Genomic DNA, 230,686 nt, shown 5'->3' with positions numbered 1-230,686 from the left:
GACAGCGTGAAGCGCTTCCAGTTTGATGCCGGAGGCGGTATTCCAGCGCTGGTCACTGACCGCAACGGCGCTTATCAAACTAACCTGGGCGTTACTCTCTGGCGCGAGCCCGGCGCAATCGTGGACGACATCATGCCTTATTGCGGCGGCGTCGCTTTGACCAGCTTTCTCAGCGGCCGCTTGCACTATGTCGCCTCATACACCGATCCCGCGACGGGCCGCGAATACTTTCCAGAGCTGTACGCCACTCCCTGGTTCGCCTTCGAAAACCCCAGCGCTTTGGCGATCGGCCAAGGCCCTCTATTTGACGGCGAGGATTTACTGATCACGGAGAAAGGCGTCTTATTCGAAGGCAAGTCAAGCTACGGCAACAAACTGACCCGTGCGCCTTTGTCCCTGAATCTGCACGATTCTGACGCCTGCCTGCTGATACAGGAAGAGGCCAGAGACAAACTGATCCAGCAAGGCCTCATATCAGAGTCTTAAAGACACAGACACACAGGTTAGAAGTAGAAAAACAGCGGAGCCAGGCGGGTCCGCTGTTAATATCGAATGGGGTTATACGTCGACCGTCGGCGCAGCGACAGCCGCCTTTTTACGACGGCTTTCCGCTTCCACGAAAATACGCTTGCACTCAGGGAAGGAAGATTTGATCTGTTCGTCGAGGCTGGCGATGCGGGTTTCAATCTCGCCAGCGGAAATGCTGTCTTTGAAATCCACCGAGATATTCACCAGTACGAAGTCAGGGCCCATGTGCATGGTCAGCACTTCATTGACGTGCTCCACGCCTGGTATAGCCTGAGTCATTTCACGAATGCCTTTCACCACCTTCTTGTTGGCGCTTTCGCCGATCAGCAGCCCTTTGGTCTCCACCGCCAACCACAGCGCAGTCAGACCGAGAATACAGCCGATGATAACCGAGGCGACGCCATCGTAAACCGGGTTGCCAGTCACCTGTCCCAGCACAATGCCGCCCAACGCCACCACAAGGCCAAGCATGGCGGCGGCGTCTTCGAACAGGACGACAAACATAGAGGGGTCTTTGCCCCGCTGCACCGCTTCCACGTATCCCATCTGCCCTTTGGCGTTGCGGAATTCCTTGATCGCCATGAAGAAAGCGAAGCCTTCAAAAAGAATCGCCAAAGACAGCACGATATAGTTGACCACCGGGTTTTCCACCACCTGCGGATGCAGAATGTGCTCAATGCCTTCATAGATGGAGATGCCTGCGCCCAGGGCGAAAATCAGGATCGCCACGATAAAGGACCAGAAGTAGATTTCCTTACCGTGTCCGAAGGGGAAGTCTTCTGACGCGGGGCGCTGGGAGCGCTTCATTCCGTGCAGCAACAACACCTGGTTACCGGTGTCCACCACAGAGTGAACGCCTTCGGAAAACATCGCCGAGCTGCCGGTGAAGGCCGCCGCCGCAAATTTAGTGAGCGCGACCATTGCGTTGCCGATCAAGGCCGCATAAATCACTTTTTTAGAACCTGACGCCATGCGTACGGGTCTCCTTTTCTTTATCTGTCAGTATTGGGTTGTCTATCTGTGCTTACTTGTTAAGCCACATCGATGTTTCAAATTTTCATGCGTCACAAGCAATGAGAGCCGGCCAGTGTTTTGGCGACCCTCTCTGGTATTTCTTGTATGGATTAGGAAAGCGACATAACGGATGAGTTTCCCGCTTTCTCATGAAGCATGGAATTCTAAGGAAATTTGCCGCCTGACAATAGGCCTAATTTTCTCGACGGAAGCATCTTCTCTCAGGCGGCGGAGGAAGGGCGCTCCGGCTGCGCCTTGCGCTGGGCGATCGGTAATTTGATGATGAAGGTCGACCCTACGCCTGTCCGGCTCTCCACTTTAATGTCGCCACGATGCTTATTGACGATGATGTCGTAGGAAATATTCAGGCCCAGCCCGGTGCCCTTGCCCACCGGCTTGGTGGTGAAAAACGGGTCGAAGATCTTGCAGACGATATCCTGGGGAATGCCGCAGCCGGTATCCGACACTTCCGCATACACCCATTCCGAGTCGCTGTGGGTGCGAATGCGCACCTTGCCATGTCGTTGCGTTTCTTTGATGGCGTGACTGGCGTTGACCAGAATATTGGAGACCACCTGATTGATCTGCCCCTGGTTGCCGCAGGTCAGCTCAGTGTTCTGCAAATCGGTTTCCACGTCGCAGTCATATTTCAGCTCGTTCCACACCAGTTTGAGCGTACTGGTGATGACATCGTTGATATTGAAGTCCAGATGAACATCGCCCTGATCCACACGAGAATAGTTCTTCAGGTTTTCGACGATTTCCTGTACCCGGCGACTGCCCTCCAGGCAGTCTTGCAGGAGTTCGGGTAAATCCTCTTTTAGAAATTCGTAATCAATCTCGTCCTTCACCCGATCCAGTTCCGTCGCCACTTCCATCGGCAGGCGATCATGGTGCGCCTCCACCACCTGGAACAGCTTTTCGAAGTCGGAATAGTACTCTTTCAACCGGTTGATGTTGCTGGCGACATAACCGATAGGGTTGTTGATTTCGTGGGCGACGCCCGCCGCCAATTGCCCCAGGGACGCCAGCTTCTCCTGCTGCACCATCTGCGACTGGGTCACCTGCAACGACTCCAGCGACTCCTGCAGGCTGGCGTTGGCGCGCTTCAGCTCCCAGGTGCGCTCCTGAATGCGGTTCTCCAGTTCTTCATTCAATTTGCTCACATGCTGCGAACGTTGCGACAGTTCCGACGCCACCACGGTAAACGCCTGCATGACCTGGGCGAAGGCGCGGATGAAATCCCCCATCTCATCTTCCCGATGGGTGTCGACATTGCTCTGCTGCAGCAGCTTTCCCAGGTCTGGAAGCGCGCTCTCATTATGATCGCCCTGCTCCATCTCACGGCGGTACTTATCCAGACTGCCGCCCAGGCTGACCGCCAGTTGATGCATGCCTAAAAACGGCCGACTAAACCAATGGCTGAAAATATAGAAAAGCGCTAATAAGTAGAGAAACAAAAAACCCAGCAAAGCCAGCACAAAGCTGGCGGTTTGTTCTTCCAGTTTGGCTTGCACGGGACGATCGCTGAAATACAGATAGGCGCGGCCGATGACTGAGTTTTCCCACACCACTTCCCATTCCTGACGAAATACGTAACGACTGCGTTCCGGTTCCAGCACGTCCAGGCTGGGAGAGCGCTGACGCACTTCTTCGATGCCGCCGATATTGCCGGTAAAAAAGCTGCCGCCGTTCTGAACGGCGTCATACACCTCAAAAATGACGGCGCTGACGATGGGGTCTTTGGACAGGGATTTGGCGAACTGATTGCTTTTGCTCAGGTCGAAATCCCACATGTTCTGGGCGTTCGCCTGCACGGCGATTCCCATGAGATAGTCGGCGCGGGCGTAGAAGTCTTCGTACACCTGTTTTTTTAGACTGGAGAGCGTGTAAAAGGCGAAGCCCCCGTAAAACAACAGCAACGCCCCGGCGATGGCGACCATCAAGCGCCGGGTGAGTCTTAATCTGCGAAAATAGCCCGCCTTCAACAATATTTCCATGCCCTAATTATCCATACGACGTTTACTTCTCCCTCATCATGAGGATGTCGCGCGGCCGGGTTTTCCCTGGCGCTCCCTTGCGGGGTCGCCTTATGCTGTGGAGCGCTTAAAAGCTCCGGAATGCTTCGACGTCAGAGTTCGTCGAAGTCCTCGTCCACCAGATCGATGCTGCCGTCTTCATTCCAACTCACCTGGGTAATGCCAGGCGTCGCGGCTTCCAGCCGCTGCAGTTCTTCCAGCTGTTTCTTCAGCGCGCCTTCCTGTTTGCGCACCAGATCCAGCAGGCGGCGGTTCTCCCGCATCAGAGCGTTATGCTCCAGGGCGTTCTCCAGAGTCATCAACAGGTCCTCGTCGGACCAGGGCTTGGAGATAAACCGATAAATTTCCGCGTCATTGATGGCCGAGGTCACGCCATCAATATCCGCTTGTCCGCTCAACAGGATGCGCAGCGCTTCCGGGCGCACTTCCTTGAGAGAGTTAAGCAGTTCCACGCCGTTCATTTCCGGCATTCGGTAATCGGAAATCACCAGGTCTACAGGTTCTTTACGCAGGGCGTCGATGGCTTCATAGGGATCGCTGAAGGTCAACACCTTCCAGGGCTTCTTGCGTAATATGCGTTGTAAGGCGCGCAGCACGTTTTCTTCGTCATCGATAATCGCCAATGTAGTCATATAGACTCCCGCCTATCTTTTCATTACGAACACACTGAGTTTGCGGTTTTCCAATTTCTCCAACGACAGCATTTTTTCGATGATTTTTTCCGTCAGCACATGGCCTTTGGCGATGAGCAGAATGCCATTGGTGTTTTTCAAGTCCCGGGATAACCGCATACCGGGAACCAGCGCTCCCACGCCGAGCTTATCTTCATGAGGCAACACATCGTCGCCGGTATAACTTTCCACCAGCGGCGCCAGCAGTTTCACCACCTGAGGGTCGTAGCGTTTGCCGGCGTTGTCCTGGATCAGCTTGAAGGCGTCGTCCTTGGTCATCGCGTCGGTGCGCATGAGTCCGCTTTGCAGCCCCACAAAGTCGCGCACGGCGCGGATAATGCGCGAGCCCATGGGAATGGCGTCGCCTTTCAACCTGTCCGGAAAACCGCTGCCGTCCATGTATTCCGTATGGTGCCGGATAAAGCGGGACGTCGGCTCCAGTTCCGCAATCGCCGTCAGCGCCATTTCCCCCAGCAGAGGATAACGTTGATACTCCACCACATCCTGCCGGGTCAGTTTGGCTTCCGCCCGACTCAACACATCGTCAGACAGGCTGAGCTTGCCTACCTCGTGCAACAAGCCGGCGTAATAGATATGTTTGACGTCCGCTTCCGGCAGCTCCATGGCCTCCGCGATGGTTTTCGATAAGTCCGCCACACTCTGTGAATGCCCCTTGATCAAGTAGCCGCGGCTGGTGATAAAGGTGGAAAACACTCTGACGAAGTCGTCATAGCTGTCTTTCAGTTGCTGGTACGCCAGCTCCAGCATGTCCGCGGTCTGCCGCACTTCCTCAGTGCGAGCGGCGACCATCTTTTCCAGATCCTTGTTGAACTTCTGCAGCTCCCGGTTCTGCTGCTGAGTCACATTGAGCAGGCGTTTTTTCTCCCGCTCCAGACGCCGTATGCGCAGGCCTTCGTGAATCACTTCAATCAGATTTTCGTCATCCCAGGGCTTGCTGATGTAGCGATAGATGCCGCCTTCATTGAGGGCGGTCACCGTGGCGGAAATATCCGAGTGACCGGTCAGCAGCATACGCACCGTCAACGGCCAGCGCGCTTTCACCTGAGACAAGAACTGCGCGCCGTCCATATTCGGCATGCGCATGTCGGAGATCACCAGATCGATTCGCTGCGACTCCAGAATTTTCAGCCCATCCGCTCCGCTCTCCGCAAACAGACACTTAAAATCCTGTTTGCGCAGTAAACGCTGAATGGAAGAGAGGATCGGCTTCTCGTCGTCGACAAACAGCACATAATCAACGTCCGCATCAGAGGCCGCGGGTGAGGCGGAATCCGGCGAAGCCAGGTCTTGCGTCATTGCTCCTCTCCCTGTTTAGGTTGCTTAACGGGCAGGTAAACGTAAAACGTCGTGCCTTTGCCCAGTTCGCTCTCTACTTCCAGGCGGCCATGGTGCTTGTTGACGATGCCGTAGGACAACGCCAGACCCAGCCCGGTGCCCTGGCCCACCGGCTTGGTGGTGAAGAAAGGGTCATAGAGCTTGGACAGATTTTCCTTGGCGATGCCGCTGCCGTTGTCCGCCACGGAGACGCAGATGAAGCCGTCCTCCACCACTTTGGTGGAAACCCTGATAACGCCGTTGTGCTCGATCGCATGACCGGCGTTGACCACCAGATTCAGAATCACTTGGCCAATCTGCGACTCCACCATTTCGATCTTGGGCAAATCGCCAAAATCCTTGATGACTTCCGCCTTGTATTTGATTTCGTTGTGGACAATGTTGAGCGTCTTGTTGATGTACTGGTTCAGGTCGCCCAGCTCGAATTGACCAGTGTCCGGTCGCGAGAAATCCTTCAGGGATTGAATGATCTGCTTGACCCGATAGATGCCCTCGTTGGATTCCTTCATCAGGTCCGTAACGTCGCCCCGGATATATTCCGTTTCGTACTTCTCCTCCAGTTCCTTGAAGATGGCTTTTACTTCCGCCTTGTCGCCGCCGAGACGCTCTTCGATCTCGTCCAGCAACTCAAACAATGTGCTGATGTATTCATTCAGGGTGGTCAGGTTGGAACTGACATAGCCGATGGGGTTATTGATCTCATGCGCCACACCGGCCGCCAGTTGCCCGATGGAGGCGAGTTTCTCCGACTGCAGCAGTTGCGCCCGGGTGTCCTGCAGCTGACTGATCAGTTTCTCCTGTTGCTGTCGCTCCAGCACCAGTTGCTGGTTGCTTTTCTCCAGTTCCGCCAGCAGCGCGTTTTTCTCAAAACCGCTGTACGCCTGGCTGACCATCTGCGAGATATACATTTCATCCGCCAGGGAGAACACCGGCTTGCCTTTGCTCTTGGCGAGATACAAAGTGCCTTTGCACACGCCGTCGCCGGTCTGAATAGGAAAGATATTCAACTGGTCGATTTCGTGGCAACTGCCCGGCGGCTGGCACTTTTCAGACAGGTCGCCCAGACACAGCGATTTTTCCGACTCCAGGATCGACTCGTCGCCCAGCGCGGCGGAGATGCTTTTCAGCTTGGCCAGGGTCAGCCCTTTCTCCAGCCATTTCGACGGCTCACCCCGTTGGCCCCGCAACTCCAGCGCGGAGCCGCTGGCGCCGGTGACAATCTCCAGACGCACCAGTAACTCGCGGAAAAACTCGTCGTCTTCGTTTTCCACCCCTTTGATCCATTCCAGGGTCTCCGCCCACACCACCTGGAACAGCATCAATTTCTGCAAATCGGTCAGTTGATACTGCAGGACTTCGTTACGCCGGGTCAGCCCCAGGGTAGTCATCGCCCAACTCAGTTTGCTGTCCAGTCGCTCGGACAACTTGAACGGCTCATCCGCACACACGGCGATGCCGCTGGAGGCGCTCTCGCTCAGTTTGATCTTGATATGCCAGCCATGCAGGATTTTACCGTTGGCCAGAGGCAGCTCAAACTCGTTCCAGGCGTTGGGCTCCGACGACTCCACCCGTTCGCGCAGAGTGCTGATCGCTTCATCGCCCCATTTGAAGCGGAATGAAATAACCGAACTTTGCAGGTGTTGCGCAATATACTGACTTTGCGGGTCCAGCCACATCCAGCTTACCGAAACGCCTTCGTCTTCAGCGAACAGCGCTTCCAGCAACTCACTGATATTGCCCTGGTTTCCGCCAGCGTCATGAACAACCTTATAAAGCAACATTCCGTTTATCCTATCTAACAGGGGCTCAGGAGCCGTTTTTCTTGCCTTTGGGAATAAATTCCGACGCCAACTCCTTGAACAACTTCAAGCCATTGAGGGTCATGGCGGGGACCTCTGAGATATCCACGCCGCTCGCTTCCACTTTGCAGGGAGCGATGCAATGTAACTGCACCCCGGCGATGCAATTGCCGACAATACTGGTGGCCAGCACATCCCCCAGGCTGACCGCCAACGCCATGGGCGTATTGATTTCACTGCCGGCGTTCAACACCTGCACAATGTCCTGGGGGAATGACCAGCACTCCAGGACAATCGCGGACAGCGCTCGATGATCTTTGCCAAGAATGCTGCGCTCCGACGACACCAGATGCTTTTTCTCCTGGCGGGCGACCTTCACGCACTCTGTAATTTCATCCCCGTAAAAATAATCCATCAGCACCACGCCCAGGTTGTTGAACAGGCCGGCGGTGAAGGCGGTCAGAAAGTCGATGCCCTGACGCCGGGACAACTCTTGGGATATACAAGCGGTCATCAGGCTATGCCGCCAGATTTGCGTGTAGTCCAGCTGAGTATCCTGTCGGGGACCGTTAAAACGGGAAAGCACCACCAGGGTGTAAATCAGGTTACGAATAGTGTTGGCGCCAAGAATGACGCAGGCCATGTCCACGTCTTTCACTTCCTTGGTGAAGCCGTAGAACGAACTGTTGGCCAGTTGCAGAATACGGGCCGCCAGCACAGGGTCGGCCAATACTTTTTTACCGATGATGCCCAGGTCGCTGACGCCGTCGTCCATCATTTTGATAATGGCTTCAATTTCCGGGTTGGGCGATGAAAGCTCGGAAAGTTTGGTTTTGATCTCCTCCACATTCCAGGTCATATCCTTCTCTCCTGATTAAATCCCCACGGCGCTGTTTATTGTTGTGCGGACAACATCGCCATGACGGTGCCTGAAACGTTGAAATTTCCGCTGAAACGTTTAATCAGCATATGCGTGGACTGGCCACCGATGACCGCCGCCACTTGCACGACCTCTCCTACTGAGGATTTAACCGCCTCCATGTAGCTGTGGAATACATTCTCCGGAAACACCTGCATCACGAACATGCCGACCTGCAGCCCTTCGCCCAACAGGGCGCGAGCGGCGGCGTTCACTTCCACGATCATGCCGTCGTCAGAGACGCCGACGATAGCGACAGGCAAGTGTTCAAGAATTTCCTGCGAGGCGCGTAGCGAACGCACATTCAAGATCAACTCCAGATTCTGTTCTTCCACCTTTTGCTCCAACTGACGATTCAGTTCCTTGAGCTGCTCATTCAGGCGGGCGTTCTTACTTTTCAGCTCATGGATGGAAAACGCCTCGCGGATATGCTGCAGCAGCTTTTCGTCTTCCCAGGGCTTGAGCAAAAACTTGTAGACAGCGCCGTCGTTGATGGCGGAAGTGATACTTTCCAACTCGGTATAGCCGCTCATGATCAGCCGAATGGTGTCTGGATAGCGGGACTTCACTTCCTTGAACATTTCCGACCCGGTCATACCCGGCATACGCTGGTCCGACAGAATCACCGCCACCTTTTCCTGCGCCAGTATGTCGAGGCCTTCCTGCGCGGAGTTGGCGGTTAAAATCCGGTATCCTTCGCGACGAAACAGGCGCGTGAGGGACCTGAGAATATTAACTTCATCGTCCACCAGTAATAGGGCGTCGGGGAGCTGATCTGTTTCCACTAACAGTCTCTTTGATTCCTTCCAAACTCTCTCCACATAGTGTAGTAGCGATATGCTGTTGCGCAAACGTCAGCCGGGGGCCTCGCAATGAAAACGACACGACATCGACGCGATGCGGAAGGGGATAATTGCAGGTGAATGGCGTGGGATGAGATCAGATTTTGGGCGGACGGATTTTCTCCAGAACATGGCTGCGCATGCCGCGCGCCACTTTCAGCAATTCGCCTCGCGCCAGTTCCCGGTCAACGCCTTGCTCCACCAAAAACTCAAGGAAATCGCCGAAGCGTTTACGGCGTCTGAGGCCGGCTTCGGACAGGTCGCGGCGGTTATTGAATACGTCCATCAACGTGGAGCCGCAGGCGCAATTGCGAAACACCTCGACGATCATGGAGCCATCGTCGTCCTCAGACTCTTTCATGCCGCTGCGGGTGTTGCGGATGTTTTCCGTTTCTGACAGGAATTGTTCTGCTGTCTCGTAGACGCGGCCACATGTGTTGCAGCGCTTTGGAAAGGCGGACTCCGCCACCGCGCGAAGCCCTCTGAACAGTTCCCTATAAAATTCTTTCTCTTCCATTTCGGCCCCAGGCGAACAGAGACCGAACAAGCAGAGTTGTCCGGCGCGTTGCTCTACACTGCCTCAAGCTACGCCGAAGCAGTTTCGGCGTTTATCTCTTCCCCACGCACTGACCTCATGTCCCGTCGAGGGCGCGTCTGGATTTCAGGCGGCAGCCGTTTACAGTGTAGTTTTTATTCCGCGCCGGAGCCATTTATCACTTGCCGAAGATCTCCTCTTTGGGTCGTGGAGCGTTGCTGAGGCCACGCACCGGCGGTGTCGGCTCAAGCTCCGTCTCCTCCCGCTCACGGCGGCGGAATTTACGCCGCCAGAATGAGCGCAACCTGGCGCCGGTTTTCTCGCCGATCACCAACAGGCAAGGTGTAATCAGCAAAGTCAGGAAGGTCGCGAAAGTCAGACCGCCGGCGATGGCGCTGGACAGCTCCGTCCACCACTGCGTGGAGGGTCCGCCAACGCCCAGTGACGGCGTCATCAAGTCGACGTTCACCCCCAGCACCATGGGCATCAGCCCCAGCACTGTGGTCACCGCCGTCAATAACACCGGTCGCAGACGCACTTTTCCGGTTTCCAACGCGGCCTCGTAGGGCGACGCCCCGGAAGCGCGCATCTGGTTGTAGGTGTCGATCAGAATGATATTGTTGTTCACCACGATACCCGCCAGGGCGATCAGCCCCAGCCCCACCATGACAATGCCGAAAGGACGCCCGGTAATCATCAGTCCCAGCAATACGCCTGCGGTGGAAAATACAATGGCGGACAGCACCAGCGCCGCCTGATAGATGCTGTTGAACTGCACCACCAGAATCAGCGCCATCAGCATAATGGCGATGAGGAAAGCCTGCGCCAGGAAGACCATGGTTTCACGCTGGTCTTCGTCTTCACCGGCGAATTTCACCATCACGTCATCCAGAGGGCGTTCGGCCAGAGATTCCTTCAACGCAGTAATACGCTCGTCCGCCTGCACGCCTTCCGCCACGTCCGCTTCCACGGTAAGCGAGCGTTCGCCGTCCACCCGGTGCAAGGTGCCGGTTTTCGGCGCGGGAATCAGGCGGGTGAAGTTGGAAACCGGCACCGGTCCCATGGCGGTGCTCACCATCTGTCCGCTCAAGGAGTCCAGAGTGCGTCGCTCCAACGGCGCGCGCAGGCGAATATCCACTTCTTCCTCCGCATCATCGGGACGATAGTCCGCCAGCTTCAGACCCGTGGTCACCAATTGCACCACATTGCCGACGGTGGCCACATCCACGCCATAACGCGCGGCTTTTTCGCGATCCACTTCAATGCGCCACTCAATGCCCGGCAGCGGGCGATTGTCGGAGATGTCGATAAAGCCGCCCAGCTCCTGCAGACGCTCATGCAATTGACCCACCGCTTCCTCCACTTCCTCAGTGGAGCCGGAGAGACGCACCTTGACCGGTTTGCCTTGCGCCGGGCCGTCTTCCTGCTTGCGGAACTCCAGCTTCAACGGCAGGTCCTGAGCGCGGAGGCGCATGTCTTCCAATATGCGATTGGCGGGACGACGCTCATGCCAGTCGATCAACTGAAAACGGATGACGCCGATGACATCTTCCGCCATATCCCCGTCCGCCATGGCGAAGGAACGCGCATACAACGCCCGCACTTCCGGCATGCCCGACAGGCGCTGCTCCACGCTCTGCAACATCGTGTCTTTTTCGTACACCGACAGGTCGCCTCTGGCGTGCACCAGCACTTGGGCGGAATCAGGCTCCACTTCCGGGAAAAATTCAACGCCGTAGTTGTAGCGTCCATAGGCGACATAGGTCAGCGTCAGCAACGCCAGGAACATCAATAGCGTTTTCCCGGGCGCCGCCAGCAATCGCGCCAGCGCCGCGGCGTACCAGTGCGTAAAGCGACTGGGCCCATTGGAGGCGTTGACCGGCGCCTTGGAGCGTCCGAAGACGCCGCCCAGCACCGGCATGAAGATTAGCGCCATCAGCAACGAAGAGATGAGGCAGACAATCACTGTCGCCGGCAGATATTTCATGAACTCGCCCACCATGCCCGGCCAGAACAGCAAAGGCATGAACACCGCCAAGGTGGTGGCGGTGGAGGCGATAACCGGCCACGCCATACGATAGGCCGCCTGCGCATAGGCCTCTTTGCGCGACATGCCGCTTTCCAGATTACGGTCCGACAGTTCCGCCACAACGATGGCTCCGTCCACCAGCATGCCCGCAACCAGAATAAGACTGAACAGCACCACGATATTGAGCGTAAAACCCAGCGCCTGGATCACCAGCAAACTGGCCAGGAAGGCGCCGGGAATGGTCAGTCCCACCAACAACGCCGGGCGCATGCCCATGGCGGCGATCATGACTATCAGCACCAGCACCACCGCAAACAGCACGTTGTTGAGCAGGTCGCGCAACATCTCACGAATCTGCTTGGATTCGTCAGTGATGTAGGTCACCTTGAGGCTGGAAGGCCAGCGCTCTTCCGCGATATTGACCACTGCCTTTACCGTCTCAATAGTTTCGATGATATTGGCGCCGGCCCGCTTGGAGATTTCAAGCACCACGGCGGGTTTGCCGTCCACTCTGGCGAAGCCGCCCGGGTCTTTGAAAGTGCGCTGCACGGTGGCGACATCGCCAAACGTAATGACGCGACCTTCATGAATTTTGATCGGCATGCCCAACAGGTCAGGCAGATTTTCAATCACCCCTGGCACCTTGATCACCATGCGCCCAGCGCCAGTATCAATATTGCCTGCGGCCACCAGACGGTTGTTATTGGAGATCAGGGAGAACAGCTGCGCATAGTCGATGCCGTAACGTTCCAGCACCTGCATATCCGCCACCAGCTCCAGCAAATCCTCACGGTCGCCGCCGATCTCTACTTTCAATACCTCAGGAATACCTTCGATATGCCGCTTCAGCTCCCGGGCGATGCGCACCAATTGATCTTCAGCGAAAGGACCGGACAGACTCAGGTTGAGCACCGGAAACTGCGACACGTTGATTTCCACAACGCGGGGCTCATCGCTCTCCACCGGCAGTTTGGCTTTGGCGGTATCCACTTTTTCGCGAACATCCGTCAAAGCCTGATCCGGGTCGAAACCGGCCAGGAACTCCAGGGTCACTGAGGCGTAACCTTCCGCCGCCACCGAACGCATTTCCTTCAGCCCTTCCAGAGAGCGCAGCTCCTGCTCCAGAGGACGGGCCAGCAGGCGCTCCGCATCTTCAGGCGCGATGCCTTCATGAGACACGGAGACATAGATTATGGGAATAGTGATGTCAGGATTGGACTCTTTGGGCATGGTCATAAACGCCCAATAACCGCCAAGCCATAACATCAGCAATACAATCACGCTCGCTCGCGAGCGATCCATCGTCGCACGTATGAGCTTATCCATCAGTTCACCGCTTGTTTCATCGCCAGACTGGCGCTATCCGCATCCGGCTCTTCATCTTTGTCTTGATCGTGTTTGAGCAACTCTTCTTCCGGCGTCGCGTCGACTTTCTCACCCAGTTTGGCGTAGCCGCGTCCCATGGTGATGAGCTTGACGGTTTCCGGCAGGCCGCTGACCCAGAGTTCCGTATTGCTGGCGCGAATGCGCTCAACCGGCGTGCGGGCGATGCGCTGGTCCGCATCCAGATATTCCACGCTGAGGCGGCCTTTTTCATCCAGGCTCAACAAAGCGGCGGAAATACGGTGGGCCAGGACATCGCCGACGTCGATGTTCAAGGTGGCGGTAGAACCTGCCACACGCAGACGCTGAGGATTATCCAGCTCCGCCTCGACATTGAAAGAACGGGTATTGGCGTCGGCTTGAGCGGCGATATATGACACTTTGCCGGTCAGGGTTTCTCCATTCAGCAAATGCGCCGTCACCGGCTGCCCCATACTGATCAATCCAACCTGTTGTTGGGGCGCCTGCCCTATCAGCTTTAATTTTTGATCATCGATAAGACGCACCAGGGTTACGCCTTCCTGAACGGTCTGCCCCAGCTCCACCATTCGCTCTTCGATCACGCCGGCGAACGGCGCGTGAATACGAGTGTGTTTCAGATCCTGCTCCAGTCTGGCGACAGCGGCTTCCGCGCTGGCCAGGGCGGCCTGCTTCGCCATCAGTTCAGTTTCCGCCTGCAGACCTCTCTGCATCAGGGATTTGGCGGCTTTCAATTCACTGCGCGCTACGTCCACCTGCGCTTTGGCCTTGGCCATTTGCGCCGGCAGATCTTCTTCGCTGAGGGTCAACAAAAGATCGCCTTGATTGACGCGACGACCGCGTTCCGCAGCGACTTTTTCAACCGTAGAGCCCAGGCGGGATTGCAGATTCACCTCACGCCAGACACCAATCTGGCCCTGGATCTCCAGCGCTTTCTTGATCGTTTCAGCCTGCGCGACTTTATAAGCCACTTTAGTCGGCGCAACCTTGTCTTGCTTCGTCGCCTCCGGCGCTTCGGTCTGGGCAGTCTGCACAGGCCCCGCCATCAGCCAGACAGCCAATGCGACGATTATTCCGAATGAAATCCAATAGGTGGGTATGCGCGTGCGCATCAGTGTCTTCTCCATTTCGTGACTCGTGCGGCGCAGAAATACGGCGGGCGGGCGCGCCGCGGTGAGACTGCCGGAGAGGCGGCTCTGCGCTTAATATTTTATAAATGCAAAACAAGGGCTTAACCTTAGCCCTGCAACGTACTACAGTTTCAGTTTCACCGCGGTCGCTGTAAATCTGAATACGACGTTTTGATTAATTGCATGGCCCGTATACGGGTTTTCGGGAGCAACGCCCGCGCCGGTCAGCCTGGCAGTCTTGAACTGGCAACGCGCCACCGGGACTAGTCGTTTGCGCCGACTCACACTTTAAATCGATAAAGGAAAATTTGGAAGTTAACGATGATAACTTATATATATTGGATTTTCGTCCTCGCCCTCACCGGAGGTACGCTTTACCTGCTTGGCATAAAACTTAAACAGTGGATACCCGCCGCGGTAGTCAGCGGCGTTATTCTGGTGGTCTGCGCCTCCTTCTATTATTTCTACCTGCAGCAAATGTTCGTGAAGCGCTGGGGCGGCACTATGAGCCTGTCGGTCCCCGAAGGTATGCAGCATGTCGCAGCGACCTGGAAAGACGACAACATGTGGATCGAAAATTACGACCCCAAGACCAATACCTGTTATTTTCAGGAGTATTCCCGGGGGGCGATGCTGGAAGGCAAGGTGGTTATCAAAAACTGCAATCCGGTCCCTCGCTGAGCGGCCACGCTTACACCAATCCGCTGACTATCCAAAGAAAAAGCCCGATATTGCATCGGGCTTTCTTTTATTCATTTATTCATTTATTCATTCGATTATTCAGCTATTGCTTAATTCACCGAAAAAGCCGCTTCAGCCAGTATATCGCCTTCCGGTCCCGTCACTTTGACCGTCCACTGCCCCAGCATATGCCGGTCAATAAATTTACTGGAGGAAGCGCGCATGGGCGAACGGTGTGGCCGAATTCTTATCCGCGCCACCCGCTTATCGCCGCGATACCAATCGTGATAAAGCGTCTGCCCGGTCATATCCATCATTTCCGTAAACAGATAGATGCGCAGCAGGCCTTCATCGTTCATGACGATGCTGTTACGTAGCGCGTTGGTCGGCTCGCTATCATCCAGCTCTTGGGTTAATTGCGCGCGACTGATGGCGTCCGAGAAGATTTTCACCGGCTCGCCGCCGCTGGAAACCGTTTCCAGATGTCTGCGTTTAGTGGGATCGACAGACTCTTCTTCTGAGTCTTGCGCTACGTCGACTTGCTCAACGTCTTCAAGCGTCTCCACTTCAGGCTGGGCTTCCTGGGCAAGTGTGGCGTCGGCAGAGTTGCTCTCTTCTTGTACTTGCGGCGCTTCTTGTACTTGCTGCGGCGCTTCCGGCTCTGGCGTCGTCGGCAATGCGCCAGCGGCGGCTGGCTCAGCCATGACGATGCGCTCTTCAAGCCTGCTTTCCGGTGCGACAGGGTCCGGCGCTACGACCGGCTCCGCCGCGACCTCGGGCGCAGCGTCTGCGATGATGGGCCCATCTATCGGCAATTCTGCACGGCTATCGACACTTGCTTCACGCCGATCTTCGGCGGCCAATGAGACTGACGTCGACGCAACCGCTTGCTCAGGCCGTTCGTTCGCTATGACCGGAGGCTCGTTCTGTGCGACGAGATCCGTCTGTGAAGCGTCCGGCGGCGTGGCGAACGACCAGCGATATACGCCCCAAAACGCCCCGGCGAACAACGCGAATGCTGCGCAGCCAGCGGCGATAATGCGATTCCAATGGTAAACCGTAACAGTTTGCGGCGGCTTGGCGGACGCGTCCGCCAACGACTCCGCATTTTTGACTCGGATGACTAATTTTTGCGACATGTAAGGGTCCGACCTAAGGTTGTGTTCTTTTTTAATATGGCCACAGGCGGTTGATTATTTTGCGCTCGGATTCTACTCCCCGGCTACCGATTTTGACACCACTGTCATCTACGATTGGCGAGCTTTCGATCTAACCTATCCCTTTTTTAATGATTGATACTCAGCGATTCCGCATTGTCGATAAAACATCCACACATACGACCTAGTCTCGCGGTCTTAATACAGGGAAATTGCCATGACCAATGCAAGTCCGCCGGCATGGGCTTTGTAAAAATTTTTTAACAGTTTACCGCCCGTAATCAGACCCGGGCGCTTTTTTTGAGGAGCGTCACACTACGGCTTTGTCGCTTTACATATGGTTACGATGGTTACAAAATCTGACTGTAGCAACCTTAGGCCAGCTTCTACACTGGGAGTCTTAAGAGTAGGCCCGCAGTAGGTTACCGGATGGAACCTGGACACAGAGAAGCAGATACATGCGAAAACATGGTGAGTTTTGGAACGTACTACCTATCTCGTTGCTTATGCTGGGAAGCGTCGCAACCATCCATTTGGCTTCACTGTATTACTTTGAGGGCGAAAGCCTGTCCTGGCCAATTCTGACCACCCTCAGCATCGCCGTTATCTTCGCATTTTTATCCCTGATTCAAATCCGCCTCAACCGTCAGCTTTCCGCCAAGGTCAGAGCGCTGCATGAGCGCGACTTCAAATTAAAAAAGCTAAGTAGCGCAGTCACCAACAGCGGCTGTTCGATCATCATTACAGACCGTCTTGGCCGCATTGAGTTTGTTAACAACAAGTTCGTCAATGTAACCGGCTATGGCCAGGAAGAAGCCCGCGGCCGCTTCCTCGACATCCTCAATCCCAAAGACATGGACGAGGAAAAACCGCAGGAGCAAATCTGGGAAAGCGAAATTCTTTACGATGGCTGGGAAGGCGAAGTATTAAGCCGCCGCCGGGATGGCCATGATTTCTGGTGGGCGGTGACCGTATCCACCGTCTGCGACAGCGACAACACCGTCACCAACTATGTGATCTCCGGGGTGGACGTCAGTGAGCTGAAGGAAGCCAACCGCAAGATGCAGCAAATGGCGCTGTACGACTCCCTCACCGGACTCGCCAACCGTCGCCTGTTCGTGGACCGTTTGGAGCAGGCGGTGAAAGCCGCCCGCCGCGATCGTAAGCAAATCGCCCTGCTGTTTCTCGACCTGGACCAGTTCAAGCGCATCAACGACACTCTGGGACATGACGCCGGCGACAGCCTGCTGCAAACCGTGGCGCAACGCCTGAAAAACTGCGTGCGCGCCAAAGACACCGTCGCCCGCCTGGGCGGCGACGAGTTCACCGTGCTGTTGACCGACATTGTCGACACGTTTTCCGTTACCCCCGTCGCCACGCAAATCCTGAAAGCGCTCAAGGAACCCATCAAACTCAAAAAGCATGAGGTGATCGTTTCCACCAGCATCGGCGTCACCCTGGCCCCTGCGGACGGCGCCAACGCGGACGTGCTGATGAAGAACGCGGATCTGGCGCTATACCGGGCCAAAGAACATGGGCGCGACCGGTATCACTTTTATACGGAAGAACTGAACGCCCACGCCCTCAAGCAATTGCTGATGGAGCAGGAGCTGCGCCACGCGCTGCAGTTCGAAGAATTCACCCTCGGCTTTCAGCCCCAGGTCAACCTGGCTTCCGGCAAGATCGTCTGCGTTGAGGCGTTGATTCGCTGGCATCACCCCAGCAAAGGGCTGGTGATGCCGGACAGTTTCATCAGCGTGGCGGAAGAAACCGGCCTCATCAATCCTATTGGCCGCTGGGTGCTGAAGAACGCCTGTATGCAGATGAAAATGCTGCAGGACCTGACCGGGTCCGCCATCAAAATCGCCGTCAACCTGTCCGCGCGCCAGTTCGATGACCCGAAACTGGAGCAAAGCATTGAGGAAGTGCTCAACGAAACCGGCCTGGAGCCGCAATGGCTGGAGCTGGAAGTCACCGAAAGTATGTTGATGGGCGATATTGAAGCCGTCACCGCCAAACTGAAGCGCCTCAAACAAACCGGAGTCAGTCTGGCTATCGACGACTTCGGTTCCGGATATTCTTCACTCAGCTATCTGAAAAAGCTGCCGGTGAATGCGCTGAAGGTCGACCGGGAGTTCGTACGCGATATTCCTGAAGACAGCAACGACATGGAAATCACCTCGGCGATTATCGCCGTCGCCCACAAACTGCAATTGAAGGTCGTGGCGGAGGGCGTGGAGACGGTCGATCAGAAAGAATACCTGATCGCCAATCAATGCGATTTCGCCCAGGGTTATCTCTTCAGCAAGCCCCTGTCCTTCGAAGATCTCTACATCTACCTGAACGAGCACAAGCTCAAGCAGACCGCTTGAGCCGTCACTATCTTATTCTTCTATTCTTCTCTAGTCTTCTTCTCTGCTCTTCATACCCCGAGCGCACCGACACTTTGTCCTGCGCGCCAATAAGTCGTCCTGGTTAACGAATCGCGCATGCGGTTCTTCACAGTTTCAGCCTAATCCTTTCGACATAAAACAAAATGTCACCTGGATCACAGGCGCTTCTACCCGATTCGTATAACTTGATTTCCAGCAGTTATAAGCATGCGTTGCTGAAGCCAGACAGAATACGGACGCCGCACGAGCAAGGACAAAACGCTGACAGGTCAAAGCAGTAAAAGAGACGGAAACCAAGACATCACCCTGCGCGCTTAGCCGCCAGAGAGTCTTTTATGAACATGGCGATGATATTGGCATGTTAATCACCAGGCGCATGGACGCGCCTGCGCGGCGACAAGCCGCGGGAGACAGGGCCTGACCTGTGCGGGACCTGTCGTTGCAGACAAATAGAAGGAAGCTATTTGTCTGCCTGGTTAATAATAGGGATACATCAATTTATGCAATGGCTGATCCACGGGATGGAGGCAATACTGTTCGGTCTTATTGTCTGCCTGATATACAGTCTGACTGAAGCCATGAAAAAGGACGCGAATGAACACGTCGTCCTCGGCAACCTCAGCGTCAACTCCGTGCGCAAAGATCCGCGCTGTTCCTGCGCGCCCTCCGAATCCATCAAACAACTGCAGATGTTCTGGTCAACCCAGGTGCTGGAAATGCGCCTGAACGGCTTTGCCCCAGACATCCTGCTGCACCCTGCTCTGTTCGAACATACGCTGGATTATCTGCAGGGCGCGGCGGATGCAACGGCGGAGTTTTTTCAGTGCAGCGATCGTCAGCGTCTGCAAATGCAGTGCTATCTCATCGCCAAAGGATTGGGCGCGCCGGGTCATGACGACAGCGATTTAAAATTGATTGAGCGGGCCCAGTCTCACCGCCACACAGAGATGTACGTCGCCGGCCATTGCGCCGCCGAGCAGTGGCTGTACAGCCAGGAATTTCCCAAAGAGTGCAGTTTGTTCAACAGCATTAACGCCTGGGGATTGGTGGCCTGAATCAGCACAGCTCCCATTGGGAAGAAATCTGTCTGGGGGAAGCTCCATCGCTTTCCCCGCCGTCAAGTCTGGTCGCGGTGACGCAAGGCTTGCCCCACTCGCCGTTATCCAGGCGTTGCATGGAGTCCAGATCCACGGACTGCACCAGATAAACGCCGCCTTCGAACTTGATCTTGGTGCGATGGGAAATACCGTAGATGAACCGACAGTAGTCCATCTTCAGTTGCTGCAGTTCTCTTTCCGCTTTAACAATCTTCCGAACCAGAAATTCTCTCAGACTATCTGCATACTGCGTCGTGCTCATCCCCTTGAACTCCCCATAGCGCCGGACTCCCAGGCTCCGGCGGAAACCCTTTGGCGCGCGCGCAAGCGCACGTATTTAAAGAAGATTACAGACAAACCGGCCATTACGCCACCGCCTGCGCGGCCTTCGACACGGCTTGGGTGATCGGCGACGACGAAACGCATAAATTGGCTTGGCGCGAGGCCGGAAACGCCACTAGAATCGAAACTGCCGGACCGCGCCAGGCGCCGCACTTTTCCTGACGCCAACCAACCGGAATGCAGCCGTCCAACAATAGGAATTCACAGAGTCTATGCCGTCCAATCAAATGGGAGAGTCGTACCTCCAAACCCTGAAATCGCTCTCTGAACGCATCGTGGAGGCGCAAAAGCCTATCCGCATCCTGGACGCCATCAAATGGTCGCCGTCGATCCGTCAGCAGTTTTTTGACTCCGGTTTTAAAAAAGCGCCCCAGGTGGACATTGAGTACTACCAGAAAAACTGTCCGCTGGGATTCGACCCCGCCGCCAAAAAAGCCGAGTTCTACGAAATAGAGCGCGAGATCAGTAAAAAACTGGGGCAAATGAACCCGGTCACCCAGATCATGCGCCGCGTATGCCGGGAATATCAGATGGTGGTGCGCATGCTGGAAGCGCGGGGCACGCCGGAGTTCAGCTACATCTCCCAGGAGCTTTACGGCTCCCCCAGCGACGCGTTCCATGCCGGTGATCCCACTCTGGCGGAACTCGGCGAAATGATGGAGATGACCCTGTCCAACCTGCTAAAAGACGACTCCATGCAGGAGTCGGAAAAGAATTTACCCGCGCAGTATGTGGTGGACGAATTGAACGCCCGCCTGTCCAACTTTTTCGTCGGCGCAGGTATTCGCGTCATGATCTCCGACGGCATCGCCGCCGATGCGGCGGCGGGCACGGATTATATCAAGATCCGCAACGACGCCCTGTTCAACCAGCAGGACGTGGATGTGCTGGAAGTTCACGAAGGCTGGGTGCATCTCGGCACCACTCTAAACGGCGGCAGCCAACCTTACTGCACCTTTCTGAGCAAGGGACCGCCCTCCGCGACAATCACCCAGGAAGGCCTGGCGGTATTGAGTGAAATTCTTACTCTGCGTTCGGGCCCGACGCGTCTGTTCAAGCTCATCAATCGGGTGCGCGCAGTCACTCTCGCTGAGGACGGAGCCACCTTTAACGACGTGTTTCATTACTTGTGTGATAAAGGCATCAGTGAGGACGAGAGCTTTACCCTGGCCGCCAGGGTGTTTCGCGGCAGCACCCCCAATCTGGGGCCCTTCGCCAAGGACATCACCTACATCAAGGGTTTTGTGCTGACTTACAACTTCCTGCGTCTGGCCTTCGCCAGAGGCAAGATCGACCGTTTACCCATGCTGTTCTGCGGCAAGATCGTACTGGATGATTTGGCCAGCCTGCATGATCTGGAAGAGCAAGGCGTCATTACCGCGCCCCGCTATGTGCCGCCCTTCTTCCAGGACTTGAAAGGACTGGCGGCGTGGATGAGCTTCTCCCGCTTTATCGGACAGCTTAATTTCAATCAGCTGGAAGCTGACTACAAACACCTGCTGTAGACAGCCCCTTCCCGGTCCTCTCTACCCCCGATTTGATCAAAGCGGAGCAGCCTGACGGCTACTCCTGCTCTCCCTGCCATTCGATGCGATACAAATCGCGGCGACGGTCCAGATAATTACGCACGGAGCCTTCGTTCTGCAGTTCCTGCAGCTTGTTCAAATCCAGATCGACAATCAGCGTCATCTCTGTATTCGGCGTGGTTTCCGCCATGATGGCGTCGTGGGGAAAGGCGAAGTCTGAGGGAGAAAACACCGCTGACTGGGCGTACTGGATATCCACGCTATCCACCTGGGGCAGGTTGCCCACCGAACCGGCGATGGCCACGTAGCATTCGTTTTCAATCGCCCGCGCCTGGGCGCAGCGACGTACGCGCAAATAGCCGTTTTTGGTGTCGGTCCAGAACGGCACCAGCAGAATCTCCACTTCCTGATCCGACAGCAGTCGCGCCAGCTCCGGGAACTCCACGTCGTAGCAGATCAGAATGCCCACCTTGCCGAAATCCGTGTCGAACACCGTCAGCGCATCGCCGCCCTGCATGGTCCACTCTTTCTTTTCATGAGGAGTAGGATGCAGTTTGTATTGGGATTCAATACCGCCGTCACGACGACACATGTAGGCGACGTTGTAGAGTTCGCCGTCTTCGATCACCGGCATGCTGCCTGCCACCACATTGATGTTGTAACTGACCGCCAGACGGGAGATTTCCTCCAGCATTTTGTCAGTAAAGCCCGCCAGATACTTGATGGCGTCTATAGAGTTGGCGTGACGCTCCAGCCCCATCAGCGGCGCGTTGAAGAACTCGGGGAACAGCGCCACGTCGCACTTGTAGTCCGACAGCGCGTCAATAAAGTACTCCACCTGCTGCAACACTTCTTCCGCGCTGCGCATCTGACGCATCTGCCACTGCACACAGCCGACCCGGGCGGTGGTCTTGGCGGCGCCGATCAGTTGCTTGGCGCCAGGTTCATAGTTCAGGTTATCCCACTGCAACAGGGTGGCGTAGCCTTTGGATTCCTTATCCTCCGGCAGGTAACCGGTAATGATTTTTTTCACCATGAAGTCATTGGACAGCTGGAACGTCAGAATCGGGTCGTATACCTCTTTGCGACTGACCGCTTCGAGGTATTCCTCCGGCGTCATGCTTTTCGCGTAGGACTGATAATTGGGGATACGCCCCCCGGCCACGATGGCGCGCAGATTCAGGTTGCGGCACAACTCTTTGCGGCCTTCATATAAACGACGCCCCAGGCGCATGTCGCGGTAATCCGGATCGACGAACACATCAACGCCGTACAACACATCGCCATTGGGGTCGTGGGTGGTCAGATAAGCGTCGCCGGTAACCTCGTCATAGGTGTGCTGATCGCCGAATTTGTGATAATCGATGATTACCGAAAAAGCCGCAGCAACCACCTTGCCGTTATCTTCGATACAAATCTGGCCTTCCGGGAAGGTTTTCAGCTGCGCGCGAAATTTACGCTTGGTCCAGGCGCCGCCCAGGTTGTGGTAAACCTTGTCCATCACCTCCTTGATGTCGTTGTAATCCGCCAATAACAGGTGGCGCAGTATTAAGTGATGATCAAGGCTTTCCTCTTTAATTTTATCGTCTTTCATATCCATTCCCAGTTTTAGTTATCTTGACTTCCCTGCTTCCGCGACACTGCGCGGCTGAATACAGGGAAGCGCTTTGGATGAAAAATATTAGCTTTATTTAAACAAGCACTTATAAAGTTGTCCAAATATTCAGATTAATATACGTTAAGCTCCCTGTGCACGACGTCGCATTTTAGTCGCGCTTTTCCAAACCTATACTTATACGTGAAGGCGCTGTGTTTTTGATCAAAACCTGCAACAAATATCGATGATATTTATTTATTCGAATGAGCGGAATCTCTCGCCATACAAGTAGGCGACGGCGCTTTAAAAATGGCGGATGCAAATTTAATCCGACAGCGATTTCATATCGTGATAATGTCTAAAGGTAGCCGACTTTTTCGTCTATCGTTTTAGTTACACGTTTTTTATAATGAGCGCCTTAGCTCTGTTGAGATTTGCGAGTGTTTTGGGAATTTACGCCCGGTCGGCTCGAACAAGGATCAACAAGGAAGACTGCGAGGTGATACTTTGATCAGGGTGTTAATTGTTGATGACCACGAGCTGGTGCGCGCCGGCTTGTCCAGAATGTTAAAAGATGAAGACGGTATTGAAGTAGTCGCTGAAGCCCGCTCGGGCGAGGAAGCGGTCAGTATTGTCCGCCAGCATCCTATCGATATTATTCTCATGGATATCCGCATGCCCGGTATTGGCGGGCTGGAAGCCATGCGCCGCATTCATCGTATTGATGAAAGCGTAAAAGTGGTGGCGGTCACCGCCTGTGAAGACGATCCGTTTCCTTCACGGGTCATGAAAGCTGGCGCTTCCGCTTACATCACCAAGGGCGCGGATATTACCGAGATGGTCAAGGCCATCCGCGTGGTGCACGCAGGGCAACGCTACATCAGCCCGGACATCGCGCAGAAAATGGCGCTGCGTCCGTTCGATGCGGAAGAAGGCGACGTTTTCGAGAGTTTGTCCGAGCGGGAAATGCAGATCGCCATGATGATCGTGAATTGTCATAAGGTGCAGGAGATTTCCGACAAACTCTGCCTGAGCCCGAAAACGGTCAACAGCTACCGCTATCGTATTTTCGAGAAACTGAACATCAACAGCGATGTTGAACTCACCCTTCTCGCCATCCGGCATGGTATGCTCGACGCCAATCAGGTCGGCAGCCTGAAAACCTGAACTTGAGGACTCTGGCGACATAAAACGTCGCCAGCCCGGGCGCCGCTCCGCACAAGCGGAAAACGGCGTATTTGACAGCAATCCGACGGAAAACTCTGATCGGTGGAATCGCAATCCATTTTCGACGCTAAATCATTTCTCAAACAACTCACCACGCATCCCGGCGTCTATCGCATGATGGACTCCCGCGGCGAGGTGTTGTACGTCGGCAAGGCGCGCAATCTGAAAAACCGCGTCAGCAGTTATTTCCGCAACACCGGCGTCAGCATCAAGACCCGCGCGCTGGTGGAGAAAATCGCCGACATTGAAATCACCATCACCCACAGCGAAACCGAAGCGCTGCTGCTTGAACAGAACCTGATCAAGACGCTCAAGCCACCCTACAACATTCTGCTGCGGGACGATAAATCCTATCCCTATATCTATCTGTCGTCCCACTCGGACTACCCTTCGTTGACTTTCCGGCGGGTACGGCAGAAAAAGACCGGCAAGGGTCGTTTTTTCGGACCTTACACCAGCGCCGCCGCCGTACGCGAAAGCCTGGCGCTGTTGCAGAAGATTTTCCGCATCCGTCAGTGCGAAGACAGTTTTTTCAGCAATCGCTCCCGTCCCTGCCTGCAACATCAGATCGGGCGTTGCAGCGCGCCCTGTGTGGGGCTGATCGATCCGCAGAGCTATGCGGAGGATATGTCCCACGCCACCATGTTTCTGGAGGGGCGTAACCCGGAAATCATCAACGAGACCATTCAGCAAATGGAAGCCGCCTCGATGCAGTTGGATTTTGAGCGGGCGGCGGTGCTGCGCGATCAGGTGGATTATCTGCGTCGGGTGCAGGAGCAGCAGGCGATTGAAGGCGTAGCTCGCGACATCGACGCCTTCGCGCTCTCTTCCTCACTGGAGCTGGTGGTAGTGCATGGTCTGTTTATTCGCGCCGGTCGTGTAGTCGGCAGCAAGTCCTTTTATTTGTCGGAGAGACTGGAGAGCGATGATGGCGATCTATTGTCCTCCTTCCTCAATCAGTACTACTTTGGCGAACACGCTATTTACGGTTTGCCTCAGGAAATCACCACCTCTGTCGGCCTGACAGACAAAGACGCGCTCAAAGCCGCCTTTAAAGAAGTTTTCAATCGCAACGTGCGGATCGAGCACAATGTGCGCAGCAACCGGGCGGAGTGGCTGCATCTGGCGCAAACCAACGCCAATCAGGCGCTGAGCACACGCATGCAGTCCCAGGACGCGCAATTGCAACGCTGGCAGTCATTCTGCGACGCGCTGAGCCTGGAAGCCTCCGTGAAGCGGGTAGAATGTTTTGACGTCAGCCACACCTTCGGCGAAGCCACCGTCGCCTCCTGCGTGGTGTTCGGACCGGAAGGGGCGATCAAGGATCTGTACCGCCGTTACAATATCAAGGATGTGCCCGCCGGCGACGATTATCACGCCATGGAGCAGGCGCTGACGCGGCGCTACAGCAAGCTGAAAGACAGTGATGTCGGCCTCCCCGACATCATTCTGATCGACGGCGGCAAGGGACAACTCGGCATCGCGCATCAGGTCTTTGACGAGCTGCAAATCACCGGCGTCACGCTGATTGGCGTCGCCAAAGGCGTAACGCGGAAACCCGGCATGGAAACCTTGTTCATTTCCGCGGATAATTCGATCCTGAATCTGCCGGGCGACTCCACCGCCCTGCATCTGATTCAGCAGATCAGGGATGAGGCTCACCGGTTTGCGATCACTGGACACCGGAACCAGCGCAACAAAAAGCGAACGCAATCGGTTTTGGACGCCGTGCCCGGCATTGGTCCCAAACGCAGACGGGACCTGCTCAATTATTTCGGCAGCGTGCGCAACATAGAACGAGCCAGCCTTGAGGAAATCAAGCGCGTGCCTGGCATTAGTGAAGTGATAGCTCAAACAATTTATGCAGCCTTCCATGAATAAACGCTCAAAAAAGTCGGTTTTTCTCAATTTCCCCAACATCCTGACCTTGGGCAGACTTGTCCTGATTCCCGTCATTGTCGTGATTTATTACCTTCCCTTTCAGGGCAATTACGTGGTGGCGGCGGCGATTTTCGCACTGGCGGCGGCGACGGACTGGCTGGACGGCTACCTGGCCCGACGCTGGAACCAGATGACGCCCTTTGGCGCGTTTCTCGACCCGGTGGCGGACAAAGTCATCGTGGCGGTAGCGCTGGCCATGCTGGTGGAGGCTCATCACAATCTGGCTCTTACCGCTCCCGCCATTGTCATCATTGGACGGGAAATCGTCATTTCCGCCTTGCGGGAATGGATGGCGGAAATGGGCAAACGCGCCAGTATCGCCGTGAACTTCATCGGCAAAGTCAAAACCAGCTGCCAGATGCTCGCCATCACCGCCCTGCTCGCGTTTCCGCCGGGGATGAAAGAAGCCTGGGCCGGCTTGGCGCTGCTCTATATCGCCGCCCTGCTCACGATCTGGTCCATGTTCGTCTATCTGCGGGCGGCCTGGCCGGAACTGACCCGGGACTCCTGATTCCCCGCACTGTCTGAAGATCTACTGGCGTACTGCCTGAAGGTATATTGACGCCCTGCGTCGGACCTTCGCGGCGACCTTGACGTTACCCTCTGGTTAACTTGTCGCCGCTTCCGCTGCACAACGCTACAGCTGACGGCGAAACCGCAACAGGCCGATAACAAAGCGCCTGATCGCCAATCTGATGTAACAAAAAACTCCCCGGGAAAACTGGCGAAACCTCATTATTTGGCCAAGACTAGAGGTAAGGGTGTAGAGGTGCGCAAATATGAAGGACGCGATAAGCAAACTAAAACCCGCCAAAGCCAAGGCGGTAATCGACAGTTTTGAAAACTCATGGATGATCTGGGAGATGGTCAGGGAGGCAAAGGCTCACGGCAGATGCGAACGTAAAATAGTCGTCGACCGCGACTTTTCCCCTCTTGAACTTGAACAGGCGTTTCGTTGCCTGGGCCTGAGTTTCGGTTCTTTCGTGGACAAGAAAGTAGATATGGCCGAGTGGTTTCTATGGCTGGTCTGCCCCGAAACCATCGTTTCCTACGCGGAGCCTGACCCGCCTTATTGAAGCCTCTGACGACGCTCCATATAACATCGAAACCTTAACTGGATTTGACGTCGCTGACGGCGAAAGGTCGCAGCGCCTGCTGGATATTCTGGTACAGCTCCGGCAACCACGCCGGCGCGTTCTGAGGCGGCGACTCCAGGGCGCGCAGCCGGAAGTCCTGTGGAGCTATGATCACATCAATATTGCTCGCCCCCACTCGGTTAGCCAGGATAAACAAATCCTCCACCGCCGGGTCGCCCATCGCCAGGCATCCCACGGATGACGCCTTGCCGTGAATGAAAATATCCCCGCCCGGCGACGTACGCCCTTCCGCTCTGGCGTATTCCAGATCGAACGGATTGGGGTAGTTCAGTTTCATAGAGAGGTGGAAACTGCTGTTGGGATTGAAGCCTTCGATCCGATAAAAACCCTCCGGCACCTGTCGGTCGCCTTCGCGTAACTTGGGACCGGCGACGCCGCTGGCGGCCTGAATGGGATAGGCGCTGACCAGAACCTGGGCGCCATCCTGCTCCGCCCATAACTCCAATCGCTTCTCCTCTTTGAACGCCAGCAGGGTTATGCGTTGCGGCGGATACGTGACGCCCGCCCTGGCGAAAGCGGCCTGCAAGCCCGGCTCCACCACCGGGCCGATATTGCGCATCACATCATCGACCGTCCGTCGCCCTTTCATATCCAGGTACAGAGGAACCCAGATCGAGCGCCCAAACTTATAAAAACAGATCAGGGCCAGTGTCGCCGCCAGCGATACGCCCACCATGACAAACTTGAACTTCTTCGACATACCGGTCACTTCCGCTTAGCGCCGCATCATTGGACGCCACCATGATCTTTAAGCCGCCAGATCATAATGACTCGTGACATCCACCTCAACTCATTCATCTCATCCTTCTCATTCTTCTGGCTTCAACTTTATGCGCGTCCTTAACTCCGAAAATTCCTCCGCGCTGCTATATTCAAAGTGAGGGGCAGTCGCGTTTGTTGGTGCTTGGTCAAACAGCGGCTGTCGCGTCGGCTCTGAGCGGCGACAAGCTGCTCTACGTCAACGCGGCGAAAACCTCTATCAATAATGATGAGCACTGAATCAGTGAGTTAATGGACAGCACATGAGCAATACTGATCCTCAACCACCACAGAAACTGCCTTTGAACTGGGTTGTGTGGACCCTGGCGGTCGCTTTGATGCTTTATTACCTGCCCTCCATGCGCGAGCGCCCGGAACCCGCCGTTAAACTGCCCTACAGTGAATTCAAAATGCTGTTGCGGGAGGGGCAAATCAGCAGCGTCACCATCCGCGGCAGTGAGCTTGACGGCAAATTCATCACCCCCCGCATGTTTCCTGAACTGCGGCGCCAATACTCCCGATTTCTGACCCAACTGCCGGATTTCGGCAATGAGGCCATCTTAGCGGAGCTGGAGGAGCAGAATATTCCGCTGGAAGTGAAAGAAGGTCACGACGCCAGCAGCTCCAAAGTAATTTTGCTGTCCTACCTGCCCTGGATCATGTTCATGATCATTCTGTTCTGGCTGTCGCGCCGCACGCTGCGTAACTTTTCCGGCCGGGGCGGCGCCTTCGATTTCGACAAACGGCTGGAGACCCAGTTTGTCTGCCAGAAGCCGGACACCACGTTCGACGAGGTCGCCGGGCAAACTAACGCCAAACGGGAAGTACAGGAACTGGTGGAATACCTGCGCGATCCTGACCGCTTCCACCGCGTCGGCGCTTTGGCTCCGCGGGGCGTCTTGTTGATGGGGCCGCCCGGCACTGGTAAGACGCTGCTGGCCAGAGCCCTGGCCGGAGAAGCCGGCGTCAATTTCTATCCCATGTCCGCCTCTGAGTTTATTGAAGTCTTCGTCGGCGTCGGTGCGTCGCGGGTTCGCCAGCTATTCAAAACCGCCAAAGAGAATGCTCCCAGCATCATTTTCATTGATGAACTCGACAGCGTCGGTCGCACGCGCGGCGCCGGCTATGGCGGCGGCCATGACGAAAGGGAACAAACTCTGAACCAGATTCTCGCCGAGATGGACGGTTTCGCCGGGCACGACGCCGTCATCGTATTGGCCGCCACCAATCGTCCGGATGTACTGGACCCAGCGTTAATGCGCCCCGGCCGCTTCGACCGTCATGTCACCCTGGACTTGCCGGATCAGGAAGGTCGCGTCGCGATCCTCAAGGTTCACGCCAAACGCATTCCTTTGGCGGACGACGTCAATCTCATCCAAGTCGCGGCGGGAACGCCGGGGTTCTCCGGCGCAGACCTGAAAAATCTGATAAACGAAGCCGCCATTCAGGCCGCACGGGAAAATCGAGACCACGTACACAGTCTGGATTTCGATATCGCCAGGGATAAGATCATCATGGGCGCGGAGCGCACTCTGATTATTCCGCCGGATGAGAAACACCGTCTCGCCGTGCATGAGTCCGGGCACACCCTGGTCGCCTATTACCTGCCCAATACCGATCCGCTGTATAAAGTCTCTATCGTCCCACATGGACGCAGTTTGGGCGGCACCCATCAAATGCCCTTGCAGGAGCGGCACACTTACCCGGAAGAGTATCTGCGCGACAAGCTCGCCGTAATGCTGGCGGGGCGCATCGCCGAGCGTGAGTTGCTGGGCAGCGTCAGCACCGGCGCTGACGATGACATTCATCAGGCGACGGGGCTCGCCCGCGCCATGGTCAGTCGTTGGGGCATGTCGAAAGAAGTGGGTCCTGTGGATCTGCGCGACAGTGAAGAACATCCCTTCCTCGGCCGCGAAATGGCCCAACCGCACCACCACAGCGAGTTCTCAGCGGAAATCATCGACAAGGCCGTGCGTGAGCTGCTGATGTCCGCAGAAACCACCGCCGCCGACCTGATTCGCGCGCACCGGGAAAGGTTGGACAAACTGGTGTCGCTACTGGAGCGTTCAGAGACGCTGCATAAGACGCAGATAGACGAATGCCTGCAAACCGGGGCGTCGTAACGCCCCGAAGGCATTCACTGGCGAGAATGCGCTAATCGCCTTTGATTTCCACTTCCCTGCCCTTCACCGCCACATCGCCGGCCTTGGGCACCTTCAACGTTAATACGCCGTTCTTGAAGTTGGCGTGTAAACGCTCGCCGTCAGCGTTGTCCGGCAGAGTGAGGATACGCATAAAGCTGCCGTAGCTGCGCTCCACGCAGTGATAATCCTCTCTTTTTTCTTCCGACTCATGCTTCTTTTCGCCGCTGATGGTCAACCGTTGGCCATCCAGGCTGACTTTCACGTCCTCTTTGGATACGCCCGGCAGCTCGACGCTGATACTGTAGGACTCCTTGCCTTCGGAAATATCCAGGTTAGGTTTCAGTAAACCTGCCCACTCCCGCCCCAGGCCGAATTCCGGCAGTTCCGGGAATTTAAAGGAGTGCAGCATGTCATCGAAAAGGCGATCCATTTCCTGACGGAACCTCGCCATGGGATAGTTACTGGATTGACGTGAACTGACGGGGACCTCACTCGCTGTTTTACCTTCCTGGTGCAGCCAGTTCCAGGGAGACCATTTCTTCAGATTCATATCGACCTCCTCGCTTTTCTTTCCATGGATAAATGCGTCGCCGACGCGCCGCCAAATGGAAACGCCGACTCAGAAACAGTTTAGCGCTGCAAGGTGTTTTGAAGTGATGGAGTCAGGTTGAATATTGATGGAGATCAACTGATTTTTAGTTGATTAATCGATAAAAAATTCTGCGCTGAGCGCAATCTTTTATAACGCCCGAACCAGAAATAATTCCATGTTTATCAAAGCATTAAAAGCCCTCCCACAAACCTGACGTCTGCGGGAGAACGATTACTTTCATTTACACGAAGGTGTCCGTCACCAATGTCGGCTTGGCGGGATCAAAGCGCACGACGCCCGTATGGGCGTCCATGGCGGTAGCGTGGCTGACGACCACCCAGCCGCTGTTGCGGTAGTACAAAAAGTTAAACGCCACTGGAAGATTAAGACCCGGCAGATTGTCATTGCCATACTGACTGAAGTCGAAGACCGAAATGACATTTGGCGTTACGGCGCTGATCAGGTTATTGACCGCGGCATTGCCGGGATGCTGGTGGTGATAGACGCGAAAGTAAGCGCCGCCAAGAGGCGATTCGGTAATGAAGAAGGCGCAACCGTTCATGGCTGCGGTAAACACAAATCTATGTTGCGGATTATGTCGCGGCACGTCGACAAAACCCGGCAGCCCGGCGCCGTTGACATAGGGACACCAGTAGCCCGTCAACGCGCTGTCATTCGCAGGGTGATCATGGATCACCGCAAATCGCGATTGACGTCGGCCTCCCACTGGCGTCGCGGCGGGCTGCAAGTCGAAACTTCCCATTTTCGTATACGGCAACAAGTCCACTGCGGCCCTTTCAGCCATGGAAACGCTCTGCGGATTGTTATTGCGTCTTTGGATATGCTCATCGAACCAGCGATGATTGATCGTATTGTTGTTCAGAAACGCAATGGGATCGCTGATGAACTGGGTATTGCGGTTATCCACGTTACAACTCCTTGATATGGCTGAATATAAGCTCTCTGCACAATACAAGTCCAAGCGTCTGGACGCCATCAAACCCGCAATTAAAAATTCATCATGTTGCTGTCATTTTCAGAGCGCCTGGCGAAGCACCTACTCCAGCAGCGCCATATGGTCTTTCACCGCCGCCGCAAGCCCACCCTGAGTTTCATACCGCCCCTTAACGCACACCTCATAGGCCCTACGCATTTGCGCCGCGCATCGATGCGCCGGCATGCATCCTTCGCCAGTTCCCAGACCAGGACACAAGATTGAGCGAATCTGGCGGCCGCCCTGTTCATTCATCCGATTGTGACGAATCACCGCTTGCAGCACCGCCTTGAAGGCCAAATACGCATTAGCGGTTTGCGAAACGTCCATAGGAACGCGCATGGTGGGAGCGGAAATGAGGAAAGGAATGCTTTGATGATCAGTTTCGACGACGATCGCCTGTCCAACGGGGATCTCACCGAAGTATTCAGACTCCAGCGCCTGACGTACTTTCGCTTCCAGTTCCCAGCCAAAGTGCAGGCTGTATTTGAGATCCAGACCGCCGTCCATGTAACCGAAGCTGTTGGCGGGGCTGACGATAGCGTCGGCGACCTGTTTCAGAATATCGCCATCGATGACTTCTACATTCGCCAGCCCATCAAACTGGCGTTTCCAGGCGTAAAACAGATCCAGACTGTACGCCACTAATTGAATGCTAAAAATGCAACCTCCTTTAGACAACCCAGTATGGGCCGCAAGGGGGAGGAATGTAGACGATCAGCCGCAACAAGTCACCACAGATTTCCACCCGGCATATTCTCCAAATCCTTGGAGCGCTTCAGGTGCTCCAGCAAGGCGAACAGCTTTTTGTTAACCGCTTTCTCCAGCACCCAGCGTTGTCCGCCGTATAAAATCACCGGGCAACTGTCCGACCAGTCGTAGACATAACCGCAATGGGAACAGGCGTGAGGCCAACGCACGTGGTAAATGGACTCGGGCATCTGGGTCAGATAGTCCCGCAGCTCCGGGTGATCGTCGGTGGCCCGCAATACGCCCAGCCAGCACTTCTTACAGCGCCACTCTTCCAGTTCAGCTCTGATGGGTTTACTCTTTCTCATGCATAATACTGTATATAAATACAGTATCAAAGAAAAGCGCTTTTTACTTCCACTGCGCGCGCTATTGCAGAATGGCGATCGTATCCCGACAACGGCGTATGATGTCGAGCTGCATTAGCCGGGCCAAACGCCCTTCACTGTCCCGTATCTGTTTGCGCAGAAAAATCGGGGCTACCAAAGAAATGAGCACGCCGACCGACGAAACCGCTGGAAAGATCAGCGCAATTTTGTAGGCGGCGGTATCGCCGGAGAAATGCTGTACGGATTCCGCTAGGGCCCAGGCCACCAGAAAGAACGCAAAGAAGCATAGGGGCAACGCCCAGCGCGCGGTTTTATCCCGTTTTATGTCGTCTTTGATGGTTTGCGTGCGCTGGTCAAACAGTTTGAGCAGACTCTGCCAGATATCCCTGGCGATGGCCTCCGTGTTCACCCGGTTTTGTTGAATGGAGCCGACACGAAATAACAGTGGACGCTCAGGTTTAACCTTTTCCAGCGCGTAGACATCCAGATATTCCAGCCGCCCGCTTTCCGGGCTCACCAGGTCGATTTCGCCGCCCGCCAGATTCAATCTGCAGATCACCTGCCCTTTTTGCACTGTTTGCCCAATCGCGGCGATGGGATAGATAGAGCGTACGCGTAACATATCAAGCAGCGTTACATCTGGCAGATGAACGGCTATCTCCATGAACTGGCCTCATTTATAAACAGCGCTGCGGCAGCGTTTCTTTAGTCAACGCTTCAAATATAGCCCTATTCCTGGGTTCGGGCGAAAAGGTGATAATATGGCTCCGCCGGGCGTCCCGCCTCATTGTTCAGAGACATCATTATTATGCGCCTCAGAGACCTTAAAGGGCTTGGACCCAAGTCAGAAAAAGACCTCATCGCCATCGGCGTCGATACGCCGGAAAAGCTCAGGGGAAATCGGTCCGGTCAGAACGTTTCTGATGTTGAAGCAAGCCAGCGCCGCCAAACCCAGTCTTAACTTTTTATACGCCATGGTCGGCGCAGTGGAAGACCGCCACTGGATGGAAATCGCCAAGTCAGAAAAGACGCGGTTACTAATGGAGCTGGAGGGCTATCGGGAATTGGAGGAAATACTGCGCGCGGAAGGATTGAGTCTGGAGCAGGATTAACTGGTGCGGCTACAGTTATTCAGTTGCTGCAATTAGCAAATCCGCCAAAGCTAAGACAAATCAAACATTGCGACGGAGCTAAGGCGCATCCCTACGCCAGGAAGTTCACATGGCGACATGCTCGTCACTTCAATACCTTCATGCGTAACCGGCCAGCTTGGAAATATCCGATGCATTGAGGCTGAACAGGCGCCAGTTGTCCTCGCACTTCGCGCCCTGGGAGCGGTAGAACATCGCCGCCGGCTCGTTCGTAGTCAGGACATCCCAGCGAATCCTGCGCCCCCCTTCACGCAGACACTCCCGCGCCAGCGCCGCCATCAGCTTTCCGCCAAGCCCCAGATAGCGATACTGTTGTTCGATAAACAGCTCCTTGATGTAGAACCAGGGCGTCAGATCATAGGTGAACGGCAAGCTGTAATACACCAGCATACCCACCGCCTGGCCATCCGACTCCGCCACATAGACGCCAAAATCGCGGTTGACGAATAAGCGCCGCTCCAGCTCTTCCAGCGTGACGGCGAAGTCCTCAGCATAGCCTTCAAACTCGGCCAGTTGCCGCATCATGCTCAGCAGGCGCGGTCCGTCTTCCGGTCGCGCCGGACGTATGACGCAGGGATTGTCGCTAGGCATCCGCATCCGTCTCCAAAGTGAAGCCTTCATCAATCCATCCCGTCACGCCGCCGATCATTTTCTTGACCGGACGTTGCAGACTCGCCAGCTTGATCGCCGCCTTCTCCGTCGCATTACAGTGAGGCCCGGCGCAGTACACCACAAACAGAGTATCCGCAGGATACGCCGCCAGATTCTGCTCATTCAGACGCGTATACGGCAGGCTGATGGAGCCGGCGATATGGCCTTTGCGATAGGCTTCATCGCCTCTCACGTCCAGCAACACAAAGTCCTGACGCTTATTACTGATCGCGTGATGAACGTCCCAACAGTCAGTTTCAAACTGCAATAACGCCTGAAAGTGCGCCAAGGCGGTTTGGCTGTCTGCGGCGGGAATTCTGGATACAACAGATGACATAAGATTCTCCTTTGGGTTAGTGAGTGATCATTATTGGTTTTCCAATGTCAATCCGCCATTGGCTTTAAAGACATTGTTCGTTAATATCAAGCCAACCTCTATCGAGGAGATGAACAGGAGATAGTCGATGCATAACGTGGCCATTCTGGCGTTTGAAGACGTGGCGTTTTTTGAGCTGGGCTGCGCAGTGGAGCTGTTCGCCCTGCCCCGTCCGGGCATCGAAGACTGGTATCAGTGCGATCTCGTTGCGTTCACTCCCGGACCGCTGACGACCACCTCGGGTTTTCAGATCTGCGCCCGTCAGGTGGATAACCTAGATGCCTTTAACACCTTGGTCATTCCCAGCTGGCCCACCCAGCTCACCGCTATTCCCGAGCCTATTGAAACCGCCGTCACGCGCTTTTACGAACAGGGCAAACGCCTGCTGTCTCTCTGCTCCGGGGCGTTTCTGCTGGCTGAATTAGGATTGCTGGAGGGACGTCAGGCGACCACCCACTGGCGCTACGGCGACAAGTTCAAAAGCCGCTATCCCGGCGTCGACTACGTGGATGACGTGCTGTATGTATACGATGGCGTGATCGGCTGTTCAGCGGGCAGTTCCGCTGCGATAGACCTCTGTCTGGAGGTGATTCGTGACGATTATGGCTATAAAGTCGCCAACCGCATGGCGCGGGGCATGGTGCTGTCCGCCCACCGTAAGGGCGGACAGGCCCAGTTTGCGGAAACGCCGGTGCCGGAAAACAACAGTCAGTTTCACAATGCGATTGACTGGGCGCTACGCAATCTGGATAAATCCATAGACATCAATCTGTTCGCCCAAAAAGCCAGTATGTCCCGCCGCACCTTCGACCGTAAATTCCGCGCGGACTTTAATATCACGCCCAAAGAGTGGCTGACCCATCAACGCCTGAATCTGGCCAAAGAGATTCTGGAAAATCAAAACTACAGCATCGAAAAAGTCGCCGCGCTCTCCGGCTTTGACAACGCCACCACCATGCGCCACCACTTCCGCAAAGAATTCGGCATCACGCCAACATTGCACAGGAAGAACTTTAGTCCGCTGGTGAATGGGAATATGGTTGGTGACAGCGCTCCGTAGAACTACGCAGGAACTTACGGATAATTCGGTAACCCTACGAATACGCTCAACCCGGCATCCACCGTACCCTATTTAGAGATCATTTTTCTGCTTGCACGCGGATTTTTACAGAAACTCCGACGCTTTTATGGGGAACCTTCGTTTTGATAAAAAATTTCATTTCCAAACTAACGGTCGCCAACACGGAGCAGTTCGCCGCATTTACCCCTTCAGAGGAGCGCACTCGGCTTAGCGCTTCTCTTTACATCATGTCAGGAAAAATCATCGAAGCAGCGGGGAGACATAACCAAATGTCCATCGCCAAAAAAGCAGTTGAGCTACATCGCTGGTATGGCATGGCGCTGAATAACGCCGATATCAGCGCAATGCAGCAATTTATTGAGCAACAGATGGTGTCGAACGACTATCCTGAGGACAGTCTGTTCCGCAAGTGGGCCACTTACTACTACAAGCATTTCAATATCAATGAGTCCCAGGAAGACACTCCGCAAAGATAAAGGCCTGCGCAGCGAGGTCACTCCAGGGGGAATTGCCCCAGAAAACGTTTGAAGACGTCCGCCACAAAGCCGGACGCTTCCAGTTTCTTGAGCGACTGATCATAGCCGGCTTGCAGTCTCGCCATCTCCGGATGCACGGAAGCCTTCACAAATACATTGTAGTAGGGGCGACTGACCAGTGGCTTGGGTAGATAGGTAATAAGTTTATCCAAACCTCTCTGGCGCAAATCGTAAAGCGCTTCCTGAGTGTTCATCGGCGCGGCTTCTATGCGCCGGTTCAGCAACATCTCCACCAGCAGGGTATGGCGACTCACCTTGACGATATTCAAATCAGAGTTCCAGAATTCCGGCGTATACGCCCACTCGTTCACGGCGCCAATACGCAGGTTTTTAAGGTCCTCCAGCGTATTGAAAGTGATATAGGGCTGATTGTCCTTGAGAACAAAGAAGTGCCAGCTCAGGTCTTTATAGGCTGCCTGAGGATAGTTCAAATATTCGGCGCGCTCTTCTTTGAAAGAAAAGCTCATCACCATATCCACTCGGCCCTGATGGGCTTCGCGAATTATTCGGGCGCCGGACTCTATCAGTTGGAATTCATGCTCAATCGACAGGTCATTGAGAATAGCCCTCACGATCTCAATATCGATGCCCGTGAAAACGCCGTTTAGCTCCATTCGATAACGCAGTTCAGGCGTCCCTACCACGATAAGCGGTTTCGCCCCCGCCCCCATCGCGAGCGACAGCAGGACAACTACCGCCAATCCCCTGAACCACCCCAGGAATACCGCCATAAGACTCCTTCATTCAGAGAAGCATTGGTCTGTAAAGATAAGCTTAGACGGTCGGCGAAGAGGCGGCAATGAGCCTTGAGATATGCCGCCGCTTAATCGGAAAAATAGTCGCCCACACTGATAAGCATCGGGCGACCTGTTGCGAGCCTGGCCTTAAAAATCATCCGGCATGGCGTTTTCCATCCAGTCTCGATCAATATCGGAGCCGTCCCACTTCGCAGCCACCTGATCGATCAACTCCTGAACCGTGCCGCCCTGAATATCAACATCCGTTCCCATACCGAAAAAAGAGTACAGCACGTCTTCATAGAAGTTTTCCGGGTCCACGTCGTATTCATTCGGATCAAAGGCCAGAATCTCCTCGTCAGACTTATCGTCATCATAGTTATCGCGGTAGATCTCCAGGATATGCCGGGTCGCTTTTTCTTTCAGCGTCATTCTCTTTCTCCTCTGTGGAAACGTATTTCAAAGGCATGATGGCAAGGTTCTGGCGCATGAGCAATTGCGTTGCTGGGCGCTCGAAATCGCAACGCCTTCCCAACAACCCAATAACAAGCGTCAGACGTGGCGCGCCTGTATAAAAACAACACTGATCATAAATTGTAAAAATTCCCGGAAGCCCTACGGAATAAAGGGAAGCCAGCGTTTTCCAAAGAGATATCCACAGGTTGTGTGGATATCCAAAGCCGCAAAACAGGTCAAATAGCAGACAATATCGAAAAAGTTAACCGTCCCTGCGCGGAATTTGAACAGCCATTGGATAATCCCGTCGCCTTAAGCTATCTATTTCTATACTTACAGCAAAGAAAACAACTCGCTACTTTTCAACATGGACCGGCTATGAAAAAACTTTATTTAGCGTTAATCAGCCTCATCATGATGTCAGGCATAGTTAAAGCAGAGACTGTAGAACTCGTCACCCTGCAATACCCTCCTTACCAGTATCAGGAAGAAGATGAAGTACAAGGTTTGGTAGTGAACATCGTCAATGAGGCCTTCCGTCGTGTGGGCATGGACACCAACATCCGTCTGAACGCCTGGCCTCGGTCATTGGAAATGGTGAGAAGCGGACAGGCCGACGCCATCTTCACCGCGTACAAAACTCCCGAACGCGAAGAATTCCTGCATTACTCCAATGTGGTTTTAATGCCACAGGAAATCGTCCTGTTCGCCAAAAAAGACAGCAACATCAGCTTCAATGGCGACCTGACCGCCCTCGCCAACGTAAAAATCGGTGTGGTGCGCGACATCAGCTACGGCAGCACCTTCGACGAAGCCCGTAAAAATGGCATGTTCAAACAAATCTCCGAAACCACCAACCTGGAGCAGAGCGTTAAAAAACTCGAATCCGGACGCATCGACCTGCTCATCAGCAACAAATACACCGCCCTGGCGATGTTCAAAAACCTCGGCTTCGCCGGACAGTTCAAAGAACTCACCCCCTCCATCCAAAGCGTCCCCAGCTACATCGCCTTCTCAAAAAAGAAAGACCTCGCCGGCCTGAGGGACAAATTCGACGGTGCGTTGAAAGAGATGATGTCGGACGGGAGTTATGACAAGTATTTGAGTGCTTATTCTGATTAGGAGCACTTAAGAAGCTCTAAAGCCCCTGCTATGTTTTTTAAGGAGAACAGTTACAAGGTTCGCAACACTATGCCCCAAAACTTGCATAGTGCTTTTTTGCATATAGCAAGGAAAAGTCTCAGAATACTGAGCGACTCCTTTGCACGAATAGTGCGGATAATTTTGACCATTAAACCTTACACCCAACGAATCAGAGCTTCGCATTAACATGCCCCTTTATAGTTATGTTGGCCCTAAAGATTTACTACTACTAGTCGACAATGATGTTGAGCGTTTTGCAATTTATAGTCATTTAGATGTTCTTGACTGGAAATCCAAGACAGAACAAACATTACAAAAAGACAAGACTATAACTGCAACTTACATTATCGACACAAACGATACTCTCTACATCGGAGACAGGCACATGGAACATGTTTCATGTGCAATTGGCGACCATATTAAGGCTGCCGGAGAAATTACTTTTGAAATAACCACCCACCAAGTATCTATTATAGGAGCAACAAACCAATCGACTGGATATTGCCCAGAGAAATCATGTTGGAATGAGCTAAGAAAAGCCTTAGAAAAAACCTCGATGAGAACAGTAAATGGATTTACAGAGTCGTTTGAATTTAGAATATGCACACACTGCAAAACAATAAACATCATTAAAGAGTCTGTCTTTTATTGTGCGGTGTGTGACTCAAAATTAAGCAAACATTGGAATATCAACAACAGAATAAACCAATCCTCATATTAACTTTTCAAGATCATCTTTAAACTCATAATTAATATAGTTAGCCAAGGGGGCTGGGACACCTAATGACCAATAATCCCAGCCATCCGGCCAGTAGCTTATTGCGTCTTTAACGCTTATGTTAGATCCCTTATCCACCCCCTGCAAACGACGAGAAATCTCTTTTACGACATCACTCAAAGAAATATACTCATTCAAATTTTGAGTAGACCAAAACCCAAAGAATTTTTTAAATTCAGAATCAGACAAACGGATCCAAGTTCTGCCCTCATGCTCTATAATCTGGACATTAAAATCGGGATTACTTAAACTCTCACATCTTATCAGGTTAGCCATAAAAAAACCTCAACATCTAGGGCTCTAAAATTTGTACTTCAATTAGGGTGCCTGGAGCAATTTTACCCTCTCTGACGCGCCTTTCAATTTCTTCCAATCTATGATGACCAGCTTCAATATTAAATCTCGAGCCAGGCAATTTCAGATCATCACCTAATTGGAACTCTCTAAATCCACTAATGGGGTCCGGCTTTGTTGTATTGGGCCCACCAAAATGTAATAGATCATCATTTGATAGATTTTGTACCCCGTTATGACCTACTAACGGAGAACCTAATCGTTGCTCAGAATTAGTAGCATGACGTTGGATAATATTGTCATTATTCAATAGCTCATCAGCACGAACAAAGAATCGGCTAGGATCTTTATGGATAGGTAAATCAACCAAATGTGCATTTGAAGCCACATCAATTAGGTCTATGATCGGTCTTGATATTGCATTACCAGGGAGTTCAACACCATTCGGAACAACAACATAATTCCGCTTCTGACCACCACGCTGATTGTTCCCAGCACCTCGTTGAGAAAGTGGTATTTCACTTGCTGAGTTGACGTATATTGTGCCATTGGGAAGGGTCTTAATAAACGTTCCCACGCTCACCCCAAGCAAAACAACTCCTACAGCACCCTCAGTATAGTATCTACCTGCGCCAACGTAATCCTTTTCAGCCCAGTACCCATCCGCTTTATCAAAGGTATCTTTATACTTTTGAGCAGCATCTTTAGGTAGCCTATCTATATTTTTGAGAAAATCAATGAACCCTTGAAAATCATTCCTAAACGACTTAGCTCCTTCTTGAAAGGCTCTATTTCCATTTGTGATTTCATAAAGGGCATAATCAATTGCGCCTACACCAAACTTAACCGCCATCTCAGCGGTATTAAAAGTATCTGCAACCGTGTCTGAGGTAATAGATCCAACTGCGAGGAATGCACCGACGCCGAGACCTGCCATAGGCTTTGCTTCCTCAGGAATATAAGGCTCCAAGCTTTTATATATTATCTCCATCTCAGCTGAATCGCCTGCATTCATAGCTAGAAAGTAACTATCTACAATTTTTCTTACTGAGTGATCGACATTTGCATCAGCCATCGTTTGCGTATATGCATTGATAGGATCTAATTCCTCGTCACTCATAATACGGAATGACGGTCCGCCTCCTCTCATTCCATTTGAGCCGTTGCCAAAGCTATCAAAGAGCCCCATTACAGAGCCAGGAAGCGATCCGACATTACCGCCAGCAGCTCCGCTAGAGCCGTATCCTTGACCATAAACGCTACAACTTTCCGCAGCACCCTCCGTCTCACTTGTAGCTATCTGCCATGCGCCTTTCCGGCCTTCCGCCCCTGCCAGCCCATCGACAGTCAAGCCTCCCAACGTACTACCAACAACCCCCGCTATCATCCCCACATAATCAGGGCGATAGTCTTCGCTGTCATAGACTGCTACGCGAACGGCTTCGGATACTGCGCCGGCGGTGAGGCCTTGGATGGCATTGCGGGCGATGTCATTGTTTCTAATACTGCCTGGTAGAAAACCATCGACGTAGCTGCTTAGTCCTTGGTTGTAAAACGCATTCTTATCCCCAATACCAATGCCGTCCATCACTGATGCAGTAGCAAAGCTAGTGGCGACGTCTCTCCAGCGGAAAGTAGCAGGGAGATTTGTGGCTTTGCCTGCGAGATAATTTGAACCGACGCCTGTTACAGCTGTAGCCGCGTTTTTAGCCCATTGAGGTAAATCTTTCGCCCATTTAGCTGTGTTTGCATACGCTGCGACACCCGCCGTCGCAGCGGCAGTAAGCCCTGACCTTAAGGATCAATGGCTCTGACCCTATTGATATAGAGATGGGAGTTATGACAAGTATTTGAGTGCTTATTCTGATTAGGGGGGAACAGAAAGCCTAAGCCCCCCCCATGATAAATTCAAGTGAAGCTGATTTTCCATCACAAGGTCAGCCATACTTAGACACAATGTCAGGTCAAACTATTTTTTAGCGCCAACAAATTCAGCTTCTAAACTATTACTCCTAAGGGCTCCATGAAAGCCGTTTAAGGATACTTTTACGCCCCCGACGGTAACCTCTTCTGCATACAGAATTTCATTTCCAACATCATTAAAAGCTAATCGAGGAATAAGCTTCCTACTATATGGCTGGACATCTTTTCCAGATGAAAAAAGCCTCAAAAAATAAATAAATGTCGCATCTGTTAGCAAATATCCAGAAGTACCACAGAAAATTTCAAACATTTAAAAAAAAACATAACATAAGACTCTCCTTTCTCCTCCAAACACCAACCAAGGCTAGAAAAGTATCTATCTGAAATATGAAAGATAAAATATAGCTCGCCACCATACTCTACACTTCCAAGTTCAAATTCATACTCATCTTTTTGCCACGCGGATATAAGCTGCCTATTGCCACTGGAAAAAAAATCAACCAGTTCTGGAAAGTCAAAATCATCTTCCATAAATGTTCCTGCAGGCTCTCCAGCCAGGATTTCTCTACCTTTAATATACTCAGTGCAGCTCCCACCATATTCTATGCCTAATTTATCCATATAATCTTTAAACAAAAAATAACCATTTCTGTTTCTTTCCGAAACTTTAAAGGAAAACTTCACATTTGATCCCATTAGTCTAACAGTCTCCCCATAAAGCTCTCAGTATTATTTGTTGAGTGATCTAGAATATACATTTCATAGCTTGGCAATTTAAATCTACCAGCAGCGCCAAATGAGGGCTTTAAATTAACGCCTAAACCAACGCACTTGAACTGCTCCACCAGCCCGGCGTTGTAGGGGTAGTCAGATATGGCTTCTTCGAATAGCAATAAAAACTGTGAGTAAGACATTTGCTCTGACAGTCCTCAAACACCACCAGAGCCATTAACGGGCCGGTCGGATAACAATTCCTGCAACAGTTTGATAGCCAGGTCCAGGTTGGATTCCATCTCGGCGCCGTCCAAGGTATTTTCTTTCCATGACTCAGGGGCTTCCGGGTGCGGGCCGGATACCGCCACTTTACCTTTCCCGTAGGAGCTTATGAGTGCGGCGATTTGATGGTTTTCAAAGTAGGCGATGTTGCGAACCTGCTCATTGCTTTGCGTCAGTTTGAATGCAGGGCCGGCCTGATAGTACATCTGACGCTCTTCCCCTGACCAAGTGACAGGATAGATTTTCGGGGCGAAGTCACTGTCGTAATTATCGGACTCCGCCGGCGCGATGCCTAACGCATCCACAAACCGATTTTCTTCAGCCCACCCCACTGACGCAACGTAGGCGCCGCCACAAATCCCCAGGTAACGTCCGCCATTGTTCAAGTATGCCTTTAACGAAGCCGAGAGATCTGGCGTAAAGGCGTCAACCAGAGGTTCAACGTCGTCTTCTGTACCGCCGATAATGAAAACCTTCGCCCCACTCAGCATGTCCGGCAGCGCTTTCAGGTCCGCGATATACCTCACTGTCAGCCCCGCTTGGACGGCGACGTCCGCGATGGCTTTCGAGCTGTCGGCATCCGATACAGGTCCGTTATATATCAACGCATATTCCGTTTCCCTTGCGGGACTCGTTTGCAGGTCTGAGATCAAATCCACAGCCGACGCATATGGCGTCGCGACAACAAACAGAATGACGCCACTTAGCGCCAGTAAGTTAAATTTATCCATACAAAAAGAAGCATCCAAATAGCCGGAAACATCCGGCCGCTAATTTAGACGTCTTGCTCGCCGCGTCTTAACAACCGACGAGCTTCCTGTTCCGCGTAATACTCACTGACGATGGTCTGAGCTCTTTGATACAGGCTTGAATCCCCTTCGCTAAGCACTTCCAACAGGAGTTTTTTCTCCTGCATATAGACTTTGGCGAACCAGCGGTCATGCTGAATGATATTGGTTGAGTTGCTGATCAAGTCCGCCAGTTTGATGGTTTTCGCTCGTGGAGAGGCGTTGCCGAGGCGCCGTCGGTCTATTTCCTTGCGGGCCTGGCGATTGCCGTCTTGCGGACGACTCACGTCAGTCAGTTCCTCGACCAGTTTCGCAACGGAGGGGCCAAAGAATTCCAGGATCATTTCTTGAGTGATCTGGGTGTCTTCAACGATGTCATGCAGGTAGGCGGCGGCGATCATTTCCTCGTCACCTCCCACCGACGCAACGATTCCCGCCACTTCGGCAGGATGCACGATATAAGGTTCATCGGTATAACGTCTTCGTTGACCGATAGCGGCATGGGCGGCGCTGGCGAATACCTTCGCTCTTTCGACAAGCATGAAATCAAACCTCGTTTCACAGGCTTACAACCACGCCATAATGCAGCATCAACTCTGCCCCGTCCAATACTTGGAAAGAGCGAGAGCTGACTAAAAATACGGCGAGATCGTCACTCTTGTCATGTCAGAGCAAATTGCGCCATCGTTGTCTCACAACCCTTCTGGAAATCGCTCGTCCAGAGGCAAGTCTTCGTTAATCTCTTCCAGCGCCGCCAATGCGTGTTCAGGAAAATCCACAATGATGTCCTCCATCTCCACTCCCCCCAAATAAAGGGCAGCGCTAAGCAGAAAGTTATCCGTGTTATTTGAGTAGCCGATCGCGGATTTTATAACGTCGATCAGGCGGGACACAGTCTCAGGTGAGAGCTTCTTTACATCCGCCTTTTTCCTCACCATTGTCTCAATAAAGTGGCATAGAATGACCGCATTGGCGTCGTAGTAAGAAACCTCGGTGTAATCTTTAAAGCGCTCTCTGCGTACATCCTCACGACTGAAATAGCCCAACAACACATCAAATGCCTGCGGCAATCGCTCCTCGCTCCATGTATGCCATGGGGTCAACTTTACTCTGGGTCCCTGTTGGATGAGGCATAAAGAGAGCGGAAAGGTCTGATGAATTTCCTGCACAGTAAGTTGAAAATCATAATAAAAATGCGCCAGCCGTTGCTGTATGTCGTTCAACTTGCTCTGAACCAAACCAAAGGCCTTATAGATCTCCGGGGCATCGAGCATCTGCGGGTTATCGCTATAGGTAGGATCATACTTCATGGCCCCTTTTATCTGGCTATCAGACAAACAAAAAGAAGCGCTATTGCCGCTCCAGCGGATTTCTCCAAAACCTTGAAGCTTTACTTGAATATCCGCCCTGGATTGCTCATCCGGTCGCTCGGCAAAAAGAATATGCGCATCAAAACCGCTCGATAAGTTACCAACGCCATGGCCAAGAAATAAGAACGGATAGCTCTCCATCGTGATTCCTTAATTCGTTATTTGTAATCGATTGATAAGTCAGAGGACTGATTTGTGATGCTTACTGAGGCGCCCGGTCAAAGCCAGAGTTTATAGCCAACCCTGTTAGACCGAGGAACTTTTGAATAGTTCAATGCAAATATTGATGGCGAATTTCTTCGATGGCTCCTGCTTGCAGAAGATGCGTAAGGGCCTGCGAGAACTCATCCTTTTTTTCACGAAAGGAGGATTTTTTGGATATGGCGAAATATAAGTCAACACTGTTGCCGGGGCGATATTCGGCTTTGTCGAACTGGCCTTTATAGGGGGACTGGGCAATTTCATAGTCCGCCTGGCAGTCTGTCCCGACTATTGCCGTCAAACGCAAACGTCCCAACATGTCCACTAACTGCTTTTCGGTGCTGACGCCGACCTTGTTAATCTTTTCATCTTCATCAAAGGCCTGAAAATAAGCTGAGCCCGTGACGATGCCGACGTCAATGCGATAGAGGTCTTCATAATCCTGAACTATCCCTCCCCGTCCTTTTCTGACATAGAACACCGTTGAACAGCTGTAATAAGGCGGCTCCAGATAATCCATATATAGAGCGCGATCGGGTCTTAGCGCCAAGCCGCTCATGGCGTCCACAGAGCCGTCCTCCATCATTTTCAGGCAACGCACCCACGGACAGCGCACGTAATCAATATCGAGCTTTAATTCACTCGCAAGCCGGGCCCATAGGTCAAAATCGATCCCGCTATACCCTTCCTCACTATCTAAAATACGAAAAGGCGGCCAAGCGTCTATGGCGACGCGAATCTCGGTTTTGCTTTGCTTGGCGCCAGGCGTATTGACAGAGTTAGCAGCCAGGGCCGCAATACTCCACACCAGCAATAAAAGTGCGCCAATACAACGCAATGCAGCAAGCGTCATTCGACAACCTCCAGGCGTCAAAAACGAATGGAGACAACCATGCGGCGGCTACCGCCCCATTGATCAGGTTTCTGGAAACGTATTTAGTATAGTTCAATTGCCGAGCAGGCCTGAGCGAATAGGAAACGGGCATTACGCCAACCAAAGCGGCAGGCTACTTACCTGCCCCTACTCAATCGACCCATTCCGCTTTTTCAAGCAAATCGCCCGGCAACTGGATTTTCCATCTTGTGACTTCAGACTTACTGAACAGATATCTACCTTTTTCTCCCACCATCGGATTGATCATGTTGGGCTTGTCTCCCGCCAATATCCGTAAAGCGATCTTGCCCGCTTCTTCTCCCTGAGTTTTCCCGAACAGCACCAATCCGCCAATGGCCTTGTTGGCGCCAACTGAAAAGTCCCAGAATGCGAAACTGGGGATGGGAGTGTTAGCGGATGTCCAAGCGAGAATCTCTTCAGCATCGACACTTTTCTGCTCATCGTCAACCAGGGTTTGATACAGTCCGATAATTACAGCGTTGTACCCATTATCCTTCGAGTGCAGTATCACATCCTTCCACTCTTGCTCTGTACCTACCTGCTTGATATCCACGGTGACTCCCGCCGCCTTGGAACTCATCTTTCCATTGAAGGCTTCCGCAACCGCCGTTGAGGACGTATTCCCCGAGTCAAAAAGGATCAGCGCTTTGCCCAATTCACCCCCCATAATTCGGCGAATCTCACTGATCGATCGCTTAAACAAAGGGCGCTCAAGCACACCCGTTACATGCTCCATCTTATCAATACCCAGCTCTCGCGGGTTTCCATTCACTCCGAGAAAGACCACGGGCGTACCTGCATCGTTAATCTTTTTTCCCAAGTAAGACATCGCGTTATCGTCGCCGAGGATCACCAAATCTGGCTTAACCTGGTTGTAGTAGTTCCAGGCCTCATTCGCCTTATCCTGATATTGGCTCTTGGGAATGCGTTTGGTATTCATTTCAAAGCGCTCAATTTTGTGCTTACCGCCCAACTCGGACTCCAGTCCCTCGATATAACTCTTATCCCAAGGGTAGCCAATGTGGTAGCTCTGAATAACCAGAATCGTCTCCGCAAAAGATCTCTCAGCAAACAACAAAAACAAACAAAATATCGCAAGTGTACATTTATTCATTCCCATCGCATTGCTCCTAATAATCAAATCTCAACAATCAAATACAATCGCCGCTGATATGGCTACGTCAGAGAAAGTCGTCGCTATTCGCGCCCAGGTTTAGACCTGTGTTTTCTGCGACCTGTAATAAAGTTAGACGTTTTTTACTTGTTCGGTAGTAATAGTAAGAGCCATAAGTGGAGGACTATTTAGCGACCGACGGAAGTCCGATCGAGCTATTGCGACGCCGCCAACTGCTTTTGAAATTTCTCCGGAAGCCACCAACTGGCGTCAATGGCGGGGCTATTTTCAGGCACAACGGGGTTTTTCAATATGATGAGCTTCCTGGACGATAGATTTCCCTTCGCTAAATAGCCTTTCATCTCCTCTGTAAAAAGCTTTTTAAAGGAGCCATCGGCAATAGCAATATTCAATCCCTCCTCCAGCTTCCTGGCTAATTCAGGCTCATTTCTAGAAATGAAAAAATACACGGGATGCGGATAAAACAACATAATGTTATCCGCGACAACAAGCCGATCCTCATTCCTGTCCAGCTCATCCCAAACTTCCAGGAAACCACGGTGGAAATAATCAAATCTATTATTTCTCAACAGAGTAAATAAGGTTTCGTATTGAGAGCTTGTGACAACCTTCAATCCATTTGCGCTATAGACAGGCAGATCTCCCCAGTGCACCCCATGTCCGCCGACAAACTGCCTGAGATCTTCAATGTCGTCTATCTTGCTGAAAATTTCACTCTTTTCCTGGGTCACCAATAAAAGTCTGAGCCCCAGAATTCCTCGATAAATCGGAATCCTTATAGGAATCATCTTTTCTTCGCGCTCCGGGTTTGTAGACATGAACTCAAGATTCAAAACCCCTTTTGTAACCATGAGCTCCCCCCTCGCCTCATTGATGCTGACATCTAAAAATTCGGGGAATTGTATTTTGTAAGGGACGTTCAGTTTGCTCAGCGCGAGATCCAATACTTTAAGCCCGTATTTGTATCTATCTTGATGCTGATAGTGCTTGATAATGATCTCCGCTCTCGCCTCGGCGACCAAACTGAAAGCAAACAACGCAAAAAGAGGAATCACTCGAGATATCAGCGACTTAAAATGTAACACAACACCACCTCTTACCGCCGAAAATTATGTTAATTACACCAGTGTTCGCCAACTCCACATCACAAAAACGCCAGCCCTCCTTCGCCTAGTTATCCCCGAGCGGACGACGACAAAGACAGAGATCCAATGCACTTAATATTAAATTTAGACGACTTATTCTGAATCGACAGGGGATTAAGGGAATGGAAAGGATTAGGTTCGGTGAGATTGAGGCGAGAACCGTAGAAGCCTTATTAAATCAGTGCATTAACCAGAACTCTGCCCCGGCGCCCCCCAAAAACTTTGTGATCAGAGCTTTTGTATTTACCCTCTAATGACGAAAGTGGGTGTGATCGATAACGCCACACCCACAATAGCGCCGAGCTATGTGCGTATTAATGCTAATGCTCAGGACTTCCGGCATTCATGCTCCCAACCAAGCAGGCCTGCCGTAGAAAGCCCTTGTACCGTTACCGCCATTTAGTATCTGCGCCTCGACAGTCGTCCTTTCGACTCGGGTCACTGGCTGATTGTTTGTTCCACAAAAGCTCATCACAATATGCTGGCCAAATGCATCCTGTTGGCCTGTTAGCAACACAGTCCTCCTGAGTTGATATCCCATGGTATAATCTCCGGCTTACGGCTGGCTCTACGCAACGTCTGTGTTACACACCGCCGTCAAACATCATAAGAAGTCGCTCCACCAAAGCCATAACTGGACCGAGCGTTACTAATTACTCTATTTTGGAAGGGGCTCATGATTTTCATTTGGAGAGGGGTCGGGATACTCGTACCTATAATTTTTATTTTTATATTTTGGGCTATGCCAAAGCTAGCAGAACTGGCGCCGATCGAGAATAAGTTAAACCAGGACACCATATTCCTGACCAGTGTAATTGCATTCTGCCTGAGCACCGCACTATTGGGATATATTGCAAACTATAAACTTAGAGTAGTTACGGAAAACGAGTTTTTAAAAAAGCCAATAAAATCTCCAGCACATGCATTCTTTTTTATCCCTATTGAGTACTGGGCGATTATTGTCCCCATATTTCTTTATGGTATGCCATATGTTCGTATGTAACAGTATCAATGGCGTTCAAGCGCGTCTCTGTTATCAACATAAGCTACGTAAGTAGGAAGAAGCCCGCCGCTAGGCGGGCATCATATTAGCGACTAAGTTACTCATACAAAGTAAATCTCTGACCACTTTCCTCATCCGCCCAACACCTGATCGCCTGAGATGAGCATGCAGCTCAAACCCTCCGCATCTTATGTTAGTGACAGATATAACTTAAAAAGAAAAAGTGGTCACTGGTCTTAGTGATTCCGTGATTGAGATAGAATCAAACCAAAAGTTCAGAAATAAGGGGGATGATTATGGATTTGTGGCGCTACAGTTCCCTTTCGCAGCCAGTTTTAAGCTTTTAACTTCTTTTTTACCTTCTTCTTCACTAACCTGTTCAATCCCTGCTCCTCCTACGAACACCCCCATCTTGATGTACTGCCTTAAGAAATAGTTCTTCCCGCATTCAGTCGTTAGCACCAATTCATTAGCTGAGAACTCAGACTCAGTGGAAACAGTATGCTGTTCATTACATCCCACCTCCTCATAGAAAAATATATTTGGAGCAGTTTCACCAATACATTTACCATCAATCCAAACATCCTTTTTTAACGCACTTCCAAAAACCCCAGATCTATATACATAGATACCAGAACTGTCACCTTTTGGAAGATTAAACATTTTGGCCTGATCTGATTTTTCTACACTTTCCATCTGGACAGAAGCACACCCAGAAAACAGGAGTGATAGAATACATATCAAAATTATATTTTTGGTCATCGAGTCTCTCACTAACTAACCATATTAAATTCGTAAAAATATTTATGCGATTGCCAATCAAATATCACTCATAAAATCCTATAATAAAACATATCAAACACGTAACAAAGCGAACACGTAATGTAACGGTTTTTTTAAATATATGTTTAAAATTACATATTTTAACAATATGATATTGGCTGCCGCAGCATTATACATTAAAGAAAGTTAATGCGCATAGATGATTCTCCGTAACCAACGATGTGTTGCTCAAACTCAGATCAACTTCTCGCCGGATTTCGCCTTCCCAACTCCCCCTTGCGAGCTTCAGCAATAATGTGGCAGCTCAATACCTTATTCACCTTACACATCTCAATACTGAGTCGATTTACGATAAGAATGTAGTCGCCTATATTGAGGCTTGATCCTACCCACCAATGATAGACACCCTGTTAAGCGAGGTACGCCTTTATACAATCTCACACAGGTCTTTTTCGCATCACTTGCATGGCGAGAGCGGCTCCAGATTTCAAGAAGCGGCTACTATGTTTGGCCCTATCGGCAGAAAGTCCCTTCTCTGCGACGACAGCGCCAGCAATCCCTGGACATCCAGGTTGGAGCCGCCTTTGATAAAGCTAAAAAGCGTAATGGGGCGCCCCGGCTGACTATAGGCTTTGCGCAATAGGGAATCCAGGCGAACCGTAAAACGGTGGCCAGGAGCATGCAACGCCAGGGCTTGCAAGCGAAGGCGGTCAGAAAATTTAAAGCCACTACTCATTCCAGGCATGGTCTGCCCGTGGCGGAAAATCTTCTTCAGCAGGACTTTAACGCGACAGACATTAACCAGAAGTGGTCGGGCGACATCACCTATTTATGGACGGAAGAAGGTTGGCTGTATCTGGCGGTTGTGCTGGACCTGTTCAGCCGTCAGGTTATCGGTTGGACCATGAGCTCGCGAATGAAGTCGGAACTGGTGTGCGACGCATTGCGTTGTGGCGGCGACGTCAGCCCAAAAAGGTGATCGTCCACTCAGATTGAGGCTCCTAGTATTGCTCAGAAGCCTATCAGGTGTTGATTCAGGCGCATGGGCTTCGCTGCAGCATGAGCGGAAAGTGGAAGTGATTCACGGGGAGCATTATGCAACCCGACAAGAAATGCGTGAAGCCATGTTTGAGTATATCGAAGTGGATTACAACCGGACCCACCTTCATAGCGCAAATGGCTATCTCAGTCCAGAGAGTTATGAGGCATCGAAAGTCGCTTAATGGCGTGTCTAATCTTTCTGGGCAGGATCACTTCATTGAATTACTCATAACGCTTTGCACTGGGGCCCTTGCTGCAACTTGTTATACCGTTGACTACATGTGAAAAATCAATTTACAGCCACTGAACATACCCTCAGATTCCAAACTTGAAATCAGTGATAAAATTCTACTTTCATTCATTGGGTTAAAATCAAAACGGATATAATTACGAGCTTGACCAACCTCAATAATCGCAGAAAGTTCTCTCACAAATATCAACTGACATTCTTTGTATGCACGATGCAATACACTACCGCTTTCTTCAAACGTCGCTTTGATTGAAGATACAACTTTTTGAGAAGCAAGGTGGTCATCTGGAAATATGACTTCTATACAAGAGCGATCCACCAAGGATTCGAAATACTTGAAAGGCTCTTTTTCGCGAACCACACCGACATCTGAATACCAGATAGTGGGGTCACTAAAGCATTTATCTATCCAGTATATGGTGTCATCGTGTCGAGGTAAAATATATATATCTCGCTCGCTACCCGGACAATATATAATCGAATCAGCATCGATTGTTGATGCAATCTCGAAAGACGCAATTATTTCGGCTTCGTCCAGAATATTTCGCCCTCTGGCCCAGCGACAATTCAGCGAAACCTGAATAATTTTATCAGGAGAGGGTATATCAATAAGTCCACACAGCGTCCCTTTTCCAAATTGAAGCAGGAAATTCCTATATCCCTGAGGAAGATTTATACCAAGCCGATCCTCCGCAGCATCTATTTCATCCTCAGTAACCAAATTCAGGCGATCATCAACTAGATAGATATCTTCTCTCATATATTATTTTGCTAGCCGGCTGTAAAGGTATAACGTCAAGTGTTGGGGCTGCGCGCTTTTTGCGCCGTCCCAGCCGAAGGCGACAACCACGCCTGGTTATGAATTTTTGCTTTCATACTCGTTACTACCAAAATGAGCAACAAATCGATTTCGAATTTCTCGCAACCATTTTTTCTCATACTCTGGATTAAGCCCTTCACTAGAAATAACATCCTTCGCAAATTCGTCCGCCCTCCAAACTCCAAGAGATGCGATACGATCTTGCTCTATAGGCGGTAAACAGAACCCCAAGTCTACGCACAGTTTTCCTAATAAATTTTTGATTTCTTTATCCAATTCGATTACCTATAACGCCAGCAACAGCCGAGAGCGTAGCGAATCGGCTGCTTGCGTTTGTTAAGTGTCGTTGGTTGTGTATACATTTTTCTCATACCAAGATTCCGAATGAACTTCATCAGATGCAGATTCAATTGCCTTTTGTACAACTGACATAGGTATCTGCACCACGTAATCGTTCACTACAATTTCAAACCAAAGCGACTCATCCTCATCATCGGCGGTAACAGTAACCAGGTCATAGGAAACCCCTTCGATTTCGGAATTAATAAGTAGCTTCTTTCCATCATCCACTGTTCCTAACCACAAGATCTCTGTTTTTGGTCTAATAATTTTCATCGTTACGCCTGACACTTAACTTAACGCCTCGAACAGGTGGCGCGTAAGCGCGTCCCGGCCCGAAGGGCCCTTGCTGGTTTGACTTGTTAGGTGTATTCATAGCCACTCACTCTCAGGACCTCTAAATATCTTCACGAGATTCAAAAATTCACCCAGTGAAACTTCATTAGTAAAAATATACTCACCAGCGGGTATACCTTCTACTTGAATATCGTAACTGCTCTTTAGATCACCACCCAATGTAGAGATAGAAAACGTAGCTTTGACATCGGAAATCGCGAATCCAACTCCGTGTCTCTCTTCTTTGGAAGATCCAAAGTAATGAATTTCTCCAAACTCTTTCCTTACAGCATCAATCAATTTTTGTATCTGTTGGCTATGCATACTGATTAACGCCGCCAACAGCGGCCGAGCGTAGCGAGGTCCAGCGCACGTAGTGCGCGATGCTGCTTGGCCTTGTTAACTGTTTTGTATTTGCTGATCGTAGAATTCACAGCGATCCTCTAAGCCCATAGACTTTGCAGCCTCTTTGAGCTTTACCCAAATCTCTTTTGGTGGCTTACTCGTTGCCTCAAGTGCAGCTTCTTCTAGCATGTCCAGAGCTAGTTCTAGCTCGTTGTGATCAAGGTATTCATCGTACTCGGCGATATATTTGCCAACACCCTGACATTCACAAAGAACTACGCTAGCCTCGCTTAACAAGGCGATAGTAATCTTCCACTTCTTCTCTAATTTTTCTCTGAAGCTCATATGACAGTTAACGCCCGGCACTGGCTGTCAGACTGATGCCGCTTGTTAGGTTTTGATACAGTCGCTTTCATATACCTTTAACTTCCATTTTTTGCGAAGCCGATTTTACTTTTATTTTTGCCAAAGGATAAAGAGACTCAGCACCTGCATGGGTTAACACTTTTTCTATTTCTCGCCCTTTTCGCAAGCTCTAATACATCAATCTTTTTAGCGAGGCGAGTAATTGCCTCGTGGCGGGTATCATGGAAAGTCAGATTCTCCATCAACAGGGAGAAAAGAAAGCAGCTCACACGCACGCGATGAAAGAGGAACATTCCTAGACGTGCCATTTTTGGTTTTAGGTAGATAAGCAACGTTGCCGTTTACGGCATCCCAGGTTAAACCACAGATCTCACCTGCACGCATTCCCGACTCGATAGCAAATAAAAAGGCGATCGCCACCCGCTGGCTTTTAGTTTCAGGCGTAACGCCATCAACAAAGCCAAGCGACAGACAAACGCGTTCTATTTCATCGTCAGAAATTTTCCGGTCTCGCGGCGGAGGATTTTTAGGACGGGTGACATCACGCGTCGGTGACTCAGTAAGCCAGCGCCATTCTCTCCGCGCAATTTCAAACGCGTGAGACATCAGGTTAAGCTCTCTATTAACTGAGCTGGATGATACTTGCTTAAGTCTACGGTTTCGCCAGTCGGCGATATGGGATGCGTTAAGATCCGCCAGTTTTATATCCGCTATTTGATCGCGGCAGAAACTGGCAAGCCGCAACAACTCCTTGTCCTGACCTCGTTTTGACGGGCTGACTTCTTGCCCGTATCTCTCAAAAACATCCCTGACAATATGAGTCAGGCTCCTGCCATCGAACTGAGACCGCAGTTCAATTTCTCGTCTGGCGGCCCATTCCTGAGCCTCGGCCTTTGTATCTTTAGTTGCAGAATCGCGCTGACCTTTTACATTGACCTCAACGCGCCATTTCGAAAAGTTGCCATTAAACTTCCTCGTACTCCCTTGGCGTAAATCTGGCGTAATTTTGGCGTAGTGCTACGACAAAAAGTGGTTGTAAGGGGGGTATTTAGTAAATCTCCGAAAACACCGAAAAACGCCGCAAAGCCGCGAATTTAAAGGGTTTGGGATGATTTAGTATTATGTGTAAAAATAGGGATTGGTGCCTGGGGCCGGAATCGAACCGGCACGGTATCAAATACCGAGGGATTTTAAGTCCCTTGCGTCTACCAATTTCGCCACCCAGGCGAGGGAGGCTTTTGCCGGAGAAAACATGGAGGCGCGGGTCGGAATCGAACCGGCGTACACGGAGTTGCAGTCCGCTGCATGACCACTCTGCCACCGCGCCTATAATCAAGACTTCTAGAGCTAAAAACCCCGAGCTTGTCGGGGTTTCGGAAATCTTGGAGCGGGAAACGAGACTCGAACTCGCGACCCCAACCTTGGCAAGGTTGTGCTCTACCAACTGAGCTATTCCCGCATATCACTCTTGAGCAGTGAGTTTTTCGCGTCTCTCTGCTGGAGTGGCGCTTAGTTTACGTTTTTAGCCGAACCTGTCAAGCCGAACCTGCAATGTATTTAAAGAAAAATAAGAAAAAGTGAATTTATGGATATTTCCTGTCCAGATAGTCCATTTTTTGCGCCAGTTCACAGTATCTACGGGTAATTCATCGCCTCCCGTTAATCTAAAAACCAGGCTGTAACACCCTATCACTCAGACCGAAAAGTCATTCTATTTTCTGTTTCATGTCGCAACGTCCACAGCAAAAGCAACAATCGTCCGATAGGACTAGTCCATAAAATTCTTGTTTTTCAATGCTTTACATTTAGGCCCTATCTTTTCCGGTCATCTTACCCAAGAATTCGCGCTCAAAATTTATACATGTCCGAAAAGGTATCAAAGCATGATCGAGAATGGTGATTTGATACTCCACTATCTGGAACGATTGGGAGTGAAGTACGTATTCGGTGTGCCAGGAGGCAGTATTGAACCACTTTATAACGCCCTCGCCCGCAGCGAGCGCCGGGGCGGACCAAAGGCGGTGTTGGCGAGACACGAATCCGGAGCGGCCTTCATGGCGGACGGGTATGCAAGAGCGACAGGCAAACTTGGGGTGTGCATTTCCACTTCAGGCCCTGGCGCCACCAACCTGCTGACAGGCGTGGCCAACGCCTATGCCGACGGCATTCCCATGCTGGTGATAACCGCGCAGCCTTCTATTGAGCGTTTCGGATTGGGCGCGTTTCAGGAAGGCTCCTGTACGGGCATCAACACTGTCAGCATCTTCGACAGTTGCACCCGCTTCAACACACTGGTGTCGCATTCCGCCCAGTTGGAACACAAGCTGCTGATGGCGATCGGTTACGCGCTCAGTAACCAGCCAGGCCCAGTGCATTTGAGCGTTCCCCTGGACATCATGCGGGCCAAATCTCCCGATCCGGCGGGTATTTTCAATATGCGCGCCTTTATCAATCATGAAGTGGTTCCCAGCGCCGAATCAGTGCATCGATTACTGAAAGAACTCGCCTATGTGCAGAAAGCCACGTTGGTGATCGGAGAAGGTTGCGCAGGCGCGATGGAGCCACTGCTCGCTCTGGCGGAGTCACGCAACTGGTTGATCGTCACCACGCCTATGGGCAAGGGGTTAGTTTCGGAATATCACCCTTTATATAGAGGCGTATTCGGCCTCGGCGGACATGAAAGCGCCCGCGACGCCTTACATCCCGACAATGCAGAGCGCGTCATCGTCATTGGCTCCGCGCTGGATGAAGTCACGACCGGTGGCTGGGACCCCAACGCGATTTTCTCCAACCGCCTGATACATCTGTCCGGCAACCCAGATCATCTGAGCCGGTCGGTGATGTCGAGACTGTCGATACTGGGTTCGCCACGCTTACTGTTAGAGCCCTTCGCCAAATACCTGAAACATGCGGCGCCGCGTAAACAGAAGTATTCTCCGGGGGCTGACGGATTTCCTCAACACGTCATCTATGCAGACAAGGAAGCCTGCCTCGACGTGGAAGCGCCGGTCAAACCGCAAGCGCTGTACTGGGCGCTGAGTCAGGCCTGCCCGCGCAACACGCCGGTATTGATGGACACTGGCAATAGTTTCCTGTGGGGCGTGCACTATTGGCGCACCAATCCGCCCTTGTCAGATTCAACTAAACTGTTCCACATAGGCATGGGATTCGCGACCATGGGCTGGGCTATCGGAGCCGCAGTCGGCATGGCGCTCGCCAAACCGGATACGCCTGTCATTTGTTTCACCGGCGACGGCAGCATGCTGATGAGCGGTCAGGAGATCACCGTCGCGCGGGAGCTGGATTTGAACATTCTGTTCATCGTTCTGAACGACAGTCACCTGGGCATGATTAAACACGGCCAACGCCTGGGTCGCGCGGAGGATATCGCCAATCGTCTGCCGCAAGTGGATTTCGCCGCTATGGCCAAAGCGGCCGGCTTACCCTCGCAGCGTATCACCCGGCTTAAAGAACTGGATGAAATCGGCCTCGACAACCTTTTCTCCAAACCCGGCCCATTTGTTCTTGATGTGGTCGTCGACAGCGAACAAGTTCCCCCCATGCGCCAACGCACCAAAGTTCTGACAGGAGGCAATCATGAGCAGCAAATACGGATACCGGACGAAAGTCTGGTCTGAAGAACCTGAAGCCGACAACCCCTTCGCCGCACACTCCGCCCTTTGCTATGGCTACGATGTCTACGGCGACATCCTGACCAAGGCGAGCTGGTTCGAGTACCTGTATCTGTTGTTCAGGGGTGAGAAGCCCAACGCGGATCAGGCGCAGCTATTGGAAAAACTGGCGATCGCCCTCGCCAACCCAGGCCCCCGCGAAGCCAGCGTGCGCGCGGCGATGAACGGCGGCGTTGGCGGCTGTCCGCACGCCGCTTCGCTGATGGCGTCCCTGGCCGTCGGCGCGGGCCAGTATGGCGGCGGACATGAAGTCTACATTTTGATGCAGCTTTGGCGGGAATGCGGAACCGATATGGCGCAATGGCGAGCCCGCCTCCCCTCCCCGGTCAGCGATACGCGGGAAGATATCTGGCGGCCCATGGAGCACGCACCCGGTTTCGATCCCAACGGCGAGAGCTGTCCAAAACCGGTGCGTCAGGTGCTGGAAGCGCTGGCGGAAATTCCTTGCGCTATTACCGTGCGCTGGCTGGCGCAACATCGCCAGGAACTGGAAGCCATCGCGGACGCGCCGCTGTCACTGTCCGGCGTGGCCGCGGCGGCGCTGCACGATCTGGCGATGAACGAGCACGCCGCCGTCATGCTGTATTTGATGTTGCGGTTACCCGGCGCCGCCGCACACGCCATTGAACAACGGGATCTGGGCTGGAAGATGTTTCCGTTCTACGGCGACCACATCAAGCTGACGGATGACCCCGGCCCCTTCGAATTACCCAATGCAGAGGAGCTTGGGCTATGAGCAACAAACATCTGCGCCAACAGGAAACCGCCCACGAAACCGCGATGGGCAAAGCGTTTTTGTGCGAACGCGTCGTGTTTCGCGGTAAAGATCTGCATCAGGAGTTAAGTGAGCGCGACTGGTTTTCACTTTACCTCTACTCCATCACCGGCAAGTTCTACACCCCGGAACAGATGCGCATGCTGAATTACATCTGGGTATGCACCAGCTACCCGGACCCGAGCATCTGGCCAAACCATGTCGCGGAACTGGCTGGCAACGTACGCAGTACGCCGTCGCTATCTTTGATGAGCGGACTGTCCATTTCCGAGGCTTCTATTTACGGAAGAAGACCGGACCGCCGCGCCATCGACTTTCTGCAGCGCACTCGCAAAGCATTGGACGCCGGGGAGGAACTATCGGATCTGATCAACGCGGCGTTGAAAAAATACCGCGTCATCTACGGTTATGGCCGCCCCTTGGCGCGCCTGGATGAACGCGTGTTGCACCTGGTTAAAAAGGCCCGTGACCTGGGCTTCGCGGATGGCGCCCACTTCACTCTGGCGCTGGAGATCTACCACTATCTCAAAAAGAACAAGCGCCTGACGATCAACGTCGCCGCCCTGGCTGCGGCCATCGGCGCGGACTTCGGCATGTCGCCGGAAGAGTATCAGCTTTACCTGACGCCCTGCTTTATCGCCGGTATGGTTCCCTGCTATCTCGACGGCGCGGCCAAACCCGAGGGCAGCGTTTTCCCCATGCGCTGCGAGTCGATTCAGTACTCCGGGCCGGAGAGGCGTAGTTGGTGAGGCAAACTCCGTTAGACGCAAACAGGCTCATTTATACATTTAAGAGGGTTACTCCATGAAGCTGGATGGAAAAGTGGTGATGGTCACGGGCGCCAGTTCCGGTATCGGAAGAACGACGGCAATCAAGCTGGCGGACTACGGCGCCAAAGTAGCGGTTATCGCACGCAGATCGAGAGAGTCCGAAGACACTGTGCGACACATCACTGAAGCCGGGAGACAGGCCATCAGCATCCCCGCGGACGTTTCTTCGGAAGGCGATATCAAAAACGCGCTTGCTCAAATTATTGAGACGTTCGGTAAGTTGGACGGCGCGTTTAACAATGCGGGAGCGGCGGAGCCGGTCGGACCTTTGACGGAGTTGTCCGAGCAGGAATGGGACAGAGTCTTCAGCATCAATACCAAAGGCGCCTGGTTGTGCATGAAACACCAGATCCCGGCACTGTTAAGCAATAAGTCCGGGGCGATTGTAAATATGTCGTCCATTTATGGCCTAGTGGGCACAGGCATGGGATTGGCGGCGTATGTCGCTTCCAAGCACGCCATCATTGGTCTTACCAAAGCCGCGTCTCTGGAATACGCCGCGCGCAATATTCGCATCAATGCGATATGTCCCGGCTGGATTCCCACTCCCGGCAACGAGCAGGCTTTGAGCAATCCCGAGGTCATGGCTTTCGCTCAATCTCTGCACCCGCAGGGACGTCTGGGTACGCAGCAGGAAGTCGCAGAAGCGGTATGTTGGATGCTGTCGGATTCCGCGTCTTATTTAAACGGGCAGACAATTTCTATTGATGGCGGCTATACCGCCCAATAATCCTTTCTTTCCTAAAACCGATAGGAGACCTCTCCATACAGGCTGCGCCCCTCCAGGGGCAGGTCTCCTGGAATCGCCACCATTGGCCGGGATGTGCTGGGCGCGTAGGCTTCGCGATCAAACACATTGCGGACGGAAAGCGCCATCTCCAGCCGTTCCTCCAGTGCCTTGCGTCTCACAGTGAAGTCCACCGTGGCGTAATCAGAGACAGGATCTCTACCATCTCCATCCGCCCTCTTCTGTTCGCCAATCCAGTTAATCTGGGTGGATACGCTCGTGTTGGGGACAATCTTGTAATCAATACGCCCATAGGCCTGGTAGTTCGGCGCATCCCCCACGTCTTTGCCTGTTTCTTCATCTGTAGCGCGCTGGTAGGCGTAGTTCGCCGTCATTTTCAGTTCGTCGGAAACAGCGTAACTGGCTTCAAGCTCCCAACCTCGTCCCTTGCGGTTGCCGGCGTTAGCCGCTTTGCTGTCCTCAAAGACGATGAAGTCGTCAATCTTGTAGTAGAACAGATTTCCGCTGTATTGCAGTTTGGCGGTGGGTTGATAGCTGACGGCGAACTCATAGCTGTTGATCGTTTCCGGGTCCAGATCTGGATTGCCCAGCGAGACAGGGTTAGAAATCGCGTAAAGTTCCACAAAGGACGGCGCACGGAAAGCGCGTCCGTAAAGCAGTTTGGTGGTCAGCGTGTCCGTGGTCGCCCAGACCAAGGCAATTCTGGGATTGATGGTTTCGCCAAAGTCCGAGTAATGGTCATACCTCACGCCGGAGGTCAGCTGCCAGTTCTGAGTGAACTGCCACTCGTCCTGCAGGAATAGGAAATAGCTGGTTCTGTCTTTCTCAGGCAGCCAGACTTCATCGCTATCTGAAAAGTCTTCAAACCCTCCCGGGTTGGGAACCAGACCACTTAGGAAGTTTTTCTTTTCCGTCGTTTCGTAGAGATCTCCCCAGAAATAGCCGATGCCCATGCGGATGCGATGGTCTTTCCAGCCTCTGAAAATAGAGGACAACTGAATTCTTGCGTGCTCTTCTTTATAGCCTGGCTCGGCCAATACTCTGTCCGGGAAGGCTCCGACGAAAGTGGAAGGGAAAATTACAGAGGTTTCGGTGGGCTTCTGTCTGCCGAAGAAATAGGTCAGCTGAGTAGAGATTTCCCAGTTTTCAAACCAGTCCCGATTGGTATGCAGAAACTCCAAGGTCAGACGATCGCTGGCGTATTCACCTTCAGGGTCCAGTGCCTGCGCGACTCCGGCGCCCGTCTCAACGCCGTAACGTCCCTGGTAACCCACTCTAACCGTTACGTCCTTGTAGGACATATCCATATGCACTTCCGCCTGCTGACGCCCCAGGTTCACCTCCCCGGGAGCCAGTGAGTCGTCTGGCGCAATCAGCGCCATGAAATCCTCTTTGATTTCCTCTTTCTGCCCTCGTGTATCCATGTACTCCAGGGTAACGCCCAACTGAAGATCGCCAATGCGCCCGCCATGCAACAGCCATGCGGAATAGGTATCGAAACTGCCCGCGCGGGTTCCCGCCAGCGTTCCTTCCATTTCACTGCCAGTCTTTGTAATGACGTTAATGACTCCGGCAAAGGCGTCTGCGCCATACAAGGCGGAGCCTGGGCCTCTGATTACCTCAATGCGACTGATGGACTTGACCGGCATTCCGCCCCATATGGTGTAGCGATTGCCGAACGCCAACGTGGTGAGCGGGGAGCCATTAATCAGCAATAGCGCTTGCGGGTTGTAATCCGACCCTGATATTCCTCGAAATGTATAAATCGGAAAATAGGCCTGAAAAGACCTACCGACATGCAAGCCCGGCACCGTCTCCAACACTTCATCGATATCCGTCGCCCCCATAGCCGCGATGTCTTCCGCGGTGATGACCGTGGTGACGGCGGCGGCTTTGTCCAGCGGGGTGATGGTGCCCGAGGCGATGCTGGTGACGCGGATCTGCCCCAGTTCTTCGGGGGATAGCGCCCAGAGGCTGTCTTCAAAGAGATTATCGTCTGTGGCGTACCCTGCCGAAGCGGCGAGAGCCAGACTTAACGCACAAAACCTTCTAGTTGTTGTAATCATATGAATCGTATTGCGTTAGATTGCTGCGGACGGAATAACGCCTCGAACATAAGATACAGCCAGCCGGGCGCGTCTTAGCTAAGCATAGCAGCAGGATTTGATCTGTGCGAAAAGATGGCTGAGGAAATTTTATTAATTACAACGGCTTGGGCTTACTGATAGCGAAGCCCTGCGCATAATCCACGCCTATTTCGATCAGTTTTTCCTTAATCTGCTCGTTTTCCACAAACTCGGCGATGGTCGTTAGTCCCGCCGCATGGCCAATACGGTTGCAGGCTTCAACGATCCCCACGTCAATCGGATCGGACAGCATGTTGCGCACAAAGCTGCCGTCGATCTTCAGGTAATCCACCGGGATAGTTTTCAAGTAGGAGAAGGAACTCATGCCGCAGCCAAAGTCGTCCAGCGCGAACTTGAACCCCTCTTCCCTGATCTCACGAATGAACTCCACGGTTTCCGCCAAGTGGGCGATGGCGGCGGTCTCCGTTATCTCAAAGCAAATCCGTTCCGGACGGATTTTGTATTTTCTGAGATTTTTGCGAATTTCTTCAAACACCTTGTCATCGCTTAACGAAGTGCCTGACAGATTGATGAAATAAGCGCCGTCGTCCGCCATCCCTTTGCCGCTTTCGGCGAGGTATTGGAAAACAAGCTCGATGACCCTGCGATCAATCAGCGGCATCAAACTGTAGCGTTCGGCGGCGGGAATAAAGGCGCCTGGCGGTATCACTTCGTCGCCCTCCCGCAAACGCAACAGGAACTCGGTATGCAATCCCGCGCCGCGATCCGGTCCGAGTCGCTCCATAGGTTGCTGGTGCAGGAAAAACCGGTTTTCCTCCAATGCGATGCGGATACGGCTGATCCACTGCATCTCCGTACGACGACGTTTCATTTCCACGTCATCGCTCTGATAAACCTGAATCGTATTGCGACCTTTGTCTTTGGCGGCGTAACAAGCGATGTCGGCGTGACTGAGAATCTCCGCGCCGGAGCCGTACTCACTGGTGACGGCGACGACGCCGATACTCAAACTGATGGTGAACGGCTTCTGTTGCCAGACGAAGCGGAAGTTTCTCACTTCGCTGTTCAGCTCCTGCGCCAGCTGAATGGCGCGACGTTCCGCACAGCTCTCCAAAAGTATTCCGAATTCATCGCCGCCCAAGCGGGCCAGCGTATCGCTTTCGCGAATATGTTTGGACAGCAGTATGGCCAATTGCTTGAGCAGCTCGTCGCCAGCGACATGTCCGCAGGTATCGTTGATGATTTTGAACTGATCCAGATCCAGATACAGCAGCATGTGGGTCAAACCACGCTCCTTGCTGCTGTTGAGGGCGCTTTTCAGGCGACGCTCAAATTCACGGCGGTTTACCAGATCAGTCAGGCTGTCGTGGTACGCCATATGATGCAGCGTACGCTCCGCGCGTTTGCGGGCGTCGCGAACCGTGGCCTCTTTCAGCTCCCGCTGGATCGCCGGCAGCAAGCGCGCCAGATTATCCTTCATGATGTAGTCATGAGCCCCGGCTTTCATCGCCCGTACTGCGACGTCTTCGCCAATGGTGCCGGAAACGATGATCACAGGTACATCCAGCTCCGCCTCTCGCACGACCGCCAGGGCTTCTTCGGAGGAAAAACCAGGCATATTGTGATCGGTGATGATGATGTCCCACTGTTGAGCGCCGAGCATCTTGCGCATGTCGTGCTCATTGTCCACGCGGGTATAGTTGGGCAGCATGCCGCCTTTGCGCAATTCCCTGATCAACAGGATGGCGTCGTCTTCCGAGTCATCCACCACCAGAAGGCGCAAACCCTGTCGCATAGTCGCTCCGGTCACTGAAGCTTGCATAACGGAGGCCGATTGATGTCCAACCAGTATTCTCCCATCAAGTTCATCTGACGGGAAAACTCAGTAAAATTAACAGGCTTATTGATATAGCTGTTCGCGCCCAGACGATAGGCTTCCTTGATGTCGCTGGATTCATCTGACGAGGTCAGAATCACGACTGGCAACAAGCAGGTCCTTTGGTCATTCCTAATGTTTCTCAGCACATCCAATCCGTTCAGCTTGGGTAACTTCATGTCGAGAAAAATCACTACAGGCTGCTCAGCGACGTTGCGTCCCTGATAGTCTCCTTCGCCAAACACAAAATCCAGGGCCTGCTGGCCATCCCGCGCCACCACCACCTGTGTTTTGGGGTTAGCTTTCTTTAATGCTCTTAACGCCAACGCCTCATCATCAGGGTTATCCTCAACCAGTAATATCATGCACTGTTGCATCAGCGATTCTCTCAGTCCACTAACCAAGTCTAGGCCTATTATTTTACTTTATACAAATTTACGCGCCGACTATTCAGCGCGCCCCAGTCTCGTGCGCGTCCACGGCCGCATCATTCAATGTAAAGTAGAAGGCGCTGCCCTCTCCAGGTTGCGATTCCGCCCATATTCTGCCGCGATGACGGCTGATCACTCGGGACACCGTCGCCAGCCCGATGCCGCTGCCCTCAAACTCTGCGGGAGAGTGCAAACGGTTGAAGGCGACGAACAGCTTGTCCGCGTACTTCATGTCAAATCCTGCGCCGTTGTCCTTCACATAGAATATCCGCTCGCCGTCTTTGTCAATGGCGCCGAATTCAATTCTCGCAAGGGACAGTTTCGAGGAGTATTTCCAGGCGTTGCCAATCAGATTGGAAAGCGCCACGCCAAGCAGGTTCTCATCCCCCTGGGTCATTAAATCCGGCTGAATGACGACCTCCACATGTCGCTCCGGTTGGTCCGCCTGCAAAGCTTCAAAGATGGTCGCCACAAGGTGGCTGAGATTCACTTCTTTGCTCTCCACCTTATAGCGGGTCACCCTGGACAAGGTGAGCATACTGTCGATCAGGCGCCCCATACGCTGGCTGGCGGCCCGCACACGATTGAGGTAATCCATGGCGACTTCGTCAAGCTGATCCGAGCAGTCCTCCAGTAACGCATCGCTGAAACCGTCGATAGCGCGCAGGGGCTGGCGCAGGTCGTGGGATACCGAATAGCTGAACGCCTCCAGCTCCTTATTGGCGGAGCGCAGCTCCACGGTTCTCTGCGCCACGATTTTCTCCAGATTTTCGTAGTTATGCAGAATCTGCGCATTCTGCTCTTCAATGGTGTTCAGCATGGAATTAAAGGCCCCCACCAACTGCCCGATCTCGTCTTCACTCTCCTGTTCCGCCCGAAGACTGTAATCTTTGACCCTGGCGATGCGGGTGGCGGTTTCCGTCAAATGCACAAGCGGCGTGGAAATGATGCGCTGCAGCATGCTGGACACCAGCAACAACGCCATCACCACCAGTGCGGACACAATCGCGGTGGTGGCGATATAGTTTTGCAAATGGCCCACTAACTCCTGCAAGGAAGAACGGATATACAGTTTGCCGATGCTTTCGCCATCCAGCTCAATGGCCTGGGTTAAATGAAAATAGCTGTTGGTGAACTCCCCTTCATTAGCGCCGGGCGCCAGCGGGCATTGCAAGTCCCGCCGGCGGGAGAAGCTGCTCAATGGCTGCCCCATGGCGTCGTAGATACAGGACAGTTCGATAGACTGACGCAACTTCAGGCTGTTGACGTTATCCTGCAGTTGCGCCGTATCGCTGAACACCAGGGCGGCGTTGCTGCGGTCGGCCAGGATTTTTCCAATAACGTTCATTTCCTGTTTCAGCTGGTCTTTGTAAGTAAGGTTTTCGTACCAGATGAAACTCAGGCTGACCACCACAATGCCGATCACGCTGGTGAACAACGTCATCATGATCAGCTTGTGCTTTATCGGCATCTGAGACCATTTCATGTTCTGCTGCACCTGCCTACTTCTTGATCACGTCCAGGGCTAGCTCGAGCAGCTTGGAGCTGATGTCGAGACCGGCCTCGCGGGCGCTGGATAAATTTATTTCAAACCGGATCACATTGCCGACAGTCACAAATCCGATCATGCCGCCGGAGTTGGCGAAATCTTTCATATCGCTCACGGTCAAAACATTCCGTCCCACCTGGGAGAGAATCGTCGACAACTGACGTTTCTCTTCCCGACTGATGAACAACACCTCGCAGACTGCAGCGTCCGCTGGCTTGGCGGGATACAACAAATTGATGGGCTTGCCATGAGCGCTAAGAGACTTAAGCGGATGGAGAATTTCCTTAAAAGGGTCCTCCCCATAGACACAAATATCGATGGCGGAAGCTTTCGCCTCCGTGTCAGTCCAGGTAACGAACTTGATGAAGTTATAAAGGTACGCGGCTTTGATTTCGTATTCGGAACGGGCGTACGCCTGCTCCCACGTCCCCAGGACAGCGGTCAGGATCAGAAACAGTCTGCAGAAGCGTTTCCCTAAACCCGAAAGCATAAACGGTTGCTATATTTTTCTTTGTTATTCGCTGTCTGTGCGGTGAATCAAATCCAGCGGCCAAATCGTCAATCCTGATTTTTAGAGTCGGCCGCAGCGTTTCGGAAATACATAATAAAACTCAACCTTAGTGGCTGAGTTTAGCTCAAATTATTGAAATAAAAATAAAAACTGCAAAAAGAATACAGAATCGCCGCCTCCCGGCGGCGACTCCAAACACCTTAGCGGATGAAGAGGAAAAGCATCGACAAAACTACATTCTGTCCATAACAAAAGTTTGTATGCAGGCGCGCTGGTTCTGTAACTCAGGATATCCGGGGATGACAATGTCATAGGTCTGCACGCCGCCATCCACCATCGCCAGTTTGATCCAGCGCCGGTCCCGCGCGATTAACCCTTCGAATCGCAACGGTCCGCCGCTGGCGCTAAAACCCGGGACGCTCTCCTGGCAGTTGGGAAACTCCACTGACAGCCGATGGTTTTCCAATAGCTGATAATGGCCTCCCGGGCAGCTTCCAGCGATGCGCGCCGTGACAGGAGCGTCGCCAACTGCGGTTTTATCAAGACCGATCAGGGAGCCGGTGACATTCAAGTCCACCGTTCCAGCTGGAGAAAACGTCATCACGCCATAACCCGCGACAGAAACCGCTTCGCCTTCCACCAACAGGCTGTGAGGCGGCTCTGGATCGAACCCTGTCGCCGGCGGCGGCTGCAGTGGGGTCTGCACGCACGAGAACTGGCCGACAAAACCATATTCCCCTCGCAACGCCTTGCCGCCCGGGTGCGCCACAGCAGACGCCGGATCGTTCGCACCCTCCTGCGCCATAGACACACTGGATAAACACAACGCCGCCGCGCCCATCAGACGCATTCCCGATTTTAGATAACACTGATTCATAGACATAAACTCCCTATTGTTTCCTTGTCGCCACATCGTCCGCCTACCGCCCACTTCAGGAGAACGCTTTCACCTAAACGTCTTCGTCGATTATTTAATGTTCGAATGACAATTTCCATCAGCGGCCCGCCTGCATGGGCCCTAACCGGCTTTTTTTACGGAATTTTTACGGTCTGGTAATCCGCGCCTTGATAAACTTTAATACTTGGTTTCCAAGCTATTTCAGACAGTTTCGCCGCAGCGTGATCAACAGACGAGCCACTCTCTACCTACTAACCTTCCCGGTCGCATTGATGGGAGGCGTGCAATTAATTTTCGGCGCGCTGTCCGTGGCGTTGTTTCGCGACAACGTACAGCAGGCCTTTATGGCTCCTGCGGTGGCGATGCTGGCGGCGTCCTATTTATTCTGGTCCCGCTATCGCAAATCCGATCTCACCAAAATTGGCTACCGTGACTCATTGCTGTTCGCCAGTCTCACCTGGATGTGCAGCGGCGTGCTGGGAGCGATCCCTATTATTATGGTCACAGGCGTCAGCTTCACCGATGGCGTTTTTGAATCCATCAGCGCCCTGACCACAACCGGCGCGACCGTGCTGAGCGGACTGGACGACTTACCCAAAACTTTCCTGCTGTATCGACAATTCCTGCAATGGTTGGGAGGCCTGGGAGTGGTGATATTCGTGGTGGCGGTATTGCCCATGTTGAACGTGGGCGGTATGAAACTGTTAAAGGCGGAAACCCCCGGACCGGTCAAAGACGATAAGCTATCACCTCGCGTCGCCAATACAGCGCACTATCTCTGGATCGTGTATATCGCCATTACCGTGTTGTGCACGCTCGCCTATTTCGCCGCCGGCATGAGTTTTTACGACGCGGTCGCGCACAGCTTCACTACCGTTTCTACTGGCGGATTCTCCACTCATGACGCCAGTATGGGCTACTTCCAAAGCCATCTGATCCTGGCGGTTTCCGATGTCTTCATGCTGCTTGGCGCTATCAGCTTCGCCTTGCACTTCAAGGTGTTTCGCGCCCGCAACCCCTTTGTGTACCTTAAAGACGAAGAAACCCGCACGTTCCTGCTGATTGTGGCGGGCCTGTCATTACTCTTGTGCATCATGCTGCTGAAAGCGCAGAAGTATCACGACCCCTTCACCGCACTCAGCGACTCAGCCTTCCATCTGGTTTCCTTCATCACCAGCACCGGCTTCGGCGCCGCCAGCTTCACAGACTGGCCGGAAGCCACCGCCATGCTGCTGGTCTTCGCCGGATACCTGGGAGGCTGCGCAGGCTCCACCGCCGGGGGCAACAAGATCATTCGCAACATCATTTCCATCAAATCCATCAACCTTGAACTCAAGCGGATCGTACATCCTCGCGGCGTATTCGTCATGAAATATCAGGGGCGCTCCGTCGGGTCCGACGTCACCAGCGCGACGGCCGCGTTCATGAGCTTCGCCGCTGGCAGCACATTGATACTGACTTTGGCGCTGATGGCGACGGGATTGGAATTCTGGTCTTCTTTCACCGCCGTAGCAGCCTGCCTCAATGTGCTGGGCCCGGCGTTTGCGGAACTGGGCAGCAACTTCGCCCCAGTCAGCGACACGGGCACCTGGGTGCTGTCCTTCGGCATGATCCTGGGGCGTCTGGAATATTTCACGCTTCTGGCCATCTTCCTGCCCCATTTCTGGCGCAGATAGACTGGGATAGAAGATAAAAATCCTACTCCGCTTCGCTCTCCGCTGAATCGCCATCCAAATCTGATTCCGGCAACGGATCTACTGGCAAGACGATGCGAATATCCGCGCCACGTCCGTCTTTACCATCCAACGCCGCCACCGAACCGCCATGGGCGCCAATCATGCCGTGACAAATGGCCAGCCCCAGCCCGGTACTGGGCTTGCGGTCGCCTTTGGTGACGGAATAGAACATATTGAACACCTGCTCCCGCTCTTCCGGCGGAATCCCTGGCCCTTGATCAACCACATCAATGATCAGACTTGTATTCTCCACTCTGGCCAGAATGTCGATACGGCCGCCTTCCGGCGAAAACTTGGCGGCGTTCTCCAGAATATTGATCAGCGCCTGCTCCAGCAGGGCGGCATGCACGTACAGCAGAGGAATGTCCGCAGCCAGTTCAATATTGACCTTTAAAGGCTTAAGTTCATTCACCAGTCTTTTTACTGCGGCGCCGACAATATCGTGCAGCGAGGTCCAGTCCCGGTGCAACTTCAAGGCGCCGTATCCCAGACGGGTCATATCCAGTAGATTCTGGATATAGCGGTCCAAACGCTCCGCTTCCTGCAAGGTGGTTTCCATCAGTTCCCTGCGATCCTCGTCGGACAGGCGATCGTGATATTGCAGCAGACTACCGGCCGCGCCGATCATCGCCGCCAAGGGCGTTTTCAAGTCATGGGAAACAGATGAGAGCAACGCCGCGCGCAGACGCTCGGTCTCAGCCTGAAAGCGCACTTCCTCCAGTTCCTCATTGAGTTTGGTCCTGAGCAGAGACAGCTTCAGTTGCTGCGTCAGATTGCTGATGCGACTGTGGGTTTCCCAATCCAACGCTTTGTATGCCACATCTGGAACGCCCAACAGACAAAGCACTCCCATTTCCGAACGCACCGGCAGCCACTTATATTGGGATGGCTGCTCAGGAGAAGTCAGCGCGCCCGTGGAATCCGGGCCTGACTGCTCCCATATGCGTCTGGCGAGTTCCAACTCAGGCGGGGGCAAAGAAAAAGGTTCTCCACGCGCATCCGCCGCGCCGCCAGGCTCACCCTGTCCTTTTTCAAACGCCAGCACTGGCGCGCTAACAAGCTTGGACATTTCTTTGAGCGCTACCTGCATGATGGATGCGCGATCCGGCGCCAGACTCAGCTTGCTGCTCAGGGACAACAGATCCTCCACTTCCCGCTTGCTGTCGCGAATCGCGGAAACCTGCTCTTTTAAGCGCACGGCGAGATTGCCACTGATGGTAGATAACAACAGAAAGAAGATAATCGTTAACAGGTCCTCTAAATGAGTGACCTTCAGAGTGTAGTGAGGGTGGGTAAAGAAGTAGTTGTAAGCGAAAAACCCCAGCAGCGCGCTCCACAAGGCGGGCCAGACACTGGTTTTAAGGCCCGCGACGAGCACTCCAAGAAAAAGCACCAGCAATACATTGGGGTGCGCCAGTACTTGAGTAATCACCAGTGACGCCAACATAGCGCCCAACATGATCAGGGTCGCCAGCCAGAAGTCCTTCGGTTTGAAATGGGCGTTAATATCCTTCAGCACGCATTAGTTCCTTAGCATTCATAAACGCCGACAGCGGCAGCCAGAACATAATCTGTTCATCATGATTGCAGGCTATCGAAAATGGACTTTCTATCATTCCAACTACCAATAATCCAGCCGTCGCAACAGGCGCAAACTATTTGATCAGTAAAAGGTATTGCAGGAAAGTTTAGTCGCTGGCGCTTATTGCCGCTCGGAGAGAAAAGGATAGACCACGCCCAGGCGCTCAAGCATGGCGTCCATTAGTGTCTGGGTGGCGAGAGTATCACGCCAGGGAATTACGTCGCTCTGCAATTCGCCAGCGCGAATGCGCTCCATCGCATGCATGACCTGATACTCAAACCCGTTCGCCAACAGCGGCCCCTCAAAGGTCTCAGATACGCCATCATCTGTAGTCAGCGTCACGGTCGACGCTTCCCAAAAATCAGCGGGCGCTTCTATGCGTCCTTTGGAGCCGTAGATCAGGAAACGGTTGTCCGTGCTGGATAGCAGGTTACAGGTGAACTGGCTGGCCGGGCCGCCATAATTGAGAATAGCGGAAACCCGTTCGTCCACGCCGGATTCGCCCACCACGCCGTCGCATACAAAAGAGTCAGGATCACGTCCCATGACAAACTGGGACATAGAAAGGTTATAGATACCGATATCAAGCAGTGAGCCGCCGGCGAGGTTCAATTCAAACAGACGATCTCCCGGCGCCCTTTCCGCTTTGTAGCCGAAACGGGAGTCCATCAGCACCACATCGCCTATCGCCCCGGCATCCAGCCATTGTTTGACCTGACGCCAGACAGGTATGAAGCGCGTCCAGAGCGCCTCCATCAGGAAAACCTGGCGACAAGACGCGGCGTCCATCAATGCGCGCGCCTGCGCAGCGGAAACGGTCAGCGGTTTTTCACACAGCACCGGTTTGCCGGCCTCAATGCACAGCAGCGCAGTTTCTAAATGAAAACGATGGGGATTAGCGATATAGATGGCGTCGATGTCCGGGTCACGGGCGAGTTCAGCGTAATCCCCGTAAACCCGTTCGCAGCCAAAGCGTTGGGCGAAAGCTTCGCCGCGCTCCTGATTCGAGCTGGCGACCGCCAGCACTCTGGCGCCGTCAATAGCGGAAAAGCAGGCGGCGAAGCGCTGGGCGATGCGTCCTGGCGCTATAACGCCCCAATTAAATGTCCGCATCTTCCAGTCTCCATTCGCCTGTCGAGTCAAACAACTATCGAATAGGCCCGATGCCAACCGCCTGTTTGGCCTTGGCCAGCAATACCGCCGCCTTTTCTCTGGCCTTTTCCGCGCCTTGCTGCAATGTGGCTTCAATATAGGCGGGGTCCTGCATCAGTTCGTTGTAGCGTTCACGCTTGTCGGCCAGGATCTCGTTCAGGTATTCGAACAACTGCTTCTTGGTTTCACCCCAACCGATGCCTTCCGCGTATTGCTTGCGCATATTCGCCACTTCTTCCGGTTTGGCGAACGCGGAGTAGATCGCAAACAGGCTGCAGCCGTCGGTCTCTTTCGGTTCACCTGGCTCCAGAGAGTTGGTGACGATTTTGTTGATCAGCTTTCTGAATTTCTTTTCCGGCTCAAACAGAGGAATGGTGTTGTTGTAGCTCTTGCTCATTTTGCGCCCGTCCAGACCAGGCAACACCATGGACTCCTCACTGACCACCACTTCCGGCAACACAAAGGTTTCGCCAAAGATATGGTTGAAGCGCGCCGCGATGTCACGACACATTTCCAGATGCTGCACCTGATCCTTACCGACAGGCACCTTGTGGGCATTGAACATCAGAATGTCCGCCGACATCAGCACCGGATAGCTGAACAGGCCCATGGTCACGCCTTTGTCTGGATCGGCGTCGCCTTTCTCAATATTCTCCTGCACTGCGGCTTTATAAGCGTGAGCGCGGTTCATCAGACCTTTCGCCGTCACGCTGGTCAGCAGCCAGTTCAGCTCAAGAATTTCCGGAATGTCGGATTGACGGTAGAACGTCACTTTTTCCGGGTCCAGACCGCAAGCAAGCCAAGTCGCCGCGATGGCTTTGGTGGATTCCCTGACGCGCTCTGGCTCGTGGCACTTGATCAAGGCGTGATAATCCGCCAGGAAGAAATAAGACTGCACCCCGTCCTGCTTACTGGCTTCAATAGCGGGACGAATAGCGCCCGCATAGTTACCCAAGTGAGGAATGCCGGTAGTGGTGATACCCGTTAATACAATCTGCTTGCTCATGGACTCTGTACTTTCGCGGAATAAAACAAGGGCAGGAAAGATAGCAGATTACAGACTTGAAGACAGTATGCGGGGCTGCAATAACTGTAAAAAGTAAATAAAGGAGAAGTCACTATCCGTAAGCCCAGAAAGTACCCTAAAGAGAAAGTCTTTTTCGGCAGACGCCAGCCATGGGTCAGCGCCTTTCGCAGCGATCTTAGGCGAGGCTTCCATTGGCGCTGGATTTACCGCAACAATCGTTATGACGGCTTTCTTATCCAACGCACTCAACTGAAAAACAGCCGACCCAGGTTCGCCCGAGGTCTACGGCGGGCCAAAAATGACAGGCGCTGTACGTTTGGGCGACAGCGTGGACTAGGAACCATTAACCGCTCATTGGTTAAATATCACTTCAAGCTGTACGACCCGGGCGAGGATTGAAATCATCTCTCAGCGCATTCTTCAGCCACAACTAAACAGGCAGGGCCTTATTTATGCTTAAATGTTAGTCACTGAAGAACTTTGTTAGGGCGCATTCTTCAAACCTGTTGACACCCAAAAAATTTTGAGTATTATGCACGGCTCGTGTCACACAGACACTCTTAACGGTGAGCTGGCTGAGTGGTTGAAAGCAGCGGTCTTGAAAACCGCCGTAGGTTAATAGCCTACCCGGGGTTCGAATCCCTGGCTCACCGCCACTTCTTTCTCCGCCCTTGCGGAGAGGATCGAAAGCAAATATTCACCGACTCTTCACTCCTATCTCTTGGCTACTTCTTCGTTTTACTCAAAGTCTAACCTTTCACTTAATCCGTCGGACAAATTCTTTCGTATCAACACGTATACTGAACTTTTACCTGAAAACCCCGACTCACAAGGCTTTCTGTAACGAATAATTTATCTTCTTTGGCTACAACAAAGATTGAAATTTCCCTTTCCGTCACTAATATAGAACCCAATAGCTTTTTAACTGGAGACGTTCATGGATAACAGACGCTTTAACAATCAATCAGCCGTCGCCGACTTTAGGCAAGGCTACGGAACAGCAGTGGATTCGTCCACCGCCGCTAACGTTCTGAAAAACACTTACTGGCTACTGGGCATGACCCTGGCCTTTTCCGCTTTCACTGCATTCTTGTCATCAAGCATGCCTTTCAACGCAATCATGCACTACGGCGCGTTCTTCGGCGCCCTGGCGATCAGCTTTGTGATTCAACGAGTCGCTAACAGCGTATGGGGCCTGGTGCTGGCGTTCGCATTTACCGGCCTGTTGGGTCTGACAATTGGTCCGATCGTTGGCCAGTTGATCGCAGGCGGAGCCGCACAGGCGGTAACCAGCGCATTGGGTCTGACCGCATTCGTATTCTTTGGTCTGTCCGCTTACGCCCTGATCAGCAAGAAAGACTTCAGCTTCCTGGCTGGTTTCCTAGTTGCAGGCTTCTGGGTCATCGTCGGCTGCATCATCATGAGCTTCTTCATCCAGAGCAGCGCGTTCTCTCTGGCGATCTCAGGCGCAATCGTACTGTTCGCGTCCGCAGGGATTCTGTATCAGACCAGCGCCATCGTTCATGGCGGTGAGACCAACTACATCCTGGCGGCGGTATCTCTGTACGCGTCCATCTACAACCTGTTTATCAGCCTGCTGAACCTGATCCTAGCGTTCGGCGGTGACGATTGATCCTAAATAGGTTTAACATAAGCCCGGTCTAACCGGGCTTTTTTATTTGTCATGAAATACACCATTGTCGTTTACGGCGCCCCCTTTTCGTCACAGGCGCCCTACTCCGCCTGCCAGTTCGCCAAAGCGGTTCTGGCCAGAGGCCATAGCATTTACCGCATCTTTTTTTACCATGACGGCGTACTGAACGCGTCCTCCCTCAGCATTGCGCCACAGGACGACGCCTATCTTCCCGCCGAGTGGGCGACCCTCAAACGAGAGCATGATCTCGATCTGGTCGCCTGTATTGGCGCCAGCGTTAAACGCGGCGTCATCACCCCATCTGAAGCTGAACGCTATCAGCGCAGCGGCGACTCACTACAAAGCGAGTTTGAGCTGTCCGGGCTCGGACAGCTTGTGGACGCCGCCCTGTATTCCGACCGCGTCATCACATTTGGAGCAGGCTAACGTGAGCGAGACAAGCAAAAAACGTTTGTTATATCTGATCACCCGTCCCCCATTCGGCGACGCCTACGGGGCGGAAAGCCTGGACGCAGTGCTGGCGGCGGCGGTTTTCGATCAGGATGTGGAAGTCATCTTTCTGGAGGAAGGCGTTTTCCAATTGTCGAAGAATATCGATCCTGCTCCCATCGCCATGAAAAATCACGCCAAAGGATTCAAAGCTTTGCCGATTTACGGCGTAGAAAAGATATTTGTCTCCATTGAGGCATTAGATAAGTTCGCCCTCAGCACGGACGATCTGAGCATGCCTGTTGAGCCTCTGGAGATCGACGCCATTAAGGAAAAAATGGCGACGGCGGATCATATCTTCAGCTTTTGAATCAACTTCTTTAACTCACTATTTCAGCAATACTCACACGCCATGGTGTTACATATATTCAATAAAGGCATTCGCCATCGCGAACTGCTTAAAACCTGCGCCGAATTGATTGGCCCTGATGACAGTCTGCTTTTAATTGAGGACGGCGTAATATGGGCCAAGGAACATAGAGAGAACGCACTGATACAGGGACTGCTTGATGCAGGCGTCAAAGTCTACGCTCTAAAGGAAGATCTGATGGCGCGGGGCATCGCCGCCGCAGACGCCATTGCAATAGCTGACTACGCGCAGTTCGTCGAGCTGACCGAGCGCCACCCTCGCAGTGTTTCCTGGTTCTAAAGCCATATCGCAGACTATACGCGGAAGCTATCCCATGACGTTACAGGATCTCCCCCTGGATAAAGACGGCTTTCTGGTCAACCTGAATGACTGGAGCCCCACAATCGCGGAAGAAATCGCCGCGCACGAGAACATCGTTCTGACTCCTGAGCATTGGGAAATCATAGATCTGGTGCGGAAGTTTTATGACGAGTTTGGCCTCTCTCCGGTCAATCGCGTTCTGGTTAAAACCACGGGAGTCAAATTGGGTCAGGATAAAGGCAACAGCATATATCTGATGCAGCTGTTTCCTGGCGGCCCAGCCAAAATTGCATGCAAAATCGCTGGCCTCCCCAAGCCGAATAACTGCCTGTAAAAAAGGAATTCCCACCCATGATGAACGAAAAGTTTCCCAAAGAAAGCAACGAACATGCTTTCGCTCCTTTTATCAGGGCGTTAGGCAAAGGCAAAAAAGGTTCTCGCTCACTGACCCGTGAAGAAGCGCGCGCGGCAATGGGCATGATTCTGGACGGCGATACGCTGGACCTACAACTTGGCGCTTTTCTGATGCTGTTGCGGGTGAAAGAAGAAACGCCGGAAGAACTGGCTGGTTTTGTGGAAGCGGCGCAGGCCAGATTCAACGCCCCCAAACTCAAGGTGGATATTGACTGGAGTTCTTACGCAGGTAAAAAGCGCCATCAACCCTGGTTCCTGTTTTCCGCCCTGCTGCTCAGCCAGAACGGCTATCGCATTTTTATGCACGGCTCAGAAGGTCACACACAGGGACGCCTTTACACCCGTTCAGTGGTGGAGACTTTGGGCCTGCCTGTCGCCGCCAACTGGAGTGACGCCACACGCGCTCTTGATGACAGTAATTTCGTGTATATGCCGCTGCAAAGCTTCTCCCCCCGTTTGCACGACATTATTCAGATGCGCTCAGTTTTAGGTCTGCGCTCCCCCGTGCATTCCATGGCGCGCCTGCTGAACCCCCTTCATGCGCCACTCGTCATGCAGGGCATCTTCCACCCTCCCTATAATCCCATACACCAGCTCAGCGCCAACCTGTTGCAATATCCCACCGCCGTCGTCATCAAAGGCGAAGGCGGCGAAGTTGAACGCAACCCGGACGCTCAATGCGTGGCGCATATCAGCCGCCAGGGTGAAGTCTTTGAAGAAACCTGGCCGCCTTTATTTACGCAACGACATCTCAAAGCGGAAGAGCTCTCCATTGAGCACATGCTTAATGTGTGGCGAGGAGTTGATGAAGATGAATACGCGGAAGCCGCGGCAATCAGTACACTTGCTTTGGCGCTGAAATATTCAGAAAAAATCCAGACGCAACAGGAAGCGCTGGAAACCGCCACAGAATGGTGGCGCAAGCGGGATAAGCAAAGATTCTAACGAAACGAAAATAGAAAGGGCGAACACTATTCGCCCCCATTTCATCTATTCTCTAAGGCCTGTCCAAGCCTGCGCTCTTAACAGAACACTTAAGAGTAATAAGCGTTATCCGTGACTGTATGATCCGTGGAGTCGCGAACCCCTTTCAGCTCAGGAATTTTTGATAACAGGGTTTTCTCAACACCCTGCTTCAGAGTGAAGTCCACCGCCGAACATCCCTGACAACCACCGCCAAATTTAAGCACGGCAATGTCATCAACCACCTCAACCAAAGACACTTCGCCGCCATGGGAGGCCAATCCCGGGTTAATCTCGGTATACAGGATGTAATTGATGCGGTCAGGCAACGGAGAGCTTTCGTCCACCTTGGGCATTTTGGCGTTGGGCGCTTTAATGGTGAGCTGACCGCCCATGCGTTCAGTGTTGAAGTCGACCAGGGCTTCTTCAAGGTATGGCAGGCTGTTTTTATCCAGGTACAGAGTGAAAGCGTCTAACTCGATTTTTTCATCATCCTTTATGATCTCTTCCGGCTTACAGTACGCCAGACAGGTTTCCGCATACTTGGTGCCCGGCTGCGTCACGAACATGCGCACGCCCATGCCCTCGGTTTTTTGCTTTTCCAGTAATTGCGCGAGGTAGTCGCGAGCCGATTCTGTGACTGTTACCATTCCTAAATAGCCCCAAAGGTGATTGATGCTGTGAATTGTAGAGCAAAAGCCTCGTTGGTTAAAGCCTTAGCAAAATAGTAGGATTTAGCTGAAACGCGCTGTTCTTATACTCCCACATCAGCCTCCGCAATACTGCAAAAGGCTTCTTAGCCCTAGGCAAACAGGGCATCTTATGGCTTAATCTGCTAATATTTTCCTCCTTTAGAATCATAATGACTACGGCCAGGTTTTTCACATGCTGACGCGGATCCAACGAGTAGAAGCCCTTAACGACTCCCTGAAAAAACGGATATTGATATTGGACGGCGCCATGGGAACCATGATTCAGCGCTACAAACTGGAGGAAGCCGATTATCGGGGCGAACGCTTCAAGGACTTCCACCGCGATATCAAAGGTAACAACGACCTTTTGTGTCTGACCCAGCCGCATATTATCAAAGCTATTCACAAAGCCTATCTGGACGCTGGCGCCGACATTATTGAAACCAACAGTTTCAACGCCACCTGGGTATCCCAAGCCGAGTACGGACTGGAAGACATTGTTTACGAGCTGAATGTCGCCAGCGCCAAGGTGGCCCGTGAAGCGGCGGCCGAGAAAACAGCGGAAACGCCCGACATTCCTCGTTTCGTCGCCGGCGTGTTAGGTCCAACCTCCCGTACCGCTTCCATTTCGCCGGATGTTAACAACCCCGGTTACCGCAATGTCGATTTCCAGACTCTGGTCGACAACTACTACGAAGCCACCAAAGGCTTGGTCGATGGCGGCAGCGACATCATTCTGATCGAAACCATTTTCGATACATTAAACGCCAAAGCCTGTATATACGCCGTACAGCAATACTTTATCGACCATGATATCGAACTGCCGATAATGATTTCCGGCACGATCACTGACGCCTCTGGACGAACGTTGTCTGGGCAAACGGCAGAGGCGTTCTGGAATTCCGTGGCGCATTCAAGGCCCATCAGCATTGGTTTGAACTGCGCACTGGGGGCGGACGCCCTGCGTCCTTACGTGGAAGAATTATCCAACCGCGCCACCACTTATATCAGCGCCCACCCTAACGCCGGCTTGCCCAACGAATTTGGGGAGTACGATCAAACGCCGGAAGAAATGGCCGCCATTGTGGAAGGTTTCGCCCAAGATGGTTTCGTGAACATCATCGGTGGCTGCTGCGGCACCACGCCGGACCACATCGCCGCCATCAAAAAAGCGGTAGATAAGCATGCGCCGCGAACCATTCCCGACATCAAGCCACGTCTGCGCCTTTCAGGACTGGAGCCTTTTACGCTCACGGATGAAATCCGTTTCGTAAACGTAGGTGAGCGCACCAACGTTACCGGCTCCCGTCGCTTTCTGCGGCTGATCAAAGAAGAGTGCTACGAAGAAGCGCTTGATGTAGCCCGCGATCAAGTGGAAAACGGCGCCCAGGTCATCGACATCAACATGGATGAAGGCATGTTGGAGTCGGCAGACGCCATGAAAGTCTTCCTGAATCTGATCGCTTCTGAGCCTGATATTTCCAAGGTTCCCATTATGGTGGACTCATCAAAATGGGAAGTGATCGAAGCGGGTCTGCGCTGCATTCAGGGCAAAGCCGTGGTGAACTCCATCAGCTTGAAAGAAGGCGAAGAGGACTTTATCGCCAAGGCAAAATCCTGCATGCGCTATGGCGCCGCAGTGGTCGTCATGGCGTTCGACGAAGCTGGCCAGGCTGACACCTATAAACGCAAAACAGAAATCTGCAAACGCAGCTACGATATTCTGGTTGGCCTGGGATTCCCGCCGCAGGACATCATTTTCGACCCGAACATTTTCGCCATCGCCACCGGAATCGAAGAACACAACAACTACGCCGTCGACTTCATCCAGGCCACCCGCTGGATTCGCGAGAACCTGCCCTACGCCAACATCTCCGGCGGCGTCAGTAACGTCTCCTTCTCCTTCCGCGGCAATGACACCGTGCGTGAGGCGATTCACTCCGTATTCCTGTTCCACGCCATTAACGCCGGTATGAACATGGGCATCGTCAACCCGGCGCAGCTGGTTATATACGATGAGATTCCCGCCGAACTCAAGGAGCTGGTGGAAGACGTCGTTCTGAACAAGCATCCCGACGCAACAGAGCGCCTGCTGGAAGCGGCTGAGCGTTATCGCAGCACGGGCGAGAAGAAGCAGGAAGAGAGTCAGGAGTGGCGCTCCTGGCCGGTTACCAAACGCCTTGAACACGCACTGGTGAAAGGCGTGAACGCCTATATCCTCGAAGACACGGAAGAAGCGCGGCTGGCGGCTGCACGCCCTATCGAAGTCATCGAAGGACCATTGATGGACGGCATGAACGTCGTCGGCGACCTGTTCGGTTCCGGCAAAATGTTCCTGCCCCAAGTGGTAAAAAGCGCCCGCGTCATGAAGCAGGCCGTCGCGCACTTGATTCCGTATATTGAGCAGGAAAAAGACGCCAAAGAAAAAGCCAAAGGCCGCATCCTGATGGCTACGGTCAAAGGCGACGTGCATGACATTGGCAAGAATATCGTTGGCGTTGTTCTGCAGTGTAATAACTATGAGGTTATCGACCTGGGCGTTATGGTCCCCTGCGAAAAAATATTGCAGGTGGCCAAAGAGGAAAATGTCGACATCATCGGTCTCAGCGGCCTAATCACGCCATCCCTGGATGAAATGGTGCACGTTGCGCGCGAAATGCAGCGCCTCAACTTCCAGATTCCTCTGCTGATCGGCGGCGCCACCACCTCCAAGGCTCACACCGCCGTTAAAATTGAGCCGGAATACAAAAACGACGTGACCGTGTACGTCACTGACGCATCTCGTAGCGTCAGCGTCGCCACTCGTCTGATGAGCGACACGCAAAAGACGGATTATGTGCAGGATATTCGCACGGAATATGAAGAAGTAAGAGAAAGAAGGAAGAATCGGGAGCCATCCGCCAAGCCCATTCCTTTGGCCGCAGCGCGGGACAACCGATTCCAGGGCGACTGGAGCGATTACACGCCACCTACCCCGACTTTCACCGGCGTTAAAGTCTTTGACGACTACCCGCTGCAGGAACTGGTCGATTACATCGACTGGACTCCTTTCTTTATATCCTGGGATCTGGCTGGCAAATACCCGCGCATTCTGGAAGACGAAAAAGTGGGCGAGGCCGCCCGCCAACTGTTCCAGGACGCTCAGAAAATGCTGTCTCACATTGTCGACAATAACCTGTTGAAGGCGCGCGCGGTCGTGGGCATCTGGCCATCCAATCGCATCAGCGACGAGGACACCGTCCTGTATACGGACGAGAGCAAGTCAACGCCTCTGGCGACGCTTAGCCACTTGAGGCAGCAAACCCAAAGAGAGCAAAACCGCCCCAACTACTCACTGGCGGATTTCGTGGCTCCCGCCGAGTCCGGTAAAGACGACTACGTGGGCGCCTTTGTGGTGACTGCCGGCATTGGCGCAGAAGAGCTGGCGAAGCAGTACGAAAGCGAGCACGACGACTATTCCAGCATCATGGTCAAAGCCCTTGCGGACCGCTTGGCTGAAGCCTTCGCTGAACGCATGCATGAACGCGTGCGCAAAGAGTTCTGGGGATACGCCTCAAGCGAACAACTGGACAACGAAGCGCTCATCAAAGAGAAGTACGCGGGTATTCGTCCAGCGCCAGGCTACCCTGCCTGCCCGGATCATACAGAAAAAGCCAAACTGTTCAGCGTGCTTGAAGCGGAGCTGCATACCGGCGTCAAACTCACCGAGCACTACGCCATGTATCCCGCCGCATCCGTCAGCGGCTGGTACTTCTCTCATCCGGAAGCCCGCTATTTCGCAGTAGGCAAGATTCAAAGGGATCAGGTGGAAGATTACGCCGCCAGAAAAGGCATGACCTTACAGGAAGCCGAGCGCTGGCTGTCGCCCAATCTGGGTTACGATCCCTCCAGCGCAAGCTGATCGCCAGATGCAATATGACGCCCCTTTCATGGGGCGTCAGCGTATATAAAATCCGGCTTTTCGTATCGCTGGTTTTGTTATTATTAATCAGGCAGACAAATAGAAGGAGGCTATTTGTCCAGAGGATTAGCATTAGAAGGAGCGCACGTCGGAAAATCAGGTCAACCTGAACGCGGACGTCAAAATAATAATACGAGCAAGTATGGAGAGCATCATGAGCAACGTATCCGGGCACAAGGAAAAAGAGCAAAAACCCTCTCTTTGGCAGCTAGTCGTAAGCGTGCTGGGAGCGGCTTTCGGCGTTCAGAGCAGCAAAACCAGGGAAAGAGACTTTAAACAGGCGAACCCCAAGGCCTACATCATAGGCGGGATTATTTTTGGGGTGTTGTTCGTGTTGACCTTGGCGCTTATCGTTAAGCTCGTGCTGAGCAATGTCACATAAGCCCATTAGGCTTGCAGAGTAGGCAGTCTGCGCTTTGAGTTAAAGCATCAGCAATCCCGCCAGACAAAGTGAGGATGAGAACAGATGTCCCCACTTTGCTTCATTAATTCATCTCACATCAGGGAAACAGGAAAAACGGCTCGATAATCCACCCGGGATGAAGTTCCGCAGCAGTCAGTGCCCCGCCACCCAGATCACCATCATGGAGGCAATGCTGAGTATCAGCACCACCGCCGCTATGGCGTCTACTTTGCTGTCGGGATTTGAAGTCGCGTTATGATTATTGTTTTCTGACACAGTCCAGCTCCTTTTTTGATGTCCGGATTGTACAAAGAGTATGTACTGGTTTGTTTTAAACCACATTTTTATTAAGTGCAAGCGCTTATAAAGGCCGTCGCCCAGAATCCTGACGCCTCTGGCCAGAGGCCCGCGCCGCCGCTTATATTAAGGAGCCATGAGCAAGAAAGGGTTCCGTCACATTCATATAATAAAAACGAATTACCATATAGATAATCAATCATTTTAATTATAAGTATATCCTGCTAAATTGGCGCCCATTCAATGGGTAATTGAAACTGTCAGGTAGTGTCAATGTATAGATACGACGATTACGATCGCCAGATCATCAAGGAACGAGTCAAGCAGTTCCAAGGGCAAACGGACCGTTTTTTCGCCGGTGAGCTCAGCAATGAAGAGTTCCTGCCCCTGCGTCTGCAAAACGGGTTATATGTGCAGCGGCTGGCGCCGATGCTGCGCATCTGTATTCCATATGGCATGTTGTCTTCTACTCAGCTACGCAAGCTCAGTGAAGTCACACGCAAGTACGATAAAGGCTACGCCCACTTCACTACCCGGCAGAACCTGCAGCTGAACTGGCCGTCTATTGAAGATTCTCCCAAAATCCTCGCCGAGCTTGCGGATGTGGAGATGCACGCAGTGCAAACCAGCGGCAACTGTATTCGTAACACGACCACGGACCAATTCGCAGGCGTAACGCCGGAAGAAATCGTGGACCCCCGCCCCTATTGCGAAATCATTCGTCAATGGTCCACCTTCCACCCTGAATTCGCCTTCCTGCCGCGTAAATTCAAAATCGCCGTCAACTCATGTCCAGATAGCGATCGCGCAGCCATTCAGGTTCACGACATCGGCATTCAGATCGTCAAAAACGCCGCTGGCGAAATTGGCTACAAAGTGCTGGCGGGCGGCGGGCTTGGCCGCACCCCAATGATCGGCTCCGTTATTCGCGAGTATCTGCCGGAGCTGGATTTGCTGACTTATCTGGAAGCTATCCTGCGGGTATATAACCGTTACGGCCGTCGCGACAACAAGTACAAGGCCCGCATCAAAATCCTGGTTAAAGCCATGTCCCCGGAAGCTTTTGCTGAAAAAGTCGAAGCGGAATGGGAGCGTATCAAAGACAGCCCTTCCAAGCTGACCCTGGCGGAGATTGAGCGCATTAAATCATTCTTCACAGAGCCTGCTTATCTGGCGCTGGAAGATCAGCCCGCCGCATTGACCGAGCGTCTGGCGGAGAACAAGTTTTTCAACAACTGGCATCACCGCAATGTCGCCCAGCATAAAAAGCCTGGATACGCCATTGTCACTCTGACGCTGAAGAAGCTGGGCGTTCCTCCCGGCAACATTACAGACAAACAGATGGACCGTCTGGCGGAGCTGGCGGACCAATACAGCTTCGGCGAAATGCGCATCACCCATGAGCAGAACGTGGTGCTGGCCGACGTAGAACAAAGCAAGCTGTTCGAGCTGTGGGAAGCTATCAAGTCACTTGGCTTCGCCACCCCTAACCTGGGTACGCTGACTGATATTATCTGCTGCCCTGGCGGCGATTACTGTTCTCTCGCGAACGCCAAGTCCATCCCGGTGGCGGAAGCAATTCAGGAACGTTTCGACGACCTGGATTATCTGTACGACCTCGGCAATATCGACCTGAACATCTCCGGTTGCATGAATGCTTGCGGCCACCACCATGTTGGCGCTATCGGCGTACTGGGCGTGGATAAGAAAGGCGAGGAATGGTATCAGGTATCCTTGGGCGGCGCTTCCGGTCAGGACGCATCGCTGGGACAAATTCTGGGGCCGTCGTTCGCTCGCGAACAGATGGCGGACGTTATCGAGAAAATTCTTGATGTATACGTCTCCAGCCGCAATGACGATGAACTGTTTATCGACACTTTCCGCCGCGTCGGCATCACCCCGTTCAAGGAGCGCGTTTATGCCAAACCTAATTAAGCACGCGGCTGTTGTAAATGACGAATGGAGCGTTCTGGACAAAGCTGAAGCCCCTGCGGAACAGGTTGTGCCGACAGGAAAAGTGATCATTCCTTTGAGCACTTGGCTGGCGCAGAGAGAACAACTGCAGGCGAGAGCCCCAGAGCAAACCGGCGTTTGGCTGGATAGCGATGAAGAGCCTGACACAATCAGCCCGGATTTGGGCCGGTTCAGCGTCATCGCCGTAAACTTCCCGAAGTTCGCCGACGGTCGCGGCTATTCCATCGCACGTATCCTGCGCGAACAGCTTCACTATACAGGCGAACTCCGCGCAATCGGCGACGTACTTATGGACCAGCTTTTCTTCATGAAACGCTGCGGCTTTGACGCCTTCGCAGTGAGAGCGGACCGCGATGCAGAGAAAGCGCTGGCGGGACTGGCGGACTTTTCCGTCACCTATCAGGCCTCAGTGGACCAACCAGAACCCCTGTTTCGTCGCAGAATGCACTAACAGCAGCTTAGGCATGCATTAAGGGTGGCGTCGTCCACCCTTTTTTGTGCCTGAATGGACAGACCTTTTCCTTCTTAGAACAACAGGTTGTCCTTTGACAGGGACGGAGACTGCCGATACTCTTTGGTAGAAGCCGATAGCGGAGCATCCATGGAAATCAATATCGTCTACTCATTCTTTCTGATCTTTTCCGGCGCCGCAGTTTTGGCTTCCGTCGCCCTCTTTACGCGACAACCTCTTATCCTCGCTTATATTGTCCTTGGCGCGTTGGTGGGCCCTTACGGACTGAGCCTGATCAACAACTCCGGCCTGCTCGCGGACATTTCTGAGATCGGCATTATTTTCCTGCTGTTTCTGCTCGGCCTGGACATGCAGCCGAAAGCGCTGCTGCACGTATTGCGCAAGGCGACGCTGGTCGCCTTACTCAGCTCTTTGGTGTTCGCCGCTATCGGCTATGCGATCGCCATTGTATTTGGCTTCACCTCTTACGAGGCGATGATTGTCGCGATTGCGGCCACTTTCTCCAGTACGATTATCGGCATCAAGTTATTGCCGACGACGGTTCTGCACCATCGCCACGTCGGCGAGATGGTGGTCGGTCTGCTGTTGGTTCAGGATTTAATCGCCATTGTGGCGCTATTGATACTGGCCGCCGGCGACGAGGGTATTTCCGTCATGAATCTCGGCAAGACTTTTCTGGCCTTACCAATTCTCATCGGCGTTACCTTCCTGGCGGTCAAGTATGTGCTACTGAAGCTGTTTTCCAAGTTTGACCGCTTTCACGAGTATGTCTTTCTACTGGCTATCGGCTGGTGTCTCGGCATTGCAGAGCTGGCGAAAGCCATGGGACTGTCACTGGAGATTGGCGCTTTCATCGCCGGCGTCACCATCGCAACCAGCCCCATCGCTCAATATATCGCCGAGAGCCTGAAACCCCTTCGGGACTTCTTCCTGGTGCTGTTTTTCTTCTCTCTTGGAGCCAGCCTCAACCTTGGATTGCTGCCGGATATCGCCATTCCCGCGATACTGTTGTCATTGATCTTACTGGCGGCCAAACCAGCCACTTTTTATGGCTTGTTACGCACCATGAAAGAGGACAAGAAAACCTCTTGGGAGATTGGATTCAGGTTGGGACAAATCAGTGAGTTCTCATTGTTGATCGCCTTTCTGGCGACCAGCAAATCTATGATTGGGGAATCTGCGTCAGTGTTGATTCAAGCGACGGCGATCATCATGTTCATGTTGTCGTCTTACATTGTCGTGCTGAACTTTCCCAGCCCGATCGCCATCTCTGACAAGTTGCGGCGGGACTAAACCCGCCGCCGACAATGGCTTTTGATTACTCTTGGTCGATGTGCCGGAGCACCGCGCGCCCCAACATTTTGCCGCAATAGATTTTTTCGATGACGCCGGGCAACTCCTCCAGCACGACATCTTGCGCCAGAAAGTTCAGGTCCGGCAGCGCCCAGTCACTATCCAGCTTTTCCCAGATATGGCGCTTCCTCTCTCTGGCGATCTCGACAGAGTCAATGCCATACAACGTCACGCCACGCAAAATGAAAGGAAAAATAGACGTGGAAAGCTCGGTTCCCGCCACCATGCCACACGTGGTTGCAGCGCCGCTATGCTTCACCGTTTTGAGAATTTTAGAAAACAGAGCACCCCCAACGGTGTCCACGACCCCCGCCCAGGTTTCTTTCATCAGCGCCTTCTCAGGCATTTCTTCAAGGTAGGAGCGGTCCAGCACTCTGCGGGCGCCCAGCTTGGCCAGCAAGTCACTGTGGTCGACTTTGCTGGTCAAAGCCACAGTGTCATAGCCCAGCTTGGCCAACAGGGCCACCGCCAGACAACCCACGCCTCCCGTAGAGCCAGTCACCAGTATTTCACCGTCGCCTGGAGCCACCGTCTGGCTCAATCGATCCACAGAAAGTCCCGCGGTCAGACCAGCGGTTCCCAGCGTCATAAAGTAATGAAGGTCGTGCCTGGGAGGTTTCACCACACACCACTCTACGGGCACGCGAATGTATTCGCCAAAGCCGCCTGGCGTGTTCATACCCAGATCATAGCCGGTCACAATGACTTCCTGACCTGGCTTCAATTCCGGCGAGCGGCTCTCCACCACCACACCCGCCGCATCGATACCCGGGGTATGCGGGAACTGACGGGTTACGCCTTTGTGGCCGTGTGCGGACAGCGCATCCTTGAAATTCAAGGACGAGTACTTCACTTTCACCAATACATCGTTATCGGGCAAATCATCCAGAGATTGCTCTTGAATCTCAGTGTGAAAATATCCCCCTTTTTCCAGCACGCGTAGCGCCCGAAATTTACTATCGCTCATAGAGCAGACTCCGTCACTCAGTTATCTCTTTCCATTGCCGAATGAACCTAACAGGCGACGCCCGCTACAACCCGGTTCCCACGCCGGCATTTTCCCGCCTTGCTCGCGTCTTTAGCTTTTGAAGTTAAATGACTTGGCGAGCTTGAGGCCGAGGCTTTCCAGTGACGCCGCCATCGATAATCCCACCTTTTCCGCCAGGGACTTTTTCTCGATATATCGCACCTGGTACACCTCGCATTCGTTACAACGCTCCGCCAGATAATCATCACTGGTCTGGATAGCGTCCACCAGGTTGATATCCTTGGCGCGCGCGCCGTACCATACTTCGCCTTTCGCCACCTCGTCGATATCCACCTGCGGCCGGTGCGTAGCGACGAATTCTTTGAACAGGACATGCGTTTCCTCAAGGTCCTGCATGAACTTTTCCCGTCCCTTTTCAGTGTTCTCACCGAATACGGTCAGCGTACGCTTATACTCCCCAGCTGTCAGCACCTCATAATCAATATCATGCTTTTTCAACAAGCGGTTAAAGTTCGGCAGCTGCGCCACCACACCGATGGAGCCAATAATAGAGAAAGGCGCCGCAATAATTTTATTGGCCAGACAAGCCATCAAATAACCGCCGCTCGCGGCGACCTTATCTACACAAACCGTCAGATTGACGCCGCGCTGGCGAATACGCTCCAATTGCGACGCCGCCAGACCGTAGCCATGCACCATTCCTCCTGGGCTTTCCAGACGCACGACAACCTCGTCTTCCGGTTTCGCCAGACTGAGTACAGCGGTAATCGCTTCACGCAGCGTGGACACTTCAGAGGCTTTGATATCGCCGTCAAAATCCAATACGTATACCCTGCTCTTATCCTGCTCTTGCAGCATATCCTTGTGAGCGTCCTTCTTGCTTTTCTTGTTGCTCTTCTTCTTTTCTTTAGCGGCGTTTTTCAACCACTCCTTGCTGAAAACACTGTGCTCCAGCGCCTCACGCATTCTCTTCAAGCGCTCATTGAGATGTACGACCTCGATCTCACCGTCCGCATGTTTTTTGCCGCGCTGGCTTAAAGCAATGATCGTCCCCACGACAAACAATATCGCCGCCGCGAGGGTCACAGTTTTGGCCAGGAAAGCGCCGTAATCGGTTAGAAAGTCCAAAAGTCGTACTCCTAAAATGGATGTTTATTCAAAGCATATGGTAGCTATCAATCTCTATTGATAGATACAATCCGGTTAAATTAAGGGCGTCTATGTAAATTGCAACCCACGGCGAAAAATGAATTGCGCCGCCAATTCAAACAAGCGTTCGATTTTTTATTGACAGACACCTGCAAAGCCCCTACATTCAGGCATTAGCGGTGTATATCTGCTGTTTACGAAAGACTTTACGTTTTGCCTTCAGGGAGTTGCTACTCCTTGAATTCTAAGCTAAAACATATGCGCCAAAGTCTCCACAATATAATTGTGTATTACTCTTATAAAGGAAAGCACCATGCCTGTAGCACAAATTTTTCAACAACTGAAAGACAACTTTAACGCCGACGCCGCTTCCGACCTTGATCTTGTTTTTCAGTTCTCTATTGAAGACGCCGACAACTATCACCTGGTAGTTAAAAACGGCGGCTGCGAGCTGATTCAAGGCGACCACGACGATCCTTCCGTTACTCTGATTATGAATTCCGATACGCTGAAAGGCATCGTCAGTGGCGAAACTGACGGCATGCAAGCGTTCATGGCGGGTGATCTGCGCGCCGAAGGCGACATGATGCTGGCGATGAAGCTGGGCCAACTGTTCAACATCGGCTAAGCACTAAGATTTTCTAAAGGCGCCTCTACGGCGCCTTTTTTATGTCTGCTTTTTAGATCTGCATTTCGTGTCTGCATAGCTGAGACATTTCCGCTTCATACCATGCATTGGAGTGCGACGGTTACTGCCACATCTCCACCGCTTCCACCGCCGGCGTATTGACTGGCCGGGCGATCAAACCGTCATTTCCTATTGAGACCGTAAAGATAGCGGCGTCGCGCATGGGTAAATAAGTGGCGCTACCGTACTTGGCGTCCACCCAGGGCACCCCTTCGTGGCTGTTGAGCCAGGCCCAGAAATCAAACCCGATATCGGAAGGAGCGATGGCGAACACGGTGCGTGCGCCATCGTTTTCCTGTTCCAGCGAATAATAACGTCCGCTGATGCGCTCCAGACGGTACCCCGGCTGCATACCCAGCGCACTAAATGGCCCGGACCAGGAAACCAGTCTTGCGTCCAGCTGCCAAAGATCTCCCGACACATCAAAGCTGTACTCGCCATCCGGAGGGGCCGCGACCTTGACGCGGTACAACTGTTCCCCCAGCTTCTGCATACTGAGCGTGGCGATCGTGGTCTCCTTTTGATAGGCCTTGTAACGGTACATATCCAATGCCAGAAAACAGAGAAATATCGCGAATAAAAGCGCGACGAATGTCATCGTGCCTTTCAGCCAAACCAAAAACCAGGACTTCCTGAACAGAAGGCGCAAGCAAATAAAAACGGTCAGTATCGCAATCGCCACCAATGCGACACTAATGCCGGAATACAACATACCCCTCCCCTGACCGCCCTCGGCGGCAGCTGTGAAACCGCTTTTCTTCACCTGACACTGTTAGATCACTCGCTCCTGTCGTTCGAAAATAAGGTAAGCATCCTGCGTCAATCGCCCTTTGAATTCTAGGACAGTCCCCGCAGGTTTTCATATTTTCTCAGGAATAACAGTGATAAAGGAGTTCAAGAGGGAGCTGGACGCGCCAACTAACATGCCTGACCCGACAAAGCGACAAGTCCTGTTAACCAGTTGGCGATATTGAACTGAGCCTGACTTGCCATCAGGCTCAAAGAAGTGAGTAGATCGGGGGTTAGTAACCCAGAGAGTGGACGCTTTCTTCTGCGAGCTTCAGCAAATCAGGATTGCCGGCGCCGGAGCGACCAACGCTGTCCACGTAGTATTCAAGAGACGTCAGCGCATCGGCGAGCGTTTCCATAACATGGTCGCCTGGCTTGTTTTCGTTCTTGATGAGCTTTTCTTCAATGCAGCGCGCCGTGGAGTGCAACGCCTTAGCCGCACGGGACTGCTCTATCATCACCAGCGCTCCAAGTACGCCTTCCAGCGTAGGCAGCACGTTGGCCAAATGCAGCTTGTCGCCGCCGGACTCCAGATACGCAGTAATTGCTCGTTTGGCGAGAGAAAGACCGGCCTGGGACTCGCCTATCACCACAATATGCGCTTCCATCAGATAAGGACTGATCATCTCTTCCGCGTCAGCGCCGACCACTTTATCAGTTTCGATGGTGAGGCCATCTTCTTCCAGTTGCAGAATCGCTTGCTCAATGCTCAACACGGAGTCCGCAACCTGCATCAGGTCGGTATTGCTGGGATGCTTTTTATCCATCGCCCATGATGAAATAGTCTGGTGCACCCCTCTGGCCACCGCACTGAGATTGATGAGGTCCAGCATGGTCAGCGTATCCGCCAGTTTGCCCAGGCCTTCGGCGATCTGCGACAAGCCGTCTTCCTGGCCATCGATACCGCGCTCGATAATATCCAACTTGTCTTTGATTTGGCTGATTTCTTCGTGCAGCGCTTTTGACAGCGACGCCAGGACATCGCTGCCCGGCCCCATCAACAGACTGCGATGCGCAATGATCTTGGCCTGATCAAAATCCGCCGGTGCGAGACTGTAACCGGCCAACAATTCCCGGGTCTTCTCGCTTTTATCGCCGCTGATGGCGATCAGATACAACAAATCCTTCGCCACAGTCTCAGAAATGGCCTTGGCTGTGGCCACTTTGCCCAGCTTGACGATTTCCCGCGCGTACTTTTCGATTTTCATCAGCAGGCGCTGCCGGGTCGGCGTCAGCTCCATGGACTGAGTATGCATCAGCTCCACGGTATATGCCGTCAGCGACCATAATTCAGAGATTGAGGAGCCTGCACATATTTTGCTCATGCCGTCTGCGGCGCGACTCATCAGGCGATAGCCAATATCGGTTTCCTTGCTGCGCAACAAGTTCAGCAAGCCCACCTGATACATGTGACGCAGACGACGGCTGCGGTGCTCGAACACATCCGTGGTGACGCTGGCGTCGCGCACGGGCTTGGGCGGTGAGCGCTGGAACTCTACATCAAAGAAATAACTGTCCGGCAGCGGCTTGGCGCGACGGGACAGACGCAGGAGATTGATGATCTCCAACAGCAATTCGGGATGGTCTTCACGACGACGCTGGTAGTATTCGGTATAACGGCGCAGTACAAATAAAGCCTGACTCAACGACGACAGCAATCCGTTTTTATCCTCCGCCGCGCCAACGGGAACTTCATTGGCGATCGCCACGGATTCCTGACACAGAACGGTGCCGCCCTGTAGTTCAATCAGTACAAAAATACCGCGCAGTTGATTCAGGTAATCAATGCAATTCTGTAGATCTTCGCCGCTTTCGCGGTTTTCCTGAAAACGTTCGAGACTAAGCTCCGCTTGCTCAATCGTATTATTGATTTCCCTCTCGACCAGATCGAAGGAACTAGACTTTTTCGCGGCTAGCGTCGCGTCAACCATATACGATGTCCTTAACCCTCAGTTCATCAACAACTGGGGAGTTTATTGTCAAAAAGTGGAAAATCGCCGAGTTATTACTAACTTATAACACAAAATTCAAGTTAAACAAGAAACTAACTGTTTCATTTGTTATCTGCTTTCGGAATCGCGAAAGCCCCACAGGCATTAGGCCTAATGAGAGAAACGATAAAAGGCGTATTCAAGAATAGTTGGCTATTATTGGAGTCACAACCGAATGCTCTCGCTGAGGCGGCAGTGCGAGCTTAAATGCATGGATTTATTGCCGTTTTTCATTAGAATGGTCGATCCTTACAATTTTTTAACTGGTCGTTTCGGCGGCCGCATTCGTTAACAGGAGCCAAGTATGGTGACCACTTTGCCGCAGGCGTTTTACAGTAATTTTCTGGGAAACGCCCCGAGCTGGTACAAGAAGGCCATTTGCCTCTTTCTACTGATTAATCCTTTCATTTTCATGCTCAGCCCCTACATCGCAGGCTGGGTGCTGATTCTGGAGTTCATCTTCACCCTGGCGATGGCGCTGAAATGTTATCCGCTGCAACCTGGCGGCTTGCTCGCGATCGAAGCAGTGCTCATTGGCATGGTGTCGCCGCATACGGTGTATGAAGAAGTCTCCGGCAACCTGGAAGTTATCCTGCTACTGGTATTTATGGTGGCGGGCATTTACTTCATGAAAGAGCTGCTGCTCTACGTGTTCACTAAAATACTGCTCAGCATTCGCTCCAAAGCCGTGCTTTCGCTACTTTTCAGTCTGGTGGCTGCGGTGCTCTCCGCATTCCTGGACGCGCTGACAGTGACGGCCGTCATCATCAGCGTCGCCGTCGGCTTTTACTCGGTCTACCATAAAGTCGCGTCAGGCAAACACTTCCATCACGACCACGATCATGGCGACGATGAGTCGGTCCATCACGATCACCGCTCCGACCTCGAACAGTTCCGCGGCTTTCTGCGCAGCCTGTTGATGCATGCCGCGGTAGGCACCGCGTTAGGCGGCGTATGCACGCAGGTGGGCGAGCCTCAGAACCTGCTGATCGCGCAACGGATGGGCTGGGACTTTATCGAGTTCTTCGTACGCATGGCGCCCATCTCCATGCCTGTGCTGGTGGCCGGTCTGGTGACATGTTTCATCCTGGAGAAGACCCACTGGTTCGGTTACGGCGATGATATTCCTGCTTCCGTGCGCAAAATCCTGGAAGATTTCAACGAAGCCGAAAAGAAGAAAATGACGCTGCTGCATGAATCCAAACTGATCGCCCAGGCGGCTGTCGCCGTTATTCTGGTGGTGGCGCTTGCGTTCCATTTGGCGGAGGTAGGCCTGATCGGCCTGACGGTCATTATCCTGGCGACGGCGTTTTGCGGCGTGATTGAGGAACATCAGATCGGCAAGGCCTTTGAAGAGGCGCTGCCCTTCACTTCCCTGCTGGTCGTGTTCTTCGCCGTGGTCGGGGTCATCCACGAACAGCATTTATTCACCGGCATCATTAACTATGTACTGGGCCTGGAGAAGAGCATTCAGCCCGGCATGTTCTTTATCGCCAACGGCGTGCTATCGATGATCAGCGACAACGTCTTCGTTGCGACGGTTTACATAGATGAAGTGCGTAACGCCTTCAAAGACGGATTGATTGACCGGGCGCACTACGAAGCATTAGCGGTGGCGATCAATACCGGCACCAACCTCCCAAGCGTCGCGACGCCAAATGGTCAGGCTGCGTTCCTATTCCTGCTGACCTCCGCCATCGCCCCTTTAATCAGATTGTCCTACGGCAAGATGGTATGGATGGCGCTGCCCTACACCATCGTCATGGGCGGGCTCGGTTACGTGATGATAGTCATTACTATCTAAAGCTACGCCAGTCGTACTTATTAATCAGGCAGTCAAATAGCTTCCTTCTATTTGACTGCAACGACAGGGCCTGCACAGGTCAGGCCCTGTCTCCCGCGGCTAGCCGCCGCGCAGGCGCATCCATGCGCCTAGTTATTAACATGCCAATATCATTGCCATATTAATAAGAAAAGTCAGGAACAAAAAAGCCGCCTCAAACAGGCGGCTTTTTTAGTTTTAAGCGAGGACCGATTGTCTGACTAAAGCAGCCCCGCTCAGTTCACGCCTTCTTCCGGCTTCTTGCGCCACAGGCTGAAGCCAGCGGCTTTCTCCACCGCGTCCAGCTGTCGGGCGTGCTCCGCCAATTCGGCTTCAGAGGCGCGAATCACTCGCAACGAAGGTCTTTGCATATTGATTCTGCGCACTTCGGAGGCCTCCTCTTCCGCCCCGCCATCTTCGGAATGCAGGGAAAGACTGGTCTGCCCGCCGGTCATGGCGAGATAGACATCCGCCAGGATCTCCGAGTCGAGCAAAGCGCCGTGGAGGTCACGGTGGCTGTTATCGATACCGTAGCGTTTACAGAGCGCGTCCAGATTGTTCTTCTGACCTGGATGCTTCTTGCGAGCCATCATCAAGGTATCGACGACGGAACAATAATCGCTGACTTTGCCGAAAGGCGCTCCCAGCATGGAGAATTCGTAGTCGATGAAGCCCACGTCAAACGCCGCGTTATGGATGACCAGTTCCGCGCCGTTAATGAAGTCCAGGAAGTCCTGGGCGACTTGTTTGAATTTGGGCTTATCCGCCAGGAACTCATTGGAAATGCCGTGAACCTCAAAGGCTCCGGCGTCCACTTCCCGCTCGGGATTGATGTAAACGTGATAGTGATTGCCGGTCAGAGAGCGATCGACCACTTCAACGCAACCAATTTCAATGATCCGGTGGCCTTGGGAGGTTTCCAGGCCGGTGGTTTCGGTATCCAGTACTATTTGACGCATATAAAGATTCTCAGCCTGTCTCGCCTAACGCTTCTTTAACGCCAAGATTGGCCAGCTCGTCCGCGCGCTCGTTTAATGGATGGCCGCTGTGGCCTTTAACCCAGCGCCAACTGATATCGTGCTTGTTGCGTTCTTTATCCAACGCCTGCCACAGATCAACGTTCTTTACCGGATCGCCGCCGCTGGTGCGCCAGCCTTTCTTGATCCAGTTCTGCATCCATTCGGTGATGCCTTTGCGCACATATTGGGAATCCGTATAGAGCTCGACTTTGCAGCCTTGCTTCAACGCGCGCAGCGCCTTGATCGCCGCCATCAGCTCCATGCGATTATTAGTGGTGTCGAGCTCCCCCCCGAATATCTCCTTTTTATTCTTTCCGTATATGAGGATTGCTCCCCAACCGCCGGGCCCGGGGTTCTTCTTGCAGGCGCCGTCGGTATAAATTTCAACTGTCTTCATTCTTTTTGTACGGCCTATAGGGCGTAAATTGGTGGACCACAGCCGCCCCCGCGACACGCGAGCGACGCCATTGGGGTCGCAGCGGAATCACGCATCCCACTCGCTTTTGAGCGACGATGGTGTAGTAAGCTCCCAGGGGCAGCCGGAAACGTGCGCCGAACTTATCAAGAAACGCAAGGCGACTCAACCATTGCAGGTTGGTGACCGGTGGGGCATAGAAACGGTAGTGTACGTCTTTAAGGCGGAAGTCCAGCAGGCTCAACCAATCCTCCAGACGCGAGGAGGTCAGGAAGCGTCCGGACCAGGGCGCCTTCGGACTTCTGAAGATCGCCCGACGCAATCCCCAGGCGCTAAGCGGGTTAAACCCGACGATCACCATATGACCGCCTGAGCGCAGCACACGCGCCGCCTCGCGTAAGGACTGATGCGGCCGCGCGGCCACATCCAGCGTATGGTGCAGAATGACCAGATCAATGCTGTCGCTTTCCAGCGGCAACTCATGGGAGTGACACACCAGAGAACCCTCTGGCAGCTCTTTCTCCCAACGGGGAACGGAGATAATACGGTGGCCAAGCAGACTGGACTGGCCTACCGGCAACTCATGGCTGACCAGCAGCTCCAGTTGATGATAGCCGAAGAAACGCCCAATGCTGTGTTCCACCGTCTGGCGCTGACTAGCCAGCATAGTCTGCCCCAGAGGCGACTGAAACCAGGTTTCAAATTCCTTCTGTAGACGCTCCGCTTCCATGTCGCTTTTAACTTTCAGTCCTCGCACGCATCCCCCTTGGTCAGTTCTCTGTGAAAACTTACTTTCGTTTGAAAACCACTTAACAACAGACAGCGAGCAGCTATGCTATTAACATGGTCTTCAATCTGTCAGGTTAATGATAAGGGCAGTTCAAAATATGATAAGCGCCCGACGGCAAGTTTTCTAATATTTCATCAACGCATAGCAGTCAGTAACTCAGAATGACCGAAATACTTCCTATTCCCGCCTTCAACGATAACTACATCTGGTCAATTCAAAACGATCATGGCGACGCCTGGGTGGTGGACCCCGGCGACGCGCAGCCCGTACTGCGCCACTTGGCGGAGAACGGCCTCACGTTGAGAGGCATTCTGATTACGCATCATCATCACGACCACATTGGCGGCGTGAACGAGCTACTGGCGAATCACTCTGTTCCGGTTTACGGCTTTATGCGCTCCGCCATCAAGGCCATCACCATACCGTTACAGGAAGGCGACCGCGTGGAGTTAGGCGACTTTTCTCTCGAGGTGCTGGAGACGCCTGGGCATACCCTGGACCATATCGCTTACTTTGGCGAGATCGCCGGCGCGCCGCGTCTGTTTTGCGGCGACACCCTGTTTTCCGCCGGTTGCGGACGTTTGTTCGAAGGCGACCCGGCGATGATGCGTCAGTCACTGGACAAACTGAAACGTCTGCCAGCGAATACCTATATATATTGCGCTCATGAATATACGTTATCTAACCTCCGTTTCGCTCAGGCCGTAATGCCGGAATCGGACGAGGTAAACAAAAGAAAACTTCAATGTGAGTCTTTGCGGGCCCGAGGCGTTCCAACATTGCCTGCCGTGCTGGGTGAAGAGGTCGCCTACAATCCGTTTTTAATGGCGGAACACCCCGCAGTGCGCCGGATGGCGCAGGAAGTATCCGGTTCTCCCTGCGCCACCGCAACCGACACTTTCGCGGCGATTCGCGCCTGGAAGGATCGGTTCTAAAATTTTTTAACTTGCTGTCTATAAAATGTGTACCTAAAATCCGACCCTGGCATTTTTCAGGCTCAAAAGTAAAGTTGTGAAGTTATGGTTTGGATCTCGCGCCTCGCGATCACGTTGTCATTACTAGTCTGCGTCTCCTGTACGCAATTAAAAGGACTATCAAAGGAAGGCGGAGAGCCCCTGGCTGACGAAAGCGCCGCACAACAAGCGGACGCCGCTACCCGTAAAAACGGCGAAGGGCCGGCGGGGGGCAAACAGGACCCTTGGAATCCCTCTCTGCAATCGGATTACGAATATCTCGACCTCAATGACCTCTCACCCGAGGAACAGTTGACCTGGGCCGCACGTGGCGCCCGAGGCGAGGATGGAGACATTGAAGGCGGCGTGGACACAACGCCCGCCAATATCTGGAACCGCATCCGCGCTGGTTTCGCACTGGATCTCGTTAACCAGACGAACCCCCGTATCGATTCTGAACAGAAGTGGTACGCCAGTCATCAGTCCTATCTTGACCGCACTTTCGGTCGCAGCGCCCTGTATCTGCATCACATTGTGAACGAGGCGGAAAAGCGCAAGATGCCACTCGAACTGGCGTTATTGCCGGTGGTGGAAAGCGCCTTCGATCCCTTCGCCTATTCTCACGGCCGCGCATCCGGCATCTGGCAGTTCATCCCCAGCACCGGCAAACATTTCGGACTGCAGCAAAACTGGTGGTATGACGGCCGTCGCGACATCGTCGCTTCTACTGACGCCGCGCTGACCTACCTGCAGAAACTGTCGGACATGTTCGACGGCGACTGGCTGTTAGCGCTGGCGGCTTATAATTCCGGCGCCGGCACAGTCATGCGCGCGATCAAGAAGAATCAGGCGAAAGGCTTGCCGACCGATTACTGGTCACTGAGCCTGCCCCGCGAAACCAGCATGTACGTGCCGCGTCTGCTGGCCATCGCCAAAGTAGTGGCGGACCCGGACACCAACGGCGTTACTCTGGTGGATATCGCAGATGAACCTTACTTCGGCGTCGTAGAACTGGATTCGCAAATCGACCTCGCTCAAGCGGCCAAACTGGCGCAAATCGACGTTGACGACCTTTATGTTCTCAACCCTGGTTACAACCAGTGGGCGACTGCGCCGCTGGGCCCGCACCGTCTGGCGCTGCCTTTACCGCAGCTGAAAGTCTTTGAAGACGCCTACGCCAACACGCCGAAAAAGCAGTTGGTGAACTGGACTCGCTACAAGGTCAGACAAGGCGACACGTTGATCACCATCGCCAAACACCACAAGACCACTCCGGAAGTGGTGCAGGAAGTTAACCGTCTGAAAGGCGCCCTGATCAGAGTTGGCCAGCAGCTGCTGATCCCCAGCTCTTATGAAGGCGAAGATTTCTACAGCTTGAGCGCGGACAACCGTCTGGAAGCAAAACAATCGAAGCAGGTTGGCGGCAACGGCGCCGCGAAGGTGGAGCATACCGTGAAAGCTGGCGACACCCTGTGGGATATCGCCCAGGACTACAAGGTGAATGTCCGCAAGCTGGCGCGCTGGAACGGCATGGCGCCCGGCGATGTGCTCTCTCCCGGCAAAACATTGGTGATCTGGACCAAGTCCGGCGTGCAGCAAACCGCCAAGGCGTCCTCCCCCTCCATTAAAAATCGCCAGGTTATTCGCAAGATCGGCTACAAAATTCGTAGTGGCGACTCGCTGTACCGCATCGCCAGCCGCTTTAATGTCAGCGTCAACGATCTGCTGCGTTGGAACTCTATCAACAAGGGAAGCGTTCTGCGCCCCGGCCAGCGCCTGAGCATCTACGTGGACGTCACGCAAATTAACTGACGCTTATCTGCGGACTGATTGAAAGGCCAGCTACAACGCTGGCTTTTTTATTGGGCGCGCAAGAGAAGCTTTCGAATCAGTATGTCCGCTGGAAAATCTATTTCTTCGCCAGCAGCGACAGACACAGGCAGGTTTGCTGCACAAAGTGCTTGAATCCCGTGTAGTAAGTTTCGCTCATGGGACGCCCGCTAACTCTTAAATCCGCATAAAGAAATCCGACCTCTCTACCATTGGCGATAATCGGCCCGATAAAGAAATCCCCCATCCCAACGATGTCGATGAAGGCGCGAGTGCGCAGTTTACTCAGGGAAGCATAGCTGCCGCTGCCAATCCAGGCGGACTGATGCGAACTCATGACGGCGTGAAAAAAATTATCCTGTGATTTGTCGTAAGCGAATCTGAAACGCTCACGCCAATTAATCATTTTTTGCCCCAACAGGAATTTTGCTCCAATTTGCGTTCGCGGCTGATTAAAAATAGCCAGTACGACTCTCTCCAGCCCCACCCCTCGATGGAGGCCTTCCAACACCGTCTGGAACAATACCCCAGTATCGATTTTGCCCGCCATCATTTGCATGATGCGCTGCAGCGTTTCCAGCTGAAACTGTGGTTCCGGCTGCAACAGAGGACTATCCGCCGCCAACTCAGCCGACTTCGCCTCACGATTGGTCTGCTCCAGAATTCTCGATATCTGCGGATCTGAATACTCCCTGGATAACTCAGACGCTTCATCCATACTGGCTTGAAGCTTGGCCTTGACCGTGCTGACAGGCATGTTGCTGAACACCGATACCCGCTTCAGCACCGCCTGCATTTCCGGAGAGTCCCAGCCCTTTTCGATAGCAATTGATATATCCTCACCCAGGCGCACCGCCTGCGCTTTTTTGCTGGGTTCGTCTGGGGGAGACAAAGCTTCGTTGAGCGTGTCGCCCAACCCCCATTCGTCAGCCATTTCCCGTGTCAGCCGATCAAAGGTAACGCCCAGCACTTTCTCCAGTTCCGGCGTAGGAACGCCCTGTTGATACATGCGATAGGCCTTGTCCACGGCGGGATGAGGATAGCCCCAGATCAGCATTTCCCCCAGATGCAGCAACAGCGTGGCGACGAACACCTCCTCTTTCACATCCGCCCGCGCTTTCTCGCACAGATTGCGCGCCTGCACCGCCGCGTGAAAAGAACGCGCCATCTGCATAACCAGACTATCCCGCGGATGCTGTTTCAGCAGCGCCTCCATCAAAATGGAGGACACGCAAATCGCTCTTACGGCGTTGAAGCCGATATGCATAATCGCCCGACTGACAGTGGGTATAGGAGCCCTGCTGGGGTTATACACCGCACTGTTCGCCAGCTTGATTATTTTTGAGGTCAGCGCGGGGGTCTTCAGCACCACATCCGAGAGTTGCGCCACGGAGGACTCCTCCGAGGCCGTCAACTGGTTCAGTTGCCTGATGATCGCCCCCATCACCACAGCGTCCATGTGCGCCAACTCTTCAAGCCATTCGTCCAGGCCAAAAGGCGCCTTTGTCTTTGCCAAAACCATGATCGCTCTATTGGGTTCTCTTAATTAAATAGTAGAAGTCGCCGCAGGATGCGTAAAAGTCATGCGTTGAATAAGTGTAGTCGCTTTACGGGAAGTCAGCCGTTCATGCGGACTCACGCCACGTCCAACAAGCTGCGCGACAGCGATAAGAGAGCGGCTCAGCCTAAACGGATCGTAATATAAAGCGCTTGAAGCCTCGCGCCGGACAAAGCAACATGCAAACAGGAACGCCCGCCCACCGGGCGCAGGGATTTTGTCGGCAAGGACGCGTGGATCACAGTTTACGGCGGCGGCCCGTCAATCATCTTGTACGCCCGCTTTAAACTGCTAATATCAATAACTGCTTGTTTTCAATAAATTAACCTTTAACAAGGCTATGAAATGATTCGATCCTTCGTTCTGCTGCTCTTATGCGCCGTTAGCTTGGTATGTTATGGAGAGCCGGAGGTCATCACAGCAAAAGGCATCGCGCTTAGGGGCGAACCCAAGTATCCGGACGACTTTACTCACTTCGATTACGTTAACCCCGACGCGCCCAAAGGCGGCACGATCCGGCTTCACTCAATAGGCACCTACGACAACTTCAACCGTTATGCGCAAAGGGGCACTTCTGGAGCCGGCGCAGACGAGCTATACGATAGCCTGCTGATCGCTTCTCAGGACGAAATTGAAGTTTACTATCCGTTGATAGCGGAGAAGATTGAATTCGCGTCTGACTATTCCTGGATCATTTTCCATATCAATCCCAAGGCGACCTTTCAAGACCACAAGCCAATCACCGCCCAGGACGTCAAATTCTCCTTTGAGAAATTCGCCAATGAGGGCGTGCCTCAATTCAAGAAATATTATTCATTTATCACCTCGATCGAAGTCCTGGACGAGCATCAGGTCAAATTTTCCATGCAGGACGCCAACAGGGAGCAGATGTTCTCCTTATTCAGTCTCAAAATCCTGCCTGAACACTACTGGGCCTCTCGCAATTTCGGCGACCCCATCAAAGACGTTCCCCTGGGCAGCAGCGGCGTCACCATCAGCGATTACAGTTACGGCCAATATGTGGTGGTGAAAACGCTGGATGATTACTGGGGCAGAGACCTGCCCGTCAACAAGGGCCGCAACAACATCACTTACACCCGTTACGATTATTACCGCGACGCCACGGTCGCATTCGAGGCGTTCAAGTCCGGCGAGTTTGATTTTTGGCAGGAAGGCGAAGCCAAAAACTGGGCGACGGCCTACAATTTTCCTGCGATCAGGAACAAGCTCGTCAAGAAAGAAGAGCTCGCGCATAGTATCCCTCAGAGCACCACCGGCTTCGTCTACAACACAGAGCGCCCTATCTTCAAAGACCGCCGCGTTCGTAAAGCGCTGAGCTACCTGCTTGACTTCGAGTGGATGAACAAAGCGCTTTTTTATGGTCAATATGTTCGCACCACCAGCTACTTCACCAATACGCCTTACTCCGCCTCAGGGCTCCCCAGCGAAGCGGAGCTGGAAATATTAAATCCGCTAAAAGACCAGCTTCCACCGGAAGTATTCGAGAAGCCATTCAAGCTGCCTGTCACCAATGGAGACGGCTATATTCGGGACAATATCCGGATTGCTCTCAAACTATTGAAAGAGGCCGGCTGGGAGCTGAGAGATGGAAAGACCGTCAACGCCAAAACCGGCAAACAAATGGAATTTGAACTACTCAGTTACAGCCCGACTACAGAGCGTTCGGCAGCGCCGCTGAGGAGAAATTTGGAGAAGATCGGCATCATCATGAATCTGCGCCAAGTGGACCCAAGCCAATACATCAACCGCGTGCGCACCCATGACTTCGACATGGTGTCATTCCGTTATCCCGCCCTTTCCTATCCTTCCAGCGATCTCAAAATCCTGTTCCACTCCAGCTTTGTCGACTCCACCTGGAACTCCGCCAACCTTAGAGATCCAGCGGTGGATGCGATTGTTGAAGGGATAGAAAAAAGCCAGGAAGACCCGGACAAACTGATGGTCTACGGACATGCGCTGGATCGCGTGCTTCTATGGAAGTACCTCATGATTCCACAATGGCACCTAAGCGCCTTCCGCATCGCCTATTGGGACAAATTCAGCCGTCCTGAAACTCGCCCCAAATACGATTTAGGGCAAGACACCTGGTGGTTTGACAAAGACAAAGCAGCGCAACTTGGGCGTTAATCTATGGCCGCTTACATAATAAGACGACTCCTTCTGATGATCCCTACACTTTGGGCGATCATCACCATTAACTTCTTTGTTATTCAGACCGCGCCCGGAGGGCCCGTCGAGCAAGCCATGGCTCAGTCCATGGGACTCGAAGGCGAGAGGTTGGACAGGATTACCGGCGCCAATCAGGGGGATGTGCAAAGTCAGGCGGCGGAAAGCTCGCAATATCGGGGAGCCAGAGGGCTGGACCCGGAGATTATCGCAGAAATTGAGAAGCGCTTTGGATTTGATAAGCCAATACACGAGCGCTACTGGGATATGCTGAAGAGCTACATCATGTTCGACTTTGGCGACAGTCTTTTTAAAAGCGGCAGCGTGGTCGACCTCGTTCTAGAGCGTATGCCCGTCACCATCTCCATCGGTCTCTGGAGTACCCTGCTCATCTACATGATCTCCATACCTCTCGGCATTTCCAAGGCCCTGAGACATGGCCACCAGTTCGACAGATGGACCAGTACAGTGCTCTCCATCGCCTACGCCATACCTGGCTTCCTGTTCGCCATTTTATTGGTGATTTTATTTGCTGGCGGCACCTATTTTGACTGGTTCCCGCTAAGAGGACTGGTATCCGATAATTGGGACACGTTGTCCTGGCCCGATAAGATTCTCGACTACTTCTGGCATATGGCGCTCCCCATCACCGCCAACGTTATCGGCGGCTTCGCCACGCTGACATTACTTACCAAGAACTCGTTTCTGGACGAGATCAACAAGCAGTATGTCATGACCGCCAAAGCGAAGGGCCTGACTCAGTCCAGAGTTCTGTACAAGCATGTCTTCCGCAACGCCATGCTTATTGTCATTTCCGGGTTCCCTGCTGCATTTGTCAGCATTTTCTTCACAGGAGCCCTGCTGATCGAGGTTATTTTCTCACTGGAAGGTCTTGGGTTGCTGGGCTTCGAAGCCATTATGCAACGCGACTACCCTATCGTATTCAGTACGCTGTATGTCTTTACGCTGATCGGTTTGCTGATCTCCCTGCTGACGGATCTCACTTATACCTGGGTGGACCCCAGAATCGATTTCGAGAAGAGAGGGTGAAGCCATGGCGTTGATCAAACTCAGCTACAAAAATGCACGCCGCTGGGAGACCTTCAAGAAACATCGCATGGGGCTGTTTTCATTATGGATGTTTATAGCCTTGTTCGTATTCTGTCTGTTCGCCGAGTTAGTCGCCAACGATAAGCCCATTTTGGTGAAGTACGATGGCTACTACTACTTCCCGGTTTGGAACACCTATCTGGAAACGCAGTTCGACGGCGAGTTCGAACTCGAAGCCGACTACAAGGACCCCTACGTCGCCAAGCTGATCAACGACAAGGGGTGGATGATCTGGCCGCTGGTTCCTTATAACTACAAGACCATCATCTACGACCTGAACTCCCCTGCGCCCAGCCCCCCCAGCGCGCAGAACTGGCTCGGCACCGATGATCAGGGACGTGATGTGTTGGCCCGGGTTATCTATGGTTTCAGAATTTCCGTTCTGTTCGGTTTCAGCTTAACGATCGTCTCAGCCATCATTGGCGTTATCGCAGGCGCTGCGCAGGGATATTACGGCGGTAAGGTAGATTTACTTTTCCAGCGTTTCATCGAAATCTGGTCGAGCATGCCCACGCTGTTCTTACTGATTATATTGGCGAGCATTATCCAACCGACTTTCTGGATACTACTTGGCTTCATACTTCTGTTTTCCTGGATGGGATACGTCGGCGCTGTGCGCGCGGAGTTTTTACGCGGCAGAAATTTCGAATATGTGGTGGCCGCCAGAGCCATGGGCATGAGCGACGGCAGACTCATGTTCAAGCACATTCTTCCCAACGCCATGGTCGCTACGATGACTTTCGTACCTTTCACCTTATCCGGCTCAGTCGTCATCCTGACGTCATTAGACTTCTTAGGGTTTGGTTTACCGCCAGGCTCGCCCTCCTTGGGCGAACTATTGTCTCAAGGTAAAGGCAACCTGCAGGCGCCTTGGCTGGGCATCACCGCCTTTAACGTCCTGGCGTTACTAATGGGCCTGTTGGTTTTCATCGGCGAAGGCGTCAGAGACGCTTTCGATCCGCGCACCAGTTATTAACCGGGGAGAGTCATGGATACAATTTTAAGCATACAAGACCTGACTCTTAGCTTTACTCAGGGGGGCCGGGAAAATCAGGTGGTTCACGGCGTCAGCTTTGATGTTAAAGCGGGGCAGACTGTAGCGTTGGTGGGGGAAAGCGGCTCAGGCAAATCCGTCAGCTCACTGTCGATACTCAAATTGCTGAACTCCCCTCCTCTCAATTTCAAGAGCGGCAAAATTCTCTGGAAAGGGGAAGACTTGGTCAGCGCGCCGGAGTCCCGGATGCGACAAGTACGCGGTCACGAAATCAGCGTAATATTCCAGGAGCCGCTGACTTCCCTCAACCCATTGCACAAAATCCATCGACAGATTTCGGAAATCATTGAGCTGCACCAGGGGCTATCCAAGAAACAGTGCATCGATCTGGCGCTGGACTGGCTCAAGAAGGTTGGTATCCGCAACCCGGAGCATAAGCTTAATGCTTACCCGCATCAGCTTTCAGGTGGAGAGAGGCAGCGTGTAATGATCGCTATGGCCTTGGTCAACAACCCTAAACTACTGATCGCCGATGAACCCACCACCGCACTGGACGTCACTATCCAGGCGCAGATTCTGGACCTGATTCGCCAGCTACAGGCGGAAATGAACATGGCCGTGCTGTTTATCACACATGATCTACATATCGTGAAAAAGCTGTCGGATTACGTAGTCGTGATGGAAAAAGGCCATGTGGTTGAACAAGGGGAAACGCAAAAGCTGTTTTCTACTCCGTCCCATCCCTACACCCAGAAGTTGATTGCAGCGGAGCCTCACGGCACGCCGCCGATTATCGCCACAGATGCGACGCCCATTCTGGAAGTCAAAAACCTCAAGTGCTGGTTCCCGATCAAGAAGGGCGTGCTCAAGCGAACTGTAGATCACGTCAAAGCGGTCAACGATATCAGCCTGGATATACTGCCGGGCGAGTCCGTGGGATTGGTGGGAGAAAGCGGTTCAGGTAAATCCACATTGGGACGTACAATTCTGCGCCTGGAAAACAGCGAAGGCGTCATCAACTACAACGGCCAGCGTATAGACCTGCTGGACAGCAAATCCCTGAAGCCGCTGCGTCGGGAAATTCAGGTTATTTTCCAGGACCCTTTCGGCTCTCTTAGTCCAAGGCTCACCATTGAGGAGATTATCAGCGAGGGATTGGAAATCCATAACATCGGCGACGCCGCCAGCCGCGAGCAAAGCGTGATTGCGGCGATGCGGGAAGTGGAGCTTGATCCGGAATGGCGTTATCGCTACCCCAATGAGTTTTCTGGCGGACAGCGGCAACGTATCGCCATCGCCCGTGCGCTGGTGCTGAAACCCAAGCTGCTGATTCTCGACGAACCCACCTCTTCTCTGGACCGCACCATCCAGCAGCAGGTCATAGAGCTGTTGCAGCGCCTGCAGAAAGAGCACCATCTCAGTTACTTATTCATCAGTCATGATCTGCGAGTCGTGAAAGCCCTTTGTCACCGTATCGTGGTCATGCAGGGCGGTGAACTGGTGGAAGCTGGCGACTGTGACGCCATCTACGCCAATCCAACTCAGCCCTACACACGCAAATTATTGGAAACTGCTTTTTATTAATACAAAGCGGCTACATCTCATACCAGCGCGCCCTCCCTCGTCCCGTTAAATGCTCCCTGGGCGTTGCGGGACGGGCCACGGCGCGCCTTTTTCTGTCATACTAAAGACTCATAGAAGCGTCGCCGTGATTAGTAAGAAAATATTTAATGTTCCAGCCGACAATAAGTTTTGGATGTTAGCTTAAGTAAATACAATCACCGGCCGTTTATTCATAAACAGCTTGAAGGTCTCTCTGAAGATAACTACAGGATAGAAAAATGGGATTACTAAGCGGAAAAAAAGCACTGATCGTCGGTGTTGCAAGTAAATTATCCATCGCCAAAGGTATTGCTGACGCTTTCCATCGGGAAGGCGCGGAAATCGCCCTGACCTACCAGAACGATAAGCTCAAGGGCCGGGTGGAAGGTTTCGCCGCGGAATACGACTCCAAGCTGACATTTCCCTGCGACGTAAGCAGCGACGCTGAAATCGAACAACTGTTCAAAGACCTCGGCCAGCATTGGGACGGTGTTGATATTCTGGTGCACTCCGTCGGTTACGCGCCGGGCCACGAGCTTGACGGCAACTACGTGGACGCCACTACTCGCGAAGGCTTCCGCATCGCCCACGACATCAGCTCCTACAGCTTCGTCGCGTTGGCGAAAGGCGCCCGCGAAATGATGAAAGGCCGCAACGGCAGCCTGCTGACTTTGACTTATCTGGGCGCAGAGCGCGTTATCCCCAACTACAACGTGATGGGTCTGGCCAAAGCCAGCCTGGAAGCCAACACCCGCTACATGGCGTGCAGCCTGGGGCCGGAAGGCACTCGCGTCAACGCGATTTCCGCAGGTCCAATCCGCACTCTGGCCGCATCCGGCATCAAGGATTTCCGTAAGATGCTGCAGGAAAACGAGAAGCAGACGCCACTGCGCCGCAACGTAACCATCGATGAAGTGGGCAACGCCGCGCTGTTCCTGTGCTCTGATCTGGCCAGCGGCGTGACTGGTGAAATCATGTATGTGGACGGCGGCTTCAACATTACCGCCAGAGGCGGCGAATAAGTTATCGCTGCTGACTGCAATATTACGGAGCCGGATCATGCCGGCTCCTTCTTTAATCCTCTCCCCATTTAATCCTCCCCCTTTTCTTAACCTCTCTCCGTCAGCGTTCTCCAAGAGTCTCATCCCACAGGCGCGTATTGGTTTTCTGCGCCACGTCACTGTATAAATCCCGCATTAGGGTTAATGTAACCTTTTGTTATCTCGGGACCTAAACCCTCCCGCCACAACAAACCTTATAAGAATAAAATCCACACCTGGAGTATTTCAGCCGCATATGAACAGGAAGCTCTTACTGTCGTTCTGTCTTCTATTCGTCGTCGGACTCAGTGGCTGCGCCGGTCTCAAGCCGTCTCTCAAAGCCAGCCCTACTCTCGCCAACGCCCTGGGCGTCGCTGATATCCCCCTGAAAGAGTTAAAAAAGCAATACGCGGATAAAGACTCCCGCTTCATGGAAGTGGACGACCTGCAGATTCACTATCGCGATGTCGGCGAGGGACCCACCATTGTGTTGCTGCACGGCATCATGTCGTCTTTACATACTTGGGAAGGATGGATCGAGGAGCTGCGCAAGAACTACCGCGTCATCGCGCTGGATCTTCCCGGTTACGGCCTGACCGGAGGGCCGGAAGACGCCGACGACTTCGATGAAGACTACGTTTACATCCGTTTCAGCAAGTTCATCAGACAACTGGAGCTAACCCGGTTCAGTCTGGCGGGCAACTCCTTCGGCGGCTATCTTTCCGCGCGCTATGCCGCGGAGCATCCAGAACAGGTGGAAAAACTCATTCTGATTGACCCGGTAGGCTACCCGCAGGAACACACGCCGGGAGTATTCGATCTGGCCACCATGCCAGTGGTGGGAACGCTGGCCAACTATGTGCAACCGCCGATATTGGTGACGCGCAATGTGGCGCAGGTTTACGGCGACCCCAAGCGCATCAGCCAGGACAATCTCTATCGATACGTACACATGTCCCAGCGCCCCGGGGCCAGGAAGATTTACGTGCGCACCATGCGAATCATGAAAGAAGCCGCAGCGGAACAACGCAACCTTCCCTTCGCGGACATTCGCTCACCGACGCTTTTGATGTGGGGGGAAGCAGATCGTTGGGTTCCCATAAAACTGGCGGAGCGCTGGCGCGGGGACATCAGAAACATCAAGTTCATCAGCTATCCTGGCGTGGGACACGTACCCATGGAGGAAATCGCCTACCAGACTGTGCAGGACGCTATCGTATTCCTGTCGGACCTGCAGCAGGCGCCGACGCGCAGCGAGCCTTCCATTGAGGAGCTGGAATCCATTCTGCAGGGCGACGGCGGCTTCGAGCCGATGGAGGGCATTTGACGCCTTCGGCGCACAGCCCTTTCCCAGCGACGACGCCATGATCGTTCCGTCACCCAGGGGATCACGAATCCTTAGTGGGTGACGTGATCCGCATGGTCGGCGTCCTCATCGGAAAACATGGCGGAGACCGCCAACTTCCATTCGGCGATGGAAGTTTCTTCCGACTCAAAAAACGCCAATCCGGTCATGTAGCCATAAGTCCCTGGCAGACGTTTTCGCCACTTCACTTCGGCGGTAAGATGAAACTTGTCGCCGGTTTTCTCTCGCAGGATGCATATCTGCAATATGGCCCCGACTCGCAGCGCTTCCGGAATACGCACCTGCAGCCCGTTGGCGGAGATATCCACCGTCTCGGTCGCACGCACCGCCGGATTGAGATCGTCGCTTTCCACCGCGCCAGGGGTCATGATCTCCACATAAATCACTTCATTGTGCGGCAGACGCGGCTCCGTGCGCTGGTTATCGTCCAGGGGGTTTTCTTTCACCGACATACGTCACCTCTTCGCAATGCCTATTCTGCCCAAGGCGCGGGACAACCTTTCTTCCATTTCCACACCTGCTCCCAACACTTCAAAAAGCCCGTCGAGAATGTGGTCCACTACCTCATCACGTTTCATTTCTGTTATTTTCATCCCGAAATCATCTACAAATATCAGCTTGTCCGTGGCGTTCAAACGTACGCCCAGCTTGCAGCGCACAGGTTCGCCTCCCTTCTGCAACTGCACCCAGCCACCCACTTTGAGGCCGTCAATCGCATTACGCGCCTGCTGACGTCTCTCCAGGGCTTTTCTTTCCTGCTCTTCCAACTCCCGGCGGAGCAACTCCTGCTCCGCTTCCAGACGTTCCTGCTCCAGCTTCCTGGCGGCTTCTTCCCGCGCAGCGATGATGGCCTTGGCTTCAGCTTCCGCTTTTTCCTGCGCCGCCTTACGCAGCGCTTTTTCTTTCGCCAGCAAACTTTGCTGACGCAGACGCTGCGCCCGATCCCAGACAATATACTCCCTGGCCAGCTCATAGAACACTTGCTGAATGCGCGTCGAGCCATCAAACGCCTGCAAGCGCTCTTCATTCTTGTCTTTGATCAAATCCTCTATGGGCTCCATCGAGGTTTTTCTGCCGTTATAGTCGCCCCAAACCACCACTTTCTGTCCCGGCAGATACACCAGAAACTTGCACACTTTTTCGAACCGGTTAAACCAGCCCCCCCGCAGTTCCGTGAGCGCCAGTTCGTCAATCTGCAACTGATCTCTCACCTCATCCAGCTCCGTAGGCGCCGGCGTGAACATCACCCGCTCCACATCCTGACCTTTGACGATGCTCATCAGGATATCCTCCAGCCAGGCCAGGGTCTGCTCCGCATCGTTGGGATTATGGCTCAGGCTCACCAGATGCTTCTCCAGCTCCTCTACGATCAAACCCGCGAAGGTGTATAACTTCTGTTGGCTGGCGGCCGTGTGATCGCCGCGAAATGTGAACACAATGCGATCGCACAGCTTACGCATGATCGAATAGTGTTTGCTGCTCTCGCCTTCCTGCAGCAACACCAATCGCATGGAGTCAAGCCAGGGGCCTTTCATGAACTGCACAATCACTTCCGGCAACTCCACCCCGGTCGCGGCCTGATTCACCGCCATCGCGGCTTTTTGATGGATATACCAGGCATTGTCGAGCCCCAACTCAGTTTCAATCAATCGCTTTTCCAATTGATGACGGCGCTGACTTTCCCGCTGCCACTCGGTCATCAAGGCGTCGTATGCGCGCCGCTGCTCGTCGGAGCTGAGGCAGTTGTCGTCATCCAGCAGATGCGTCAGCGCCGAGAGGGACTTCATGACAAAGGGCGGCGGCTGGCCTCCGCCCTCTTCCCATCCCATGAACAGCTTTTCCACCAACGCCAACAGGCGCGCCACAGGGTGCTCTTCGTTGATGACGAACTCCGGTTGATCCAGCAGCAAGGCGGCGAATATGTATTTACGACGCAGCAGCGTCTTCTTTACGAATGGGTCCAGAGGGCTGGCGCTTTCCCAGCGCTCCGCCGCACGGTCGATGAAAGTAAGGCAGTTGACCAGCGTTCTGTCCAATCCGCCAAGTTCTTTACTGAGCGCCAGCACCACGCCCTTGAGGTTTTCCTGCTTCTCCCGGCTGACGCTGGCCAGCTTGTCCGCCACCTCATGGCGCTCTCTGTCGATTTGCGGCGGCGCGGCGGTGTCGCCAAGAAAAGCAAAGATTTCTTTCGTCTCTGGAAGCTCCAGTCTGACCAAGGCCGCGGAAAGGGCTTCTACTGTAACTTCAGCTTGCTCCATCATGTACCTTTTGCATGCAACCCATTTTCTCAAGACAGCCGCATCAGCGAGATCCGGGCCGAAGCGGTCCGGTGTTAGAGGGGAATAAAAACGCGAGGTTAAAAATGTCCGGACGACTCTAAAAGTATAGTCGGATTTGTCGCGGACGGGTCGCGCCTGACAGATATTTCATGCGCGTCGCCTATAACCGCCAATTCTGTACAGACCGCTCTTATGACCAATCAATATGACCTCACAAACGTAATACTGTTATGCTTTAAAGCAGAGTCCCACAAGACTGAACAGCAGTGAATAACAAGGAGGACTCGATGTATAACCTTTGCGAAGATCGCCGCTGCAGAGAGCGTCGCAACCCACCGGAATCAAACGCGCCCAGGATCAAGAACCTTGAGCGTCGCAGCACTGACCGGCGCAGGGACAGACGTCCATTGGACGAATTCCCCTATCTGCCCCAGTGTTGCCTATAGTCGGCTAACGCCGACCCTACCGGAGACGGAAAGTTCCGTCTCCGGGTTCCCGTTTTGCGCTTAAACCGCCCGCAAACTCCCATTGCGCGCTGAATTTCCTCGATTCATCTATAGGCTAACGCCGGCAAGCTTGCTATTCTTCTTGTCCTGCCCGGGCCCGGCCGCGCCGCGGGGTTCGCCGGCGGGATCAAATCAAACCAGCGCCATCGGGGACCTGACGAACTCTTTTTCCCATAAGCGAAGTTCGCCTGACGCCTGGAGTGCTGACACGGGAAATCAAGTAGGGATCAAGCATGTCCTTAAATCAGATTGAAAACGTAAATGTAAACAGCCAGGAGATTCTCATTACTCCTGACCAGCTCAAGAGCGACATCCCTCTGTCCGAACAAGCGGGTCAAACCGTTATCGAGGGTCGCGAAACCATCCGCAATATTCTTGATCGCAAGGATCACCGTCTGTTCGTGGTGGTCGGGCCCTGCTCGATTCACGACGTCGCCGCCGCAAAAGAGTATGCGCAGAAACTTAAAACGTTATCGGAAGAATTAAAGGACACTCTCTATCTGGTTATGCGCGTGTATTTCGAAAAACCGCGCACCACTATCGGTTGGAAAGGGTTGATCAACGATCCCAACATCGATGATTCCTTCGAAATCGAAAAAGGCCTGCATATAGGACGGCAACTGCTGGTGGAGCTGGCGGAAATGGGCCTGCCTACCGCGACGGAGGCGTTGGACCCGATTTCTCCGCAATACCTGCAGGACACCATCTCCTGGTCCGCCATCGGCGCCAGAACCACGGAGTCCCAGACTCACCGTGAGATGAGCAGCGGCCTGTCCATGCCTATCGGCTTCAAGAACGGCACCGACGGCAGCCTCACTGTAGCGGTTAACGCCATGAGCTCCGTCTCGCATCCGCACTCATTCCTGGGCATCAACCGGGAAGGACAAGTCGCTATCATCCGCACCAAAGGCAACGCCTATGGTCACGTGGTGTTGCGCGGCGGCGGCGGTAAGCCGAACTACGACTCCGTCAGCGTCGCACTGTGCGAGAAGGAACTGCAGAAGGCCAAACTGCGCGAAGCCATCATGGTGGATTGCAGCCACGCCAACTCCAACAAGGACGCTTCTCTGCAGCCGCTGGTCATGCAGGACATCACTCATCAGATCATGGAAGGCAACAAGTCTATCGTGGGTGTGATGGTGGAAAGTAATATCAACTTCGGCAGTCAGCCGATCCCCGCCAATCTGGCGGATCTGCAATATGGCGTCTCCATCACCGACGCCTGTATCGACTGGGCCACCACAGAAAAAGCCCTGCGCGACATGCACGACAAGCTGAAAGACGTTTTACCAAAGCGTATCTAAGAAGACGGGTCGGGAAGTCCGCGTCCGCCGCACAGGCGGACGCCTTCACTCTTTCCTAAATCTTTCTGTTTAACCTATCCCTGCTTTTCCAGAAATTCCTAGCGCAGCAATAGCAATGGCTTTTGCGTCATGGTCAGCATCTTGGCGGTGAAGCTGCCGAGCAGCAGTTCACGCAGACGGGTGTGGCTGTAGGCGCCCATGACAGTCAGATCGATATCGTGCTGACGCTGGTAGTCGCATAACTCCTGCTCCACCGCGCCAGTCAGCTTGGACGCGACGACATCAACGCCAGCGTTCCGCAAACGTTGCACCGCCTGCTCCAGCACTTGCTCATTGGCCTTGCCGTCGCGACTGACATGCACGACATGACAACACAACCCTTTGTAGAGCGGACTTTCCGCCACCATATTCAACGCCTTGCCGGCGGCTTCACTGCCGTCATAAGCCAGCATGATGCGCTGAGGCGCGCTGAATTCGCCATTCACCACCAGCACCGGACGATGCAGGGAGCGAATAATGGTTTCCAGGTGCGCGCCAACGCGGCCCGCCTGATTCTCATGCTCTTCGCCGCGAATGCCCATCACCAGCACGCCGATATCGTCTTCCAGTTCGATCAGCGCTTCCGTAAGACCGCCATGACGCTGATTGACGACGGGATCGCTGACGCCGGCGGCGATCACTCTTTCTTTCGCCGCCTCCAGCATCAGTTTGCCTTCCTGCAGCAAAATTTTGCTGCGACGCTGCTCCAGATCAGTCAACTCCGCCAGCAGTTTCTCTCTGCTGCCCAGACCAATGCTGCCAGTCAGATCCGACACGGCGGGCGCTTCGCGGTGTTCAATATTGTGCAACAGCTTCAAGGGCGCGCCGACACGCTGCGCAATCCAGGCGGCGTAATCACAGACTGCGCGACTGAAGTTGGAGCCGTCGATACAGGCCAACACCGTCTTGTTATTGTTATCCATTAATGACCTCCCATGATTTTTTCGATCTCTTCGGGCTTATCGTGCACGCCGAAGCGGTCAACAATTGTCTCGCTGGCTTCGTTCAGGCCGATCAATTCGACATCCGCCCCTTCCCGACGGAACTTTATCACTACTTTGTCCAACGCAGAAACGGCGGAGATGTCCCAGAAATGCGCGCGGTGCAGGTCGATGACCACTTTGTCCACGGCTTCCTTGAAATCAAAGTTGGCGACGAATTTGTCGGAAGAGTTGAAGAACACCTGCCCCACCACACGATAGGTGCGCTGCGCGCCATCTTCGCTCAAGGCGGACTCGACATACATGAAGTGGCTGACTTTATTAGCGAAGAACAAGGCCGCCAGCAACACGCCGAGAAAAACGCCGTAGGCGAGGTTATGCGTCGCGATGACCATCACAACGGTAGAAATCATCACGATATTGGTGGAAAGCGGATGTTTCTTCAGATTAATAATGGAATCCCAGCTGAAAGTGCCGATAGACACCATGATCATCACCGCCACCAACGCCGCCATGGGAATACGCGACAACCAGGGGCCCAGGAAAGCGATCATCGCCAGTAAGAAAAAGCCCGCCACGAAAGTGGATAGTCTGCCGCGGCCGCCGGATTTAACGTTGATCACCGACTGCCCGATCATGGCGCATCCAGCCATGCCGCCAAACAGTCCGGCGACGATATTGGCGATGCCCTGCCCCTTACATTCACGGTTTCTGTCGCTCTTTGTGTCGGTCAGGTCGTCAACGATGGTCGCTGTCATCAAAGACTCCAATAGCCCCACCACCGCCATTGGCGCGGAAAACGGGAAAATGATCGCCAGCGTTTCAAAGTTCAAGGGTACGTCGGGGAACAGAAAGATCGGCAGCGTATCCGGCAGTTTGCCCATATCGCCTACCGTACGGATGTCCAGATCAAATAGCACCGCCACCGCGGTCATGGACAGAATGCAGACCAATGGCGACGGCAGGGCTTTACCAATCACCGGCACATGGGGGAACAGATAAATGATGGCCAGTCCCGCCCCGGTCATAGCGTATACGTGCCAGGTGACATTAGTCAGCTCCGGCAATTGCGATACGAATATAAGAATCGCCAACGCATTGACGAAGCCTGTCACCACCGAGCGTGAGACAAAGCTCATCAACTGCCCGAGTTTCAGATAGCCGGCCAGTATCTGCAATACGCCGGTCAGCAAGGTGGCTGCGAGCAGGTACTGCAAGCCATGAACTTTCACCAGATCCACCATCAGCAGCGCCATGGCGCCGGTGGCTGCTGAGATCATACCGGGCCTGCCGCCGACGATAGCGATAGTCATGGCGATACAGAAAGACGCGTACAACCCTACTTTGGGATCAACGCCAGCGATGATGGAAAATGCAATCGCTTCGGGAATCAGCGCCAGCGCAACCACCAGTCCGGCCAGCAGGTCGGCGCGCACATTTCCCAGCCAGTCATGTTTTTTTGAAAGTAACAACATATTTGTTCCACGAACGATCAGAAGCGGAGCGGCCTTCACCAGCAAGGCGAGACCGATAAAAAAGGGGCGTTGGATTATACACATTGCGCACAAAAACGCCATTTTTCCAAATTTTTCGTTTTAGAAAATTCATTCATCGCACCCACTTAGCCTATTCACATACGAATAATTACAAATAATTCAGCGCCAGCCATTTAAATTACGGCATTTTGTGGTTAAATTTTATCCATTACAATTGGCGTCATATTTCGAATGCCGACTGTATCGCTTTCCTTTCTCAAATAAAAACGAACAAATACGAAGACAGGTTGAGTAGTTATGATCACAATAAAAAACACTTTCAGCGTCTCTATGCTTTCTCTCACTCTTGCCGCGGCGCTGCATGCCGCCGACGCAACCGCCGGCCCCTACGCCGACAGGCTGACGCCGCAAAAACGCGCGCAGGTGGAAAAATGGGTGGACAGCGAGTTCAAGGACTCCTCCATCAGCCGGGATCAACAAATCGAAGAGCTGGCCTGGTTTATCCACACCGCTGCGCCTTATCAGGGACTCGAACTGAACGTACTGTCGGAAACCATTAAAACCCACGAATATGAATCCCAGGTGTTGGCGAAGGCGTTCAACGAACTAACCGGGATTAAGATCAACCATGAATTGCAGCCGGAAGGCACAGTCATTGACCGCCTTTGGGTGCAGTTCATTGGCGACCAACACCGTTATGACGCCTTCATCAGCGACTCCGACCTGATCGGCAATCACTCCCGCTCCGGGCGCATTCTGGCTCTGAGCGATTTCATGCAAGGGGAAGGCAAAGACGTCACCTTACCCACTCTGGACATCAACGACTTTATCGGAGTCAGCTTCGTGACCGGGCTCGACGGCAAGATCTATCAGCTTCCCGATCAACAGTTCGCCAATCTTTACTGGTTTCGCTACGACTGGTTCCAACGCCCTGACCTGAAGAAAAAGTTCAAAGAGATTTACGGCTACGAACTCGGGGTGCCGATCAACTGGTCCGCCTATGAGGACATCGCCGACTTCTTCACCAACAAGGTCAAACACATCGATGGCGAGCGGGTTTACGGACACATGGATTACGGCAAGCGCGATCCGTCTTTGGGTTGGCGTTTCACCGACGCCTGGTTTTCCATGGCCGGCGCGGGAGACCCAGGCCTGCCCAACGGTAAGCCCGTGGATGAATGGGGCATCCGCATCGAAGGTTGCCATCCGGTAGGCTCCAGTATGGATCGCGGCGGCGCGACTAACAGTCCTGCCGCCGTGTACTCACTGGAGAAATATATCGACTGGCTGAAGAAGTACGCGCCGCCGGAAGCCATCAAAATGGATTTCAGTGAAGCGGGTTCTGTTCCCGCGCAAGGCCACATCGCCCAGCAGATTTTCTGGTACACCGCCTTCACCTCCAACATGACCAAGCCTGGGTTGCCAGTGGTGAACAGCGATGGCACGCCAAAATGGCGTATGGCGCCCTCGCCTCACGGCGCCTATTGGCAGGAGGGGATGAAACTGGGTTATCAGGACGCCGGTTCCTGGACCATTCCCAAAAACATGAGCCCAACCCGGCAAAAAGCAGTCTGGCTGTATGCGCAGTTCACCGTCGCTAAAACCGTCTCATTGAAGAAAACCCTGGTGGGCCTGACGCCGATTCGCGAATCCGACTTGAGATCCGCCGCCATGCAAAAAGCCGCGCCTAAACTGGGCGGACTGGTGGAGTTCTACTTGAGTCCCGCCCGCAAAGCCTGGACGCCCACCGGCGTCAACGTGCCGGATTATCCGAAGCTGTCACGTTACTGGTGGCCGACGCTGGCGGACGCCATCACTGGCAAGAAAACGCCGCAGCAGGCGCTGGACACCCTGGCGGAAAGGCAAGATCGGGCGATGGCGGTGATTCAGAGAAATATGGAGCTGCAATCCTGCGCGCCCAAAATCGCGGACGCCAGTGAGGTCAAGGGCGCAGACTACTGGCTGCGCCAACCCGGCGCGCCCAAGCCCAAACTATCCAATGAAAAACCCAAGGGCGTTACGGCGTCTTACGACGAGCTGTTGAAGGCTTGGAAGAACGGCCGCGTCCGCTGATATCGCCAGCAACAAAAGAGGTCACAACGACCGGAGCGTCGGTCGAATACTGAGAGTTCAAAGAGGCCTCTCAAGTTAATCGACTGACGCCATACTGGAGCCCCCAAAAATGGCTCAAACCCTGGGGAGTACCCTAGTCAAAAATAGGGGTATTCGCTGAAAGTCTTAGAAGGGCGAGACATTTCGCCCTTTTGTAACAAAGTGTAAGTGTGTATAATTTTTCGCCTCCCAGGTTCTAACAGCAGTTTCTTATGGAGTAGACATGAACCAAATGACACGCACCGACGACGCTCTCCAGCGTCCCAGCTACGATCGCTCAGATCGTTTTTATATCGAAAACGGCGAGTGGTTTTACCTGACCCGCGAACAAATTCCCATCGGTCCCTATGCCTCGCAGCAAGAAGCAGAGGATGGACTCAACGCTTATATAGACTATATGCAGGTAGAAGCGGAATAGAATAAAGGGAATGCAAGGATGACGAACTATCACAGGAAGATAGCCCAAAATGAGCCAAGCGCCCGCCAGTTTTAGCAGCGCGACTCTAGTTAAAAAGCGGGTGTTTGGAAATTTCTCCCCCGTAAATTGAACATTGTTGAAATAACTTTTCCCAGTCATCCACCTTTCGCTTTTCAACCCCAGCGCCCCTCCAATCTCTCTCAGCTCCCCTGCCCCTTGTTTCTTACAAAGATCGTCAGCCATATCAGTCCCGCCAGACAGATGATGGGAAGCAAGAAAATTCCGGCTTTAATCGCCCAATTTTGGGCGCGCTCACAGAAGGTAGGACAGGGATTGAAGATACCGCAGGAATAGGCTTTGTCCCAGTTCACGATATCGTCGCCCTCACCTTTTTCATCGACGCCATTGGGACCGATGGAGTACAGCGTCATTTCCACCCCATGCCAGGGTTCGGGAGAATACCGGAACTCTTGCCCGTAGGCGTCTTTAGGAACTGTGGTGAGGTAACCGCTGTTCAATGCCTGTAATCCCTGCTCTCTTGTAGGCAGTGCGTTGTGGTCGAGCTGATACAAACGCAGCGCGCTTTGCAAAGACGTCAACAGGATGCGATCGTCATGCTGACTGCACTCGATTGCGCCAGGACAATTACGCAAGGTAATCAGTGCGACCATCAAAGCAAGTAACCAAAACCCAAACAATCCTAACGTTAGTTTCTTGATCACTCGCTCCATTTTATTTCCTTACTTTTCGGCCTTTATCCGTAACTTCATCCGTACCTTTATCGGCAGCCTGTTATCGGTAGATTTTGGCGGCCCATTGGGTCAGGCCCGCCGCGACGCTGCCGAAAAAGTCGCCGTCTACGACGGGAATCTCGCCCAGTTCCTGTTCAAGCGCGGCGCGGATAACCGGGGATTTGCCGCTGCCGCCGGTGAGGTACACCAGATCCGGGCGACACTGCGCCAGCTTCAGCGCCTCGCGCACGATGTCGATAATCCGGTTGAGCGGATTTTGAATCGCTTCGCCCAACATCGCGCGGTCCAAAGGCTGGCTGAGGCCTTTTTCGATGTAGTCGAGATTCACCTCATGGGCGTCAACGTCCGACAGTTCAATCTTGGCCTGCTCTCCGCTGCGCACCAACTGATAGCTCTTACGTCCTTCCTGCAGCAGCAACAGACGGTTCAACAACTCTGGGCGTTTGGCGTCGCGGCATAGCTGTGCGATGTCATCACGGGTCTGCCAGGCGCTGAATTCCGCCTGAGTGCGCACATTGTTGATTTCGATGGCGCTCCAAAACGGCTGTGTGGGCATCGTGAGGCCGGATTTCTTATCGGTTCCCAGACCAAACAACGGCATCAGGCCTTTATAGGTCAGATAGATGTCCAGATCATTACCGCCGGTGCGCTGGCCGCAGTGCGCCAGAAAGTCATCGCTGCGATTGTCGTTATTGCGGTGCGACGGCCCCATTCTCACCATGGAGCAGTCGGTGGTGCCGCCGCCGATATCGACAACCAGCAATACCTGATCCTGCTGCATACGGCTTTCGAAGTTAACGCCCGCAGCAAGAGGCTCGTACATGAACTCAAAGTCTTTGAATCCCGCCCGCTGCGCCGCGGAGGTCATGATCTCCATGGCCTGCCGGTTCGCCGCGTCGCTGTCCGCGCCCTGATAATTCACCGGGCGACCGATCACCGCTTGCGACAGCTCCGCTCCCGCGCTCGCCTCCGCTTGGGATTTCGCCCATATCATCATGGCGGTGACCACATCTTCAATGAAGTCGAGTTGCGGCCGACTCAGACCGCCAGAGCCAAGGAAAGATTTGGGAGACTTGATATAAAAGCCTTCATCCGGCGCTTCGATGTGCAGATCCACCGCCTGCCGGCCGACACACAACACTTGTTCGTCGGAGCCGATGCTCAGCTCGCGGCGGGCCCGTTGCGCCTGTCCGGCTGCGTTGGGTCGGGAGGCGAGATAAGATTCACGGGCGTCTGGATCAGCAATGCGCCCGGCCACGTATTCACATACCAGACTGCGATCCAGAGCATAAAGATTGGAAGGCAGCAACACCGAGTCCCGATCCAGGCCCAGCAACTTCACCTCCGATGACGCCTCTTCTCCGCGACGAATCACGCCCAGCGCGCAATTGGAGGTCCCATAATCAAAACCGGCGAACATAACTGGCCCCTTTTTGGAAAAAAGCCGGCGATTATAACGATGCGGGTCGGGGTGTTCTAGTTTAAATAGAGATAGATTCAGACCACCAGACTACGTCACCTGAATGACTGGCGGATAGACACGCACAACAAAACGCACGCACTTGAACAAATGCGCCCGTTTCGCCGCCCCTTAAATTTACGTTACTCAGTAAGGGCTTGCGCGTTTGGTCTCTGTAGAAGACGGATTTTGAACAACGCGTCTTGCCGTCTTACTTTTGCGTCACCCAGGCTTCACCGCAACGAGTTCTTCTTCAAGATCAGCGAGAAATTCGGAGGAAATACCGGTGGTGATAGTGGTGTTGCTGGCCTGAGCAAGGGTGACGGATTCTTCGATATCCGCGCCGATTTCACTTTCCAGACCATAATCGCCGGAGCCCCATTTCACGCACTTCCACAACTCCATGGGGGCCATGTAGTCTTCCCGCAGATGCTCTTTGAACAGCTCAATCGCTTCCATCATTTCTCTGGCGGGAACAGCGCTGACGCCCACCATGTAATCGGAGCCGTCCATATTGATGGACGAACGGGGGCTGAGTGAGGATTTGTGATAAATCAACCAGATGTCTTTATTCATAATGAATCCTTTCCGTCTTTTTTATTTTAAGCATGGTGTTACGCAATAAAGTCACGCGCCCTGAAAGGCGTTGAGTTTGTTAAGTATTCATCCAGCGCGTCGATGGTTTGAAACCCCATCGTTGTCGACTCCTTTTCTTCCCCCGTGAGGGTCGCCCTGAATTCCCCATCATAGTCAAGAACCGCCTGCCTGCGCACGCCATCGGAAATAATGGTCGAACTGGCTTGACCACCTTCCTTCAGCGCTGCTTCCAGCGCGCTCAAGTTGCGCTGATGGCGCTCCGCAACATTGCGAGCGGTGATTTCGCGAGGCAGATCCAGAACACTATAGACCAGCGATAAGACAGAATTGTTGATGAAGGACAAAAGAGATTCCATTATGCGATCCATTTCCCATATCCACGGCGCGGCGCAGGCTGCGCAGAACGTACCAATAAAGTCCGCAATTTAAACAGACTCTCAGGTCTCTAACAAATTATGCATAGGCGCCAGGGTATTCTGGCGGCATATTTCTTCAATTTGTTCGTCAATGGAGCGTCGCCAGTCGATCTGTGGCTGATAACCCAACACAGCGGTGGCGCGGCTGTTGTCGGCGCCGGTCTCCTCCAGCAAGTGGATCAGACTGCGCGTGACCAGGGGATCAAAAGGCATTAACGGATCAATCAGCTCCATCAGTTCGCCCACGCCATAGGCGACGGGAAACGGCACGCTGTAACAGGGTTTGGGAATCTGATGCCGGTCGGCGATGTATTCGATCACCTCACGCACACTCGGTGGGCCCGAACCGACAATATTGAAGGCGGCGAAATTTTCTCCCGGCGTCCATTGCGCAGCCAGGGAAAACGCCTGACCGATATCGCGACCGTCGATCAGAGGCAGGCTGGTTTTACCGCCGCGAATCCAGGGAATCAGTCGTGTTTTCAGGCGCGGCAGCAGTATCGGCAGAAAACCTACGCGATAGCGTCGCCCAACATAAATTCCCATGCGCAGGTTAATGACCTTGAACCAATCGCGGGCGTATCCGCGCAGGATATTTTCGATGCGCACCAGATTGCACAGATGCGGCCAATAAGGAGGCTCGACGCCTGGACTATAGGGGTCGGAGGAACGCTCCGGCGCGGCGGCGGAAGCGGTGCTGGTGTTAATGAAGACTTTCACCCCCGCCTGCCGCGCCGCCTCGATCAATCCCAAGGTCGGTTGAAAATACAGGCGTTGCGAACTTTCGCGATGCCCGTATAGAGACGTCCAGGCCGCAGCGTGAATCACCACATCCACGCCGCGGCACACATCCTTGATGTAATTGGCGTCGCGCAAATCGCCCTCGCGCACTTCGCAGCATACTTCTACAGGCAGCGCGCCGGGATGACGGCAGGCGGCGATAGGCCGGATTCCTGGCACTCTGCTCAACGCTTCCAGAATATGGCTCCCGGCGAATCCCGTTGCGCCAGACACCAGGACTTTCCTGATCTTGAACACCCCGCCGCTCCTCTCCGTCATGGCCTTACACCGAAGACGCGCAGGCGGTTTCCTCCCTCTGCTGGTCCGCTTGGGAGATGGATTTGAAAGACCAGGTTTTCTCACCCTCGCGATGCATCAAACCGATGCTTTCAAGATAACGCAGGTGCGCGGCGGTTTCTCCCAGCGCGAACATATACTGGTGAGGCGGCAGCTCCGTGTTGAACAACATGCCTACGGCTTCATAAACAGTGGTCGGTTCGCCGCAACCGCTCAGGAGTTTTTGCAACTGCCGATGGTGATGCATTTTGATCTCGGCGATGCGCTCATGGTAGTTCTCTGAGGGCAACCCGTGAGCAGGAAAATATCTGGCGCAATCAATCGCCAGAAAATCCTCCAGGGACAACAGGTAGTTCTCAAGTGGGTTAGACAGACCGCCCACAATGATGCCGATATTCGGGGTGATTTTCGGCAACACATGGTCGCCAGTGATCATCTCACGGCTGGCCTCGTTCCACAGACACAGGTGCTCTGGAGAATGACCGCTGCCGCAGACGACACGCCAGTCGCCGCTGGCGGCGCTGATGATATCGCCGGTGCGCAGGAACTTGACCTGTAAAGGCAGTTCCTTCACCAGACGCTGATAGTTGCCGCGGTTTTCGATCAGTTGTTCGAAGCGTTCCCCGTCCACGCCAAACGCCCGATAGTGCGCGGCGTAGCGGGGAATCGCGCTTTCCGCGGGGGAAAACCACAGCCGCTGCGCCATCAGCCAGTCCCCTTCGGAAATGTAGGCGTCCGCCTTGAAGCGACGCTGCAGCCAGGCCGCCTGACCAATATGATCCGGATGCAGATGGGTGATCAGGATCTTCTTGATCGGCTTTTGCTGGAAGACCGTATCCGCCAACTCTTCCCATGTTTCACGCACAGCGCGATGATTCAGGCCAGTATCGACCAGAATCCACCCGTCCTGATCATCGATCAGATACAGGTTGATATGATCCAGGCGAAACGGCAGCGGCATTTTCAGCAGGAAAACGCCCTGCCCCACCTGAACCGGACTCCCGAAAGGGATGTCCTTGTGTATGTTATCCATATCTTATTCCTCGTGCGTTAACCGCGATCCATGGGAAGAGCGGGCGAACCGCCCGGCATGCCTGACGCGAATCACTCTTTACGCAGTTCAATACCGTAGATATCGAAACCGATGCCCGCCGTCATTTTGGAAGGCGGCCAGTTCACCCACTCCCACAAGGGCATGGGACGACGCGTGACTTTCCAGGGCGCAAACAGTTCGCAGAACTTATCCACGTTGCGAACGTGCATGGGCGCATTCACCTTCTTGAAGAAGGTGCGAATGAACTTGGCGCGCAGGTCGCTCTCCGATCCGGTGATGCCGGTGGTGCTGATCTTGAGTACTGAGCCTGGCGCGCACCACTCGTACAGGTACTGGAAGGTGCTTTTGATCTCCGCGTCGTCCACGAACATCAACACGGCGTTGGAACCGAAGGCCACTTTTCTGGAGTCGTCGAAGAAGCCGTCCACCAGACCTTTTTCCAGCAGCCCTGGCAACGCGCCGACGCTGGAGGTTTCGTATCTTGCGCTGGCGCCGGCGGGCAGTTTTCTACGGGCGTGCTCAACGATATCCGGGTTGTGATCGACATACATGATATTGGCTTCGGTGGCCCACTCATGACCTCTGGGGATCGGGCCCGCGCCGATATCCAGAATATTGTTGAAGCCTTCCTGCTGGTAGCCCTCGTACATCTGCCGGACAAACGCGCGGTTGATGCGCATTTTCTCCGGGAACGGGGTGATGAATCCCATCAGGCCTGTAATGATGGAGTCTTTCCAATCGTGGTAGTCACCCTCATCCAAAGCCGCGCTGTAAAGTGTGGCCGTGTTTGAATAGTACTTTGGGTTACTGAAGCTCATTCTACTTCTCTCCGTAAGAGTATTGTTTAGAGCCCCCCACCTCCTCCGCCCGCAGGCGGAATCAGTTTCTTTGGGGGAAGTTTTTTTATTAGTCCGCCGCGCCGGGCCCATCCCAACGCCGGCGTTTAGAGTGCGGCGCTACTGCGCCATGTTCAGCTCCCGTTCTGGAGCGCTTTCTCTCACAGGTCTGGCCCAGATGACTTCCTGAGCCATATCCCGCAGGATCGCCTTGGCGATTTTGCCGGTGGCGGTGCGGGGCAGTTCGTCCAGCGCCTCCACGCAATGAGGGGTTTTGTATTTGGGCAGACGTTCACGCAGGAAGCGGTGCGTATCCGTCTCCACCCGCTGTTTGTCCTCGAAGCTTTCCGCTTCCCGGGCCACCACATAGGCTTTGGATTTCAACAGCCCGTCGTTGCCCTGAAACACCACCACGGAAGACTCCGCCACCGCCGCCAGCTCGCCGAGCACTGCTTCGATCTCCAGAGTGGAGACCCACAGGCCGGACGATTTGTAGGTGTCGCCATGTCTGCCGACAAACACATATTCGCCTTTGTCGTTGGCGAAGTAGCGGTCGCCGGTCAACAGCGATCCGTCGTAGAAGGTTTCCGCCGTTTTGGCCGGATTGTTCCAATAGCCCTGCGCCAGGGTGGGCCCTTTCACCCGCAGCTCGCCGATGGCGTTTTCCGTCAGGACTTTGCCGTTCTCATCGCACACGCACAGTTCATAGCCAGGCACGGCGCGGCCGTAATAGCTCTCCTTGGCGGAGGAATGGTTGGAAACGCAGAAGATATGCAACGCCTCAGTGCTGCCGATGCCATCCAGCACTTCCACACCGGTGGCGGCGCACCACTGTTGCGCCAGCTTGATCGGCAGCGCTTCGCCGGCGCTGACGCACAAGCGTACGGAGCGGAAATTGTCTTCCGTTGCGCCACCGCCCTCCAGGATGCCCCGATACACCGCCGGCACAGCAAAGAACACCGTCGGCTTGAGTTGTCCCAAAATATCGCGAATTACTTCCGGCGCCGCCTTGGTGCTGCACAACAGCGCGGTGGCGCCGAAGTACAATGGGAAGTACAGCGAGTTCCCCAGTCCATAGGCGAAGAACAACTTGGAGGAAGAGAAAATACGGTCGCGGTCGTTGATCTTCAGGGTTTTGCGCGCAAAGTTCTCCGCGCTGAAGCCCATGCTCACCTGGCGATGAATCGCGCCTTTGGGTTTGCCGGTGCTGCCGGAGGTGTAGAGAATGAAGCCGATGGTTTCATCGCTCACCGGCAGGATATCCTCCACCGGCTCCATGCGCGCGGTAGGAATATCTTCATAGCTGACCACTTCCACATGAGTCTGCTCGTTGATCTGCTCTACGGAGTAACGAGCCACCAGTTCCGCCTCGGTGATCAGCAGCTTGGCCCCGGAATCCTCCAGATAATGGGTCAATTCCTGCTCTTTCGAGAAGGTATTGAGCGGGATCGCAATAGCGCCGATTTGCTGCGTCGCCAGGAACATCGCCAGATATTCGGGACGATCGTTCAGCAGCAGCGCCACGCGGTCGCCCTCGTCGATACGGCTGGCTTTCAGGAAACCGGCGTATCGACTGGTCAGGCTCCACAGTTCGTCGTAAGTGTATGAAACGTCCAGCGTCTCCACCGCCGCTTTGCCGCCAAGTCCGGTTTCAACATGCTTTTTCAACAGAAAGTAAGCCGCGTTTTTTGTGGCCGCGCTGCTTATCAAAGATTTGTCGTCCATCGCTAATCGCCCTCTGTCTATCATTGCGGAGAGTTGTTCGGCGCTGATCAGCTCCGCGTGTACTTCATCGGATTCTGAGTCATAGCGGGTCAGCGTCCGTTGTGAGCTCAGGGCGGGATTTTCATCCCCGAAATCGTCCCGGAAGAAACAGCCGCGGCTTTCCTGCCGGGCCAGGGAGGAGCGCATAATGGCCTCGCCCACCAGCAGATAGGCCACCACGTCATCCAGTTCCCGGTGTTGCGCCGTCAGCGTGCGTCGTTGATCCCGAATCCAGTCGGCGAAGGCTGCCGCGCCTTCAACATCCACGCCGCTTTCCTGATAGCGCTGCAATCCCTGCTGCAACTCCGCCACCAACTTCTTGTCATAGGCGGACGCTTTGTCATCCAGCTCGAACGGCGTGGACAGCAAATGTCCCTGCCGCTTGAGCAAATCGATCTTTTCTGAAATCACTTTGGCGGCGCAGAGATACAGCGCCCACGGCAACCCTCCCACCCGATGAGCGCCGTAATCGTGCATGGCTTCGCCGCACACGAATACGTTCTTCAGGTTGGTTTTGAATTTGTGGTGAGCCACGCCGCCCATGGAGAAATAGGAGATCTGACGGATACGGCTGCGATCCACCGGATAGGCGTCCGCGACCAGCGCCTTGATCTCGCTGAACGTCTCAAAGTTGTATTCCCGTTCGTGCTGGTTCACCGCTGCAAGAATCTCTCTCAAAGCTTCTTGATTGGCTTCCGGGCAGCGCTCCACCAGACCGGCGATCAATGCTTCTTTGTCCGCGCAGATGTCTTCGATATCGTCGGAACCGACTATCGCGATGCGTTTGACGCTGCGGTGCAGTTCGCGATAGCGGAAGTCCACGTAGTATTTAAGGTCGCCGCCTTTACGCCAGGTCATGAACGCCTGGAAGTGGTTGCTGGTGCCGCGTCCGTAGAACAGCTCCTGCTCCAGCCAGTCTACGTGTTCGCCGTTTTCGTCATAGATTTCCGCGCCGGGCAGTTCTTCCGTCGGCGTCAGAGTGCCCAGATCTGGTTGCCCGTACCCATGTTTGAATACGAATTCCAGATTGCTCAACCAGCCGCCGGCGGCGAGATGACGACCGTGCACGGACCCGTAAGTGCCGGTTTTCACCGAACCATGGAACAGGCCTGAGTAGCCGCCAGAAGCAAGCACCACCGCGCCAGCGTACACCGCGCCGATCTGATCGCCGCTTTGATACTGCACGCCATGACAGCGCTTGGCGTCGGCGACGATGCGGGTCACCCAGGCGTTGTCTAAAACGACGCCGCCCAGATAACGGATTTCCTGCAGCAGCCGCGCCAACAGATGACGACCGGAACCGGATTTCAGCGCCACACCCAGTTGGATGTTCTTGAGCGCGTCGAACTCCAGCAGCGCGTCCAGTTCCGACGCCAGGTGATTTCTGGTGATGGCGCCGACGTCGGAGTGCTCTTGTCCGCGCCCCAGGTCAGTCAACCATTCCAGATAATCCCCCCGCGTCAACGGAGAGGTGTTGATGGCGCCCACTGACAAGGCGGAAGCGCCCAGCTTGCCGCCCCGATCGCTATCACTGTAGAAGGCGATGGCGGTGGGGATGCCCTTGCGCAACAGCTTCAGCGCCGTCCAGCACCCCGCGATGCCTCCGCCCACTACGACGACATCAACGCTTATAGGATCAAGATTACTCGCAACCATGTTGTCCTCTCCGTGGTCGTTTCTCAGTTGATCAGGCCAGTTCCGCGAAAAATCTGGATGACTTGTCCAACCGGCGGTGCACGCCGCCGTATATGGGGTTGCCGTAATCCCGGTAGTTGTAGTCTTTCATTTCGAAGCGCACGAAATCGCGCAGGTAGTCGAGCTGTTCCTGGGTCACTTCATCGCGTTCGTGCAGGTCTTTCACCATGGTGTAGAACTCTTCGAACTTGGCGACAAAGTTGTCGTCGCCGACGTTGAGCAGCAGGTAGTTGAGATCGTGCGGACGTTTGATGCCGCCGCGGTGCACGAAGCTCTCTGCGCCCATGAAGCAGAAGAAGCAGTAGTACTTGAACACCTCGAAGTGGCGCATGCTCTTGTAGATGCCGTCCACCATGCGGCAGACGTACTTCCACTCCTTGAACAGCGCGGTTTCGTAGTTCTCCAGATATTGACGGGAAAAGTCGTCGTCCTTGAGCATCTTGGTATGCAGCATGTCTACGATGCGATGTGCGCAAAGTAAGGTAAAGCCGAGTCCGGTGCTAAACCAACCATCACCTCCTACCGCCGAACCCGGCAACATGGCCCAACGATCGCCGACCGCTTGTTTTGTGCGAAACTGAATGCGTTTGGTCTTGATAAACGGCATCAAGGTTTCGCGTCCCTTCAACATCTTTTCGACAATCGGATAACGTCCGATGATCTCCCAGAATTCTTCTTCCCCGGTTTTGTCATTGATTGGATAGGTGTCGATATCCAGGTTCAGTCCCACGCTGGTGACGCCGTTGTCGAACGGGATGAACCAGATCCAGCCGCCGTCGAAGCAGTGGTGCTGGGTGCCGCGAATACGCGGAACCGGGGTGCGTCCGATAAAGGCCTCGTCGCATTCCAGACTGCTTTCAAAATCGCCGATATCCTTGAAGTGAGTGAAAATGCTGCGACTTTTCAGCGGGGTATCCAGCTCTTCCTGCGGCACAATCAGGTCGTAACGCTGGGAAATCAGCGAACGATGGCCGGTGCCGTCGATGATGAATCGGGTCTTGATTTCGCTGGCGCTACCGTCTGGACGGGAGCACTTGATCACCGCGCCGTCGTCATTGAATTCAATGTCTTCAACGGTGGTTTCCTCGAAATAATCCGCGCCGTAGCTGATCGCCACGTCCACCAGATATTTGTCGCTCTCCGCACGGTACAACTGGGTGTCCACTTCCGGCGTCTGCACGATGATTTCGGGCACGGCGCCATTGCTCAGTTTGGCGGAGGACAGTCCAGGTTCATGCCAGAAGTAGTGGAACAACTCTTTGGGTCCGCAGGTGATCGGCATGTGCGCGTTCATGATGGTGTCGTAACTGGCCAGATTGACGAACTCGGGAATGTCGTATTTCTGACCCAGGTGCCGAATCGTCTTGCTCATAATGGGCGTAGTCGATTCGCCCAAAGCGAAACGCGGGTGCTTGCCCTTTTCAATCAGCGCCACAGTGTGGCCCAGTTTCGCCAGCATGATGGCGCTTGCGGCGCCTCCGAATCCTGATCCGATGATTGCAACGTCGTACATAACTTTATCCATCCGTATTAATGTGACCGTTTCTATCCAGTGTCCTCGTCTACGCCGCCGTCATGGTCGGCAGCGCCTGACGAATCCTGTCCGTGTAGCTTCTGAAGTACTCCGTGCTACACAGTTTCTCCGGTAGCACACGGGTCAGGTAATTGATGTATTCAAAGGGGCTGATGCGATTGCCATCCACATCGAAAGTGGATTCATGTATCGCCTCGCCGCTGCGGAAGCGCAGGAAGCGAGTGGAAGGCAGCCTCAGAATCGCGGTTTCTTTCGCCATCAGACGCACCTGCTCCTTGCTCAGTTCAGGGTGTCGACGCTGCAGGATGGCCGCGTTGAGAGAGTTGAGCAGCCACTCGATCTCTTTGATGTAGCCGCCAATCGCCTCTTTGTTGGACATGGTTTTGAAACTGAATTCGAGATTGGACTCGCCGCCCTCCTCGCTGCCGAACATCTCCAGCGCGCGGGGATACCAGAGATTGATCTTTTTCTGGATGTCAGCCAGGGTCCAGGGACCTTCGCCCACCGCCGCCATTTCGCAGATTTCCTTCAGCACTTCCCAACCTGTTTTCAGGTGGAAGGCTTCTTCTTTCAGCATGGGACGCATGCTGGCGGCCATGGGCGCGTAGGCGAACTCTTCCTGCATGGTGAGCTGGAAGCGCCCCACCCGGTCGATAAAGCAGGCGAAAGTGACGTTATCCAGCGAGTCCGTGAACGGAATGTTGAAGGCGTCCAACACGTGGGAGCCGGTGTTCATGGACAGCAGCTCGTCCAGGGTGTTTTCCGCAATACGGCTGGACCCGGTGGTGGACCAGCTGGGGTCGTGAGACAACACCCAGAACATCTGATAGGCGTGACGAAATTCTTCCGCCATGATGCGCAACACGCTGAACTTCGCCTTATCCGTGTAGCAGGTGTTCACCGTGTCCATATGCTGCTGGATAGAGCCCAGTTCAGTGCTGCACTGGGCCTTGATGATGCGCAGCGCCTGATACAGCATGGAGCCTTTCATCTCGCGGGCGGTGGCGTATTTCTTCACGCCCTGATACTTGCCCTGATTGATGACATCCACTTTCACTTCGGAGAGTTTGGCGGTCAAACGCCAGGCCGGATCATTCGGGAAGTAGACATCCCAATACTTCTCCAGCAGACCGATGTCCGGGAAGTTCTTGCGCTGCCATTCGATCAACGCGTCGTGATACTTCTTGTCAATGGTGTATTCGTTAATGGCGGCCATTTTCCTATGCCCCTTTAAAGTTGGGTGTGCGTTTTTCGATGTACGCGCTCATGCCTTCCTGACTGTCCGCGCCGATGAATAGTTGCTCCTGCAGGTGGCGCTCCAGCAGCAGCGCTGAGGGAATGCTCTCCGCATAGCCTTTGCTGATGGCCAGCTTGGCGTAGCCGATGGCGGTGCTGGCGCCGTTGGGAGGCAGAAACCGGGTCATGTAACGCGCCACCCAGGCCAGGGGTTCTTCCTCGTCGATGCAGCGGAACAGGCCGGTTTCAACCAGTCGCGCCAGCGTCACTTGCTTGCCGGCGAGCGCCGCGGGAAGCTGGCTGGGATAGCGCTGCAGAATCGGCAGCTCGCCGGTGGGCAGCGCCACCTCCGCACTCAGGCCGGCCTGGTCGCAGAAGCGGAAGTCGCAAGCCAGCGCCAGCTCCATTTCCAGCTCCGACATGGCGCGGTCGCAATACAGCACGCACAGGCGGGCGAAGCCGTCGATGCGGGAGAACACCCTGCGTCCGTACTCGACCACGAAGTCATCGTTATCTATCAGCTCGTCGGCTCGCAGGAGGCCCGCAGACAGGTCGATCGCCAAGGCGTATACGTCTTCGTCGATGCGGGCCTCCAGCAGCCGTTCGTTGAGCGCGCGCAAGGTGGAGAACGCATCCGCCGAGGCGCTGGCTTCGGTCAGCGTAATCACCGCCAGCCCGTTCTCTTTGCGCAAGGTCGCCAATCCTTCAGGGAACGGCGTGCTCAGGCTCTGCGCCAGCGCTGCGCCGGTTTCGCCGGAGAGCGTCGGAGCCGGTTTCAGTGCGTTCAGTTGCTCGCGGGTGAACGCGATGGCGCGATTGAGGAAGCCTTCCTGGGGATAAATCTCATCCACCAGACCGATTTCTTTCGCCCGCTCCGCACTGATGAACTGCCCCTGGGTGATCATTTCCAGCGCGGTCTGCGGTCCCACCAGACGCGTCAGACGTTGCGTGCCGCCCATGCCAGGGATAACGCCCAGGCGCACTTCAGGGAAACCGATGTTGTACTCGCCTTCCACCGCCACACGCTTGTGCGCCACCAACGCCAACTCCAGTCCGCCGCCAGTAATGTTGCCGTTGATGGCGGCGACGATCAGCTTCCTGGAATGAGTGATCGCCTCCAGCACTTCCGCCGCGTACAGAATGAAGTTGGAGTTGAACTTCTTGCCCGCGGTCAGCAGCATGCCGATGTTCACTCCGCCGGAAAAAAAGCGCGCGCCCTTGCCCGTGATGATGATCGCCTGCACCTGCGGGTCCGCCTCCAGCGCCAGGAACTTGTATTCCAGTTCATGCAGCAGGTCGTAAGTCAGTGTGTTGGCGGACGGATCGTCCAGTTCCAGAATGGCGATGGACTCATCCAGGCGATTGTTGATAAAGCGAAAATCCATGTTTGTCTCCTTGCTGGCGTTGCGGGAATCAGGCGGGCGACGCCTGCAGTTTTTGACCTGCGCGGGCGCGTCTCATGCTGCGCACCACATCGCCGACTTCATCGAGAAAACGCGGGTGTTTCAGGGTGAAGCCGGTGCTCTTCAATTTGGCGTTGCTGATGCGCTGGGATAAGGTCATGAACTCCACCGCGCACTTGCCGCCCAGGATCGCCACCAGCCATCTCGGCATGGTCATCACCCGCGTCTTGCCCAGCGCTCTGGCGATGGACGTGACGAATTCGCGCTGAGTGACCGGCTGGTCGTCGGCGATGTGAAAGAATTCGCCTGCGTATTTGACGTCAGTGATATGGGCGATGGCGCGGCCGACATCTTCCACATGCCCCGTGGTGATGTAGTTCTTACCGTCACCGACCACGCCCATCTGCCCTTTTTCCAGCGGCTTGACGAAGACTTCGTCAAAAGAGGACGTGGGCTTGTCGCCGTACACCACGCTGGGGGCCACGGCGATGATCAACGGCAATCCTTCGGCAATCGCCTGCTGGCACAGCTTGGTGGCGGGCGTCGCGACCCGGTTGAAACCGGAGGGGGTGTAGCGAATGGGGGTTTCTTCCGTCACCCAGTCCACGCCCATGTCTTCGAAGATGGTGGTGCCGGTGACGTTGACCACCGCTTTGATGCCTTTTCTGCGCGCCAGATCGATGGTGACTTTGATCCAGCGGGTGTATTTCTCGCAGCACTTTTCCGCGTGGCTGACGCTGAAGCGCGCCGGCATGCCGTCAGTGAAAAAGCCCAGCACATTGATGGCGTAATCGATCTTGGGCAGCTTTGACAGCCACTCTTCGGGGCGGTAGACATCGCCCATGACGGGCGTGACGCCGATGGATCTCAACTTAGCGGCGCTGGCTTCACTACGCGCCAGTCCCAGTACTTTATTGCCTTTGGCGATATGGCTTCTGGCGGTTTCCTCGCCGATGAATCCGGTTGCGCCCATAATGAATATGGTGTCCACAGTGCCTCCTTCTAAAGACAGTCTTCGTTTCGCGTGCTTTTAATTGTTGTCGCAGTGGAGTCCGCCGAAGCGTCCCTGCGCCCGCCGTTCAATCCCGGTACTTGTCCTCATGGGTGAAACGGGCCGCCGGAATGCGCCTTTTGCCTGTCCCCGGCTGGCTGACGCCTTTGCCTATGGTCAGAATCATGGCGATCTCCACTCTGTCTTCATCCAGATGCAGAAGCTCGGAAACCCGTTTGTAGTTGAACCCGGACATGGGGCAGCTCTGATAGTCCAGCGATTCCGCAATCAACATCACCGACATGGCGAACAGATTCGCGGAGCGCATGGCCTCATCTCTTTCCAGCGCAGGATTATTTGCGTAAATGGAACGCAGCATGTTGGCGAACGCCGCACGGTCCTGGGGATTACGGCTGTGGCAGAACGGCATGCCGGGAGTGGCCCAGGCTTTCTTGTCGGCGCACACCACCAGGATCTCCGCCGCTTCGCTGATCTGCTTTTGATTCCAGGCCGCTTTCAGAATCTCGTTTCTGAGCGCCTGGCGCCGCACCCGAATCACGCGCCAATGCTGTATGTTGAAGGCCGAAGGCGACAGACTGGCCTGCTGCAGGATGTACTCCACATCCGTTTCCGGAATGACGCAGTCCGCATGGAAGCGTTTGTACGCCTTGCGTTTACGCAGCAGTTTCGAAAGCACCGCGGCGTCCTGACGTTGCGAGCCCGGCCTGGTGCGTTTGAAGTATCCGGTATCCGCATCGGCTACCCAGTCTTCTATGGTTTCGTATTCGCCTTCGATGAATAACATGAGCCTGCAATCCGTGATTTCGCTGTTTGAAAAACCTTAATTGACTCCCCTTCTCGTTGGCTACAACCAAAATCGGGACACAATGTCTCACCATTAACGGTTGCTCAGAGGCGCCCTGCTCATTAAGAATTTGGCCGATAGCAAAGTTGGAACGCTTTATTTAAGTGTTTGAATTAACGAGAGATAAGGAATGCAGCAGGCGCATTTCGGAAGTGGAGCCCAGTATGAGATTCAAACCAGAGACGGGTAAATTCAGAACGGAGACAGGATTGTCCCGGTTATTTACCCAAGGCGCGGCGACCTGGACGGAAAACGACGGCTTTCTCTGGCGACTCATGCGTCAGACAGCGGAGGAATTCGCCGAAGCCGCCGAGCGGTTTCTCATTCAGGCGACGGAAAACGCTTCCGCTCCCACCGAAAAAGAACGCAAGTTCGCCCCCGCCGCCGCATTGCGCTCGTTGCGCAGCCGGCTGTTCCGGGCTCACCGGGAAAACGGCGCCTACAAGCGCATTGTCATGGTGAAGTTCAAGGACGACGCCTCCGCCGCGGATATCGACAGTTTTCAGCAGGCGCTCAATCGCCTCGCCGCCCTGTCCGAAGGTCTGTTGAGCATGGATTGCGGCCCCATTCATCGGCTGCAGGGAGAGGAATCCTTATCGGCGGTGTCGCCCGATGTCAGTTATGGAGATTTCATTTCCATCTGGACCTTCAAGTCGGAGCACTACCTGCAACGCTTCATCGACAATCCCGAGCACAAAAAGATCGCTGCGCGTTATTTCAAACCCGTAGTGTCCAACCGATACGTCATCAATCACCTGTCCCGGCCCCACGACGCTTGAGTCGCGGGACAACCGGCGGCGGTCACACAGGAATCAGCGGAGATTCATCATGCAAAGAGGAGCACTTTCCATCGCATTTCTCACGGCGGCGCTGACGGCCGGCGCGGTTCAGGCGGGCAATTACGACGAGAAAAACATCAATGGGTATCTGGACCCGATCGCCGCGCGGCATCAGTCCGAGTCCCAGAAAAAAGGCCTGGAGATTTACACCCACCAATACCTGATTGACGAGGGCTGGACATCTACTGAAGCGCGCATGGAAATGACTCTGGTGGACGCCCAGGGCCGCACCAGCAAGCGCCTGGTGATCAAAAAAATGATGGAGGAAGCCGGGGTGCCTGATAAAACCATCGGCATCTTCGTCGAGCCCAACGACATCAAAGGTACGGTGATGCTTACCTTTGAACAGTCCGAAGGCGCGGACAATCAGTGGCTGTTCATGCCCACCATCAAACGCACCAAGAAAATCAACGCCCAGAACAAGTCGGGCTCTTTCGTGGGTTCGGAGTTCAGCTGGGAAGATATCTCTACGACAGAGCTGTCCAAGTACACATACAACCTGCTGAGCGAAACGCCGGATTACTGGGTGGTGGAACGCACGCCTGTGTATGGCTATTCCGGTTACAGCAAGCAGGTCACCCATGTGGACAAGAGTAACTATCAGACCAGTTATATCGAGTTTTACGACGCCAAGGGCGACATGCTGAAAACCCTGACGCTGAGCGAATGGAATAAGTACGAGAACCGCTTCTGGCGTCCCAAACACTTTGAGATGGTGAACCTGCAGAACAAGAAGAAAACCATTTTGCAGCTCAGCGACTATGTGTTTGGCGCCGCTGACGGCGGCGAGTTCAACAGCTTCAACCTGAGCCGGGTGAGCAACGACACCCTGCGCCGCTTTTAACTCCGGCGGCGAAAGGGATGCTCATGCCCAGGCACTCACACTTGCGATTTGCGTCACAGCGAGCGGGCGCGGCGACTCTGGCGTTAGCCATCGCCCTGCCCCTCGGCGCCGGCGCTGCGGACATCTCCGTCACCAGCGCCTACCTCAGCCCTGAGATTTACTGGTATCCGCAGAACGGCGCGCCGATTCAGGATCACGGCAATGCAGCGCTGGCGGGCTCTGCGGAGCTGTTCACCTACCTCCCGCACAACTGGAGCCTGAAGGCCACACCTTATGGTCGCGTGGATTTTGTTGACGATAATCGTCACCGCGTCGACTTCAAGGAACTGGATTTCGAATATTTCCACAACAGCCATATCGTCAATATCGGACTGCGTCATGTGTCCTGGAGCACCGTGGAAGCGGTGAACGTACTGCCGTTGCAGGTGGCGGATGTGATCAACCAGCGCGACATCGCCGGCGATCCGGCGGGCCAGGACAAACTCGGCGCTCCCAGCGTGCGCTACGCCTATCAGGCGGAATCCATGCAGTATGAGTTTTACGCTTTGCCCTGGTTTCGCGAACGCACCCTGCCCAGTCGCGAAGCGCGGGAGAATCCCACCCGCGGACAACTGGAGTTCGACGAAGACGACGCCCTGTTCACCGATGATCGGGACAATCATCGCCTGGGTTACGCACTGCGAGTGGAGAAAGTGACCGGAGAGGTGAATCTGGCCGCCTTTCATTACGACGGTTATCGCCAGGACCCGCTATTTGTTCCCGGCGCCGAGCCCGGACATCTGCGTCCGCTGTATTACAAAGTAAGAACTACCGGTTTTACGGTGCAAGGCACAGCGGGAAGCTGGTTATATAAAGGCGAATTCGCCTACAACAACACGGAAGAATCCAGTTCGCGCTATGCATTGCCGACGGATTTTCTCGCCGCCGTGGCGGGAGCGGAATACACCTTTATCCGCCCCGAAGAACAAGCGGACCTCAGCGTCTTCGCCGAGTATATCTATGACTCTCGCGGCGATGACGCGCTGGGGACGCCTTTCGATCAGGATCTCTTCGTCGGCGTGCGCTGGGCCTCCAACGATTACAACGACAGCACGCTGATCGTTGGGGCCATTGCCGACCTCAATCACAGTGCGGCGGTCTACCACCTCAACTTCAAACGTCGTCTGACTCCCAATATCGCCATGGAACTGACTTTGCGCGGTTACGACCCTGACGACAGCGATCCGTTGTATCCCCTGCGCGACGACCAATTGATCAACGCTTCATTCACTTACTATTTCGACTGATCCGGTGATTCACTATGAACAGGCTCGCTCTCACTCTCGCCCATCTGATCATCGCCGCCCCGAAACGGGTGATTGCGTTTCTGCTGTTAATTCCCGTGCTTCTGTCGCCGGGTCTACAACACATCAAATTCAATGACGATTATCGGGTGTATTTTTCCAAGGACAATGTGGATCTGGTGGCCTGGGAAAATCTGTTGGACACCTACTCCCGCACCGATCCGCTCATCGTGACGGTGGAGGCGACCCAGGGCGCGGACTTGTTCTCCCCGGAAATCATGGAAGCCGTGCAAAAGCTCACGGAAGAGTTATGGCAAGTGGATTTCGTCACCCGGGTGGACTCGATCACCAACTTCCAGCACATCGAGGCGGACGCCGAAGAAATCCTGGTGGAGGATCTGGTTCTACCGGAGAAACTGCGTAATCCGGGTTATCTCAGTTCTCGCCGCGCCATCGCCGAGAGCGAGCCGCGCATCAAGGACAGAATGCTGTCTTCCGATGGCAAGGTCACCGCCATTTATCTGCAGTTGATGATTCCCGACAAGGAAAACGCCATCGCCGAAGCCGCCGCCAAAGTGCGCTCCATTCGTGATGACTATGAACAACGCTACGCCAACATCGATATTCGTTTAGGCGGCATCGTCATGCTCAACGCCGCTTTCGACGAGTACGCCCGCGCCGATATGGCGACGTTGTTTCCATTGATGTTTCTGATTTTCATGATCATCATGGCGCTGCTGTTCCGTTCCTGGAAAGTCACCCTGTGCATCGTGTTCTCAACCATTCTCACGGTTTTCTCCGCCTTTGGCGTCACCGGTTTTCTGGGTATCGAGTTCAGCCCACACAGCTCCATTGCGCCTCACGTCATTCTCACCATCAGCGTGGCGGTGGGCATTCACGTTGCGCTCAGTTTCCTGTTCGGTCGCGCCCGCTATCCAAACCGGGACGACGCGGTCAAACATACGCTGCAACAGAATATTTATCCCGTCACCCTGACCAGCCTCACCACTGGCATCGGCTTCTTGTCCATGCTGTACAGCGATGTGCCGCCGTTTCAACATCTCGGCGTCATGTGCGCGCTGGGCGTACTGTTCGCCTACATCAACTCCATGATTTTGATTCCTGCGTCCATGATGTTAATGAACATTCAGCGCGACCAGTCCGCCACTTCCGTGATCAGTCAGCTTTGCAAGGCGCTGGGGGAATTTCTGGTGCGTAGAAAGGCGCTGGTGGCGGTAGTTTTTCTGGGTTTGATGTCGGCGCCGCTATATGGATTACGCTATTTCACGATCGACGATCATCCGGTGAAGATGTTCGAGAAAGGCACTGAATTCCGGGACGATGCGGACTTTATCGATCAGCGCCTGGCCGGCACCACAACTATCCATTTCAGTCTCGACACCGGCGTTGAACAAGGCATTTCCGATCCGGTTTTCCTGCAAGACGCAGAAGCCTTCAAACAGCATTTGCTCGATGACCCCATGATCAATCATGTGGCGTCGTTGACGGATACGCTGAAGCGGGTCAACAAGTCTCTGCACAACGGCGATAAGGCGTTCTATAAAACGGCGGACTCTCAAGAAGCCAACGCCCAGGCGCTGCTGTTCTATGAAGCTAACCTGCCCTTCGGTCAGGAGATCAACAATGAGATCAATATCGCCAAGTCCTCCACCCGCGTGATCGCCACTATCTCTTCCTCCAGCTCCAGTGAAATCATTAGTCTGGTGGACCGCACCCATCAATGGCTGCAGGACAATGTACACAGTTTTAAAAGCCGTGGCGTGTCGGTGCTGGTGATGTTCTCTTACATGATTGAGCGTCTGGCGGACAATATGATCATCAACGCCGCCCTGGCCACCGTATTAATTGGCCTGGTGTTGACGCTGACCTTGGGCAGCGTGCGCCTGGGGTTGATCTCCATGGCCCCCAATCTGGCGCCCATTCTGGTGGCGTTTGGCGTCTGGTCCCTGTGCGGAGGCTCCCTGGACTTCGCCGCCGTACTGATTTTCGCCATGACCCTGGGCGTGGTGGTGGACGACACCGTGCATTTCATCAGCAAATACCTGCGCCTGACCCGCGATCAGGGCATGTCCCCCAACGAAGCCGTCGTGGAAACCTTCCGCAGCATCGGCCCCGCCCTGCTGATATCCACCGTCGTCCTGTCCGTCGGCTTCCTGGCCTTCTCCCTCAGCCACTTTCACATGAACGTGACCCTGGGCATCATGTCCTCCCTCACCTTCCTCATCGCCCTCATCTTCGACTTCATCATGCTCCCCCTCCTCCTCCTGGCCTTCGGCCCCAAACCGAAACCCGCCGCAGAACCACTGAAGAATACAGTGACGGCTTGAAGAATTTTGGAGTGGTTGGCGCCCACCGCCTAGTGCGGTGGGTTGAGAGGATACGCAACAGAGAGAGTTCCCTGATCTACACACCCCGTTCGCCCTGAGCTTGTCGAAGGGCCTCCCAGAGCGCTAATCTAAACACTGACCAGTCTGGGTGGAAAAAACAGCTAGATTTCAAATTAGTGATCCACTAGTTCCAGAGTTCGCCTGCCGAACAAGAAACGAGTCATTAAGAGCCCTTCGACAAGCTCAGGGCGAACGGAGGGAGTCGCGGGGAAATCGCCCAGCATGTTCAATATTTGCCAGGTTGGCCGCCGAAAAAGAGGATGAGACTTAGGGCGCCTCAGTATCAGTAGAGTTGTATGCCCTCTGCTGATTCAAGTGATTTTCTGAATTTTTTGCCCAAAATCATAAGCGCATACGTCCGCCAATAGATATCATTGCTCATCGGATACTTTCTCCCAGATATTTTCATACCCCTGTCTTTCAAGATATCCAGATATTGAATACATTAATTTCTCATTCCAGAATTCGTTGGATTCAACAAACAAAGATGGCGTTCCTTGTTCTTCATCTTCAATAGATTTATCCACCATTCGCCAAAAGAAACGACTTAAATATTCAGCTTCATCTTCAGAACCTATCTCTCCCGCCTCCAGTATATTTAACGCTCTAGAATCGTTCATTTTCTTAGCGTAATGAGAAACATATTCTTTTTCTTCAGGAAATTTGAAAGTGATCATAATACATCCCCTTCATTTCGGATTACTGACATCCGGTGAGCTACAAGTTTGCTTACATGCATTTTCTCAGTGACTGCATTTTGAGAACCCTCTGCGCCAAACCCAACAAAAACTCACAACGGCAAACTCAAGTCGGCTTTTACCGCTTCGATGGCGATGATGGTGTAGAACTTACTGATCTTCATGTCGTCCGGAAACAGTTTGCGGGTGAGTAGATCGTATTCGGTGATGTTGGCCACATTGACGATTAATACGAAGTCGAATTCCCCTGCTACGTAGTAGCATTGCTGCACTTCCGGGAATTTGATGACGCGACGTTTGAAGGCGTCGACGATCCGTGGTCCGCCTTTTTCCAGAATTACCTGAATGATAACGGTCATTCTGTCACCCAGCAGTTGCGAGTTCAGAATCGCCACTTCCTTGTGAATAATCCCCTGCTCTCTCAATCTCTTAATGCGACGCTGGATCGCCGTGGGCGATAGGCCGATCGTCTCCGCCAGTTGTTGGGAGGTTTGCTGGCAGTCTTCCTGCAGTGCTTTGAGTAATACGACGTCAAACGAGTCCAGTGCGTTCATTTTCGCCTCTTTTATGCGTTTATTATGAAAATAAGCAGATTTCCGACATTCTAAATCATAAATACGCAGAAATTCTTCATCCTCCTACTCCTAAAATGTCGCTCTGGCATTCAGCAATTAAAAGTTTCAAATAGCAGTAGGTGAATCGTGACAGTTGAGCGGGCTCGTATTGGACAAGGCATCGCCATGGGCGTCCTGGCGGCATTGATTTGGGGTATCTGGCCGGTTATTTCCCGCTTGGGCGTACAGCAGACTTTAACCGCCTACGATGTGGCCGCCATTCGCTTTATTGTAGCTGGCGTGATTTTTCTGCCTTGGGTCATCAAGTCGGGTTTGGGTGGCCTGACCTGGAGACAGGCGCTGATCCTCACCACCGGCGCCGGCGCGCCCTATGTTTTGATCAGCGTTGGCGGTCTCACTTTAGCGCCCGCAAGTCATGGCGGAGTCATTATTTCCGGTTGCGCCTTTTTGTTCGCCACAGTGGGCAGCGTGCTGTTATTGGGCGATCGCCCCTCTTCCCAGCGCTGGATCGGTTTTTTGCTGATCGGCTTGGGCATCATGAGTATTGGCTATCGGAGCGTCACTACCTCATCGGACGCACTCGCTAACGCCTGGATTGGCGACTTGGTGTTCGTCCTGTCCGGTTTCCTGTGGGCCTCCTACACGCTTAATAGCAAGCGCTACAATGTTGCGCCAGTATCCGGAGCGGCCATCGTATCCGTTCTATCCATGCTGATATATGTCCCCGCCTATCTGGCGTTCGGTGAGCCTCACCTTCTTCAGGCAAGCGGTCAGGAATTACTGGTTCAAGGCGTATTCCAGGGCGTCCTCGCCGCCGCCATCGCTCTGGTGTGCTATACCAAATCCATCTCCATCCTGGGCGCTGCGCAAGCCGCCGTCTTCACGTCTCTGGCGCCCGGCCTGGCAGTACTTTTCGGCGACCTAATACTCGGCGAAACGCCAAGCTCCGCCGAATATATCGGCGTCTCTCTGGTCATATTGGGATTGCTGACGTCATTAGGGTTATTCAACTGGCGGAGAGCGTCCAGAATTATAACGACAGGCTCTTAAACAGAGCCCTCCATCCGCTAATTCCAACGCTGTGAAAAATCCGACGCAGACAAAACAATTCAAAAGAGCGAGCTTTCCGATATCTCCAAAGGGGACAATATCGGAAAGCTCCGGGCGCGCTACTTACTTTTGACTATTTCTGCATCAGCAACGGTTCTCTGTCGACATTCTTATGCGGGGGAATCATGGTATGGGGGGATGGGAAAACATCGTCGACATATATTTCCCAGGGAGGTATTGGGCGGGTTTCCTCTACAACGTGGTTAATGAACTTCCTGACGTGGGCGGGCTGGTGACGGGATTGGGTGTACACCAGGTTGAGATGCCGCGTGGGTTGGAAGCATTCTTTCTGAATGGGGATCAGAATGCCTTCTCTAATTTCATCCACGCACATAAACACCGGCAGCACGGCAATACCAAAGCCGTCCATCGCCATTTGTTTCGCCAATGAAAAGTCATTTATCTGCACGCGATCGCCAATCTTCTCATTGATCCGGAAATCATCCAGAAGCTTGCAGTCATGCATGGCGATAATGGTGTGATTGATGACCTCATTGGGATTATCAGGCAGTCCGTTCATTTCCACATATTCCGGGCTCGCCACATAAGTAAAGGTCAATACGCCAAGTCCGCGCGCAATCATGGTCGAATCCACCAATGGCCCCAGCCGGAACGCCATGTCTATTCCTTCACTGATCAGACAGGTGCGACGATTGCTCAGATGAATATCGATTTTTACTTGCGGGGTTTTCTTGAGGAAATTGGTGAACAATTTCGACATGGCGTTATTGTTATTAAACGCCAGGGGCATACTGACTTTAATTTCACCTACCGGAGTGCTTTGCAGGGATTTGACCATCGCATTGGCCTCCTCCGCCTGCTGCACTATACAGGTGCAATATTGGAAATACGCTTGACCGGCGGTGGTCAATTCAAAGTTACGAGTGGTTCTCCTTATCAGGCAAACGCCTAAAGATTCCTCCAATTGAATAATTTTACGACTGATGGTTTGTTTACTTATACCAAGCATCTGACTTGCGGAAGTAATGCTCTTAGTTTCCGCGACCTTGGTAAAAATACACATACTGTTAAGATCCATAGTGCATTCATCCCTAACTATAATGAAAAGCTTATTTTCTTAGTTTTATTAACGCCCGGCGTCTGGCCTCCAGCTACCGGTCAGTCGGTCCTGCGACCAACGTCTTTTCAACTAAACTGCAACCTATTCCAACAGCTGATGATCCATCTTCTTAGTTATAAACAGGTTCTACCGTCTGTGCTGTTAAATATTCACATTTGGTGAACCCTCTCAGTCGCAACGCCTTACCGCTGAACCGCAAAGAGCGCCGCCTCCGGCTGAGAACGCATCACGTTCGCGCACGGAAATTCAGGGTGTCATGAACCGGCAAACCCGGTTCTTATTAGTTCCAGGGATTGTAATAGTTATTCAGTATTTTTTGATGTTTTGTGGAGTGAGCATTCATCCTGAGAACAGAATGTAAACTGATTCGATGAAGCTTTAAATAAACCTTTAGCCTAAACCGGGATATTTTTTTAAAAAGTGCTTCCGTCACCATAACTTAACCCTATTGTCCTACAAGTTTCGACTTAGATGAAACGCCCACATTCAGTGCATCCAGATGAGGACATTTATACGTGAAGAGATTTAGAGGATTGGATGCGCGGCGGCGGGTTTTGTTCCGCAGACACGTCGTCGCGAAAAATAAAACGATTAAGTCGCCGCGCCGGATAAACAGGCCTTAACCGCTTGCGTGTCTCCCGCCTTTTGACTTCCCTGCAGGAGAAATTAATGCGTCTATCAGTTATCTTCCGTTAACTCCAACATCAGACCATCCAGGTCTTCCGCATAGTTTATCTGGCACGCCAACCGCGACACTCCTTCAATGTAATCAGGCTTGGTTTCCAGCAGTTCGGCTTCATCATAAGCAGGTTCGGGCAAGTGGCGTGCGTTCTCCCCGCGCACATGAACATGACAGGTGCCGCAAATGCAGGCGCCTCCGCAAATGGCGGCCATCTCAAAGCCGTTGTCTCGCAACAGCTCCATGAGAGAGTATCCCTCAACCGCCTGGATTTTTACTTCCGCGCCTTGCAGATCCTTCACGTTTATCGTTCCCATGCTCCACTATCACCCTGTCTTGTCTTTACTTCCCACCGCGCGGAGACATCCGCCGCACAGTCGACCCTGTTACGCCCTGACTCGCATCGTCATGTGAAAGGCAGGTATTTTTCCTGCGTTTTTTGGGGATTCTAACAATTTCTCCGAACCCGGATAGCGCCATAACAGGGAAACATTGTCCCAATTTTGAAGCGAGAATTGTCCCATTCGGTTTAATACCGAGCCATCGATATACAATTAATTCGCTTATATAAAAGCAAGTAAAGCGCGCTTTTTCCAAATTCTCACTATACGTTTCTTCTATTGAAACTATGGAAGGAAACCATTTTTTAAACAGAACCTTTATTTCATCTCCGTAATATTTACCGACGCAGATAAAATATTTATGTCAAAGAGAGCGACGACCGAGATGAGCGGCAGTTCTCAAAACTTAATGCCGTTTATTAAATGCCATCAGTAAAAACCGAAAGAATCAACCACTTAACCTGTGTTTTGAGCATGGGCATAGGCTTTTACCACTACGGAAAATACCTATAGATAATCCATTATCCTAGTCCTTATTAACGTTGACAGATTGTAATTTTTTAACCTACTATTTTTTCCACTTGCTTGCCGCGGCGTCAGCAAACGATGCGAATGGAAATACCAACTCATACAAAAATCGCATCAAGGAACGACTCCGGTAATCAAGTTGGCGGATTGTCGCCAAGCCTGGGAATTCAGAGGGTTAACCCTCACATCAAACAGATGTATGAGTGACCTGGGTGGCGCGTCCCCATAACAAGGATGGGAAAGAACTGTACTTGGATGTTTGGCGATTCGGATAATTAAAGGGCTACCAAGTGCAGTGTATGGATAGCTCTAACGCGACAGGGTTAGCGCGTAAAAAAGATAACAAACGGGTTTGCTAAAAGCCTTATATGACTTTTACATGGAATGTGAAGTTTATTTGCCGTCACTTCACTGCATTTCATACTTTTACCAAAGCATGAAATGATCCTATTGGATCAGGTGTATTTATATCCAAAGCCTGTTCTATTTCGTTTGCCTATCTTTTTATATATCGTTTCCTTTCGTATATATCTTCCTTCTCGCTGAACGCCAGTATGCTTCGACCCGGTTAAATAATTAAAACTGGAGTTTTAGCATGTCTGATCGACACTTTAAGCTTAATGCCTTGATAGTAGGCCTTACGCTCGCTTCCGCTCATACAATGGCGGCGGAGCGCGTAGATCTCCGCACTCAACAAAGCGCGGGATTCTTAGCGTCTGGCTCATCTATGGCTTCCCTGAGCAACGATGCTGCTTTGGGACTGTTAGGGGAGAATGGCCTAGTCAAGCTTTCGAGCCGAACCGAAGCGAACGGCCGCACCTATGAAAGACTGCAGCAAACCTATCATGGACTGAAGGTTTTCGGCGAACACATCATCATGGTGCGCGATGCGAACGACGAAGTGGTCCACATGAACGGCGGCCTGATTCAGGGCATCCAAGCGGATCTGGACAATGGTTTCGTACCCGGAGCCAACCCCACCATTTCCGACAAGGAAGCGCTGAACATTGCGAAAAACAACAGCGGCTTCACTTTTGTGAATGCGCCGAAGTATCGCAATGAGTCCTCCGAGCTGATGATCTACTTCGACCAGGAATCCGAACAGGCGAAACTGGTCTACGTCGTCAACTATTTCTCTGAAGCGACCAAAGGCGCGCCTGATCCCAAGCGTCCGTTCTTCATCATCGACGCTCACAGCGGCGACGTGATCAAGACCTGGGATGGCCTGGCGCATCAAGAAGCCACTGGTCCCGGGGGCAACCAAAAAACAGGAAAATACGAGTACGGCACCGACTACCCCACTTTCGAAGTCGATTCCCAATGCCGTATGAGCACCGCCAATGTTGAAACGATCAACCTGAATCATGGTACTTCCGGTGGGTCCATCCACCAGTTCACCTGCCCGAGAAACACCGTCAAGGAAATCAACGGCGCTTACTCTCCACTGAATGATGCGCACTTCTTCGGTATCGAAGTGTTCAAAATGTACAACCAGTGGTTCAACACCTCCCCGCTCAACACCAAGCTGAAACTGCGCGTGCACTACAGCAATGGCTATGAGAACGCATTCTGGGACGGCAGCCAAATGACCTTCGGCGATGGCGCCAGCTACTTCTACCCGCTGGTTGACATCAACGTGGTCGCGCACGAAGTCTCTCACGGCTTCACCGAGTTCAACTCCGGCCTGGTCTATGAAAGACAGCCCGGCGGCATGAACGAAGCGTTCTCCGACATGGCGGGCGAAGCGGCTGAGTTCTTCATGCACGGCGAAAACGACTTCTATGTCGGCGCCGCCATCATGAAAAACGGCGACGGTCTGCGTTACATGGACAACCCTCCACGTGACGGCAGCTCTATCGGCCACGCCAGCGACTACTATGACGGCCTGGACGTGCACCACAGCAGCGGCGTATACAACAAAGCCTTCTATCTTCTGGCCACCACTAGCGGCTGGGACACCAAGAAAGCTTTTGAGGTATTCGTGCGCGCCAACCAGACTTACTGGACGCCTAACTCCAACTTCAACGACGGCGCTTGCGGCGTTGAGTCCGCTGCGGAAGACAAAGGCTACAGCAAAGCCGACGTTACCGCTGCGTTCGAGCAAGTTGGCGTAAGCTGCGACGGCACTGATCCTGGCGATCAAGTCATCACCATGGAGAAAGCAACGCCCATCGAAGGCCTTTCCGGCAACCAGGGCTCAATGAAGTACTACAAACTGAGCGTACCAGCTGACGCTACCGATCTGGTCTTCACCATGAGCGGCGGCAGTGGCGACGCTGACATGTACGTCAAGTTCGGCTCCAAGCCAAGCACTTCCAGCTACGACTGCCGTCCATACAAAAACGGCAACGATGAAGTGTGCTCCTTCGAAGCGCCAAGCGAAGGCGACTACTATGTCATGCTGCGCGGCTACTCCAGCTACTCCGGCGTAACCCTGGTCGGCGACTTTAACGGCGACACCGATCCTGGCGGCGGCGAGTTCGAAAACACTGATGACTATGCGATTCCAGACAACGACGCCAATGGCGTTTCCAGCCCGATCGAAGTGAAAGAAATCGGCACAGCCAACTCCGTTGAAGTCTCTGTGAATATCGTTCACACCTACATCGGCGATCTGGTTGTTCAGCTGGTCGGTCCAGACGGTAGCGTTCAAACTCTGCACAACCGCTCCGGCGGCAGCGCGGATGATCTGAACAAAACCTACACCGTAAATCTGGGCGGCAAAGACGTCGACGGTACCTGGGAGTTGAAAGTCACTGACCGCGCAAGACGCGACACTGGCTACATCGACAGCTGGAAAATGGTGTTCTAAGACAGACCCCCAAGGTCTGATCTGATTCCTTAAATGTGACCGCAGTCTCGGACTGCGTAAATATCCGGCGACGCAAGTCGTCGGATATTTTCGATTTTATTTAACACTGGTAAATTCAAGTTACCTATTGTGACATCAATGTGTTACGAAAAGGTGCATTAACGCACTGTTTTAGCGCCGCCACGGTCCGGATGCTGACCGCAAGGCCAGATTCCAGGGAAACGGCGCATGGTGCGATTATTGCTGAATAGCCGGTTCGCCACGGCTAGAACGAACGCCCGAGATGAATTAGGACGAACGACATATAGGCCAGAAGCCAATGATCGTATTCAATAACAGGGCGTTTCCGTAGTGGCGAAGATTGCGTGATTTCACGCGAGTGACGTGGATGACCGAACAGGGGTTTGGGGCCTCCAGTCGCAGTACTCGACAGACAAGGATAACGTCATGTTCTCCCCGATGACCATTTCTTCGTCGGTAGTGGAATTCAGCGGAACTAATAAAACTCAAACCGCAGAGTTATAAGGAAATATAAAGATGAAAAATCTTCCTTTAAAGGCTGTAGCGGCGACTAGCGCTCTCTTGCTCTCTTCCCATTCCTGGGGGCACAGCGCCATGTTTCCTGACGGCTTTAAGTACGACAATTCGAACGAGGGCGCGCCAAGCCCAATGATGAGTGCGATGATGGCCGATGAGGGGTCGGCGCCGGTCGCAAGCTTCACCGCCAGCACAGAATGCCAGAATGGCGGCGCTGCAGGTTACCCCTGCAAAAACGTTGACCTGATGTCGTTTTTGCCAAAAGGCGATATGGGCGGCGGCTCCGCCAATCTGAACGATATCTGGGGTTACACCGACCCGCAGACCGGCAAGGAAATCGCTATTGTCGGCCGCGAGAACGGCACCTCCTTTGTTGACGTGACAGACGCGGAAAATCCGGTTTACCTGGGCTTCCTGCCTTCACACAACAATGGCTCCGACTCCTGGCGGGATATCAAGACCTACAATGACCATGCGTTCATCGTCGCTGACGGCAGCGGCAACCGCACTCATGGCCTGCAGGTGTTCGACCTGACCACCCTGCGCAACGTGACGCCAGGCTCCACCCTGACGGAAACGGCGCATTTGGGCGGTTTCGGCAACGCGCACAACATCGCCATCAACGAAGAAACCGGTTACGCCTACATCGTGGGCAGCAACCAGTGTAGCGGCGGTCTGTACATGGTGGACGTGTCCAACCCGACTGCACCTTCCTACTCCGGCTGTTTCTCAGCTGACGGTTATACCCATGACACTCAGTGCGTGGTGTACAACGGTCCGGATTCGCGCTACTTCGGTAAGGAAATCTGCGTTGGCTACAACGAAGACACCATCACCATCGTAGACGTCTCCAACAAGAGCAACCCTCAGCAGATCTCGCGTACGCCTTACCAGGGCTCGCAGTATACGCACCAGGGCTGGTTCATCGATGACAACCACTCTGTGTTGATCATGAACGATGAACTGGATGAGCAAAACTCCGGCATCAACACCACGTCTTATATCTGGGACGTGAGCGACCTTCAGCATCCGGTAGAGCTTGGACGTTACGTCGGCCCAACCGAAGCGATCGACCACAACCTTTACACCAAAGACGGTTATGTGTTCGAAACCAACTACCGCGCGGGTCTGCGCATTCTTAACGCAGACGATATCGCCAACGGCAACCTGGAGGAAGTGGCGTACTTCGATACGATCCCCAACTCCAACGCAGCGCAGTTCTCCGGCACATGGAGTAACTACGCCTACTTCGCCAGCGGCAACATCATCCTGAGCGACATTGGTAACGGTCTGTTCACAGTGAAACCAGATTGGGACGCGATTGGAAACCCCGATCCAGATCCCGATCCAAGCGATTACTGTGAAGCCGCCGGTAACAACGCCAGCGAAGAGTGGATCGGTAAAGTGGAAGTCGGCGAATTCGCCAATGCTTCCGGTTCGTCCAAGTACAGCGACTTCACTGACATGACTGTGGCGCTGGCCGCCGGTGAAACCAGCGTCACTCTGACTCCTTCTTTCAGCGGCAGCTCCTACAAAGAGTCCTGGAAGATCTGGGTTGACCTGAATGGCGATGGCGACTTCGAAGACAGCGGTGAAGAAGTGTTCAGCTCCGGCAGCGCTTCCTCGTCTCCGGTGACGGGTTCTCTGAACATTCCAGCTTCTGCGCCTGAAGGCAAAACCCGTATGCGCGTGGCCATGCGTTACAACGCAGCGCCCAGCCCTTGCGGAACCTTCAACTACGGTGAAGTGGAAGACTACACTGTTGAAATCGGCAGTGGCGGCGAGCCGCCTACTGATCCAGACAGCTACGAGAACACCACTCCATTCGCCATTCCGGATAACAACGGAACCGGCATCAGCAGCCCGATTGACGTGACCCGCTCCGGCGCTTCCGGTACAGTCAGCGTCACTGTGGACATCACCCACACCTATAAAGGCGACCTGGTGGTGGACCTGCTGCATCCGGACGGAACCGTGTTCAACCTGCATAACCGCACTGGCGGCTCCGCTGACAACATCCAGCAGACCTTCAGCGTCGACGTCGGCGCTAAAGACTCCGCAGGACAGTGGAAGCTTCGGGTCAAGGACCAGGCCAGACGCGATACGGGCACGCTGAACAGTTGGGGCGTCAAGTTCTAACTGATTGGCTGATCGGATAAAGGGGCAAGTTGGGGAGACTTGCCCCTGTTTTCGTTTATATCGGGACTTGACGGCGCAATGACGTCGCCAGCCCCGAACCCTAAATTAAAATAAAAAGCTCTTCAGAGAAGTTTCCCCAAGGCGACGCAGATCGCCCCCGCAGAGCAAGAAAGGGGAACTGAAGGGAATATATAAAGATGGACTGTTCATGAAACACATTGCCCAAGTTTTTTTGTTGCTCACCCTAATGCCGGGTATCGCCGCCGCTGAAGACGTCGCGCAGGCGCCCGCCCCCGAAACTGAAACCTCCAATTTATCCATGCAGGTCGCCAGTCGCCTGCTTACCGAAGCGCAAGACCTGGAGCAAAACTCGGTCAACGTTCTTCGCAACGCCAGCCACATCCGCAAACAGGTGAATGAAATGCGGGTGGTGGAAAGATCGTTGAAAGATAAGAAGCAGAAAGAATCCTTTGGCCAGTCAATCGATATGCTGAACAGCCAGTTGGAGCTTTGGCAGAAACAGGGCGCAGACCTGCGTGAAAGCAGCTCCAATCTGAAGAATTACGCCCTGGCGCTGATTGAAGAGGGCTTCATTCTGCAGTGGAGCGACTGGGTGAAACTGACCGGCCCCATGCGCCTGCAGAGCTCTCACAACCAGATGCTCGCCCACAACACACAGATTCGCAGCGTTCATCCCTCCATGTTGAACCGCATGACCGCTACGCCGGAAACCGTGAAGCCGGACTCCATGAGCCTGGAAATCCCGGCGATGACTGGACAGCAGGCCCCGGCGGACCTGGATATTCGCACTTTCCAGGCGTCCCGTGACCTCAACTTCTTTGCGCATATTGAGCCTATCACTGAAGGCTCGCCTGAGCCGCTGACGCCACTGAACGAGATTCATAAGTGGAACTTCCTGCTGTCGGACATGAACGGCGAACCCATCACCGACGCCAAGATTGAATTCTCCGGCCATATGCCCGGCCACGTTCACGGTCTGCCGACGCAACCCCGCATTACCGCGGAGTCCGCTCCCGGCGTGTATAAAGTGGACGGCGTCAAGTTCCAGATGGCGGGCTGGTGGGTCATTCAGTTTGACATCACCGCCCATGGCAAATCCGACACTATCGTGTTCAATCTCGTACTCTAGAGGGCTGTATGTTGAGGATCAAACATATCGCGGCAGGCGTGCTGGCGGCGATATCCAGCGTCGCTGTCGCCGCCTCGGACGTCTACCAGTTTACTGATGCGGACCGGGACTTTATCGCCAGATTCTCCCTGTCAGCTCTTCCCGAGCTGCCCACCGCGCCCAGCAATAAATATGCGGACAATGAAGAAGCCGCTGAGCTGGGCCGCAAGCTTTTCTTTGACCGCAGCCTGAGTGGAAACGGACAGGTTTCCTGTGCGCAGTGCCATAACCCGCAGCTGTATTTCACTGATGGCCTGCCGCAGTCTCAAGCCATCGGAACCACCCGTCGCAGCGCGCCCTCCATTCCCGGCGCCATCTACGGCCCCTGGCAGTTCTGGGACGGTCGCACGGACAGCCTGTGGGCGCAGGCGCTGTCGCCAATGGAGGATCAGAACGAACACGGTCTTGATCGCACCAGCGCCGCCAAAGCCATGGCCACGGAATACCGTGAGGAATACGTCAAACTGTTCGGCGACGCCAATGATCTGGACGCTGTCTCCGGCCTGACTCTTCCCGCCAGCCCTAAAGTCGCCGGGGACGCGGAGAAGAACTGGTCGCAACTCAGCGCCGCCCAGCAGGAAGCGGTCAACCGGGTGTTCGCCAACATGGGCAAAGCCATCATGGCCTACGAGCGCAAGCTCAAGCTGCCCCCTGCCCGCTTCGACCAGTTTATTGACCTGCTGGAGAAAAAAGCCGGCGAGGATAAACTCAAGACCGTCATGAGCGCAGATGAAATTCAGGGCATGCGTCTTTTCATGGGCAAGGCGAACTGCGCCAGTTGCCATAACGGCCCGTTGTTCACCAACTTTGAGTTTCACAATATCGGTGCGCCCGAGCCGGACGTAAAACAGGTCGACCTGGGTCGCTTTCAAGGCGTCAACGACCTCACCAAGAACGAGTTCACCTGTCTGTCTCCCGTCAGCGACGCTGAGCTGGAACAGTGCGAGGAAATGGCGTTTCTGAAGAAACAGGGGCCGGAGCTGGTCGGCGCATTCAAGACGCCCAGTCTGCGTAACGTAGCGGCGACCGCGCCTTACATGCAGGCGGGACAGTTCGCGACGCTGCTGGATGTGGTGCAGCACTACAACAAGCCTAAACCACCCTATTACGACCGCGAACAACATCCCAGCCGTCCGCACTTCGACATCATTCCCTTAGGCCTGACGGAAGAAGAGCTGGCGCAACTGGTGGCGTTTCTGGAGTCGTTGACCTCGCCCTTGCCCAAGGACGATAAATGGTGGCGAGACCCGAACCTGGAAGCCAACGGAGACTCCAGCGGACTGGCCTCTACGAATAAATAGCCTGACCAGAGTCAGGCCTTAACGGCTCAGGCCTGAGCCGGATTCACCGAGCGCGCCATACGGTAATCCGGCTTTTTTAGGGCATTTGTTAGCCTTCTATACAGACAACTAAGAAGTTATTAACATGGCAATGATATTGGCATGTTAATCACCAGGCGCATGGACGCGCCTGCGCGGCGACAAGCCGCGGGAGACAGGGCCTGACCTGTGCAGGCCCTGTCGTTGCAGACAAATAGAAGGAAGCTATTTGTCTGCCGGATTAATAACTGACGTATCACAGGCTCAACAGACTGTCAGGGCGTTATCAATCTTCTGCACGCAATTGATCGCGAATCATCGCTTCCAGCTTTAGTTGATCCTGATAAAACCCACGAATTCCCTCCGCCAGTTTTTCCGTCGCCATGGCGTCTTCACTCATCAACCAGCGGAATTCTTTTTCCGTCAGCGGCTCCGGAGGCGCGGCGCGCACGCCATCGTCACACAACGCCGGCAGCAGTGTCCCATGCGTTTCCGCCAGCTGTTCCAGTAACGCGGGGCTGATAGTGAGGCGATCACATCCGGCCAGCGCGATTATTTCACCGATATTGCGAAAACTGGCGCCCATTACGACTGTGGCGTAACCATAGCGTCGGTAGTAGCGATAAATGTCTTTCACCGACAGCACCCCCGGCTCTTGCTCAGGTGCATAATCCATGTTGGGGTCAGCGCGCTTGTACCAGTCCAGAATGCGCCCAACGAAGGGAGACACCAGAAACGCCCCCGCCTCTGCACAGGCCCGCGCCTGCGCCAGATTATAGATGAGCGTCAGGTTGCAGTTGACGCCTTCGCGTTCAAGAATGCGCGCGGCCTGAGCGCCCTCCCAGGTGGCGGCGATTTTTATCAACACCCGCTCCACCGGCGCGCCCGCCTGACTCAGCAGGCGTCGTAGCTCCCGCGCCTTGGTGACAGTAGCGTCGATGTCGTAGGAATAGCGGGCGCTGACCTCAATGGAGACTTTGCCCGGCGTCGCATCCAGGATACGTTGCGCCATCGCCACAACCAGATTGTCCTGAGCGGTTTCAATGGCTCTTGCTTCGTCATGAGGATTCAGTCTGCGCGCCAGCGCCACGCTTTGCCGCACTGAGGCGTCATAATCGCCGGACTGCACCGCTTTCAACACCAGTGAAGGGTTGGTGGTGGCGTCTTCCGGCGCGAAGCGACGAATCGCCTCCAGGTCGCCCGTGTCGGCCACGACCTTGGTGTAATCGCGCAATTGATTCAACAAGCTCTTCATCGTTTTATTCTCTCTCTTGGGCTACCGCTCTCAAGTCGTGCATGGCGTCGCGCAGCTTTGGATAAAGCCCGCAGTATTGTTGGAACATACGCTCGTAGACCGCCGAATTAGCAGCAATAGGCTTGGCTCTGGGCGTAAGGCTGATCCAGTTGCGAATGGCGGCGACGTCCTCGACTAATCCACCCGCCAACGCGGCCAGCAGTGCGGCGCCAATCGGCGCTTCTACATCCTGCTCGATCGTGAGCACCGGATATCCAGTGACGTCTGCGATGATCTGCATCCATAAATCCGAGCGCGCCGCGCCGCCGACGACAATCAGCTCAGGGTCCAGCCGCGCCGCCCCTTGCCTGCCGCATTCGATGTTGTGCCGCAGCGCAAACGCCAAGCCTTCCAGAATGGAGCGATATAAATGCGCGCGGGTGTGATACAAGGTCAGCCCGACGAAGGAGCCGGAAGCGTTGGGGTCCCAGATCGGACTGCGCTCTCCCATCAGATAGGGCAGAAATACCAGTCCATTGGCGCCGGGAGGCGTCTTCGCCGCGTCTCTTTCCATTAACTGATGAACGTCCACTTCGCCCTGGGCTTGCGCCGCCTGCCGGTCCTGTTCGCAAAACTGCTCCCGAAACCAACTGATGGAGGCGCCCGCGGTGATAGCGCCTCCAAAAATGTAGATGTCCTGCTCGCTGTTGGCTACATAAGGCATGCTGATTAAGCCATTGCGCGCATCCGTCTCCCGATTTACAAAGCCCCAGCACATGCTGGTGCCGATCATGGCGACATGGTTACCCGGCTCCACCACCCCCGCCGCCAAGGTCGCCATGGCCGCGTCGACGCCGCCCGCCACCACCGGAATGTCGGCGGGCAGACCCAGCCGCGCTCCCGCTTCCGCCGTGAGACGCCCAACAATGTCCCCGGACGCTACCAATCGTGCAGGCATTTTGTCCGCCTCGACGCCCAGCATATCCATCGTTTCTTGCGATCATTGGCGACGCTGCAGGTCGTACACGCCGCCAATATTGCCGGCGGAGCTGTGATCCACCGCCAGCTCGCCAGTAAGATGGTAATTGACGTAGCTGTTGGGCGGCAGCAGATAGCGGGTTTGACGCCAGACCGCCGGCTTGTTGGCCTTCAGCCACAATATTTTGGTGTAGCCGTAGTAGCTGTCCACGCCGTTGCCGGTAATCTCCTGCAATCGCGCCACATCCACATGCTCCCGAACCCATTCCGTCTCGGCGGTGGCCCGACGATCCATCCAGATCAGACAGGGGTGCAGCGGTTTAATATCCGCATCCACAGGAATGCCGGAGCCGCCATAAAGACTGCTCACGCAGATGCCGCGAACGCTGGCGGGATCGACTCCAGAAGTCGCCACGCATTCAGCTACGGTTTTGTACACCGCCCGCAACCACACATCCGGCCATTGCTCCGCCCACAAGGGGCGCGGCGTGTCCACTTGATAGCTCTGCGACGCTTTGGCGATGATGGCGCCGTCCGCCGCCACCAACAGCGCCTTGGCGCTCTGCGTGCCGATATCGACGCCGATGACGTAATTCATGACGACTCTCCTCAGGGTACCAACAGCACTTTGATGGAATCTGCGGTAGACGCCAGTTTGAAGGCGTTCTCCCAATCATCCAGTTTGCGCTGATGCGTGACGATGCCTCGGGATGTCACCAGTCCACGCTCGAACAGATCAATGGCCACTGGATAGGTGTATGGCCCCAGATGCGCGCCGCGAATATCCAGTTCCTTGCGGTCGCCGATAACGGACCAGTCGGTGGTGGTTTCTGCGCCGAAGACGCTGAACTCAACGAAACGCCCCAGCTTACGGATGATGCGCAAGCCCTGGGTGACCGCCGCCGGCGCGCCGGTGGCTTCGATATAGACATCACAACCATAGCCGTCCGTCATGCCTTTGATCGCCGCGTCGATATCGTCGCGGGAAGGATTCAATACCACGTCCGCGCCAAAGTCCTTCGCCAGTTCCAGACGCTCATCCACCATGTCGATGACCACCAGTTTTTTCGGCGTTTTCAATCGCGCGACCTGGATCATGCACAGCCCCAACGGACCCGCGCCCGCCAGCACCACCACGTCGTCGAGCTGAATGTCCGCCCGGTTGACGGTGTGAATCGCGCAGGCCATGGGCTCGATCAGCGCCGCATCCTCCAGTGAGACGGACTCAGGAATACTGTGCACGATGGCGTTGGCGGGCACGCGCATGTATTCCGCCATGCCGCCCTCGGCGACATCTTTCTGGAAGCCGAAGATATTGTGCACTTCACACATCCAGTACTTGCCGGAACGGCAGAAACGGCAACGCTCACAGGGCGCGATCTGCTCGGCGATCACTTTCTCCCCGAGCTTGACGTTGAAGCGCTCCGCCGCGCCGGGCCCCATTTCGACGACGCGACCATAGAATTCATGGCCGGGAATCACCGGCGCTTTCAGCCAGGGGTTATCGCCGCACCAGAACATATCCGCGCCGGAGCTGGCCTTGCAGTCGCTGCCGCAAATACCGCAGGCCTCGATTTTGATTACCAGCTCACCATGGCCCGCAATCGGGCGGGCGCGTTGTTCCAGGCGGTAATCGTTGGGAGCGTGACAGACCACCGCGGTCATCATTTCAGGTAAAGCAGACATGCGGAATTCTCCATATTATTAATCTGGCAGAAAAATGGCTTCCTTCCATTTGTCTGAAACGACAGTGCCTGCACGTGTCAGGCCCTGTCTCCCGCGGCTTGCCGCCGCGCAGGCGCATCCATGCCCCTGATTATCAGCATGCTCCTATCATCGCCATGCTGATAATGGCTGTTGTTCGTGTTGTAAGATTTCGAGTTTCGAGAGCGGGCCGGAACTACTTGTCCCGGCTTCTGCTGATAAATATGGCGAGCAGAATAATGCCGCCCTTGATGATGTTTTGAATGTACGGCGAGACGCCCATCAGATTGAGTCCGTTGTTGAGCACGCCCAGCATCATGGCGCCAATCAGCGTCCCCATGATGGCCCCGCGGCCGCCGGCGATGGCCGCGCCGCCGAGCACCACCGCAGCAATGGCGTCCAGTTCAAAGCCGATGCCCGCATTGGGTTGTCCGCTCATCAGACGAGAAGTCAGCACGATTCCCGCCAGCGCCGCAGTAAACCCGCTGATGGTGTAGACCGCCAGCTTATAGCGCCGCACCCTCACCCCACTCAGACGCGCGGCTTCTTCGTTGCCTCCTATCGCGTAAACGTAGCGGCCAAAAGGCATGTGGTTGAGGAGAACATAGGCGACCAGATACACCGCCGCCATCACCAGAATCGGCGCCTGAATGCCGAAAACCTCGCCGCGCCCCAGCACCGCGAAAGAGTCAGGCAGGCCGGAAATCGGATATCCGCCGGTATAGATCAACGCCAATCCGCGTGCGATGCCCATGGTGGCCAGCGTCACAATAATTGGCGGCATCTTGGCGTAGGCGACGAAAGCGCCATTGCCCGCGCCAAACAACGCGCCTACCAGCAAGCCGCCCACCACGGCGACTTCCGGAGGAAAGCCCGCCAGGATCAAGCCGGCGGTAATGGTGCCGGACAGCGCCATCACCGGTCCCACAGACAAGTCGATGCCGCCAGTCAGGATGGCGCAGGTCATGCCTACCGCGATAATCGCATTGATGGACACCTGCCGCGCCACATTGCTCAGGTTGGCGGTAGTCAAAAAGTTCTCGTTCGCCAGCGCCATCGCGACGAATATCACGATAAAGCCGAGCAACGGATAGAACGCGGGGGACTTCCTCCACTTTTTCAACCAGCCTTGCATCAGATTCACCTCTACATTCGCCGTGGCGCTACCAGTCAGTTTATTCATCTTTTACGCCTCCGGTTGCATAGCGCATAATTTCATTGGAGTTCACCGCATCCCCTTCCAGAATCTTGACGATGCTTCCCTGCCGAAAAACTGCGACGCGATCGCTCACGCCCACCACTTCCGGCAATTCGGAAGAAATCATGATGATTGAGACGCCCTGGGCGGTCAGTTGCTTCATCAGGCGATAGATTTCCGCTTTCGCGCCAACATCGATGCCCCGCGTCGGCTCGTCGAAGATAAGCACCTTGCAGTCATTGTTCAGCCAACGCGCGATCACCACTTTCTGCTGATTGCCGCCGCTCAGGTTGCCTACCGGCGTTTCGCAGTCCGGCGCCTTCACCCGCACTTTCGCTGACAGCGTCTCCGCCACTTCACTCTCCCGTTTGCGGTCGATCAAAGAACCTGCCCCAGCGACTTTGGCGAGATTGTTCAAGGTGATGTTCTCACGAATGGAAAACGGCAATATCAGCCCTTCTTTTTTACGGCTTTCCGGCAACAGACCAATACCGCGCCGCAGGGCTTCCGCCGGCGTTTTCATGGCGACGGGCTCACCATCCACGCTGACATCTTTGCGACAAGTTGGCAGCGCGCCGATCATGGCAAGCGCCGTCTCCGTACGTCCGGAGCCCACCAGTCCGGCGAAGCCCAGAATCTCGCCCTTGCGCACCTGAAAACGGTTCACTGGACCGTTTTTATGCAGTTGAATCGCGCGGGCGTCGATGACAATGTCGCCGCTATCCTGCAACGGCGTTTTCTCTGGAAAGCTATTGCTGATTTTGCGTCCCACCATCATTTCCAGCAGCTCATCCACCGCCACTTCGCTGACATCGCGATCACCGATTTTTTCGCCATCGCGCAGCACGGTAATACGGTCGCAAATCTCGTAAATCTCCTCCATGTGATGGGAGATAAACACCATCCCCACCCCTTGCGCCTTCAACTCCCGCATCACCCGAAACAGATGCTCCGCCTCGTTGGGCGTCAGGGTGGCGGTGGGCTCGTCCAGCACCAGAATGCGGGCGTCCAGGGACAAGGCTTTTGCGATCTCTACAAACTGTTGTTCCGCCACGCTCAGGTGATCCACCGGCGCGTCCAGATCAATGTCCACATCCAGGCGCTGACAGATTTTTTCCGCCTGAAGACGCATGTCCTTTTTACGCAACATGCCCAGAGAGTTACGCAGTTCGCGGCCAAGAAAAATATTCTCCACCGCATTGAGATAAGGAATCAGACTGAATTCCTGAAAGATAACGCCCACGCCGGCGTTAGTGGCGTCGTGATAGTGACGGAAATCCACTGGCGCGCCGTCGATCAGAATACGTCCGGCGTCCTGCTTGTAGACGCCGCACAAAATTTTCATCAGGGTGGATTTACCTGCCCCGTTTTCACCCAACAGAGCGTGAATCTCCCCGGATTGCAGCTCAAAGCTGATATCGTTGAGCGCGCGTACGCCGGGAAATCCTTTGCTGATATGTTCAAGGGAAAGAAGACTGTTCATGACTCTTACACCCAGTATTACGACCTAACTTCCAATCGCATCGTCCAACGCGTCTGCATGGCGTTACGCCATGATTGCGCCCAAGAAACCGATATGATCTGCGTTACTTCCGAAACCTCGTATGGCGACGCAAAAACGCTCACGCCGTACGCCTATGCAAAGAAGACGCGAAACAACCACACTCCGTTCACCCTGAGCCTGTCGAAGGGCGCTATCCGCCTTGTGTCGGCGGCAGGCCCGCGTCGACAGACTCCCAGATACAGAAAACGGATTAACGCCTACCAGCTGAAATTAGCGGCGGCGGCTTTGTCGATCAGCTTCACGTCCACCGGCATAGAGGCGGGGATTTCCGAGCCCCAGTGCTTAACCAGTGCGATAGCCAGTCCCAGACGAATCTGGTCGCGGGGGAATTGCGCCGAGGTGGCGATAAATTTGGAGTTAGGTTTCAGCATGGCTTTGATGGCTTCAGGGTGACCGTCCACGCTGACCAGCTTGACGTCCATACCGCTGGCTTCGATGGCGGTCAACGCGCCCAAAGCGCCGGTGTCATTAACGCTGAATACGCCGTCCAGGCCGGGATTGGCCTGCAGCATATTCTCCGTCACATTCATGGCGACGTCGCGCTCCTGCTTGCCGTTTTGTTTGCCGACCACTTTGATGTCGGGGAACTCCAGCATGGCGTCGCTGAATCCGCGTACGCGCTCAAGGATAGGCACGACGGGAATGCCGTCGAGAATAGCCACCTCGCCTTTGCCGCCCAATTGTTCGCCAAGGTATTTACCGGCCATGTAGCCGGCGGTGTAGTTCTTGGAGCCGACGAAAGAATCGATGGGGCCTTCCGCTTCAGCGTCGATAGCGACGGTAATGACGCCCGCTTTCTTGGCGGACACCACAGCGGATTGCACGCCGACGGAGTCAGTGGGGTTAAGCAATAGAATGTCCACGCCTTTCTGCAGCATGTCTTCTACGTCATTAATTTGTTTGGAAACGTCGTGATGGGCGTCGGTGATGTAGACTTCTGCGCCAATATCCTTGGCCGCTTCTTCCAACGCATTCTTCATGGTGACGAAGTATGCGTTGTTCAGTTCCTGAAAAGACATGCCGATCTTCAATTGTTCAGCTCCGGCTGGCGATGCCAGGCCCAAACTGCAAGCGATACCGGCGACTAGGGACTTAAGGGTTTTACTTATTTTCAACATGACTCAACCTTTAGTTATTTTTAGTGGTTAGAAGCGGCTTCTACGCCAAATGTTAACGTTAACATTTTCACGTCGAACAAACCCGTAGATGGGAGCCGGAGCCAGCCTCCGTCTACGGGAACGCTAACGTTGACATCTATATAGAATAAATATCATCTTTTGCAACAATCCCTCGCATTGAGAGAATGTTAACGTTAACATTAAGCTATCATAGCGAATTTTCCATTGCAACAAGCACGTCGCGACACACATTCCGGGACCGTCGAATCCCCTACCGACAAGGCGTTTGAGAGGCATCATGCCCAAAAAGAGTAAAGTAACGATCACCGATATCGCCCGCCGGGTGAACATGACCACCATCACCGTATCCCGGGCGTTAAATAAGCCGGAGCTGGTGAAGAAAGAGACCCTGGACCGGATTCTGGAGGTCGCGCGGGAGCTGAATTACGTCCCCAACGCCTTCGCCCGCAATCTGAAAGGCAGCAAAAGCCGGCTGATCGGCATCATCACCGCCAGCCTGGACAACCCGTTCTACAGCGAGATGATCAAGGCCATCTCCCGCGCCGCCAAAAAGCGCAACTATTCCATCATGCTGTTCGATACTGACGGTTCTCCCGAGCTGGAGAACAAAGCCATGGAGACCATGCTCAGCTACCAGGTGGACGGCATCATCCTGTCCGTCGTGTCCGACTATGACGAATACCATCCGCAATACCTGGAGCAACTGATTCACGCCAATATTCCGGTGGTGCAGGTGGACCGTCGTTTACCGGGAGCGCCCTTCCCTGGCGTGTATCTGGATAATCTTGCGAGCGGCTATAAAGGCGGCCGTTATGTATTGGAACAGGGTCATCGCCATATCCTCGCGCTGGCGGGTCCAGAGCAGTCCAATATCTCCAAACTGCGTCTTGAAGGCCTGAAAAAAGCCCTGGCTGAATGCAAAGAGCCTACCCGGCTGGAAGTGCTATACGGCGACTACACTATGCAGCCCGCGTTTGAAAACGCCACCGCCTACTTCAAGCAACATAAGCAGGCTCCCGATGCGGTGTTCGGTCTCAACATCCTGATTACTCTGGGCGCGCTTAAAGCGCTGCGTAAACTGGGGAACAAGCGCCACAATCCCGCCGTGTTCAGCATCGATGAGGCGCCCTATGCGGACATTTTCGATTTCAATATTCCCTGCGTACATCACGACACTTATCAGATGGGCCATTCCGCCATCAACATGCTGCTGGATAGTATTGAGAATCCTGGTTTTGAAGGCAGCGATATTATTATCGATGGTGATTTGCGGGGGGCGGTCTGAAACAAACCGGCTCGCTGCCAAAAGACATATAGCGCCAGATCGAAGCCAAAAAAAGGGGACGTTGCCGTCCCCCAAAAGGGCTATCAACACCTAATGGTCAGTCGACGCGATAGGCGTAATAGGTCGCTCTAATATTCCCTGATTACTCTGTGCACTTAATCGGCGCATGATCGCCGCCATGGGTTCCCTGAAAGCCGATGCTGGTGGAGGCGCCAGGCTGCAATGTCCCGTTCCAGCTCATGTTGGAGGCTTTCAGCACCGAACCGTTGACGCTGTATTGCGCGCTCCAGCCGTTGGTGTATTGATCCGTGGCGCCCAGCGGGATGTTCACTGTCCATCCGTTGATCACTTCACTGGTGTTATTGGTCAGTGTTATGTGGGCGACAAATCCACTGTTCCACACGTCTTCGCGCACGGAGCAGGTCAGGCCATCGCCGGACGGGGCTTTCTTGGTTTTCACGCTGACGCTGTTGGAGGTGGCGATGACTGCGCCGTCTTCATCCAACAGTTTCGCCAACAGACTGTGTGAGCCTTCGCCGCCCGGCAAAGTCACCGGGGCGGAATCGCTGTCGCCAGAGATAGTCGCCGCGACTTCCCCGTTCAGTATGACCTGCGCCTGCAGGCCCGCTTCCTTGTTGACTTTGATCGTGACGATAGCGCCGGTTTCAAACTCAGAACCGTCTGCCGGAGAAGTCAGACTGATAGAAGCTTCCGCGACATCGATGCTGACCTTGGCCGGAGCGGAGACGTCTCCACTGTTGTCGGTGACGGTGTACTCGAATGCATCGCTTCCGCTGAAACCTGCTTCGGGCTGATAGGTCAGATTGGCGCCCGAGCCGGACAGGGTTCCATGCTGAGGCGGCTTGCTGACGGAGTAACCGACGATGGTTCCGTCGCTATCCGTTCCTTTCAGCGTGATGGAAACCGCCTTGTTGATGCGGGTGGAGACTGACAGCGGTTGGGCCGTCGGCGCGCAGCCGTCATCACAGGGATTGTCCGCTTCGAACAGGGACGCATAATTGGCGTAGGCGGTCGCCGCTTCCGTTTGCGCCCAGAACCGATGATAGGTGAACACGGGATCTTCACCGGAGTTCAGCGCATCCTCCACCTGCTTGAACATAGGATCGTTCAGATAGAACGAGCGCATGCTCAGGAAGGTGGATTCACTGTTGATGGCGTCGCCGTTAGCCATGGAGCCGTTGAACTCGCCAGGCACGTAGACTTTGTCAAAGAAACGCGCGTAATCGCCGCGTTTTTCCGGCGCCGCCAGTCCTTTTGACGTCTGGAAGTGCGTCCACATGGCGTCGAGTAATTTTTTGGACGCCTCTTTGGCCTCGCTCTGAGGCGTATCGTATTTATCCGCCGCCGCCGCATAGAACATTAACGCCTTGGCTACGCCCGCCGCGACGCCCAGGTCCTGACCATGATCCACCACGCTCACGTGAAGATTGGCGTTGGCTTTCGGGTTGGCCGGGTCCCATTTTTCCGGTTTACCAGTCCACTCCAATGTGGCGGGAATTTCAAAGGAGCCGTCTTCCAGCCAGTTGATGTTGCTCAGCACCCAGGGAACCCATTTGTCCATCAACTGCTTGGCCTGCGCATCTCCTTTCAGGTAATAGTATTCCGCCACGCGCTGCATGGACCACGCCTGCCAGCCAAACCAGGTACCGCTGCCTGGATCGTGATACACCGGGTTTTCGTCGTACACCATGCCGTAAAACGTAGCGTCGGCGCGATCCTGAGGATGGGGATTGTAGGAGCCGTCCCAGCTGTTGGTGGCGCCGCCGGCGATGCCGCCCTCTGCGGATTGCAGCCAGGTATAGAACTCCATGGAGCGCTTCAGGCCAGTGGCCCAGTCATCCGTGGCGCCAGGGGTTTTCGGTTTCATTGGGTCGAATTCCGACAGCGCCATGGCGGCGATGGGATTCTGATAACCGAAGTGCACATGACTGCTGCCGATGCGGAACGCCCAGCCCGCGTTAGGGTCCGCCGCTCCGCCCCAGGCGTAATACCAGGACATCAGATAGTGCGCGCTCTCGTAGCCACGACCGCCTTGGGCGTTCTTGTCCTGGGTTCCCATTTTCTTGAAGTATTTATCGAACATGGCGAGACGCAAGTAATCCCCCATTTTGGCCGCTTTCGCCACCAGACCGGGAATTTCCTGTTCTGGATCTTTGCCCTGCTCCTTGATCCACTGATACGCCCAGTACATCACCTGCACCGCGCGGGCGTCGGCGTCCGGAGCGTTGGTGTAACGCCATTGTTTGGAGTAGTTGTTATCCTTGGTGAACAACGGCAGGAAACCGTTAGGACCGCCCCACTTGAAGCTCTCCCAGGAAGGATGAGTGACGGTTTCCCACACGGACTCCTGTTCGCCGCGCTGGAAGGTGTTGATGTAGGAAGGCGTGCTGACGCCATCGCCCAGGTTGCCGTAGCCGTAGATATTGTCCATATCCAACAGCCAGTGCATGCCGTAGACATCCCAGGTGCCGTAGGTTTGCGCCAGTTTGGCGGAGATCGGGTCTTCGCCGACGGGAACGCCGAACTCCAGCTGGCTCGGATAACCGGAGGGCAGCGGATGTTCCGCCGCATAGGCCGCGGGCTTGGACGGATTATAAAAATTGTTGGTCGGCTGCATGTCATGGGTGGGAATGATCTGCTCTTCCATTTTTTCCCAGGCGTTGCGCAGCTTGCTCCAGTCGCCAGTCACTTTACCGTAGTAGGCTTCCAGCAACAGAAAGTAAGAATAGGCTTCACTGGTGGACTCATGGCCATGGTCCGGCGCCTCGACGATAAGCGTCTCTACCGAATGGTAGGGACCGCCGTCAGCGCTGAAGTAGCCGTTGGCCGGATCGTGGATTTTGTTCCACATCTCCATAAAGCGCTCATTATATTCTTCCGCGCTGGCCTGGGCGTGAGAACAGAAAGTGGCGAAACTGACCGCTGCGGCGATAGGCAGCAGCATCCCCTTCAATGGTCTTTTCTTGAACGTTAAGTCCATGTTTTGACTCCATAGATTTTATTAATTCACACTCGCTCAGATGTCGCTGGCCACCAACCGGAATCCAGCAGGCTGGAACCGCTTCCGGTCGGAGTTTGGCGAATTTGCCAAGTTATCTGGCGGTGCAGGTTGGCGGTGAGAAACTTCCGTCATGAACGCCCTGCAGGCCGAAGCTGGTCGCTGCGCCGGGCCCTAATGAACCGTTGTAAGGCATATTTTTCACGGTAAGGGTTTTACCGTCCGCAGACAGCGTGTAGGCCCCGTTCCACAGGTTCACGATGGAAGTGGGTTCATCAAAGGTGAGAACGGCTTCCCACCCGTTGATAGAAGACGATCCGTTATTGACGACTTTAACGTCGCCCAGCACATAACCGGTATTCCAGACATTCAGCCCGCCGACGCTGCAGGAAATATCCCCGCCTGCGTCCGGCTCGGCGACCTTAATGAGGATCGCGTCAGAAGCGTCGTCGATTTCCTGGCCATCGGAGGACAGCGCGATCAGCTTCAGGGTGTAATCTCCTTCCGCTGTTGGCGCTGCGACCTCAATTACACCTGACGCGCCCCCTGCCCCGGCGACTACGTCATTGAGATACAAGCGCACGCCCGCGGCGTTATCCAGGCGATAGCGCACGGTGAAGGATTGACCCGGACTCACTTCGAATCCGTCAGCAGGATCAGTGATCTCTAACGCTGGCAGGTCCGGCGCTTCGACATTAATGTCGACCTGCGCCTGCGGCGAGCGTCCGCCGTCATTGTCCAGCACGGTGTAGGTGAAGGCGTCCAGGCCGTGATATCCGGCATGAGGCATGTAAGTGACCGCTGGACCCGCTCCCGTCACGGCGCCATGCGCGGGTTGCGTGTATTCATAGGCGACGATGGAGCCGTCGCTGTCTTCGCCATGTAAGACGATGTCAACCCCCTCGTCCTTGTTCGTATTCACGCTTAATGATTGCGCCTGCGGCAGGCAATTGACGCCAGAGTCGCCGCCGCAGCCTGCGCCGGGCTCTTCGCCCCAGACCAGTTCCGCGCCGTCATACAGAGCGATTTTGCTCGCCTTTTTGTAAGCGCCGTCATAGCCGTCCCAGGACGGATCGCCTTCGTTGCCCCACTCACTGGCGTTGCTATTGGTCGGCAGGGAAATTCTGAACTGCACTTCCCTGCGGGACTCGGACTGACCGCCAGGATAGATATTCACGCCCTGGAAAGAAGCGTCGACGTAGTAAATATGATCGCCTGGATCGCCCCAGGATTGCAGGCCGCTCACTTCCGTCGCCTGACTATAGGCGGTGGTGACTTTGATATCCTGCAGCCCATAACCGGCGGCGAATTCGTCGGAAAGGTCGACCCAATAGCGGAAGCGCAACTGTTCGCTGCCCCGCGCCGGCCATGCGCTGTGGTTATGCACCTGCGCGGCGATCTCCACATAACGGGGACCACTGGAATTCAACTTGGCTTCGACATAAAACTCTTCGTCTTTTGCTTCCGCCGGAGGGAATGCAGTGTCGGGAATAGGGTCGCCGCCAAAATCCAGATAGAGACGCGCCAGGGCGGATGTAAAGCCCGCATTGTAGTCCGTGGCCACCTCATTTTTGACATAATCGCCACGGTCGTCCGCGTAGTTGTCGTTGCTATCAGGACCGCCCACCAGGGCGCCAATCAGCAAATGACGGGACTGCTCCGGCGTACGCAGATTGTTGGTCCAGGTTCCGTGGGCCGTACGATGATGGGGGTTGGTGGGGTAATTGGCGCCATAACCAATTTGATAACTGACGCCCGCCGGATTGTTTCCCAGCAGGTATTCAATCTGACTGCGGCCAAAATCGTAATAGGCTTGCGCTTTCTCCGCCTTAACGCCGGCGTTGTTCAGATAGTCCGCGTAAACCAGGGCGATAAAGGCAGTGTTGGCGGCGTAACGGTTGGCGCCCCACACATCCAGATAAGCCAGTCCGCCCGGGGTATAGTTCACCCGCTCGCCGTTGTAGCCGGTCGTCCAGTAATCCAGCCAACGCTCCGCATCCGCCTGATAGACCGCTTCTCCGGTGATCTGGGCCATCAGGACATAGGAGCCGTAGGCTTTGTTGTCCCAGGCGTGTCCCCATTTATAGGCTTTGACGTCTTGTTGCCCTTCTCCGCCCAGCTTTTGATATTCCTGTTTCGCCTGCTGCAGGTAGCTGGCTTCGCCGGTGGCGCGATATAACCAGAGCGCGGACCAGACCAGCTCATCCTGATAACCGCTCCAGGATTTGTAGTAACTGCCGGCGTCAGTGATGCAATCGGAATATTTGCCGCGGTAGGTGTTGGCGAACTCGTACAACTGGCTGGCGTGGGTCAGCAGTGTATTGGCGTATGCGCTGTCCACCGGCTTGAAAACCATGGCGATCGCCGCCAACGCTGCGGCGGTTTCCCCCGCCAGATCCGAGCCCGGACAACTGGCGTCGATTTTATAGGATGGGCGCGCCATCGGCATGACTTCGGCGGAGCCCCACCAGGCGTGATCCGCGCCGCCGTTGCCGACCTGTCCCCACAACTCATTGGACGCGGTATGAGCTTTTACGAAATAGTCGGCGACAAAACGCAGGTTATTAAGGATATGCTGCAACTGCCCTGATTGCTCGTATGCATCCCGGTACTCCACCGCGCCCCAGGCCAGCAGTGTCGCCGACGCCGCCATGGGAAAGCCGAATTTGACGTGATCGCCGGCGTCATACCAACCGCCGCTGAGATCATGCCCAACATCGGCGCCGTCCTGTACCGCCGAATTATCCCGCCATTCAACGCGATTCCAGTACGGTAATGCGCCAGACTGCTGGGCTTCATAGAAGTAAATGGATTTCTGCAGGGCTTCGCCGTAGTTTTCCTGCGCCATCCCCTGAGCGGACATCAGCGCGCATCCGCTTAACAGGGTCCATACCGATAATTTTTTCATATGCTTTCTCCTTACTTCGCCATTCCGATTCACGTCAGTCGCATCGCTCACCGCAGGCAGGACGTTGGTCGCGTTTTATTTTTATGATCCCCCTGACAGAGCCAGGGTTATTTTTTGATCTCTTTTTGATCACTTTTGAAAACGTTTTCAATCATTCGTAAAATTTTTTTACGCTTTGATTCGACTCTTTTACCTGCGCCGGCAAGCTGTGCGCTCGCGTGGGCTTATATGATAAAAGCAGTCTAGTTTGCGAAACCCGGTTTGTAAAAAATGACCTGAAATACGCTCTTTTTTGAGGCAATCAGAGCCGGCGTCGCTGTGCTAAGTCGCGCTATTTGTCTCCATTTCCGGCAATCATGATATGAAATCACCTAAATAAGTATCGGTTTTTGGGTCTAGACCTGAATCGCCACTTTTTCTATACAGACGTCCTTTTCACAGCGCCGCCTGGACGCACTCCACGACAACCCGGTGACGTCCCTCGTCAAATTATCCAGATCGCTCACATGATCCGGCGATGATCTTAAATTTATGAAATCGTTTTCCAGTTAACTGCATTATGCAAAGCTATACTGGAAAAAACATAGGCAAGTCAGACTATGTCCTTTGAGTGAATGCGCCCGCCCGGTACACTGACGCTTGTTGAGCTTTTGCATCCGGGACTATATCCTCCTGCGATTTTTCACACTCTTACTGAACAACGAGACCCATTTCATTGACCGCCACCAAGCCGCGTATTCTTGTTATCGACGATGAACCGCAGATACTGCGCTTCCTGCGCATCAGTCTGCGTTCGGAGGGCTATGAGGTATTGCAGGCGGGCAACGCCACGGAAGGATTAATGCTGGCGTCCACAGAAGCGCCGGACGCGATCGTGCTCGACCTGGGACTGCCGGACATGGACGGCCAGGAGGCGCTGAAGCAGCTCCGACGCAGCAGTCGGATACCCGTGCTCGTGCTGTCCGTACGTTCCTCGGAGACGGAAAAAGTAGAAGCGCTGGATAACGGCGCCAACGACTATGTCACCAAGCCATTCGGCATTCGCGAGTTCGTCGCCCGTATCAGAGTGCTGCTGCGCGATCGTGAACCCGCTGCGTTGCGTCCTGCCGTCAACGTCTACCGTTCCGCCGGTCTGATCATCGATTTTGTGAAGCGTTCAGTGACTCTGAACAGTGAAGACATTCACCTGTCCAAGAAAGAATATGCTTTATTGGCGCGACTGGCCGCCACGCCCGACCATGTGGTGACGCAACAGCAACTGCTGGCGGAAATCTGGGGGCCGACGCACAAAGACGATACGCACTACCTGCGCATCGTGGTGGCCAAACTGAGAAACAAACTGGGCGACGCCCCCTCCTCTCCCCGCTTTCTGGTGACGGAACAGGGCGTCGGCTACCGGCTGATCACCTACGAGGCGCAATAAGCCGCCACTGGAATCTCAGTGAAGATGATTGATGCTGAATGATTACAGCGTGGTCCTCGCCCAACCGCCTATTTCGCCTGCGCGACGTCCAGCGATCTGGCGACGGTCCGGATTTCCCGGTTCAAAACGCACGCTGTTGCGTCGATCGGCGTTAGTGCGCCGAGGCCCAGACCGGCGATCTATGCCGTTATAGTGTAAATCTCTTGAGGTAAAGTTAGCTGGCATAAGCAGTCCTGTATGTTCTAATTTATATTAACAGCTTGTTTAATCGGCAATTTCCTGATTATGCCTCAACCCCGCTTCCCAGCAATAAATTCACGATATTACTATTTATTAATAAGTTAAACCTTTCCGATAAAACAATATTTCATAAAAACCATATTTTTCATGCAGTTGAAGGAATGAAAAGCGAATTTCTCAACATATCTTCCACGAACTTATTCCGGTAATTACCTAATTATTGAGAGGATTAATCCCCACTTATATATTTCAAGTAAACTGCCATTTAAATATTACAAACAGCAAACTGATGCAGATGAAAAACTATCGCATTCCTGTCATTAATATAATCAGATGAATCGACGTGGATTTCAGGTTTCGCTATTGAAAATCTAAAAATAAGCCGATTTTCCCCCAAGGGACGCTCTACCTGGCCTTCTGTGTCTCCCGCATCATAAGCCCTGTATTTGTTGATTCATCTTTCAGAGAAGTATCGAGGACGTGAAGTCATGGATTTTTCAGCTGCATTGGTCGGATTAGGTATTTATTTGCTGATATGGGAAAAGCTGCCGGAATGGGGAACCTGGTTTAATCGCATGATTGCGAGCCTGCCTGGCCCTCTGGCGAAACTCTACGAAGATTGGCGCTGCCCTTACTGTTCAGGGTTCTGGATCGCACTGGCGCTGCATGGCTTGGTGGGAATGACGACGCTGGGCGAGGCTTACAGGCCCGCATTTGAAACAGCGTGGCTGACAACGCCAATGATATGGTTTCTCGACGCCCTGGCGACGGCGACGCTCATTCTCATTGGTAAACTGGCGTTGAGCGCGCTGTCGGGCCCGGCGCTCAAAGGGCATCAGATGACGGCGGAGTTCAAGAAGGCGAAAACAGTCGAGGCGGAGAACGCCTGAACTCAATGCGGCTCAGTCGTCATACTCGGCGAGTCGCAATCCTTTCTTCACGTAATTTTCCAGCCGCACGCCAAAGGTTCCGTTAGGATGAATTTCCTTGATGCGCAGCGGCTTGCCTGCATCGGTCAGGCAGTTAATGGAAAGGTCGAGGATGGTTTCTTTACGCAGTTGCTTTTTCTCATCCAGCACCAGCAATATCTTCGGCTTAAGACGATATTCATTGTTAGAACGCACGATGATTCCCACTTCGCCGCTGTTGAGCTCCGCAATATGTCCCGCCGGATACACTCCCATGGTCTTGATGAAGAACTCCGCCACTTCCAGGTCGAAGTGCCTACCTCTGACGTCATAAATAATGCGTAAAGACTCCAGCGCCGACATGGGATCTTTATAGACCCTGGCGGAAGTCATCGCGTCATAGGCGTCCACCACGCCGACGATTTTCGCCTTAAGTGGGATCTGATGCGCCGACAGACCTCGCGGGTAGCCGGTTCCATCCACTTTTTCATGGTGGCTGTAAGCGACATCCACGGCGCTCTTGGGCGCTGAAGACAGCGAAATAAGAATATCCCGGCCGTACTGGGAGTGCTGCTTCATGATCTCAAACTCATCCTTGTCCAGACTGCCCGGCTTATTGAGGATTTCATCCGGCACCTTGACCTTGCCCACGTCGTGCAACATACCGCAAACGCCAATGTCCACCATTTCGGGCTCGTTGAACCCCATCTCCCGTCCGATGATGATGGATAACACGCAGACCCGCAGGCAATGCTCAGCGGTGTAATCATCCTTATCCTTGATCAGGGACAGCCATTGCAGCGCGTTAGGATTACGCATGATGCTGTCGACGATATCCGTCACGGCGACGGTCACCGCCTCCATATCGATATCCCGCCCCAGCTTCACGGCGCGGAACACATCATGGATCGTCTGCCTGGCCTGCCCCATGGAATTGGCCGCTTTGGTCAGCTCACGGTAGGCGGGCACTTTGTGCACCAAACGGGTCCTTTCTTTCTTCACCCGGGTGCGGATTTTCTTGCCGCTGGGCGCGGTGACGGTTTTCTCTTCCTCCACCACTTCCGTCTCCGACTGCACGTAGACGAATTCACACTGCGTTTGCAGCTCCTGAATATCACGCCAGTCGTAAATGAAGAATCCCTGGTAAACGAACCGGGTTTCCTCCCAGGGACGGTCCAGTTGAGCCACATACATGCCCACCTGAAGTTCGGACACAGGAATTTTGACGAGGGATCGGCTACTCTGCGGCATCAATGACACGGGATTCTCATAGGCTTCATTAAGGTTTTTCGCGGCGCTGCCCTTTATTTCAGTCTAGCAAAAGATACTCCCAGACTCGCTAAACGCCAACAAGCGAAAAACCGGCCATTCTAGTGAACCGAAGACCTATGAGAATAAGAAAAAGCCGTCTGTCGGGCTGTCCTGCGAATGCTCGCAATAGCCGACCAGATTATTCACATAACAATGATCCTGGCATGCTAATAATCAGGCGCAAGGCTGCGCCAGCGCGGCTACGAGCCTTGGAAGACAGGGCCTGACATGTGCAGGCCCTGTCGTTGCAGACAAATAGAAGGAGGCTATTTGTCTGCCGGATTAATAGTTGTATTTAGTCCACTAGCGGCTAGGCTATAAACAACACCGCTTACCTAATGAGCGCTGGTCGCCGGCGTTATATGAGCATTTTTTAACGCTCTTCCATGAGGTGAAAAGCAAAGACATATGAGAAAGTTTGCTTAAACAAAGTACTGCTGACACCATCACATGCTTGGCAATGGCCGCACCAAAATCAAGGCGCTGCCGCTAAAAGCAAGCTTAACGCTGGTTTTTGGCTGTTTGATGCTCGCGCTCACCGCTCTGCTTACCGGGGTCATAGGTAGCCTGGCGCGGGAAACACAAGTGCGGGAGCAGTCCGCAGCAATCGAAGCTCTCGCCCAGCAAGTGGCGGATAAGCTGGATCGCAGTCTCTACGAGCGCTACCGTGATCTTTCCACCGCCGCCTCCATCACCACACCTGACGGTCCACTACTGCAAAACAAAAAACTGGCGCGGGTCTGGCTCAGCGAGTTAAAGCAAAGATTTCCCCTTTACGCATGGATTGGTTACGCCAATATGGAAGGCAAGGTTCAGGTAAGCGCAGGCGGAATGCTGGAGGGAGCGGATGTATCCGCGCGTCCCTGGTTTCAGCATGGGCTAATCGCGCCTTACTTCGGCGATGTGCACAAAGCATTGCTGCTCGCCAATCTGATGCCCACCCGGGAAGAACCCTGGCGGTTTGTGGATGTTTCTATTCCTATCAAATCCGCTGACGGACAGGTCCAGGGCGTTCTGGGGGCTCATTTGAGTTGGGACTGGGCCGAGCAGCTCAGTCTGCAGGCGTTACAGCCGCATTTAAAACAGCGTCCCGCAGAGGCGTTGATTATTGACGACGAAGGAACCGTTCTTATGGGACCGCCATCCCTGGCGCAAGCCTCGCTCCCCATCAAACTGCCGTCAACTCATAGCACAGAGCCAACGTCATTTGTAAGCGCATGGCCCGGGGAAGGCGAATTTCTCAATGCCCTGATAGTCAGCGGCGGCTTTGAACATTTGAAAAACTTTCAGTGGCGTATTCTGATCCGGCAGAGTGTAGACGAAGCGTTTGGGGAAATTCAGCGTCTGCAGGGCGAGATACTACTTTGGGGGCTGCTGTTCGGCGTCGTATTTATCGCCTTGGTGTGGCGCGCTTCGATATGGATCACCAGGCCACTGTCCCTGTTGTCTCAATCCGCCGCGCGTTTCGCCAAGGAACGCGCGTTGACGCCGCCGCCACAGGCATTTTATCGAGAAGGCGTCAACCTCGCCGCGTCCTTGGGCGCCATGATGAACGACATCGCGTCCCATGAGCAGGAGCTGACGCGCTTGAACCAATCGCTGGAGCAGCGGGTTCATCAACGCACCCAGGAGCTCAGCGACTCCCTGAAGGTGTTGGAGGCCAGTGAGCGCAAGCTGAAAACCATCACTGACAACCTTCCCGTGCTGGTGGCCTATGCGGACAGACAGGAACGCTATCAGTTTAATAACGCCGTTTATAAAAAGTGGCTTAGCCTGGAGCCCCAGGATTTGCATGGTCGAACAATCGCAGAGATTCTGGGAGCAGCCAGATACTCAGAGGCCTATCCGCATATCCAGAAAGCGCTGGCGGGACAATATGTCAGTTTCGAGATCCACCAGGTAGTGGACGACCGTCAGCGCCACTACGAAGTCAACTATATCCCGGACAGCAACACCCATGGCGACATCTGCGGCTTTTTCATCATGATTGCTGACATCACCGAGCATAAGGAGCATGAGAAAGGACTACGCTGGCAACTGCAGCATGACCATCTGACGGGAGCCCTCAACCGACAAGGTCTCAAAACGTTGCTGGAGCTGGCGGTGGATCGAGCCGGACGCAGCCGCACCGGCATTGCGGTCATGTTTCTGGACCTGGACCACTTCAAGTCGATCAACGACACCTATGGCCACGACGCGGGGGACGTCCTGCTCCGCGCCACGGCGGACCGACTCATGATGACTGTGCGTAAAACCGATAGTATCGCGCGCATCGCCGGCGACGAATTCGTGGCGGTGCTGGAGACCATCACTCACCCAAAGCAGGATGCGGCTTATATCGCTAACAAAATTCACACGGCCCTGCAGGAACCGGTTTTACTGAGTGACGGCCGACACATCCATGTAACCGCCAGTATTGGCGTCGCCGTGGCGATGGGCAACCGCAGTTTAACGCCGGAGAAGCTGGTCGCACGCGCGGATGAAGCGATGTATCAGGCCAAACGCCAGGGCCGCAATGCTTTTGTGATATTGGCGATGAACTCCCTCAAGGCAACTTGAAGACCTGAATCTTACTCTGCAGTCCACGGGTCAGCTGGCTTAATGATTTCGCCTTTTCCTCCAAGGCGCGCAGATCCTGAGTGGTTTCTTCCGCCAAGTCTCTGACCGCCCCAACGCTTTGATCAATGGAGCCAATGGTCGCCGACTGTTGTTCCGTCGCGGAAGCGATTTGCAGGCTCAGATTGTTGATGGCGTCTATGCTGGAGGCGATCTGCTCCAACGACGTCATGGTTTGCGCCACTGATTCACTGCTGCGGGTCACCTCTCCGATGCCGTTACTCATAGAGGTCACCGTGTTGTCCATGCCTTCTCTCAGTTTGGCGATGTTGGATTCGATTTCTCCCGTCGATTCCTGTGTACGTTTGGCCAGCGTTCTCACTTCGTCCGCCACCACGGCGAAGCCGCGCCCCTGCTCACCGGCGCGGGCCGCCTCAATCGCCGCATTAAGCGCCAGGAGATTAGTCTGCTCGGCGATGCTTTTGATAACCTGAAGGACATTTTCAATCTGGGAAAACTCTTGCGACAGCGCATTGACCTGCCCGGAAGCATCGTCAAAGCAGGTTTTCAAACGTTTCATATTGTTGATGGACTGCCGCCCCACTCCGTTGGCGGTGGATGCATATTCCGTCGCTTCCGCAACGGACGTCTTGGCTTCATTGGTGGACGCGGCGACCTCCTCCATGGCGGCGGTCATTTCGGTAATCGCCGTGGCCACCATATCCGTTTCGTTCGCCTGCCTCTCTATTCTGGCGTTGGAATCGGCGGTCAGGCGTGCGACGATGGAGGAATCGTCCGCCACGTGGCTGATCAACGAACGCGCGTCGCCGAGAATATCTCTAAAGCGCCCGACGAGACTGTTAAAACCCTTCGCCATCATGCCAATCTCATCCTGACTGCCATAATCGGAGCGCAGGGTTAAGTCCGCGTTTTTCTCTACATCGCCAATTAACCGGTACAGATTCAACACAGGCCTTTCGATCTTCTTGAGCACAACCAGATAACCGATTATGGCGGCGACGGTCAGCAATATCAGAAAACAGATCAGCGCCAGGATGATATCCGATACCGTATTCTGGATGCCGGAAAGCTGCTGACTGGTTCGCGCCTCCAGCGCTTTAAAAAACTCATCGATAGGACGCATGATTTTGGCTTTTTCACTGTGGTAGTCCTGACCATGCATCAGCTCTATGGCCCGCTTCGGATTCCCGCTTTCCACCGCCTTCATCGCCTCGACTTCCAGATTCACCAGTCCGTCTGAGTTTTTCTGCGCCTGTTTGAGCAGATCAAATTCTTTTTTCGAGAAGCCGAGATTCTCCATCATCTTTTGCAGAGAAATCACATCGCCATCCGGCTTGGGTTTATCCCCCGCATTCAACACCAGATCCCAGTAAATACGATGATATTCCTCTGGACGGGGTTTGACGCCATTGCGAATATCGAGAACCGTTTGATACATCTCCTTATATTTAGAATCACCAGTCACTACATAGGTGCGCGCCAGTCGGGTCAGGTCGTCCGAACTCTGCCGTAATTCATCCGCCCGCTGGTAGGACGCGTACCGGGTTTCCGTCGTCTGCTTCAACGAGGTCACTTCCGAACGCAAATAGAACGCCAGTAGAAAGTTGGCCAAGGTGCTGGCGATGATCACGCCGAAAATGGTCAGAAATAGCGGACGAATCTTCACGATGTGTTCTCCCTCTCTTTTTAAAGGTCTCGCCCCGGGGAACACATACAGTTCGTATGATCAACGCACTGCGATACCGCGCATACCGCAGGAGAGAGTGATTGCCCCTTTGGGGTCGCTTCATGTTGAAGAAGTATAGAACAGTTAAGAGAGAGACGAAGGCGGGAGTGCGTCCGACCACCCTGTCGGAACGGCGGCGCCCCAACTGCGAGCGCCTTGAGATAAATAGAGGAATGACGCCTTACAGGTCGTCATCGTCCGCTTTGTTGTTTTTGCGCTGGGCCTTGAGTTGGTTGAAATAGAACTCGTAGCTGTTGGCGAAGTCTTCCGAGAACTTACCTTGAAACGCCTGCTCTTCGTCTTTGCGCAGCTTGTTATAGGCTTTCAGGTATTCATCCCAGTATTTGCGATGATTGCCGCCAATCCAGGGCTGCCCATGCTTGTTGTCGATATGCTTGACGATCTGCTCCGGATCGAGAGATTTGATGATCCGGGTATACAGTCCGCGCACGGATTTGTACAGCGCGCGCTGGTGATCGCGAATATCGGCGAACGCTTCTTTCATCGCTTCATCGGCGGACAGATAAGTAGTCCCCTGCTTCAGCAACAGATTTTCCAACGCCACCTCAGGAGTCGGTGAAAACTTCAGAGGATTGTTTTCCGCCACGCGAATCTGGGTCTGGTTGATGCGCAATTCATTCTTCAACGACTGCTTTTCACGCAAGGTGGAGAGCACGCCTTCCACCGCCTCTCTCAGCAGGTCCATGGATTTATCCACCACCTGCTTATGGGCTTCCTCCGTCAGGGTCATCATCCCGAGGGCCTGGGTCAGCCAATCCGGAGTCATGTCCTTTTTGCTGAATTGCGTGGTCTGCTCATCCTGTTCGTGGGCCGTGGCCGCTTCTTCTGCGGCTGGCTCCGCTGCGGGTTCAAATTCGTCTTCAGGCGCCGCCTCCGCATCTCGCGACGCAGCGTTATTCACCAGCGTCGGCGCTTCCACGTCTTCAATGATTTCCGCGTCCAGGATGCCGTCATCCATGCCCGCTTCGCTCTGCGGCTCCAGGTCATCCTGCATCTCCGCCTCCACCTGTTCTACAGGCACGGCGGTGGTATTCGCCGCATGCTGGTAGACCGGCCAGGGCTCCTCGCCGGAACCGATCCAGTCATCCAAATCCGACATGGCGGTTTGAGAGGCAATATCCGACGAAATCCGGGTCGCCTCGATATCCGAGTCAGGCGCAAACATTTGCGTACGATCGTCACTGGGTTCAGCCAGTTCCACCTTCAGCTCATACTGCCCCAGCATCAGGCGGTCGCCGTTCTTAAGCGGCTCCGGGTGGCCTTTGATAAGCGGATGCCCCAGATGATTCAGATAACTGCCGTTAGTGCTGATATCGATAAAGCTGTATCGACTTCCGTCGAACTCGATCCGTCCGTGGTCCGAGGATACATACCGGTTGGCGTCCGGCAGCACCAGGGAGTTCGTGGTCGCTCTCCCGATGGTTGCGCCGTCTTTGCCGACGGTAACAGTCACCCCAGACATGTCGCTTCCGGGGGGACATTTAGTCACTTTGAGGATGAGTTCCATTTACTTTTTCACTGTTCTTAAATTTTAGACAAAACATCAGGCGTATAAGCGCCAAACGATGGTGAAATCAGTCATTCTTTTTTCACAAAGTTTACGGCGTCGTCAGAGGGTCATGCAATGTTTATCCTCCCCGCTATGCCGCGCCGCCGCTTACAAGACAGTTGATCGCATCGACGCTATATAGAATACTATATAACGCTTTTTTGAGATCAGGATCGCCTGCTTTCCACCAACGCCAGCAGTTATAACCAAACGCCAGGATGCATCCGCCAAGTGGCGAGCAGCGAGAGGCAGGTTCTAAGCCTGTCGCGATAGATAACAGGACAAAGTTTGTCCGATGGATGAAAAGCCATGAGCGAAAGATGAAAAATCATGAATGAAAATAGCGACAGCGCCAAAGTTTTGGAGTTGGCCGGTGAGTTCTGGCTAAACCAGAATGTGCGGGGCGTGCAAGGGGGCTCCCGCATCGCCTTGCTGGAGCATATCGGCAGCGCCGGCTCCATCACCAAAGCGGCCAAGTTGACCGGAATCAGCTACAAAACCGCCTGGGACGCGGTGGACGCCATGAATAATCTGTCACCGCGTCCAGTGGTGGAACGCGCCACGGGCGGCAAGCATGGCGGCGGAGCGCGCCTGACGCCCCAGGGCCGCAAACTGGTCTCCGCCTATCGGGCGATGGAGGCGCACTACTCCGCTTTATTAAGCCGATTACAGCGGGACATTGACGATTTTGACGATATTCACGGAGTGCTTCAGGCCATGGCGATGAAAACCAGCGCACGCAATCAGTTTCGCGGAGTAATCAGTCGCGTGCAGTCCGGCGCGGTGAATGCAGAAGTCGCTCTGGACCTGGGAGACGGGCTGGAACTGGTGGCGGTGGTGACCCAGGATTCGGTTCAGGATCTGGGGCTGGCGCCAGGACGCACAGCAACCGCGATCATCAAATCCAGCTTTGTCATTCTGGCGACGGACGACACTCTCAGGCTCAGCGCACGCAATCGGCTATGCGGCGTCGTCAGCGATATTCGACACGGTCAGGTGAACGCGGAGGTGCGCGTGCGTTTGAGCGGTGACCGGACGCTGACCGCCGTCATTACGGAACAAAGTCTGGAGGAGCTCGGTCTCACAGAAGGCGCGCCCTGTCAGGCTTACGTTAAAGCGTCCCATATCATTCTGGCGGTCAATCAATGAGGCGCGCCGCCAAAAACGCCGCCCTGTAAAGCAGGGCTTATCAACAGGAAAAGGATCTGTACATGTTGACACGCTTTACTATCGCTCGCGCAATCGCGACGACGTTCATCGCCTTGTTTCTGGCGCCGTTGGCCAATGCCGGTGAAGTATTGGCCGCGGTATCCGCCAATTTCACGTCCACCATTCAAGCGCTGGCCCCGGACTTCGAGGCGCAGACCGGACACCGCCTCAAACCCAGTTTCGGCTCCACCGGCAAGCTTTACGCGCAAATTACTAATGGCGCGCCTTTTGAGGTATTTCTAGCGGCGGACGACGTACGTAGCAAAAAAGCCATAGACGCCGGAGTGGCGGTTGAGGGAAGCGACTTCGTTTACGCCAGCGGACGTCTGGCGTTATGGAGCAAAGACCCCGTTCCGAGCGAAGACGGCCGTCAGTGGCTGGAAATCAACAAAGGCAAACTGGCTGTCGCCAACCCCAAGACCGCTCCTTACGGGGCCGCCGCGATCAAAACCATGCAATCGCTCAAGTTACACGAACAGCTGCGCCCCCAGTTGGTTTTTGGAGAAAACATTTCGCAGACCTATCAGTTCGTCTATAGCGGCGCCGCGACGCTGGGATTCGTCGCGCTGTCGCAGGTGATCGCCATGGATGAATCCGAACGCGGCGCTTACTGGCTGGTTCCTCAATCATTGTATGCGCCGATCCGGCAGGAAGGCGTCCTGTTGACCAAAGGTCAGGATAATCCAGCTGCGGTGGCGTTTATCGACTATCTGAAATCCCCCCGCGCCCGCTCAATCATCGAATCCTTTGGTTACGATGTTGAAGAATAAGGAGAAATGCCGATAATGACGCCCTATTTCATCCCGATATCCGGCATAAGGAACTTGATTAGATGAATGCAGTGGGCGTCCAGGGGCTGGTCGACTGGCAGGCGGTGTGGATCACGCTGAAACTGGCGGGGCTGACCACCCTGATTCTGATGGCGCTGGGCACGGCTATCGCCTGGGGACTGGCGCAGAGCCGACACTGGAGCAAACGTCCGCTGGAGGCGATCATCTCCCTGCCTTTGGTGCTGCCGCCCACAGTGCTGGGCTTCTATCTGTTACTGCTGTTAGGCCCTAAAGGACCGATTGGCGAGATCACCCAGGCTCTGGGGTTGGGCGTGCTGCCCTTCACTTTTCCTGGTCTGGTGGTCGCTTCCGTCATTTACTCCCTGCCCTTCGCCGTACAGCCCATTCAGAACGCCTTTGAGACCCTCGGCGCCCGCCCGCTGGAGGTAGCCGCCACCTTGCGCGCGTCACCCTGGGATCGCTTCATGACCGTCGCGCTGCCGCTTTCCCGCTCCGGCCTGATCACCGCCGCCGTGCTGGTGTTCGCCCACACGATTGGCGAATTTGGCATCGTGCTCATGATCGGCGGAGCCATCGCTGGTGAGACCAAAGTACTGTCCGTGGCCATTTACGATCACGTGGAGGCCATCGAATACACCCAGGCCAACATCCTCTCCGCCGGCATGCTGATTTTTTCCTTTACGGTGCTGCTGGCGTTGCAGATTATCCGCAAGCCGGCGAAGGTGATCGCATGAACGACGATATTTCCGCCTCTTTTTTCTCTCACAAAGGCGACTTCACTCTGGACGTATCGTTCACCACGCCGGGTCAGGGAGTCACCGCCCTGTTTGGCCGTTCCGGCTCAGGCAAAACCACGCTGCTACGCTTTATCGCCGGCCTCGAACGAGCGGAAAAGGGCGCTTTGCAAATTAAAGACGAAGTCTGGCAGAGTGCGACCCTGTTCGTACCGCCGCATCGCCGCGCCCTGGGTTATGTGTTTCAGGAACCCAGCCTGTTCGCGCATCTCTCGGTCATGGACAATCTGCTTTACGGTTATCATCGCATTCCACAGTGGGAGCGAAGGGTGGCGCCGGAAGAGGTCATTCGCTGGCTTGAACTGGAGCCCCTGATCGGACGCAATACCCAGTCATTGTCTGGAGGGCAGCGACAACGAGTGGCCATAGGCCGGGCCTTGCTCACCAGCCCCAAACTGCTGTTGATGGACGAGCCTCTGGCCAGCCTGGATTTGCAGAGCAAAGAAGAAATCCTGCCCTATCTGGATGAGCTGTTTCAGCAGTTGGACATTCCCGTTTTCTATGTGAGCCACTCGCCCGATGAAGTCATGCGCCTGGCTTCGCATCTGGTGCTGCTGGACCATGGCGGCGTCCGCGCCGGCGGCCCCATTAACGAGCTGCTCACCCGCCCCGACCTGCCTCTGGCGCATCTGGAGGAGGCCAGCGCCGTCGTGCACGCCAATATTCAGGCTCATGACCTGGAGTACCACCAAACCCTGCTGGGCGTTCCTGGAGGGGTTTTGGCGGTGCATCACAAACAGGGACCGATTGGCCAGCAAGTCAGACTGCGCATCCACGCCAAGGACGTCAGCCTCGCGCTGAAACCGCCGGAGTTGAGCAGTATCTCCAACTGCATTGCGGTGAAAGTCATCGATATCAATGTGGACAGGGAGCCGTCCCAGGTAGTGGTGCGTCTGGCTCTGGGAGAAGAAACCATTCTCGCCCGCGTCACCCGCCGCTCCATCGATCAATTGCATATTGAGAGAGGCATGCAGGTCTACGCCCAGGTGAAAAGCGTAGCCTTAATCGACTGATCCCCTTGGAGAGATAAAGTTTGATGGAAAACAGTGAACTGGAGCGTTTCATGCGGCTGGCCATTATCGAAGGCCGCAAAGCCATCGCGCATTGCCGTCCCAACCCGCCTGTGGGCTGCGTACTGGCGCGCAACGGCCAGGTTGTCGCATCAGGCTATACCGGCGCGCCAGGACAACCTCACGCCGAAGCTATGGCGTTGCAAAACCTGCTTGATCCGAGCGCCGAGGTCATCGCGTTCGTCACCCTGGAGCCCTGCTCGTTCCACGGCCGCACGCCATCCTGCGCTCAGGCGCTGGTCAAGCGAGGCATACGTACTCTATACGTAGGCATGATCGACCCTCATCCGAAAAATCGCGGGGCCGGCATTGATATCCTCAAACAAGCAGGAGCTGAAGTGGTGGTGGGGTTACTGGAAAATGAGGTACGCAAGGAACTTGAGGCGTATTTGTGGCGTCCGGATAACGGGGAAAGCCTCTGAGCGCCTACATTAGAACTAGAACTGACAAGGGTTGTATTGGCCCCGCCCATAAGAGCGGAGCCTGATCGACATCTTTAATCCATCCAGCGCAAACGATCACGCAAGGTCACGACATCGCCGATAATAATGATGGTTGGACCAGGAATCTGTTGCTCCTCGACCTTCCTGGCGATACTGCCCAGCTCTCCCACCAGAACCTGCTGATCCGGTAGCGTGCCTCTGGATACCAGAGCGATTGGCGTTGAGGGTTTCATGCCATGGGCGATCAGCTCGCGACTGATAACAGGCAGTCCCACCAATCCCATATAGAACACCAGGGTCTGATTGTCCTGCACAAACTCATGCCACGGCAGGTCGCATGTGTCGGACTTCAGGTGGCCAGTCACAAAACGCACCGATTGCGAGTGATCTCGGTGGGTCAATGGAATTCCGGAATAGGCTGCGCATCCTGAAGCGGCGGTAATTCCGGGCACAACCTGGAACGGGATGCCCGCATCCGCCAGTTGATCGATCTCCTCTCCGCCGCGCCCAAAGATAAAGGGATCGCCGCCTTTAAGGCGCAACACCCGTTTTCCTTCCTTAGCCAACTCCACCAACATGGCGTTGATTTCCTGCTGCGGCAAAGTATGGTTGGAGCGGGCTTTGCCTACGTTGATGCGCTTGGCGTCGCGACGCACCAGATCCAGAATCTGCGGCGACACCAGACGGTCGTATAGCACCACGTCGGCCTGACGCATCAAGCGCAGCGCGCGAAACGTCAGCAAGTCAGGATCGCCCGGCCCGGCGCCCACCAGATACACTTCACCCGCATCAGTAATGGCATCCGCCTGCTCGCCGCTTAACATGTCATCCAGCATCGCCCTGGCTTTGTCCGTACGCCCGCAAAACACCAGATCGGAAACGACGCCTTCCAGTACAGACTCCCAAAAGCGACGCCGCTGGTTGATATGGCCAAAACGGGCCCGGACTTTATCCCGGAACTCCATCGCCAAATCCGCCAGCCTGCCGAAACCATGGGGGATCAGCGACTCCAGACGGTTACGCAGCAAGCGGGTCAATACAGGCGCGCCGCCGGAACTGGTGACGGACACCAACACCGGGTGACGATCGATAATAGAGGGAAAGATAAAACTGCTAAGTTCCGGCTGTTCTACAACATTGACCGGAATCCCGCGCGCCTGGGCGGCTTGCGCCACTTGTTGATTCAAGTCCGTGGAATCGGATGCCGCGACGACCATCGCACACGATTGCAGCAGTTCAGGATGAAAGGGTTCAGAAGTAAGGGTAATGGCCTCGAGCACGGCAGCGCTCTCAACGAGCGCCGGTGCATTCGCATCGCCCAGGAGCCGGACTTTGGCCCCTGCGCGCAACAGCAGGTCGGTTTTGCGCACCGCCTGCTCAGTGTCCCCAACTACAAGACATTCCCTGCCCTGTAGATTCATGGATATGGGCAGGAAGTCCCAGGTCTGTAGTTGTGTGGACATCAATTACCTCAGTTAGCTGGTTTGATCACCTTCACGCCGCCCATGTATGGCTCCAGCACATCCGGCACCAAAATGGAGCCGTCCGCCTGCTGGTAGTTCTCCAGCACAGCGATCAAAGTACGCCCTATCGCCAATCCAGAACCATTCAGCGTATGCACCAGCTCCGGCTTACCGGTTTCCGGGTTACGCCAGCGCGCCTGCATGCGGCGCGCCTGGAAGTCGCGACAGTTACTGCAAGAAGAAATCTCACGGTACTTCTTCTGCGCCGGCAACCAGACTTCGATGTCATAGGTTTTCGCCGCAGAAAAGCCCAGGTCGCCTCCGCACAACGCTACAACACGGTACGGCAGGTTTAGCAATTGCAGGATTCGTTCCGCATTGCCGGTCAGCTCTTCCAAAGCTTCATCAGACTGCTCCGGCGCCACCACATGAATCAGCTCCACCTTCTCAAACTGGTGCTGACGGATCATTCCGCGCACATCGCGGCCATAGCTGCCCGCTTCACTGCGGAAACAGGGGGTATGGCTGGTCATTTTCAGAGGCAGTTCTTTGGCGTCCAAAATCTCTTCACGCACCAAATTGGTGACAGGCACTTCCGCAGTAGGGATCAGATAAAAGTCATGTTCGCCCGGCACTTTAAACAGGTCCGCCTCAAATTTGGGCAGCTGTCCGGTGCCTTGCAACGCATGCGCATGCACCAAAAACGGCGTCATGGTTTCCTGATAACCGTGTTCGGTGGTGTGAATATCCAGCATGAACTGGGCCAGCGCACGATGCAGTCTCGCCAGTTCGCGGCGCATCACCACAAAACGGGAGCCAGCCAGCTTGGCGCCGCTGTTGAAGTCCAACAGGCCCAGGCTCTCGCCCAGATCAACATGGTCCTTGGGCTCAAAATCAAATTCGCGGATGCTTCCCCATTTACGCACCTCCACGTTGTCGTCTTCACTTGCCCCTTCGGGCACAGCGGCGTCAGGCAGGTTGGGAATACCTTGCAGCAGGTCGTCCAGTTTGTCCTGGATGTCCTGCAGCTCCGCTTTGGCGGACTCCAGCTCTTCGCCGATTTTAGCCACTTCGTCTTTCAACGGCTGCGGGTCCTGACCCTGCTTCATCATCATGCCGATATTCTTCGACTTACTGTTGCGCTCGCTTTGCAGTTCCTCAGTACGGACCTGAACGGACTTGCGCCGCTCTTCTAATAGACTGAACGCGTCCACGTCCAGGTCATAGCGTTTGGTCTTTAGTCTGGCAGCCACTTCATCCAGGCTGTTGCGAAGCAATTTTGGATCTAACATGAATTCGTCCAGTAATTTTTTTAAATCAAAGAATAAGCCGAGTCAGAGCGATACCTGCGCCCACGGCGAGGAGGCATAGTATAACGCTCATAAAAATATAGGCGAGGCCTTGCAACAGCTGATCGCTTTGCATCAGGCTCCAGGCTTCCAGCGAAAAGGTGGAAAACGTGGTCAACGCGCCTAAAAAGCCCACCATTATCAAAGATCGCAGCTCAGGTTGTCCATGCAGTTTCTCCACCACATACACAAAAGCCGTCCCGAGAAGAAACGAGCCAAGCAGATTCACCGCCAGCGTCCCCCAAGGAAATTTGGCCCCAGCCACGTTACTGACCCAGGCCACGATAAAATACCGGCTGACGGCGCCGAACGCGCCGCCAAGAGCAACATACACAAGATGGGGAACGCTCATAATGATCACGGACAGATTTCAGGTGATTCAGGAGCGGCTCTGATACTCTTCGTCCAGACGCCGCAGGTATTCCAGCTTTTCCTTAACTTTGCTTTCCAGACCCCGCTCCACCGGATGGTACAGACGCAGGCCGTCCAACTCTTCGGGCAAATACGTCTCGCCGGCTGCATAGGCTCCGGGTTCGTCATGAGCATAACGGTATTCTTTGCCGTAGCCCATTTCCTTCATCAACTTGGTCGGCGCATTGCGTAAATGCACGGGAACCGGATAATCCGGCGACTCCGCCGCCAGCTTCATCGCCGCGTTAAAGGCGTTATAAACCGCATTACTCTTCGGTGCGCACGCCAGATAAACAACCGCCTGAGCAATCGCCAGCTCACCTTCCGGGGAGCCCAGTCGCTCTTGTACATCCCAGGCTGAAAGCGCGAGATCCAGGCCCCGTGGGTCGGCGTTGCCAATATCCTCACTGGCCATCCGCACGACGCGGCGGGCGACGTACAATGGGTCGCAGCCCCCGTTCAACATACGGGCGAACCAATATAAAGCGCCGTCAGGATTGGAGCCGCGTACGGATTTGTGCAATGCGGAAATCTGATCGTAGAACGCATCTCCCCCTTTGTCGAAGCGTTTTAGTGAAACCTGCATCACCGACGCCAGCAGTTCACGGGAGAGAATTCCACCCTGCTCGCCTGGGTCCGCCAGATCAGACATGGTTTCAAGTATGTTCAGCGCCTGTCTCGCATCGCCGTTGGCGGCTTCAGCGATCATGCGTAGCAGATCGGCGTCATAGCTCCAGGAGGTTTGTCCCAGACCATTTTCAGCATCGGTCAGAGCCCGTTGCAATAGCGCCGTCAGGTCATCGATGGTGAGCGGTTTTAATGGATACACCCGCGCCCGTGACAACAGTGCGTTATTCAGCTCAAAAGAGGGGTTTTCCGTGGTGGCGCCGATAAAAACAAAAGCGCCCTCTTCTACGTAAGGGAGAAAGGCGTCCTGCTGGGATTTATTGAAACGATGGACTTCATCCACGAACACAATGGTCTTGCGCCCGCTTTGGGAGTTTGCGCGAGCGCGCTGGCTGACTTCGCGAATTTCCTTAACTCCGCTTTGCACAGCGGACAAGGTAATGAATTCTGCGCCCGTGTATCCCGCCACCAGCCGGGCGAGAGAGGTTTTGCCCACGCCAGGCGGCCCCCAGAATATCACTGAGTGCAGTTGATCGCGCTCCAGCGCCTTGCGTAACGGTTTATCTGCATCCAGCAGATGCGTCTGCCCAATATATTCATCAATGACGCGGGGACGCATTCGCGCCGCAAGAGGCGCATACTGCGCGCTCCGGCGACGCTCTTCCGATTCGAACAGGTTTAGCGTCAAGGCGCCTCCCGGATAACGTCTACGCCATCAGGGATCTCAAAGTGAAAGGCTTTTTCGCTAATGGTTTGATTTACCGATACGCCAGTGAAGAACAGGCTGGTTTGCTGACCAAGAGAGTCCTTCAGCTTCATACTTACCAGCTGATCATTAACAAAGCTCAGTTGCAGCGTGTCAAACAGAGAGTCAACGCCTTTCGGGCGCAACAGGAAATCCACCTGACCCGGCTGTGATTCTGGCTGCTCCTCCACCTGATACTGTTCATCAATCTTGCCAACCTCTCCACTCAGCAGCAGCGCCGGGGTGTTGGAAAGTTGCTGCGACAGATGCTGAATCGTCACCTGCTCCAGATCCGGATCGTAAATCCAGACCTGTTGGCCGTCCGTCACAATGGTCTGTTCCAAAGGCGCTTTGGTTTTCCAGTAAAACAAGCCTGGGCGCTTGGCTTTTAATGTACCAGACACTTCCTGCATCACCTGCCCGCTCTGGGAGCGCATGGTCTGCGTGAAGTTGGCGGTGAAGGTTTCTACATTTTTCAACAAGCCGGAGAGCGTATCCACGCCCGCCGCGTTCGCCATCATACTGGCGGCGCTCAACGCCGCCACGGAGAGTAGTTTCAATAATTTCATGGATATCAATCTCTAGGAGGAGGTGGAGCCAGAACTTCCCGGGAGCCGTTATGGCCTGCGGACGAGACCACGCCCGCCGCCTCCATTGCGTCAACCAGGTTGGCCGCCCTGTTGTAACCAATTTTCAGACGACGCTGCACGGCGGATATGGACGCCTTGCGACTTTCAGTCACAAAGGCCACAGCCTGATCAAACAGGTCGTCTTTCTCGGTGCCGTTGTTATTGTCGCCGCCGCCATCGAAACTAGCGACAAACTCGCTGTCGGTGGCGCCGTCGAGAATTTCGTCCAGATAATCAGGCTCGCCCCGTTGTTTCCAATCATCCACCACGCGATGCACTTCGTCATCGTCGACAAAGGCGCCATGGACTCGGATTGGCAGGCCGGTGCCAGGGGGCAAATACAGCATGTCGCCGTGTCCCAGCAACTGCTCTGCGCCGCCCTGATCCAAAATTGTGCGGGAGTCGATCTTAGAGGACACCTGAAACGCCATACGGGTCGGCACGTTGGCTTTAATCAAACCGGTAATAACGTCCACCGACGGACGCTGGGTAGCCAGGATAAGATGTATTCCCGCCGCCCGCGCCTTCTGGGCGATACGGGCGATCAATTCTTCCACTTTCTTGCCGACGATCATCATCATATCGGCGAATTCGTCCACAACCACCACGACAAACGGCAGTGGAGTCAGCATCGGCGGCTCTTCTCCAAGCGCATTATCGCCCGGCTTCCACAATGGGTCGCGAATGGGCTCATCTGCAGCGATAGCGTCTTTCACAACTTTGTTAAAGCCCGCGATATTCCTGACGCCCATGGCGGCCATCAAGCGATAACGGCGCTCCATTTCCCCTACACACCAACGCAGCGCATTGGCGGCTTCTTTCATATCCGTCACTACCGGAGTGAGCAGATGAGGAATGCCATCGTAGATGGATAACTCCAACATTTTGGGGTCGATCATGATGAGGCGCAGTTCTTCCGGGGTCGCCTTGTAAAGCATACTGATCAGCATGGCGTTTACGCCCACGGACTTACCGGAGCCCGTGGTGCCCGCCACCAGTAAGTGCGGCATTTTCGCCAGATTGGCGACGACCGGATTACCTGCGATATCGTTGCCCAGTCCCAGCGACAATGGCGAGCTGGAATCATCATAGGCTTTGGAGGACAACACCTCTCGCAAACGCACCATGTCGCGGTTTTCGTTTGGAATTTCAATACCCACCACGGACTTGCCCGGGATAACTTCCACCACACGCACGCTGATCACCGCCAACGAACGCGCGAGGTCCTTGGCCAGATTGCTGATGCGACTGACTTTGACGCCAGGCGCAGGCTGGATTTCAAAACGGGTGATCACCGGGCCGGGGTTTACCTCCACCACTTCGGCGACGACGCCAAAGTCGTTCAATTTCACCTCCAGGAGACGCGACAGGTTTTCCAGCACTTCCGGAGAATAACCGCCTTTTTTCGAGGTTTCAGGCGGGTCTAACAGATTCAGGGACGGCAACGGGCCTTCCGCAAAGTTAAACAGGGATGGTTGCGATGCGCGCTTGGCTCGCTTGCTCTCCCCTCCCGCTTCTTTCTGAAAAGGCAGGATCTTGATCTTTTTGTCCGCGGGCGTTTCACTATCTACGTCCATAGTATCGCCCAAACTGGGTTCTACTTTGGTCTCGGCTTTCTTTTTACCAAAACTAAGCAGCGAGCGCTTTTTGGTCTCTTGTTCTTCAGAGACATTGACCCGAGAGTCCAACAACGGAATACGGTCATCTTCATCATCAAAGTCCTTCACTTCCCGTTTCGCCTTTTTAGGCTTGGGAGGCGGCGCTTCAGCTTCCAATCTGGCTTTCTCTTCACGACGGGCTTCCGCGCGCTCTCCCATCTTTTCTTTCGCGGACGAAAATTCTTCGCCGATGCGACGGAACAGCGCCAGTGTCTTGGCGCCGATCCAGTCCATGATCTTCAACCAGGACAAACCGGTGGCGATGCTGAAACCGAACAAAGAAAGCGCCACCCATACCAGCGTACTGCCGATAATGTTAAAGGTGTCGACGGCCATCCCCGCGACTTCCGCGCCAACAATGCCGCCAGAGCTGGAATTCAGGCCACTGACCGAATACATGGTCAGCAACGAACAGGCAGACAACACCAGCACAATCAGGCCGACGACGCGAATAACCACCATCCACCAGTTGATGGGATGACGCATATGGCGCTGACGAAACAATTGCACTGAACGCAAGACGAACAAAAAGGGAAACAAATAGGCGACGTAACCGAAGAAGTACAGCAGTACGTCGGAAATCCAGGCGCCGACGCGCCCTGCGTAATTAACGACCTGGGAATGCTGCCCTGTGCTGGTCCAGCCAGGGTCTGAAGGATTGTACGAGACCAGGGCCAACACCAGATAAACGGCGATGGTAACACAAGCGATCAATACCCCTTCGCGGAGCCCCTGCTCCAGGTAGCGTTTCGCTCTGTTGTCTTCTATATCTGCTGGCATAAGGATTTTAGCTGGCTAAATATTCAGTAGTGTACACAAGCCGGGAGTCTAGGTGAACCCAGCTTAACCGCGCATTAATAGAATTTAACGCCAAAAATTAAAATTGCGCTCTATCTATTTGTTTATATTGATTTTATTCTAGCTCAAGTTGGCGGGAGATGCATTTTTCGACGGTTTGGCTGTCGTATCAGGCGGGGTCAGACGAAAAGCGCCGGGACTTTCAGCCGCCCCGGCGTCTAAAATCAAGCGTCCAACGCCGCTGCGCCGGCCAGCAGATCCTCACGAATATCCTCAAAATCCTCCAGTCCCACACAGAGACGAATCAGATTCTCGGAAATACCCGCCAACGCTTTGTCGTCATCGGAAAGACGACCATGAGTGGTAGTCGCCGGATGCGTCATAGTGGACTTCACATCCCCCAAATTGGCGGTGATGGAGATCCACTTGGTGTTGTCGATAAACGACCAGGCCTCTTCTCTACCGCCTTTTACCTTGAACGACAGCACTCCGCCGTAGCCTTTCTGCTGTCGCGTAGCCAGTTCATGGCCAGGATGGTCAGGCAGTCCGCAATAATGCACCTTCTCCACCCAGCTTTGCTCATTCAGCCACTGGGCGACCTTCATGCCGCTCTCACAATGCGCCTTCATGCGAATCGGCAGGGTCTCCAGGCCCTTCAGGAACACCCAGGCGTTGAAAGGGCTCATAGTGAAGCCGCCGGAGCGCAGGAATGCCAACACTTCCGACGTCAAAGCCTTATCGCCCACTACCGCGCCGCCCAAGCAACGCCCCTGGCCATCCAGATACTTAGTCGCTGAGTGGATGACCAAGTCCGCCCCCAGGCTCAGCGGCTTTTGCAGCACTGGCGTACAGAAACAATTGTCCACCGCCAGCAGCGCCCCATTGGCGTGCGCCAACTGCGCCAGAGCTGCGATGTCAGCCACTTCGTTCAAAGGATTGGAAGGCGTTTCGATAAACAATAAACGGGTATTGGATTTGATCGCCGCACGCCAGCCTTCCATATCCGTAAGTGGAACAAAGGTGGTCTCCACGCCGAATTTTTTCATGTATTTATCGAATACAGCGTGTGTGGTGCCAAATACATTACGGGAACAGATAACATGGTCGCCGCTTTTCAGCAGCGCCATGCAGGCGGACACAATCGCCGCCATGCCGGAAGCGGTCGCCACACAGTTTTCCGCCCCTTCCAACGCCGCCAGACGCTCTTCAAACATGCGCACGGTGGGGTTGGTGTAGCGCGAATAGACATTGCCGGGATTATCGCCAGCGAATGTCGCAGCAGCTTCCGCCGCCGACTTGAAAACGTAGCTGGAAGTGGGGTAAATCACCTCCGCGTGCTCTTGCTCCTGAGTGCGGATCTGGCCCGCGCGAATCGCCTGCGTAGCGTCGCGCCAGTCTACCTCCGGGGGCAGCAGAAGTTCTCGGGTTTCAGTTTTTCTGCCTGACATCGTCTGTTCCTGGATATGAAGTGAAGCCGCCTGGGGAGAGCAAGTGGGCGCCCTCCCCTATCCGGCGCTATAGCGTTGTTCCGTGCAGTCTATTGAATTGACCGCTGAATGGGTAGTCATGCGACTGCATAGTCGTAGCGCAGCTGAATGGACAGTAGCGCGACAGACGCTGGCATAGCGGCCAGCGTCATGCACAAAAGGCGCTGCCGACGGTCAGTCGTCGTTGTGCAGGTCCAGGGGCGCTTGCGCCATCATCAATTCCTGGTCACGCTTGGACTTGCTGCTGTCGTTACGGATAGCTTCCAGTCGCTGAAGATACTCGTCGTTCACATCGCCGGTCACATAGTCGCCATCGAAGACGGAGCAATCGAATTTTTCTATGTTTGGATTGCCTTCCAGCGCGCATGACACCAGGTCCTCCAGATCCTGATACACCAGCCAGTCAGCGCCGATCAGCTCCTGCACTTCTTCCGGCGTACGGCCGTGTGCGATCAGCTCGTTGGCGGAAGGCATGTCGATGCCGTATACGTTGGGATAGCGCACCGCGGGGGCCGCAGAGGCGAAGTATACTTTCCTGGCGCCGGCGTCCCGCGCCATTTGCACGATCTCGCGACAGGTGGTGCCGCGTACGATGGAGTCATCCACCAGCAGCACATTTTTGCCGCGGAATTCCAGCGCAATCGGATTCAGCTTTTGACGTACGGACTTCTTACGCTGGTTTTGTCCCGGCATGATAAAGGTGCGGCCAATGTAGCGGTTCTTGATAAAGCCTTCCCGGTATTTCACTCCCAGGCTCAACGCCATTTGCATGGCGGAGGTGCGACTGGTGTCTGGAATCGGCATCACCACATCGATATCGTGATCAGGACGCAGGCGATGAATCTTCTCCGCCAGATGATCTCCCATGCGTAAACGCGCCTTGTAGACGGAGATGCCGTCCATGATGGAGTCAGGTCTCGCGAAGTACACGTACTCGAAAATACAGGGGTTCAGTTTCGGGTTCTCCGCGCACTGTTGCGTGTGCAGACTGCCATCGGTCTCAATATAAACTGCTTCGCCCGGAGCAATGTCGCGTTGCAGTTCGAAGCCCAGCGCGCTGAGCGCTACGCTTTCTGACGCGATCATGTACTCAGGCCCTTTCGCTGTTTCCCGCTTGCCGAAGCAGGCGGGACGAATTCCGTTAGGGTCACGGAACGCAACGATGCCATAACCGGTAATCATGGCGATGACGGCGTAGGCGCCTTTCACGCGCTTATGCACAGCTTTAACCGCCGCAAACACGTCGTCTTTTTCCGGCACCAGTTTGCCCAGCTTCTGCAGCTCGTGAGCGAAGATATTCAGAAGCACTTCGGAGTCGGAACTGGTGTTGACGTGACGCAGGTCGGTGCGAAAGATATCGCGAGCCAACTCTTCCGCATTGGTGAGATTGCCGTTATGAGCAAGCGTTATGCCGTAAGGAGAGTTCACATAGAAAGGCTGGGCTTCCGCAGAACTTGAAGAGCCCGCTGTGGGGTAGCGAACATGACCAATGCCCACACTGCCGACCAGACGCATCATATGGCGAGTGCGGAACACGTCGCGCACAAGACCGTTGTCCTTTCTCAGGAAAAAACGGTCGTCCTGGAAGGTAACGATTCCCGCGGCGTCCTGGCCACGATGTTGTAACACGGTGAGTGCGTCGTAAAGGTCCTGATTAACATTCGCTTTACCCACAATACCAACAATACCGCACATGTATGGTTACCTCGTCTTTGAATCTCGCGCAAAAATTTAAGCGGTTTATGTAAGCATAGACGCTATGGGGTCGCCGAAGACCGACCGCGACCAAGCTTCCAATTTTTCAAAATGGGGAATTAACGTCGATTCCGACCACCAGGGGTCCTGTACGACGGGAGTCAGTCGCAACAGCGCCACGACAACGACAACCAACACCACGCCCCGGATCATTCCAAACGCCATGCCCAGGGTACGATCGGTACCGGACAGGCCTGTGGACTTCACCAATGCGGTAATCAAATGGTTCAGTAACGCGCCGATGATGAGCGTCACGATGAAAAGTATGACAAAGGCTGCGATCAGCCTGACGGAAGGTACGGAGATAAGCCCTTCCAGCAGCGTGGCCAAATGCACATAAAACATGCGCGCCACTATAAATGCGAGAACCCAGGTAACCAGAGAAAGCGCCTCTTTGACGAAGCCTCTGACCAGGCTGACTACCGTGGATAAACCAATAATTCCAATAATGACCCAATCGGCCCAAATCATCATAGCATCCTGGAAATAGCGTAATTAGCCCCCGTATTTCGGGGGCGCATCATTCTAGCAAAAAGGAGGGGGCAGAAAAACTAATGCTTTGTCGCGGCGGGCTATTGCCCTGGGCGGTATTGCACGACGAGGGAGTTGACTTTGTAGCGCTTGTCCACCTGAGACTTGAGCTTGTCCGCCTGACTGCGCTCCATTACCGGCCCGGCGAAGACCCGGACCAGGTTTTCGCCTTCTGAACTGCGATATTCCTGAGTAAATGCAGGATGACCATCGTCATGCAGCTCATTACGAATTTTCAAGGCGCTGTCGCGATTCTTGAACGTACCGATTTGAATTGACCATGCAGCAGGAGACTTGTCTTTATCCAGACTGTAATCTTTAGGCGCATCTTTGGTCTCGTTCTTGGCGCTGGCTGATGGAGTCGCTACAGCTACCGTCGTCGCCGGTTTTTCCTCCCCCTTCACCACAGGTTTGGGATCAGGCTTGGGCTGCTGCGGTTCAGGTTTAGGCTCCGGCTTCGCCTCCACAACCTTTTGCGGAGCTGGTTCTGGCGTTGTTACGGCCGGTTTGGATTCACTCATGTTGTGCATTTCCGCCATGGCCGCTTCTTGCGCTATCTCCTCAGCGGAGCCAGAAATCCGGGAAGTTTCGTCCGCGACCGCGTCGCCCGTTTGTGCATTAGCCGGCTGCGAAGGCGTTGCCGCGTTGGCGTCGCCTGCGCTCAGTTGCGGCGCTTTTGCTTCTTCGATAGTGAAATTGGGCGTTTCCGGCTTGTCAGGAATGATAATGATCTGGGATGTCTTTTCCTGCTGGGCGTTATCGAACAACATGGGCAGAAATATGACCGCCAGGGACACCAGCACAATAGCGCCGACAATACGCTGCTTTAATCCATCCATAGAAAAACCCTGTGACTGTATATAGAAATCATGATGGAAAAAACCAAATGGATTAAAAGATCGTGGAGACGATCCGCTTAGCGACCGTCTCCCTCATCGGCTCCCATCATACCGTTTTGAAAAATTTCCGCCACGGTGAAAAAAGAACCGAAGGCGACGATGCGCCCGTCCGCCCCCACCTCAGATGTCGCCTGAGCCAGACACTCCGACAGGGAATCACAGGTTTGCAGCGGTGCGGGTTGATTCTGCTGGACCAGTTCCGCCAGCTGCGCCAACGGCATGGCCCGATCCACATTGAGAGGAAAGACAAACCAGCGGTCGAATACGCCGGTGAGTTCTTTGACTATGCCCGCCACGTCTTTGTCTTTCAGCGCTGAAAATACCGCTACCTGGGGCTTCTTCACCGGCAATCCAGCCAGCCATTGCTTGAGATAGCGCGCCGCATGGGGGTTGTGGCCCACATCAGCGTACATTTCTGGATTACGCCGCAACAACTGAAACCGTCCTTGAACTTTGACGCCAGCAATTGCAGCAACGATCTGTGCTTCAGACAGAGAAAAGTTAAGCAGCATGGCGGCTTGTATCGCAGCCGCCATATTAGCCATAGGCAGGCCATTATCGCTCAGCCCATCAATGACCATCTCAGTATGCTTGCGGCGACCGCGCCATTGCAGGGCTTGTGATGCATCGCCAGAGCGTTCGAAAGTAAAATCCTGGCGCCAGATGGAGGTTGCGCACCCCAGTTTCCCAGCCACATCCACCACGCTCGTGGGCGGCGCCTCTTCGGCGATGACCAGAGGAATGCCCGGCCTGAGAATACCCGCCTTTTCGCGGCCGATATCTTCGCGTGAATCGCCCAACCATTCCTGATGGTCCAGATCCACGCTGGTGATCACCGCCAGATCAGGATCAACAATGTTAACCGCATCCAGGCGCCCGCCCAGACCCACTTCCAGCAGAACCACGTCCAGCCTGGCCTGCTGAAACAAATAGAACCCCACCAGCGTGGTGAACTCGAAATAGGTCAACGCCGTTTGACCGCGGGCTGTTTCTACGGCGGCGAAGGCCGCTTCAAGCGCCTCATCGCTGACATCAACGCCATTAATGCGCACACGCTCGTTAAAACGCAGAATGTGAGGCGATGTGTAAGCGCCCACCGTTTTGCCCGCAGCGAGAGCAAGCGCCTCCACCGCCGCCAGCGTAGAGCCTTTACCGTTGGTTCCCGCGAGGGTGACCACAGTTTTCGCCAGTCTGGCGTTGCGGCAAAGTCGGCGGAATACGTCATTGACGCGATCCAGTCCCATTTCTATGACCTGAGTATGCAGTTGCGATACATAGTCAAGCCAGTCAGACAGTCTTCGAGGTTCCATATTCCTATCTACGCTTTGAGATCCGATATCAGGCTATGACCGGCTTACTCCAGATTCTCTGGCGGTTCCGGTATTTCCATTTCCTCATCTTCGAGATCTTCTTCGTCTTCAAATTCAGGCTCTGGCAGCTTCATCATTTTGGAGATGAGCATCGATAGTCTGCGACGCAATTGATTACGCGCAAGAATCATATCCAGCGCGCCATGCTCCAGCAGAAATTCGCTGCGCTGGAAGCCTTCAGGCAGTTTTTCACGCACGGTCTGCTCAATAACACGAGGACCAGCAAAACCAATCAGCGCATTGGGCTCCGCCACATTCAGGTCGCCCAGCATGGCGAGGCTGGCGGATACGCCGCCGAACACAGGGTCGGTCATCACAGAGATGTAAGGAAGGCCGCGCTGCTTCATTACTTCCAGCGCCGCAGCGGTTTTCGCCATCTGCATCAGGGAGATCAACGCTTCTTGCATACGCGCGCCGCCACTGGCGGAGAAGCAGATCAGTGCGCGATTCTCTTCCAGACAGACATTTACGGCGCGAACAAACTTCTCGCCCACCACCGCGCCCATGGAGCCGCCCAAGAAGTTGAATTCAAACGCCACCACCGCAACCGGCACGCCGGCGACAGTTCCCTTGAAGGCCACCAGGGCGTCTTTTTCACCCGTCGCTTTCTGATTGCTGACCAGACGGTCTTTATAGCGTTTGGTGTCTTTGAACTTCAGACGATCCGCCGGCTCCAGCTCAGGAGCAAGCTCCACTCTGTCGGCGCCGTCCAGGAAAATGTCGATACGTCTCCGCGCGGATATGCGCATGTGGTGCTGACATTTGGGGCACACATCCAGGTTTTTTTCCAGCTCAGGGCGATAGAGTACGGCGCTGCACTTAGGGCACTTTTTCCACAAGCCTTCGGGAACGTTACTCTTGTGCTTGGACTGAGCTCCCCCCATTCCCGGAATAATCTTTTCTAACCAGTTACTCATATTAAACCCTACTCACTTGTTTATTCGTCCATCGCGGCGCGCATGGAGCTAAGCAGCTCTTTTACTTTGGCGCGCATCTGCTCAGGATTTTCAGCATTAGTCGCTATTGTATTCACAAGTGCGCTACCGACAATTACACCATCGGATACTGCCGACACTGCTTTCGCCGTGGCCGCGTCTTTGATGCCGAAACCAACGCCGACAGGCATATCGGTCAGAGACTTGATGGCGCTGACATGTTTTTCCACATCGTCGACATCCAGGGCATTGGAGCCAGTCACCCCTTTCAGCGACACATAGTACAGATATCCACTGCCGAACTTCGCGGCGGCGGCGATACGATCTTCCGTAGTGGTGGGCGCGATAAGGAAGATAACATCCAGTCCCGCCCTTTTCAGGTGCGGCGCCGCCATGTCCGCTTCTTCAGGCGGCAAGTCTACGAGCAACACGCCATCCACGCCCGCCGCCCTGGCTGCGTCGGTAAATTGATGCACGCCCATGGCTTCCACGGGATTCAAATATCCCATCAACACCACAGGGGTCTCTGTATTGGTCTTGCGGAACTCTTCCACCATGCCCAACACCATTTTCAGGGAAGTTCCATGCTCCAGCGCGCGCTCACAAGCTAACTGAATCACAGGACCGTCCGCCATGGGGTCGGAAAATGGCACGCCCAATTCAATAATGTCAGCGCCCGATTCAACCAGGGCGTGCATGATATCTACAGTGTGTTGCGGCGCGGGGTCGCCCGCGGTCACATAGGGAATCAACGCGGTTTTGTTGTTCGCCTTCAACGTCTCCAGGCATTGCTTAATTCGACTCATGTCACACCCTTTTTAAATTTCGATTCCGTCAAGCTTGGCCACAGTATGGATGTCTTTATCGCCGCGTCCGGACAGGTTGACGATGATGATCTGATCTTTATCCATGGTCTTGGCCAGCTTCATGGCGTACGCCACCGCATGACTGGACTCCAGCGCCGGCATGATGCCCTCCACCCGAGTCAGAGTATGAAAGGCGCGCAATGCTTCTTCGTCTGTCGCAGACACATAGTCCGCGCGCTTGATGTCTTTGAGCCAGGCATGCTCAGGACCAACGCCCGGATAGTCGAGACCCGCTGAAATAGAATGCGTTGCGGAGATTTGGCCGTTTTCGTCTTCCATCAAATAGGTGCGGTTGCCATGCAATACGCCTGGACGACCCGCACAAAGCGGCGCGGCATGCTGACCGGTCTCCAATCCAAGTCCGCCGGCTTCCACGCCGTACATTTTGATCTGCTCATCTGCGATAAAGGGGTAAAACAGACCAATGGCGTTGGAGCCGCCGCCTACGCAGGCCACCAGCGCATCTGGAAGCCGCCCTTCTTTTTCCATGCACTGCAGGCGCGCTTCACGACCAATAATGGACTGGAATTCTCGCACCAGCTTGGGATACGGGTGCGGACCCGCCACCGTGCCGATGATGTAGAAGGTGTCGTCAACATAGGTCACCCAATCCCGCAGGGCTTCGTTCATCGCATCCTTGAGGGTTTTGGCGCCGCTGGTGACGGGACGCACTTCAGCGCCTAAAAGCTTCATGCGGTAGACATTCAAAGACTGTCTATGCACATCTTCTTCGCCCATATAGACCACGCACTTCAACCCCAGACGGGCGGCGACGGTCGCCGTGGCGACGCCGTGCTGGCCTGCGCCGGTTTCCGCGATGATGCGCGGCTTGCCGAGGTATTTCGCCAGCAACGCCTGACCAATGGTGTTGTTCACCTTATGAGCGCCGGTGTGATTAAGGTCTTCCCGCTTCAGATAAATCTTGGCGCCGCCAACCTGTTTGGTCAGACGCTCCGCAAAATACAAAGGAGAAGGACGCCCCACGTAATCAGCCAGATCCGCGTCGAACTCTTCCTGAAACTTGGGGTCGATACGCAGTTTTTCGTAATGCTGCTCCAGCTCCAACAGCGAAGACATGAGCGTCTCGGATACGAATCGGCCGCCGTAATGGCCGAAGTGGCCGCGATGGTCCGGAATATTGGCCAGCGTTTCAGCGTCAAACCTCGTACTCACGATATACCTCACCTATAAATTCCTGGATTAATTCAATGCTCTTCACGCCCTTGCTTGCTTCGACGCCACCGCTGACATCAACGGCGTAGGGCCTGACAGTGCGAATGGCTTCCGCCACATTGGTCGGATTCAGGCCGCCGGCGAGAATCACCGGCTTGCCCAGTTCATGACGAATACGAGACCAGTCGAACACTCTACCGGTGCCGCCGCGTAATTGCGGGTCATGGGTGTCAAACAATAAGGCCGCCGCATCTGGATATTTGGCCGCCTCCGCAACGACGTCCGTCTCATCGCCCACGCCAATGGCTTTGTAGAAAGGGCGGGAAAAGCTGCGGCAAAAATCGTTGTCTTCGTCGCCATGAAACTGCAACACATCAAGAGGGACGACATTCAAAATCTCCCTCACCTGCTCCGCACTATGATTAACGAAGAGGCCAACAGTAGTAATGAAGGGAGGCAGCTTGGCGAGAATACGGCTGGCCGCGGCGGGATCAATGTATCGGGGACTGGGCGGATAAAAAACAAATCCAATGGCGTCGCCGCCGGCGTCGGAGACCGCCAGCGCATGCTCCAGCTCAAGGATGCCGCAGATTTTGCAGCGAACGCGCTTGTTGCGGGCATTCATTTTATCTCTTCCTTTTTTATGCTGTTTTTCGTTTTTCCGGAAAAGTTCAAGTCAGCGATTCGGCGGCGCATAACAGGCTTGGGATTATAGCGAGTTAAAGCGGCTTCGGGAAATCGAGGAAATCAGACGCCGAGAAAAAACGGCCCCTTCCGTAATGAAGGAATCGTAAACTCTTCCGGATAGGTGACAGATGTCAGGTACAACCCAAAGGGCGGCGCCGTCACTCCGGCTTTTGAGCGCTTTTTGGAAGCAAGAACGTCCGCCACCCAGTCCGACGGCTTCTTGCCGGTTCCCACCGCCATCAAGGTGCCTGAAATGTTGCGCACCATGTGATGTAGAAACGCGTTCGCTTCCACTTCTATCACCACCATATCGCCAACCTTGCTCACTTCAAGGCGGGTCAGATTGCGAAAAGGCGTCTTGGATTGACAGTCGGAACCGCGGAATGCGCTGAAGTCATTCTCCCCAATGAGATGCGCGCCGGCGGCGGCCATGCTTTCCACATCCAGAGGGCGGTAGTTCCAGGTAACGTTGCTATTGAGCCACGCGGGGCGAATCGGATGGTTATAGATAATGTAGCGATAACTGCGTGAGGTCGCAGTGTAACGGGCATGAAAATCTTCAGACACCGCGCCCGCCCAGCTCACAGACACATCCGCCGGCAGAAAGTGATTGACGCCCATCGCCCAGGAATATGGACTGCGCTGCGCCCTCGTCTCGAAGTGAACCACCTGGTTCACCGCATGAACGCCGGCGTCGGTGCGACCAGCGCACACGACACTAACGGGATGATCTGCGACTTTTGATAAAGCGGCCTCTACTTCCGCCTGCACGGAGGGTACGCCAGAGTTCTGCGCCTGCCAGCCGTGATAACGGGAGCCGTCATAGCCCAACACCAGCGCAACGCGCCCGGTATCCGGCAAGAGATCGTTGGAAAGTGGGTACAATGACTGGTTCGAACTGGTTGGATTCATAAGCCGCCCTCAATACATGAGGGCAGCATTATTGAAAAGTAGCGGAATTATGCAAGTCTCTTCAGCAAGGAAGCGGCTTCCTGCTTCTGGTCGTTGTTGCCTTCTTCGACAACCTCTTCGAGGATATCGCGAGCCCCTTCACGGTCGCCCATGTCGATGTAGGCTCTGGCCAGATCCAGTTTAGTTGCAGCTTCGTCAGTGTCGGACAGGAAGTTGAAGTCCTCTTCCAGCTCTTCCACAAACTCGTCCTGCATGCCTTCTTTGGCAGCGGGTTTCGATTCCGCCGCTACGCTTGGCGCAGGCTCTTGCGGTTGCACGATGGTTTTGTCGCCAAAGTCATCATCCAGATTAAAGTCGAGATCCGTATCCAATTCCGCAGCGACGTCCGCTTTCGGCTCTTCGTCGAAGGAAGCGCTCAAGTCCGGCAGTTCGTCTTCCAGATCATCAACCTGTTGCACGAATTCTTCCGCCACATCACTGGATAGCTCTGCGCCGGTGAAGTCTTTACTTTCTGCAGGCTGTTCGTCGAGAGACAAGTCCAGATCGCTGTCATCCAGATCCAGAGAGGGCTCTTCCTCTTCCAGATTCATATCCAGATCAAGGGTTTCGTCCAGCTCGTCGCTTTCAGCGGGCGCATCCATATCCAGCAGCTCGTCGCTGAGATCGCTCTCCAGATCCAGCGTTTCCAGATCATCATCCAAGCCAACGGTATCCAGCTCAAAGTCTGACTCCAGTTCTTCAGCGTCCGCCAGTTCAAAACCGTCTTCCTCAAGGGATGCCAGAGAGTCATCCGCCACCTCGAAAGAGTCCTCCAGGGATTCCTCTTCAACAGGCGCTTTGCTGGAAACGTAATCTATGCCCTTGTCATAACCGGAAGAGGATTTCGCTTCCTCTACTTCTTCTTTATCGGTTTCGCCCAAATCGATTTCGCTCAGGTCAAAGTCGATATCCAGGTTATCTTCGGATTCCTCAACTGGCTCCAGCTCTTCAGGTTCGCTCAGTGCGGTAGGCTGGTTGGGAACCGTCGCATCCAGGTTGGCGTCCAGATCCAAATCCAATTCGTCTTCATCCGCTGTTGAAGAGGCGAAATCATCGCCGCCCAGCAACTGACTTTCCAGATCGTCCAAGGACAAACCTGGCTCGTCATCCAGGTCGGAGAAACGAGATTTGATTTCATCCGCGCGGTTCACGACGCCAGTGTTGCCAGCTTCGCGCAGATGATTATAAGTCTCATTGAAGCGCGCGCCTTCTTTGGCTTCACCCAGCACTTCCAACAATTTCAGACGATATTCCTGATTGTTGGGGTTTTCTTCCAGTGCAGAGTCAAGCACTTGCACGGCCTGATCGAAACGCTGATACGCGATATACACGTCAGCTTCCGCAATGGGATCATCGCCGCCAACTTTGGTTTCGCCTTCGCCTTCTTCCGCGTCAATATCCAAGTCCAGCGCCAGATTATCGTGGTCTGCGATATCCAGAGCGTCGTCATCCGCTTCCGCTTCTTTTTTACCGCCGCGACGGGCCAGCAACCAAAGAATCAGTAGCAACAAGACCGCGCCGCCGCCGATAGCGGCCTGGTAAATCACGTTGTTCTTGATGATGTCGATCCAGCTTTCCGGCTCAGGCTGTGGAGTCGGTTCGGTAACCGCAGGCGTTGGCGGCTTTTTGTCTACGGCGACAGGAGGCTGCTCAGGTTCTGTCGGCGTGACGGGTGCAACAGGCTCCGGCGTCTCAGGCGTATTCATGCCAGTTTGATCTTCTGGCGTCTCCATGCCGGGAGACATTGGCGTCCCCTCACCCATTGTGGAAGGCTCATCGCCCAAGCCCATAGAGGGCTCGCTTGGCGTCATGGGCTCTTCACCTGGGGTCATGCCTTCATCGCCAGGCATAACAGGCTCTTCGGGAAGCGTCGGGGCAGTGGTATCGCCACCGGCTTCGCCTGCTTTCGATTGCATGGCCGCCAGTTGGTCATCTTTCAGCGACACCAGACGCTGCATTGTCTCCAACTGACTCTGCAGGTCTTCCATCCGGCTCTTCAAGTCTTCGTTCTCGCGAGAGACCTGATCCAGTTTCTCCTGCGCCAGACTCAGCTCTTCCGCAGTCTTCGAAGTCCCGCCGCGAGAGCCTTTGGAATCACCCGCCTTTTCTGGCGTCGTGGAAGCATTCTCGCCGGTTTTGGAGACGATAATTCTCAACTTGTCTTCGTCGGTTTGCGACGCTGCGGAGCCAGTCTGACTGCGACCGGTTCCTGACGCATCCACTTGACGGGTAGATGGCGCGCGCCCTTCCGCAAACTCGCGGTTTTGCAAACTGACCTGACGCACGGCGTCACGGTTGCTGCGCTGCTGAGCCTGCTCTTTGTCGGGAATACGCAATACCTGACCAGATTTCAGCTTATTGATGTTGCCGTCGAAGAACGCATCCGGGTTCAAATCCTGAATCGCCAGCATCATCTGCTGGGGAGACACGCTGCTGTCCGGACGGGTTTTCAGCGCAATCTCCCACAAGGTGTCATCACCGCCTGTCGGTCCATAAGAGCCAGAAGTAGAAGGCGCATCGTAGGTGGACGAAGAGGAAGGAGCGGTTGTTCTGGTTGTGGTCGTTGAAGTGGAAGGACGCGTTGTCGTAGCAGGCGCACTGGCGGTGGTGGTTCTGGCCGGCGCAACCTGCGCGGGCTTCACGCTCTCGCTGCTAAACGTAGGCGGATCGATCAGCAGCGCATACTCTCGCAACAGTCTTCCACTGGGCCAGGTCACTTCCATCAGGAAATTCAGATAAGGTTCGCGCACCGGCTTGGAGCTGGTCACTCGAACAAAGGCCTTGCCGTCTTTAAATAAAACTTTGAAGCGCAAATCCGAAAGGAAATACACCCGGTCCAGGTTGGCGCGCTGGAACGCTTCCCGGGAGGCCAGATTCGTCAAAATTTCGCTCTCGGTGAGATCACGAACGCTGACCAGCTCGATTTCCGCATTCAGCGGTTGATTGAGCGATGAATAAACTTTTGCTTCGCCTAACCCTAGCGCCTTAGCCACCCCCGATGAAAGCGCGGACATTGTTAATACTGCAATCGCGAGTTTGCGAACCATAGCGTCTTTCCTTTCTATTAATTCTTCACCTCATCAGGTGGCGCGCCGATGCTTCCGGCGCCGCCCGAGGTTATCTGACGGCGTCAAATGTCGTTAAAAATCTCAGTTGAATGAGAATGTTTAGAATAAACTTTCAATATTGCTACTAAGTATTAATTAGGTCCTGCATTTTTACAAGAAATTAGGCCTATTCAAAACGGCCAAACGGATGATTTTTGATACAAGCCCGCCTGGTTGATCAATTTGCAGGCAGATCAATCACTTCCCCAACTCCGGAAACGGATAATGAATCACAAACGCTTGCGCTAAAAAGCCGTATCGGCCACTACACACTTAAATTTAGTCCAGAGATGGAAATGAGCAACAAAGGCGGAGGTAGTTATTCGGAAACTGATAACTCCGTCCGAGTCAGGCGGGATTACCGCTCAAGCGAATCGGAATAAGCCTTTCACTTGAACGGTATTGTAACGACGAATGCAAATTTTTCCAGATTTAACGGCGCCGATTGCGTCAAAAAACCGGCGCCGTCGCAAAACACTGAGATCAGATATTGCCCAGCAAAATCGCCAGCGTACGACGTAAGGGCTCGGCGGCGCCCCATAACAACTGGTCGCCGACAGTGAATGCGCCCAGATACTCTGGCCCCATGCTCAGCTTGCGCAAACGGCCAACCGGAATATCCAGTCCACCGTTCACTCGCGCCGGCGTCAGCTCACGCATGGAAATGTCGCGATCGTTGGGAATCACTTTCGCCCAGTCGTTGGACGTGGCCAGCATCTGCTCGATTTCCGGCAGAGGGACATCCTTACGCAGTTTGATCGTCATCGCCTGGCTATGGCAGCGCATGGCGCCGATACGTACGCAGAGTCCATCGATAGGAATCGGAGAGTCCTCTCTTCCCAGAATTTTGTTGGCCTCCGCCTGCGCCTTCCACTCTTCCTTGCTCTGGCCGGAAGGCATGGGCTTGTCGATCCAGGGAATCAGACTGCCGGCCAACGGCACGCCAAACTGATCCACAGGGAATTCGCCGCCGCGCATTCTTTCCGCCACCAGACGATCGATTTCCAGAATTGAGCTGGCGGGGTCCGCCAATTCAGCAGAAACGCTGTCGTAAACGGAGCCCATCTGCTTGATCAGTTCGCGCATGTTCTGCGCGCCTGCGCCAGAAGCCGCCTGATAGGTCATGGGGCTGACCCACTCAACCAGATCCCGCTCGAACAAACCGCCCAGGGCCAGCAACATCAAGCTGACGGTGCAATTACCGCCGATGAAATCTTTGCGTCCCTGATCGATGGCGCGGTCAATAACTTTACGGTTAACCGGATCCAATACGATGACCGCATCGTCTTTCATACGCAGCGCGGAAGCGGCGTCGATCCAGTAGCCATTCCAGCCAGCGGCGCGCAATTGTGGATACACGTCATTGGTGTAATCCCCGCCCTGGCAGGAAATAATAATATCCATTTCACTCAGGTCTTGAATGGAGGTGGCGTCTTTCAACGCTGGGGCTGGTTTGCCAAAGTCAGGCGCCGCCTGACCAACCTGGGATGTGGTGAAGAATATCGGATCGATGTGCGCGAAATCGTTCTCTTCTTGCATGCGCTGCATCAAAACGGAGCCTACCATGCCCCGCCATCCTACCAGACCCACTTTCTTCATTTGCTTCAAGACCTCTATGTGTTCTGTGAATTAAGCTGACTGACTGAAACAGCCGCCGCACAAGGCGACTGTTCGCAGAATTTGATTACGTTGGGAAACGGCGGGTCAGCGATCCGCCAGGACCCTCGCCACGGCTTCGCCCATTGCCTGAGTTGAAACGGACTCTCCGCTGGAGCCGGCGATGTCGCGGGTTCTTAACCCCTGGTCCAGCACGTCGCTGACCGCTTGCTCAATCGCCGCCGCCGCGTCTTCCGCAGCGAGAGAATAGCGTAGCATCATAGCTGCTGAAAGAATAGTCGCCAGGGGGTTGGCCATATTCTGTCCGGCGATATCCGGCGCCGAGCCGTGACAAGGCTCATACATGCCTTTGCCCGCCGCATTGAGCGACGCGGATGGCAGCATGCCGATAGAGCCGGTCAGCATGGCGGCTTCGTCAGACAGGATGTCTCCAAACATGTTGCCGGTGACGATCACGTCAAACTGCTTCGGCGCGCGCACCAGCTGCATCGCCGCGTTGTCCACGTACATGTGGCTCAACTCCACATCTGGATACTCCTTCGCCAGCTCGTCCATCACTTCGCGCCAAAGCACAGTGACTTCCAGTACGTTAGCCTTGTCTACGGAACACAGACGCTTATTGCGCTTCTGCGCCGCTTCAAACGCCACGCGACCGATGCGACGAATTTCGCTCTCGCTATAAACGTAAGTGTTGTAGCCTTCGCGTTCGCCGTTTTCCAGCGTGCGGACGCCGCGTGGCTTACCAAAATAGATACCGCCAGTCAGCTCGCGTACGATCAGAATATCCAGACCAGCGACTACTTCCGGACGCAACGAGGACGCTTCCGCCAACTGTGGATACAAAATAGCGGGACGCAAATTCGCGAACAGCTCCAGTCCGCTGCGCAGACCGAGCAGCCCCTTCTCGGGACGGATCGCCATAACGAGCTTGTCCCATTTGGGGCCGCCCACCGCACCAAGCAGTATCGCATCCGCCGCCTTCGCAGCGGCCAGCGTCTCTTCAGGCAAGGGAACGCCAGTGGCGTCAATGGCCGCGCCGCCCACCAGACCTTCAGTAAAGGTCAGGCCCAGGGAAAACTTGTTGTTCACTACATCCAATACATTGCGCGCCTGCGCCACAATCTCTGGCCCAATACCGTCGCCAGGTAAAATCAGTACTTGTTTCGCCATGTTCAATCTCTGGAGTTTGTTTTGATGTCTTTCCGCAAGTAGGGACCGGACGTTGACTAGGATTGCACGCCTAAAAACATCCAAGGCGCCTCGGCCTTGCGGCGCGCCTCATATGCAGCAATCGCTTCTCTGTCTTCCAGAGTGACGCCGATTTCGTCCAGCCCTTTCAATAAACAGTGCTGCCTGAATTCATCCACCTCGAATGACAGTTCAGTCCCGTCTGGCTTGATGACTTTCTTACGCTCCAAATCCACGGTCAGCTGATAGCCTTCCTGAGCGAGAGTTTCCTCAAACAGCTTATCCACTTCTTTTTCATCTAAAACAATAGGCAACAAGCCATTTTTAAAACAGTTGTTGAAGAAGATATCCGCAAAGCTGGGCGCAATCACCGCGCGAAAACCATAGTCGTCCAGCGCCCAGGGCGCATGCTCGCGACTGGATCCGCAGCCGAAGTTACGTCGGGCCAGCATGATGCTCGCCCCTTGGTAACGGGGTTGATTCAGCACAAAGTCCGGGTTGAGGGGACGCTTGCTGCAATCTGCGTCAGGCTGCCCTTCATCCAGATAACGCAACTCATCAAACAGATTCGGACCGAAGCCGGAACGTTTAATGGACTTCAAAAACTGTTTCGGAATGATCATATCGGTGTCGACGTTGGCGCGATCAATAGGCGCTACCACGCCAGTAACCTGAGTAAATTTCTTCATGGGACCGCTCCTTAAATCAACTCTCTGACATCAACAAAGTGACCGAACACCGCCGCTGCAGCGGCCATAGCGGGACTGACCAGATGGGTTCGACCGCCGAAGCCCTGACGGCCTTCGAAATTACGGTTGGAGGTGGACGCGCAGTGCTCGCCCTGCCCCAACTTATCCGCATTCATGGCCAGACACATGGAGCATCCGGGTTCGCGCCATTCGAGGCCTGCTTCGATAAAGATCTTATCCAGGCCTTCCTGCTCCGCCTGTTCCTTCACCAGTCCAGAGCCTGGCACCACCAACGCCTGTTTAACATTGGCGGCGACCTTGCGGCCTTTGACGACTGCAGCGGCTTCGCGCAGGTCTTCAATTCGCGAGTTGGTGCAGGAGCCGATGAAGACGCGATCCAGTTTGATTTCGGTAATCGCAGCGCCAGCTTGCAAGCCCATATATTTTAATGCGCGACTGATGCCCTCTTTGGCGGTGGCGTCTTCCGCCTTTTCCGGATCAGGAACGCTGCTGTTGACGCCAGCTACCATTTCGGGAGAGGTGCCCCAGGTCACTTGCGGCTCAATGTCGGCGCCGTTCAACTCAACGACTTTATCGAATACGGCGTCGGAGTCGCTTTTCAAGTCGCGCCATGCTGCAACGGCTTTGTCCCACAAATCGCCTTTGGGGCTGTAGGGGCGACCCTTCACATATTCGATGGTCTTGTCATCCACCGCCACCAGTCCAGCGCGAGCGCCGGCTTCAATGGCCATGTTGCAGATGGTCATGCGTCCTTCCATCGACAGGCTTTCTATCGCCTCGCCCGCAAACTCCATGGCGTAGCCAGTGCCGCCGGCCGTGCCGATCTCACCAATGATCGCCAAAATTACGTCTTTTGCGGTGACGCCGCGAGACAACTGACCATTCACCTTGATCAGCAGGTTTTTCATTTTCTTTTGCACCAGGCACTGGGTGGCCAGCACATGCTCCACTTCCGAGGTGCCGATGCCATGGGCCAGGGCGGCGAAAGCGCCGTGGGTCGAGGTGTGAGAGTCGCCGCAGACGATTGTCATGCCTGGCAGGGTCGCGCCCTGCTCCGGCCCTATCACATGCACGATGCCCTGACGCTTATCCAGCATTTTGAATTCAACAATGCCGAACTCTTCGCAGTTTTCGTCCAGCGTCTGCACCTGAATGCGTGAAATGGGGTCTTCGATACCCTGCACGCCAGCGCTGCGTTCCGTGGTGGGCACGTTGTGATCCGGCGTCGCCAGATTGGCGTCCACACGCCAGGGCTTTCTGCCCGCCAGACGCAGTCCTTCAAACGCCTGGGGCGAGGTAACTTCGTGCAGTAATTGACGATCGATATAGATAAGCGCGCTGCCGTCGTCGCGCTGCTTCACTACATGGGAATCCCATAATTTGTCGTAGAGGGTTTTGCCCGCCATGATAGTTACCTCAGAGTATTCATCGCTTCTTGAATTTGTTATCCGGACTCTGTTGCGTCTTGATCCGCGTCCGGGTCGCCACTTCCACCCTTATCCATTAATAACGACGTGATGGGGCGACATGTATCGGCAATGCTAGTATTCAGGTTAGAATAAATCCAATTCATATTTTTCATATTTTCCATAACCAAACGGAATAGCATGGATTTACTCGATCTGAAGACCTTCATGGCTATCGCAGATACGGGCTCATTCTCTCAAGCCGCGGAATTGCTGCATGTCACTCAGCCTGCGGTATCAAAGCGTCTGGCTAATCTGGAGCAGCATTTCGCCACGCCATTGATTGAGCGTCTGCCACGCAAGGCGGTATTGACCGACGCCGGCAAGTTGTTACGCCAGCGCGCCGCGACGATACTGCGCGAAGTCGACAACACGCAGGCGGAAATCCTCAATCTTCACAGCAGCGTCACTGGCGTTTTGCATCTGGCCACCAGCCATCACATCGGCCTGCACAGATTGCCAAAGGAAATCAGGCGCTTTTCCCGCGCTCATCCAGAAGCGGAATTCGATCTGCAATTTTTGGCGTCAGAGGATGCGGAGCAGGCTTTGCTGGCGGGATCGGTGCAATTGGCGCTGGTCACGCTTCCTGAGCAGGTAAAAGCGCCCTTCACCGCCCATGAGCTTTGGCTGGATCGTTTGGTTTTCGTGGCGGAGCCGGATCACCCTCTCACTCACCACACCGACTTACAACTGTCTGATCTGACGGAGTATCGCGCGTTACTGCCAGCGCCGCATACCGTGACGTTTCAGTTAATTTCGTCGCTTTTCGCGGGACAGTCTTTACCGCTGGCGACTTCCATGCCCACCAATTATCTGGAGACAATCAAGATGATGGTGTCAGTGGGACTGGGCTGGGGCGTACTGCCGGACTCCATGCTCGACGACAGCGTCGCCGAGCTGGCGCTGGAGACGAATCTCTATCGCAAGCTCGGCGTCATTTACGACTCCCGCCGCACCCTGAGCAGGGTCGCGGAAGCTTTTCTCCTGCAGCTCCGGGGAGAAGCGCCGTCAGCAGCGCCTTAATGTCCGATTACATCGGCGATGCGCTGCTTCACGTAAGTGCCTGGGGCGTCTTCGATCACACCCAGTTCGCGGTCTCCCGGAACCCGGGCCGCTACTTTTTCTCCGGTGAAAGGCTGTATCCACTCGCTCCAATGGGGCCACCAGGAGCCTTTGTGTTTCTCCGCCATGGCGAACCAGTCATCCGGGTCGTCGGGTAGCTGGTCGCCGGTCCAAAAGCCGTATTTCTCCGCACTCGGGGGATTCACCACGCCAGCGATATGCCCGGAACCGGACAAGACGAACTGCGTGGGACCAGAGTGCGCGCGGGCGCCGCCGTAGGTGGACTTCCACTTGGCGATATGGTCCTGAATGGTGGAGAGGAAAAAGGCCGGCGTTTTGATCTTGCGCAGGTCAATGGGAGTATTCATCAGGGAAATTCCACCCGGCTCCATCAACTTGTTCTCCAGGTACATATTGCGCAGATAGTAGCTGTGCATGGCCGCCGGCAAGTTCGTGCTGTCGGAGTTCCAGTAGAGCAAGTCAAATGCCGCCGGTTTTTCCCCCTTCAGATAATTATTGACGAAGAAAGACCAGAACAGATCGTTCTCCCGCAGCATGTTGAAACTGAAGGCCATGGCGCGACCGTCATAATAGCCGGCTTTGTCCAGCTGCTTTTCAATGCCGCTGATCGCGTGCTTGTTGATGAATACGCCAATGCCGCCCGGGTCAGTGAAGTCCAGCAAGGTGGTCAGATAAGTCGCCGACTTGATGCGCCTGGTCTGCTTCTTCGCCGCCAGATACGCCAACGTACAACCGAGCAAGGTGCCGCCAACACAATAACCAATGGCGTTCATCTCCTTCTCGCCCGTGGCTTTTTCCACCGCATCCATGGCGGCCAGAGCGCCCTCCACCATATAGCTCTCAAACGTCTTGTCCCGCAGAGCCGGGCCCGGATTAACCCAGGACACCACGAATACAGTGTGCCCCTGATCCACAATCCACTTGATCAGCGAGTTTTTCTCTTTGAGATCCAGAATGTAGTACTTGTTGATCCAGGGCGGAATAATCAGCAGCGGCGTCTTATACACCTGCTCTGTGGTGGGGGTGTACTGAATCAGCTGCATCAAATCATTCTGATAAACCACCTTGCCAGGCGTGGTGGCGACGTTGCGCCCCACCTCAAAGGCGGAGAAGTCCGTCATGGAGATATTGAGCAGATTGGGGTTCTTCTTATAGTCCTCCCAAAAGTTCTTCATGCCCTCCAATAAATTACCACCGCCGCTGGATAGTGTTTTCCGCAGCACTTCGGGATTGGTGAGAAAGAAGTTGGTCGGCGCCAGCGCATTGACCAGCTGACGGGTGTAGAACATGAACTGATCGTGTGTGTGATTGCCGGAATCCTCCAGCGTATCCACCAGATCCAACACCGCCTTGGAGTTCAACAGATAGGCTTGTTTGAGGTAATCGAAGAGAACGTTATCGTTCCACTCTGGATCACTAAAACGGCGATCGCCGTCTTCAGGCATGGCGACCGGGTCCGGCTTTTTGCCAAGAAGACGTTTCAGACTGCCGCCCAACAGGGACACATGTCCTTTCGCCAGCTCAAATTCCTTGCCGGCGAGACGCACCGGATGCAGCGCCAGTTGCTCGGCGATGTCCCTGTAGGAACCGAGCATATCCATCAGAGCCGACACTTGGGCGTCATTGACGTCCCAGTTCTTATTTAAAAAATCCTGCAGAGAGTTTCTGTAATTTTCCGAGGAAGTATTAACCGCGTGAAAAACCCTGCGCAGCGCTCTACCGGCCACGCTTCCCTTGTCGTCACTCATTATTTCCATTTCCCCCTGGCCAAAATGACTTAAGGAGTCGGCCGGAATCCAACAACTCCGGGCGCGGACCGGCCAGACTCATGAAAAAACGCCTGCGGGACAGGCGTTTATCTTGGAAAGTCTATGATTTGCTGTCAGGCGCCGGTTTTACCGGCTGGCTTATCAGCGCCGTTGCGTGAGGTGGCGAGAATTTTCTCAACTTCGTCTTTGAACTCAATGCCCATGTCGCCCAGCACTTTCATGTCTTCAACCCACTTCTTGCTGATTTCGCTGGCGAGTTCCGCCTGGCCGGCGGCGAAGTTTTTCAGAGACTCTACATCCTTGATGTCTGCGATATCCTTCCATTGCTTCATGGTCAAGTCTGCGTAGGACTTGGCCGCATCCATCTGGAACTCAGCTACTCTTTCCAGGTTGGACACAACCAGAGAGCCGATTTTCCCAACCGGTTCATACATGTGTTTTGCTTGGTCAGCAAAGTTCCCGAAGTATGATTGCATAGTAATCACCCAAATATTCCTGATTGGTTTGAACGTAACTACCCTGTCCCGGCGACAACAAACTCCCTGCTGGGCAGAAGTATTTTATTGCCATATCTGAAACTTCACAGCAAAAAATTGCGCTCTATTCCAGGGCGACTGCTTACAGCCGTTAGCCCAGTGTAGAGCGGCGACCTGTCAGCGCCGTTGATGCAAGTCAAAGCTCACGGCTAATCGCGAGCCCGTCTCAACGCCATTCCGTCAGGCTGACAAAAATAGTAGAAACATCCTCCCGCCCCCTGCAATACGACTATCCGCCAGCCGGCAACGTATCGGAGACGACTGGCGGCAACCTAGGCGTCACTTCAGAGCAAGGCCAGCCCAGGCTGCGCAACGCAGCGGAAGGTCAGTCCCATAACGCACCAAGATTACGGCGTTTAAGTATCAAAATTATTGCAGAAAGAAGGCAGACGCCTGCGGCGGCGAGAAAGGTAAAGGTCGCCCCCAGGGGATCATAAATCGCGCCACTGACATTGGCGCCAATCGCTCCGCCAACGCCAAAACTGACGGCGCTGTACATGGCCTGCCCCTGCCCTGCATATTCTTTAGGGAAAGCGCGGTGGACAAACTCAATCGCAGCGGCGTGCAGCCCGCCAAAACTGGCCGCGTGCAGCGCCTGAGTCAACACCAGCACCCACCAGTGCTCCGCCAGCAACGCCACGCCTGACCAGCGTAGCGCCGTCAGCAACAGGCAGCTGACCACGATGACATACAGCGAATAGCGACCCAGCAGGCGATGCATGGCGGAAAACAACAGTATTTCCGCCACCACGCCCACGCTCCAGAACAGGCCAATCATGGTCATGTCGTAGCCCAGCGATTTCAGATAAATGCTGAAGAAGGTGTAAAACGGGCCGAAAGAAATCTGACCAAGGCAGGCGATAAAGAAAAACAACAGGATCGAGCGATTCTTCAATAAGCCCAAAAAGCCGGTAAACCCTGCTGACTCCACCTTGCCGGTATCGCCGCGAATAATGCAGGCGCTGAGGAAAATACCCACCAAAAGCGCCAGCAACAGCCAAGGCAACAACGCCATGGAATACAGATTGAACAGAGCGCCGAAGCTGGTGACGGATACAACAAAACCAATAGAGCCCCACAGACGCACAGAGCTGTAACGCGCCCTCTCGTCGCCCAGATTATGCAGCGTGACCACCTCAAACTGCGGCAGCACCGCATTCCAGAAACAACTGAACAAAGTCATCAGCAGCGCATGCCACCAGAACCCCTGAATGATCAGCAACCCGGCGAAAAAGAAGGTGGCGCAGGCGCTGCCCATACGGATCATTAAGAGCCGTTTGCCAGTGGCGTCCGCAATCCAGCCCCACAGGTTAGGCGCCAGAATACGGGTCAGCATAAGGATGGACATGAGCTGCCCAACCTCCAGCGCATCGAAACCGACATGCTCCAAATAAACCGGGAAATAAGGCGAGATGCCGCCCACCAGGGCGAAATAGAAGAAGTAGAAGCCCGCGAGCTTCCATATGGGCTCTCTGGTCACGAGATATCCGTTTGTCAGGTTACAACTGATGACAAGACGCAGCCTCTGCAATGAGAAGCCGCGCCAATACTTTCAACCTAAGGCGTCATCCTTTCATCAAGGCTGACCGGGGCGCACAGGCCCCGACTTTCTGGAAGCAATCAGGCGCTGAGACATTTGCGGGTCCTGACTTCCCAGCAGGAACAAATGCGCCACGGGCCTTGCCTGTATCTGGATATCGACGACAGCGCGTCGCTTAGTCTTGCGCCTTCGCCCGCGCAATGGCGGCGATATCAGGCGTATCCACTTTAACATCCGCGTTCTGACCGCGATGACGCAGCAAGTGATCCATCAACACCATCGCCATCATGGCTTCCGCAATCGGCGTGGCGCGAATGCCCACACAGGGATCGTGACGCCCGGTGGTGATCACCTCTACAGGATCGCCATTCACATCAATGGACTGACCCGGCAAACGCAGACTGGAGGTCGGCTTGAGCGCCATATGAGCGATGACATCCTGGCCGCTGGAGATGCCGCCTAACACGCCGCCTGCGTTGTTGCTCAGAAAGCCTTCCGGCGTCATCTCATCGCGATGCTCCGTGCCTTTCTGCTCAACCACATCAAAACCGGCTCCTATCTCCACGCCCTTCACCGCATTGATGCTCATTAGAGCATGCGCCAGATCCGCATCCAGACGATCGAATATCGGTTCTCCCAAACCGGGAGGAACGCCTTCAGCGACCACGGTGATTTTAGCGCCGATGGAGTCGCCCTCTTTGCGTAAGGCGTCCATGTACTTTTCCATTTCTGGAATCTTATCCGCATCCGGGCAAAAGAAAGGGTTGTCGTTAACGATCGACCAATCCACTTTCTCTACTTTGATCGGTCCCAGTTGAGACAGATATCCGCGAATGCGCACGCCATAAACGGTCTGCAAAAACTTCTTGGCGATAGCCCCGGCGGCCACCCGCATGGCGGTCTCGCGAGCGGAGCTGCGGCCGCCGCCGCGATAGTCGCGCACGCCGTACTTGTGCCAGTAGGCGTAATCCGCATGCGCCGGACGGAACTGGTCTTTGATGTTGGAATAGTCTTTGGATTTCTGGTCAGTATTTTCGATTAGCAGACCAATCGGCGTACCTGTGGTTTTACCCTCGAATACGCCAGATAGAATCCGCACCTGGTCCGGCTCTCTACGCTGCGTCGTGTGCCGGGAGGTTCCCGGTTTGCGGCGATCCAGGTCAACCTGCAGATCTTCTTCCGTCAGCGGCAATCCTGGAGGGCAACCGTCAACGATACAGCCCAGCGCCGGGCCGTGACTTTCGCCGAAGGTCGTGACCGTGAATAACTTGCCAAATGTATTTCCAGACATAGGGGTATATCACTTTTTGCAATGTGAAACTTAATCGACGGCCGTCGCCTATAACAGTTCGCGACAGCCGAGCAAATCGTCTTTAGTCATGACGAAGACTCCGTCTCCGCCTTTTTCGAATTCAGGGAAGATGAACATGATCTCCGGATAGGAGTTCTGCAGTGCTTCCATACTGTTGCCGACTTCACACACCATGAACCCGCCATCGCTTAAAAAGTCCGCCGCACGGGCAAGAATAGTACGCGCAGCGTCCAGACCGTCTGCTCCAGAGGCCAGTCCCAGCTCAGGCTCGTGCAGATATTCCGGCGGCAGGCTGTCCATATCCGGCTTGTCGACATAGGGCGGGTTGGTGAGGATCACATCGAATTCGCCATGCAGTGCGTCGAACATGTCTGACTCAACTACTTTACAGCGATCCCCCAGGTGATGCCGGGCCACGTTTTTACGCGCCACTTCCAGAGCCAGCGGGGAGATGTCCGCCAGTACGACTTCCGCTTCAGGGAATACGTGCGCCGCCGCGATGCCAATACAGCCGCTGCCACAGCACAAATCCAGAATTCGTAACGGAGGTTGTTCAAGCCAGGGTTGCAGTTCATTTTCCAGCAGCTCCGCAATGGGAGAGCGCGGGATCAGGACGTCCTGAGTGATATGAAACGGCAATCCCATAAACCAGGCCTCGCCCAGAATATAGGGAGTGGGAATCCGTTGCAGCACGCGCTTACCGACCGCTTCAGCCAAGGCCAGCTTTTCGTGGTCTACAAGTCGGGCGTCCAGCATGTTGGCGTCCACATCCCAGGGAAGGTGCAACGAACCTAACACCAGGTGCACCGCCTCATCCCAGGCGTTGTCCGTACCATGGCCATAAAACAGTTCTTCCTGATTAAAACGGGACCAGGCATAACGAATAAAATCACGAATTGTCTGCAACTGCAGAAAAGACTCTGGTTCGAACACAGCACACCTCAGAAAAAATGGAGCCCTATTATAGCGACGCTTGGCGGCTGCGCCTAACCGGATTCAACGCCATTACCCTCTAACTTGCCTTCTTTGGCGAGTTTGTCCAGGGTGCGTTCGGCGATTTCCCGGCCCAATTGAATTAATTCCGGAGCTTTATGGTACTCAAAGGTACGACATACGCCCTTGGGAATATTGATCAAAATATCCGGCGGATATCCCGCCAGTTTGTACTGCGTCAGCGAACTCTGCATCGCCTCGAAAGACAAGTTCATAATATCGAACTTACCCAGACTGAGCCGGGTCTCCATAGCGTCATCCGTCGACGCTTCATCTTCAGTACTCACCGCCTCTGCGCCGCCAGCGCTGTTCGGCGTCGGCTCGCCTATCGACGGTGCATCAGGGGGCGAAGCTTTAGCGTCAGAAAGCGCCTCTTCTTCCCGGTCAAAGAATTGCGAGGCTTTTTCCCACACGCCCGCGACCCATTCCTCGAATCGGCGATCCTGCTTGATCTCCGTTTTTTCATACAGCTTTTTCTCGGCCTGATAATCGTAATAGCTGAGATTCACCGCAATGATGTAGTCGGCGTGGGCGGATATGGTGGGAATGATCGGCAAGGGGTTCAAGAGACCGCCGTCCACAAGAACGCGATCTTTAATAATTTCCGGCGTCAGCAGGCTGGGAATAGCGACGGAGGCCCTGATGGCCTGATGCAGCGGCCCTTCTTGAAACCACACTTCTTTTTGGTGCAGCAGATCCGTGGCCACGGCGGTATAAGCGATTGGCAAATCCTCTATACGAATATCGCCAATCAACTCCCGCACCACGGAGAAGACTTTCTCTCCCCTAATGGCGCCGGGGGAGGACAGGGAAATATCCAGCAGGCGCAGCACGTCAAATTGATCCAGCCCGGTAGCCCAGTCTTTGAACTCTCTCAGCTTACCCGCCGCATAAATGCCGCCAACCAGCGCCCCCATTGAGCACCCGGATAGCGCAACAATGTTATAGCCGCGCTCCAGCAACACCTCAATCACGCCAACATGCGCATACCCGCGCGCGCCACCGCTCCCCAGCACCAACGCAACTGTTTTCGCCGCCATAGCCGATCATTCACTCCAAGTCTTGGTTATGCGTTCAAGGGGCCGCATCAACCGTGTGTATCTCCAGATAACTGGCGCTCTCCGCAAAATCCTCTTCATCCGCAAAGGGCCCTATCACAATCAGGCGAATTGAGCCGGAGGGAATCGCCTGCTGCGTCAAATAAACGCGAAACCTGCGGGCGAGATCGGCGGCGTGCTCATAATTTTCAACGTCCGTGCGCTTTGATGAGTGACTGTAAGAGGCGATAAATATTTGGAAGTCTGCAGGCTTCGCCCTCACTTTGCTCAGCCAGGCGCCCAGTTTGTCATTCAAAGAACTCGGTCGTTCCAAATCAGCTTCGTCAATAGTGATCTGCTCCCGCTTACGTGCTTGCAAAGCCACTTCAGGGCTGTTCAGCTCGACCAGCTCCACATGCGCGAACACTCGCTGATTGGCGCGGCGCACCGTATAAATCGCCACCGCATAAGCTGCGTCCTGCGCCTGAAAGGTGGCGGCAAGATACTGCTGATAATCATCCAGTCCATATAGATAAGAACGCTTGAAAATCACGTTCGCCCAATCATTGCTACGCCCACAATCACGCCCTTCGCAGCGATACAAAATGTTCGCGTTCAGTCGCTGCAGCGCTTTGAGATAATGCTGCATCACTTCCCTTGGTTCATGCACCTGGGGAATCTCATATGACTTCTGCGTCAGCTGACCGCTAACCCGCTCCTCTTTTTCTGGTCTCGCAACGCTGCCGAGGGACGCTAACGGACCTGTCGCCAAACGATACTCTGGCGCATTCACCGCACGATCGCCAACCACGTCCGCCAGCGGAAAAAGAGGCAACAAATCCTCCACACGACTTCCTGCGGCTGCGATCGCCATCTGACTAAACGCCGCCCACAGAACCAACAACAAGCGCAAACTGTCTTTTTTCTTCATTATTTATCCGTATCGTATGCGTCCAGGGTCAACGCAAAAAATCATCGATGATTTGCGCAAGACCGTCGACATCTCCATCCATATGCAAGTGGTGGCCACCACGAAGAGTTTCTTTTCTCGCCGCCGCCAAGGCGTCAATCCGCGTATTTTTCTCCGAATCGAGCGAAATAAAGCCCTTATCCCCCGCCACAAGCAAAGTTGGCGTCAAAATGGCGCGTAAATAAGCGTTCACCTGCTCTTCGCTGAAACGCAAATATGACGGCCAACGCAAGCGCGCATCCGTACGCCATACCCAGCCGTCCTTCACTGGCTGAATATTACGCTCCACCAGAATGCGGGAGGCTTCCGCCGACAGCCCGCCAAAGCCGCGCCGCCGGTCTTCCACCAATTTCTCAATGGTATAATAGACCTTTTTCTGACATGATTTGGTGCGGGTTTTGGCCAAGGCTTTACTTAAGTTAATGGGAACGTCATCGGGAATCGCAGCAACCGGCCCCAAGGCCTCAACCAATATCAATCGGGCAATGCGATCCTGGGCCGCCGCTGCATATAACGAGCTGATCACCGCGCCTAATGAGTGTCCTAACAGAATAGGACGACTCCATCCAAGAGCGATAAGCGCCTGATCCACCTCATGGAGATAATCCAGCAAATGGTAACTGGCCCCGGGTGGTCGATGCTGGCTGTAGCCATGGCCTGGCAGATCCACAGCGACGACCTCATAGCCAGCAGTGGCTAACTTAGGCCCCAGAAAGGAAAATGACGCGGCGTTATCCAGCCACCCATGCAGCGCCAGAATTTTATTCGGCTGCCCTTCCCCCCAACGTAATGCCGCAAGTTTAAGATGGGGAAGTTGCAGGGTCAGTTCATCCATGACGTGTTTCAGCTACCCTCAGCGCTCTGTTGCGTTTTGAACAGGCGATGAAAGTTGTCGGTGGTCGCTTGCGCCGTTTTGTCCAAAGACAACCCTTTCAAGTCCGCCACACACTGCGCGACTTCCACCACCCACTGGGGCTGGTTGCTTTTGCCTCGATAAGGAACAGGGGCCAGATAAGGAGAATCCGTCTCCACCAGCAAACGCTCTATCGGCGTCTGTTTGACCACCTCTCGCAGATCTTCCGCATTGCGGAAAGTGATAATGCCGGAAAACGAAATATAGAAATCCAGATCTAACGCGGCTCTCGCCATATCCCAACTTTCGGTGAAGCAATGTAAAACGCCCTGTAGCCCTTTAGCCGAGTACTTTCTCAACAGGTGAAGCGTATCTTCTCGCGCCTCCCGGGTATGCACGATGACCGGCTTGCCGATATCGCACGCCACGCTCAGTTGCTTCTCAAACATTTCCTGCTGGTTGGCTTTGCTGTCCTGATCGTAGTAGTAATCCAGCCCGCACTCGCCAACAGCTACCACCTTATCGCCGGACATCGCCAGCTGGGTAAGGTGATCAGTACTCAAATCTCCCGCGCTCATTTTGGCTAATGGGTGCACGCCAGCGGAACACCAGACGTCATCGTATGCTTGTGCGATACGGTAGACGTCATTGAAGTTATCCAGGTCGATATCGACGCAGAGAAAACCGGATACACCACGCGCTCGCGCCTGGTTCAAAGCGACGGTCAAATCGCCGTCGGCCTGGGACAGATCAATACGATCCAAATGACAATGGGAATCTATCAACATCTTTAAGTGTGGTCTGTAGAAAAAGGAATTGGCTCAGAGCATGAGGCCGAATCAGCCGGCCTCCGGCATAACCTGAACGGCGCGCAATCACATAGTATGCGTCGGACGGTCGGAGTTCAACGCTCCGGCAAGATAGGTCTCGATCTTGTTCTTCGCTGTCTCATCATCGCTGTTAAACTGTACGCCTATACCAGCTGCACGGTTTCCTTGAGCGCCCTTGGGCGTCACCCAAACCACTTTACCCGCCACTGGAATTTTTTCAGGTTCATCCATCAGATTTAACAACAGAAAAACTTCATCGCCCAATTGATAGTTCTTTGAGGTAGGAATAAACAGTCCACCATTACGAACAAAAGGCATGTAAGCAGCATAAAGCACTGCTTTGTCTTTTATGGTTAACGTCAATATGCCACTGCGAGCACCAAATTTTGGAGGCATAGTATTCTATTCCCTTGATTTTCGTTCTAAGACAAGCATATACCAATTTTATCAAACTCGCGCAGAGTTTAGCGCAATAGCTATCAAATGCCTCGGCTTATTTGTATAATGTTATGTTATAACCTTTCCAGAAACTCTCAAGGCGTAACGCCGTATCATTCAAAAGACATGCAGTTAATCATTCGCTCGCTATCGCATTTTCCCCAGGCGCTGTTATTGCTCTGCCTATTCACCTTGCCCGCTCAAGCGGGAGATAAAATCAAAGTGCTCACGTCGATCAAACCATTGAGTCTGATCGTCAATGAAGCATTCGGCGACGCCGTGCAAGTGGACTATTTGCTCCCGCCAATGGCCAGTCCCCACATGTATCAACTCAAACCCAGCGATGCGCGCCGGCTGCAGGCGGCGGAGGTGTTTCTATGGGTAGGGCCGGAGCTGGAGCGATTTCTTCCGAAAATTCTGGAGAAGTACACGCAGCTGGAGAAAGTAGACGCCCTCAGCTATCTGGAGAGCAGTCAGGATACGCTGCTGCTGGCGTTCAATCAGTCAAAACACAGCGACTCCCATGATCACAGCCACGATGGAGCGCACGACCCGCATGTCTGGCTGAGCGCAAATGTAGCTGGAGCCGTCGCCTTAAATCTGGCGGAGACGCTCTCCCGGCTGGACCCTGTCGGCGCTGATTACCAATCAATGGCCAGAAAATATCAGACACAGATGCGAGAGTTGTCGGAAGCATCGCAAATGGCTGCGCAGCAGCTTAACAACAGGAACCTGCTTACCTATCACAATGGTTTTAATTATTTCGCCAACGAGTTAAGTCTGAATGTCGTAGATGTGGTGGCGCTGCAACCTGAAACCTCTCCCGGCGCCCGCCATCTCTCGGATATCAAGGCCAAAGCTATTTCTTTGCAAGCCTGCATCGTGGTCGAGCCACAATATCGAGCCTCCGCCATAGACCGCTTTTTCACGATCCCCAATTTGGCGATCACTGAAATAGACCCCATGGGAAGCGAATACACTACGTATTCAGACTACTATCGTGGAATGGTGAAGAGAGTGCTGGAATGCCTGAGCAGCCACTGAGCTGCGACTATTGAGTAGATAGTAACAAAGCGCACCGTCTGGTGCGCTTCAGTCTTGGCTTACGATCGTCCGTACGTATCTTCAAAGCGCACAATGTCATCTTCACCGAGATAACTTCCTGTCTGCACTTCAATGAGCTCAAGCGGAATCACCCCTGGATTCTCCAAGCGATGCACAACGCCCAACGGAATATAGGTAGATTGATCTTCACTCAGTAGCATGACTTCATCGCCGCGGGTGACGCTTGCGGTTCCCTTCACTACCACCCAGTGCTCTGCGCGATGATGGTGCTTTTGCAGAGAAAGCGTGCCGCCAGGATTCACCACAATGCGTTTTACCTGAAAGCGATCTGATATCGCGATGCCCTCGTAAGTCCCCCAGGGACGATGCACCTTCTTATGGAAACGGTGCTCAGCGCGGTTCTGCTGCTTGACCTGCGCCACCAGCTTCTTAACATCCTGCACACGCTCTTTGTCCGCCACCAAGACCACGTCATCCGTCTCGACAATCACGTGATTCTTCAGACCAATCGCCGCGATCAGGCGACCTTCGGAATGGATATAGGAGCCCTCGACGTCTTCCGTGATGACATCGCCGCGACACACATTGCCGGCTGCGTCTTTATCCTGAATCTCCCACAAGGTCGACCAGGAACCGACATCGCTCCATCCCGCATCCAGCGGAATCACGACTGCATCGGACGTCTTTTCCATCACCGCATAGTCAATGGAGTCATCCGGGCAATCGGAGAACGCCCGCTTATCCACGCGCACGAAATCTAAATCGGAGGACTTGCCAGCATAGGCTTTAGTACAGGCCTCATAAATGTCCGCCCGGAACTTTTTCAACTCATCCAAATAACGATCCGCACGGAACATGAACATACCGCTGTTCCAGAAGTAATTTCCGGAATCCACATAGCTCTTGGCCGTATCAAGATCCGGCTTCTCAACAAACTGCTCTACTGGCGCCCAGTCTTTGTCGCCAACATCCGCTTTGATATACCCATAACCCGTGTGCGGGGAATCCGGCACAATACCAAAGGTCACCAACTTCCCTTGCGCAGCCGCCTGCTCACCAATGCGCACTGCATCAGCAAATGCTTGCACATTGCGAATAACATGATCCGCCGGCAACACCAATAATACCGCCTGCGCATCTGACGCCAGAGCATCCAAAGCAGCCAGTGCGATAGCCGGCGCAGTGTTGCGGGCGCAAGGTTCTAAAATGATATTTTTCTTTGTGGACGGACACTGCACCTGCAATGTAGCCGCCACCAGGAAGCGATGATCTTCGTTAGAGACCACGCTAATACCTGCTTCACCGCTGATTTCCAATATCCTGCAGACAGTTTCCGCCAGTAAGCTTCCGTCAGAAGCCAAATTCAAAAATTGCTTAGGGTAAGCTTCTCTAGATAAAGGCCAAAGGCGTGTGCCTGACCCTCCACATAAAACAATCGCATTTAACATACGCCTTCTAAACCTTTATTTCTTGTTAAACACCCATGCGTCAAAATTTATAGACACAAGAAAATTCACGAATTAGCCGCACACTGATTTTGAGGATCCTAACTTTTGACTAAGCTGCTATACAACTCCAAATATGACTGGCACATTCTTTGACTTGTAAATTCATTATGCATCCTATCATTTGCATTCTTCCCAAAGGCATCCGCTAAGGCAGGATCAGAGTTTAATGCTAATATAGCCGCCCTTAAATCATACGGGCTCTTAGGTGGCACTTTGAAACCCGTATGGCCATGCTGGTTTACAAAGTTAACCCCTGTATCCAAATCGACTGTTATCAAAGGCTTACTGAAGAACATTCCCTCCAGCAAAGTCACCCCGAATGCCTCCGAGCGCATAAAAGAGGGAAATACCACTGCTCGACAAAGTGAGAATAAGGCGCTTTTATCTTCATTGGTCACCCTTCCAAGAAGGGTGACATTGTCAATGTTCTGCTCTTTGCAGCGCGCTTCAAGATGAGGACGATACGGACCATCTCCTGCGATAACCACTTGGAATTTTTCGCCTTTCGCAGCGTCAAGCAATACATCCAACCCTTTGTAATACCTTAATACTCCGACAAAAAAGTAAAACCCCTCACCAACCTTCAAGCGCCATTCAGATATTTTATCTTCTCCAACTGTCGGCAAGCCTGACTCATCTATACCAAGAGGTATCATTTTCACCTTTCCGTTCAGCTTCTTTAAATGCTGGCTTGAGTCCACATAGTTTGGAGAAGTAGCAACAACTGCATCGACCGCCTTTAAGAATCTGTCCATTATCGGACTATAAAGCTTCATCAAACTTTTTTGCCTAACAATATCTGAGTGATAGGTTACTACTGATGGACGCTTTAATTTCTTAGGCATTAATAGATGAAGCATATCTTGATAAGGCCATGGGAAATGGTAATGAAGAATATCAGCCCATGCGACAGCTTGATAAAACGCCCCGATCCCCTTTACAAAAACATTGCAAGAAGCAAACTCAAATAACTCAGGCACCCGTATAATCGTTACCCCGTTATAGCGAATTTCTTCAACTGAACTCACACAAGAGGAGGGGTAAAGCACCTTGACTTCTGCGCCAAGAGCCTCACATCCAGACGCCAGCTGCCGAATGACCTCTTCCAGTCCTCCTTGGGTATCTGGAAAAAACGTTCTATATATGTGTAGTATTTTCATTCAAGCGCTTACCGAAAGCTTAATTCATTAGGCTTCAATATTCCGAGGGTATCAACTGCGGCAGATTCCCATGAGAACCTTTTCGCCTGCTTAACCGTATTTGCTTTTAGGGCGCCTAAAACTTCGTTATCTTTAGCTAGAACCTTAATAGCTTCAAGTATTGAGTCAACCGACTCAGGATCAACATATAGCGCGCATTCTCCAGCCACTTCAGGCATAGAAGAGCGCTTTGATGTTATAACAGGGACACTCAGACTAATAGCTTCAGCAATTGGAAGGCCAAAGCCCTCATAAAGCGAGGGCATCAATAATGCGGACGCCCCCTTGTATAACGCTCTTAATTCTGAGTCTTCCACTCTCCCTTTTAGCTCAACCCAATCTTTGAGGTGCTTTTCAACAATAAATTCCTCTAAAGCTACACGCCCCCATCCCTTACCGCCAACTATAATCAACCGGTGAGACTTTATACCTTCGTCAAGCAGTCTTGCATATGCTTCAAGAAGGCGCTTCAGATTCTTCCTGGGCTCAATAGTTCCAACAAATAAAAAGTATTTATCAACCGAGTATTCCTGGCGAATATCCTCGTTTTCACTAACGCCTATAAATGGAGCCTCATATACGACATCCACCTTACTGGCAAGTTTGCGATCATACTCAATCAAGTCTTTTTGAGTAGACTTTGATACAGCGATTACCCTATCAGCCATTCTAAGTGTTGGCGGCATAAATATTCTTTCTGCAAGAAATCCTTGAGCACTCATCGACTCAGGACATTTTTTCCAAACCATATCATGTATAGTCACGACCTTTCTTAATCTTGAAAGGTATAGCATTAGTGGCAAATGATGTCGCGGGCTCCAAAAGACATCTAATTCATCCCGTTTCGCCCAAAAAGGGAACATTACTTGTGCGACTAAGGTCCCTGAGAAGCCCCAATTTTTAGATAAGCTTCTAATTTTTATATTAGAATCCCCAAAATCGACCACTAGTGGCCTATTAGTATATAAATACCACTCAATATCTCTGTTGAGCAGAATCATCTGCTTGAGCAGCTCGCACAGATATCGACCAATCCCCGTAAGAGGAACAGATAAACATCTTGCGTCGACACCTATTCTTTTCATTCTTGACTAAAAAACCCTCTTCCGTTTAAAGCTAGAAACGCGCCTAATTACAAAATATCGAGCCCGCAAGAATATAAAAAGTAGTAACACGCGCGGAGAAATCCCCCCCTTACTATTAAGCAGACTCAGTCTCTTAAATGCAGCCAGGGCCCTAAAGCCAACAGAAGGAATAACAAATCTAAATACAGAATGAGTCAAATAGTTTAAAAACGTCAAAAAGCGTTTTTCTGCAGGACAATATTGATTAATCAAATAAATTACTGCCTTTAAGTTTCGCTCTGAGCGCTTCAAAAAATATAAGCTATACACACCCCGAACTCTCTTTATGAGCGCACCGATGCCAAAAACCCTTTCCAAAGGCCACTGCACCTTAGGAGAAGCAAGAATACTTTTATCAGGCCTATAATTAGACGTATCATTAAAAAGGTACGCTTCAAGATCAACTACCACCTGATACCCTTTCTTTCTTGCGCGCATGATAAACTCAGAATCCGCATGATAGTGTGGACACTTTTCTTCGTTATACAGCCCTATGTCCTCAAACACGCTTTTGTGCACGAGCACGCCATTTCCGCAGTTGGAGTCTATATCGAGATGTCGCACTCCTTCGTATTTCTCGAAAACTTCGTCTTCCTCCTTTTCATTATCAAGCAACTGAAAAATATAGCGCCCACCCCACTTATTATATGATCCTACAGACCAAACTATATTAGGGCGATCCAGAAAATTAATACGAGATGTAATTATTTTTATATCTCTAGTTATTGAAGATTCCACCAACTTTTCAAGCAAATAAATATCTGGAACTGAATCATCGTTTATTGTCAAAACATACTCACAGCCATCTGAAAGAGCTTGTCTTACCCCGATGTTGGTCGCGCCGGTCCAATAATCCTCATCCGTCCCACTTAAACTACGCACAATGTCAGTTTGAATTGAAGACAACCAATCACTAGTCCCATCCGTGGAGTTACTATCCACTACATAGAGGACAAAGTTAGGGTATGTTTGGCGCCCAAATTCTCTGATGAATCTCTTCGTCCTTGGAAGCCGGTTTCTAGTAGGAACAACAACCCCTACTTTAGGACTGCTATACATTTTTACTCTCCCACCCTTCTATGTAGCTTGAATTTTTAATAAATTCAGCCAAAAACGCCTTAGAGCCTAATCTCCCATAGCTTCTAATTCGCTCCCTTCTCATAATTGAACCGAAGAAAGGCTTCAATGGATCATCTTTTAACTTCATATACTTTTTATATGCCGCCTTCTCCTGCAATGGCCTTGTTATCGCTCTTTCCGCGCCTGCCGGAAGTATTAAGTTAACATCGCAGAAGAACTCCAGCTCAGCCATGGCATTCCTAACCTCAACCATGTTAGGCAAAGAGCTAGAATAATCGCAAAGAAATATATACTCACCAAAAGAGTCAGTCTTTAATAGGTTGTCCAAGGCATCAGCAATTCCAGAAGCCCAAGGCTTAACCATATAAAAACTTTTATTAACACCGTAAAGCCGAGATAAGCGATCAACTTCCTGCAAAGCATCACTACTAATTGTAGAAGGCAATACTATATATATATCGTTAGATATGCATCTTAGACTTGCAAGTTTTTTCTCGAGTTCAGTGGAGTCAAAGGAACCAGACAAATCATTGCCATTTACTACCAATATCGAAGTTAGAAGCTTATTATCCCTATTTCGGACAAAGTTATTTTGTGCTACAAAAGACATCCTATCCTCGTTGGAAGGCCTCTTAGCTGCTCTAAGCACATCAAAAGTCTTCTTTGCCATACTAGCTGTAGTTAAACCATGAGATGCTTCATCTACAAAGGCTTCAGAAGAAACGCAAGAGATAAACTTCTTTACATCATTAGCGATATCATATGGATCTAAAGGGTTCTGTAGGAACTTTACACTATCGCCTGCAAATTCTTTTATACACTCTAACGGAGAGGCGCACACTGGCACACCTAATTTCATTGCCTCAAGAACAGGAATACCAAAACCTTCATACAAAGACGGAAAAAGCATACCTTTTGCATTGAGAGCAACCTTACACTGCTCTTCATCACTTAGATATCCCAGATTTACCACCGATTCGTGAAGCCCCAAAAAGTCGATTACTTCATCCATCGAGCGGTCGGCCAAACTATGCCCTTTCGCTCCTGTTAATACCAGTTTCAAATCATCATTACATGCTTTTTTATATAGATACCAAGCATATAACAAGTTCACATGATTCTTATGTGGCCACGGAACTGCTGGATAGAAAAGATAATTTTTAGAACGAAGTCCCTTTGGTAGCTCAACGTTCTTCGACGCTTCTGCATGGTCAGATAGGTAGCCTCCATGGTAGATAACATCAACATTATCTTTCCCATAAAATTTGTAAAGGTTTGCTCTCTCATATTTGGAAATTGCAATAAGCCTATCTGCTCTGTTAATAGCAAAACCATAATCCTTACACCGGCTATGCCATACTTCTTTACTAAAAAACTGGGGGCTAACTAAATGTTGCAAATCGTGAACAAGAACAACTACTGGCAACGAGTCTGGAACAAACCGCGGCCATAATCCATTTAGAGGAGCATAATAGACATCAGCCCATTCAAAGTGAGGTCTGTAAGCCCAGTAGTCCTGAGCACCTACCACTACTACATCTAAATTTTCATACTTTGAAAAAAGATTAAAATTCAGAGGGGAGGAAACTACTCTAACGTGATGTTTAGCTGCATTCCACTCAGCAAGAAGAGCATGCAAATACTTACCTGCTCCGCCTGCGCCTTTACTCCCATCTAGTAATGGATAAGCATCAAGTAAAATTCTATCGTTCATAAAAAACTTTAATACACCTAAACATAATTATCAGAAACAATTGAGCCATGCTCTAAATGGATAACCCTACTGCAAACTCTATGCACAAGCTCCATTGAATGGCTCGCGATAACCAGTATGGAGCTTTGCTCGACCAAGCACTTCAGTTTTTCTTGTGCTCTTATATTAAATTCCTCATCCCCTACAGAAAGCCACTCATCCATTAAAATAATATCCGCATTAACAGACGTTGCAATTGCAAATGCAAGTCTCACATTCATCCCAGAAGAGTATGTTTTAAGCGGCAGATGCAAAAAGTCGCCCAATTCACTAAACTCGGCAATTTCCTTAACCTTTTGCTTCATCAATTTAGGCGATAGCCCCATATATATTCCACGAAGAAATATATTCTCGTATCCTGACGCTTCCGGCTCCATTCCTAGAGACAAATCAATTAAGGAGGCAACCCTTCCATTTACTTTAAGAGTACCTTGACTTGGTGGATATATACTGGCTAACGCTTTTAGTAAAGTAGTCTTTCCTGAGCCATTGTGCCCTATAAGGCCTACTCTTTCACCGTTCTTAATCATTAGACTTAAAGAGTCTAGAGCTTTTACAGTGCACTTTCCATTCTGCTTTCTAATAAGCCCTCCTGTAGCAGCACCAACAACAGCAGACTTAAAAGATCTAGCAGCTGAGGAAAATACCGGAAACTCCACAGTAAGTTTGTCTAATACGATCATAACATCACAACCAATAGATAATTTTCGCCACTGTACGCCTTAGTACATATAAGTACCCCAGCACTCCAACTAGACAGGCTATCGTGCAAACGAAGAGAGTGTACTCCGGCAACTCCCTCCCCAAGAGAGGCGACCTCATTAATTCTATAAAGTAATACATTGGATTAAGCTCGGCGACCCATGAATATTCTGGCGGAAGCTTATTTTCCCAAATAACTGGCGTGGCGAAAAATAACACCTGGACAAAGGTTTGTATAGCTTGATGAAAGTCTCGATATTTTGCACAAAATATTGCCAGCATTCCTCCAAAGCTAATAGTAAATAGACTTAGCAAGAGGTAGCCAGCAATAAAAAGAAGTATCGATGCAACCGTCAGATTAAGTGAGTATATAGCCCCTATACAAACTATAATTACCAAGTTATGGATAAACACCGATGAATGCCTTATCCATAACCTCAAGAGATAAGTCGTCATTGGAGCATCGCACTGTCTAATATGCCCCTCAAATTGCACAAAACCATTGCTCTCATCAACCAAAAGGTTAGCGAAGTATTGCCAAACAATATGCCCTATTGCAAAAAAAGGAATATACTTCTCCACAGGCACGCCAAACAAGTGAGACCAAAGAAACCCTAATGCAGCAATAAATATCGCTGAGCTGATGGTAATCCAAAATGGCCCTATAACTGAGCGCCGATACCTCAACTTCAGATCGAATATTCCAAGATCCCACCACAACTCAGTTTTCTTTAGACTGTTCTTTATATCGACCGACCATGACCATCGGGCAGGAGATACGGTATCTTGGTCTTGCCCCACCACCTGCCTTCTATACGCACCCAAATGTCACCACCATATAATCAAATACGAATCTGGCTTTCTTTTTCCAAAAACCACTCATAGGTAGATCTGAGGCCAGCCTCCAACTTAATGGAAGGGCTCCAACCCAATGCATTTAACTTAGATATATCCAAAAGCTTTCGCGGCGCACCATCCGGCTTAGTGGAGTCAAATATTACCTTCCCATGATAACCTACAACTTTAGCAATAGACTGAGCAAGCTCGGAGATAGAACAATCTATGCCTGTACCAACATTGATGTGGGATGACATCGGCGATACGTGCTGGTCATACTCCTTTTTATCAACATTCATAATATGTACAGCTGCATTTGCTAAATCATCAACATGTAAAAACTCTCTCTTTGGAGTACCCGTCCCCCAAACAACAACAGAGCTGTCCTCAGCAAGCTTAGCCTCATGTATCCGACGCATTAAGGCTGGAATAACATGGGAGTTTTCTGAATGAAAGTTATCATTTTCACCATATAAATTAGTTGGCATCAAACTTCTATAATCACAACCATACTGACGATTATAAGACTCACACAACTTAATTCCTGCAATCTTTGCAATTGCATAAGGCTCATTCGTTGGTTCAAGCTTGCCGGTTAACAGCGAAGCCTCCTTCATTGGCTGATCACACAACTTAGGATAGATACAAGATGAACCCAAGAATAACAGTTGCCTCACTCCCGAAACATATGCAGAGTGAATGATGTTTGCCTGAATCATCAAGTTCTGATAAATAAAATCAGCAGGATACTCATTGTTAGCATAGATCCCACCGACTTTTGCAGATGCAACATAAACCTGATCTACTTTTTCATTTTTAAAAAACTCTTCTACGTCCTGCTGTCTTGTCAAATCCAGTTCGCATCGATCCCTTGTTACTACGCTATATGGAAACTCCATTCCTTTCAGCTTTCGAACTATTGCAGAGCCAACCATCCCATTGTGGCCCGCTACGAATATTTTTTTCATAATTTTACTGGGTATGCTTTCTTAGTCTCATAACTTACATTCACTTCAAAGCCATGCTTAATCAATAGCGCATGACTTTGTGCCGCCTTAAGGTCCGCCGCAACCATCTCGGCACACATATCTTCAACTGATATTTCAGGAATCCAGCCCAAGCGCTTTTTAGCTTTTAATGGATCCCCCAGAAGAGTCTCAACTTCCGCTGGCCTGAAGTAACTAGGGTCAACTTTTACTACAGTATCACCAACGGAAATAGCAGGAGCCTTATCACCAGAGATGTCTGTCACCACTCCTACTTCACCAACTCCATGTCCTTTAAAGGCAAGAGTCACTCCTAACTCTGCTGCAGCCATTCTTATAAAGTCTCTGACAGAAATCTGGCGACCCGTTGCAATAACATAGTCTTCCGCCTCAGACTGCTGGAGCATAAGCCACTGCATACGAACGTAGTCTTTAGCATGCCCCCAGTCTCTCAGGGAGTCCAAGTTACCCATATATAAACAACGTTCAAGCCCTTGAGCAATATTCGCCAACCCTCTGGTGATTTTTCTTGTTACAAATGTCTCACCGCGTCTCGGCGACTCGTGATTAAATAGAATCCCATTACATGCATACATTCCATATGCCTCACGATAATTCACTGTAATCCAGTAGGCATATAACTTAGCAACAGCATAAGGACTTCTAGGATGAAACGGAGTGCTTTCAGTTTGGGGAACCTCTTGAACCAATCCATAAAGCTCCGAAGTAGACGCCTGATAGAAGCGCGCCTTCTTTTCTAGCCCCAAAAACCTGATAGCCTCCAATAGTCTTAGCGTACCAAGCGCATCAACATCCGCTGTATACTCGGGAGATTCAAATGAAACAGCAACGTGGGACTGTGCGCCAAGATTATATACTTCATCAGGGCACACTTCTTTTAAAATTCTAGTCAGGTTTGAAGTGTCGGTTAAATCACCATAGTGAAGAAAAAAATTAGGATCTTCTATATGGGGGTCCTGATATATGTGATCAATTCGCTGAGTATTGAACGAAGACGACCTACGTTTAACTCCGTGAACCTCATAACCTTTCTCAAGCAGGAACTCAGCCAAATATGACCCATCCTGTCCTGTAACCCCCGTTATCAAAGCACGCTTTTTCACTTAAATATACTCCAACAAGCCCAATAGGACTAAAATATCAAAAACTGAATTTACCCAACCTTAATAGTAGGAACTGAACTTAAATGAACAACAGTACTGTCTTTATCCAGTTCGGTACGGTCATTATCTCCAACAACATTTAGCATAAGTTTTTTAACCCTATCGCCCAGCAGCTCTTCGCAGGCGGCCTCCATGCTGTAAATAAAAGACTCCAGCTCGACAAGTTTTTTATCCGCAACTTCAGCACGCCATATGCGTGGATGTACAGTGCCGACATGACTTCCGTTATCAAATAACTCCTCGTGCAGCTTTTCTCCAGGCCTTAATCCCGTATAAACGATCTCAATATCACCAACTGGATTGATTTCATCTTTAACCTCTCTACCAAGAAGATGAATCATTTTATATGCCAAATCTTTTATTTTTACCGCAGCCCCCATATCCAGAACAAAAACTTCTCCATTTCCATCAACCATACCTCCCGCCTGAATTACGAGCTGAGCGGCTTCAGGTATAGTCATAAAATACCTTGTAACTTCGGGGTGAGTAACCGTAACAGGCCCCCCTTTCTTTATCTGCTCTTTAAACAATGGAACAACAGAACCGGAAGAGCCAAGCACATTTCCAAATCGAACAGAACAAAAAGATGTATTAGATGAATTTTCAGCTATTTTCCTAACTACAATTTCAGCAACTCTCTTTGTGAGCCCCATAATGTTAGCCGGCTTGACAGCCTTATCCGTGGATATTAGTACGAATTTTTCTACGCCGTTGGATTTAGCGGCCAATGCAGTATAATAAGTACCCAATACATTATTCCTAGCACCTTCTATAGCATTTCGCTCAACTATCGGCACATGTTTATAAGCCGCAGCATGGTATAATGTATGAATACTATAATC

Annotated in this window: 198 protein-coding genes, 4 tRNA genes and 2 pseudogenes (2 of these 204 only partly in view); 68 read left to right on the top strand and 136 right to left on the bottom strand. The window is 53.5% G+C overall.

What is annotated here, in order from left to right:
• A protein-coding gene (locus EUZ85_RS14500; protein WP_127969961.1) for a hypothetical protein crosses the window boundary here: on the top strand, positions 1 to 486 show its 3' portion. It extends 645 nt beyond the left edge of the window; only the last 486 of its 1,131 coding nucleotides appear in the window; the start codon falls outside the window, past its left edge; it ends in the stop codon at positions 484 to 486.
• Between the two features lie 72 nt (positions 487 to 558).
• On the opposite strand, the gene EUZ85_RS14495 is transcribed toward EUZ85_RS14500, so the two are convergent.
• The 10 genes from EUZ85_RS14495 to EUZ85_RS14450 all read right to left on the bottom strand — a co-directional run bounded on the left by EUZ85_RS14495 (position 559) and on the right by EUZ85_RS14450 (position 14,221).
• Positions 559 to 1,500, bottom strand: coding sequence for a cation diffusion facilitator family transporter (locus tag EUZ85_RS14495; protein WP_127969960.1), 942 nt, complete (start codon positions 1,498 to 1,500; stop codon positions 559 to 561).
• Between the two features lie 263 nt (positions 1,501 to 1,763).
• The gene (locus EUZ85_RS14490; protein ID WP_127969959.1) at positions 1,764 to 3,542 is read right to left on the bottom strand and encodes an ATP-binding protein; all 1,779 of its coding nucleotides are present in this window, start codon (positions 3,540 to 3,542) and stop codon (positions 1,764 to 1,766) included.
• A gap of 131 nt (positions 3,543 to 3,673) precedes the next feature.
• Entirely contained in the window at positions 3,674 to 4,213 is a 540-nt protein-coding gene (locus tag EUZ85_RS14485; protein ID WP_127969958.1) for a response regulator, read from the bottom strand.
• Positions 4,214 to 4,225: 12 nt separating this feature from the next.
• Positions 4,226 to 5,569 (bottom strand): HD domain-containing phosphohydrolase, encoded by a 1,344-nt coding sequence (locus tag EUZ85_RS14480; RefSeq protein ID WP_127969957.1) that lies wholly within the window; start codon positions 5,567 to 5,569, stop codon positions 4,226 to 4,228.
• Positions 5,566 to 7,389 carry an ATP-binding protein gene (locus EUZ85_RS31360; protein WP_206618062.1) on the bottom strand — a complete coding sequence of 608 codons (1,824 nt, stop codon included), beginning with the start codon at positions 7,387 to 7,389 and terminating at the stop codon, positions 5,566 to 5,568. The genes EUZ85_RS14480 and EUZ85_RS31360 overlap by 4 nt, the downstream gene beginning before the upstream one ends.
• Positions 7,390 to 7,414: 25 nt before the next feature.
• Positions 7,415 to 8,266, bottom strand: a complete 852-nt coding sequence (locus EUZ85_RS14470; RefSeq protein WP_127969956.1) for an HDOD domain-containing protein — start codon at positions 8,264 to 8,266, stop codon at positions 7,415 to 7,417.
• 35 nt (positions 8,267 to 8,301) lie between these two features.
• Complete coding sequence (locus tag EUZ85_RS14465) at positions 8,302 to 9,111, bottom strand: response regulator (protein ID WP_241567035.1); 810 nt, start codon at positions 9,109 to 9,111, stop codon at positions 8,302 to 8,304.
• A 154-nt stretch (positions 9,112 to 9,265) separates the two neighbouring features.
• On the bottom strand, positions 9,266 to 9,685 hold the full coding sequence (locus tag EUZ85_RS14460; RefSeq protein ID WP_127969955.1) for an oxidoreductase: 420 nt from the start codon (positions 9,683 to 9,685) through the stop codon (positions 9,266 to 9,268).
• 196 nt (positions 9,686 to 9,881) lie between these two features.
• Positions 9,882 to 13,058 (bottom strand): efflux RND transporter permease subunit, encoded by a 3,177-nt coding sequence (locus EUZ85_RS14455; protein WP_127969954.1) that lies wholly within the window; start codon positions 13,056 to 13,058, stop codon positions 9,882 to 9,884.
• Entirely contained in the window at positions 13,058 to 14,221 is a 1,164-nt protein-coding gene (locus EUZ85_RS14450) for an efflux RND transporter periplasmic adaptor subunit (protein WP_241567034.1), read from the bottom strand. Before EUZ85_RS14450 ends, EUZ85_RS14455 begins: the two co-directional genes overlap by 1 nt.
• Before the next feature lie 324 nt (positions 14,222 to 14,545).
• On the opposite strand from EUZ85_RS14450, the gene EUZ85_RS14445 reads away from it, so the two are divergent.
• Positions 14,546 to 14,905, top strand: a complete 360-nt coding sequence (locus EUZ85_RS14445; protein ID WP_127969953.1) for a hypothetical protein — start codon at positions 14,546 to 14,548, stop codon at positions 14,903 to 14,905.
• A gap of 110 nt (positions 14,906 to 15,015) precedes the next feature.
• Here the strand turns inward: EUZ85_RS14445 and EUZ85_RS14440 are convergent, their stop codons facing one another.
• Positions 15,016 to 16,044 carry a DUF2914 domain-containing protein gene (locus tag EUZ85_RS14440; RefSeq protein ID WP_127969952.1) on the bottom strand — a complete coding sequence of 343 codons (1,029 nt, stop codon included), beginning with the start codon at positions 16,042 to 16,044 and terminating at the stop codon, positions 15,016 to 15,018.
• Positions 16,045 to 16,520: 476 nt separating this feature from the next.
• Between EUZ85_RS14440 and EUZ85_RS14435 the strand changes: the two genes are divergently transcribed.
• Complete coding sequence (locus EUZ85_RS14435) at positions 16,521 to 18,434, top strand: bifunctional diguanylate cyclase/phosphodiesterase (RefSeq protein WP_127969951.1); 1,914 nt, start codon at positions 16,521 to 16,523, stop codon at positions 18,432 to 18,434.
• A 521-nt stretch (positions 18,435 to 18,955) separates the two neighbouring features.
• Complete coding sequence (locus EUZ85_RS14430; protein WP_164887249.1) at positions 18,956 to 19,510, top strand: hypothetical protein; 555 nt, start codon at positions 18,956 to 18,958, stop codon at positions 19,508 to 19,510.
• 1 nt (position 19,511) lies between these two features.
• Here EUZ85_RS14430 and EUZ85_RS14425 read toward each other — a convergent pair whose 3' ends face one another.
• Complete coding sequence (locus EUZ85_RS14425) at positions 19,512 to 19,814, bottom strand: hypothetical protein (RefSeq protein WP_127969949.1); 303 nt, start codon at positions 19,812 to 19,814, stop codon at positions 19,512 to 19,514.
• A gap of 50 nt (positions 19,815 to 19,864) precedes the next feature.
• Here EUZ85_RS14425 and EUZ85_RS14420 point away from each other — a divergent pair, with 50 nt between their 5' ends.
• Entirely contained in the window at positions 19,865 to 20,056 is a 192-nt protein-coding gene (locus EUZ85_RS14420; protein ID WP_127969948.1) for a hypothetical protein, read from the top strand.
• Between the two features lie 50 nt (positions 20,057 to 20,106).
• A complete protein-coding gene (locus tag EUZ85_RS14415) occupies positions 20,107 to 21,399 on the top strand; it encodes a flavohemoglobin expression-modulating QEGLA motif protein (RefSeq protein ID WP_127969947.1) in 1,293 nt (430 codons plus the stop codon).
• 58 nt (positions 21,400 to 21,457) lie between these two features.
• Here the strand turns inward: EUZ85_RS14415 and EUZ85_RS14410 are convergent, their stop codons facing one another.
• A complete protein-coding gene (locus EUZ85_RS14410; RefSeq protein ID WP_127969946.1) occupies positions 21,458 to 23,014 on the bottom strand; it encodes a carbon-nitrogen hydrolase family protein in 1,557 nt (518 codons plus the stop codon).
• A 510-nt stretch (positions 23,015 to 23,524) separates the two neighbouring features.
• On the opposite strand from EUZ85_RS14410, the gene uvrY reads away from it, so the two are divergent.
• The 4 genes from uvrY to EUZ85_RS14390 all read left to right on the top strand — a co-directional run bounded on the left by uvrY (position 23,525) and on the right by EUZ85_RS14390 (position 27,261).
• Positions 23,525 to 24,184 (top strand): UvrY/SirA/GacA family response regulator transcription factor, encoded by a 660-nt coding sequence (gene uvrY / locus EUZ85_RS14405; RefSeq protein WP_011397823.1) that lies wholly within the window; start codon positions 23,525 to 23,527, stop codon positions 24,182 to 24,184.
• A 102-nt stretch (positions 24,185 to 24,286) separates the two neighbouring features.
• Positions 24,287 to 26,125 carry an excinuclease ABC subunit UvrC gene (gene uvrC / locus EUZ85_RS14400; protein ID WP_127969945.1) on the top strand — a complete coding sequence of 613 codons (1,839 nt, stop codon included), beginning with the start codon at positions 24,287 to 24,289 and terminating at the stop codon, positions 26,123 to 26,125.
• Positions 26,118 to 26,696: a CDP-diacylglycerol--glycerol-3-phosphate 3-phosphatidyltransferase gene (pgsA, locus tag EUZ85_RS14395; RefSeq protein WP_127969944.1), complete on the top strand. Its 579-nt coding sequence runs from the start codon at positions 26,118 to 26,120 to the stop codon at positions 26,694 to 26,696. Before uvrC ends, pgsA begins: the two co-directional genes overlap by 8 nt.
• 268 nt (positions 26,697 to 26,964) lie before the next feature.
• A complete protein-coding gene (locus EUZ85_RS14390; protein WP_011397826.1) occupies positions 26,965 to 27,261 on the top strand; it encodes a hypothetical protein in 297 nt (98 codons plus the stop codon).
• Positions 27,262 to 27,295: 34 nt separating this feature from the next.
• On the opposite strand, the gene EUZ85_RS14385 is transcribed toward EUZ85_RS14390, so the two are convergent.
• Positions 27,296 to 28,042 (bottom strand): murein L,D-transpeptidase family protein, encoded by a 747-nt coding sequence (locus EUZ85_RS14385; RefSeq protein WP_127969943.1) that lies wholly within the window; start codon positions 28,040 to 28,042, stop codon positions 27,296 to 27,298.
• A 322-nt stretch (positions 28,043 to 28,364) separates the two neighbouring features.
• Here EUZ85_RS14385 and ftsH point away from each other — a divergent pair, with 322 nt between their 5' ends.
• The gene (gene ftsH / locus EUZ85_RS14380; RefSeq protein WP_127969942.1) at positions 28,365 to 30,224 is read left to right on the top strand and encodes an ATP-dependent zinc metalloprotease FtsH; all 1,860 of its coding nucleotides are present in this window, start codon (positions 28,365 to 28,367) and stop codon (positions 30,222 to 30,224) included.
• A gap of 31 nt (positions 30,225 to 30,255) precedes the next feature.
• Here ftsH and EUZ85_RS14375 read toward each other — a convergent pair whose 3' ends face one another.
• From EUZ85_RS14375 to EUZ85_RS14355, 5 genes are all read right to left on the bottom strand, one after another.
• A complete protein-coding gene (locus EUZ85_RS14375) occupies positions 30,256 to 30,795 on the bottom strand; it encodes an Hsp20/alpha crystallin family protein (RefSeq protein WP_127969941.1) in 540 nt (179 codons plus the stop codon).
• A gap of 283 nt (positions 30,796 to 31,078) precedes the next feature.
• A complete protein-coding gene (locus EUZ85_RS14370) occupies positions 31,079 to 31,765 on the bottom strand; it encodes a hypothetical protein (protein WP_127969940.1) in 687 nt (228 codons plus the stop codon).
• A 129-nt stretch (positions 31,766 to 31,894) separates the two neighbouring features.
• The gene (locus EUZ85_RS14365; RefSeq protein ID WP_206618058.1) at positions 31,895 to 32,476 is read right to left on the bottom strand and encodes a macro domain-containing protein; all 582 of its coding nucleotides are present in this window, start codon (positions 32,474 to 32,476) and stop codon (positions 31,895 to 31,897) included.
• A gap of 86 nt (positions 32,477 to 32,562) precedes the next feature.
• Positions 32,563 to 32,889 (bottom strand): hypothetical protein, encoded by a 327-nt coding sequence (locus EUZ85_RS14360; RefSeq protein ID WP_127969939.1) that lies wholly within the window; start codon positions 32,887 to 32,889, stop codon positions 32,563 to 32,565.
• Between the two features lie 61 nt (positions 32,890 to 32,950).
• A complete protein-coding gene (locus EUZ85_RS14355; protein WP_127969938.1) occupies positions 32,951 to 33,574 on the bottom strand; it encodes a hypothetical protein in 624 nt (207 codons plus the stop codon).
• Positions 33,575 to 33,833: 259 nt separating this feature from the next.
• Here EUZ85_RS14355 and EUZ85_RS31645 point away from each other — a divergent pair, with 259 nt between their 5' ends.
• A complete protein-coding gene (locus EUZ85_RS31645) occupies positions 33,834 to 34,022 on the top strand; it encodes a TfoX/Sxy family DNA transformation protein (RefSeq protein ID WP_241567033.1) in 189 nt (62 codons plus the stop codon).
• Positions 34,023 to 34,160: 138 nt separating this feature from the next.
• Here EUZ85_RS31645 and EUZ85_RS14345 read toward each other — a convergent pair whose 3' ends face one another.
• Together EUZ85_RS14345 and EUZ85_RS14340 are read right to left on the bottom strand one after the other, a co-directional pair.
• On the bottom strand, positions 34,161 to 34,652 hold the full coding sequence (locus EUZ85_RS14345) for a GNAT family N-acetyltransferase (protein ID WP_164887248.1): 492 nt from the start codon (positions 34,650 to 34,652) through the stop codon (positions 34,161 to 34,163).
• Positions 34,645 to 35,049: a rhodanese-like domain-containing protein gene (locus tag EUZ85_RS14340; protein ID WP_011397836.1), complete on the bottom strand. Its 405-nt coding sequence runs from the start codon at positions 35,047 to 35,049 to the stop codon at positions 34,645 to 34,647. Before EUZ85_RS14340 ends, EUZ85_RS14345 begins: the two co-directional genes overlap by 8 nt.
• A 127-nt stretch (positions 35,050 to 35,176) precedes the next feature.
• Between EUZ85_RS14340 and EUZ85_RS14335 the strand changes: the two genes are divergently transcribed.
• A complete protein-coding gene (locus tag EUZ85_RS14335) occupies positions 35,177 to 36,148 on the top strand; it encodes a helix-turn-helix domain-containing protein (protein ID WP_127969936.1) in 972 nt (323 codons plus the stop codon).
• A 143-nt stretch (positions 36,149 to 36,291) separates the two neighbouring features.
• The gene (locus EUZ85_RS14330) at positions 36,292 to 36,645 is read left to right on the top strand and encodes a hypothetical protein (protein WP_127969935.1); all 354 of its coding nucleotides are present in this window, start codon (positions 36,292 to 36,294) and stop codon (positions 36,643 to 36,645) included.
• 17 nt (positions 36,646 to 36,662) lie between these two features.
• Here the strand turns inward: EUZ85_RS14330 and EUZ85_RS14325 are convergent, their stop codons facing one another.
• A complete protein-coding gene (locus EUZ85_RS14325; RefSeq protein ID WP_127969934.1) occupies positions 36,663 to 37,436 on the bottom strand; it encodes an ABC transporter substrate-binding protein in 774 nt (257 codons plus the stop codon).
• A gap of 153 nt (positions 37,437 to 37,589) precedes the next feature.
• Positions 37,590 to 37,874, bottom strand: a complete 285-nt coding sequence (locus EUZ85_RS14320; protein WP_127969933.1) for a hypothetical protein — start codon at positions 37,872 to 37,874, stop codon at positions 37,590 to 37,592.
• A 402-nt stretch (positions 37,875 to 38,276) separates the two neighbouring features.
• Between EUZ85_RS14320 and EUZ85_RS14315 the strand changes: the two genes are divergently transcribed.
• Both EUZ85_RS14315 and EUZ85_RS14310 read left to right on the top strand, forming a co-directional pair.
• The gene (locus EUZ85_RS14315; RefSeq protein WP_127969932.1) at positions 38,277 to 39,020 is read left to right on the top strand and encodes an ABC transporter substrate-binding protein; all 744 of its coding nucleotides are present in this window, start codon (positions 38,277 to 38,279) and stop codon (positions 39,018 to 39,020) included.
• 208 nt (positions 39,021 to 39,228) lie between these two features.
• Entirely contained in the window at positions 39,229 to 39,762 is a 534-nt protein-coding gene (locus EUZ85_RS14310; protein WP_127969931.1) for a hypothetical protein, read from the top strand.
• Here the strand turns inward: EUZ85_RS14310 and EUZ85_RS14305 are convergent.
• From EUZ85_RS14305 to EUZ85_RS14265, 10 genes are all read right to left on the bottom strand, one after another.
• Entirely contained in the window at positions 39,754 to 40,095 is a 342-nt protein-coding gene (locus tag EUZ85_RS14305) for a hypothetical protein (protein ID WP_127969930.1), read from the bottom strand. The two genes, EUZ85_RS14310 and EUZ85_RS14305, sit on opposite strands and share 9 nt — an antisense overlap.
• A 16-nt stretch (positions 40,096 to 40,111) precedes the next feature.
• Positions 40,112 to 41,701, bottom strand: a complete 1,590-nt coding sequence (locus EUZ85_RS14300; protein ID WP_127969929.1) for a hypothetical protein — start codon at positions 41,699 to 41,701, stop codon at positions 40,112 to 40,114.
• Between the two features lie 381 nt (positions 41,702 to 42,082).
• Positions 42,083 to 42,346 carry a hypothetical protein gene (locus tag EUZ85_RS31140; RefSeq protein WP_164887247.1) on the bottom strand — a complete coding sequence of 88 codons (264 nt, stop codon included), beginning with the start codon at positions 42,344 to 42,346 and terminating at the stop codon, positions 42,083 to 42,085.
• Positions 42,307 to 42,732, bottom strand: a complete 426-nt coding sequence (locus EUZ85_RS14295) for a hypothetical protein (protein WP_129498741.1) — start codon at positions 42,730 to 42,732, stop codon at positions 42,307 to 42,309. Before EUZ85_RS14295 ends, EUZ85_RS31140 begins: the two co-directional genes overlap by 40 nt.
• A gap of 233 nt (positions 42,733 to 42,965) precedes the next feature.
• Positions 42,966 to 43,763 carry a BPL-N domain-containing protein gene (locus EUZ85_RS14290; RefSeq protein ID WP_127969927.1) on the bottom strand — a complete coding sequence of 266 codons (798 nt, stop codon included), beginning with the start codon at positions 43,761 to 43,763 and terminating at the stop codon, positions 42,966 to 42,968.
• Positions 43,764 to 43,807: 44 nt separating this feature from the next.
• Positions 43,808 to 44,362 carry an HD domain-containing protein gene (locus EUZ85_RS14285; protein ID WP_127969926.1) on the bottom strand — a complete coding sequence of 185 codons (555 nt, stop codon included), beginning with the start codon at positions 44,360 to 44,362 and terminating at the stop codon, positions 43,808 to 43,810.
• A 150-nt stretch (positions 44,363 to 44,512) separates the two neighbouring features.
• Complete coding sequence (locus tag EUZ85_RS14280) at positions 44,513 to 45,331, bottom strand: hypothetical protein (protein ID WP_127969925.1); 819 nt, start codon at positions 45,329 to 45,331, stop codon at positions 44,513 to 44,515.
• A gap of 130 nt (positions 45,332 to 45,461) precedes the next feature.
• Positions 45,462 to 46,244, bottom strand: coding sequence for an ABC transporter substrate-binding protein (locus EUZ85_RS14275; RefSeq protein ID WP_127969924.1), 783 nt, complete (start codon positions 46,242 to 46,244; stop codon positions 45,462 to 45,464).
• Between the two features lie 172 nt (positions 46,245 to 46,416).
• Positions 46,417 to 47,400, bottom strand: a complete 984-nt coding sequence (locus tag EUZ85_RS14270; protein WP_164887246.1) for an ABC transporter substrate-binding protein — start codon at positions 47,398 to 47,400, stop codon at positions 46,417 to 46,419.
• Between the two features lie 215 nt (positions 47,401 to 47,615).
• Positions 47,616 to 48,506 (bottom strand): transporter substrate-binding domain-containing protein, encoded by an 891-nt coding sequence (locus EUZ85_RS14265; RefSeq protein ID WP_127969922.1) that lies wholly within the window; start codon positions 48,504 to 48,506, stop codon positions 47,616 to 47,618.
• A gap of 736 nt (positions 48,507 to 49,242) precedes the next feature.
• Here EUZ85_RS14265 and EUZ85_RS14260 point away from each other — a divergent pair.
• Entirely contained in the window at positions 49,243 to 49,569 is a 327-nt protein-coding gene (locus tag EUZ85_RS14260) for a hypothetical protein (protein WP_129498740.1), read from the top strand.
• 294 nt (positions 49,570 to 49,863) lie between these two features.
• Here the strand turns inward: EUZ85_RS14260 and EUZ85_RS14255 are convergent, their stop codons facing one another.
• Positions 49,864 to 50,331, bottom strand: coding sequence for a DUF2846 domain-containing protein (locus EUZ85_RS14255; RefSeq protein ID WP_127969921.1), 468 nt, complete (start codon positions 50,329 to 50,331; stop codon positions 49,864 to 49,866).
• A 438-nt stretch (positions 50,332 to 50,769) separates the two neighbouring features.
• Here EUZ85_RS14255 and EUZ85_RS31640 point away from each other — a divergent pair.
• Positions 50,770 to 51,575 (top strand): annotated as a pseudogene (locus EUZ85_RS31640) (IS3 family transposase); the annotation flags it as partial.
• A gap of 93 nt (positions 51,576 to 51,668) precedes the next feature.
• On the opposite strand, the gene EUZ85_RS14240 reads toward EUZ85_RS31640, so the two are convergent.
• The 9 genes from EUZ85_RS14240 to EUZ85_RS14200 form a co-directional block, all read right to left on the bottom strand.
• Positions 51,669 to 52,403 carry an SMI1/KNR4 family protein gene (locus tag EUZ85_RS14240; RefSeq protein WP_127969918.1) on the bottom strand — a complete coding sequence of 245 codons (735 nt, stop codon included), beginning with the start codon at positions 52,401 to 52,403 and terminating at the stop codon, positions 51,669 to 51,671.
• Between the two features lie 96 nt (positions 52,404 to 52,499).
• Positions 52,500 to 52,739 carry a hypothetical protein gene (locus tag EUZ85_RS14235; protein ID WP_127969917.1) on the bottom strand — a complete coding sequence of 80 codons (240 nt, stop codon included), beginning with the start codon at positions 52,737 to 52,739 and terminating at the stop codon, positions 52,500 to 52,502.
• A 60-nt stretch (positions 52,740 to 52,799) separates the two neighbouring features.
• A complete protein-coding gene (locus EUZ85_RS14230) occupies positions 52,800 to 53,078 on the bottom strand; it encodes a hypothetical protein (protein WP_127969916.1) in 279 nt (92 codons plus the stop codon).
• Positions 53,079 to 53,174: 96 nt separating this feature from the next.
• Positions 53,175 to 53,462, bottom strand: coding sequence for a hypothetical protein (locus EUZ85_RS14225; protein WP_127969915.1), 288 nt, complete (start codon positions 53,460 to 53,462; stop codon positions 53,175 to 53,177).
• Between the two features lie 75 nt (positions 53,463 to 53,537).
• Positions 53,538 to 53,828, bottom strand: a complete 291-nt coding sequence (locus tag EUZ85_RS14220) for a hypothetical protein (RefSeq protein WP_127969914.1) — start codon at positions 53,826 to 53,828, stop codon at positions 53,538 to 53,540.
• Positions 53,829 to 54,068: 240 nt separating this feature from the next.
• Positions 54,069 to 54,596 carry a tyrosine-type recombinase/integrase gene (locus EUZ85_RS31355; RefSeq protein WP_206618057.1) on the bottom strand — a complete coding sequence of 176 codons (528 nt, stop codon included), beginning with the start codon at positions 54,594 to 54,596 and terminating at the stop codon, positions 54,069 to 54,071.
• 392 nt (positions 54,597 to 54,988) lie between these two features.
• Positions 54,989 to 55,076: transfer RNA gene (locus EUZ85_RS14210), tRNA-Leu, on the bottom strand.
• Between the two features lie 26 nt (positions 55,077 to 55,102).
• Positions 55,103 to 55,176, bottom strand: a tRNA-Cys gene (locus tag EUZ85_RS14205).
• Between the two features lie 56 nt (positions 55,177 to 55,232).
• Positions 55,233 to 55,308: transfer RNA gene (locus EUZ85_RS14200), tRNA-Gly, on the bottom strand.
• Positions 55,309 to 55,732: 424 nt separating this feature from the next.
• Between EUZ85_RS14200 and EUZ85_RS14195 the strand changes: the two genes are divergently transcribed.
• From EUZ85_RS14195 to EUZ85_RS14180, 4 genes are read left to right on the top strand one after another with little or no spacing between them, the layout of a single operon-like run.
• Positions 55,733 to 57,487 carry a thiamine pyrophosphate-binding protein gene (locus tag EUZ85_RS14195; RefSeq protein ID WP_127969913.1) on the top strand — a complete coding sequence of 585 codons (1,755 nt, stop codon included), beginning with the start codon at positions 55,733 to 55,735 and terminating at the stop codon, positions 57,485 to 57,487.
• Positions 57,447 to 58,277, top strand: coding sequence for a citryl-CoA lyase (locus tag EUZ85_RS14190; RefSeq protein ID WP_127969912.1), 831 nt, complete (start codon positions 57,447 to 57,449; stop codon positions 58,275 to 58,277). Before EUZ85_RS14195 ends, EUZ85_RS14190 begins: the two co-directional genes overlap by 41 nt.
• Entirely contained in the window at positions 58,274 to 59,065 is a 792-nt protein-coding gene (locus tag EUZ85_RS14185; protein WP_127969911.1) for a citrate/2-methylcitrate synthase, read from the top strand. The genes EUZ85_RS14190 and EUZ85_RS14185 overlap by 4 nt, the downstream gene beginning before the upstream one ends.
• Before the next feature lie 55 nt (positions 59,066 to 59,120).
• Positions 59,121 to 59,876, top strand: a complete 756-nt coding sequence (locus EUZ85_RS14180; protein ID WP_127969910.1) for an SDR family oxidoreductase — start codon at positions 59,121 to 59,123, stop codon at positions 59,874 to 59,876.
• 11 nt (positions 59,877 to 59,887) lie between these two features.
• On the opposite strand, the gene EUZ85_RS14175 is transcribed toward EUZ85_RS14180, so the two are convergent.
• The 6 genes from EUZ85_RS14175 to EUZ85_RS14150 form a co-directional block, all read right to left on the bottom strand.
• Positions 59,888 to 61,960, bottom strand: a complete 2,073-nt coding sequence (locus EUZ85_RS14175; protein ID WP_127969909.1) for a TonB-dependent siderophore receptor — start codon at positions 61,958 to 61,960, stop codon at positions 59,888 to 59,890.
• 136 nt (positions 61,961 to 62,096) lie between these two features.
• Positions 62,097 to 63,776, bottom strand: a complete 1,680-nt coding sequence (locus EUZ85_RS14170; protein ID WP_127969908.1) for a bifunctional diguanylate cyclase/phosphodiesterase — start codon at positions 63,774 to 63,776, stop codon at positions 62,097 to 62,099.
• A gap of 11 nt (positions 63,777 to 63,787) precedes the next feature.
• Positions 63,788 to 64,234, bottom strand: a complete 447-nt coding sequence (locus EUZ85_RS14165; RefSeq protein WP_011396428.1) for a response regulator — start codon at positions 64,232 to 64,234, stop codon at positions 63,788 to 63,790.
• A gap of 73 nt (positions 64,235 to 64,307) precedes the next feature.
• Positions 64,308 to 65,774 (bottom strand): ATP-binding protein, encoded by a 1,467-nt coding sequence (locus tag EUZ85_RS14160; RefSeq protein WP_127969906.1) that lies wholly within the window; start codon positions 65,772 to 65,774, stop codon positions 64,308 to 64,310.
• Positions 65,775 to 65,790: 16 nt separating this feature from the next.
• Complete coding sequence (locus EUZ85_RS14155; protein WP_127969905.1) at positions 65,791 to 66,327, bottom strand: YfiR family protein; 537 nt, start codon at positions 66,325 to 66,327, stop codon at positions 65,791 to 65,793.
• Between the two features lie 253 nt (positions 66,328 to 66,580).
• The gene (locus EUZ85_RS14150) at positions 66,581 to 67,225 is read right to left on the bottom strand and encodes a hypothetical protein (protein ID WP_127969904.1); all 645 of its coding nucleotides are present in this window, start codon (positions 67,223 to 67,225) and stop codon (positions 66,581 to 66,583) included.
• 293 nt (positions 67,226 to 67,518) lie between these two features.
• On the opposite strand from EUZ85_RS14150, the gene EUZ85_RS14145 reads away from it, so the two are divergent.
• Positions 67,519 to 68,922, top strand: a complete 1,404-nt coding sequence (locus tag EUZ85_RS14145) for a TrkH family potassium uptake protein (protein ID WP_206618138.1) — start codon at positions 67,519 to 67,521, stop codon at positions 68,920 to 68,922.
• Positions 68,923 to 68,944: 22 nt separating this feature from the next.
• On the opposite strand, the gene EUZ85_RS14140 is transcribed toward EUZ85_RS14145, so the two are convergent.
• From EUZ85_RS14140 to EUZ85_RS14130, 3 genes are all read right to left on the bottom strand, one after another.
• A complete protein-coding gene (locus EUZ85_RS14140) occupies positions 68,945 to 70,501 on the bottom strand; it encodes a DUF4118 domain-containing protein (RefSeq protein WP_127969902.1) in 1,557 nt (518 codons plus the stop codon).
• Positions 70,502 to 70,684: 183 nt separating this feature from the next.
• Positions 70,685 to 71,677 (bottom strand): Gfo/Idh/MocA family protein, encoded by a 993-nt coding sequence (locus EUZ85_RS14135; RefSeq protein WP_127969901.1) that lies wholly within the window; start codon positions 71,675 to 71,677, stop codon positions 70,685 to 70,687.
• A gap of 34 nt (positions 71,678 to 71,711) precedes the next feature.
• Positions 71,712 to 72,722: a tryptophan--tRNA ligase gene (locus EUZ85_RS14130; protein WP_011396421.1), complete on the bottom strand. Its 1,011-nt coding sequence runs from the start codon at positions 72,720 to 72,722 to the stop codon at positions 71,712 to 71,714.
• A 586-nt stretch (positions 72,723 to 73,308) separates the two neighbouring features.
• Here EUZ85_RS14130 and EUZ85_RS14125 point away from each other — a divergent pair.
• The 7 genes from EUZ85_RS14125 to EUZ85_RS14095 all read left to right on the top strand — a co-directional run bounded on the left by EUZ85_RS14125 (position 73,309) and on the right by EUZ85_RS14095 (position 76,915).
• Positions 73,309 to 73,399: transfer RNA gene (locus EUZ85_RS14125), tRNA-Ser, on the top strand.
• Positions 73,400 to 73,680: 281 nt separating this feature from the next.
• The gene (locus EUZ85_RS14120) at positions 73,681 to 74,376 is read left to right on the top strand and encodes a Bax inhibitor-1/YccA family protein (protein ID WP_127969900.1); all 696 of its coding nucleotides are present in this window, start codon (positions 73,681 to 73,683) and stop codon (positions 74,374 to 74,376) included.
• A 51-nt stretch (positions 74,377 to 74,427) separates the two neighbouring features.
• Positions 74,428 to 74,823, top strand: a complete 396-nt coding sequence (gene tusD, locus EUZ85_RS14115) for a sulfurtransferase complex subunit TusD (RefSeq protein ID WP_127969899.1) — start codon at positions 74,428 to 74,430, stop codon at positions 74,821 to 74,823.
• 1 nt (position 74,824) lies between these two features.
• Complete coding sequence (gene tusC / locus EUZ85_RS14110; protein ID WP_164887245.1) at positions 74,825 to 75,196, top strand: sulfurtransferase complex subunit TusC; 372 nt, start codon at positions 74,825 to 74,827, stop codon at positions 75,194 to 75,196.
• A gap of 42 nt (positions 75,197 to 75,238) precedes the next feature.
• Positions 75,239 to 75,535 carry a sulfurtransferase complex subunit TusB gene (gene tusB, locus EUZ85_RS14105; protein ID WP_127969897.1) on the top strand — a complete coding sequence of 99 codons (297 nt, stop codon included), beginning with the start codon at positions 75,239 to 75,241 and terminating at the stop codon, positions 75,533 to 75,535.
• A 34-nt stretch (positions 75,536 to 75,569) separates the two neighbouring features.
• The gene (locus EUZ85_RS14100; protein WP_127969896.1) at positions 75,570 to 75,890 is read left to right on the top strand and encodes a TusE/DsrC/DsvC family sulfur relay protein; all 321 of its coding nucleotides are present in this window, start codon (positions 75,570 to 75,572) and stop codon (positions 75,888 to 75,890) included.
• Positions 75,891 to 75,907: 17 nt separating this feature from the next.
• Entirely contained in the window at positions 75,908 to 76,915 is a 1,008-nt protein-coding gene (locus EUZ85_RS14095; RefSeq protein WP_127969895.1) for a glycosyl transferase family protein, read from the top strand.
• 89 nt (positions 76,916 to 77,004) lie between these two features.
• On the opposite strand, the gene nfuA is transcribed toward EUZ85_RS14095, so the two are convergent.
• Complete coding sequence (gene nfuA / locus EUZ85_RS14090) at positions 77,005 to 77,583, bottom strand: Fe-S biogenesis protein NfuA (RefSeq protein WP_127969894.1); 579 nt, start codon at positions 77,581 to 77,583, stop codon at positions 77,005 to 77,007.
• A gap of 235 nt (positions 77,584 to 77,818) precedes the next feature.
• Here nfuA and metH point away from each other — a divergent pair, with 235 nt between their 5' ends.
• Both metH and EUZ85_RS14080 read left to right on the top strand, forming a co-directional pair.
• A complete protein-coding gene (gene metH, locus EUZ85_RS14085; RefSeq protein WP_127969893.1) occupies positions 77,819 to 81,526 on the top strand; it encodes a methionine synthase in 3,708 nt (1,235 codons plus the stop codon).
• Positions 81,527 to 81,740: 214 nt separating this feature from the next.
• On the top strand, positions 81,741 to 81,968 hold the full coding sequence (locus EUZ85_RS14080) for a DUF2970 domain-containing protein (RefSeq protein WP_127969892.1): 228 nt from the start codon (positions 81,741 to 81,743) through the stop codon (positions 81,966 to 81,968).
• A gap of 174 nt (positions 81,969 to 82,142) precedes the next feature.
• Here EUZ85_RS14080 and EUZ85_RS31815 read toward each other — a convergent pair whose 3' ends face one another.
• Complete coding sequence (locus EUZ85_RS31815; RefSeq protein WP_255509308.1) at positions 82,143 to 82,265, bottom strand: hypothetical protein; 123 nt, start codon at positions 82,263 to 82,265, stop codon at positions 82,143 to 82,145.
• 294 nt (positions 82,266 to 82,559) lie between these two features.
• On the opposite strand from EUZ85_RS31815, the gene EUZ85_RS14075 reads away from it, so the two are divergent.
• The 3 genes from EUZ85_RS14075 (at position 82,560) to EUZ85_RS14065 (ending at position 86,025) form a co-directional block, all read left to right on the top strand.
• The gene (locus tag EUZ85_RS14075; protein ID WP_127969891.1) at positions 82,560 to 84,221 is read left to right on the top strand and encodes a nitrite/sulfite reductase; all 1,662 of its coding nucleotides are present in this window, start codon (positions 82,560 to 82,562) and stop codon (positions 84,219 to 84,221) included.
• On the top strand, positions 84,205 to 84,711 hold the full coding sequence (locus tag EUZ85_RS14070) for a DUF934 domain-containing protein (protein WP_127969890.1): 507 nt from the start codon (positions 84,205 to 84,207) through the stop codon (positions 84,709 to 84,711). The genes EUZ85_RS14075 and EUZ85_RS14070 overlap by 17 nt, the downstream gene beginning before the upstream one ends.
• 150 nt (positions 84,712 to 84,861) lie before the next feature.
• Positions 84,862 to 86,025: a cation:proton antiporter gene (locus EUZ85_RS14065; protein ID WP_127969889.1), complete on the top strand. Its 1,164-nt coding sequence runs from the start codon at positions 84,862 to 84,864 to the stop codon at positions 86,023 to 86,025.
• A gap of 25 nt (positions 86,026 to 86,050) precedes the next feature.
• Here EUZ85_RS14065 and EUZ85_RS14060 read toward each other — a convergent pair whose 3' ends face one another.
• Both EUZ85_RS14060 and sohB read right to left on the bottom strand, forming a co-directional pair.
• Positions 86,051 to 87,052: a YhdH/YhfP family quinone oxidoreductase gene (locus EUZ85_RS14060; protein ID WP_127969888.1), complete on the bottom strand. Its 1,002-nt coding sequence runs from the start codon at positions 87,050 to 87,052 to the stop codon at positions 86,051 to 86,053.
• Between the two features lie 111 nt (positions 87,053 to 87,163).
• On the bottom strand, positions 87,164 to 88,201 hold the full coding sequence (gene sohB, locus EUZ85_RS14055) for a protease SohB (RefSeq protein ID WP_127969887.1): 1,038 nt from the start codon (positions 88,199 to 88,201) through the stop codon (positions 87,164 to 87,166).
• A gap of 334 nt (positions 88,202 to 88,535) precedes the next feature.
• On the opposite strand from sohB, the gene EUZ85_RS14050 reads away from it, so the two are divergent.
• Positions 88,536 to 88,850 carry an SCP2 sterol-binding domain-containing protein gene (locus EUZ85_RS14050; RefSeq protein ID WP_011396403.1) on the top strand — a complete coding sequence of 105 codons (315 nt, stop codon included), beginning with the start codon at positions 88,536 to 88,538 and terminating at the stop codon, positions 88,848 to 88,850.
• A 121-nt stretch (positions 88,851 to 88,971) separates the two neighbouring features.
• Here EUZ85_RS14050 and EUZ85_RS14045 read toward each other — a convergent pair whose 3' ends face one another.
• Positions 88,972 to 89,622, bottom strand: coding sequence for a multidrug transporter (locus tag EUZ85_RS14045; RefSeq protein ID WP_127969886.1), 651 nt, complete (start codon positions 89,620 to 89,622; stop codon positions 88,972 to 88,974).
• A gap of 310 nt (positions 89,623 to 89,932) precedes the next feature.
• A complete protein-coding gene (locus EUZ85_RS14040) occupies positions 89,933 to 91,630 on the bottom strand; it encodes a chemotaxis protein (protein ID WP_127969885.1) in 1,698 nt (565 codons plus the stop codon).
• A gap of 364 nt (positions 91,631 to 91,994) precedes the next feature.
• On the opposite strand from EUZ85_RS14040, the gene nhaB reads away from it, so the two are divergent.
• The gene (gene nhaB, locus EUZ85_RS14035) at positions 91,995 to 93,494 is read left to right on the top strand and encodes a sodium/proton antiporter NhaB (RefSeq protein ID WP_127969884.1); all 1,500 of its coding nucleotides are present in this window, start codon (positions 91,995 to 91,997) and stop codon (positions 93,492 to 93,494) included.
• A gap of 254 nt (positions 93,495 to 93,748) precedes the next feature.
• On the opposite strand, the gene dnaQ is transcribed toward nhaB, so the two are convergent.
• The 3 genes from dnaQ to EUZ85_RS14020 are packed head-to-tail and all read right to left on the bottom strand — an operon-like array spanning position 93,749 to position 95,703.
• Positions 93,749 to 94,471, bottom strand: coding sequence for a DNA polymerase III subunit epsilon (dnaQ, locus tag EUZ85_RS14030; protein WP_127969883.1), 723 nt, complete (start codon positions 94,469 to 94,471; stop codon positions 93,749 to 93,751).
• Positions 94,472 to 94,481: 10 nt separating this feature from the next.
• Positions 94,482 to 94,928, bottom strand: a complete 447-nt coding sequence (gene rnhA / locus EUZ85_RS14025; protein WP_127969882.1) for a ribonuclease HI — start codon at positions 94,926 to 94,928, stop codon at positions 94,482 to 94,484.
• Entirely contained in the window at positions 94,915 to 95,703 is a 789-nt protein-coding gene (locus tag EUZ85_RS14020; RefSeq protein ID WP_127969881.1) for a class I SAM-dependent methyltransferase, read from the bottom strand. The genes rnhA and EUZ85_RS14020 overlap by 14 nt, the downstream gene beginning before the upstream one ends.
• A gap of 194 nt (positions 95,704 to 95,897) precedes the next feature.
• Here EUZ85_RS14020 and gloB point away from each other — a divergent pair, with 194 nt between their 5' ends.
• Positions 95,898 to 96,671, top strand: a complete 774-nt coding sequence (gene gloB, locus EUZ85_RS14015) for a hydroxyacylglutathione hydrolase (protein ID WP_127969880.1) — start codon at positions 95,898 to 95,900, stop codon at positions 96,669 to 96,671.
• A gap of 84 nt (positions 96,672 to 96,755) precedes the next feature.
• Positions 96,756 to 98,501: a LysM peptidoglycan-binding domain-containing protein gene (locus EUZ85_RS14010; RefSeq protein ID WP_127969879.1), complete on the top strand. Its 1,746-nt coding sequence runs from the start codon at positions 96,756 to 96,758 to the stop codon at positions 98,499 to 98,501.
• Between the two features lie 97 nt (positions 98,502 to 98,598).
• Here EUZ85_RS14010 and EUZ85_RS14005 read toward each other — a convergent pair whose 3' ends face one another.
• Positions 98,599 to 100,041, bottom strand: coding sequence for an HDOD domain-containing protein (locus tag EUZ85_RS14005; protein ID WP_127969878.1), 1,443 nt, complete (start codon positions 100,039 to 100,041; stop codon positions 98,599 to 98,601).
• A gap of 381 nt (positions 100,042 to 100,422) precedes the next feature.
• Between EUZ85_RS14005 and EUZ85_RS14000 the strand changes: the two genes are divergently transcribed.
• From EUZ85_RS14000 to EUZ85_RS13975, 6 genes are all read left to right on the top strand, one after another.
• The gene (locus EUZ85_RS14000; RefSeq protein ID WP_127969877.1) at positions 100,423 to 102,225 is read left to right on the top strand and encodes an extracellular solute-binding protein; all 1,803 of its coding nucleotides are present in this window, start codon (positions 100,423 to 100,425) and stop codon (positions 102,223 to 102,225) included.
• A 3-nt stretch (positions 102,226 to 102,228) separates the two neighbouring features.
• Positions 102,229 to 103,314, top strand: coding sequence for a microcin C ABC transporter permease YejB (locus tag EUZ85_RS13995; RefSeq protein ID WP_127969876.1), 1,086 nt, complete (start codon positions 102,229 to 102,231; stop codon positions 103,312 to 103,314).
• Positions 103,315 to 103,327: 13 nt separating this feature from the next.
• Positions 103,328 to 104,350: an ABC transporter permease gene (locus EUZ85_RS13990; RefSeq protein ID WP_206618136.1), complete on the top strand. Its 1,023-nt coding sequence runs from the start codon at positions 103,328 to 103,330 to the stop codon at positions 104,348 to 104,350.
• Positions 104,351 to 104,362: 12 nt separating this feature from the next.
• A complete protein-coding gene (locus EUZ85_RS13985) occupies positions 104,363 to 105,952 on the top strand; it encodes an ABC transporter ATP-binding protein (RefSeq protein ID WP_127969874.1) in 1,590 nt (529 codons plus the stop codon).
• 257 nt (positions 105,953 to 106,209) lie between these two features.
• A complete protein-coding gene (locus EUZ85_RS13980) occupies positions 106,210 to 106,992 on the top strand; it encodes an enoyl-ACP reductase (protein WP_127969873.1) in 783 nt (260 codons plus the stop codon).
• Between the two features lie 274 nt (positions 106,993 to 107,266).
• Entirely contained in the window at positions 107,267 to 108,337 is a 1,071-nt protein-coding gene (locus EUZ85_RS13975; RefSeq protein WP_127969872.1) for an alpha/beta fold hydrolase, read from the top strand.
• Between the two features lie 71 nt (positions 108,338 to 108,408).
• Here EUZ85_RS13975 and EUZ85_RS13970 read toward each other — a convergent pair whose 3' ends face one another.
• Positions 108,409 to 108,828 (bottom strand): PilZ domain-containing protein, encoded by a 420-nt coding sequence (locus EUZ85_RS13970; protein ID WP_127969871.1) that lies wholly within the window; start codon positions 108,826 to 108,828, stop codon positions 108,409 to 108,411.
• Positions 108,829 to 108,831: 3 nt separating this feature from the next.
• On the bottom strand, positions 108,832 to 110,637 hold the full coding sequence (locus EUZ85_RS13965) for a DUF1631 family protein (RefSeq protein WP_241567032.1): 1,806 nt from the start codon (positions 110,635 to 110,637) through the stop codon (positions 108,832 to 108,834).
• A gap of 757 nt (positions 110,638 to 111,394) precedes the next feature.
• Between EUZ85_RS13965 and EUZ85_RS13960 the strand changes: the two genes are divergently transcribed.
• Positions 111,395 to 112,465, top strand: coding sequence for a 3-deoxy-7-phosphoheptulonate synthase (locus EUZ85_RS13960; protein ID WP_127969870.1), 1,071 nt, complete (start codon positions 111,395 to 111,397; stop codon positions 112,463 to 112,465).
• Between the two features lie 98 nt (positions 112,466 to 112,563).
• On the opposite strand, the gene EUZ85_RS13955 is transcribed toward EUZ85_RS13960, so the two are convergent.
• Positions 112,564 to 113,427: a universal stress protein gene (locus tag EUZ85_RS13955; RefSeq protein ID WP_127969869.1), complete on the bottom strand. Its 864-nt coding sequence runs from the start codon at positions 113,425 to 113,427 to the stop codon at positions 112,564 to 112,566.
• Positions 113,427 to 114,920 (bottom strand): SulP family inorganic anion transporter, encoded by a 1,494-nt coding sequence (locus EUZ85_RS13950; protein ID WP_127969868.1) that lies wholly within the window; start codon positions 114,918 to 114,920, stop codon positions 113,427 to 113,429. Before EUZ85_RS13950 ends, EUZ85_RS13955 begins: the two co-directional genes overlap by 1 nt.
• Positions 114,921 to 115,238: 318 nt before the next feature.
• Here EUZ85_RS13950 and EUZ85_RS13945 point away from each other — a divergent pair, with 318 nt between their 5' ends.
• Positions 115,239 to 117,014: an ABC transporter substrate-binding protein gene (locus tag EUZ85_RS13945; protein WP_127969867.1), complete on the top strand. Its 1,776-nt coding sequence runs from the start codon at positions 115,239 to 115,241 to the stop codon at positions 117,012 to 117,014.
• A gap of 262 nt (positions 117,015 to 117,276) precedes the next feature.
• Positions 117,277 to 117,471 carry a DUF6316 family protein gene (locus tag EUZ85_RS13940; RefSeq protein WP_127969866.1) on the top strand — a complete coding sequence of 65 codons (195 nt, stop codon included), beginning with the start codon at positions 117,277 to 117,279 and terminating at the stop codon, positions 117,469 to 117,471.
• Between the two features lie 200 nt (positions 117,472 to 117,671).
• Here EUZ85_RS13940 and EUZ85_RS13935 read toward each other — a convergent pair whose 3' ends face one another.
• From EUZ85_RS13935 to EUZ85_RS13875, 13 genes are all read right to left on the bottom strand, one after another.
• Entirely contained in the window at positions 117,672 to 118,202 is a 531-nt protein-coding gene (locus EUZ85_RS13935; RefSeq protein ID WP_127969865.1) for a type II secretion system protein GspG, read from the bottom strand.
• A 61-nt stretch (positions 118,203 to 118,263) separates the two neighbouring features.
• On the bottom strand, positions 118,264 to 119,643 hold the full coding sequence (gene yegD, locus EUZ85_RS13930) for a molecular chaperone (RefSeq protein WP_127969864.1): 1,380 nt from the start codon (positions 119,641 to 119,643) through the stop codon (positions 118,264 to 118,266).
• A 261-nt stretch (positions 119,644 to 119,904) separates the two neighbouring features.
• Positions 119,905 to 120,258 carry a hypothetical protein gene (locus tag EUZ85_RS13925; RefSeq protein ID WP_127969863.1) on the bottom strand — a complete coding sequence of 118 codons (354 nt, stop codon included), beginning with the start codon at positions 120,256 to 120,258 and terminating at the stop codon, positions 119,905 to 119,907.
• A gap of 38 nt (positions 120,259 to 120,296) precedes the next feature.
• The gene (locus tag EUZ85_RS13920) at positions 120,297 to 120,635 is read right to left on the bottom strand and encodes a hypothetical protein (RefSeq protein WP_127969862.1); all 339 of its coding nucleotides are present in this window, start codon (positions 120,633 to 120,635) and stop codon (positions 120,297 to 120,299) included.
• 81 nt (positions 120,636 to 120,716) lie between these two features.
• Positions 120,717 to 121,754, bottom strand: coding sequence for an NAD(P)-dependent oxidoreductase (locus EUZ85_RS13915; protein ID WP_127969861.1), 1,038 nt, complete (start codon positions 121,752 to 121,754; stop codon positions 120,717 to 120,719).
• Positions 121,755 to 121,758: 4 nt separating this feature from the next.
• Positions 121,759 to 122,805: an MBL fold metallo-hydrolase gene (locus tag EUZ85_RS13910; RefSeq protein ID WP_127969860.1), complete on the bottom strand. Its 1,047-nt coding sequence runs from the start codon at positions 122,803 to 122,805 to the stop codon at positions 121,759 to 121,761.
• Positions 122,806 to 122,876: 71 nt separating this feature from the next.
• Positions 122,877 to 123,644 (bottom strand): SAM-dependent methyltransferase, encoded by a 768-nt coding sequence (locus tag EUZ85_RS13905; protein WP_164887244.1) that lies wholly within the window; start codon positions 123,642 to 123,644, stop codon positions 122,877 to 122,879.
• Positions 123,645 to 123,782: 138 nt separating this feature from the next.
• The gene (locus EUZ85_RS13900; RefSeq protein ID WP_127969858.1) at positions 123,783 to 127,082 is read right to left on the bottom strand and encodes a benzoate-CoA ligase family protein; all 3,300 of its coding nucleotides are present in this window, start codon (positions 127,080 to 127,082) and stop codon (positions 123,783 to 123,785) included.
• 31 nt (positions 127,083 to 127,113) lie between these two features.
• The gene (locus EUZ85_RS13895; protein ID WP_164887243.1) at positions 127,114 to 128,634 is read right to left on the bottom strand and encodes an NAD(P)/FAD-dependent oxidoreductase; all 1,521 of its coding nucleotides are present in this window, start codon (positions 128,632 to 128,634) and stop codon (positions 127,114 to 127,116) included.
• Between the two features lie 49 nt (positions 128,635 to 128,683).
• On the bottom strand, positions 128,684 to 129,871 hold the full coding sequence (locus tag EUZ85_RS13890; RefSeq protein ID WP_127969856.1) for a Phenylacetic acid catabolic protein: 1,188 nt from the start codon (positions 129,869 to 129,871) through the stop codon (positions 128,684 to 128,686).
• Between the two features lie 4 nt (positions 129,872 to 129,875).
• Entirely contained in the window at positions 129,876 to 131,276 is a 1,401-nt protein-coding gene (locus EUZ85_RS13885; RefSeq protein WP_127969855.1) for an enoyl-CoA hydratase/isomerase family protein, read from the bottom strand.
• Positions 131,277 to 131,304: 28 nt separating this feature from the next.
• Entirely contained in the window at positions 131,305 to 132,285 is a 981-nt protein-coding gene (locus EUZ85_RS13880) for an NAD(P)-dependent oxidoreductase (protein ID WP_127969854.1), read from the bottom strand.
• Positions 132,286 to 132,373: 88 nt separating this feature from the next.
• Entirely contained in the window at positions 132,374 to 133,090 is a 717-nt protein-coding gene (locus tag EUZ85_RS13875) for a nitroreductase family protein (RefSeq protein ID WP_127969853.1), read from the bottom strand.
• 224 nt (positions 133,091 to 133,314) lie between these two features.
• Between EUZ85_RS13875 and EUZ85_RS13870 the strand changes: the two genes are divergently transcribed.
• The 4 genes from EUZ85_RS13870 to EUZ85_RS13855 are packed head-to-tail and all read left to right on the top strand — an operon-like array spanning position 133,315 to position 138,464.
• Entirely contained in the window at positions 133,315 to 133,929 is a 615-nt protein-coding gene (locus EUZ85_RS13870) for a Dabb family protein (RefSeq protein ID WP_127969852.1), read from the top strand.
• 49 nt (positions 133,930 to 133,978) lie between these two features.
• The gene (locus tag EUZ85_RS13865; protein ID WP_127969851.1) at positions 133,979 to 134,833 is read left to right on the top strand and encodes an outer membrane lipoprotein-sorting protein; all 855 of its coding nucleotides are present in this window, start codon (positions 133,979 to 133,981) and stop codon (positions 134,831 to 134,833) included.
• A 23-nt stretch (positions 134,834 to 134,856) separates the two neighbouring features.
• A complete protein-coding gene (locus EUZ85_RS13860) occupies positions 134,857 to 136,119 on the top strand; it encodes a hypothetical protein (protein ID WP_127969850.1) in 1,263 nt (420 codons plus the stop codon).
• Between the two features lie 14 nt (positions 136,120 to 136,133).
• Positions 136,134 to 138,464: an RND family transporter gene (locus EUZ85_RS13855; RefSeq protein WP_127969849.1), complete on the top strand. Its 2,331-nt coding sequence runs from the start codon at positions 136,134 to 136,136 to the stop codon at positions 138,462 to 138,464.
• Positions 138,465 to 138,895: 431 nt separating this feature from the next.
• Here the strand turns inward: EUZ85_RS13855 and EUZ85_RS13850 are convergent, their stop codons facing one another.
• Both EUZ85_RS13850 and EUZ85_RS13845 read right to left on the bottom strand, forming a co-directional pair.
• Positions 138,896 to 139,201 carry a hypothetical protein gene (locus EUZ85_RS13850; RefSeq protein ID WP_127969848.1) on the bottom strand — a complete coding sequence of 102 codons (306 nt, stop codon included), beginning with the start codon at positions 139,199 to 139,201 and terminating at the stop codon, positions 138,896 to 138,898.
• A 113-nt stretch (positions 139,202 to 139,314) separates the two neighbouring features.
• Positions 139,315 to 139,776, bottom strand: coding sequence for an Lrp/AsnC family transcriptional regulator (locus EUZ85_RS13845; protein ID WP_127969847.1), 462 nt, complete (start codon positions 139,774 to 139,776; stop codon positions 139,315 to 139,317).
• Positions 139,777 to 139,923: 147 nt separating this feature from the next.
• Between EUZ85_RS13845 and EUZ85_RS13840 the strand changes: the two genes are divergently transcribed.
• A complete protein-coding gene (locus tag EUZ85_RS13840) occupies positions 139,924 to 140,847 on the top strand; it encodes a DMT family transporter (RefSeq protein ID WP_241567031.1) in 924 nt (307 codons plus the stop codon).
• Positions 140,848 to 140,980: 133 nt separating this feature from the next.
• Here the strand turns inward: EUZ85_RS13840 and EUZ85_RS13835 are convergent, their stop codons facing one another.
• Positions 140,981 to 141,931: a LysR family transcriptional regulator gene (locus EUZ85_RS13835; protein WP_256372774.1), complete on the bottom strand. Its 951-nt coding sequence runs from the start codon at positions 141,929 to 141,931 to the stop codon at positions 140,981 to 140,983.
• Positions 141,932 to 142,666: 735 nt separating this feature from the next.
• Positions 142,667 to 142,984: a 2Fe-2S iron-sulfur cluster-binding protein gene (locus tag EUZ85_RS13830; RefSeq protein ID WP_127969845.1), complete on the bottom strand. Its 318-nt coding sequence runs from the start codon at positions 142,982 to 142,984 to the stop codon at positions 142,667 to 142,669.
• A gap of 1,147 nt (positions 142,985 to 144,131) precedes the next feature.
• Here EUZ85_RS13830 and EUZ85_RS13825 point away from each other — a divergent pair.
• The 4 genes from EUZ85_RS13825 to EUZ85_RS13810 all read left to right on the top strand — a co-directional run bounded on the left by EUZ85_RS13825 (position 144,132) and on the right by EUZ85_RS13810 (position 151,514).
• Positions 144,132 to 146,348 (top strand): M4 family metallopeptidase, encoded by a 2,217-nt coding sequence (locus tag EUZ85_RS13825; protein ID WP_127969844.1) that lies wholly within the window; start codon positions 144,132 to 144,134, stop codon positions 146,346 to 146,348.
• A gap of 537 nt (positions 146,349 to 146,885) precedes the next feature.
• Positions 146,886 to 149,024: a choice-of-anchor B family protein gene (locus EUZ85_RS13820; protein ID WP_127969843.1), complete on the top strand. Its 2,139-nt coding sequence runs from the start codon at positions 146,886 to 146,888 to the stop codon at positions 149,022 to 149,024.
• A 208-nt stretch (positions 149,025 to 149,232) separates the two neighbouring features.
• Entirely contained in the window at positions 149,233 to 150,174 is a 942-nt protein-coding gene (locus tag EUZ85_RS13815; protein WP_127969842.1) for a FixH family protein, read from the top strand.
• Positions 150,175 to 150,182: 8 nt separating this feature from the next.
• Positions 150,183 to 151,514, top strand: coding sequence for a cytochrome-c peroxidase (locus EUZ85_RS13810; protein WP_127969841.1), 1,332 nt, complete (start codon positions 150,183 to 150,185; stop codon positions 151,512 to 151,514).
• Positions 151,515 to 151,818: 304 nt separating this feature from the next.
• Here EUZ85_RS13810 and tal read toward each other — a convergent pair whose 3' ends face one another.
• The 7 genes and pseudogenes from tal to EUZ85_RS13780 form a co-directional block, all read right to left on the bottom strand.
• A complete protein-coding gene (gene tal, locus EUZ85_RS13805; protein ID WP_127969840.1) occupies positions 151,819 to 152,787 on the bottom strand; it encodes a transaldolase in 969 nt (322 codons plus the stop codon).
• A gap of 4 nt (positions 152,788 to 152,791) precedes the next feature.
• A complete protein-coding gene (locus EUZ85_RS31635) occupies positions 152,792 to 153,559 on the bottom strand; it encodes an FGGY-family carbohydrate kinase (protein ID WP_305000046.1) in 768 nt (255 codons plus the stop codon).
• Positions 153,560 to 153,607: 48 nt separating this feature from the next.
• Positions 153,608 to 154,342: pseudogene (locus EUZ85_RS31630) on the bottom strand (FGGY family carbohydrate kinase); the annotation flags it as partial.
• A gap of 11 nt (positions 154,343 to 154,353) precedes the next feature.
• Positions 154,354 to 155,430, bottom strand: coding sequence for a zinc-binding dehydrogenase (locus EUZ85_RS13795; protein ID WP_127969839.1), 1,077 nt, complete (start codon positions 155,428 to 155,430; stop codon positions 154,354 to 154,356).
• Between the two features lie 214 nt (positions 155,431 to 155,644).
• On the bottom strand, positions 155,645 to 156,583 hold the full coding sequence (locus EUZ85_RS13790) for an ABC transporter permease (RefSeq protein ID WP_127974469.1): 939 nt from the start codon (positions 156,581 to 156,583) through the stop codon (positions 155,645 to 155,647).
• A 40-nt stretch (positions 156,584 to 156,623) separates the two neighbouring features.
• Complete coding sequence (locus EUZ85_RS13785) at positions 156,624 to 158,129, bottom strand: sugar ABC transporter ATP-binding protein (RefSeq protein WP_127969838.1); 1,506 nt, start codon at positions 158,127 to 158,129, stop codon at positions 156,624 to 156,626.
• Positions 158,130 to 158,407: 278 nt separating this feature from the next.
• Complete coding sequence (locus tag EUZ85_RS13780) at positions 158,408 to 159,328, bottom strand: ABC transporter substrate-binding protein (RefSeq protein ID WP_127969837.1); 921 nt, start codon at positions 159,326 to 159,328, stop codon at positions 158,408 to 158,410.
• Positions 159,329 to 159,626: 298 nt separating this feature from the next.
• Between EUZ85_RS13780 and EUZ85_RS13775 the strand changes: the two genes are divergently transcribed.
• Positions 159,627 to 160,634 (top strand): LacI family DNA-binding transcriptional regulator, encoded by a 1,008-nt coding sequence (locus tag EUZ85_RS13775; protein WP_127969836.1) that lies wholly within the window; start codon positions 159,627 to 159,629, stop codon positions 160,632 to 160,634.
• Positions 160,635 to 160,776: 142 nt separating this feature from the next.
• On the opposite strand, the gene EUZ85_RS13770 is transcribed toward EUZ85_RS13775, so the two are convergent.
• Positions 160,777 to 163,635, bottom strand: a complete 2,859-nt coding sequence (locus EUZ85_RS13770) for a glycoside hydrolase family 48 protein (protein WP_127969835.1) — start codon at positions 163,633 to 163,635, stop codon at positions 160,777 to 160,779.
• Positions 163,636 to 163,747: 112 nt separating this feature from the next.
• Positions 163,748 to 166,561, bottom strand: a complete 2,814-nt coding sequence (locus EUZ85_RS13765; RefSeq protein ID WP_127969834.1) for a glycoside hydrolase family 9 protein — start codon at positions 166,559 to 166,561, stop codon at positions 163,748 to 163,750.
• Between the two features lie 709 nt (positions 166,562 to 167,270).
• On the opposite strand from EUZ85_RS13765, the gene EUZ85_RS13760 reads away from it, so the two are divergent.
• Both EUZ85_RS13760 and EUZ85_RS13750 read left to right on the top strand, forming a co-directional pair.
• Positions 167,271 to 167,984 (top strand): response regulator, encoded by a 714-nt coding sequence (locus tag EUZ85_RS13760; protein WP_127969833.1) that lies wholly within the window; start codon positions 167,271 to 167,273, stop codon positions 167,982 to 167,984.
• A 728-nt stretch (positions 167,985 to 168,712) separates the two neighbouring features.
• The gene (locus EUZ85_RS13750; protein WP_127969831.1) at positions 168,713 to 169,114 is read left to right on the top strand and encodes a hypothetical protein; all 402 of its coding nucleotides are present in this window, start codon (positions 168,713 to 168,715) and stop codon (positions 169,112 to 169,114) included.
• Positions 169,115 to 169,126: 12 nt separating this feature from the next.
• Here EUZ85_RS13750 and EUZ85_RS13745 read toward each other — a convergent pair whose 3' ends face one another.
• On the bottom strand, positions 169,127 to 170,383 hold the full coding sequence (locus tag EUZ85_RS13745) for an HD-GYP domain-containing protein (RefSeq protein WP_241567088.1): 1,257 nt from the start codon (positions 170,381 to 170,383) through the stop codon (positions 169,127 to 169,129).
• Positions 170,384 to 170,893: 510 nt separating this feature from the next.
• Between EUZ85_RS13745 and EUZ85_RS13740 the strand changes: the two genes are divergently transcribed.
• On the top strand, positions 170,894 to 173,002 hold the full coding sequence (locus EUZ85_RS13740) for a diguanylate cyclase (RefSeq protein ID WP_127969829.1): 2,109 nt from the start codon (positions 170,894 to 170,896) through the stop codon (positions 173,000 to 173,002).
• Here the strand turns inward: EUZ85_RS13740 and EUZ85_RS13735 are convergent.
• Together EUZ85_RS13735 and tagH are read right to left on the bottom strand one after the other, a co-directional pair.
• Positions 172,989 to 174,686, bottom strand: a complete 1,698-nt coding sequence (locus EUZ85_RS13735; protein ID WP_127969828.1) for a methyl-accepting chemotaxis protein — start codon at positions 174,684 to 174,686, stop codon at positions 172,989 to 172,991. The genes EUZ85_RS13740 and EUZ85_RS13735 overlap by 14 nt on opposite strands.
• 241 nt (positions 174,687 to 174,927) lie before the next feature.
• Entirely contained in the window at positions 174,928 to 176,274 is a 1,347-nt protein-coding gene (gene tagH, locus EUZ85_RS13730) for a type VI secretion system-associated FHA domain protein TagH (RefSeq protein WP_127969827.1), read from the bottom strand.
• Positions 176,275 to 176,646: 372 nt separating this feature from the next.
• On the opposite strand from tagH, the gene EUZ85_RS13725 reads away from it, so the two are divergent.
• From EUZ85_RS13725 to EUZ85_RS13705, 5 genes are all read left to right on the top strand, one after another.
• Positions 176,647 to 177,465 carry a TOBE domain-containing protein gene (locus tag EUZ85_RS13725; RefSeq protein WP_127969826.1) on the top strand — a complete coding sequence of 273 codons (819 nt, stop codon included), beginning with the start codon at positions 176,647 to 176,649 and terminating at the stop codon, positions 177,463 to 177,465.
• A gap of 62 nt (positions 177,466 to 177,527) precedes the next feature.
• Positions 177,528 to 178,295: a molybdate ABC transporter substrate-binding protein gene (gene modA, locus EUZ85_RS13720; RefSeq protein ID WP_127969825.1), complete on the top strand. Its 768-nt coding sequence runs from the start codon at positions 177,528 to 177,530 to the stop codon at positions 178,293 to 178,295.
• Positions 178,296 to 178,357: 62 nt separating this feature from the next.
• Complete coding sequence (gene modB / locus EUZ85_RS13715) at positions 178,358 to 179,050, top strand: molybdate ABC transporter permease subunit (protein ID WP_127969824.1); 693 nt, start codon at positions 178,358 to 178,360, stop codon at positions 179,048 to 179,050.
• Positions 179,047 to 180,123 (top strand): molybdenum ABC transporter ATP-binding protein, encoded by a 1,077-nt coding sequence (gene modC, locus EUZ85_RS13710; protein WP_127969823.1) that lies wholly within the window; start codon positions 179,047 to 179,049, stop codon positions 180,121 to 180,123. Before modB ends, modC begins: the two co-directional genes overlap by 4 nt.
• Before the next feature lie 23 nt (positions 180,124 to 180,146).
• Positions 180,147 to 180,602, top strand: coding sequence for a bifunctional diaminohydroxyphosphoribosylaminopyrimidine deaminase/5-amino-6-(5-phosphoribosylamino)uracil reductase RibD (locus EUZ85_RS13705; RefSeq protein WP_206618052.1), 456 nt, complete (start codon positions 180,147 to 180,149; stop codon positions 180,600 to 180,602).
• A gap of 74 nt (positions 180,603 to 180,676) precedes the next feature.
• Here EUZ85_RS13705 and cysG read toward each other — a convergent pair whose 3' ends face one another.
• The 21 genes from cysG to leuC all read right to left on the bottom strand — a co-directional run bounded on the left by cysG (position 180,677) and on the right by leuC (position 206,985).
• The gene (cysG, locus tag EUZ85_RS13700; RefSeq protein WP_127969822.1) at positions 180,677 to 182,086 is read right to left on the bottom strand and encodes a siroheme synthase CysG; all 1,410 of its coding nucleotides are present in this window, start codon (positions 182,084 to 182,086) and stop codon (positions 180,677 to 180,679) included.
• Positions 182,087 to 182,094: 8 nt separating this feature from the next.
• On the bottom strand, positions 182,095 to 183,378 hold the full coding sequence (gene serS, locus EUZ85_RS13695; RefSeq protein WP_127969821.1) for a serine--tRNA ligase: 1,284 nt from the start codon (positions 183,376 to 183,378) through the stop codon (positions 182,095 to 182,097).
• Positions 183,379 to 183,403: 25 nt separating this feature from the next.
• Entirely contained in the window at positions 183,404 to 183,787 is a 384-nt protein-coding gene (gene crcB / locus EUZ85_RS13690) for a fluoride efflux transporter CrcB (protein ID WP_127969820.1), read from the bottom strand.
• A 27-nt stretch (positions 183,788 to 183,814) separates the two neighbouring features.
• A complete protein-coding gene (locus tag EUZ85_RS13685; protein ID WP_127969819.1) occupies positions 183,815 to 185,161 on the bottom strand; it encodes a replication-associated recombination protein A in 1,347 nt (448 codons plus the stop codon).
• Positions 185,158 to 185,787 (bottom strand): outer membrane lipoprotein chaperone LolA, encoded by a 630-nt coding sequence (lolA, locus tag EUZ85_RS13680; RefSeq protein WP_127969818.1) that lies wholly within the window; start codon positions 185,785 to 185,787, stop codon positions 185,158 to 185,160. The genes EUZ85_RS13685 and lolA overlap by 4 nt, the downstream gene beginning before the upstream one ends.
• 5 nt (positions 185,788 to 185,792) lie before the next feature.
• Positions 185,793 to 188,285, bottom strand: a complete 2,493-nt coding sequence (locus EUZ85_RS13675) for a DNA translocase FtsK (RefSeq protein WP_168199902.1) — start codon at positions 188,283 to 188,285, stop codon at positions 185,793 to 185,795.
• Between the two features lie 242 nt (positions 188,286 to 188,527).
• On the bottom strand, positions 188,528 to 189,751 hold the full coding sequence (locus EUZ85_RS13670) for an O-succinylhomoserine sulfhydrylase (RefSeq protein ID WP_127969817.1): 1,224 nt from the start codon (positions 189,749 to 189,751) through the stop codon (positions 188,528 to 188,530).
• Positions 189,752 to 189,964: 213 nt separating this feature from the next.
• Positions 189,965 to 191,485, bottom strand: a complete 1,521-nt coding sequence (gene purF / locus EUZ85_RS13665) for an amidophosphoribosyltransferase (RefSeq protein WP_127969816.1) — start codon at positions 191,483 to 191,485, stop codon at positions 189,965 to 189,967.
• A 45-nt stretch (positions 191,486 to 191,530) separates the two neighbouring features.
• Positions 191,531 to 192,019 (bottom strand): CvpA family protein, encoded by a 489-nt coding sequence (locus EUZ85_RS13660; protein ID WP_127969815.1) that lies wholly within the window; start codon positions 192,017 to 192,019, stop codon positions 191,531 to 191,533.
• 98 nt (positions 192,020 to 192,117) lie between these two features.
• Positions 192,118 to 192,915 (bottom strand): SPOR domain-containing protein, encoded by a 798-nt coding sequence (locus EUZ85_RS31915; RefSeq protein ID WP_127969814.1) that lies wholly within the window; start codon positions 192,913 to 192,915, stop codon positions 192,118 to 192,120.
• A gap of 77 nt (positions 192,916 to 192,992) precedes the next feature.
• Entirely contained in the window at positions 192,993 to 194,285 is a 1,293-nt protein-coding gene (gene folC / locus EUZ85_RS13650) for a bifunctional tetrahydrofolate synthase/dihydrofolate synthase (RefSeq protein ID WP_127969813.1), read from the bottom strand.
• A 44-nt stretch (positions 194,286 to 194,329) separates the two neighbouring features.
• On the bottom strand, positions 194,330 to 195,262 hold the full coding sequence (gene accD / locus EUZ85_RS13645) for an acetyl-CoA carboxylase, carboxyltransferase subunit beta (RefSeq protein WP_127969812.1): 933 nt from the start codon (positions 195,260 to 195,262) through the stop codon (positions 194,330 to 194,332).
• 20 nt (positions 195,263 to 195,282) lie between these two features.
• Positions 195,283 to 196,086, bottom strand: a complete 804-nt coding sequence (gene trpA / locus EUZ85_RS13640) for a tryptophan synthase subunit alpha (protein ID WP_127969811.1) — start codon at positions 196,084 to 196,086, stop codon at positions 195,283 to 195,285.
• 12 nt (positions 196,087 to 196,098) lie between these two features.
• The gene (gene trpB / locus EUZ85_RS13635; protein ID WP_127969810.1) at positions 196,099 to 197,319 is read right to left on the bottom strand and encodes a tryptophan synthase subunit beta; all 1,221 of its coding nucleotides are present in this window, start codon (positions 197,317 to 197,319) and stop codon (positions 196,099 to 196,101) included.
• Positions 197,303 to 197,944 carry a phosphoribosylanthranilate isomerase gene (locus tag EUZ85_RS13630; RefSeq protein WP_127969809.1) on the bottom strand — a complete coding sequence of 214 codons (642 nt, stop codon included), beginning with the start codon at positions 197,942 to 197,944 and terminating at the stop codon, positions 197,303 to 197,305. The genes trpB and EUZ85_RS13630 overlap by 17 nt, the downstream gene beginning before the upstream one ends.
• Positions 197,945 to 198,066: 122 nt before the next feature.
• Positions 198,067 to 198,918 (bottom strand): tRNA pseudouridine(38-40) synthase TruA, encoded by an 852-nt coding sequence (gene truA, locus EUZ85_RS13625; protein WP_206618051.1) that lies wholly within the window; start codon positions 198,916 to 198,918, stop codon positions 198,067 to 198,069.
• Positions 198,919 to 198,965: 47 nt separating this feature from the next.
• Entirely contained in the window at positions 198,966 to 202,004 is a 3,039-nt protein-coding gene (locus EUZ85_RS13620; RefSeq protein WP_127969808.1) for a FimV/HubP family polar landmark protein, read from the bottom strand.
• Positions 202,005 to 202,547: 543 nt separating this feature from the next.
• A complete protein-coding gene (asd, locus tag EUZ85_RS13615; RefSeq protein WP_127969807.1) occupies positions 202,548 to 203,663 on the bottom strand; it encodes an aspartate-semialdehyde dehydrogenase in 1,116 nt (371 codons plus the stop codon).
• 105 nt (positions 203,664 to 203,768) lie between these two features.
• Complete coding sequence (gene leuB, locus EUZ85_RS13610) at positions 203,769 to 204,851, bottom strand: 3-isopropylmalate dehydrogenase (protein ID WP_127969806.1); 1,083 nt, start codon at positions 204,849 to 204,851, stop codon at positions 203,769 to 203,771.
• Positions 204,852 to 204,907: 56 nt separating this feature from the next.
• The gene (gene leuD, locus EUZ85_RS13605; RefSeq protein WP_127969805.1) at positions 204,908 to 205,558 is read right to left on the bottom strand and encodes a 3-isopropylmalate dehydratase small subunit; all 651 of its coding nucleotides are present in this window, start codon (positions 205,556 to 205,558) and stop codon (positions 204,908 to 204,910) included.
• 11 nt (positions 205,559 to 205,569) lie between these two features.
• A complete protein-coding gene (gene leuC, locus EUZ85_RS13600) occupies positions 205,570 to 206,985 on the bottom strand; it encodes a 3-isopropylmalate dehydratase large subunit (protein ID WP_127969804.1) in 1,416 nt (471 codons plus the stop codon).
• A 201-nt stretch (positions 206,986 to 207,186) separates the two neighbouring features.
• Between leuC and EUZ85_RS13595 the strand changes: the two genes are divergently transcribed.
• Complete coding sequence (locus tag EUZ85_RS13595) at positions 207,187 to 208,068, top strand: LysR family transcriptional regulator (protein ID WP_127969803.1); 882 nt, start codon at positions 207,187 to 207,189, stop codon at positions 208,066 to 208,068.
• Here the strand turns inward: EUZ85_RS13595 and phaC are convergent.
• The 10 genes from phaC to EUZ85_RS13545 form a co-directional block, all read right to left on the bottom strand.
• A complete protein-coding gene (phaC, locus tag EUZ85_RS13590; protein WP_127969802.1) occupies positions 208,065 to 209,876 on the bottom strand; it encodes a class I poly(R)-hydroxyalkanoic acid synthase in 1,812 nt (603 codons plus the stop codon). The genes EUZ85_RS13595 and phaC overlap by 4 nt on opposite strands.
• A gap of 134 nt (positions 209,877 to 210,010) precedes the next feature.
• Positions 210,011 to 210,373, bottom strand: coding sequence for a phasin family protein (locus tag EUZ85_RS13585; protein ID WP_127969801.1), 363 nt, complete (start codon positions 210,371 to 210,373; stop codon positions 210,011 to 210,013).
• Positions 210,374 to 210,758: 385 nt separating this feature from the next.
• On the bottom strand, positions 210,759 to 211,913 hold the full coding sequence (locus EUZ85_RS13580) for an MFS transporter (protein WP_127969800.1): 1,155 nt from the start codon (positions 211,911 to 211,913) through the stop codon (positions 210,759 to 210,761).
• A gap of 235 nt (positions 211,914 to 212,148) precedes the next feature.
• Positions 212,149 to 213,264, bottom strand: coding sequence for a chorismate synthase (gene aroC, locus EUZ85_RS13575; RefSeq protein ID WP_127969799.1), 1,116 nt, complete (start codon positions 213,262 to 213,264; stop codon positions 212,149 to 212,151).
• 48 nt (positions 213,265 to 213,312) lie between these two features.
• Entirely contained in the window at positions 213,313 to 214,218 is a 906-nt protein-coding gene (gene prmB, locus EUZ85_RS13570) for a 50S ribosomal protein L3 N(5)-glutamine methyltransferase (RefSeq protein WP_127969798.1), read from the bottom strand.
• A gap of 53 nt (positions 214,219 to 214,271) precedes the next feature.
• Positions 214,272 to 215,318 (bottom strand): patatin-like phospholipase family protein, encoded by a 1,047-nt coding sequence (locus tag EUZ85_RS13565; RefSeq protein ID WP_127969797.1) that lies wholly within the window; start codon positions 215,316 to 215,318, stop codon positions 214,272 to 214,274.
• Between the two features lie 34 nt (positions 215,319 to 215,352).
• A complete protein-coding gene (locus EUZ85_RS13560) occupies positions 215,353 to 216,246 on the bottom strand; it encodes a DUF4892 domain-containing protein (RefSeq protein ID WP_127969796.1) in 894 nt (297 codons plus the stop codon).
• Between the two features lie 28 nt (positions 216,247 to 216,274).
• Positions 216,275 to 217,120 carry an alpha/beta hydrolase gene (locus tag EUZ85_RS13555; protein ID WP_127969795.1) on the bottom strand — a complete coding sequence of 282 codons (846 nt, stop codon included), beginning with the start codon at positions 217,118 to 217,120 and terminating at the stop codon, positions 216,275 to 216,277.
• A gap of 8 nt (positions 217,121 to 217,128) precedes the next feature.
• Entirely contained in the window at positions 217,129 to 217,926 is a 798-nt protein-coding gene (locus EUZ85_RS13550; protein WP_127969794.1) for a TatD family hydrolase, read from the bottom strand.
• 87 nt (positions 217,927 to 218,013) lie between these two features.
• On the bottom strand, positions 218,014 to 218,364 hold the full coding sequence (locus EUZ85_RS13545) for a PilZ domain-containing protein (protein ID WP_011396293.1): 351 nt from the start codon (positions 218,362 to 218,364) through the stop codon (positions 218,014 to 218,016).
• 168 nt (positions 218,365 to 218,532) lie between these two features.
• On the opposite strand from EUZ85_RS13545, the gene EUZ85_RS13540 reads away from it, so the two are divergent.
• Positions 218,533 to 219,450 carry a metal ABC transporter substrate-binding protein gene (locus EUZ85_RS13540; protein ID WP_164887240.1) on the top strand — a complete coding sequence of 306 codons (918 nt, stop codon included), beginning with the start codon at positions 218,533 to 218,535 and terminating at the stop codon, positions 219,448 to 219,450.
• 59 nt (positions 219,451 to 219,509) lie between these two features.
• On the opposite strand, the gene EUZ85_RS13535 is transcribed toward EUZ85_RS13540, so the two are convergent.
• From EUZ85_RS13535 to EUZ85_RS13490, 10 genes are all read right to left on the bottom strand, one after another.
• Entirely contained in the window at positions 219,510 to 220,919 is a 1,410-nt protein-coding gene (locus EUZ85_RS13535; RefSeq protein WP_127969792.1) for a mannose-1-phosphate guanylyltransferase/mannose-6-phosphate isomerase, read from the bottom strand.
• A gap of 98 nt (positions 220,920 to 221,017) precedes the next feature.
• Positions 221,018 to 222,139 carry a glycosyltransferase gene (locus EUZ85_RS13530; protein WP_127969791.1) on the bottom strand — a complete coding sequence of 374 codons (1,122 nt, stop codon included), beginning with the start codon at positions 222,137 to 222,139 and terminating at the stop codon, positions 221,018 to 221,020.
• Positions 222,140 to 222,147: 8 nt separating this feature from the next.
• Positions 222,148 to 223,263 carry a glycosyltransferase family 1 protein gene (locus EUZ85_RS13525; protein ID WP_127969790.1) on the bottom strand — a complete coding sequence of 372 codons (1,116 nt, stop codon included), beginning with the start codon at positions 223,261 to 223,263 and terminating at the stop codon, positions 222,148 to 222,150.
• Positions 223,264 to 223,269: 6 nt separating this feature from the next.
• The gene (locus EUZ85_RS13520) at positions 223,270 to 224,361 is read right to left on the bottom strand and encodes a glycosyltransferase family 2 protein (protein ID WP_127969789.1); all 1,092 of its coding nucleotides are present in this window, start codon (positions 224,359 to 224,361) and stop codon (positions 223,270 to 223,272) included.
• Complete coding sequence (locus tag EUZ85_RS13515) at positions 224,354 to 226,096, bottom strand: glycosyltransferase family 1 protein (protein ID WP_127969788.1); 1,743 nt, start codon at positions 226,094 to 226,096, stop codon at positions 224,354 to 224,356. The genes EUZ85_RS13520 and EUZ85_RS13515 overlap by 8 nt, the downstream gene beginning before the upstream one ends.
• Before the next feature lie 17 nt (positions 226,097 to 226,113).
• Positions 226,114 to 226,818, bottom strand: a complete 705-nt coding sequence (locus EUZ85_RS13510) for an ABC transporter ATP-binding protein (protein ID WP_127969787.1) — start codon at positions 226,816 to 226,818, stop codon at positions 226,114 to 226,116.
• A 4-nt stretch (positions 226,819 to 226,822) separates the two neighbouring features.
• Positions 226,823 to 227,638, bottom strand: a complete 816-nt coding sequence (locus EUZ85_RS13505) for an ABC transporter permease (protein ID WP_168199900.1) — start codon at positions 227,636 to 227,638, stop codon at positions 226,823 to 226,825.
• 41 nt (positions 227,639 to 227,679) lie between these two features.
• The gene (locus tag EUZ85_RS13500; protein WP_127969785.1) at positions 227,680 to 228,642 is read right to left on the bottom strand and encodes a GDP-L-fucose synthase; all 963 of its coding nucleotides are present in this window, start codon (positions 228,640 to 228,642) and stop codon (positions 227,680 to 227,682) included.
• Positions 228,639 to 229,784: a GDP-mannose 4,6-dehydratase gene (gene gmd, locus EUZ85_RS13495; protein WP_127969784.1), complete on the bottom strand. Its 1,146-nt coding sequence runs from the start codon at positions 229,782 to 229,784 to the stop codon at positions 228,639 to 228,641. The genes EUZ85_RS13500 and gmd overlap by 4 nt, the downstream gene beginning before the upstream one ends.
• Positions 229,785 to 229,834: 50 nt before the next feature.
• Positions 229,835 to 230,686: the final stretch of a nucleoside-diphosphate sugar epimerase/dehydratase gene (locus EUZ85_RS13490; protein WP_241567027.1), read on the bottom strand. 1,062 nt of this gene lie beyond the right edge of the window; only the last 852 of its 1,914 coding nucleotides appear in the window; the start codon falls outside the window, past its right edge; its stop codon occupies positions 229,835 to 229,837.

The sequence above is a fragment of the Hahella sp. KA22 genome (assembly GCF_004135205.1).
GTDB lineage: Bacteria > Pseudomonadota > Gammaproteobacteria > Pseudomonadales > Oleiphilaceae > Hahella.
The sequence above is the reverse complement of the archived record's forward strand: the minus strand, read 5'-3'. Positions and strand labels throughout refer to the sequence as shown.

Coding starts and splice junctions, on each gene's coding strand:
- EUZ85_RS13725 (WP_127969826.1), top strand. CDS start 176,647: ATGAATGAAAATAGCGACAGCGCCAAAGTTTTGGAGTTGGCCGGTGAG.
- EUZ85_RS13740 (WP_127969829.1), top strand. CDS start 170,894: ATGCTTGGCAATGGCCGCACCAAAATCAAGGCGCTGCCGCTAAAAGCA.
- EUZ85_RS13905 (WP_164887244.1), bottom strand. CDS start 123,644: ATGAGCTTCAGTAACCCAAAGTACTATTCAAACACGGCCACACTTTAC.
- EUZ85_RS14340 (WP_011397836.1), bottom strand. CDS start 35,049: ATGTCATCTGTTGTATCCAGAATTCCCGCCGCAGACAGCCAAACCGCC.
- EUZ85_RS13750 (WP_127969831.1), top strand. CDS start 168,713: ATGGATTTTTCAGCTGCATTGGTCGGATTAGGTATTTATTTGCTGATA.
- EUZ85_RS13985 (WP_127969874.1), top strand. CDS start 104,363: ATGGATACAATTTTAAGCATACAAGACCTGACTCTTAGCTTTACTCAG.
- EUZ85_RS13975 (WP_127969872.1), top strand. CDS start 107,267: ATGAACAGGAAGCTCTTACTGTCGTTCTGTCTTCTATTCGTCGTCGGA.
- EUZ85_RS14100 (WP_127969896.1), top strand. CDS start 75,570: ATGACGTTACAGGATCTCCCCCTGGATAAAGACGGCTTTCTGGTCAAC.
- EUZ85_RS14065 (WP_127969889.1), top strand. CDS start 84,862: ATGGAAATCAATATCGTCTACTCATTCTTTCTGATCTTTTCCGGCGCC.
- EUZ85_RS14185 (WP_127969911.1), top strand. CDS start 58,274: ATGAGCAACAAACATCTGCGCCAACAGGAAACCGCCCACGAAACCGCG.
- EUZ85_RS13515 (WP_127969788.1), bottom strand. CDS start 226,096: ATGAACGATAGAATTTTACTTGATGCTTATCCATTACTAGATGGGAGT.
- EUZ85_RS14445 (WP_127969953.1), top strand. CDS start 14,546: ATGATAACTTATATATATTGGATTTTCGTCCTCGCCCTCACCGGAGGT.
- EUZ85_RS14190 (WP_127969912.1), top strand. CDS start 57,447: ATGAGCAGCAAATACGGATACCGGACGAAAGTCTGGTCTGAAGAACCT.
- EUZ85_RS14010 (WP_127969879.1), top strand. CDS start 96,756: ATGGTTTGGATCTCGCGCCTCGCGATCACGTTGTCATTACTAGTCTGC.
- EUZ85_RS14005 (WP_127969878.1), bottom strand. CDS start 100,041: ATGGTTTTGGCAAAGACAAAGGCGCCTTTTGGCCTGGACGAATGGCTT.
- EUZ85_RS14325 (WP_127969934.1), bottom strand. CDS start 37,436: ATGGCGGTATTCCTGGGGTGGTTCAGGGGATTGGCGGTAGTTGTCCTG.
- EUZ85_RS31360 (WP_206618062.1), bottom strand. CDS start 7,389: ATGTTGCTTTATAAGGTTGTTCATGACGCTGGCGGAAACCAGGGCAAT.
- EUZ85_RS14220 (WP_127969914.1), bottom strand. CDS start 53,828: ATGAGCTTCAGAGAAAAATTAGAGAAGAAGTGGAAGATTACTATCGCC.
- EUZ85_RS14300 (WP_127969929.1), bottom strand. CDS start 41,701: ATGGACGGCATTGGTATTGGGGATAAGAATGCGTTTTACAACCAAGGA.
- EUZ85_RS13795 (WP_127969839.1), bottom strand. CDS start 155,430: ATGTCTGCTTTACCTGAAATGATGACCGCGGTGGTCTGTCACGCTCCC.
- EUZ85_RS31140 (WP_164887247.1), bottom strand. CDS start 42,346: ATGTTTGAAATTTTCTGTGGTACTTCTGGATATTTGCTAACAGATGCG.
- EUZ85_RS14310 (WP_127969931.1), top strand. CDS start 39,229: ATGCCCCTTTATAGTTATGTTGGCCCTAAAGATTTACTACTACTAGTC.
- EUZ85_RS14135 (WP_127969901.1), bottom strand. CDS start 71,677: ATGCGGACATTTAATTGGGGCGTTATAGCGCCAGGACGCATCGCCCAG.
- truA (WP_206618051.1), bottom strand. CDS start 198,918: ATGAATCCAACCAGTTCGAACCAGTCATTGTACCCACTTTCCAACGAT.
- EUZ85_RS13870 (WP_127969852.1), top strand. CDS start 133,315: ATGAGATTCAAACCAGAGACGGGTAAATTCAGAACGGAGACAGGATTG.
- EUZ85_RS14175 (WP_127969909.1), bottom strand. CDS start 61,960: ATGATTACAACAACTAGAAGGTTTTGTGCGTTAAGTCTGGCTCTCGCC.
- EUZ85_RS14255 (WP_127969921.1), bottom strand. CDS start 50,331: ATGACCAAAAATATAATTTTGATATGTATTCTATCACTCCTGTTTTCT.
- leuD (WP_127969805.1), bottom strand. CDS start 205,558: ATGAAGAAATTTACTCAGGTTACTGGCGTGGTAGCGCCTATTGATCGC.
- EUZ85_RS13790 (WP_127974469.1), bottom strand. CDS start 156,583: ATGCAAGGCTGGTTGAAAAAGTGGAGGAAGTCCCCCGCGTTCTATCCG.
- EUZ85_RS13945 (WP_127969867.1), top strand. CDS start 115,239: ATGATCACAATAAAAAACACTTTCAGCGTCTCTATGCTTTCTCTCACT.
- dnaQ (WP_127969883.1), bottom strand. CDS start 94,471: ATGCGTCAAATAGTACTGGATACCGAAACCACCGGCCTGGAAACCTCC.
- EUZ85_RS13980 (WP_127969873.1), top strand. CDS start 106,210: ATGGGATTACTAAGCGGAAAAAAAGCACTGATCGTCGGTGTTGCAAGT.
- EUZ85_RS14320 (WP_127969933.1), bottom strand. CDS start 37,874: ATGACGCTGAAAGAAAAAGCGACCCGGCATATCCTGGAGATCTACCGC.
- EUZ85_RS14075 (WP_127969891.1), top strand. CDS start 82,560: ATGTATAGATACGACGATTACGATCGCCAGATCATCAAGGAACGAGTC.
- EUZ85_RS13595 (WP_127969803.1), top strand. CDS start 207,187: ATGGATTTACTCGATCTGAAGACCTTCATGGCTATCGCAGATACGGGC.
- EUZ85_RS13920 (WP_127969862.1), bottom strand. CDS start 120,635: ATGGAATCTCTTTTGTCCTTCATCAACAATTCTGTCTTATCGCTGGTC.
- EUZ85_RS14280 (WP_127969925.1), bottom strand. CDS start 45,331: ATGGAGAGCTATCCGTTCTTATTTCTTGGCCATGGCGTTGGTAACTTA.
- EUZ85_RS14045 (WP_127969886.1), bottom strand. CDS start 89,622: ATGTTGTATTCCGGCATTAGTGTCGCATTGGTGGCGATTGCGATACTG.
- EUZ85_RS13875 (WP_127969853.1), bottom strand. CDS start 133,090: ATGTTATTCATCGAAGGCGAATACGAAACCATAGAAGACTGGGTAGCC.
- EUZ85_RS14050 (WP_011396403.1), top strand. CDS start 88,536: ATGCCTGTAGCACAAATTTTTCAACAACTGAAAGACAACTTTAACGCC.
- EUZ85_RS13885 (WP_127969855.1), bottom strand. CDS start 131,276: ATGGATTTTCGCTTTATCAACAATCGCCTGGATGAGTCCATCGCCATT.
- EUZ85_RS13540 (WP_164887240.1), top strand. CDS start 218,533: ATGCAGTTAATCATTCGCTCGCTATCGCATTTTCCCCAGGCGCTGTTA.
- EUZ85_RS14415 (WP_127969947.1), top strand. CDS start 20,107: ATGCCGTCCAATCAAATGGGAGAGTCGTACCTCCAAACCCTGAAATCG.
- EUZ85_RS14000 (WP_127969877.1), top strand. CDS start 100,423: ATGATTCGATCCTTCGTTCTGCTGCTCTTATGCGCCGTTAGCTTGGTA.
- tagH (WP_127969827.1), bottom strand. CDS start 176,274: ATGGAACTCATCCTCAAAGTGACTAAATGTCCCCCCGGAAGCGACATG.
- EUZ85_RS13830 (WP_127969845.1), bottom strand. CDS start 142,984: ATGGGAACGATAAACGTGAAGGATCTGCAAGGCGCGGAAGTAAAAATC.
- EUZ85_RS13845 (WP_127969847.1), bottom strand. CDS start 139,776: ATGAACGCACTGGACTCGTTTGACGTCGTATTACTCAAAGCACTGCAG.
- EUZ85_RS13510 (WP_127969787.1), bottom strand. CDS start 226,818: ATGATCGTATTAGACAAACTTACTGTGGAGTTTCCGGTATTTTCCTCA.
- EUZ85_RS14410 (WP_127969946.1), bottom strand. CDS start 23,014: ATGAAAGACGATAAAATTAAAGAGGAAAGCCTTGATCATCACTTAATA.
- EUZ85_RS31915 (WP_127969814.1), bottom strand. CDS start 192,915: ATGGATGGATTAAAGCAGCGTATTGTCGGCGCTATTGTGCTGGTGTCC.
- EUZ85_RS14060 (WP_127969888.1), bottom strand. CDS start 87,052: ATGAGCGATAGTAAATTTCGGGCGCTACGCGTGCTGGAAAAAGGGGGA.
- EUZ85_RS14355 (WP_127969938.1), bottom strand. CDS start 33,574: ATGGAGATAGCCGTTCATCTGCCAGATGTAACGCTGCTTGATATGTTA.
- EUZ85_RS13670 (WP_127969817.1), bottom strand. CDS start 189,751: ATGTCAGGCAGAAAAACTGAAACCCGAGAACTTCTGCTGCCCCCGGAG.
- EUZ85_RS13810 (WP_127969841.1), top strand. CDS start 150,183: ATGTTGAGGATCAAACATATCGCGGCAGGCGTGCTGGCGGCGATATCC.
- EUZ85_RS14375 (WP_127969941.1), bottom strand. CDS start 30,795: ATGAATCTGAAGAAATGGTCTCCCTGGAACTGGCTGCACCAGGAAGGT.
- EUZ85_RS14460 (WP_127969955.1), bottom strand. CDS start 9,685: ATGGAAGAGAAAGAATTTTATAGGGAACTGTTCAGAGGGCTTCGCGCG.
- EUZ85_RS14165 (WP_011396428.1), bottom strand. CDS start 64,234: ATGCAACAGTGCATGATATTACTGGTTGAGGATAACCCTGATGATGAG.
- tal (WP_127969840.1), bottom strand. CDS start 152,787: ATGAAGAGCTTGTTGAATCAATTGCGCGATTACACCAAGGTCGTGGCC.
- folC (WP_127969813.1), bottom strand. CDS start 194,285: ATGGAACCTCGAAGACTGTCTGACTGGCTTGACTATGTATCGCAACTG.
- aroC (WP_127969799.1), bottom strand. CDS start 213,264: ATGTCTGGAAATACATTTGGCAAGTTATTCACGGTCACGACCTTCGGC.
- EUZ85_RS14130 (WP_011396421.1), bottom strand. CDS start 72,722: ATGAGCAAGCAGATTGTATTAACGGGTATCACCACTACCGGCATTCCT.
- tusD (WP_127969899.1), top strand. CDS start 74,428: ATGAAATACACCATTGTCGTTTACGGCGCCCCCTTTTCGTCACAGGCG.
- EUZ85_RS13775 (WP_127969836.1), top strand. CDS start 159,627: ATGCCCAAAAAGAGTAAAGTAACGATCACCGATATCGCCCGCCGGGTG.
- pgsA (WP_127969944.1), top strand. CDS start 26,118: ATGAATAAACGCTCAAAAAAGTCGGTTTTTCTCAATTTCCCCAACATC.
- EUZ85_RS13825 (WP_127969844.1), top strand. CDS start 144,132: ATGTCTGATCGACACTTTAAGCTTAATGCCTTGATAGTAGGCCTTACG.
- EUZ85_RS13995 (WP_127969876.1), top strand. CDS start 102,229: ATGGCCGCTTACATAATAAGACGACTCCTTCTGATGATCCCTACACTT.
- EUZ85_RS14450 (WP_241567034.1), bottom strand. CDS start 14,221: ATGGAGAAGACACTGATGCGCACGCGCATACCCACCTATTGGATTTCA.
- EUZ85_RS14490 (WP_127969959.1), bottom strand. CDS start 3,542: ATGGAAATATTGTTGAAGGCGGGCTATTTTCGCAGATTAAGACTCACC.
- EUZ85_RS14160 (WP_127969906.1), bottom strand. CDS start 65,774: ATGAAATGGTCTCAGATGCCGATAAAGCACAAGCTGATCATGATGACG.
- gloB (WP_127969880.1), top strand. CDS start 95,898: ATGACCGAAATACTTCCTATTCCCGCCTTCAACGATAACTACATCTGG.
- EUZ85_RS14290 (WP_127969927.1), bottom strand. CDS start 43,763: ATGGATAAATTTAACTTACTGGCGCTAAGTGGCGTCATTCTGTTTGTT.
- EUZ85_RS14285 (WP_127969926.1), bottom strand. CDS start 44,362: ATGCTTGTCGAAAGAGCGAAGGTATTCGCCAGCGCCGCCCATGCCGCT.
- EUZ85_RS14080 (WP_127969892.1), top strand. CDS start 81,741: ATGAGCAACGTATCCGGGCACAAGGAAAAAGAGCAAAAACCCTCTCTT.
- EUZ85_RS13520 (WP_127969789.1), bottom strand. CDS start 224,361: ATGTATAGCAGTCCTAAAGTAGGGGTTGTTGTTCCTACTAGAAACCGG.
- EUZ85_RS14260 (WP_129498740.1), top strand. CDS start 49,243: ATGATTTTCATTTGGAGAGGGGTCGGGATACTCGTACCTATAATTTTT.
- EUZ85_RS13835 (WP_256372774.1), bottom strand. CDS start 141,931: ATGTGTATTTTTACCAAGGTCGCGGAAACTAAGAGCATTACTTCCGCA.
- EUZ85_RS13970 (WP_127969871.1), bottom strand. CDS start 108,828: ATGTCGGTGAAAGAAAACCCCCTGGACGATAACCAGCGCACGGAGCCG.
- EUZ85_RS13855 (WP_127969849.1), top strand. CDS start 136,134: ATGAACAGGCTCGCTCTCACTCTCGCCCATCTGATCATCGCCGCCCCG.
- EUZ85_RS13935 (WP_127969865.1), bottom strand. CDS start 118,202: ATGGAGCGAGTGATCAAGAAACTAACGTTAGGATTGTTTGGGTTTTGG.
- EUZ85_RS13620 (WP_127969808.1), bottom strand. CDS start 202,004: ATGGTTCGCAAACTCGCGATTGCAGTATTAACAATGTCCGCGCTTTCA.
- EUZ85_RS14070 (WP_127969890.1), top strand. CDS start 84,205: ATGCCAAACCTAATTAAGCACGCGGCTGTTGTAAATGACGAATGGAGC.
- EUZ85_RS14270 (WP_164887246.1), bottom strand. CDS start 47,400: ATGAATAAATGTACACTTGCGATATTTTGTTTGTTTTTGTTGTTTGCT.
- EUZ85_RS13915 (WP_127969861.1), bottom strand. CDS start 121,754: ATGACGGAGAGGAGCGGCGGGGTGTTCAAGATCAGGAAAGTCCTGGTG.
- cysG (WP_127969822.1), bottom strand. CDS start 182,086: ATGTCCACACAACTACAGACCTGGGACTTCCTGCCCATATCCATGAAT.
- EUZ85_RS14040 (WP_127969885.1), bottom strand. CDS start 91,630: ATGGTTGACGCGACGCTAGCCGCGAAAAAGTCTAGTTCCTTCGATCTG.
- phaC (WP_127969802.1), bottom strand. CDS start 209,876: ATGAGTGACGACAAGGGAAGCGTGGCCGGTAGAGCGCTGCGCAGGGTT.
- EUZ85_RS13890 (WP_127969856.1), bottom strand. CDS start 129,871: ATGGCCGCCATTAACGAATACACCATTGACAAGAAGTATCACGACGCG.
- EUZ85_RS13565 (WP_127969797.1), bottom strand. CDS start 215,318: ATGGCGGCGAAAACAGTTGCGTTGGTGCTGGGGAGCGGTGGCGCGCGC.
- EUZ85_RS14345 (WP_164887248.1), bottom strand. CDS start 34,652: ATGCCTAGCGACAATCCCTGCGTCATACGTCCGGCGCGACCGGAAGAC.
- EUZ85_RS14150 (WP_127969904.1), bottom strand. CDS start 67,225: ATGAATCAGTGTTATCTAAAATCGGGAATGCGTCTGATGGGCGCGGCG.
- EUZ85_RS13820 (WP_127969843.1), top strand. CDS start 146,886: ATGAAAAATCTTCCTTTAAAGGCTGTAGCGGCGACTAGCGCTCTCTTG.
- EUZ85_RS13765 (WP_127969834.1), bottom strand. CDS start 166,561: ATGAAAAAATTATCGGTATGGACCCTGTTAAGCGGATGCGCGCTGATG.
- EUZ85_RS13535 (WP_127969792.1), bottom strand. CDS start 220,919: ATGTTAAATGCGATTGTTTTATGTGGAGGGTCAGGCACACGCCTTTGG.
- EUZ85_RS13865 (WP_127969851.1), top strand. CDS start 133,979: ATGCAAAGAGGAGCACTTTCCATCGCATTTCTCACGGCGGCGCTGACG.
- EUZ85_RS14315 (WP_127969932.1), top strand. CDS start 38,277: ATGAAAAAACTTTATTTAGCGTTAATCAGCCTCATCATGATGTCAGGC.
- nhaB (WP_127969884.1), top strand. CDS start 91,995: ATGGTGACCACTTTGCCGCAGGCGTTTTACAGTAATTTTCTGGGAAAC.
- EUZ85_RS13525 (WP_127969790.1), bottom strand. CDS start 223,263: ATGAAAAGAATAGGTGTCGACGCAAGATGTTTATCTGTTCCTCTTACG.
- crcB (WP_127969820.1), bottom strand. CDS start 183,787: ATGAGCGTTCCCCATCTTGTGTATGTTGCTCTTGGCGGCGCGTTCGGC.
- serS (WP_127969821.1), bottom strand. CDS start 183,378: ATGTTAGATCCAAAATTGCTTCGCAACAGCCTGGATGAAGTGGCTGCC.
- EUZ85_RS14430 (WP_164887249.1), top strand. CDS start 18,956: ATGCAATGGCTGATCCACGGGATGGAGGCAATACTGTTCGGTCTTATT.
- EUZ85_RS13895 (WP_164887243.1), bottom strand. CDS start 128,634: ATGTACGACGTTGCAATCATCGGATCAGGATTCGGAGGCGCCGCAAGC.
- EUZ85_RS14230 (WP_127969916.1), bottom strand. CDS start 53,078: ATGAAAATTATTAGACCAAAAACAGAGATCTTGTGGTTAGGAACAGTG.
- purF (WP_127969816.1), bottom strand. CDS start 191,485: ATGTGCGGTATTGTTGGTATTGTGGGTAAAGCGAATGTTAATCAGGAC.
- EUZ85_RS14155 (WP_127969905.1), bottom strand. CDS start 66,327: ATGCTTTCGGGTTTAGGGAAACGCTTCTGCAGACTGTTTCTGATCCTG.
- EUZ85_RS14455 (WP_127969954.1), bottom strand. CDS start 13,058: ATGGATAAGCTCATACGTGCGACGATGGATCGCTCGCGAGCGAGCGTG.
- EUZ85_RS14180 (WP_127969910.1), top strand. CDS start 59,121: ATGAAGCTGGATGGAAAAGTGGTGATGGTCACGGGCGCCAGTTCCGGT.
- EUZ85_RS31645 (WP_241567033.1), top strand. CDS start 33,834: ATGTTGAAGCAAGCCAGCGCCGCCAAACCCAGTCTTAACTTTTTATAC.
- EUZ85_RS14385 (WP_127969943.1), bottom strand. CDS start 28,042: ATGTCGAAGAAGTTCAAGTTTGTCATGGTGGGCGTATCGCTGGCGGCG.
- EUZ85_RS14435 (WP_127969951.1), top strand. CDS start 16,521: ATGCGAAAACATGGTGAGTTTTGGAACGTACTACCTATCTCGTTGCTT.
- EUZ85_RS13770 (WP_127969835.1), bottom strand. CDS start 163,635: ATGGACTTAACGTTCAAGAAAAGACCATTGAAGGGGATGCTGCTGCCT.
- EUZ85_RS14485 (WP_127969958.1), bottom strand. CDS start 4,213: ATGACTACATTGGCGATTATCGATGACGAAGAAAACGTGCTGCGCGCC.
- EUZ85_RS13500 (WP_127969785.1), bottom strand. CDS start 228,642: ATGAAAAAAATATTCGTAGCGGGCCACAATGGGATGGTTGGCTCTGCA.
- EUZ85_RS13530 (WP_127969791.1), bottom strand. CDS start 222,139: ATGAAAATACTACACATATATAGAACGTTTTTTCCAGATACCCAAGGA.
- EUZ85_RS14360 (WP_127969939.1), bottom strand. CDS start 32,889: ATGAGAAAGAGTAAACCCATCAGAGCTGAACTGGAAGAGTGGCGCTGT.
- EUZ85_RS14095 (WP_127969895.1), top strand. CDS start 75,908: ATGATGAACGAAAAGTTTCCCAAAGAAAGCAACGAACATGCTTTCGCT.
- EUZ85_RS14240 (WP_127969918.1), bottom strand. CDS start 52,403: ATGAGAGAAGATATCTATCTAGTTGATGATCGCCTGAATTTGGTTACT.
- EUZ85_RS13965 (WP_241567032.1), bottom strand. CDS start 110,637: ATGATGGAGCAAGCTGAAGTTACAGTAGAAGCCCTTTCCGCGGCCTTG.
- EUZ85_RS13675 (WP_168199902.1), bottom strand. CDS start 188,285: ATGCCAGCAGATATAGAAGACAACAGAGCGAAACGCTACCTGGAGCAG.
- EUZ85_RS14170 (WP_127969908.1), bottom strand. CDS start 63,776: ATGCGACAGGGTTTGCGCCTTCTGGTGGTGGATGACTCGGAAGACGAC.
- leuB (WP_127969806.1), bottom strand. CDS start 204,851: ATGGCGAAACAAGTACTGATTTTACCTGGCGACGGTATTGGGCCAGAG.
- EUZ85_RS14195 (WP_127969913.1), top strand. CDS start 55,733: ATGATCGAGAATGGTGATTTGATACTCCACTATCTGGAACGATTGGGA.
- EUZ85_RS13940 (WP_127969866.1), top strand. CDS start 117,277: ATGAACCAAATGACACGCACCGACGACGCTCTCCAGCGTCCCAGCTAC.
- EUZ85_RS13780 (WP_127969837.1), bottom strand. CDS start 159,328: ATGTTGAAAATAAGTAAAACCCTTAAGTCCCTAGTCGCCGGTATCGCT.
- EUZ85_RS14335 (WP_127969936.1), top strand. CDS start 35,177: ATGCATAACGTGGCCATTCTGGCGTTTGAAGACGTGGCGTTTTTTGAG.
- ftsH (WP_127969942.1), top strand. CDS start 28,365: ATGAGCAATACTGATCCTCAACCACCACAGAAACTGCCTTTGAACTGG.
- EUZ85_RS14440 (WP_127969952.1), bottom strand. CDS start 16,044: ATGTCGCAAAAATTAGTCATCCGAGTCAAAAATGCGGAGTCGTTGGCG.
- EUZ85_RS13585 (WP_127969801.1), bottom strand. CDS start 210,373: ATGCAATCATACTTCGGGAACTTTGCTGACCAAGCAAAACACATGTAT.
- modB (WP_127969824.1), top strand. CDS start 178,358: ATGAATGCAGTGGGCGTCCAGGGGCTGGTCGACTGGCAGGCGGTGTGG.
- nfuA (WP_127969894.1), bottom strand. CDS start 77,583: ATGGTAACAGTCACAGAATCGGCTCGCGACTACCTCGCGCAATTACTG.
- EUZ85_RS14470 (WP_127969956.1), bottom strand. CDS start 8,266: ATGACCTGGAATGTGGAGGAGATCAAAACCAAACTTTCCGAGCTTTCA.
- metH (WP_127969893.1), top strand. CDS start 77,819: ATGCTGACGCGGATCCAACGAGTAGAAGCCCTTAACGACTCCCTGAAA.
- EUZ85_RS14305 (WP_127969930.1), bottom strand. CDS start 40,095: ATGGCTAACCTGATAAGATGTGAGAGTTTAAGTAATCCCGATTTTAAT.
- EUZ85_RS13705 (WP_206618052.1), top strand. CDS start 180,147: ATGGAAAACAGTGAACTGGAGCGTTTCATGCGGCTGGCCATTATCGAA.
- tusB (WP_127969897.1), top strand. CDS start 75,239: ATGGTGTTACATATATTCAATAAAGGCATTCGCCATCGCGAACTGCTT.
- asd (WP_127969807.1), bottom strand. CDS start 203,663: ATGAAGAAAGTGGGTCTGGTAGGATGGCGGGGCATGGTAGGCTCCGTT.
- EUZ85_RS13550 (WP_127969794.1), bottom strand. CDS start 217,926: ATGTTGATAGATTCCCATTGTCATTTGGATCGTATTGATCTGTCCCAG.
- EUZ85_RS14390 (WP_011397826.1), top strand. CDS start 26,965: ATGAAGGACGCGATAAGCAAACTAAAACCCGCCAAAGCCAAGGCGGTA.
- leuC (WP_127969804.1), bottom strand. CDS start 206,985: ATGGCGGGCAAAACCCTCTACGACAAATTATGGGATTCCCATGTAGTG.
- EUZ85_RS13955 (WP_127969869.1), bottom strand. CDS start 113,427: ATGGATAACAATAACAAGACGGTGTTGGCCTGTATCGACGGCTCCAAC.
- accD (WP_127969812.1), bottom strand. CDS start 195,262: ATGAGTAACTGGTTAGAAAAGATTATTCCGGGAATGGGGGGAGCTCAG.
- rnhA (WP_127969882.1), bottom strand. CDS start 94,928: ATGAAGACAGTTGAAATTTATACCGACGGCGCCTGCAAGAAGAACCCC.
- EUZ85_RS13745 (WP_241567088.1), bottom strand. CDS start 170,383: ATGCCGCAGAGTAGCCGATCCCTCGTCAAAATTCCTGTGTCCGAACTT.
- EUZ85_RS13925 (WP_127969863.1), bottom strand. CDS start 120,258: ATGAATAAAGACATCTGGTTGATTTATCACAAATCCTCACTCAGCCCC.
- EUZ85_RS13545 (WP_011396293.1), bottom strand. CDS start 218,364: ATGCCTCCAAAATTTGGTGCTCGCAGTGGCATATTGACGTTAACCATA.
- EUZ85_RS13850 (WP_127969848.1), bottom strand. CDS start 139,201: ATGATCACTTTCAAATTTCCTGAAGAAAAAGAATATGTTTCTCATTAC.
- EUZ85_RS13950 (WP_127969868.1), bottom strand. CDS start 114,920: ATGTTGTTACTTTCAAAAAAACATGACTGGCTGGGAAATGTGCGCGCC.
- EUZ85_RS14480 (WP_127969957.1), bottom strand. CDS start 5,569: ATGACGCAAGACCTGGCTTCGCCGGATTCCGCCTCACCCGCGGCCTCT.
- EUZ85_RS14225 (WP_127969915.1), bottom strand. CDS start 53,462: ATGCATAGCCAACAGATACAAAAATTGATTGATGCTGTAAGGAAAGAG.
- yegD (WP_127969864.1), bottom strand. CDS start 119,643: ATGTTCGCCGGTTTTGATTATGGGACCTCCAATTGCGCGCTGGGCGTG.
- modA (WP_127969825.1), top strand. CDS start 177,528: ATGTTGACACGCTTTACTATCGCTCGCGCAATCGCGACGACGTTCATC.
- EUZ85_RS14145 (WP_206618138.1), top strand. CDS start 67,519: ATGGGAGGCGTGCAATTAATTTTCGGCGCGCTGTCCGTGGCGTTGTTT.
- EUZ85_RS13815 (WP_127969842.1), top strand. CDS start 149,233: ATGAAACACATTGCCCAAGTTTTTTTGTTGCTCACCCTAATGCCGGGT.
- EUZ85_RS14120 (WP_127969900.1), top strand. CDS start 73,681: ATGGATAACAGACGCTTTAACAATCAATCAGCCGTCGCCGACTTTAGG.
- EUZ85_RS13860 (WP_127969850.1), top strand. CDS start 134,857: ATGCCCAGGCACTCACACTTGCGATTTGCGTCACAGCGAGCGGGCGCG.
- EUZ85_RS14275 (WP_127969924.1), bottom strand. CDS start 46,244: ATGACGCTTGCTGCATTGCGTTGTATTGGCGCACTTTTATTGCTGGTG.
- EUZ85_RS13785 (WP_127969838.1), bottom strand. CDS start 158,129: ATGAACAGTCTTCTTTCCCTTGAACATATCAGCAAAGGATTTCCCGGC.
- EUZ85_RS14295 (WP_129498741.1), bottom strand. CDS start 42,732: ATGGGATCAAATGTGAAGTTTTCCTTTAAAGTTTCGGAAAGAAACAGA.
- EUZ85_RS13960 (WP_127969870.1), top strand. CDS start 111,395: ATGTCCTTAAATCAGATTGAAAACGTAAATGTAAACAGCCAGGAGATT.
- EUZ85_RS13630 (WP_127969809.1), bottom strand. CDS start 197,944: ATGAATGCCCGCAACAAGCGCGTTCGCTGCAAAATCTGCGGCATCCTT.
- EUZ85_RS13900 (WP_127969858.1), bottom strand. CDS start 127,082: ATGGTTGCGAGTAATCTTGATCCTATAAGCGTTGATGTCGTCGTAGTG.
- EUZ85_RS13555 (WP_127969795.1), bottom strand. CDS start 217,120: ATGGATGAACTGACCCTGCAACTTCCCCATCTTAAACTTGCGGCATTA.
- EUZ85_RS14425 (WP_127969949.1), bottom strand. CDS start 19,814: ATGAGCACGACGCAGTATGCAGATAGTCTGAGAGAATTTCTGGTTCGG.
- lolA (WP_127969818.1), bottom strand. CDS start 185,787: ATGAAATTATTGAAACTACTCTCCGTGGCGGCGTTGAGCGCCGCCAGT.
- modC (WP_127969823.1), top strand. CDS start 179,047: ATGAACGACGATATTTCCGCCTCTTTTTTCTCTCACAAAGGCGACTTC.
- EUZ85_RS31635 (WP_305000046.1), bottom strand. CDS start 153,559: ATGATCGGCACCAGCATGTGCTGGGGCTTTGTAAATCGGGAGACGGAT.
- EUZ85_RS13660 (WP_127969815.1), bottom strand. CDS start 192,019: ATGATGATTTGGGCCGATTGGGTCATTATTGGAATTATTGGTTTATCC.
- EUZ85_RS13560 (WP_127969796.1), bottom strand. CDS start 216,246: ATGAAGAAAAAAGACAGTTTGCGCTTGTTGTTGGTTCTGTGGGCGGCG.
- EUZ85_RS13910 (WP_127969860.1), bottom strand. CDS start 122,805: ATGGATAACATACACAAGGACATCCCTTTCGGGAGTCCGGTTCAGGTG.
- trpA (WP_127969811.1), bottom strand. CDS start 196,086: ATGAGTCGAATTAAGCAATGCCTGGAGACGTTGAAGGCGAACAACAAA.
- EUZ85_RS14495 (WP_127969960.1), bottom strand. CDS start 1,500: ATGGCGTCAGGTTCTAAAAAAGTGATTTATGCGGCCTTGATCGGCAAC.